Raw genomic sequence first — 228,268 nt, forward strand, 5'->3', positions numbered from 1 at the left:
CTGGCTGCACTTCTACAATCACCACCGACCCCACAGCGCCATCGGAGGCCAGCCACCCATCACCCGACTGACCAACCTCCCTGGACATCACACCTAGCGCGTACGGCGGGGGCGAACGGGCTCCACAGAAACCAGGTCGGCAGCGCGCGAAGCAGCCGGGGTGGCCCGGTCAGTATGACGCTGCCCTCCGCGGTGGCCTGGGCGAGCGTGACGATGCCCGCGAAGACGCGCATCAGCGCCACCGGCTCGGTGGTGATCACGACGTCGGAGCTGAAGCCGGGGTGCTCGGTGCAGACCGAGGCCTCGCGCTGGTCGAGGACCAGCCAGATCCGGGTCGGGTCGTCGCCGCGGTAGTCGAACTCGATGTTCACCCGCTGCCCCGGGAGCTCCTGCTCGTCGATGCGGCGTGACATCCACCAGGTCAGCGTGACCGGGTCGACCTCGCGCGGCTCCGGCTCGGTGAACATCCACCGTACGGCCCACTCGCCTATCGCCATGATCACCGGCTCGAGGTCGCGGCCGGCGGGCGTGAGCTGGTACTCGTGGCCGCGGGCGACGGGGACGCGGTCCAGCACGCCCTTGCGTGCCAGGTGCTCGAGGCGCTGCTTGAGCAGCGTGCGGGAGATGCCCGGCAGGCCGCGGTCGATGTCGTTGAACCGGCGGCTGCCGAGGACGAGCTCGCGCACGATCAGCGGCATCCACCGGTCGGCGAGCACAGCGCTGGCCAGTGCCACCGGGCAGTACTGGGCGTACTCGCGCATGGCTCATTGTGCGCTCGGTCCAGGGTTTGTACCACCGAGGTCCAGAACCTGTACTAGGACGGGTGCGTGGTTGCTGGTGGGCTGAAGCCCTCAACCACCAAGGGGGACATCATGACCGTCGCATCCGACCCGATCGTGTTCAAGCGGACCACGCGGGCGCAGTGGGAGGACGCCGCCGAGGCGTGGCACCGGTGGGGGCCGGCGATCGAGGACTGGCTCGGTTCGGCCACCGCGACCATGCTGGAGGCGGCTCGCATCGGCGAGGACGATCGGGTGCTCGACGTCGCGGCCGGCGCGGGCGGGCAGACCATCGCTGCCGCGCGACTGGCCGGCCCGGGCGGTCGCGTCCTGGCGACCGACATCTCGCCGGCGATTCTCGCGTACGCCGCTGTGGTGGCGGCCGAGGCCGGCGTTTCTGTGGAGACGCTCGAGGCCGACGGTGAGGATCTGTCGGTGCTGGCGGAAGGCAGCTTCGACGCGGCGATCTCGCGGGTCGGGCTGATCTACTTCCCGGACCAGCAGGCCGCACTGCGCGGCATCCACCGGGCGCTGCGGCCAGGGGGAAGGCTGTCCGCGGTGGTCTACTCCACGCCGGACCGGAACGGCTTCTTCTCGATCCCCGTCGGCATCATCCGCCGGAGGGCCGAACTGCCGCCGCCGCTGCCCGGACAACCCGGCCCGTTCAGCCTCGGGGCGCCGGGCGTCGCCGAGCAGGCGTTCACCGACGCGGGGTTCCGGGACGTCACCGTCACGACGGTCGAGTCACCGGTCCGGATGGCCACGGCCGCGGACTGTGTGCGCTTCGAGCGCGAGTCCTTCGGGGCGCTGCACCAGATGCTGTCCCGGCTCGACGACGTCGGGCGGGAGGAGGCGTGGCAGGAGATCACCGAGCAGCTCGCGCAGTTCGAGACCGGGGCCGGGTTCGTCGGCCCGTGCGAGATGCTCGTCGTCACCGGGGCACGCTGACGTCGGCGCCGGCCTTCCACGGAAGGCCGGTCAGCCGGAGGTCAGGTCAGAGCACGTGCAGCTTGTCGAAGGGGGCGAGCACCCGCAGCAGCTTGCCGCCGCCCAGGTCGACCACCACCGCGTGCGTTCCCTCGACGGCGCTGATCCGGCCCATCCCCTCCTTGTCGTGGGAGACCCGGTCGCCCTCCTCGAAGGTCTTGATCGGCTTGGGTTCCCTGGGCTTGAAGGGACTCGTGGACAGGTGACGACGCGTCGTCGCGCGAGAAGGCTCCATCAGACCTCAAGTATGCGCCTAAACCATGCTTCGCGTCTCCGGCGGTCGCGCGGCACCCTGAGTTCGGGGGCGTTTTCCGCAGACCTCGGCGTCGTGCCGCCCAGCCCTACGGCCTCGCCGGAGCGGTGGCCGTTGCTCCCTGTAACGGCCTGTGCATGCGCTGAAAAGGATCGACGACTGCTGATCCGCGGGCGGCGGACCCTCGCCGATGCAGGCGGCGTACGGCAGCGTTGGCGCGAGCCTCACCAGCCCCGGCCAGAACGGAGACGCTTCGGCACCCGCGATGTCCTCCTCGGAGGAACCGGCCAACCTCATGAACAGCCGAAGCGCCTGGTCGCGGTCATCGGCGTCCAAGGCGACGGCGAGGTCGTCGACGTACGCCTGCCAGCCGACTAGCACGTAACGCCGACCGCGACGCCGTCAAGGCATCGCGGCCGGCATCGAGGGTCAGCAGCAGCAACAGGGGACGGCGGCGGACGGGGAGCCCGCGGAGGCCACCGGGGTGTTCTCGACGATGCGGACCACGAGGGACTTCGACGGGATGTTGCGCCAGTCGCGGAGAGTCAGCAGGTACAGGCCCGGCGGGAGGATGCCGCGGTTGGCTTCGATGGTGAGGTGTTTGCGGGTCCAGGTGGTCGTCGCGACGACCGGGACCTCCACCGAGCGCTGGTTCGGGTCTGACGAGTGGGTGACGGAGGTCAGGCGTTGCAGCGAGGCACCGGTGACTGACGCGGGGCCGGCGAAGTCGACCCCGTAGGTGCCGCCGAGCTTCAGGGTCGCGGCGACGTTGGTGATGGTCGGACGGGTCACGCCGGCCTGGAGGTACCACGGCTTGTAGATCTCGAAGCGGGTCTCGACCAGGTCCCCGGGTGGTGCGGTGGTGCCCATGGTGAGGACCGAGCCGTCCGCCAGCAGCATGCAGGAACTGTGGTACATGCGGGGCACGGTGGGACTGGCGAGCTGTTCCCAGGCGGTGGCGCCGGCCGGGAGCCGCGCTGCTTGCAAGCGTGGTTTCGTGTTGTGGTCGGCGCCGCCGGCAACGAACGCGGAGCGGTCGGGCAGGATCGTCGCGCAGCTGTGCATGGCGGCGAAGCCGAGGTACGGGCCGGTGGTGAACTTGTGGCTCGCCGCGTTCAGGTCGACGGTGGCGGTGGTCCCGGTGGTGCCGACTCCGCAGCCGCCGCCGATGAGCATCACCTTCTGTGCCTGAGCGGGGTGGAGGAGCAGCGTCGAGGCCTGGTCCCGGCAGTCCGGGTAGATCAGTCCGGGGATCGGGTAGTACGCGTTGGTGGTCCAGTTCCAGCATCCCGGTACGGCGCCCGCGCGGCCGCCCATGTTCGCGCCGAAGTAGCACAGGGTGCCGTTCTTCCTGAGCACCATTCCGGCGTACAGGGGGAAGATCCGGCTGCCGGGCAGCTTGCTCCAGGCGCCGGTGGTGGCGTTGAAGAGCTCGTTGGTCGCGGTGACCTTGCCGTTCGCGTCCAGCCCGCTGACGACGACGGGGTTGCCGACGGCGTTGACCGGACCGTTCGGGTACCAGCGGGCGACGCTCATCAAGCCGGTGGACGTGAACGTGAGGGTGGCCTCGTCGAACGCGTAGGACTCGCGGATCCCCGTGTAGTACAGGCCGCCGCCGGCGTAGCGGCCGGTGCCGCCGAAGAACAGCACCCGGCCGTCAGGCAGGTGCGAGTGACCTGAACAGAACAGGTCGATCCCGGCCGGCATGGGGATCTCCTGGGGACATGTCCCCGGGGTGGTGGGATCCCACAGCCAGGTCTTGAAGACCTTCTGATCGAAGAACGTCCTGCTGTTGCCCGATCCGGCGGTCATCAGGATCTTGCCGGACTTCAGCATGCTGGCGTGGATCGGATTGACCTTGTAGTCGTTGACGGTGCAGTCGGCGACCACCGACCACGACCCGGCGGTCGCAGCCGCGGCGGCCTGCCGGGTGGCGCGCACCGGTTCCTTCTCGGCGGTGGTGTGGACGTGCTCGGGCGAGTAGGCGCCGTTCGGGTCCGTCAGCATGCGGCTGATGCACGCCCCGAGGTCAGCGGCCGGGGTCGTGTTGCAGGTGACGCCTCGGCTGGTCGGCGCTGGAGCCGCTGGTGGCGGAACGACGGCCTCTTGGACGGCGGAGTTGGCGGTCCCGGCGCTGAGCATCGAGACGAGCACGGCCAGGGCGGCGACGGCGGCCGCGCTCCGTTTGTGGTGGCGCGCCGGCCAGTGACTTCCCCCGGCAGGCTTGTTGTCCGAGGCAACGGCTTTGTACTGCGGGCAGGCAGGAGCCAATCGTTTGTTCATGTGGTGCCCCCATAACGCTGACGCCGAGACCTCGGCTAATCAGCACGATGCGGGCGAACCGCCAGATGTTGCGATGAGGTGGAGGTTGCGCCTGGAGCGGTCTATTCCACAAACGGGCCCCACGGCCCGGCGGCGCAGTATGCCAAAACGGGCATACGCCCGCTCACAGCTGGCGCGCCCGGCAGGATTCGAACCTGCGACCAACGGATTAGAAGTCCGACGCTCTATCCAGCTGAGCTACGGGCGCATGTGCCGGTGGCACGGGGAAGAGTGTCTCAGATCGGGGGTCGATCACGCTCGTGGGTTCCCCGGTGCGGCGTGACGGGGCGTACGGCGTACGGGACAGCGGGTGGAGAAGTACACGCCTGTCGTTCCATCCCGGTAACGCCGAGTGGCCGGTTCTGCCGTGCCGACGGGACTCCAACTAGGCTGCGGGCATGAGTTACCCCTCAGGAGGCCCTGCCGACGCGCCGCAACCGGTGGCGAGCGGCTCGGTCGGCGCGCCGTACCCGCAGCCGAACACGCTGGGACCGCACCCGGTCCCGGGTCAGCGGCGCAACCGCGGCCTGCTGATCGGCATCGTGATCGCGGTCGTGTTCGCGATCGCCGGGCTGCTGATCTTCGGCATCGTGGCCAAGTCGGTCGGCTCGACCGGCTTCGCCTGGGGGATGGGACTCGCGTTCGTCCCGATCCTGGTCATCATCCCGCTGTACCTGTGGCTGGACCGCTACGAACCGGAGCCGCTCAAGTACCTGGTCTTCGCGCTCTGCTGGGGCGCGTTCATCGCGACCCTGGCCGCGATCTTCATCAACACCCGCGCCGCGGACCTGCTGCACGAGACGACCAGCGGCGGCAGCCGGGCCGCGGTCTTCGTGGCGCCGCCGGTCGAGGAGTTCGCCAAGGGCTCGGTGATCCTGCTGCTGGCGCTGGTGCGGAAGAAGGAGTTCGACGGGATCATCGACGGACTCGTGTACGCCGGCATGGTCGGCATCGGGTTCGCCTTCACCGAGAACATCCTGTACTTCGGCCGGATCTTCGACCAGCTCTCCGAGGAGGGCGGCAACGCGGCCGGCGTGAAGGGCGTGCTCGGGCTGTTCATCCTGCGCGGCGGGCTCTCGCCGTTCGCGCATCCACTCTTCACCTCGTTCACGGCGATCGGCATCGGGATCGCGGTCAGGCACCGCAGTACGGCGGTCCGCTTCCTCGCGCCCGTGGTCGGCTACCTGAGCGCCGTGCTGCTGCACGGACTGTGGAACGGCGGCGCGAGCTGGGCCGGCGGGAGCGGCTTCCTGACCGTCTACCTGTTCCTGATGGTGCCGCTGTTCCTCGCGATGCTGGTCTTCGCCCTGGTGATGCGTTCGCGCGAGGGACAGATGATCGCGTCCCGGCTGTACGACTACGTGCGCTTCGGCTGGCTGAACGGCCAGGACGTCCCGCTGATCGCGACGCTGCGCGGCCGCAAGGCGCTGCGCCAGAACGCGAAGCGGTACGGCCCCGAGGCCGAGGTCGCCGCGAAGGCGTTCCAGCACACCGCGACCGAGCTCGCGTACCTGCGCGACAAGATCGTCCGGCAGGTGATCGGCGCGGACGCGCTGTCCACCGAGAAGAAGCTGCTCGACGAGTTGCGGGCCCGCAGGCCTTCTGTTCCGTTCCCGCCGATGCCTGCGTTCGCCACCGCGGTCCCGGCGTTCGCACCCGCCGGGCCGGCGGTGCCGCCGTACGGCGGTGCGCCTGCGCCTGGGCAGCAGCAGGGCGCGCCGGGGTATCCGGGAGGGCCTGGGTACGGCGGGCCGCAGCAGGGTGGGCCGGCGTATCCGGGTGCTCCTCAGCAGCCGGCGTATCCGGGCGGGCCTCAGCAGCAGAATGGGCCTGGGTACCAGGGTGGGACGCAGCCGAACGGGACGCCGTACCAGCCGCAGGACACGCCCCGGGGACCGGAGCAGGGCGGTGGTCCGGGGGTTCCTGGAGGACATCAGCCGGGTGGTTATCCGGACGGTCAGCCGGGGTATCCGACCGGCCAACCCGGCTACCCAGCGGGCCGGCCCGGTTACCCACCGGGACCCACTGGAAACCCGGGACCGCCGGGAGGATACGGTCCCTATCCACCGTCGCAGTGACTTGCCCCCCGTCCACGCCGCCACACGGGATGAAGATGACTTTGCTTCTGCGCTGTCCGACCGGGCACTCTGTGCTCGTGGACGGACACCGTGGCTGACATCAGGTCAGCAGCTGGTGAGGGTTCGGAGCGCTCGGATGAGCCGCAGGTTCCGGACCAGGCGGAGCCTGCCCGGATGACGACCGACACCGGTGCCAAGGGCAAGGGCTTCTGGCGCCGCCGCCGACGCAAGACCGACCCGGTCGAGCCCGAGCCGACGCCTGCCGTCGAGCCGAAGCCCGCCGTTGAGTCGAAGCCTGCCGCTGAGTCGACGCCGGAGCCGGCCGCGGACGAGCCGACGCCGAAGCCTGCTGTCGAGGCGACGCCGGATGCTGAGGCGACGGCGGATGCCGCCGATGCGCCGGCTGCTGCGGAGCCGAAGTCTGACGCCGACGAGTCGACAGAGGCGTCTGCCAAGGCGGCACCGGATGCGGCTGCTGAGTCTGCGTCGGAGGATGCTGCGTCTTCCGCAGACGAGCCGGCGGAAGGTGACGAGCCCGAGTCGAAGGACGAGGACGAGTCCGAGTCGGCCGCTGAAGACGAGGACTCCGAGGACGACCGTCCGGCGGTCGGCGTGACGTACGAGCCGGAAGAGTCGCCGGACGGTTTCCCGTTGGAGTACGGCGAGATCATCATCGGTCTGCCCAAGGGCGGCGAGGTCCCGGAGTCCGCGCGGATGGTCGACCCGCAGACGGTCGCGGCCGACGTACCGGAGGAGAAGCCGAAGAAGTCGGCGAAGAAGGCCGCCGCGAAGAAGTCCGCGGTAGTTGCCGAAGAGCCGGCAACCGAAGAGGTTGCTCCCGGCGACGAGGCCGAGACGCCGGTTGCCGAGGTGCAGGAGTCGGTTGCCGAGGAGACGCCTGCCGTCGACGCATCCGACGAGCCGACGACGCCGGACAGCGAAGAGCCGACGGGCGAGGCCGAGGACGACTCCGAGGAAGCTGTCGCCCCGGCAACCGCTGAGTTTGAAGAAGCCGCAGAGGCGACGGACGAGCCCGAGGACGAGCCTGAGCCGGTAGAGGCTGTTGAAGAGCCAGCCGCCGTCGCGACGGACGAGCCTGCCGCCGTCGCGATGGACGAGCCTGACGCTGTTGACGAGCCGACCGCCGTCGAAGAGCCGACCGCCGTCGAAGAGCCGGCAACCGTCGAGGAGCCGGCGAAGGCGGACAAGCCTGCCGACGAGACTCCGGCTGAAACTTCTGCAGCGGACGAGCCTGCGAGTGAAGAGGTCGCGGGGGATAAGGCTGAAGCTGTTGCATCAGTTGCGGATGAGTCTGTGGAGGAGTCGACCACCGATGCCGGCTCGGAGGCTCAGCCTGCGAGCGAACAGGCTGAGGCTGTAGACGAGTCCGGCGAGAAGCCGCAGGCCGACGACGTCGACTCGCCAGAGGGCGACGCCGACTCGGCCGAGGACGACGCCGACTCGACTGAGGACGACGCCGACTCCGATGAGGGCGAGTCCGGCGACGACGCCGCCGAGGCCGAGCCGGAGGTTGTGCTTTCGGCGGAGGAGTTGGCGGCGAAGGCGGCCGAGCAGCAGGCGGCGATGGCCTTGATCACCGCGCTGATGAAGCTGCGCGGGGCGCTTGCCGACAGCAAGCTTCCGCTCGACGTGGTGGGAGCCGACGAGGCCCGCCAGCAGCGGAAGGCGATGCTCGACCAGCTCGACGACTACGTTCTCCCGCGCCTCGTGCAGCTCGAAGCGCCGGTCCTCGCGGTCGTCGGCGGGTCCACCGGCGCCGGCAAGTCGACGCTGGTCAACAGCCTGATCGGCCAGGTCGTCAGCGAGCCGGGCGTACTGCGCCCGACCACCAGGTCCCCGGTGCTGATCCACAACCCGGCCGACGCCGAGTGGTTCGCGGGCGACCGCGTCCTGCCCGGGATGGCACGCTCGAGCGGCGACAGCCCGGGCGGCACGGAGGACCCGGGCCAGATCCGATTGGTTGCCGCTGACACCATTCCGCGCGGCCTCGCCGTACTGGATGCCCCGGACATCGACTCCGTCGTCGAGGCCAACCGTGACCTCGCGACGCAGTTGCTCGCGGCCGCGGATCTCTGGCTGTTCGTGACGACCGCCGCCCGGTACGCCGACGCGGTGCCGTGGGAGTTCCTGCAGAGCGCCTCGGACCGCAGTACGGCGGTTGCCGTCGTCCTGGACCGTGCCCCGGCCGACACCATCGACGACATCACCGGGCACCTGGCCCAGATGCTGCTCGAGCGTGGACTCGGCGACTCGCCGCTGTTCAGCATCAAGGAGACCGTGGTCGACGACCGCGGCATGCTGCCGACCGAGACGGTTGCCTCGATCAAGGACTGGCTGATCGACCTGGCCGCCGACGCGGAGGCCCGTTCGGCCGTCGTACGGCGGACGCTGCAGGGCGCGGTCACCGCGATGACGAAGAAGACGCCGGCCTTCTCGAAGGCGGTCCGGGACCAGGCCGACACGTTCGTCGAGCTGCGCGCGAACGCCGAGACGGCGTACGAGCGGGCCGTGAAGGACATCGCGAAGGCGACCCAGGACGGCACGATGCTGCGCGGCGAGGTGCTGGCGCGCTGGCAGGAGTTCGTCGGGACCGGCGAGCTGCTGAAGGGCCTGCAGACCAACGTCGGACGGATGCGCGACAAGGTCCGTGCGTCGATCGTCGGCAAGCCGCCGCCGACCCGCGATCTCAACGACGCCGTCGAGTCCGGGCTGGAGTCGCTGCTGCGCGAGCACGCGGAGGCCGCGGCCGAACGGGCCGAGGAGTCGTGGCAGTCGACAGCGGCCGGACGGCAGTTGCTGGCCGCCGGTGAGCGCGACCTGGGCCGGATGTCGAAGGACTTCCCGGCGGCCGCGAGCCGCGCGGTGCGCGAGTGGCAGGGCTACGTGCTCGACCTGGTTCGCAAGGAGGGCGCGGACAAGCGGTCGACGGCGCGCATCCTGGCGTACGGCGTGAACGGGCTGGGCCTGTCGCTGATGGTCGTGATCTTCGCCAGCACCGCGGGCATCACCGGCGCCGAGGTCGGCGTCGGCGCGGGCACCGCGGTGGTCGGCCAGAAGTTGCTGGAGGCGGTGTTCGGCGACCAGGCCGTGCGGTCCCTGGCGGCGAAGGCCCGGCAGGATCTCGAGGATAGGGTTCATGCCCTGATGGATGCCGAATTCGCCCGCTACCTGGCTGTGCTCGACCAGCATCCGGTCGATCCCGAAGCACCCAGGCAACTGACCGAGGCCGCGCGCGCGGTGGAGGACTGCACGTGACGGGAATTGTGGATACGGTCAAGGGCCTGGTACGCGGCTCTTCCGATGTCCTGACCAAAATCGAGGCGCTGGAGGACGCGGCCGAGGCCGGCAAGGGCCGCCTCGACCAGGTGGTGCTCAGTGAGGCCGAGCAGATCGTCGACCGGGCCGGGCAGCGGCTGCGGATGTCCGGCGACCTGACGGTGGTCGCGCTGGCCGGTGCCACCGGTTCCGGCAAGTCGTCGCTGTTCAACGCGCTGACGGGGCTGGACCTGGCCGCGATCGGAACGCGCCGGCCTACCAGCTCGATGCCGCTGGCCTGTGTCTGGGGTGAGGAGCCGGCCGGTGAGGTGCTGAACTGGCTGGGCATCCCGCGTCGGCACCAGGTGCAGCACCGCAGCTCGCTGGAGGAGGCGCAGTCCGAGGACCTGGACGGTCTGGTCCTGCTGGACCTGCCCGACCACGACTCGACCGAGGTCGAGCACCGGTTGATCGTGGACCGGCTGGTCGAGCTGGTGGACCTGCTGATCTGGGTGGTCGACCCGCAGAAGTACGCCGACGCCGCGCTGCACAACCGCTACATCAAGCCGTTCGCGTCGCACTCGTCGGTGATGGTGTTCGCGCTGAACCACATCGACAAGCTCACCGAGGAGCAGCGCAAGAGCTGCCTGACCGACCTCGACCGGCTGCTGAAGTCCGACGGGCTGAAGAACCCGACCGTCGTCGGTACGTCGGCGGTCAGCGGCGACGGCCTGGCCGAGATGCGCGGCCTGCTGGTCAAGCGGGTCAGCAACAAGCGCGCCGCGCGCGAGCGGCTGGCGGCCGACGTCGACCGCGTCGCGGACCGGATGGCCAGCCAGTGCGGTACGGCGAAGACGCCGGAGATCGCCAAGTCGGACGTCACCGAGCTGGTCGACGCGCTGTCGGACGCTTCCGGCGTACCGGTTGTGGTCGATGCCGTCCGGCGGTCGTACCTGCAGCGTGCCCGGGCCGCGACGGGCTGGCCGGTGACGAAGTGGCTCGGCCGGTTCCGGCCCGACCCGCTGCGGCGCCTGCACCTGGACGGCGGCGCCCGCCAGCAGGGCAAGGCGGCTCGCAAGTCAGCGTCGAACGAGGTGTCGATCGCCCGCTCTTCGTTGCCTGCGGCAACGCCGGTGCAGCGGGCCCGGATGGACACCGCCGTACGGACGATCACGAACAAGGCGGCCGAGGGGCTGTCGCGGCCGTGGGCGGACTCGGTGCGTTCGGCGGTTCGCAAGCGCGAGGAGTCGCTGGGCGACGAGCTGGACCAGGCCGTTGCGCGTACGGATCTCGGCGCGACGTCGACGCCGGGCTGGTGGGGTGCCGCGCGGTTCCTGCAGTGGCTGCTGTTCCTGGTGGCGCTGGGTGGTGCGGTGTGGCTGGCCGTCCTGGCGGTCTTCGGGTACCTGCAGCTCGAGGATCCGCCGCTGCCGCGGTGGAACGGGATCCCGTACGCGACGCTGATGCTGATCGGCGGGGTCGTGATCGGCGTACTGGTGTCGCTGGCGTGCCGGCTGTTCGCCACGAACGGCGCGAACCGGCGGGCCCGCCTGGTCGCGCGGGCGCTGCGGGCCGAGCTGGAAAAGGTTGCCGACAGCCACGTTGTCGACCCGGCCCGGACCGAGCTGGACGCGTACACGGTCTGCCGCGACAAGCTGGCGGTCGCGCGGCGCTGAGGTTGGCGGTCGTCGTACTGGCGCGCGGTCGTGCCGGCGGGGCGTCGTGCTGGTGGGACCTTGACCACGAAACCGGGACTGTGAACAGGTCATAGCCTGTTCGCAGTCCCGGTTTGTTGTTCAAGGTCCCCGTTGTGGGCGGGGGCTACTGCTGCGGCGGGTCCTCGGGGACGTACTGGGCCGTCGCGACCGCGATCGCCTCGTCGAGCTCCTGCTCGGTGGTCGTGCCGGAGGCGCGGACGACCTCGATCCACGCCTTGAGGCAGGCCTCGTTGTAGTCGACGACCTCGGGGGAGTTGGCCATCTCGACCGGGTCGGCGTCCTCGGGGAGATCGCCGTCCAGGTAGAGCCCGAGGCCGGCGATCGCGCCGTCCCAGCCCGGGCCGACGTACAGGGCGCCGGCGCCGCCGGGAGCGGGCGGGCCCTCCATCGAGTGCTCGAGCTCGAACTCGGTGGTGTCACCGGTGCCCGGCGTCAGCCGGACCTCGAGCAGGCTCGTCGGTCCGCCGAAGCTGACCTTGTAGCGCTGGGGCGGCTCGCACTCGAGGATCTCGCCGCCGGCGTTGCCCTGGATCTGGAAGCTGCCGCCGATCTTGAGCTCGCCTGTGACGGGGGAGAACCAGCGCGCCATCCGCGCCGGGTCGGTGAGCGCGTCCCAGACCTCGTCGGGCGTTCCCTGGTAGGTACGGCGCATCCGCACCGTCGCCGTCTCGCCGGTCCGGGTGACCTCGCGCTGGACCGCGGTGATGTGTTCCAGGATGTCCATCGGTGTGCTGCCGCCTCTCGTGAAGTACTTGCCGGGGTCCAGAATGCCGGGGTTGGCTTATATAAGTCAAGGCTAAGGCTTGGGGGTTGTCCCCAGGCCGGAAGTTCGTTTTCGCGGCGGGCCCGGTCGCGGGCATCTTCTCTGGTGACAGCACATCCGCGATCGGAGGAATCATGAGCAATGACGCGTACCTGACCCTGACGGGCTGGGTCGGCAGTGACGTCGAGCTGAAGAAGCTGGACGGCGGTGCGACGGTGGCGTCGTTCCGGATCGGATCGACGCCGCGCAGCTTCGACAAGAACCAGAACACATGGGTGGATCGCCCGACCACGTGGTTCACCGTCGACTGCTGGCGTTTGCTGGCCCAGAACGTCGCCGACTCGATCAACCGCGGCGATCCCGTCGTGGTCTACGGCCGCCTCAGGACCAGCGAGTGGACCGAGAACGGCGAACCACGCTCCCGCACGCTGATCGAGGCCTTCTCGGTCGGCCACGACCTGTCCCGCGGTACGACGACCTTCCGCAAGCAGTTGCCGCAGGGGCTCGCAGCGCAGCCTTCACCGTTCGACGACCTCCCGGGCGAGGCGAACCCGTTCAGCGCCGAGGAGGCCGCGTGAGAAGTGGACTGTTCGGGAACGGCCGGGGCAGGGTGAGCGGGTGACTGAATTCGTCAAGGAGAACCTGACCGGTGCGCGGTTCGAGGATGTCTACCTGACCGGAGCGAGCTTCCACGACGTCGACCTGTCCGGGGCGCGATTCCAGCTGGTCGACCTGAGTGGCGTCACGATCCGGGGTGCCGCGCTGGTGAACGTCGAGATCGACGCCCAGATCGAGAATTTGCGGATCAACGGCGTCGACGTCGTACCGCTGGTGGAGGCGGAGCTGGATCGACGGCAGCCCGATCGGGCCAAGATGCGGCCGGTGGATGCCGACGGCTATCGGGAGGCGTGGGCTGCTCTCGAACGGCTGTGGGCGGAGACGGTCGACCGGGCGCGGGCGTTGCCGCCCGAGCGGTTGCACGAGCGGGTTGATGGCGAGTGGTCGTTCACCGAGACGCTGCGGCACCTGGTGTTCGCCACGGACGCCTGGCTGAACCGAGCGGTCCTCGGCGACCCCACGCCGTGGCACCCGCTCGACCTGCCGCACGACGAGATGCCCGACGTGCCATCCGTTCCCCGCGATCGTGACGCCCGGCCGGGGCTCGATGAGGTGCTGGAGGTGCGGGCGGAACGGCAGGCGACGGTCCGACGGTTCTTCGCCGAGCTCACCGACGAACAGCTCGCAACGTCGACAACGCCGGTACCGGATCCGGGGTATCCCGAGTCCGAGAGCTTCCCGATGACCCGCTGCCTGCGCGCCGTCGTACAGGAGGAGTGGCAGCACCGCCTGTACGCCGAACGAGACCTGGACGCGCTGATGGACCGGTGATCGCTGGAGGGCTTGCCGTGTCGGCGGTGGGTTGGGGCTCAGCTTGCGCCAGCGCGAGCTGCGGGCTGTGGGTGCCGATCAGTTGTCACCTGATCAGCAGGCGAAGGCGTACCGGGCCGCCCAGCGTGGGGAGGTGCATCCTGATCCGGTGATTCGTGCGGCCGCCCTTCGGATCGCCAGCCATCGGGTGACGGGAGCGGTGCGGCAGCGCAGGTTTCTCGTGGTGGTGGGTGTTCTGGTCGCGCTCTCGGCGGTGGTCAACTTGCTGGCGGGCAACGTGTCCAGCGCTGTTGCCGGGTTCGTCGGAGCGGGTGCGTTCGGAGTCGTCCTTCGGCAGTGGGCCACCGCTCGCCGGCGAGCGGCGGAGCTGGTGAGAGCTTCTGACGGGACCTGACCGGGCGGTGAGCGTGGGCGCCGGTTGGGATTGGGTGGGGGGCAGCGCATAGGCTCTGGAGCATGGCGGAATTCATCTACACGCTCCGTAACGTCCGGAAGGCGCACGGGGACAAGGTCGTGCTCGACAACGTCACCTTGAACTTCCTGACCGGGGCGAAGATCGGCGTGGTCGGGCCGAACGGCACCGGCAAGTCCTCGCTGTTCAAGATCATGGCGGGACTGGACCAGGCCTCGAACGGTGAGGCGCGGCTGGCCGAGGGCGCCACGGTGGGGATCCTGCTGCAGGAGCCCCCGCTGACCGAGGGCAAGACGGTCCTGGAGAACGTCGAGGAAGGTGTCGGCGACACCAAGAAGAAGCTCGACCGGTTCAACGAGATCAGCGCCGAGCTGGCCGATCCCGACGCCGACTACGACACCCTGCTGGCCGAGATGGGTGACCTGCAGACCGAGCTCGACCACCGCAACGCGTGGGACGTCGACGCCCAGCTCGAGCAGGCGATGGACGCGCTGCGCTGCCCGCCGGCCGACGCGATCGTCGACAACCTGTCCGGTGGTGAGCGCCGCCGCGTCGCGCTGTGCAAGCTCCTGCTGCAGCAGCCCGATCTGCTGCTGCTCGACGAGCCCACCAACCACCTGGACGCCGAGTCGGTGCTCTGGCTGGAGCAGCACCTGCAGAAGTACCCGGGCGCCGTCCTGGCGATCACCCACGACCGGTACTTCCTGGACAACGTCGCCGAGTGGATCCTGGAAATGGACCGCGGCAAGACCTACGGGTACGAGGGCAACTACTCGAAGTACCTGGAGACCAAGCAGGCCCGTCTGGTCGTCGAGGGCCAGAAGGACGCCAAGCGGCAGAAGATCCTGGAGCGCGAGCTCGAGTGGGTCCGGTCGAACGCGAAGGCCCGGCAGACCAAGAGCAAGTCCCGCCTGGCCCGGTACGAGGAACTGGCCGCTGAGGCCGAGCGCTCCAAGAAGCTCGACATCGACGAGATCAACATCCCGGCCGGTCCGCGGCTCGGCAGCACGGTGCTCGAGGTCAGCAAGCTGGAGAAGGGCTTCGGCGACCGCAAGCTGATCGACGGCCTGAGCTTCTCGCTGCCGCGGGCCGGCATCGTCGGCATCGTCGGCCCGAACGGTGTCGGCAAGTCGACGCTGTTCCGGATGATCGTCGGCGAGGAGACCCCCGACGCGGGGTCGCTGAAGCTCGGCGAGACCGTGCGGATCAGTTACGTCGACCAGTCCCGCGGTGGCCTGGACCCGAAGAAGACGGTCTGGCAGCAGGTCTCCGACGAGCTCGACTACATCAAGGTCGCGAACTTCGAGATGCCGAGCCGCGCGTACGTCGCGTCGTTCGGGTTCAAGGGCCCGGACCAGCAGAAGCCGACCGGCGTCCTGTCCGGCGGTGAGCGCAACCGGCTGAACCTCGCGCTGACCCTGAAGATGGGCGGCAACCTGCTGCTGCTCGACGAGCCGACCAACGACCTGGACGTCGAGACCCTGCAGTCGCTCGAGGACGCCCTGCTCGAGTTCCCCGGCTGCGCCGTGGTGATCTCCCACGACCGGTGGTTCCTCGACCGCGTCGCCACCCACATCCTCGCCTGGGAAGGCACCGACGAGGACCCGTCCGCCTGGTTCTGGTTCGAGGGCAACTTCGCGTCGTACGAGGCCAACAAGATCGAGCGCCTCGGCGCCGAAGCGGCTCGCCCGCACCGGGTGACCCACCGCAAGCTGACGCGCGACTGACCCAGGTCGTCCGAGTCTCCGGAGCCCCACCTTCCCGACCGGGAAGGTGGGGCTCACTCGTTGCACTGCTGGAATTCAGGGCTTCGGAACCCCGAGACCGCCGCGGTCGGCCTCGTGGCTGGCGCAATGGTGGCGTGGTCGGGTGCTACGACGCGCTCTGGGCGGCACGGGAACACTGCAGAAGCATCCGGGCGACGACTTCGGGGTGGGTGAGCATCGCGTCGTGTGGAGCGCTGAGAGCGTGGGTGGGGTAACCGGCAGCCGCACCTAGGCGGTCGAAGGGGTACGTCAGGGGCTCGCAGTAGAGAGCTGTTCCGGGAATCTGAGCGACCGCTCCGGTCAGGGTGGTGGGCTCGGTGAACGTGCGCAGCGCCTGAGGGAGTAGGCGCGCGGCGAGCCAGTTCGCGGTGGTGGAGTCGGTGATGCCGAACGCCGCCGGTGGGGGAGCAGGGATGTGCCCGTCTCCGGTCTTCTCTGCCGCGGAGCGGATCGCGGTCACGAAGGCCTCGGGGGCGAGGCTGAACATGCTCGCGCCGTCGGGTCCAGCCCATCCGTCCAGCAGGACGAGGTGGTCGACGGAGGTTGGGCGCGCGTCGGCTGCCTCCCGGACGACGAGGCCGGCGTAGCTGTGTCCGACCAGTACAAGCTCGTCGTCCGGTGGCACCGAGGCGAGGGCATCGATGACGATGCTCGCGTGGTCGTGCAGCCCGCGGTCGCCGACGGCGCTGAGGTCGGGGACGAGGGTACGGGCGCCGGCGCCGCGCAGCAGCGGCACGACCAGGTCCCAGGCCCACGGGCCGTGCCATGCTCCGTGGACCAGAACGAATGTAGTCACTTCGCGATCTCCTTCGTCGCCGTTCCGGCCGGGCAGCTTGTCTGCTGTTGGTCCGGACACGCCTTCGACACCGCGGCCGGGTGGTTTGTGACGCGGGTTCGAGTTGCACGGACGACGCCGCTCACTGGCTCAACAGTTTGCTTTGAGGCTTAACGTCAGATAATACTTAGCCTCGTGGCTCAGTATTTGGCGGAGGTCGACGGGGTGTTCGCGGCGTTGGCGGACGCGACGCGGCGGGACGTGATCCGGCGGTTGGGGCGCGGGCCGACGAGCGTAGGGGATTTGGCGCGTGAGTTTCCGATGACGTTGCCGTCGTTCATGAAACATGTTCGGACGCTGGAGTCGAACGGGCTGATCCGGACGGTCAAGGTCGGGCGGGTCCGGACCTGTGTGCTGAACCGGGAACGGCTCGCGCTGGTGGACGACTGGCTGGCCGAGCAGCGAGCGATGTGGGAAGAGCGCACCGATCGGCTGGAGAACCTGGTCGACGAACTGATGGAGGAGAAGCGATGAATCCGGAGCTCGATCTGCTGGTGGAGCGGGTGATTCGCGCGCCGCGGGCGGTGGTGTGGACCGCCTGGACCGAGCCGTCGCTGTTCGCGCGGTGGTGGGTGCCGGCTCCGGCGGTCTGCCGGGTGGACCGGCTCGAGGTACGGCCGGGTGGGGCTTTGGTGACGCAGCTGAGCGAGGACGGGGAGAAGTTCGTTCCGCATCTCGACGCGAGTTTCGTGGTCGCCGAGAAGCTGGAGCGGATCGTGTTCACGAACACGATCGACAGCGCGTGGCGCCCGACGAACCCGACGCCGATCGCGATGACGGCCGAGGTCACGCTGGCCGATCACGCGGACGGCACGGCGTACCGGATCGTCGTACGGCATGGTGATCCGGCCTCGCGCAAGCTGCACGAGGAGCTGGGGTTCGCCGACGGGTGGGGTTCGGTCACCGCGCAGCTCGCCGGTGTGGCCGAGAGTGAGGCGGCGGGATGAAGCTCGTGCTCACCGAGTTCGTCACGCTCGACGGGGTCAGTCAGGGGCCGGGGTCGCCGACCGAGGATCCGAGCGACGGGTTCACGCGGGGCGGGTGGCTGATCCCGTTCCTGGACGAGACGTTCGTACGGCGTACGTCGGAATGGCTCGACCTGGCCGACGGGCTGCTGTTCGGCCGGCGTACGTACGAGGCGTTCGCGCGGGACTGGCCGCAGATCACCGACCCGGACGATCCGTACACCGGCCGGATGAACACGCTGCCGAAGTACGTCGTCACCAGCACGCTGACCGAGGCGACGTGGGACCCGACGACAACCCTCGCCGGCGACCCGGTCGAGTCCGTAGCGAAGCTCAAGGCCGAGCCGGGTCGCGAGCTGCAGATCCACGGCAGCAGCCGGCTGGGCAACACGCTGCTGGCCGCCGGGCTCGTCGACACGCTCCGCCTGGCCGTTGCTCCGACGGTCGTTGGATCTGGCCGTCGGCTCCTCGACCACCCCGGCGCCCCCGTCGGCCTTCAGCTGAGCAACCACGAGGTGACGAGGACCGGATTGCTGCTGCTCCAGTACGACGCGACGGGCGCGGCCGAGGTGGGTGAGTACGAGGGAGTCGGCGCGTTCGTGTGACGTCGTCAGAGCGCGGCGGCCGGGCCTTGCGACGGCCCGGCGAAGTACGTGTACCTAGCTCGGCAGGGTGAGGATCTCTGCGCCGTTGTCGGTGATGGCGATGGTGTGTTCGCTGTGGGCCGTGCGGCAGCCGGTGGCGCTGCGGAGGGTCCAGCCGTCGTCGTCGGTGATGAGCTCGGCGGTGTCGGCCATGATCCAGGGCTCCAGTGCGAGCAGAAGGCCGGGGCGGAGTTTGTAGCCGCGGCCGGGGCGGCCGGTGTTGGAGATGTGAGGGTCCTGGTGCATCGTCGAGCCGATGCCGTGGCCGCCGAACTCGGTGTTGATCTCGTACCCGGCGTCGCTGAGCACCGTGCCGATGGCGTGCGAGAGGTCGCCGATCCGGGCGCCCGGCCCGGCGGCGGCGATCCCTGCCTGCAAGGCGCGCTCGGTCGCGTCGATCAGCGCGACGCTTTCCGCGGGCTTCGACTCGCCGACGATGAAGCTGATCGCGGAGTCGGCGGCGACGCCGTTCTTCAGGACCGCGAGGTCGAGGCTGAGCAGGTCGCCGTCGGCCAGGGTGTAGTCGTGCGGCAGGCCGTGCAGTACGGCGTCGTTGACGCCGGTGCAGATGTAGTGACCGAACGGCCCGCGCCCGAACGACGGCGCGTAGTCGACGTAGCAGGACTCCGCGCCGGCCTCGAGGATCATCGCCTTGGTCCACTCGTCGATGTCGAGCAGGTTGGTGCCGACGGTGGCGCGGCTCTTCATGGTCTGCAGGATGTCCGCGACCAGGGCGCCGGTCTCCTTCGCGCGGGGTAGTTCGGAGGGGCTGAGGATCTCGATCATGCGGCGCCTTTCACGCGTACCAATAACTATCCCGGCCATATTATCCCGGGACTAGAATCGGTTCATGGTCAGGTTGCCGCTCACCCCCGCGGAGGTCGAACGCGGGCAGCGCCTCGGCGCGCTGCTGCGGCTCGCGCGGGGCGAGCGCTCGATGCTCGAGGTCGCGCTCGACGCCCGGGTCTCGCCGGAGACGCTGCGCAAGATCGAGTCGGGACGCGTGGCGACGCCGGCCTTTCCGACCATCGCGGCGATCGCCGACGTGCTCGGGCTGTCGCTCGACGCGGTCTGGGCCGAGATCAGCCGGCCCGAGGGTGCGCCCGGGCGCAACGCACGGGAGTGGCTGGCTTCCTAGGGCTGAGGGTAGTGGCTAAGCATCGCCGCCGCGCGGTCGTGCATCGTCGTACGGAGCCACTGGGGCTCCAGGACTTCCGCGTTCGTCGCGAGCTGCCACAGCGCCCAGACGGCGTGGCGGGAGTCCTGGAACGTCGCCTCCATCAGCAGCCAGCCGTCCTCGGCGGTCTCCTCGGACAGTACGGCGAGCGCCGTACCGACCAGGTCCTTGCGGCGTACTGGGTTCACTCGCGCCAATACGGCGACCTGGTCGCCGCTGGTGCGGAAGCGCGTACTGCGTTCCTGCCAGGCCTGGCCGAGGTCGATCTGGTCCGGCCGTTCGGCGGGCTCGGTGAGCTCCTCGGCGTCGAGCACGCGGGACAGTCGGTAGGTGCGGTCCTCGCCTGACTTGGTGGCCAGCAGGTAGCCCTGCCCGCGGACGGTGACGAGCCCAACCGGGTCGACCGTGCGCCACTCCGGCGCCTGGTCAGCGGCTGCGTACTGGATCCGCAGCCGGTGCCCGGCCAGCACAGCACGCCGTACGGCGGCCATGACTGCATCGGGGACCTCCTCGGTGTCGCGGCGGCGCGACAGGAGGTCGATCTCAGGCTCGAGCAGCAGGCGCTGGGCCGCACCGGTGGCGGTGTCGCGGTAGCTGTCGGGGAGTGCGTCGACGACCTTCAGCATGGCCGACGCGAGCGCTGAGCCGAGGCCGAACGCCTGAGCACCACGCCGCGATCCGGCGACGAGCAAGGCGAGTGCTTCGTCGTGGCCAAGGCCGGTGAGCTCGGTCTGAAAGCCGGGCAGCAGGGCGAAGCCGCCATGGCGGCCGCGCTCGGCGTACACGGGTACGCCGGCGGCCGACAGCGCCTCGATGTCGCGCAGCACGGTGCGCGTGGACACCTCCAGCTCGCGAGCGAGCGTGGTCGCGGACAGTTGGCCGCGCTGGCGGAGCAGCAGCACCAGCGATACCAACCGGTCGGCGCGCACCCGCGAAACCGTACCGGAATACATGACCAAGGGTGTCGTGAATTGTTGGCAGGCTCGTCGACGGACATCAGACGAGTCGAATGGAGCTGAAGTGGCAGTGGAACGAACGGCGGTCAACCCGGTGACGTGGTCGGTGGGGATGGGCTTCAACCAGGGGGAGGTCGTATCCGGTCACACGCGGACGTTGTACTGCTCAGGGCAGACCGCGATGAACGCGGACGGCAAGCCTGAGCACGACGGTGACATGGCCGGGCAACTGGCGCTGAGCCTCAGCAACCTGGAGGCGGTGCTCGGGGAGGCTGGGATGGCGCTGGGGAATCTGGTGCGGCTCAACGTGTACACGACCGATGTGGACCTGCTGTTCCAGCACTACGGGGTGCTGGCGTCGAAACTGGGTGCTGCTCGGGTGGCGCCGACGACCACGATGCTGGGGGTGAGCCGGCTCGCGATCCCGGGACAGATGGTGGAGCTGGAGGGGACCGCGATCGCGTAGTTGAGCACCTCGCCGCCTCCAGCGAGTCGTTGGAGGCGGCGAGCTTTGCGCCTACATCAGCCAGTGCGCGCTGTGGCGGTGCTGGTGGTTGGCGAAGTCGTAGTCGTCGAGCGGGTCGCCGGCGTTCCAGGTACGAAGCAGCCGGTGCAGTTCGTCGCGCTCGCGTCGGCGCTCGGGTGCGCGGAGCTGGCGGATCTCCTCGGCGTCCGGGCCGAACCGGCCGTGCGGATGGCGGTCGGTGCCGTCGCTGCGCGCCGGTTCGCAAGTGGCGCGCGGGTTGAAGGCGAGGGTCTGCTCGACACATGCCCCGTGGCGGGGGTCGTGCTGGATCGGGTGGTTCTCGACGTGCCGGACCACCCAGTTCGGGCGGTCCTTGTCGGTGCGGCTCATGCATGCTCCCGGCATGCATCCGTTCGCGGCCGTTACCGCGTCTGGTCCCGGATGCTTAAGGTTCCGGGGCTGGGTGCTGGGTCATGCGGCAAACGGTACGACGGTGTGGTGCGGGTGGCGACGGGATTTGGTGACCGGAGGAGTAGCACGTCGATGCGTGGGCGCTGGCCCGGCGCCGAAGCAGGAGACAGCCCGACGACCTCGCCGCGCGGTAGTGCGCACTAAGCCCGCCAGCGCGCTCTCGCGGCCGCTAGGCCGCCCGCCTCAAGCGGGCGATAGCACGCGTATGCCGGGCGCCAGCACGGCCATTGAAGCGCGCGACAGCACGCGCACTCGCGGGCGCCAGCCCGGCGCTGAAGCGCGCGTCAGCACGCGCACTCAACTGGGTGGGCGGGAGCCGGGCGCTGGAGTGAGCGCCAGCGAACGGAAGGGCCCGCGTGGGAAAGGCACTTCTTTCCCACGCGGGTTCAGATCAGCGTTGGCCGATGTGTTCGGAGACGGCGTCGAAGACCCGGCCGACCGCAGCGAAGTCCTCGGGGGTGGCCAGGTCGACCAGGTTTTCGCGGACGCCTTCGACGTGGGAAGGGGCGGCCTGCTCGAGCAGGCTGAAGCCGGCGTCGGTGAGTTCGGCCCAGACGCCGCGCTTGTCGCTCTTGCACGACGTACGGCGGACCAGGTCGGCGGCCTCGAGGCGGCCTACGGTGTGGGTGAGGCGGGAGCGGCTCTGGTGCAGGCGGTCGGCCAGGTCGGCCATCCGCAGGCGCCGGTCGGGGGCCTCGGAGAGGCGGACCAGGATCTCGTAGTCGTTGATGCCCAGGCCGAACTGCCGCAGGTCGTCGTCCAGCTTGGCCATCAGGCGCGCCGTGCCCAGCAGGTACGCGCGCCACGCCACCTGCTGCTCGGAGTCCAGCCACCGGGTGCCAGTCGTCATCGTCACGGGAACAGTGTAGCGGGAATGTAGTTCAGATTTAAACCGTTAGAGCAGACATCTGGGGAACAGATTGAAATTTTAACTAACTTCTTGGGAGAGCCTCGTGAGCATCACCGGTACCACCACCCCGACGACCAGCATCCCCGGCCTGGTGGCCGGCACCTACGCGCTCGACACGGCGCACACCGAGATCGGCTTCACCGTCCGCCACCTGATGACCAAGGTGCGCGGCACCTTCCGGGAGTTCGCCGGCGAGATCGTCGTCAAGGACTCGCTGGAGGAGTCGACCGCGGCCGTCACGGTCGAGCTCGCCTCCGTGCACACCCGCAGCGAGCAGCGCGACGGGCACCTGCGCTCGGGCGACTTCTTCGACGCGGAGAACAGCCCAAAGATGACGTTCACCAGCACCGCGCTGAAGCCGGAGGGTGACGACTTCGTCCTGGCCGGCGAGCTGACCATCAAGGGTGTCACCAAGCCGATCGAGTTCGCGGTCGAGTTCCTCGGCGTCGAGCAGAACGCGTACGGCCAGAAGATCATCGGCTTCGAGGGTTCCACCTCGATCAGCCGCAAGGACTGGGGCATCGACTTCAACGTCCCGCTGGAGGGCGGCAAGCTCCTGATCGGCGACAAGGTGGACATCCACCTCGACGTCCAGGCCGCGCTGCAGGACTAGTCGGTAGGCCGAAAGGCCCCGGACCCTCGCGAGAGGGTGCCGGGGCCTTCGCAGTTTTCAGGCCTGGACCATCCGCAGCGCCAGATCGCCGTACAAGCTGCCGAGCGCCTCGGGCTTCGTCCGGTGCGGCGTGTACCAGCGCGCGACGTCGATCGACAGTGACAGTACGGCGAGCGTCGTACCGGGCAGGTCCTCGACCGTGAACGAGCCGTCCCGTACGCCGTCGGCCAGCACCTGCTCGATCTGGGCCGAGATCGCGCGCCGGATGGTGGCGACCTCGGCGAAGTGCTCGGGAGTCAGTGCGGCCAACTCGTACTGGACCACCCGCGCGATGGTGTGGTGCTCGGCGTGCCAGGCGGTGAACGAGGACACCATCGAGCGCAGCCGCTCGGTCGGAGAAGGCCGATCGCCCGCCTCCTGCAGTACGGCGAGCGCCGCCTGGTGCCCGTACAGGCTGATCTCGAAGAGCAGGCGCTCCTTCGAGGGGTAGTGCACGTAGAGCGCCGCCGGGGACATGCCGGCGCGGGACGCGATGTCGCGGGTGGTGGTCGCCTGGAAGCCGCGCTCGGCGAACGCGTCGATGGCGCCGGTGAGCAGCCGGCGGGCGGCGGCCGGCTGGACGTGTTCCCACACGAGGGGACTGGTGACTGCGGACACGTTGACACTCTGCACTGGATTCGCGAAGCTAAGCAAGCGCTTAGCCATCGGTGAGACTGATGGCAGCGGCGCAGATCACACCCAGACCACCTCGGGGAAGGACCCAGCGATGCAACGGATCATCTTCGGCGAGGACCACCACGCGTTCCGGGCCAGTGCGAAGGAGTTCTGCGACCGCTCGCTGGTCCCGCGGATGGAGCAGTTCCTCGAGGAGAAGACGATCGATCGCGCGGTCTGGCTGGAGGCCGGCAAGCAGGGCTTCCTCGGGCTCGACGTGCCGGAGGAGTACGGCGGTTCGAGCGTCGGCGACTACCGGTTCAACGCGGTGTTCGCCGAGGAGGTCTCGAAGGTCTCGGCGTCGCTGTCGAGCTGTTTCGGGATCCACTACGACTGCGCCGCGCCGTACCTGGTCGACCTCGGCACCGAGGAGCAGAAGCAGCGCTGGCTGCCGAAGTTCAGTTCCGGCGAGCTGGTCGCGGCGATCGGGATGACCGAGCCGTCCGGCGGGTCCGACCTGGCCGGGCTGAAGACCAGCGCGAAGAAGGTCGACGGCGGCTGGGTGCTGAACGGCTCGAAGACGTTCATCACCAACGGCGACATGGCCGACCTGACCATCACCGCGGCCCGGACCGACCCGAGCAAGGGCGCCAAGGGCATCACGCTGTTCGCGGTCGAGGAGGGCATGGACGGGTTCGCCCGCGGCCGCAAGCTCGACAAGGTCGGGCAGACCGAGTCCGGGACGTCGGAGCTGTTCTTCGAGGACGTGTTCGTCCCGGACGAGAACGTGCTCGGCGAGATCGACCGCGGCTTCATCCACATGATGGAGCGGCTGGCCCAGGAGCGCGTCGGGGCCGCGGTCTCGAACATCGCGCACGCCGTACAGATCCTCGACGAGACGATCGAGTACGTGAAGCAGCGCAAGGCGTTCGGTCAGCCGGTCGGCTCGTTCCAGTACAACAAGTTCCTGATCGCCGAGCTGGTCACCAAGGCCGAGGTGACGCAGGCGTACGTCGACAACGCGATCGTGGCGCACGACGAGGACCGGCTGTCCGCGGTCGACGCCGCGAAGGCCAAGTGGTGGAGCGCGCAGGTGCAGAACGAGATCCTGGACGCGTGCGTCCAGCTGCACGGCGGCTACGGCTACATGAACGAGTACCGGGTGGCCCGCGCCTGGCGCGACGCCCGGGTGACCAAGATCTGGGCCGGCAGCAACGAGATCATGAAGGAACTCATCGGCCGCGACCTGGGCCTCTGAAAGGAAACTGGGCATGCCTGAAGCAGTCATCGTCTCCACCGCGCGCTCGCCGATCGGCCGGGCCAACAAGGGGTCCCTCAAGGACATCCGGCCGGACGACCTGGCCGTGCAGATGATCCAGGCCGCGGTCGAGAAGGCCGGCCTGACCGGGGACCAGATCGAGGACCTGATGCTCGGGTGCGCCGAGCCGCACGACGAGCACGGCGGTAACATGGCCCGCCGCGTCGCCGTCCAGCTCGGGTGGGACAACACGCCCGCGACGACGATCAACCGGTTCTGCGCGTCGTCGACGCAGACCGCGCGGATGGCGTACCACGCGATCAAGTCCGGCGAGGGCGACATCTTCGTCAGCGCCGGCGTCGAGTGCGTCTCGCGGTACAAGAACTTCGGCTCGGCCGGGGTCGGCGACCCGAGCTCGTTCAACCCGGTCTTCACCGAGGCCGTCCAGCGGACCGAGAAGTACGCCGAGACCAACGACGTCTGGCACGACCCGCGCGAGGACGGGCAGCTCCCGGACATCTACATCTCGATGGGCCAGACCGCAGAGAACGTCGCGACGCTGCGCGGGATCAGCCGCGCCGACCAGGACGCGTTCGGCGTACGGTCGCAGAACCTGGCCGAGAAGGCGATCAACAACGGCTTCTTCGAGCGCGAGATCACGCCGGTGACGCTGCCGGACGGCACGGTCGTGAGCAAGGACGACGGGCCGCGGGCCGGTACGACGCTGGAGAAGGTCAGCCAGCTGCAGCCGGTCTTCCGCCCGGACGGGACCGTCACGGCGGGCAACTGCTGCCCGCTGAACGACGGCGCCGCGGCGGTCGTGATCATGAGCGACACCAAGGCGCGTGAGCTCGGGCTGACGCCGCTGGCGCGGATCGTTTCGACCGGGGTCAGCGGGCTGTCGCCGGAGATCATGGGCCTCGGTCCGGTCGAGGCGTCGAAGCAGGCACTGGCGCGGGCCGGGATGAGCATCTCCGACATCGACCTGGTCGAGATCAACGAGGCGTTCGCCGTCCAGGTGATCGGGTCGGCGCGCGAGCTCGGCATCGACGAGGACCGCCTGAACGTGCACGGCGGCGCGATCGCGCTCGGGCACCCGTTCGGGTCGACCGGGGCGCGGATCATGACCACGCTGGTGAACGGGCTGCAGTTCGAGGACAAGCAGTTCGGGCTGGAGACGATGTGCGTCGGCGGCGGCCAGGGCATGGCGATCGTGCTCGAGCGGTTGAGCTGACACCTGATCGATGGGACTGAGCTGATGGGTTTGAAGGGCCGTACGGCGATCGTGACCGGGGCGTCCCGCGGGATCGGGCTCGCGGTGGCGCAGCGGCTGGTCGCCGACGGCGCCCGGGTGGTGATCACCGGGCGGACGCAGGAGACGCTCGATCAGGCGGTCGAGTCGCTCGGCGGCGCGGAGAACGCGCTCGCCGTCGCGGGCAAGGCCGCTGACCCGGAGCACCGGGCGCAGGTGATCGAGTCCGCGCTGTCGACGTACGGGTCGGTGGACCTGCTCGTCAACAACACCGGGATCAACCCGATCTACGGTTCGCTGCTCGACGTCGACAGCGCGGTCGCCGCCAAGATGGTCGACACGAACGTGCTCGCCGCGATCGCGTGGGTGAAGGCCTGCCGCGACGCGTGGATGGGCGAGCACGGCGGCTCCGTGGTCAACCTGTCGTCGGTCGCCGGCCTGGCGCCGTCGCCCGGCATCGGCTGGTACGGCGCGACGAAGGCGATGCTCGCCCGCGTCACGATGGAACTGGCCGTCGAGCTGGCGCCGGAGATCCGCGTCAACGCGGTCGCGCCGGCGGTGGTGAAGACTAAGTTCGCCGGCGCCCTGTACGAAGGCCGCGAGGCCGACGTCGCGGCGACGTACCCGCTCAAGCGGCTGGGCCGGCCCGAGGACGTGGGCTCGCTGGTCTGGTTTCTGCTGTCGGACGAGGCATCGTGGATCACCGGCCAGACGCTGACCATCGACGGCGGCCTGACACTGAACGGCGGGATGGTTCAGTAGCGGACTAGAGCTTGGCGGCTGTTGAACTCGTGGATCCCCAGGTGTCGGCTGTGTCGGGGATGAGGAGTCGGTAGTCGTAGCGGGCTGCCAGGTCGAAGGATTCGGTCGCTTCGCCGCGGCTGTCTGCCGTCACGTGCTTGAAGGTGGTCCAGGCGGCGGTGCCGGGTTTGCGCAGTTGGAGTTCGCCGCGGGCGCCGGGCCATGGTTCGGTGGCGTACGTCGCGGGGTTGAAGCGGTGGATGCTGCTGCTGAGTGTGATTCGGCGTCCGTCGCGGCGGCTGATCAGGTAGGCGCTGGAGCCGAGGCGGAGGTCGGTGGTCGGCGCGTTCTGCCGCACGAGAGGGCGGTCGGTCTCCAGGTCGGTCTTGGCCCCAGCAGGACGCCAGGTCCACGTGCTCCGGGTCGACGACCAGGCGACGGTCGCGCCACCTGCGAGTGCGGCCATGGCGATGAAGCAGCCGGCGAGTGCTCGCCGCGAGCGGATGAACACGTGAACCCCCCAGGTACGCGAGGGGTCATTGGATCACGCTGGGCGGTCCATTCTCGTGGCGGCGAAGGTCTGGCGGAGCGTGACTGTGCCGTCTTCCGTCTCGTCCTCGTTGTGCCAGTCGAAGGTGGTCGGGGTGATGTTGGTGAAGCCCCAGCGGGTCTTGTACGCCGTGGGTTCGCGGGCCTCGAGGGTGATCCAGTCGTCGCCGTGGTGGCCGATGAAGGTCATCACGAAGGCGTGCTTGGGACCCATCCAGGTGGAGCGGAAGGCCTTCAGCTCCGAGTCGTAGAGGCGGATCGACAGGCCCCACTCGCCGTCGCCGTCGACCTCACGGCGAGCCCGGCTCGGGGTGATCCAGATGTCGGCGAGCGCGCGGCCGTCGAGCGCCCAGCCGAAGTGCCACTCGCCCTCGGTCCGGCGGGCGACCGCGCCGGACTCGTCGTACCAGCGGACGTCGAGGTCCCAGCTGCCGATCAAGGGAGCGAAGACCTGGAACGCGTCGGCGTACTCGGGTCTCGGGCCGTCGGCGACGAAGAGGTCGGCGAGGATGCTGCGCGGGTCGGTCATGGGCTTGAGGGTATTTCACTCCTGACGGCGGTGCCAGGAGTTTGTGCGGGCGGCCCCGGCCGTCCGGGACCGCCCGCCCAGCGGGTCAGCTGACGGTGAACGACCGCACCGGCGACACGGCGGTCGCGTGGTCGGCGTCGGCCTGGAAGACCGCGCGGTAGGTGTACGTGCCGCGCGTCGCCGGCTTGATGGCGAACGCGTAGTTGCCGGTCGAATTCAGCTTGGTTGACGTGATCGTCGTCCAGGTGGAGCCGACCAGACGCTGCAGGTACAGCGGCGAGCCCGGGTGCTGGGGCCGGACGTAGCCGTAGAAGTTGGTGGTCGCGCCCAACTTGCTCGTGGCCGGCGACACGTTCGACGTGATCGTCGGGCGGACCTCGACCGTGAGGTTGCCGGTCCGGGATCCGAGCAGGTCCGGCGAGCCGTTGTAGCCCCAGACGAACACCGTCGACACGCCGGGGTTGTACGCGACGCTGACCGTCCCGGTCGCGCTCGTGGTCCGCCGGGTGATCTCGCGCCAGGTGGAGCTGTTCTTGTTCCGCCCGTACAGCGAGATCGGTGCGCCGGCCACCGGGGCCTGGCTGTCGATCCGGATCACCTTGCTGCTCAGCGTCACGGTGCCGCCGTAGTTGATCACCGACGCGGTGGACGCCATCGACGTCGCCGTGCCGGTCAGCTGGGTGGTGACAGGAGCGCTGAACCGACCGCTGCGATCCTTGACGAACGCGCTGAACGCGTAGCTGGTCGCGTTCGCCAGACCAGTGGCGGTCGCGGTGCTCGCCTCACCGTTGTAGACGGCGGTCCCGGCGGTGGGTGACGCCGGCGCGGTCGTACCGATGGCACGCCGTACGACGACCTGGTCCAGGTCGGTGATCGCCGGGAAGGACCACTTCAGTGCCGCCGTGGTGTACGCCCCGGTCGCGTCGAAGCCGCTCGCCGGCGCGGGGTTCTCGTCGACGGTGCGGAAGACCGAGCTGAAACCGCCGGTGTAGTTCTCGGTCGTGACGCTGTCCTGGACGGCCCCGACCGAGAGCCGGTACGGCGTGTTGTCCTGCAGCGGCGCGTTCGGCGTGACCTTGGCCGTCCTCGTGGCCTCGTCGTACGCGACGGCGGCCGGTACGGCGTTGCCGGTCTTGCCGTTGAGCAGCCGGACGGTGCTGTTGGTGACGCTGCCGGGAATCAGGTCGCGCACGAAGGTGACCGTCGGGGTGGCGGTCCGGGCCACGCCACCGGCGAAGTCGGCCGGAGCGGCGTCGCGGATCCAGTAGTAGTCGGACGTGTTGGTCACCTGGGTGCCGGCGCCGACCGTCACGGTGTACGGGCGGCTGTCCCGCGAGCCGTTGTAGTTGCGGACGGCGATGTAGTTGTCGCCAGCAACGAAATTGACGTTGACCGAGACGCTCAGCTGCTGCGGGGTCTCCGGCTCGGTGTCGGCCTGGGCCCGGCTGAGGACCTGCAGGATCGAGTTGCTGTGCACGGAGACGACGGGAGCGAAGTTCTGCGCGCGGTTCTCCCCGTCGTACACCGGACCGGTGACGGTCACGCGGCCGACGCGGTCGGACGGTTCGGTGACCTTGTACCAGTCGACGTCGCCCTCCGGACCGATCACGCCACTGGCCGAGGTCGTCATCGGCGTCGCCCGGGACGCGAGGTCGTTGCCGTCGGGGCCGGCGCCCCAGAACTCGGGCGCCCAGGAACCGCCGAGCGCGTTGTACGCGTCGAGCACGCCGGCGCCGTAGAACGGGTCGATGCCGCGCGGTCCGGCGTCCCGCGCGGTCGTCTTCAGCCGGGCCATCACCTGCGCCGGCGTGTACGACGGGTACTTGTTGCGCAGCAGGGCCGCGACGCCGGCCACGATCGGGGCCGAGAACGAGGTGCCGCTGCCGATCCAGTACGGGTCGTAGCCGGGTTCGGTCAGCGAACGCGGCCCGGTCGAGGCGATGTTCCAGCCCGGCGCGGCGAGGTCGACCCAGTCGCCTCGCGTGCTGAAACCGGTCAGTGCCGCGTTGTTGTCGGTGGCGGCGACGGCGAGCACCTCCGGGTAGGCCGCCGGGTAGGACGGCGACTCGATCCCGGTGTTGCCGGCCGCGGCGACCACGACGACGCCCTTGGCGACAGCCTGGCTGATCGCGTCGTGCAGGACCGGGTTGTCGCCGTCACCGCCGAGCGACATGTTGATCACCCGAGCGCCCTGGGCCGCGGCCCAGTTGATCCCGGCGATGATCGCGGAGTCCGGGCCGTTGCCCTCCCAGTCGAGCACCTTGACCGGCAGGATCTTCGTGGACCAGGCGGCACCGGCCACACCGACGCCGTTGTTGGTGTTCGCGCCGACGATGCCGGACGTCATGGTGCCATGCCCGTTGTCGTCGTTCGGCGCGGCCCCGGGGGTGATCTCGTTGCGGCCCGCGAGAACCCGGCCCACCAGGTCCGGGTGCCCGGCGTCGATCCCTGTGTCCAGTACGGCGACCGTCTGCGTGCCGGCGCTCTTGGTGAGGTCCCACGCCTGCGGCAGGCGGACGGTCGACAGGTAGGTCTGGTAGCCGCCGTAGTACGCGTCGTTCGGAGTGGCGGAGATCTTGCGGATGTAGTCCAGGGAGGCGAGCTGGACGGCCGGCTCGGCCTTCAGCTTCTTGACCAGTTCGGTCGCCGGGCGGTCACCGGTGACGCGGACCACGTCACCGCCGATCGAGGCGCCGGCCCGGCCGCCGGCCTTGCCGAGGGCCTGGGCCCGGGCGGCCTTGGAGGCCCCGGACCTGAACTTCACCAGCGCCGCGTTCGATGCGGCGGCGGACTCGGCCGTGCGGCCGGCGACGGACTTCACGACGTACGGCTTGAACTGCTCGGCGCCGACCGACGAGCCGGTAACCGTGACCAGCGTGGCCGCTACCAGTGCAGCGGGCACACCGAGCCGGAGAAAATGAGCAGGGCGGATGGGTAACACGGACCCCCCCAAGGGTCTCAAGTGACAGATGCGGCGAAGTATGTCAGAGCTGTCACCGGTAGGGGTCGGACTTTTCGCGAAGCTTGATGAGGGCCTGCCGGAGTGCTGCGGCCAACTCGGGGCCGAGGTGCTCGGTCCACTCCTGCTCGACGCGGGTGACCACCTCACGCGCCCGTTCCGAGGCGGCCTGGCCCTTGGCGGTGAAGCGGATGAGTCGCGCTCGCCCGTCGGCCGGATCCGGGACGCGTTCGACCAGGCCTTCCTTCTCCAGCGCCGCGACCAGCAGGCTCGCGGTCTGCTTGGTGACCTGCGCCTGCTCGGCGAGGTCAGTGAGGCGCGAGCCGCCCGCGGCGATGCGCTGGGCGATCCGGGACTGGGCGACGGTCACCTGGTAGCCGGACTCGCGCATGGCCCCGATCACCTCGTCGTCCATCGCGCGGTACGCGATGAACATGAGCGTGGCCAGGTCCATGCGGTCTCCACCTCTTGACAGTAGTCAGCAAGGCTGACCAAGATGGTCAGTACTGCTGACGATTATAGGTGTGCGATGACCAGAGTTCCGCCAGTCAAAGTCGTTCGGGCAGCGACTGCCGTCCGGACCGCGCTGCAGAACCTCACACGGCGCATGGTTCCGCCGGAGATCGGCCTGCTGGAGCTCGCCTCGGGCTTCATGGGGACGCACGTCGTCTACGCGGTGGCCAAGCTCGGCATCGCGGACGTTCTGGCGGCCGGCCCGTTGTGCGCGGACGAGATCGCGGCGGAGGTGGGGTCGGATCCCGACGCCACCTATCGGCTGCTGCGGGCCGGTGCGATGTTCGGGCTGTTCACCGAGAGGTCCGATGGGCGGTACGGGCTCACCGGTCTGGGCGGCGGGCTGCGCTCGGGAACGCCGGGCTCGCTGCTGCCGGTCGTGCTGATGCTCGGCGATCCGCTGTACCAGGGCCCGTGGGGCCGGTTGGCCGAGTCCGTCCGGACCGGTGAGCCGGCCGCGGAGGTTGCCCTGGGCAAGCAGATGTGGGAGTACCTGGACGGCAACCCGGAGTTCGCGGCCACGTTCAACGACGCGATGACGCGGCTGACCGACCTGGACTGGCCGACCGTCGCCGCGGCGTACGACTTCACGCCGTACTCGACGATCGTCGACCTCGGTGGCGGGCACGGGCAGCTTCTCGCGCTCATGCTCGGCGCGGCTCCGAACGCCAAGGGGGTTCTGCAGGAGCGTGAGGCGATGGTCGGTGCGGCCGAGGCTCATCTGCGCGAGGCAGGCGTTGTGACCCGGTGCCGGATCGATTCGGGATCGTTCTTCGAGACGGCGCCGTCCGACGGCGATCTGTACGTGATGCGGCGGGTGATCCACGACTTCGACGACGAGCAGGCCGTCGCGATCTTGAGCACCGTACGCCGGCACATGCCGCGGAGGTCGACGCTGCTGCTGCTCGACAGCGTCGTACCGCCGGGCAACACCCCGCACTTCGCGAAGACGCTCGACCTCGACATGCTGATCTTCGTCGGCGGTCGCGAACGCACCGAGCGGCAGTTCGGGACGTTGCTCGACCGCGCAGGGTTTCGGCTCACGCGGATCGTTCCGACGGTCTCCACGCTCTCGCTCGTCGAAGCCGCTCCCGGGCGGTCGTCGTGAACGCGGTCGCCCAACTCAGCGCCGGCCTCGCGGCGCTGATCTTGATCGCGGTCTTCCCCACAGAGGCCTTCCTGATCGACCGCCCGTGGGTCCAGAAGTTCCTCGGGATCGAACCGCACGGGCTCCGGAACGTGCACCTGTGGGCGTTCTGCATCGGCGCGCGCAACGCGCTGGTCGGGGTGGGCGCGCTCGTCGGGCTGTGGATGGTCCGGTACGGCAACGAGTCGACGGGGACGACGGTGGTGGTTGTCAGTTGCCTCTACATGTTGCTGGCGTCGTTGTTCATGGGGATGGCGGATCTGCTCGGGTACTGGCGGCCGCGCGGGGGAAGCGTGCGCGGGACGGTCGCGTCGTCGGTCCTGCCGGCGATCGCGCTGATCGCGATCGCGGTCTAGGTCGTCAGGCTTTCGTGCGCCGTGCGCCGTGCGCCGTGCGCCGTGCGCCGTGCGCCGTGCGCCGTGCGCCCTGCGCTGTCGCCGAAGCCGTCGGCGACAAGGCGGGCGTCCGGTTGCTCCGGCGGGCAGCGAGTCACGCCGGCGCCAGTGTGTCGCTCAGCGCGCCAGCGCGCAGGTGAAGCGCGCAGCGCGCAAGCGAAGCGGGCAAGCGCGCACTCGAGCCCCGGGGCCGCGCACTTGAAGCGCGGTAGCGCGCAAACAAGCTGGCGGAAGCAGGGTGTGCACCCTAGCGCGGCAGCGCGTACTTGAAGCGGGCGACAGCACGCGCACGCACTGCCAAGGGTGGGTGGGAGCTGGCGCTGGAGTGAGCGCCAGCGAACGGAAGGGCCTGCGTGGGGGCTCTTACTCCGCCGTGGAGAGGATCAGCGAGCGGAGTTTGGTGATCGCCAGGGTGAGGGCGGTGATCGTGACCGCCAGCAGGAGGATCGTGGCGATGGGGAGTTTGACGGCGGACTCCACGCGCGGGGCATCCGTCAGGTTGCTGATCAGGGCCAGGGACCACTGCTGGACCGACAGGACCTTGGCGCCGTCGACGTACTGGCCCATGACGCTTTCCCACAGCAGGCAGTAGATCAGGCCGATGGTGACGGCGTTGCCGGAGAAGACGGACAGGGCGACGAAGATCGCGACGTAGGCGATGCCGGCGACCAGGGCGCCGGTGCTGAAGGCGACGGCTGTGGTGAGGTCGTGGGGGTCGAGGACGACACCGGCCAGCAGAAGCGGGAGGGCACCCACGACCAGGACGACACCGACGGCGACGACGGCTTTGGTGAGGATGATCGTGGAGCGCTTGATGGGCTTGCTGAGCAGGTAGACGATCGAGCCGTCGTCGATCTCGGAGGCGATCGCGCCCGTGCCGGCGACCAGCGCGACGAGCGGCAGGATGACGGCCAGGCCGAACTGCTGCAACAAGGCGACCTGCAGGCCGGACTTGTCGTCGACGGTCAGGGCCAGCAGCACGCACAGACCGACGAAGACGGCAGGCAGGATGTACAGCAGCAACCCGCGCCGGCTGCCGAACAGTGTCGCGAGCGTCAGCCGGACGATCGTGCGCACGACCATCAGTGCCTCCCGACCAGGTAGGAGAAGACGCTCTCGAGCGACTCGTCGGTGGGGGAGACCTCCAGCAGCCGGATGCCGAGATCCCGCGCCAGCCCAGGGACCAGCCGGCTGAAGCGTTCGAAGTCGACCACCCGGATCTGCAAGGAGGCGTCGTCCAGATCGGCGCCCGCGGTCGACGGATCGCCGATCAGGGCCGACGCGAGCCGCCGGTTGTCGCTGGAGCGCAGCCGGTACAGCATCGGCCGGTCCACCATCAGCGTCCGGATCGCGCGGTAGTCACCCGAGGCCGCGTGCCGCCCCGACACCACGACCTCGATGTGGGTGGCGACCTGCTGCACCTCCTCCAGGATGTGCGAGCTGAACAGCACCGTGCGCCCGTCGCCGCCCATCTTGCGCAGCAGCTCCATGAGATGCAGCCGCTGCCGCGGGTCCATCCCGTTGAACGGCTCGTCGAGCAGCAGCACCGACGGCTCGTGCACGAGCGCGGCCGCCATCTTGATCCGCTGCTTCATGCCCTTCGAGTACGTCGAGATGCGCCGCCCCGCCGCATCCTCCATCGCCACCACGGCGATCGCGGCCTCCGCGGCAGCCCCCGGCGCCGCCAGCCCGTGCAGCTCGGCATTGGCCCGTACGAAAGCAGCGCCCGTCAGTACGTCGTACACGGCCTCGGTCTCCGGGACCAAACCGATCGCGGAGTACGCCCGCTCGTTCCGCCACACCGGTACGCCGTCCAGCGTCACCGTACCGACCGACGGCGGCAGGAAGCCCGCCATCATCGTGATCAGCGTCGACTTGCCGGCGCCGTTCGGGCCGAGCAGGCCGGTGACGCCGGGGCCGATGGTCATCGTGACGTCGTTGACCGCGACGACGTTGCCGTACCAGCGGGAGACCTTCTCGATCTGGATCACGCTCACCCGCGGGCCACCTTCGCGTACCGCCGGTTGAGGCCCCACACGCACAGCCCGACCACGAGCAGCCAGACCGCCAGGAACACCAGTCCCTGCGCGGTGGTCGGCATCCAGCCGTCGGTGTCGTCGCGGAACACGAACGTGCTCAACGTCCGCGACAGCGTGAACGGCGACCCCAGGTTGGCGAACCGGGCCGCCGTACTGGTCATCTTCTGGTCGGTGTCCAGGATCGCGGTGGTGGTGACCGTCGCGGTGAACGACACGATCAGCACGGTGATGATCGCGGCGACCGCGAACCCGCGGCGCGGCGTCGCGGCGGCGATCAGCCCGCCGATCGACGCGAGCATGATCGACAGCAGCAGCCCACCCGCGAGCCCGGTCGCGAACTCGCGCGTCATGTCGGTGAAGTCGAACTTCGCGAGCACCGCGCCGACGTACAGGACGAACAGCGGGATGCCGATCAGGATCATCAGCGCGATGATCAGCGCGCCGAGCTTGGCCAGCGCATAGTCCGTACGCCGGGGAGGCCGCGCCAGGTACAGCACGATCGAGCCGTACCGCAGGTCGCGCGAGAACAGCTGCGGCGCCTGCGCCGCGAGGTAGAGCGCGATCACCGGCTGCAGGAAGAAGACGTAGTGCGCCGGGATCACCGGAGGGCTGTCGAGCTGCAGCGAGATCTCGATGCCGACGATGATCGCGACCGGGACCACCATCACCGCGAGCAGCAGGATCGGCATCACCTTCGACTTGCCGGACCGACCGATCCCGTACGCGTGGCGGACGCTTGCCGCCAGCAACGCCTGGCTGATCGCGAAGCGTCCGAGCCGCGGGCCGTCGTAGTGCCGGTACCCGATGTCGTGGATCACGCCGGTCCGCGGAGGCGGGGGGACCTGCTCAGACACTGAAGACCTCTTCCAGCCGGTGCCGGTGCGGTTCGACCCGGACGAGTCCCAGCCCCAGCTCGGCCACGGTGTCGCGGACCAGGTCGTACGTCTCCTCGCCGCTGATCTCCACCAGCACCAGCGGGCCTTCGGCACGAGCCCGCGCCCCCGCGTGAGCCAGGGCTTCGCCGAGCCGGTCGCGACCACTCAGGTCGCGCACTTCCACAGCCAGTACGCCGGTTTCGCCGGTCAGCGCGGCCTTCGACTCCGAACGCAGCAGCCGGCCGCCGTCCAGTACGACGATGTGGTCGCAGACCGACTCCAGCTCGCCGAGCAGGTGCGAGGTGATCAGCACCGGGATGCCGAACTCCGTGCCGATCCGGCGGACCAGCGCGAGCATCTCGTCGCGGCCGGCCGGGTCGAGACCGTTGGTCGGTTCGTCCAGCAGCACGAGTTTCGGGTCGTGGGTCAGGGCCTGCGCGAGCTTCACGCGCTGCTTCATGCCGGTCGAGTAGCCGCCCATCGGCCGGTACCGGGCCTCGTCGAGACCGACGTGCCGCAGCACGTCGGCCGCGCGTTCGCGGGCCGCGGTGGCCGGCAGGCCGGACATCTGGCCGAGGTGCACGACGAACTCGGTCGCGGAGACGTCGGGCGGCAGGCAGTCGTGCTCGGGCATGTAGCCGACGAGCGCCCGGACCGCCTCGCCGCCGGTGACCACGTCGTGTCCCAGCACGATGGCACTTCCGGCGGTCGGGGCGATCAGTCCGAGCAGGATCTTCAGCAGGGTCGACTTGCCGGCACCATTGGCTCCGACCAGCCCGGTCACGCCGGACCCCACCTCGACGGTCAGCTCGTCCAGTGCCGTCACGCGGGGGTAGCGCTTGGTCAGCGCGGTGGTCGCGATCACGGGCACCTGCCAACCCTAGTGGTTGAGCGGCTCGTCGCAGAATCGTCAGCCGTTGCGATCCCGTCCCAAAACCAGTGGCCGGTACGACGGCCGCCTGGCTATCGTCGCGCGCATGCAGATCAGGCCGGCCCGACCCGACGACGCCGAGGCGCTGGCCGCCGTACGACGTGACGTCTTCCCGTTCGCCGTGATGTCGCCGGCGACGATCGCGCACATGATCACCACCGAGGGCGCGGGCGAGAAACCGTTGCACCTGGTGGGTCTGGCCGACGGTCAGGTGGTCGCCTGGGGATCCGCGTCGATGAACACCTGGACCAGCGAGGAAGGCCAGGCCGGCCTCAACGTCCACGTGCATCCCGACCACCGCCTGCAGGGAATCGGTGGCGCGTTGGCTGCGCGCCTGCACGAACATCTCGGCGACGTCGGCGCGGTCCGCGTCCGGGTCTTCGCGTCGCCGTCCGGCGTGGAGTTCGCCAAGCGGCGTGGGTACGACGGGTCGCGGCAGATGCACTACTCCGGCGTCGACCTGCGGCAGCCGTTGCCCGAGCAGCCGCCGACGCCGGAAGGGATCGAGCTGGTCGGCCTCGAGCAGGTGACGGCCCGCCAGGCCTACGACGCCGACACCGTCGCGAGCCGGGACGAACCGGGCGACTCGCCGATCGACGCGGTCGACTTCGACGAGTGGGTGCGGGAGATCTGGGAGAGCCCCGCGATCGACAAGGCGTTGTCGGTGGCGGCCCTGGCCGGTGACGAGATCGCGTCGTTCACCGTGGTCGAGACGGCGGGTGACCGGGCCTGGGCGGGAATGACCGGCACGCTTCCGGCGTACCGGGGACGAGGGCTGGCCAAGCTGGTGAAGTCGGTCGCGCTGCGGCGTGCGGCGGCCGCCGGGATCGTCGGCGCGTTCACCTCGAACGACGACGAGAACGGTCCGATGCTTGCCGTGAACAACTGGCTCGGCTACCGCCGGGTGGAGACGCAGATCGGCCTGTTACGCACGCTGTGACGGGGTACCGGGGGCTTCGCTCACACAGCGAAGTTTGCCCGCGTGTTTACACCGGACCAGCCCGGATCGGCCCGGCGCAGGCGATATCTTCCCCAGTACTTCGGTGGAAGGGGTTCCGATGGAGATCAGGCCGGCCCAGATGGGCGACGCCGAGTCGGCGTTGGTGCTGCACGACCTGGTCGCGCCGTTCCTGGCGACCACCGGATCGGGTTTGCGCCGACGGCTGAGCGGCCCCGCCGACGGGCCCGGGTACGGGGTGTTCGCCGCGGTCGACGGCGAGCAGGTGATCGGCTGGACCAGTACCGGGCTGATCTCGGGGTCGGACCCGGTCGACGGGCAGTTGCGGTTGATCGTCCACCCGGAGCACCGCGGGCGCGGCGTCGGTACGGCGTTGCTCGAGACGGCGCACGAGCGGCTGAAGGAAGGCGGGGCGGTCACGGCCCGGGTGTTCGCCGATCCGGCGTCGGTCGGCTGGGCCTCGCAGTGGGGTTACCGCGAGACGCGCCGCGTGCACTACGCGAGCATGGCGCCGAGCGACGCGCCGGAGCTGCCGCCAGTGCCGGAGGGGCTGCGGTTGTCGCCGGTGAACGAGCTGGATCCGCGGCGGTTGTACGAGGCCGACGAGATCGCCCAGCAGACCAAGCCGGGCGACGCGAAGATCACCTCCCGGCCGTACGAGCAGTGGCTGGCCGCGATCTGGGACTCGCCCGCGATGGTGCTCGACCTGAGCACGGCCCTGGTCGACACCGACGGCCGCGTCGTCGGCTTCACGCTGGGCAACGGCGACCACGAGAAGATCTGGTCGCAGATGACCGCAACGCTGCCCGAGTTCCGCGGCCGGGGTTTCGCCAAGCTGGTCAAGTGCGCGACGCTCCACCGCGCCGCCGCGGCGGGCGTCACCGGCATGTACACGGCGAACTACGACGGCAACAGCCCGATGATCGCCGTCAACCAGTGGCTCGGCTACACCCGCACCGCCACCCACACCGTCCTGATCTGCCCCCTCTGATGGGCCAGATCCTGGCGCTGGGCGGCGGCGGTTTCTCGATGGAACCCGACAACCCGCTGCTCGACGACTTCCTGCTGTCGTTGGCCGCGGTCAAGGGACGACTGCCGCGCGTCTGCTTCGTACCGACCGCCAGCGGCGACTCCGACGGTTACAGCGAACGCTTTCTGGACGCCTTCGGGCCGTCCCGCGCGGACGCCTCGGTGCTCTCGCTGTTCAACCGGTCCGTCACCGATCTGGACGGCTTCGTCCGCGGCCAGGACGTGATCTACGTCGGCGGCGGCAGTACGGCGAACCTGCTGGCGGTCTGGCGGGTGCACGGACTCGACCGGGCGCTGCGGAACGCGTACGACGACGGTGTGGTGCTGGCCGGGATCAGCGCCGGGATGAACTGCTGGTTCGAGGGGTCGGTGACCGACTCGTTCGACGTCAGCAGTCTGGCGCCGCTGGAGGACGGGCTCGGGTTGCTGCGGGGGAGTGCCTGCCCGCACTACGACGGCGAGGAGCTCCGCCGGGACACGTACGTGAAGCTGGTGCGCGACGGGTTCCCGGGCGGGTACGCGGCCGAGGACGGCGTCGGGCTGCACTTCCGTGACGGCGAGCTGGTCGAAGCGGTGACCTCGACGCCGGGCAAGGCGGCGTACGTCGTACGGGCTGTTGACGGCGAGGTCGTCGAGGAGCGGCTGGGAGCGCGGTACCTAGGGGACGAGTAGGACGACGGTTTCGGCGACGCAGGCTGGTTTGGTGGAGTTCTCCAGCTCGATGACCCACTGGAGGGAGACCTGTACGCCGGCCGGGGTCTCCTGCGCGCCGGAGATCGACGCACCGGCGCGGACCCGGGAGCCGACCGGGACCGGCGTGGGGAAGCGGACCTTGTTGACGCCGTAGTTGAGCTTCGCCGAGACGCCGTCGACGTCGAAGAGCTCCGCGCCGAAGCGGGCGATCAGGCTGAGCGTCAGGTACCCGTGGGCGATCGTCGTGCCGTACGGGCCGGAGGCCGCGCGCTCGACGTCGACGTGGATCCACTGGTGGTCACCGGTCGCCTCGGCGAACTGGTTGACCTGCTCCTGGGTGATCTCCAGCCACTCGGTCTCGCCGAGCTGGGTGCCGACGGCGCCGACCACTGCGTCGACTCCGGTGAAGGTGCGGGGCATGTCGGTCTCCAGCCTCAGTTGCGGGGTCCGCCGGCGACGTACAGGACCTGCCCGGAGACGAAGCCGGACTCCTCCGAGCAGAAGAACGACGCGGCGGCGGCGATGTCCTCGGGCTTGCCGGTGCGCTGGACCGGGATGGCGGCGGCGGTCGCCTTCTTGAACTCCTCGAAGTCGATCCCGACCCGGGCCGCGGTGGCCGCGGTCATGTCGGTCTCGATGAAGCCCGGCGCGATCGCGTTCGCGGTGACGCCGAACTTGCCCAGCTCGAAGGCCAGCGTCTTGGCCAGGCCCTGCAGACCGGCCTTGGCCGAGGCGTAGTTGGCCTGGCCGCGGTTGCCCAGCGCGGACGTCGACGACAGGAACACCATCCGGCCGTAGCCCGCCTCGACCATGTGCGCCTGGCAGGCCTTCGACATCAGGAAGCTGCCCTTGAGGTGCACCGACATCACGGTGTCCCAGTCGTCCTCGGACATCTTGAACAGCAGGTTGTCACGCAGTACTCCGGCGTTGTTGACCAGGATCGTCGGCGCGCCCAGCTCGGCCACCACCCGCTCGACCGCGGCGGTCACCTGGTCGGACTTGCTCACGTCGCACCCGATCGCGACGGCCTTGCCGCCCGCGGCGGTGATCGCCTCGACGGTGCCGGCGCAGGCCGCCTCGTCCAGGTCCAGCACGGCGACGGCGTTGCCGTCGGCGGCGAGCCGCTGCGCCACCGCGGCGCCGATTCCCCGGGCCGCCCCGGTCACGATCGCCACCCGCTGCTGCTCGCTCATCGCACCTACTCCTGAGTTCGGCCTGAGTTCGGTCGGTATCCGGGATGACATTACCCACGTTGCGTCAGATCGCGCGTGGTCCGGATGGGATGATCCTTGGTGTGGATCATCACAACCGGCACGTCTACCACTGCCCGCTGCGCTGGGGGGACATGGACGCGCTCGGCCACGTGAACAACGGCCGGTACGTCGACTACCTGCAGGACGCGCGCGTCGACTTCCTGTTCCGGACCGCCAAGGAGCTCGGCGCCGACGACCTGGAGACCGGGCTGCTGGTCGCCCGGCACGAGGTGCAGTACCGGGCGCCGCTGCGCTTCCGCCCCGAGCCGGTCCGGATCGAGCTGTGGATCTCCGAGATCCGGGCCGCGTCGTTCACGGTCGACTACGAGATCCTCGACGTGTCGCCCGAGCGCACGACGTACGTCGAGGCGAAGACCCGGCTGGTGCCGTTCGACTTCGCCGCGGGCAGGTTGCGGCGGATCACCCCCGTGGAGCGCGAGGCGCTCACGAAACTGGTGGGCGCATGACCTTCAGTCACCCGGTGCTGGTCCGCTGGTCCGACATCGACTCCTACGACCACGTCAACAACGTGCGGTACTTCGACTACCTGCAGGAGGCGCGGATCGCGTTCCTGGCGAACGTGTTCGGGGTCGGCGCGGACGAGTTCTTCGGGCGGTCGCCGGTGGTGCTGGTCAGCCAGACCGTCGACTACCTGCGCCCGATCCTGCTGCGGCACCCGCCGTACGCCGTGGACGTGTGGGTCTCGGCGGTCGGTACGTCGTCGTACACGCTGCAGTCGCGGATCGTGGACCACGCCGAAGGGCTCGTCTACTGCAAGGCGACGTCCGTGCTGGTCACGGTGACCGCGGACACGCACGCCAAGCGGCCGCTCGACGAGGCCGAGCGGGCAGCCCTCGGCAAGCACGTTTCGGTGGCTTGAGACACTGAAACCGATGAGTGAGCCACAGAGCTTCTACGACGCCGTCGGCGGGGCCGAGACGTTCCACCGGCTGATCGCCGCGTTCTACCGCGGCGTCGCGGCCGACCCGGAACTGCGCCCGATGTACCCGGAGGAGGACCTCGGCCCGGCCGAGGTGCGCTTCCGGATGTTCCTGGAGCAGTACTGGGGCGGACCGCGGACCTACTCCGAGCAGCGCGGGCACCCCCGGCTGCGGATGCGGCACCACCCGTTCGCCGTCACCCCGAGCGCACGGGACCGCTGGCTCGGCCACATGCGGGCCGCCCTGGACGAGATCGCCCTGCCCCCGGACCGGGACGAGGAGATCTGGAAGTACATGGTGATGGCCGCGCACAGCATGGTGAACACCGACGAACCGACCTACCCCGGCGCGATCGACGTGTCCGGACACTGAGCACCTCTTCGAAGGAGACACACGAGCATGGCAACAGTTCGCACCGCCAAGGCCCACTGGGAAGGCTCGCTGATGGAGGGCGCCGGCCAGGTCGCCCTCGAGTCGTCCGGGATCGGCACGTACGACGTGTCGTGGGCTTCGCGCGCCAACGACGCGAACGGCAAGACCAGCCCGGAGGAGCTGATCGCGGCGGCGCACTCGACCTGCTTCTCGATGGCGCTGTCGCACGCGCTGGCCGGCGCCGGCCACGCGCCGGAGTCGATCGACACCACCGCCGACGTCACCTTCCAGCCGGGTGAGGGCATCACCGGCATCAAGCTCTCGGTCAACGGCAAGGTCCCCGGCCTGACCGCCGAGCAGTTCGCCGAGTTCGCCGAGGAGGCCAAGAAGAACTGCCCGGTCTCCCAGGCCCTCGCCGCGGTCACCATCACGCTGGACGTCACCTTCACCGCCTGAGCTCCACTTCAGCCGACGGCGCCGACCCCTGCGGGGTCGGCGCCGTCGGCGTTTGGCTCAGTCGGGCGGGGTGTGTCCGCCGCCGGGGCGGGAGGCCGCGGCGGGCTCCTGCGGAGTACTGGGCTGTTCGGCCGGAGGCTCGGTGAGGTGTTGTTCCTCTTCCTTTTCCGCGGCGGAGCCAACGCCTGACGGGCCGCCGTCGGGGTCGCGGTTGGTGAGGTTGCCGATCCGCAGGACCTCGCCGTTGCGGACGTACCAGATGGTGCCGTCCTCGCCGCGCAGGCGGGTGACGCGCAGGCCGACCGCCTCGACGACGCCGGTGGCCTTCTCCATGTCGATCAGGTCGCCGACGCCGTACTGGTCCTCGAAGATCATGAAGATGCCGGCCAGGAAGTCCTTGACCAGCGTCTGCGCGCCGAAGCCGAGCGCGACACCGATGATGGACGCCGACGCGACCACCGGGAGGATGTTGAAGCCGAGCTCGGCGAGCACCATCACGACGGTGACGGCGGTCAGCACGATCGTCACCGCACTGCACAGCAGCGACGCGATCGTCTCGGCTCGCTGGGCGCGGCGCTCGTTGGCCAGGGTGTTCTCGACGAACTCCTGGCCGCGCTTGGACTTGGCCAGCACGCCGGCCACCGCGCCGTTCCCGGTCCGCCGGGCGAACCGCCGGATCGCCTTGTGCAGCAGCCAGCGCAGCACGAAGAACGCCACGATCAGCCCGGCGATCCGGGCCGGGACCATGACGATCTGGTCGGTCACTTCGAGCTTGCCGTCGTTGCCGCGGCGGAAGAACGTCGGGAACTGTTCAGGCAGGGAAAGCAGGGGGTGACTGAGCAGGGACACGGGGTAGCTGAGCAGAATAGGCATCTCGCCGCCCTACTGTAGTGACCACCGCCTGAACTCACGAACCAACCGCTGGGAGGAAAGACGGTCTATGCCGAGCAGGCTGGATGACGAGCTCAAGCGCCTGGTGAGTGCCGGAGTGCTGCGTCAGTACCAGGCGGATGCCCTTCGTGACGCGGCCGACGCGGACAGTGCGGCACCGGAGCCCGGTACGGCGACCAAACCGGCTGAAACGCCCGCGCCCAAGCAGCCTCGCCCGGCTCCACCCCACAGCTCGGCGCTGATGGAGGTGCTCGGCTACATCGGCGGTGCCCTCCTCCTGGGCGCAGTGGCCCTTCTCACGGTGGCCAACTGGGGTGAGATGGGCCGAGCGGCCCGCATCACCACCGGTACGAGTGCGGCGGTCCTCCTCCTCGCTGCGGCAGTGGTGCTCGCCCTGTTCCGTCGCCGCGAGCAACTGAGCTCCGCACTCGCCTCACTGGGTTGCTGCGTCGCGGGCTTCGCCACGTACGTCGCGATCGAGGGCGAGGCCGGCCGGATCGCCGGTGTCGCAGTGGCCCTGGCACTGGCGGCAGTCGGTGTCTGGTGGCTGCAGGGTTCGTCCCTGCTGGTGGCGATGTTCAGCATCCTCGCCGTCGGGGTGCTGGTGATCACCTCGGACGTGCTGACGCCCGCGGACAGCGTGCACACCAACAGCGCGGGCATCGCCGGCACCGGGTTCATCCTGGTCGCCTTCGTGCTGGCCCTGGTTGGTCTGGTGCGCGACCAGGTGACGTCGTGGTCGCTGGCCGGTGCGGCGATGTTCAGCTCGTCCATCTGCTGGCTGATCCAGGAGCGCGGCGAGGTGATGGCGCTGGCGGTCGGTACGGCGGGTCCGGCCGCGCTGCTGGTCGCGTACGGCCGGGTGCACGCGTCGGCGTACGCGGTGGTCGGCTGCTCGATCCTGCTGGTGATCTGGCCGACCGCGCTCTACCAGCTCACCGACAACGTGGCCGGCGTGGCCATCGGTCTCGTGGTCGCCAGCGCCGGCCTGCTGGTCGCCGTACTCGTGCTGTCGCGTCGTCAGCGGCGGACCACGTGAGAGTCGTCGTACTGGGTGCAGGCGTCAGCGGCCTGTCCACTGCACTCCTGCTGCGTAAGCGCGGCGACGACGTCGTCGTGGTGAGCGCTGACGCCACAGAAGCGACCACCTCCCACCTGGCGGCCGCAGTCTGGTTCCCGACCTCGGCCGGACCGGCCCACAAGGTCGCCGCCTGGGGCAGTACGACGTACGACGTGCTCGCAGCCGAGGCAGAGCGTGGCGTACTCGGTGTGGTGATGCGCGAGTCCCTCGTGGTCTACCGCGAAGAGCCTGGCCCGCAGCCATGGGCGGACGCGGTCGGTGACGTCCGTCCGGCGCGGCCGGACGAGCTCCCACCCGGCTACTCCCACGGCCTGCGGTTCGCCGTACCCCTGGTCGAGATGCCGACGTACCTGCCGCGCCTCCACCAGCGCTACCTCGACACCGGCGGCCGGCACGTCGTACGACGAGTAGCCGCTCTCACCGACCTGCTCGACTTGTCCCCGGACGTCATCGTCAACTGCGCCGGCCTCGCCGCCGGACAGCTGGTCGGCGACCGTACGACGTACCCGATCCGCGGCCAGATCGTCCGGGTGCGCAACCCCGGCCTCACCCTGTCCGTCCGCGACGAGCACCACCCGGCGGGCCGGGCCTACATCCACCCGCGCACGGACGACTGCATCCTCGGCGGCACGCTGGACCAGGGCAGCTGGGACACCACGGTCGACGACGCCACCACTGCCTCGATCGTCGCGCGCTGCACCGATCTGGTCCCTGCACTGGCCGAGGCCGAGGTCATCGAAGCCCTGGTCGGCCTGCGTCCGGGCCGGCCCGAGGTGCGGCTGGAGCGGGACGAGGAGCTCGTCCCCGGGGTGCCGGTCGTGCACAACTACGGCCACGGCGGCAGCGGCATCACCCTGGGCTGGGGATGCGCCCAGGAGGCCGTCAGCCTCGTGTGACCTTCAGGCCGCGCAGCGACAACGTCCCGTCGAGCGAACCGCGGCCCAGGTGCAGGTAACCGCCGCGGAACGTGTTGTCCTCCACAGTGACTCGCGCGGGCCGGTCCAGTCGGCTCCAGGTGAGTCGGGTCGGCGTCACCTCCAGCCGGAACTTCATCCACCGCCCGCGCACCGGCTCCGCCGTCACCTCCGAGCCGAGCAGCGTCCCGGCCGGCTTGCCCACCTCGTGCTGGTAGAGCCCCACCTCGCCGTCGCGCTGCATGATCGCGTGGTAGCCGTTGGACAGGCCCTGCCGGTGTTCGTAGTACCGGTCGTCGGTGTGCCCGAACGCCAGCGTCAGGTTGGCCGTCGGGTCCTTCGGCAGGACGTCGTACGACGCCTCGAACTCGACCGAGTACGCCGGTGCGGTGATCGGGCCCAGGTTGCCCAGCGTGAGGAAGTGCTGCGCCTTGCTCGCGGCCAGGCGAATCGAGCCGCCCGGTCCCCACTGCAGCGCGAAGCGGTCGTCGTACGGGTCCCTGGTCAGCTCACCCGGTACGGCGAGGCCGCGCGCCCACTGGTCGGCCACACCGACCTCGGTCTTGCCCAGCAGGTAGGTGATGTTCGACGTGACCGCTCCGGCCATGCCCAACGCGGTGTAGTGCGTCAGGTCGGACCGCCGGTGCAGCGGGTAGGGCCAGATCGGGATGCCGGTCGCCACGGCGTTGTCCACCAGCTCACCGGCCAGGTAGCCACCGGGCCCGGAGTTCGGTACGACGATCGCGTCGCTGCGGGGCGACAGCAGGCTGGCCACGGTCTGCACGGACTCCAGCGTCATCTCCGCGGGGGTCGTGTAATAGGCGAACACGCCGAGTCCCTGAGCCTTCGCCTCGGTGATCCGCTTGCTCCTGAAGTACGTCTTCAGCATCACCGACGTCTCCAGCCGATGCTTGGCGACCATCGACATCATCGGCCCGTGCGCCCGGTCGTCCTTGGCCTCCACGCAGAGGATCGCCCGGCCGCCGAACCGCTTGAGCACCTCCTCGAACAGCGGCACCCGGACCTTCGTGGTCTGCCAGTACGGGCCCAGCCGGGGCACGTCGATCCACCCCTTCTGCAGGTCGGCGTAGCTGATCCGGCTGAGCAGGCCGGCCAGATTGGTGGTCCGCTCGAGGCTCTGGTCGTGCAGGCAGACCAGGACGTTGTCGGACGTGATGCCGACGCTGATCTCCAGCGCCTGGGCGCCGGCGTCGAAGGCGGCCTGGTACGACTCCATGCTGTGCTCGGGGAACAGGTCCCCGATGCCGCGGTGGGCGATCAGGTACTTGTCGCCGCGGTCTGCCACCCAGTCGGTCAGGTTGACAGCGCCCGGCGGCTCCGACTTCCCGTCGGCCGCGTCGGCTCCACGACAGCCGGTAGCCACCGCACCTACAGTCAGTGCGCCCAGCCAGCCCATCGCCGTACGGCGTGTGATCTCCATAGCCTGTCCCTCCGGCGACGCAGGCCCCCCGCCCGTCGCTCTGCCACCGGCAGGGTAAGGGCATCCGGCGCCTGGTGGCACAGGTCGTTCCACGACCTTGACCAAGTTCTGCGGCGCGCTGCGTTCTGCTCAGGGCCCGGTCATACGGCAGACTCGCACGCGTGACTGCTCCCACTCCAGCCCTTGTCGAGCTAGCGGTAGCCCACGGCGTTGCGACGGAGTACTGGGACTGGCAGGGCCGACATGTGCAGGTCTCCTCCGAGGTGGTGTCGGCTGTGCTCGCCGCACTCGGTGTGGACGCTTCGACACCGGCCAAGGCGGCCGAGGCGCTCGACGAGCACCAGTTGGCCCGCTGGCGCCGGGTACTGCCCGCCACCCTGGTGATGCGCGAGGGCTGGACGCCCTGGTTCCCGCTGCACGTGCCGCACGGTTCGAGCGTCGAGGTGTGGGTCGACCTGGAGGACGGCGGCCAGCGCCGCGACATCCCGCAGCAGGAGAAGTGGGTCGAGCCGCAGTGGGTGGACGGTGTACAGATCGGTGAGGCGACGTTCCAGCTGCCGGGGGACCTGCCGCTCGGCTACCACCGCCTCTGCGCGCGTCTCGGCAGCAGTCCGGAGGTCTTCACCGGCACGGTGATCGTCACGCCCCAGCGGCTCGAGCCGCAGAAGCTGGATCGCACCTGGGGCTGGGTGCTGCAGCTCTACTCGGTCCGCTCGCGCCGGTCGTGGGGGATCGGTGACCTGCACGACCTGGCCGACCTCGCCGCCTGGTCGGCCGGTGACCTGGGCGCAGGCTTCGTCCTGATCAACCCCTTGCACGCCGCCGAGACCGCGGGCCGGATGGAGCCTTCGCCGTACCTGCCGGCCTCACGCAGGTTCGCGAACCCGATCTACCTGCGGATCGAGGACATCGACGAGTACGGCGACCTCGCGCCCGCCGAGCGGGACCGCGTGCGCACGCTGGGGCTCCAAAGCAGGGCCCTGAACGAGGACGCCGACTGGATCGACCGGGACACCGTCTGGGCCGCCAAGCGGGAGGCGCTGCAGCTGCTGTTCGGCGTCCGCCCGTCGATCGGCCGGATCGCCGAGTACGGCGCGTACTGCGACCGTGAGGGCCACGGTCTGATCGACTTCGCCACGTGGGCCGCGATCGCGGACGTGCACGGGCCGGAGTGGAGCAAGTGGCCCGAGGAGCTGCGCGACCCGGCCGCCCCGGCAGTTGTTGCCTTCCGCAACGACAATCCGGACGCGGTGGAGTTCCACTGCTGGCTGCAGTGGCAGCTCGACGAGCAGCTGGCGCGGACCCAGGCCCGGGCGAAGAACGCGGGTATGCAGCTGGGCGTCGTCCACGACCTTGCTGTCGGCGTGCACCCGGACGGCGCCGATGCCTGGGCGCTGCAGAAGGTGCTCGCGGCGGGCATCCACGTCGGTGCTCCGCCGGACGCGTTCAACCAGCAGGGCCAGGACTGGTCGCAGCCGCCCTGGCGGCCGGACGCACTGGCCGAGACCGGGTACGCCGCCTGGCGTGAGCTCGTCCGGGCCCAGCTGCGGCACGCCGGTGGGCTGCGAATCGACCACATCCTCGGCATGTTCCGGCTGTGGTGGGTGACCTCGGAGGAGAGCCCGACGCAGGGCACCTACGTGCGCTACGACCACGAAGCACTGATCGGCATCCTCGTGCTGGAGGCGGCCCGGGCCGGTGTGATCGTGGTGGGGGAGGACCTCGGCACGGTCGAGCCGTGGGTCCGCGACTACCTGACCGAGCGCGGCGTACTCGGTACGTCGGTGCTCTGGTTCGAGCGGGACGCCGACGGCAAGCCGCTGGCGCCGGAGCGGTGGCGGGAGCTCTGCCTGGCCACAGTGACGACGCACGACCTGCCGCCGACGGCCGGGTACCTGGCCGGTGACCACGTCGAGCTACGGGACCGGCTGGGCCTGCTGACTCGGCCGGTGGCCGAGGAGCTCGCTGTCGACGAGGCAGACCGCGACGCCTGGCTCGCCGCGCTTCGCGAGCGGCACCTGCTGTCCGGCCACGAGGGAGAGGTCGAGCGGATCGTCGAGGCGCTGCACAGGTACGTCGCGCACACCCCCGCCAAGCTGATCGGCGTCGCCCTGGCTGACGCCGTCGGCGAGCGCAGGACCCAGAACCAGCCGGGCACCACGGACGAGTACCCGAACTGGCGAGTCCCGCTGGGCGGGCCGGACGGGATGCCGGTGCTGATCGAGGACCTGCCCAACAACACCCGGCTGCGTCGCCTGGTCGGGGTCCTCAGATAACTATCTGTCAGGGGACGCTTACGAGCTGTTGACAATAAAATTGAAAGGTTGCTATCTATTGTCCTTTCCGTACCGCCCCCCTTGACGGAAAGGAAGTCCTCGCATGCGAGCACGCAGAAAGACCCTCGCCGGGATCGCGATCGGTGCGCTGGCACTCACCGGAATCACCGCCGTGCCCACGGCGTACGGCCACGGCTACACCACGTCCCCGACCAGCCGGGCCAAGCACTGCGCGAACGGCACGGTGCAGAACTGCGGCAACATCCAGTGGGAGCCGCAGAGCACCGAAGGCCCCAAGGGCTTCCCGAGCGGCGGTCCCGCCGACGGCAAGCTCTGCTCCGCCGGGATCGGCGCGTTCGACCAGTTGAACGACCAGCGGGGCGGCGCATGGCCGACCACCCAGCTCAACTCCGGCTCGTTCTACACCTTCAACTGGACGCTGACCGCGGCCCACGCGACGACGGACTTCAAGTACTACATCACCAAGCAGGGCTGGAACCAGAACGCCCCGCTGACCCGGTCGGCGCTGGAGCTGACGCCGTTCCTGACCGTCCCGTTCAACGGCGCCCGGCCGGGCTTCCAGGTCTCGCACTCCGGCCAGCTGCCGACCCGGTCCGGCCGGCACATGATCCTCGCCGTCTGGACCATCGCCGACACCGGGAACGCGTTCTACCAGTGCTCGGACGTCCGCTTCTGACGCCCGGCGTTTGGTAACTAACTTTCCTGGGCAAGGCACTCCTTGAAACTGACCGCCCCACTGTTTCAAGGAGTGTCCCCATGAAAACCTCCGTACGCCGTGCGCTGGTGACCGCCGTCGCCCTCGTCGCCGGGCTGACGCCCGGTGTCGTCGCCGTCCAGCAGGCCGCCGCCGTCACCAAGCTCACGCACAGCCAAGCCACCAGCCGGTTCAGCGCGGCCGGCGTCACCTGGTCGTCCAGCGGCGGGTGCTCGACCCGCACCAACCCGACCTGTACCTCCTTCGAACAGATCAACCTGGCGACCGTGCAGGGCACGATCACCCTCAAGCAGGCCAGCGGTTGCGCGGTCCGGGTCACCGGCGGCACCGAGACCGGCCACGCCAGCGGCACCTACAGCCACTGGAACGGGTACAAGGTCGACGTCGCGGTGACCTCCTGCGTCGACGGCTACGTCAAGGGCACCTTCACCCGGATCGCCAACCGTGGCGACGGTGCTCCGCAGTGGCAGTCCGGCGCCGGCAACGTCTACGCCAACGAGGGCAACCACTGGGACATCACCTACTACAACTGCGGCGGCTGCTGACCCCCTGAACCCGGCTCCGGCTGTATTGCGTGCAGCCGGAGCCGGTCACCGCGCGGAGACGGCGATGGCCTAGGCTTCGAACCGTGACTCCTTTGCTCTCCGGCCACACCCTGCTGGTGTTCGTCGGCATCCCGGCGCTGGTGATCGCGGTGATCTCGCTGCTGGTCTTCGCGTCCTCGATCGCGCAGGGCCCGCGGTACCGCCCGGGCCTGTCCTGGTGGGCTCCGCCGGTGTGGATCAACGGTCCGGTGACGACCAAGCCGGACCCGGCCAACCTGCCCGAGCTCCCTGCCGGCAGCACCCCGACCGCGACCGCCGCGAGTGGCGTCGCCCGTTCGACCGGAGGCGCAAGTGCCAGCTGGTGACGCTTTCACCCACGACCAGCTGCTCGACCTCGAGCGCGCGGTCCGGCACGCCGAGGCGGCCTCCGGCCTGCACTTCTCGGTGTACGTCGGCGGCGCCGACTCCGAGACCCGGCCGTTCGCCCTCGAGCTGCTGAACGAGCTGCCCGACCCGGACCGCACCGTCCTGGTGTACGTCGACCCGGCCGGTCGCCGGCTGGAGATCGTCACCGGCGCCACCGCCAAGCGGCAGCTGTCGGACCACTCGGCCGGACTGGCCGCGCTGACCATGCAGACGTCGTTCGCCACCGGCGACCTGACCGGCGGTCTGGTGACCGGCGTACAGCAGCTGGGCGACCACGCGCACCAGGCGCCGCTGCTGCACGCGAACGAGCCGCACCAGCAGTAATTCGCCTGCCCCCGGGGTCGTGCTCCGGTAGAAAGACCTGGTGAGTTCCACGCGTCTCGAGCCGACCGAGATCCAGGCCGGCGACCTCCTGCTGCGACCGTTCGCGGCGTCCGACGAGCCGGGGGTCGCCGTCGCGCTGGCCGACCCGGGCATCCTGCGCTGGACGGCCGGGAACGCGGTCATCGCGCTTCCGGCGGCTCAGCGCGCCAGGGCCTGGCTGGAGCCGCGGGTGCGGTCGTGGGCGGTCGGCAACGCGGTCTTCGCCGTCGCCGACCGCGCGAGCGGTGAGCTGCTCGGCTCGGTGACGCTGCGGGACGTGCACCGGATTCCCGACCAGGCGCTGGCGGCGTACTGGGTGACACCGGCCGCCCGCGGCCGTCGAGTGGGCGCACGGGCCCTGGACGCGGCGAGCCGCTGGGGGTTCTCGGACCGCGTCGGGCTGCACCGGATCTCGCTCGACCACGCCCTGGTCAACGAGGGCTCCTGCCGCGTCGCCACGGCCGCCGGCTTCCAGCTGGAAGGCGTCATGCGGGACTACTACGTCGAGCCCTCCGGCCGACGCCACAACTCACACCTGCACGCCCGGCTCGCCACCGATCCGGGCCTGCAGGGTTAGTCGAGTGCTGCCGCCGGCTCGTACGTCGGGCAGGCGTTGTTCGCGTAGACCTTCTGGACCTTCGGGGAGACGCACACGTTCATCGCGTTGACCGACGAGGACGCCGGACCGACGTACACGATCCAGGTGGCCGTGACCGGCTGGCCGCCGTCCACGATGCCCGGGTACTGACCGTCCGCCAGCATGGCCCGTGCCGGTACGCCGGCGGTGATCAGCTCGGCCGCCTTGCTCTTGGCGAGCTGATCGGCGGCCATGCCCGCATCCGTCGGGTAGGTGTCGAGCACCGCGATCCACTGGCCCTTGTGGAACTTCGGCGACTCCGCCCCGGTGTTCGGCGTCTTGCTGGCCGCCGTCGTCTTCACTGTCGACGGCTTGGGGACGGCGGGCTTGCGGTCGGCCTTCGCCGTACTGGGTGCGGCCGGAGCCGGCGGGTTGGACGGTGGGACGGACGGCGCCGTGACGGCCGAGTCCCGGCCCGTGCCGGTGCCGCCGCCGGCCTCGGGGTCGGCCGAGTTGCCGTTGGTGAGGATGAACGCGAACGTGCCGACCATCGCCGTACCGGCGACGACGGCCGCGCCGATGGCGGCGCGTGAGCGCTTCGGCCGGTCGCCCTTGGGGCCGTTGCCCCGGCGTCCCCGCCCGTTGTCGCCGCGATCGCCGGACGAGCCGGTCGCGGTGGCGGGCGTGTGGTCCCGCGCGGCAGCCGCCGTACGACGGTCTGCGGCCGGTCCGACCCGGGTGTCGCGGTTCGCCCGCCCGTGGGCGCTGTGCGCGCCGTCGGTCGGCGGGTAGTGGGCGTAGTCGTCCGGAAGTTGCTCCACGCCGTACGACGTGGCGTGCGCCGCGGCGACGTGCCGCGACGGCTCGGTGTCGATCAGCTCGTCGAACGGCGCCGGAGCGATCCGGTCGGTCGGGAGCTGAAGTCGGGGCAGAACAACTGGTGCAGAGGCGGGTTCGGCCGGTTCGACGGGCGCGAACGACGCACCCGCGGCAGCGGCCAGATCGGCAGCCGGACCCGACCAGAGGTCGGTGGGCGGATTCCGGTGGTCCAGGGATGTCACGGCAAAGGTCCTCCCCAAGTCCTTTCCGTCGGATTTTCCGGTTCAGCTTAAGCCTGAACCGGCCGGTAAGTGAGTACTCCTCAGGTGCCAGAAATCTCCTTTCCCGACCGCCGATCGCAGGCTGGAATCAGCTCACCACGATCTGACGACAAACAACCGTTTGACCGTCACGAGCCGCACACGAACTACTACTGCCCGGATTCTCCGGTGAACGCGTCAATTTCCTTCGATCAACAGGCTGCAGGAAACCCGTTCACCGAATTCACAGGAAATCCGCAGCCCGGAACGGGTCAGGTGCCGGACGGGATGCCGTCGAGCTTGGGGGCCGGGCGGGTGTCGAGGGCATCGTCGAGCCAGCCCTCGATGTCGACCTCGGCGTTGAGGATGTGGTGGACGTACGACGAGCGCTCGTGGGTGAGCACCTCGAGCTCCCACACCGTCGGGCCGACTCCGCTCGGGGCCGGACGCAGGTCGTCGACGGCGAGGCCGCTGAACAGGCTGAGCCGGGACCGGAAGTCCTTCGACCAGGTCTGCACGACCAGCGAGATGCCTTCGTCGAACAGGTGCAGGACGACGACGCCGAGACCCAGGCCGCTCATCGCGTCGTCGAACTCGAGCTGCCGGGTCGCGGTCGCGCGGGCGGCGGCGACCATCTCGTCGTCCCAGGAGCGGCCGCGGGACGTGACGACGTACGGCTTGACCAGGCGGTGCGGGTAGCGCCAGGGCATCAGCGGGGTGACCGGCCGCGGCCGGTACGCCTCGGCCAGTCCGGTCAGGGCAACTGCAGCTGCACCAGCAAGGGCGGGATCAGGGGAAGCCACCGAGACAGTCTGCTGCATCCAGCGGAAACGATCGACCCCGCCGACCGCACAGGCCGGCGGGGTCGTCGTGATAACCGGGGACTCAGCCCTCGGCGTCGCGGCGCTGCGCGGCCAGGGCGCGGACCAGGTCGGCCCGGGCCTCGCCGACGTAGCGCAGGGTCGGTGCGTCGACCGACTCCGCCTCGGTGTCCAGCCAGCCGGTCAGGGCGTCCAGCGTGGACTCCTCCGCCAGGTGACGCGGCGACAGGTAGACCAGGACGTTCTCGCCCATCGAGGAGCCGAGGCGCGTGTAGACGTCCTTGGCCGCCGTCAGGTACTTGCCGACGTACGGCCGCAGCAGGTCCTCCTGGCCCGGCTGCTGGAAGCCCAGGATGGTCCGGAACTGCGTCTCGTTCGGGGTGTCGTCGGACTCCACCGCGATCTGCCAGGCCGCTTCCTTGGCCTCGGCGGTCGGCCGGGCGGCCCGGGCCTGCGCGGCCCGCTCCTGCCCGGTGATGGTGCTGTCGCGGGTCAGCTCGTCGTCGATCGCGTCGCCGTCGATCCGGCCCAGCCGGGCCAGGGCGACGATCAGCGTCCACCGCAGGTCGGTGTCGACGACCAGTCCGTCCGGCAGGTCGTTGCCGTCGAGCCAGCCGGCGAGCCGGTCCGCACCGGCGTCGGAGAAGACCCCACCGATGTAGGCCCGGGCGAACGCCAGTTGGTGGTCGCTACCGGCAGCGGCGTCGGCCAGCAGCTCGGCCAGCGCCTCCTCGTACTGCGCCCGCAGGGCAGCCCGGTTCTCCGGTGCGGCGTAGTTGTTGATCGCCGTGGTCGCCTGCCCGAGCAGCGACCGTACGCCGGTCAGGTCCGTCTCGGCGCGGATCCCCTTGAGCACGATCCCGACGTACTGCGAAGCCGGCATCTCGGCGTCGCGCGTCATGTCCCAGGTGGCACCCCAGGCCAGGGCCCGCGGCAGCGACTCGGACAGCTGGTCGATCGACTCGACCAGGGTCGCCCGGGAACGCTCGTCCAGCCGGATCTTGGCGTAGGTCAGGTCGTCGTCGTTCAGCAGGACGAGGTCCGGCTGGGTCGCGCCGACCAGTTCGGCCAGCTCGGTGCGCGGGCCGTCGATGTCGACCTCGAACCGCTCGGTGCGGACCAGGCCGGCGTCGGTGCGCCGGTAGAGCCCGACCGCGAGCCGGTGCGGCCGCAGGACCGGGAAGTCCGCGGCGGCGGTCTGCTCGATCGCGAACGACGTGAACGCGCCGTTGGCGTCGACGCTGAAGTCCGCGCGCAGCGTGTTCACCCCGGCGGTCCGCAGCCAGCGCTCGGTCCAGTCGTCCAGGTCGCGCCCGGACGCCTTCTCCAGCGGCTTCAGCAGGTCGGCCAGCTCGGTGTTGCCGAAGGCGTGGTCGGCGAAGTACTCCTTCAGTGCCGCGATGAAGGTGTCCTCACCGACGAACGCGACCAGCTGGCGCAGCGTCGAGGCGCCCTTGGCGTAGGTGATGCCGTCGAAGTTCACCTCGACCGCGTGGAAGTCGACCATGTCCGCGGCGATCGGGTGCGTCGAGGGCAGCTGGTCCTGCCGGTACGCCCAGGTCTTGCGGGCGTTGCAGAACGTCGTCCACGCGTCGGCGTACTTGGTGGTCGCGGTCGCCTGCGCCCAGTGGCTGGCCCACTCGGCGAACGACTCGTTCAGCCACAGGTCGTCCCACCAGGTCATCGTGACCAGGTCGCCGAACCACATGTGCGCGAGCTCGTGCAGCACGGTGTTCGCGCGGCTCTCCAGCTCGGCGTGCGTGGTCCGGCTGCGGTAGATGTACTCGTCGCGGATGGTCACGCAGCCCGCGTTCTCCATCGCGCCCATGTTGTACTCCGGCACGAACGCCTGGTCGTACTTGCCGAACGGGTACGGCGTACCGAAGGCGCGCTCGAACAGCTCGAAGCCCTGCTTGGTCACCTCGAACAGGTCCTCGGTGTCCAGGTGGTCGGCCAGCGACGGCCGGCACAGCAGCGACAACGGGTACGTGCCGTTCGGGCCCTCGTAGGAGTCGGTGACGACGTGGTACGGGCCGGCGACGACCGCGGTGATGTACGTCGACATCGGGACCGTCGGGGCGAACTCCCAGCGGGCCAGCTCCTCACCGTTCTCACCGGTGTACGGCGTGGGCTCGGGGGTGGCCGCGTTGGAGATGACGACCCAGCGGGCCGGGGCGGAGACGGTGAAGGTGAACGGGGCCTTGAGGTCGGGCTGCTCGAAGGTGGTGAAGACCCGGCGCGCGTCCGGGACCTCGAACTGGGTGTAGAGGTAGGTCTCCTTGTCGGCCGGGTCGACCGAGCGGTGCAGCCCTTCACCGGTGCGCGAGTAGATGCAGTCGGCGACCACGCGCAGCTCGTTGCGCTCCTGCAGGTCGTCCAGCTGGATCCGTGAGCCGTCGTACACGCTGTCCGGGTCGAGCGAGCGGCCGTTCAGGGTGATCTCGCGGACGGTCGCGGCGATCAGGTCGGCGAACGTGCTCGCGCCGCTCTCGGCGCCGAAGGTGAGCGTGGTGGTCGACGCGAAGGTCGGGGCGCCGCTCGCGGCCGTGCTCAGGTCGAGCTCGATCGCGTAGCTCACGTCGCGGAGCAGTCCGGCGCGGGTCCGCGCTTCGTCGCGGGTCAGGTTGGTTCCAGGCATATCGGCATCCTATGCACCTGACTGCATGTGGTGGTGCGGGTTTCCCCGCGATCTGGGTAGGTTGAAACCACAGCGGTATCGAATTTCATTCAATTTTGTATCATTAGGCCATGACTGCCCCCGCTGAATTCTGGTTCGACCCGGCCTGCCCGTGGGCCTGGATGACGTCTCGCTGGATGCTCGAGGTCGAGCAGGTCCGCGACGTGAAGACGAGCTGGCACGTGATGAGCCTGTCCGTCCTGAACGAAGATCGCCAGGAGCACGACGCCGGCTGGCACCGCCGGCTCGGCATCGTCCGGGTCCTGATCGCCGCCGAGCAGGCGCACGGCAGCGAGGTGCTGCTGCCGCTCTACACCGCGCTCGGTGAGCGGATCCACGTCCAGGGCCGCGGCACCAACGGCAGCGACGGCGACGTGCTGGCCGAGGCGCTGGCCGAGGTCGGCCTCCCGGCCTCGCTGCTGGAGGCCGCGGACACCGACAAGTACGACGACGCGCTGCGCAAGTCGCACAACGCCGGCATGGAACTGGTCGGCATGGAGGTTGGTACGCCGGTCATCGCCGTCGAGGGCGTCGCCTTCTTCGGCCCGGTCGTCACCCCCGCCCCCAAGGGCGAGGCGGCCGGCAAGCTGTGGGACGGCGTCCGCCTGGTCGCCGGGACCGACGGCTTCTTCGAGCTGAAGCGCACCCGGGACCGGAGCCCGTCCTTCGAGTGACCTTCGGTTTCTCGTACAAGGGTTGAACGTTCGACCGTGTCGTCCGAAGGTTCCCTTGTGAACCCTCAGACCGGCGTCACCGTGTTCGACCGCGTCACCGGACAGCTCACCGAGCAGTACAACCCGGACTCGCGGTTCCGCTCCGCCTCGGTGGTCAAGCTGCTGATCGCGCTCGACTTCCTGTGGGACCGCGGGCCGGCGTACGCGATCTCGGCGCAGGACCGGGCGCGGTTGGACGTGATGCTGCGCAGCAGTGACGACGACGCGGCCAGCTACTACTGGGACGAGCTCGGCGGCGGCGCGATCGTCGACCGGATGGTCGAGCGGCTCGGGCTGACCCGCACGACCCGGCCGCCGGCGACCCACCCGGGTTTCTGGGGGTACGTCGCGATCACGCCGGCCGACACGATCCGCATCTACCTGCATCTGCTGGAGCACGCGCCGGCGCCGGTCCGCGAGCTCGTGATGGGCAACCTGCGCCGGGCGACCCGGAACGGGACCGACGGGTTCGACCAGTACTTCGGGATCGCGTCGGTGTTCGGCGGCGACTTCAGCATCAAGCAGGGCTGGTCGGGATTCTTCGGGTCGAGCGGATTCGGCTCCGGCCGGACGAAGCCGCAGACCGGGATCGACCTGATCAGCGAGGCGCTGCACACCACCGGCACCGTCGGGCCGGGGGACCGGACGATCGTGGCGGTCTACACCCTGCACCCGCCGGGTACGGCGTACGCGAAGGCCTCCGAGGACGTGAACCGCCTGGTTCGGCAGCTCAACATCCCCGGCGGGCCCACCGCGCCGAAGGTCCCCGGCGTCTCGAACGAGTGACCGGGCTGCGAGACTCGTGGCCATGCGAGTGCACATCGGCTCTGACCACGCCGGCTTCGAACTGAAGAACCACCTGGTGCAGCACCTGACGGCTGCCGGGCACGACGTCGTCGACCACGGCCCGGCCGTGTACGACGCGGTGGACGACTACCCGCCGTACTGCCTGCGGACGGCCGAGGCGGTGGTCCAGGACGACGGCAGCCTGGGCATCGTGATCGGTGGCTCCGGTAACGGCGAGCAGATCGCCGCGAACAAGGTGAAGGGGGTCCGGGCCGCGCTGGCCTGGAGCACCGAGACCGCGAAGCTCGGCCGCGAGCACAACAACGCGAACGTGATCAGCGTCGGCGCCCGGATGCACAGCACCGAGGAGTCGACCGGGTTCGTCGACACCTTCCTGGCCACCGACTACTCGGGCGAGGAGCGGCACACCCGCCGGATCGAGATGCTGGCCGGCTACGAGGAGACCGGCGAGCTGCCGCCGCTGCCGGAATCGTCCTGACCCTCGCGCGGTTGTTCTCGGTGAGGCCGGTCCTCGCGCGGCCGGGACACGTCCCGGGCCCGCATCGACCGGCCGATCCCGATCACGGCCGGGGTCGGAGCACTCCGGCCCTTGCCCGCACCACCTGCTGACGTCGTCCCCATACGAGGAATCATGCCCGAAGGTCACACCCTGCACCGGTTGGCGAACGACGTCTGGGACGCGTTCGGCGGCCGGGTCGTCCGCGCGTCCAGCCCGCAGGGCCGGTTCGTCGACGGCGCCGCGCTGCTCGACGGGCGGGTGCTGCGGCACACCGAAGCCCACGGCAAGCACTTCCTGGCCGAGTTCGACGGCGGCGGCTGGCTGCACATCCACCTCGGGCTGATCGGCAAGGTCGACTTCGGTACGGCGCCGATCCCGGAGCCGGTCGGCCAGGTGCGACTGCGGCTGCAGAACGACGCGGCGTACGCCGACCTGCGCGGCGCGACGGTCTGCGAGGTGATGACGGACGGCGAACGCGAGGCGCTGATCGGGCGACTCGGCCCCGATCCGCTGCGCGACGACGCCGACCCCGACCTGGCCTGGAAGCGGATCCAGCGCAGCAAGCTGCCGATCGGCCAGCTGCTGATGGACCAGGAAGTGCTGAGCGGAGTCGGCAACGTCTACCGCGCCGAGGTGCTGTTCCGCGCCAAGCTGCACCCGATGACGCCGGGCCACCTGGTGAAGAAGCGTGAGTGGCAGGGCATGTGGTCCGACCTGCTCGAACTGATGAAGTACGGCGTGGAGACGGGCCGGATCGACACGGTCGCCGACGACCACACCCCGGAGGCGATGGGCCGCGACCCGCGCCAGGACGACCACGGCGGCGAGGTCTACGTGTACCGGCGTCAGGGACAGCACTGCCACGTGTGCGACTCGGTGATCCGGACCGAACTGCTGGCCGGACGCAACCTGTTCTGGTGCCCGAAGTGCCAGCGCACCGGCTTGACCAGGAAACCTCCCGTGACGGCGCCGAAAAAGCCCAAGGTCAAGAAGTAGTGACGATCTGATGCACGGACCGGTCGGTGCCGTTATCTTCGTTTCACCATGAGCGGTGGCGGCGGTTTCGCTGGCTTGCGACGGGCGGGCCTGCGGGCTGCCCGGACGCTGGTTCGGCGTGCCCGCAAGTCGCATCCGCTGACCCTGATCATGCTGCTCGGCGTCACGGTCGCGATCAGTGCGCTGTCGCTGTTCCTGCCGTCCTTGATACCCACCGCGGCGCTGACTATTCCTCTGCTGCTCGGCGGGTTGCTGCTGCGTTTCAAACCCCTGGTGGTGCTGACCTTCGTCGCTCTGGCACTGGGCTCGTACGTGATGTCCGAGCGCGCGGCCGGGCTCCCGAAGATCGGCTTCGTGGTGACGCTCGGCGTGGTCGGCTGGATCGTGCTGACCGGCGCGAAGGTGCGCAGCCGGCTCGGAGTCCAGGGCAGTCGCGGCGAGTCGATGCTGATCGAGCTGCGCGACCTGCTGACCGCCCAGGGCGAGTTCCCGCGACTCCCGTCCGGGTGGCTGGCCGAATCTGCGATCCGCTCGGCCGGCGGCCAGTCGTTCTCCGGTGACTTCGTCGTCGCGGCGACCCGCGGCGACCACCAGCTCGAGGTTGCGCTGGTCGATGTCTCCGGCAAGGGAATCGATGCCGGGACGCGCGCGCTGCTGCTGTCGGGCGCCTTCGGTGGCCTGCTCGGCGTCGTACCGGTCGAGGAGTTCCTCCCGGCCGCGAACCACTACGCCCGCCGGCAGGACTGGGACGACGACTTCGCGACCGTCGTGCACGTGGCGATCAACCTGAGCACCGGCGAGTTCGAGGTCCGTACGGCGGGCCACCCGCCGGCCATCCAGTTCGACGCGTGGTCCGGCCGCTGGACGACGCGGGAGGCCGAGGGGCCGCTGCTCGGGCTGGTCGAGACGCCGGAGTTCGCGGTGAACAAGGGCCAGCTCAAGCTCGGCGACGCGCTCTTCCTCTACAGCGACGGCATGGTTGAGACGCCGCGCCGCGACATCGGCCTCGGCACGGATCGCCTCGCCGGGCACGCGGAAACCCTGGTGGCGAAGGGCTTCGAGGGGGCCGCCGACGAGCTGGTCGACGAGATCGGCGGACCGGGGGACGACTCCTCGATCGTCGTGATCCACCGTCAGACGCACCCGTCCGAGTCCGTGACGACGTGCGGCGCCGGCCGGCCGGCCGAGGCCGGACCGAGCCGCCGCAGCCGTCACACCGTGCTGCGCCAGGCGATGGCGGGTCGCGCGAAACCGGTCTGACCGCCGCCGTAAAGGTTGCTGCGCGCATCTAATTGTTACCGTGCGTCGTTGACTACGGTCCGCAGAAGCGCATACTGCAGGGAAGTGCGCACGCCAAGTAGTTGAACTCGGCAACCATCGCACGGGGGATCACTTCTGCTGGGGACGGGACCACTGACATGGGTACAGCTGGGATTCGGGCCCGGACCGCGAGCGCTGTCGCCGCGGCCGGAGCGCTGACAGTGTTGCTGGGAGCGGCCATGCTGGCCGCCGCGCCGGCCGCATCGGCCGGCCAGGCCGCGGTGCAGGCGCCGGGGAACAACGGCACCATCAAGATCGAGGGCGTCGACGTCCAGAGCGGACCGCCGGACAACAACCCGCACCAGGGCTGCTCGTTCGTGGTCGAGTTCTACAACTACGACAAGGGCGCCGACCTTCAGGCCGAGGTGACGTTCGCCGACCAGGCGCCGACCTCCGACGGCGGGCTGCAGGTCGTCTCCGGCGACCAGAGCCTGTTCATCGGCGGTGATCCGGCCGGTGGTGGGAACGACCTGGACGCCAAGGAGACCTACACCCTGAAGTTCACCGGGTCGCCGCACCCGCAGCAGGGGTACCACGTGAAGATCACCATCCACGCGGACGGATCGATCGGCAACGACACCAAGCACAAGGTCTTCTGGGTCGAGGGGTGTGGGAAGCCGCCGGTGACGCCGACTCCGACCCCGACGCCCACTCCGACGCCGACGCCGACGCCGACGCCGACGCCGACACCGACGCCCACGCCGACGCCGACGCCGACTCCGACTCCGACTCCGACTCCGACGGAGACGCCTTCGGTGACGCCGTCTGAGACGCCCTCTGAGACGCCGTCGGGGACTCCGTCCAGCAGCACTCCGCCGACGGTCGAGCCGAGCACGCCGGGGACAACCACGACCAGCCCCGCAGGCGCCATCACGACGGAGACGCCAGGCCCGGCGGTACCGACGGCGATCGACGCCGGCCTGTCCGGTGGGTCCTCGGGCGGTGACGGGCCCGGGCCGTTCGGGCTGCTCGGCGGCGTACTGATCGCTGCCGGTGCGGTGATGCTGTCCGGTGGAGCCGCGGTCGCACTGCGGCGCCGTGGGAAGCACGCGCTCTGAGGTGAGCCACGGTAAGCGTCGCGGCCGGCCCGCCCCTCTGCGGAGGGGAGGGCTGGTCGCGCTCGCCGGCCTCCTGGTCGTGGGGACCGGTGTCTACCTCCAGTTCGGCCAGAACACAGCTGACGCCGGAGCCGACCGGGTGCCGACCGAGAGCTGCGCTCCGGCCGACCGGTCCGTGGAGCGTGGTGGGGACCAGCCTGCTGCGGCACGAGCTGCAGGGTCGGGTACTGCGTTGCGGGCTGAGGCCGGATCCGACCCCTGCTCGGCGGACGGACCTGCGCAGGGCAACGGCCTGCAGCCGTCCGAGTCCGCGACGGCCAAGGCGCCGGGCGTCGGCGACTCGTCCGCGCACCCGTCGCCTTCCGCGACGCCCGGTTTGCCGAGTGCACGCAAGCCTCCCGCCGTCCCGCCGAGGCCTGGCCGGCCGAGCCGGATCTCGCTGGGGCAGTTGGGGATCACGGCGCCCGTCGTACCGATCAAGGCGGACGGCGGTGAACTGACACCACCGTCCGACCCGACCACAGTGGGCTGGTGGTCGGCTGGGGCCCGACCCGGCGCGGCGCGGGGCTCCGCCGTGATCACCGGGCACACGGTGCACGACGGCGGCGGAGCCTTCGACGACCTCGACCGGCTGACCACCGGGTCGATCGTCACCGTGACCACCTCACGTGGTGTGCTGCGCTACCAGGTCAGCGGCGTCACGACGTACCGGAAACGGACGCTCGCGGCCGCCGCGGGCCGGTTGTTCGACCAGCGGGGCGAGGGCCGGCTGGTCCTGGTGACCTGCGAGGACTGGAACGGCGAGGTCTACCTGAGCAACGTGGTCGTCGTGGCCCGGCGGATCGCGTAATCTCCACCCTCGTGGTGATGGATGGGATGAGCGCGCCGGACGTGTCGTTCGAGGACCTGGTCGCGACGATGCCGGAGTCGGTGCGGGAGGTCTTCCCGCCGGCCCGCTGGAAGATCGGCAAGCTGTGGGCGCTGGAGCTGCGCACCGAGCCGGTCGAGGTCGCCGACCTGGTCTGGATCTTCGACCTGCCGCTGTGGCCGCTGAACGGCGAACGCTTCAAGGTCACCCCGCACCAGGTTGCCGAGACGCCGATGAACTACCGCGACCACTACCAGCGGGTGATGGACGCCGACCTGGACTTCCCGATCCACCTGGTCGCGTTCCGCGGGCGGCTCGTCGTACTGGACGGGATGCACCGCTTGCTGAAGGCCCACTTCCTGCGCCGCCGCTGGATCGAGGGCAAGATCCTCACCGCCGCTCAACTGCAGGAGTGCGTCGGGCCTTAAGGGGGTGTCTGGTGGTTCCCCGCCTACTGCGCGGCACTCGGCACGGCATCTCGCTGCACGGGAGCCAAGCTCACGATGCTTCGCATCGCCACGCTCGTCTCCCGCACACCGAGCTACCGCACCGAGCACCTGCTCGCTACGGCGGGGAACCACCAGACACCCCCTAAGTCGCGGCCTTGATCACCCGGGTCAAGTTGCTGTGCAGCGACTCGAGCTCCTTCAGTGTCATGCCGAGGCGGTCGATGATCGCCGGCGGGATCTTCAGCGCCTCCTCGCGCAGCGCGCGGCCGGCCGGGGTGAGCTCGACGGCCAGTGAGCGCTCGTCGCGCGGGTCGCGGCCGCGGGTCAGGTAGCCGGCCGCTTCCAGCCGCTTGAGCAGCGGCGACAGCGTGCCGGGGTCGAGCTGCAGCAGGTTGCTGAGCTGTTTCACCGACAGCGGCGACTCCTCCCAGAGCGCGAGCATCACCAGGTACTGCGGGTGGGTCAGGCCCATCGGGTCCAGCAGCGGGCGGTACAGGGCGATCACGCTGCGGGACGCGACGGCGAGCGCGAAACAGACCTGACGGTCCAGTTGCAGCAGGTCGACCTCTTCGGTCTGGGCCACGAGCTTCCTCCTCCTTGATGTCTGGTCTACACTAACATTTGGTACACAAACTATTGCCACACCAAGTGTTTGGAGCGTGGGATGAACAACGAGGGGCTCAGCATCTTCTACCGGATCCGGTGGCGGCTGGTCTGGCTGCTGCTGCACGTGGCCGGCCCGGCGACCCTGCCGGACTCGCAGGACCCGCGCCGCCGGATGGAGCGCCAGCGTGCCGCCAAGGTCGCCGCGGCCCGGCGGGCGCGCGAGTCGCTGAGCAAGTAGGCGGACCCTGGCGGAGGTACGGTGGGTGACATGTCATCCCCGAACGAGTACGCCCCCAGCCCGACCGATTGGGTCCGCAGCGCCGTCGAGAAGATCGACGAGACCGGCACCACCGAGGCGGCCGGCTTCAACGGCATGGGCGTCGTGCTCATGACCATGATCGGCAACAAGTCCGGCAAGGTGCGCAAGGTCCCCGTGATGCGGGTCGAGCACAACGGCGTGTACGTCGCCGTCGCCTCCCTCGGCGGCGCGCCCAAGCACCCCGTCTGGTACTACAACCTCAAGGCCGACCCGAACGTGAAGCTCCAGGACGGCACCGAGACCAGGGAGTACGTCGCCCGCGAGATCGACGGCGACGAGTACGACGAGTGGTGGGTCCGCTCGGTCGCGGCGTACCCGGACTACGCGGAGTACCAGAAGAAGACCACCCGCAAGATCCCGCAGTTCCTGCTCGAGCCGAAGAACTGACCCGATCCGTCCCGCGCCGGCCCCGGCGGCGATCCTCCGGACGCCGTCGGGGGGCCGGCAGGTCAGCCCGCAGTACAGGGGACTTGCTCGCCGTCGGCGTAAAGTCCGTGTCCAGATCCACCGCCGAAGGGCATGCGGTGACCGGTCCAGGTCCCCGGTTGTGAGACGCTGAAGCAGATTGTCCGACGCGTGGCGTCGACCGAGTTCTGGGAGTTCTGCTGACCACACACGACGCGGTGCGCGAACCTTTCGTCGGATCGACGCGGCTGCGGCTGGCCGGCCTGGCCCTGCACGCCTACACCGCGAGCGGCACCGTGCTGGCGCTGCTGATCGTGATCGCCGCCATCGACGGCGACGCCGTCCGGGCGCTGTGGCTGATGCTGGCCGCGCTGGTGATCGACGGCACGGACGGGATGCTGGCCCGTCGGCTGCGGGTCAAGGAGACCATCCCGTGGTTCGACGGCGCGATGCTCGACAACATCGTCGACTACCTGACCTACGCCTTCGCCCCGATCGTGCTGCTGTGGACCGGTGGGTACCTGCCGTCCGGCTCGTGGGGCGCGGTGCTCGCGGCGCTGCCGTTGCTTGCGTCCAGCTACCAGTTCTGCCGGGTCGACGCGAAGACCGACGACCACTTCTTCCTGGGCTTCCCGAGCTACTGGAACGTGGTCGCCTTCTACGTGGTGATCCTCGGACTGACCCCGTTCGCGACCGGCGTGATCCTGGTGACCTGCTCGATCCTGGTCTTCGTCCCGGTGAAGTACGTCTACCCGTCGCGGACCAAGGTCTTCCGGTCGATGAACCTGCTGACCACCGCGATCTGGCTCGGTTCGTACGCCGTACTGCTGGCGCAGATGCCCGACCCGAACCCGGCCGTCGTCGCGCTGTCGCTGGCGTACTTGGTCTACTACGGCGGTCTCAGCCTCTACCTGACCTTCTGGGCACCCCGGCGCAAGGCAGCCTGAGTAGTGCTGCTCGGTCTGGGAGCCGCACTCGGCGCAGCCGTGCTGTTCGGTGTCGCCGCGATCCTGCAGGCGGTCGGCTCCCGCAAGGTGCCGACCGAGTCCGAGCTGGATCCGCGGCGGCTGGGTGCCTTCGTGGCCGCTCTGCTGCACCAAGGCCCGTTCCTGGCCGCGCTGGTGCTCAACCTGGCCGGCTTCGGGCTGCACTTCGTGGCACTCCGGCTGCTGCCGCTCTACCTCGCCCAGGCGGGAATCGCCGCCAGTCTGGTCGTCACCGCCCTGCTCGCCACCCGCTGGATGGGTGACCGGCTGTCGGCGGTCGAGTGGGCCGCGGTGATCGCGGTGTGCGTCGGCCTCGGGGTGCTGGCCGTGTCGGCCGGTCATGCGGGGGAGAGCGCCCGGCACCACGGTCTGACGATCGGCGTACTGGTCGGGCTGATCGTGATCATCGTGGTGGGCGCGGTCGCCAGCCGCTCCGAGCACGCCGGCGCGACAGCGCTGCTGGGTCTGCTCGCGGGACTCGGGTACGCCGGGGTGGCGATCTCGGCTCGTCTGCTGGAGGACGGCTCGATCAGCGAACTGCTGCAGGGCTTCACGACGTACACGCTGCCGTTGAGCGGTGCGCTCGCGTTCATCCTGTACTCGCTGGCGTTGCAGCGCGGCTCGGTGACGCTGGCGACGACGCCGATGATCGCGCTGCAGACCATCACGCCCGCCGCGGTCGGGGTCTTCGTGCTGCACGACGCCGTACGGTCCGGTTGGGGTGCGGCTGCCGTTGGCGGGTTCGTCCTGACGGCGATCGGCGCGCTGGTCCTGGTCCGCTTCGAATCCGTGAAGGACGCTAGCGAGTCGGCCACTTCCACGGAGGCTCGTCCAGCGGGCCCTGACCCGCGATAGCGGTCTGGCCGAAATCCTTCACGAGCTCGATCGTGCGCAGGTCCTGGCCGGACTCGTCGGCCCCGGCCTGCAGTGCGGCGAGGAACGGTCGCGAGTGTGTCACCAGGATGACCTGCGTCTCCTTGGCCGCCGTGTTGACGAGATTCGCCAACGCAGGCAGAAGATCCGGGTGCAGGCTCGTCTCGGGCTCGTTGAGGACGAGGAGCTCGGGCGGGCGCGGGGTCAGCAGGGCGGCGACCCAGAGCAGGTACCGGAGAGTGCCGTCGGACAGCTCGGCGGCTGCCAAGGGCCGGAGAAGTCCGTGTTGCCGGAAGACGATCTCGAACCGGCCGGACCCTGACTCGACCTTCACCGAGCTGCGCGGAAACGCCTGCTCGATCGCCTGGTCGAGCGCTGCCCGGTCCCCGATCTGGTTGATCGTCTCCAGCGCCGCCGCCAGGTGGGCACCCTCGGCATCGAGCACCGGCGTCCGCGTCCCGATCCGCGCCTGCCGCGCGGGCGCATCAGCATCGGTCCGGAGATGGTCGTAGAACCGCCACCCGCGGATCCGCTCCCGTACCGCCATCAACTCCGGCGCCCGATGCGGGTCCGCGAACTCACTCAGCATGCTGTCGAACGGCTGCAACTGATGCCCGCCGTCGATCCACCCGCCGTCCTCTGCGCGGATCCGCACGCCGCCGTTCTTCCGGTCCACCAACAAGGAGGCCGGCCGGAAGTACGGCCCCGCCCACAGGGCCTCCCGCTTGATCTCCGGATCCTGCCCGAACGGGTCCGGTGGTGTTCTCGGCGGCGGCAGCCCGAAGTCCACGGCGTACCCGTAGTCCTCCGACGCGAACCCCATCCGCAAACTCACCGGCCCCGACCGCACCGTCCCCTGCACCGGATACTCGCCCCGCCGTACCGCCTTCCCCAACTGATCGGGCCCGGCCCACAGCGTGCTCTGCAACCCACCCTCCCGAGCCAACGCCGCCACCGCGCCGTTCCGCGAAGCATCCGCCAGCAACCTGAGCGCCCGGTACAGCGAAGACTTCCCACTCCCGTTGGCCCCCGTCACCACGTTCACCCGCCCCAACGGCACCACCACCCGCCGCAAGGACCGATAACTCTCCACCGCCAACGTCGTGAGCATGCCGCCACGCTACAAACCCCCACCGACAAGCCACTTCCCGTACGGCGTGAGAAACACCCCGCCATCGAAGCTCTCCGCCGACACCCGCACGCTCCGCACGAGCCTGAGCTGCTCGGCGGGCTCCCCCACGTAGTCGACGTACAGCCACCCGTCGGCCGATACGTAACACCCAATCCGTGAGTCGATGAGCAGACTCGGCCGCCCGTACGCCGCCTCGACTTCCTCGCGGCCCAGTTCCCGCAGGCCCGCCCGAGCGGCTTGGGCGAGCAGCTGCCAGTCCACCAGCTCGACCTCCAGATACCCGAGCCGATGCAGGTACTCGGCATACACCGACGCCACTTCCGCGACGTAACGTCCGTCTCTCCCAAACAGCCGCCGGAACCCACCAAGCACTCCCTGCGACCCGTAGCGCAGACGGTCGTCGTCGAGCATCGGAGCCGGGTCCCGTTCGTCCAGGAAGCACAAGTCCTCAACCAACCGCCGAAACAAGGTCTCGGCCTCCTCGCCCGACCTGACCCACATCCCGGTCCGCTCAAGCACCAAAGGGATCTCGCCAAGCCACTTGCTCTTGAGCTCTGCTGCGGTGCGCATGACAGATGATCCCCTTGCCTGGTCCGTGATAGCCGCCAAACCGCCGACCACCTCGCCTGTCGGCCCCGCCGGGCTAGGCCAGAGGTCCGCCAACCGCCAAGCGAACCGCCGGGGCCGCCTCTGCGGTGGGCAGATGCCCGACGCCCACCAAGCCGCCGGCCGCCTGTGGCCCTGAGGTGGGCGGAGAGCCAACACTCACCGCCCACGAGACCAGTCGCCACCGGCGGACCGTCGTGGGCAGATGCCCGACATCCACCACCTATCGAGCCGTCGACGGCGGTCGTGATCTGGGAGAGCCCACACACCACACCCGCCACACGACCAGGTCCGCCGCCTCGACACGATCAGACGCCCGTCACCCATCAGACCAGCCGCCGCGAGCGGTTGCGACGTGGGCGCAGGCTCACCACACACCAAGCCGGCGCTGCTAGCGCCAACGCAGGCAGAGGCCGGACGCCCGTCACCCACCAGTCCAGCCGCCGCGAGCGGTTGCGAGGTGGGCGCAGGCTCACCACACACCAAGCCGGCACTGCCAGCGCCAACTCGCGCAGAGGCGCCACGCCCATCACCCACCAGCCCCAAACGCTGCGACGGGAGCACCGGCTCACACACCACCCACCAAGCCGGCCACTGCCAGGGCTGACGCGGGCAGAGGCTCGACGCCCACCACCCACCAAGCCGTCGGTAGGCGGCGAATCTGAGCGCGGCGGACTTGCGTTGCACTGCGTTTTCGAAGGTTGGTGGGTGGTGGGCGTCGGCATGTGCAAGCTGACGGCGAAAGGCGTGAATGCGGCGAGACCGGGATCTGGTTGCCATCTGGAGATCGCGGGCGCGCCGGAGCGTGCAGACGACCGCGTGGGCAGGACGTGGGGGCGCCGCGGGGGCAGGCGTACATGACGGCCATGCTGGATTGAGTCGCCGTGCGCAGGACAGCGGAGCCCAGGGCTCGCAAGCTGCGGCGTTGGAACTCGGCAGACGTCCGACCATCGTCGCCTGCCGGGTGAGCTGGGACGGCCGACGCCCACCACTGATCAACCCCGCGGCCGACGGCGGCTCTGAGCGCGACGGGCTCGCGTTGCGGCGGATCTGCGGAGGTTGATCAGTGGTGGGCGTCGACCTGCGCAGCTCGGCTGACCGCCTGGGTGAGGTGGTCGAGGGTGGTCTGCAGGAGAGGCGAGTTTTGGGCGCCTTCCCGGACGGCGGCGAACAGATGGCGTTGCGGATGGGGCGGCCGGGTCGGCCGGATGACCAGGGCGGACGGAAGGTCCTGCTGCGCCAGGCGGGGGATCAGGGCAACGGCGTGGGAGCGGGCCACGAGTTGGGTGACGGCGTGCCAGTCGTCGACTCGGTGGGTGATCCGGGGAGCGAACCCGGCGGCGGCGCAGGCGGTGGAGGTGATGGCGGCGCAGCAACCGTCCGGCGTACCGGTGATCCAGAGGTCGTCGTCGAGGGCTCGGAGGTCGATCGACGCTTCGCTGGCCAGTGGGTGATCGGCGGGCAACGCGACGTCCAAGATGTCCGCGCCAAGGTCGACGCGGTGGTACCGCGGATCACGGGTCGCAGGCGAACCGTCGAAGCTAACGGCCAGCGCAAGGTCCACCCGACCGGCGTCGAGCAGATCGAAGAGCTCCGGCGGATCGAGTTGCCGGAGTGAAACCTGAAGATCGGGATAGTCAGCCCGCAGCGAGGTCAGTACGGCGGGCAGCAGCCCGGCGCAGGCGGTGGAGAACGCGCCGATGGTCAGCTCCCCGCGCAGGATCTCGTCCCAGGTCTCCAAGTCGTGCCGCGCCTGCTCGAGCCGCGCGAACACGGCGTCGGCGTGATTGAGCAACGCGACCCCACGATCGGTCAGCACGATCCGCCGACCATCCCGCCGCGTCACCGCGAAACCAACGTCCTGTGCCAGCCCAGCAAGCTGCTGCGACACCGCGGACGGCGTCAGATGCAGCGCGTCAGCAGTCGCCGTCACGGTCCCGCGCTCGCGGAACTCCCGCAGTACGCGCAACCGCCGCAGATCATCGATGAAGTCCGACCTTAACGGTTTCATTCGCCAAGAATAGATGGACTGAAAGGTTCATCACCTGCAGACTCGACCCGTGACCACTCCGCCAGTACGCCTCGGCATCATCGGCCTCGGCGCGATGGGCGCCCGAGTCCTCCAGATCGCCACCACCCATCCCGAGTACACGGTGGTCGCCGCCGCCGACTTGGATGCCTCTGCCGTCAGCCGGTACGCCGAGCAGCACCCGTCGATCCACTTCACCACCACCCCCGAGGAGGTGATCGCGGCCGACGTCGACGCCGTCTACATCGCCACTCCGCCTGCCTCCCACGCAGACCTCACCGAAGCAGCCTTCACCGCCGGCCACGCGGTCTTCTGCGAAAAGCCCCTCTCCATCAGCCTCGCCGACGGCCAACGCATGCTGGACGCAGCCGCAGCCTCAGGTCGCGCGGCGGCAGTCAACTTCGCCCTGTCAGACCGTCGCGCCACGCTGTACTTGGAGGAACTCCTGCACCCCGACCGACAAGGCCAGGCCGGGGAAGTCAGGCGGTCCAGAGAGGCCGGGACGGCCGGGCCTGCCGGGGGAGCCGGGCCGGCGGGGGAACCGTGGCAGGGTGGAGAGACCGAAGGAGCCGGACGATCCGGAGGGCCCGAGGCAGGCGGGCCTGTCGGAGTGGCCGGGCGGGCCGGGGCGGCGGAGCTGGGGAGTGCGACGGCGGCGGGTTCGGCGGCGACTGGGGCGGGGCGAGCCACGTCCTCGGCCGCCGGTGGGGCCTCGTCCTCGGCGCGCGTCGAGGACGACAGCCGAATCGGCGGGCTTGGGGTTGGGGAGGTTCTGGCGGTTGAGATTCGGTTGGCGTTTCCTCAGTGGCCTCGGGCGTTTCAGGTGGGGGCCGGGTGGTTGGGGGAGCGGGCTCAGGGTGGGTTCATTCGGGAGGTGTTCTCGCACTTCGCGTACCTGACCGATCGGCTGATCGGGCCGTTGACGCCGGTGGAGCTTCATCTCGAGCACCGGGGTCCGGGGAGCGAGGTGGCGGCGTTCGGGTTGTATCGGGCGGGCGACGTACCGGTGCAGGTGAGCGGCGTGGTCGCGGGGCCCACGACGTACGAGTGGATCGTTCGCGGTTCCGAGCGGTCCTACCTGCTGCGTGACTGGCAGCAGCTGTTTGTTGCTGAGGGCAAGGACTGGGTGCCGGTCCCGTTGCCGGGAGAGCGCGGAGGTGAGGAGACGCGCTTGTCGCTCTTCGCCGAGGCGGTGCGCGGGCATCACCCGGCGAATCTCGCCGACTTCGCCACGGCGTACCGCGTGCAGCAGGCGGTCGAAGCCTGGCACACCGCATGAGAGCGGTCGAGGTCAGCCGGTACGGCGGGCCGGAGGTCCTTCAGGTGGTCGACAGGCCCGCGCCGACGTTGCGGGAAGGACAGGTCCGCGTCGCGGTCAAGGCGATCGGAGTCAACTACCTCGACGTCCAGGAGTGCACCGGCGCCTACCCGCGCGCCCTCCCGTACATCCCCGGCGACGAAGGCAGCGGCACGATCATCGAGGTCGGCCCCGGTGTGGATCGGTCGATCGGCGAACGCGTCTGCTGGCAAGGCATCACCGGCTCGTACGCCGAGGAGCTCGCGATCCCCGCGGACCGGCTGATCGCCGTACCGGACGGCATCTCCGACCACCTCGCCGCTGCCCTCCCCACCCAGGGACTCACCGCTCACTACCTCGCCACCGACGCGTACCAGATCTCCGCTGGTGACGTGGTCGTCATCCTCGCGGGCGCCGGCGGTGTGGGCCTCCTCCTCACCCAGATCGCCAAGCTCCAAGGCGCTTACGTCATCACAGCTGTCTCCACCCCGGAGAAGGCCCACCTGTCGCGAAAGGCCGGCGCCGACCAAGTCGTCGCCTACGCCGACCTCGCCGATGCCGTCCATGAGGCAAGCGGCGCGGGACGTGCGCGCGGCGTGCCTGCGAAGGCGATGTCCGCGGGCGCGGAGCCTGCGGAGGCGGTGCATGCGGGCGCGAGTCGTGCGGAGGCGGTGTACGTGGGCGCCGAGCCGGTGGAGGTGACGCATGCGGCTTCCGGGCCTGCGGAGGCGGTCCACGTGGGCGCCGAGCCAGCGATGGCCGTGCATGCGGGCGCGAGTCGTGCGGAGGCGGTGTACGTGGGCGCCGGGCCTGAGGAGGTGACGCATGCGGGTGCGGGGCCTGCGGAGGCGGTGCACTTGGGCGTCGAGCCAGCGATGGCCGTGGATGCGGGCGCGAGTCGTGCGGAGGTGGCGGATGCGGGCGCGCCACATGCGGAGGTGGTGCACGTGGGCGCCGAGCGCGCGAAGGCCGTGCGTGCGGGCGCGACACATGCGCAGGCGGTGCACGTGGGCGCCGAGCCGGCGGAGGTGGCGCTTGCGGGCGTCGGGCCTGCGGAGGCGGTGCACCTTGGTGTCGAGCCCGCGATGGCCGTGCATGCGGACGCGAGTCGTGCGGAGGCGGCGCACGTGGGCGCCGAGCCGGCGGAGGTGGCGCTTGCGGGTGTCGGGCCTGCGGAGGCGGTGCACTTTGGCGTCGGGCCCGCGATGGCCGTGGATGCGGACGCGAGACGCAGGGAGGTGGCGGGTGCAGGCGCTCCACATGCGGAGGCGGTGCTCGTGGGCGCCGAGCCTGCGGAGGTGGCGCATACGGGTGGCGGGCATGCGGGCGCGGTGCGCCAGGGCGCCGGGCCTGCGAAGGCCGTGCGTGCGGGCGCCAGACATGCGGAGGGGGTGCCCCGAGGAGGAGCCGGTGCAGGGCCGGTGCGTGCGGGCGCGAGATCTGCGGGGGTGATGCACGTGGGGGCCGACGTCGTTTACGACAGCGTGGGTGGTGCGACCTTCGAGGAATCGTTGGCGGTGTTGAGGCGGCGCGGGACGCTCGTGCTGTACGGGCAGTCGAGTGGGGCGGTGCCGCCCTTCGATCTGATGAGGTTGCGGCATGGTTCGCTGACGGTCATTCGGCCGACGTTGCGTGACTACGTTCACGGGGACGAGCTGCAGAAGCGGGCGGTTGATCTGTTCGCCTGGGTCGAGCGCGGGTACGTCACGCCACAGGTCGGCGGGATCTATCAGCTTGAGGACGTAGCGCAGGCGCACGCTGACCTGGAGGGACGCCGTACGAGCGGCAAGCTCTTGCTCGTTCCCTGAGAGCAAAGAACAGGGCCCCTCCCGCGAACGGAAGGGGCCCTGCGCAACAAATCGGCCGGTTGAGCCGAAGGACGGCCAGTCTGGCCAAGCCCAGGCCAAGGCGGGCCGGGGTCAGGCCCAGGGCGGGCCGGGGTCAGGCCAGGGAGTCCTCCCAGGCCTGGTGGAGGCCGGCGTAGTGGCCGCCGTGGGTGATCAGCGAGTCCGGCGTACCGTCCTCGATGATCCGGCCGTGCTCGAGCACGATCACCCGGTCCGCGGTCTCGACCGTGGACAGCCGGTGGGCGATCACGATCGCGGTCCGGTCGGCGAGGATCGTGCGCAGCGCGCGCTGGATCAGCCGCTCGCTGGGGATGTCGAGGCTGGAGGTCGCCTCGTCCAGGATCAGCACCGCGGGGTCGGCGAGGAACGCCCGGGCGAAGGCGACCAGCTGACGCTGACCGGCCGACAGCCGGGAACCGCGCTTCTCCACCGCGGTCTCGTACCCGTCCGGCAGCCGCACGATGAAGTCGTGCGCGCCGATCACCTTGGCGGCCTCGACGATCTCGTCCATCGTCGCGTCCGGCTTGCCGAAGCGGATGTTGTCGGCGACCGTCCCGGTGAACAGGAAGTTCTCCTGCGTCACCATCACCACCCGCTCGCGCAGGTCGTCCTCGGTGAGCTTGCGCAGGTCGATCCCGTCCAGCACGACCTGACCACCGGTCGGGTCGTAGAAGCGCGCGACCAGCTTGGCGATCGTCGTCTTGCCCGCTCCCGTCGTACCGACCAGGGCGAGGGTCTGCCCGGCCGGGACGTCGAGGTCGAGCCCGGGCAGCACCGCCACCCCGTCGACGTACCAGAACTTCACGTTCCGCAGCTCCAGGTGTCCCCGCGCCTTCTGGGTCGGCTTGGCCGGCTCCTTCGGCTCGGGCACGTCGGGAGTCTCGTTGAGTACGCCGGACAGCTTCTCCAGCGCCGCGCTCGCGGACAGGAACGTGTTGTAGAACTGCGAGATGTCCTGCAGCGGCTCGAAGAACTGCCGCAGGTAGAGCAGGAACGCGGTCAGCACGCCGACGGTGACGTGCCCGTGGTAGGCCTGCCAGCCGCCGTACGCGAGGATGGCGACGATGGTGATGTTGCCGACGCCCTTGATCGACGGCATGAAGATCGCGTTGATCCGGAACGACTCCAGGTTCGCCTCCCGGTAGCGGTCGTTCACCCCGTGGAAGATCTCCTCGTTGCGCGGCTCGCGGCGGAACGCCTGGACCGCGCGGATCCCGGTCATCGACTCGACGAAGTGCACGATGACCAGGGCGACGGCTTCGCGGCTTCGCCGGTAGACCAGCTGCGACCGGCGCCGGAACCAGGTGGTGAGGAAGAACAGCACCGGGAACGACAGCAGCGCGAGCAGCCCGAGCTTCACGTCCAGCGTGAGCAGCAGGATCGCCGTACCGACCAGGGTCAGCAGTGCCGTCACCAGACCGTCGAACCCGGTCTCGAGCATCTCGTCGATGACGTCCACGTCGGACGTCAGTCGCGAGATCACCCGGCCGGAGGTGTACCGGTCGTGGAACGACGGGCTGAGCCGCTGGAAGTGGTCGAACACCCGTCGGCGCAGCCCGAGCAGGATGGTCTGGCCGAGCCGGCCGGACCGCATCAGGAACACCTGCCGGGCGAACGCCTGGATCAGCGCCGACGCCAGAACCGCGGCGACGACGGTGAGCAGGGTCTGATTGCCCTCGCCCGCCAGGATCGGCGGGATGCCCTTGTCGATGCCGAGGTGGACCAGGTACGGAACGGCGAGGCGCGCGGCGTTCTCCACCACGACGATCGCGACCAGGATCCAGATCAGCTTCTTGTACGGGCGGAGCAGCTCGCCGAGCAGCTTGCGGGACTGCTCCTTGAGCCGCACGGTCGTGGCCCGCGACAGCTCGTCGTCGCCCTGCTCGGCGTACCCGCGCCAGGAGGCCTCCCGGTCGATGATCTGCTCCGGGCTCCGGTCCTCCTCGGGATCGGGCTGAGGCTGAGGTGGTTGCGTTGTCGTGCTCATGCGTGCACCTCCTCCTCTTCGGCCGCGAGCAGTTGCCGGTACGCCGGGACGGTGGCGAGCAGCTCGTGGTGAGTACCGACGTGGGTGATCGTGCCGTCCTCCAGCAACGCCACCTGGTCGGCGAGCATCACCGTCGACGCCCGGTGCGCCACCACGATGCCGGTGGTCGCGGAGAGCACGTTGCGCAGCGCCTCCTCGACCAGGGCCTCGGTGTGGACGTCCAGCGCGGACAGCGTGTCGTCGAGCACCAGTACGGCGGGCTTGGCGAGCACCGCGCGGGCCAGGGCCAGTCGTTGCCGCTGACCACCGGACAGTGACATGCCCTGCTCACCGACCCGGGTGTCCAGCCCCCAAGGCAGGTCGTTGGCGAAGGTCGCCTGGGCGATCTCCAGGGCCTGCTGGATGTCGGCCTCCGTGGCGTCCGGACGGCCGAGCGTGAGGTTCTCCCGGACCGACATCGAGAACAGCGTCGGGTCGTCGAACGCCGACGAGACCGCGCTGCGCAGGGACCTCAGGTCGAGGTCTCTGACGTCGTGGCCGTCGATCGTGATCCGGCCGCCGGTCACGTCGTACAGCCGGGGGACCAGCGCGGTGAGCGTGGTCTTGCCCGACCCGGTGGCGCCGACCAGGGCCAGCGTCGTCCCGGGGGTGAGGTCGAGGTTGATGTCGTGCAGCACGTCCGCGGAGTCCGGCGAGAACCGGAAGCTGACGTTCTCGAACCGCAGGTGGCCCTGTGGGTTCTCGAGCTGCTCCGGCCCGGACTCGATCGTCGACTTGGTGTCGAGGATCTCGCTGATCCGGTCCGCCGACGTCATCGCTTCCTGAGCCATCGCCAGGATGGTTCCGAGCGACTCGACCGGCCAGATCAGCGACAGCATCAGCGTGATGAAGGCGACCAGCGTGCCCAGGGTGATCGCGTCCCGACCGACGGCGAGCGCGCCGAGCAGCAGCACGATCACCAGCGTCAGGTTCGGGATCACCTCCAGGAAGGTCCAGAACCGCGACGCCAGCCGGACCTTCTCCACGGAGGTGCCGTAGAGCTTGACCGCGCCGTCGTCGAACTGGGCCTTCACGTGCTCGCGCCGGCCGAAGGCCTTGATCACCCGGAAGCCGAGCGCGGACTCCTCGATCCGGGTGGCCAGGTCGCCTTGCTGGTCCTGCACCCGGCGGGAGATCGCCAGGTACTTCTTCTCGAACTTCAGCGACACCATGACGATCGGCACGGCGGCGAGGACAACCACTACGCCGAGCGGCCAGTACAGCCGCAGGAGCAGGATGGTGACGACGATCAGCTGCAGGATGTTGATCACCAGGAACAGCAGGCCGAAGCCCATGAACCGGCGGATCGTCGACAGGTCGACGGTCACCCGGGACAGCAGCTGACCACTTTGCCAGCGGTTGTGGAACTCCATCGGCAGCGTTTGCAGCCGGACGTACAGGTCGTGGCGCAGGGTCGCCTCGAGGTCGCTGACGGCCCGGGACTGGGCCCAGCGGCGTGCCCAGACCAGCAGGACCTCGCTGATGCTGAGCCCGAGGGCGAGGAAGGCGAGCGGGAACAGCAGGTCCAGCTCGCGGCGGGTGACCGGGCCGTCGATGATGGCCCGGGTGACGAGGGGAACGCTGAGGCTGACGCCGACACCGAGGACGGCCGTGGAGAACATGATCGCCAGGCGGTGCCGGTGGGGTCGGAGGTAGGGCCGTAGCCGCCACAGGTTTCGGCTGCGGGCGGGGGCTCGGGTGGTGGGGGATGCGATCGACGGCGCTTGGGCAGGGTGCTCTGAGGGCATCTGGAGGGGCGCACTTCCCAACATGCTCGGCCAGTGAGTGGGTTCGCTACCGGAAAACGGCGCGATTTCCAGTATCGCTCAGGGGTAAGCGCTTGTCCCGAGAATTCCATTCCCGGGTGATGTAACTGCTGCTACCTGCAATGACCGGCCCCCGCGTCATGCGGTGACGGGGCTCACAGTCATTACGTTTCGTTATGGACTGGACCGGAGAAATGCGATCCCGTCGACGGCCGCCGGGGCGGTCGAGGTCGAAACGACCCGCACCTCGCCGGTCCGGTACGCCGTGACCGGCAAGTAGGTGACCTTCCGGGACTGGGTGGCCGCGGCGAGCGAGACCGAGGCGACCTTGACCCCCGCGTGGTAGACGTCGACCGAGCCCTGGCCGGGCCCGTTGAGCGTGACCAGGGCGATCCGGACACCCGACTCGCCGGACTTGGTCAGCGCCGCTCCCTTGGCGTTCAGCGTCGACGTGGTCCCCAGGAACGCGAGCGCGCTACTCCCACGGGCGACTGAGCCGACCGAGGTGAGCGCCCGGTCGTCCTGCGGGTAGACCGAGCAGGTCTGCGGCGACCAGCCCGACACGTTTCCGATCACGTCGCGAGCCCGGACCTGGAAGCAGCGCTCGGAGCCGGCGTTCGCACCCCAGGCGACCGAGGTGTCCTGCAGAGTCGTCCAGGCCGCCGGGTACACCCAGGCGCCGAGCGGCTGGCCCGGCGCCGCGCCGCGGTAGGCGACGTCGTACGCGACCGGATCGAGGTTGTCGGTGAACGAGTAGCTGTACCTCTGCGCCGGCGTCAGGATCACGCGATCGCCCGGCCGACTGGTCACGTACGTCGGGGCGGTGCCGTCGGTCTCGCTGCAGTACGACGCGCTCCACGCACTCAGGTTGAGCGCCTTGTCCCGGGAGCGGACCTGCCAGCAGGTGTCGACGCCCGGGTTCGCGGTCAGGCTGACCTCGGTGATCTTGATGCCCTGCCAGCCGGCGATCTCCCGCCAGGCGCCGTACGGCGAGGTCGGTGTCGGACGCTGCTGGATGCGGACGTCGTAGCTCTCGATGCCGGTCGCCGGTTCGTGCGGGTCATCGGCGGGGTCGGTGAAAGCCCAGTTGAACGTCGCCGTGGTGAAGTCGCGGATCCGGTCGCCGGCGCTCGCGGTGGTGAGCACCGGGGGAGTCTGGTCGGTCCGCTGCTGCGGGTCGGGCTTGAGCCAGTCCAGCGTGATGACCCGCGGCCGCGCAGCCGGGTCGGCGTACGCGATCTTGGGCTGGCCGGAGCCGTCGGCCCGGAATGTTGCCTGCTGCAACCGTCCGAGGATCGGGCCGTAGCGCCGCCGGCCGAGGGCCGCGTCGTTCAGGTCGGTGACGAGCAGTTCCTTGGTGGACAGGCCGTTCGTGTCCTCGCCGGTGGTGAGCTGGGCGACAAAGCCGTTGCCGAGCTGGGCGTCCGCGGGAACCGCGAGGTTGCGCGGCGGCTCGGGGCCGGTGACGTCGATGACCTGGTTGCCGCCGGCGCAGCCGGTGAGCAGGGCCCAGCGGCCGTTGACGGCGTTCGGGCCGATCGCGCAACCGCTGGCGACGCTGATGGTCTTGGTCGTCCCGGCGGTGACGTCCTGGCCTTGCAGTACGCCGGGCTCGGTGACCTTCCACGCGGTGTTGCCTGCCAGCGCGAACGGCGGCGCCAGACCGAGACGCTTGGTCTTGGTGGCGACGTCGTAGATCTCACCGTAGTGGGCGACGAGCTTGCCGCCCTTGCCGAGCACGACGTCGTCGGCCGCGGGGAACGTCAGGTCACCGACACGGGCTGTCGTGGCATCGAAGGACAGCAGCGTCGTGCCTTCGAGCTGGAACGGTTTGCCGGTGTTGCTGCCGCCGGTCGCGGTCCAGGCCGTGCCGTTGTTGGCCGTCTCGTACAGGGTGTGAGCGGGCTGCTGGTCGGAGGTGACCAAGCGGGCGCCTGACAGGCCGACGTACTGGACCTGAGCGGCGAAGGCCGGGGTGGCCTTGACGGTCTGCAGTACGCCGTCGGGGCCGACCGATGCGATCTTGCTCTGGGCGCTGACCAGCAGTCGACCCGTGGTGAGGTCAGCCGCGTCGTGCACACCGGTGACGAACGGTCTGGTGACGGTGCTGGTCCCGCTGACCTTGATGAGTTCGCTGCCCAGGCGCACCGCGATGTCGTCGCCGAGCGGAAGGATCGGTTCGCCGTACGGGACCTGGATCGTGCCCGTGGTCGCCGTGGTCCGTTGCTTCCAGGCGAGCGAGCGGGTGGTTTCGGTGGCGGCGGTCTGCCAGATCACACGGTTCGGGGTCAGTGCTGCCCACGCTGGATTTGCCGTGAGCGTGGTGACCGCGGTCGCCGCGCCGGTCGCCAGGTCCACGATCGCGACGCGGCCGGACATGCCGAGCAGGAGTGACGAGTCGTTGCTGTCGAGGATCGTGGGATCGCCGGCGGCGCCGGTGACGGTCTTCTCTGTGCTGTTCAGGGCCCTGAGCGAGATCGTCGATCCACGGCGGAGCAGGATGCCGCCGGCGTAGACGCCCTCGTACACGGCATCGGCCGGGACGCCGAGCTGACTGCTCGCGTCCGTCGAGAGATCGCGGAACGTCACCACGCCGGAGCCCACCTGAACGGCGTACTTGCCGAGCAGCGAGGGCGCTTGGTCCGGTTGCTCCGTCGACCGATCGATCGTCCGCACGGTCGCGCCGTTGGTCGTGCTCTGGATCTCCCACGGCTCCGGAGCGAGGTCGTTGGGTTGCCCGTACGACGTCACGTAGTACTGACTCGTCACCGCGCGGAGCCTGTACGGCGGGTCGCTCACCGCGCGACTGCCGACGGCTTGACCTTCGCCGAGATGTGGCGGTGGCTCCGCGGCTCTCGCCTGGCCGGCACCCAGCGGCAACAGAATCAGCGCGACCCCAGCCGCGACCAGTCGATGCTTTCTCACTCCAGGCCCCCTTACGAAGTTCGGCACGTTAATCGCTTTCTGCTGACAACGGAAGGATGCCGTGAGACTCGGTGACGCTGCGTGCCACTTCCGCGACTGTGGAAAACCCGGTGACAGAGCGGTCCGCGCTGCGGGACCCTCGAGAGTCCGTACCGCGCGAAAGGATCCGATGCAGGCTGCCGTCACCGTGACGCCGAAGCAGTTGCCCGAGGTGTTGCTGCACGTCGCTGTCGTCCGCCCGGTCTTCCTCTGGGGAGCACCCGGGATCGGCAAGTCCAGTCTGGTGCGCGCGTTCGCCGACTCGCTCGGCCTGGAGTGCGTCACCCTGCTCGGGACGCAGCTCGCGCCGGAGGACCTGATCGGCGTACCCCAGATCGTCGACGGCCGCAGCCGCTTCGCGCCACCGACCAGCATCGCGCGGGACACGCCGTACTGCCTGTTCCTGGACGAGCTGAACGCGTCCTCGCCGGAGGTGCAGAAGGCGTTCTACTCGCTGATCCTGGACCGGCGGATCGGGGAGTACGAGCTGCCCGAGGGATCCGTCGTGATCGGCGCGGGCAACCGCGCGACCGACAACGCGCTGGCCCGGCCGATGGCGTCCGCGCTGCTGAACCGGCTGGTCCACGTCCACCTGCGCGCGTCCGCGAGCGACTGGCTGGCCTGGGCCGGCGGCGCCGGAATTCACCCGTGGGTGCTCGACTATCTGCGGAACAGGCCGGACCACCTGTGGACGGCGCCGCCGAAGACGGAGGAGCCGTTCTCGTCGCCGCGCAGCTGGCACATGCTGTCGGACGCGCTGCGGTCGTACGGCGACGACATCGACGACGAGATGCTGCGCGTGCTCGCCTACGGCACCGTGACGGCAGCGCACGCGTCGGGGTTCCGGGCGTTCGTGAAGACGGTGCGGAACGCGTTCGGCCTGGAGGCCGTGCTCAAGGGTGAGGCCGGTTGGCCGAGTGCTCCCGGCGATCGTGACCTGCTCTACTTCCTGGCCGAGACCTTCCGCGCCCGACTCGTGAAGGAGCTGCCCGCCGACAAGACGTCGGGAAGCGCTGCGTCGCGTCAGCTCGCCCATCGCGGCAAGGCGTTGCTGGTCGAGCTGGCGGAGATCTCGCTCGAGATCGCGCAGGTCGTGATCGCGTCGGACGACGACGGACGCGCGGTGCTGCCGACGTGGTTCCTGGTCGAGGTCACCCGCGACCTGCCGCGCCTGGTCGCGGCCCGGAACTGACCTATGCCTCGGCGTCCTGCTCGGAAGGATCCTGCGCTCGAAGCCATCCAGCAGGGGTGGCAGCGGGTGTCCGCGCATCCCCTGTTCGCCGCTCTGGCTGGTGGTCCGCCGCGTCGCAGCGACATCGTCGCGACCGACGGCTGGGCGACGATCGACACCTCGCGCGAGATCCTCGTCCACCGGACCCGCCGGGCGACCGCCGACGAGTGGGCCTGGGTGTTCGCGCATCTGCTCATTCACCTGGGCCTGGACCACGCCTCGCCGAATCGGCCGGTTCCCGACCGCGCTGCCTCTGCGGCGTACGACGTGGCTGTGAACCGCTTCCTGTCCGCGCTGAAGCTCGGCCGACCGGTCGTCGACCTGCCGGCGGTTCTGCCGGCGACGGACGAGGACCCACTGGCCAGGCTGTGGCGTGCCAACGGCGTACCGGACGAGCACACCCGGTGCGGTGTCAACGGCGGGCAGTCCGATGTGACGACCGCGGCCTGGACCGGTTGGGGGAAGCCGCCCGACTGGCCTGCGCGCTTCGCCGTGGGGCTGTCCGCGGCGGCGACGGCCGCGGTGGACGTGGCCGGCGGCGTCCGGTCGACGCTGTCCGACTCGCGGGGGCGGGTGGACGACTGGACGGCCGCACTGGGGTGGTTCGTCTCGTCGTACCCGCTGATGGGCGCGCTGGCGGCGTCGATGACCGTGGTCGCGGAGGTGGAGCTCGCACGCAACTGGGACATTCGGGTGGCCGCGGTGAGCGCTGTCGCGGGGGAGATCTACGTGAACCCCCTGGCAGGGCTGACGCCAGGGGAGTGGCGGTTCGTGATGGCGCACGAGATGCTGCATGCCGCACTGCGCCACGGCGAACGTGTCGGCGGCCGCGATCCGTACCTGTGGAACGTCGCGGCCGACCTGGTCATCAACGGCTGGCTGCTGGAGATGGGCGTCGGCACGATGCCGGAGGGCGCACTGTACGACGCTGAGCTCAAGGGGCTGTCAGCCGAGGAGGTCTACGACCGCATCGCCCGCGACCTGCGCCGCTACCGCAAGCTGGCGACGCTCCGCGGCGTCGGACTGGGCGACGTACTCGGTCAGCCGCTGCCGCATCCCGGCGAGGCCCGCCGCGCGTCCGGGCTGGACGACATCTACCGGCGTGCGCTGAGTACCGGTCTGGCGTACCACGACGAGTCGCGCGGGCTGCTGCCTGCCGGACTGGTCGAGGAGATCCGCGCACTGGAGCACCCGCCGCTGGAGTGGGACGCTCAGCTCGCCCGCTGGTTCGAGGAGCACGTCCCGTCCGCGCAGCCGACCCGCTCGTACGCCCGGGCCTCCCGGCGCCAGGCCAGTACGCCGGACATCCCGCGGCCCGGTTGGGTCCGTCCTGAGCGCCCGGAGCTGCTGCCGACGTACGGCGTGGTGCTGGACACCTCGGCGTCCATGGACCACCGCCTGCTCGGCAAGGCGCTCGGAGCCATCGCCTCGTACTCCAAGGCGCGCGACGTTCCGGCAGCCCGAGTCGTCTACTGCGACGCGGCGCCGTACGACGCCGGCTACGTCCCCGTCGACGAGATCGCCGGTCGGGTCCGCGTACACGGCCGAGGCGGCACCGTCCTCCAGCCCGCGCTCAACCTGCTCGACCACGCCGAGGACTTCCCACGCGAGGCGCCGGTCCTGATCATCACCGACGCAGACTGCGACACACTGCGCGTCCGGCGTACGCACGCCTACCTGATCCCGTCGGGTGCCTCGCTGCCGTTCACTCCGCGCGGGCCGGTCTTCCGGGTGCAGTAGGGGGATACTGACGTTCCTGCGCTGCGAGGCCGCTCGGTCGGTTGCCGACAGGTTCAGGTCACGATTGGCTGCGAGTTGCATCAGGTCTATGCCGGGGAGGCGCTCATGAGTACTAGGCGGCCACACGCACTGGGCGGCCGCACCGAGTTCCGTCTCCGGACCGGCCAGCTGGGGTCGGTCATTGCTCCTGGCAACGAGCTCCTGGACCAGGCGGCGCGGTTGTTCATGGGACGTCCTGCGGAGGAGGCCTACCTGCGCAGTCCTACTTCACTCGCCTTCGTCGCCGTGGTCGGTTCCGAGGTCGTCGGCTGGTGTTGGGGCTACCACCTGCCGCGGCCTGACGGGACGTCCATGCTCTATGTCCATCAGCTGAAGGTCGCAGAGGCCCACCGCGGGCAGGGGATCGGGCGAGAGCTGGTCACCACGTTCATGACCGCGGGCACCGCGGCTGGTGCCGGCACGATGTTCCTCACCACCGGTGCCGACAACACCGCCGCCCGAGCCCTCTACGACTCCCTGGGCGGCGGCCTCGCCGAGCAGGGGCCTACGGTCAACTACTGGTTCCTGCTGAAGGGCCGCCCGTGAAGCGCTTCGTCGTCGACACCGACGGCTCGGACGAGGTCGCTGTCTGCCGGCTGATCCTCCGGACGGTTGCCGCTGACGTGCATCAGTACGAGACGGACATCCCGGTCGCGGATCCGGACTGGCCTGCCGACGTCGCCGCGGCGGCCGAAGCTCTGCGGGCCGTCGGGCGCACCGACCACGGCTACACGATGAGCGGCACGATCCGTACGCCGGACCTCTGGCCCGCGTTCGTCACCTTCGCGCCGTACGCCTACGACGCGACGGTCTGGAACGCGTCGCAGGACATCGTCTCGCTGTCGGACGAGGCGCAGTCGATCGTCGTACGGCTGACTCCCGCGCAGCACGCTCTGCTGGGCTCGCTGCGGCTGATCCCGGAGCGTGAGTGGCGCAGGCGGCGGCGCCCCTAAGGCGACGTACGCTCCGCGCATGCAGCAGTACGTCGGTGTGGTTGTCCGGTACGGCGATCGGATCGCTCTCGTCCGAGAGCAGTACGAGACCTGGGAACGCGAGCACTGGAACCTGCCCAGCGGAGCCGTCGAGCCTGGGGAGGCGCCCGTGCAGGGCGCCGTACGCGAGCTTCGCGAGGAGACGGGACTCCAGCTGCCCGAGAGCGCCCTCACGCAGGTCTGGACGACCACCGTCCACCACGGCGACCAGCTGGTGAACCAGTCCTTCAACTACGCGGCGACGGTTGGTGACTCGGCCTTCGCTCCGGACGACCCGGACAACTCGGTCCTGGAAGTCCGCTGGTTCCCCGTCGCTGAGGCCATCGCCCGGCTGACGGCCCTGCCGTACCCGCCGATCAGCGTCCCCGCCGTGGCCTACTTGACCGACGCGAGGCCTGCCGACTGGACATTCACGCTCACCGAGAACACCTGGACCTACTAGTCGAGCGGCGCGGTACAGCACCTCGACGTACGCGATCCGGCCGTCGACGATCAGCTGCCCTTCCCAGCCCGGCTCCTCGCTGCGTCCGTCAGCTGCCGAGCCAGCCTCGGCCACCGCTCCGCAACCAGTCCGTTCACCCCAGCAGGCTACGGCCCGCGCTCGTGCCACATTGGCGGAATGACTGCCTTCCAGTTGTGGGACGACCGAGTCGCAGCACTCCACAGGCCCGTCAGCTACTGACCCCGGAGTCCTGATGCCCGACAAGCTCCTGTCGTCTGGAACATTGCCCGACCTTGGCTTACCGCACCGCAGCGAGCTGTTCGCGTCGGCCGAGGTGCCGCCGTACGAGCTGATCAGTACGGCGTTCGTGCTGCTCTTCGACAGCTCGTCGCGCCTGCTGCTCCGGTACGCCGACCTGCCGGCTCGCGGCGGCTGGGACCTGCCTGGCGGGCACGTCGAACCCGGCGAGACCCCACGCGAAGCCGCAGTCCGCGAGCTTCACGAGGAGACCGGCTGGCCGCTCGACGAGTCCGCCCTCGCCGTCCTGGGCTGGAACCGCATCCAGCTCCTCGGCGCGAAGCCCGAGGGCTTCCGCTACCCGCACCCCATCGGCTACCTCACCTACTTCACCGCCCGCCTCACCGAACCCGGCCGCCCGACCACACCCGAGGCCGACTCCGAGTGCTCGTCAGCCGCCTGGCTGGCGGTCGCAGCGGTCCGCTCCCACTGCGCCAGCCGCCGATGGCTCCCGCTTGTGGCCGCCGCAGAAGGGCCAGCATGAGCCAGAGCGCCGCTCAAGCTCCTGCGGAGTCCATCGCCCGCAGTCCTTTCGAATGCAACGATGGCCTCATGGATCCGAGGCCGCTGACACCCCGTGAGCGCGAGGTGCTCGCAGTGCTCACGTCAGCCGACTTCCCCGGAGCCGCCAACCTCCGCCGCCAGGCTGCCGAGGTCCTCGTGATCGGCGAGTGCGGATGCGGTTGCCCATCCATCGACTTCAACACCGGTGGTGGCCTGGGCATGACCGTCCGTGTGAACGCCGGGATCCCCGACTCCTCCGACGGCCTCTTCCTCTACACCTTTGAGCACGCCGACCAGGAGCTCCTCGGTGGCATCGAATGGGTCAGTGGCGCCGAGGTCGACCCGGCGGAACTCCCGCACCCGTCCACCCTCGCCGTCGAACCCGCCGGCCGCCATCGTTCGTAGAACGAGTCGGCGACAGTTTCCGCCGCTCAGGGCCATACTGGCGCCCATGAACTGGCCGGAAGGAACCAAGGGGCGCCTCCTCGCCGGCGTCTATCTGATCGCCTTCGTGGCGATGGCGACCGGCGTGATCTGGACTCTCTACAACCAGGCAACCGGCGGTAGCGGTGCTCAGTTCACCGTCGGCATCACCTTGTTCGTCCTGGCTCAACTGGTCATCACAGCCATGGCCTTCGCCCTGCGAAGCGCCGTTCGGGACAAGACCGACACCTACCAACGAGCCTGGCAACGCCTGAGCAGCGGCCTGGAGATCCCGGCCGCAGTACGGCGACTCACAGCTTGATCGTGCCCGGCAACGACGAGGGCCCCTAGCCACTGGCTAAGGGCCCTCGTACTGAGCGGGTGACGAGAATCGAACTCGCGTAGTCAGTTTGGAAGACTGGGGCTCTACCATTGAGCTACACCCGCGTGCACCCGGTCTCCCGGGTACGAATCCCATGATTTCACATCTCGGGGCGAGGCTCAAAACGGGTTCTCCTCAGCGGGTTGATCGGCCCCGATACGCTCGATGAGAGGGGTGGGGGCGCGAGCATGCCTCCGCGTCCACTAGACTCGTTCGGTCACTGCGGGGCGTAGCGTAGTGGCTAGCGCGCCTGCTTTGGGAGCAGGAGACCGCAGGTTCGAGTCCTGTCGCCCCGACAAACCCCTGCAGTACCTGTGGTGCGGCCTGTCCGGGCGTGCCGCGATCGTCATCGACCAAGGAGAACCGCCACCGTGAAGAGCACCGTCGAGTCCTTGAGCCCGACCAAGGTCAAGCTCATCGTCGAGGTGCCGTTCGAGGAGCTCAAGCCGAGCCTCGACGCGGCGTACAGGAGCATTGGCAGCCAGATCGTCGTCCCGGGCTTCCGCAAGGGCAAGATCCCGCCGCAGGTGATCGACCAGCGCGTCGGTCGCGGCCCGGTGCTCGAAGAGGCGATCAACGACGCGCTGCCGAAGCTGTACTCGCAGGCCGTCCAGGACAACCAGGTCAAGGCGATCGGGCGTCCCGAGGTCGACGTGACCGAGTTCAACGACAAGGAGAGCCTGCAGTTCTCCGCCGAGGTCGAGGTCCGTCCGGAGATCGAGCTGCCGGACCTGACCGGTCTCGAGACCTCCGTCGAGGACATCGCGATCTCCGACGAGGAGATCGACGAGCAGATCGAGTCGCTGCGGCAGCGGTTCGGCTCGCTGAACCCGGTCGAGCGCCCGGTCGCCGACAAGGACTACATCACCCTCGACCTGTCGGCCACCAAGGACGGCGAGAAGATCGAGGAGGCGCAGGCCACCGGCCTGTCCTACCAGGTCGGCAGCGGTCAGCTGCTCGACGGCCTGGACGAGGCCGTGCTCGGCCTGAACGCCGGTGAGTCCAAGACCTTCGTCACCCAGCTGGTCGGCGGCGCGCTCAAGGGCGAGGACGTCGACGTCGCCGTGACCGTCACCGCGGTCAAGGAGCAGGAGCTGCCGGAGTTCGACGACGACTTCGCCCAGACCGCCTCGGAGTTCGACACCGCCGAGGAGCTGAAGGCCGACGTCCGCAGCCGGCTCGAGAAGGGCAAGCGCCTCGAGCAGGCCGGCGACGCGCGCGACGCCGTCCTGGAGAAGATCCTGACCCTGGTCGAGGTGCCGGTGCCGGACGGTCTGCTGACCGACGAGGTCGCCGCCCGCCGGGAGAACCTGGACCAGCAGCTCGGCTACTCCGGGATGACCTTCGAGCAGTTCCTCGAGGGCGAGGAGCAGACCTCCGAGGAGTTCGACGAGGACCTGAAGAAGCGCTCCGAGGACGCCATCAAGGCGCAGTTCGTGCTGGACCTGGTTGCCGAGCAGCAGGGCCTGAACGTCAACGACCAGGAGCTCACCGAGCACATCGTCCGGCACGCGCAGCGTTCCGGCGTCAGCCCGGACCAGTTCGCCCAGCACGCCGTCGAGAACAACCTGGTCCCGAGCCTGGTGTCCGAGGTCGTCCGCGGCAAGGCGCTGGCCTACCTGGTCGAGAACGCCAAGGTCACCGACGCCTCCGGCAACGAGGTCGAGCTGAAGACGCTGCTCCCGGACGGCTCGTACGCCGACCCGGAGGCCGTCGAGGCCACCGAGGCCGCCGCCGAGGAGACCCCGGCCGAGGAGCCTGCCAAGGCCTGAGTACGCCGCTGAGAACGCCCCGGATCCCGCTGAGGATCCGGGGCGTTCTTGCGTCTACAGGTCCAGCCGGTACTCGAGCATCAACGGCTGAGGCGCGTACGCCGTGCGCTTGCTGCTCCCGGTAGCGAACCAGCCGTGCTTGGCGTAGAACCGGCGGGATCCTCGATCTCGACCGCCCACCGCTCCCGGATCGTCTCACGGGGAAAGGGGTATTCCGATTGCGGGAAGACAGCCGCCAGACCGAGTACGGCGCCCTCCTCGTGGACCACGAGCAGCTCGTCCAGATCGGATCGCTCCATCGCGCGCAGGAACATCCGCCCATGCTCTCCGACCCCAGGGGCACCATTCGCTCAGAGCAGACACGATGCGCCGTGAGCGAACACCTGCCCACCGGCCTTAGCTCTGTCGCCGTCGCCCAGTAATGTCGGCTTCGTGAACGAGACATTTGCAGCCAGCCCCACCGCCGCGGGCGGCAACGGATCCGGCGGACTCGACGACCACATCTACCAGCGCCTGCTGAGCAACCGGATCATCTTCCTGGGGTCCGAGGTTCGCGACGACAACGCGAACGCGATCTGCGCTCAGATGCTGCTCCTCAACGCCGAGGACCCCAACAAGGACATCTGGCTGTACATCAACTCGCCGGGTGGCTCGGTGGACTCCGGCATGGCGATCTACGACACCATGCAGTGGATCTCCAACGACGTCGCCACCGTCGGGATGGGCCTGGCCGCCTCGATGGGCCAGTTCCTGCTCTGCGCCGGCGCGAAGAACAAGCGCTTCGCCCTGCCGCACGCGCGGATCATGATGCACCAGCCCTCCGGCGGTATGGGTGGTACGGCCTCCGACATCAAGATCCAGGCGCAGCAGTCGCTGCACATCAAGGCCCAGCTGTTCAAGCTGATCGCCGAGCACACCGGCCAGCCGCTGGAGCAGGTCGAGACCGACGCCGACCGCGACCGCTGGTTCACCGCGGACCAGGCGAAGGACTACGGCTTCATCGACCACGTCGTGGCCAGCGCCGCCCAGCTCACCAGCGGCAGCCCGAACTCCTGATCCCCCACTTCGTTCTTAAGGACACAGCATGAACTACTTCATCCCGCAGTGGGAGGAGCGCACGTCGTACGGCATGCGCCGGGTCGACCCCTACACCAAGCTGTTCGAGGAGCGCACGATCTTCCTCGGCACGCCGATCACCGACGAGATCGCGAACGCCGTGATGGCGCAGCTGCTGTGCCTGGAGTCGATGGACGCCGACCGCGACATCAGCATCTACATCAACTCCCCGGGCGGCTCGTTCACGGCGCTGACCGCGATCTACGACACGATCCGCTACATCAAGTCCGACGTCCAGACGGTCTGCCTCGGGCAGGCGGCCTCGGCCGCCGCCGTGCTGCTGGCCGCCGGTACGCCGGGCAAGCGGATGGCCCTGCCGAACAGCCGGATCATCATCCACCAGCCGGCCACCGAGGGCACCTACGGGCAGTCCAGCGACATCGAGATCCAGGCGAACGAGATCCTGCGCCTGCGCTCGCTGCTGGAGAAGATGCTCGCCGACGCCAGCGGCAAGGACATCGAGGAGGTGTCCCGCGACATCGAGCGGGACAAGTTCCTCACCGCCGCGCAGGCAGTGGAGTACGGCCTGATCGACTCCGTCCTGGAGTCGCGCAAGGCCCCGGTGCCGATCGGCGCCTGATCGACCCCAGGGCGTGCCTTCCGACCCGGCCCATCGCGCGAGATCGGAAGACACGCCCGGCCTGCTGGTAGGCCCCGGTGCACCGCGCCGGGGTCGCGGCAGGCCTCCCGGGTTCGCCCGGGCGACGGCCGGGGGGACCCTAGGATCCGCCGGACGTCTCGTCAAGGGCCTCTCGTTCGCCACAGGCGTACTCGCGACGCTGTGGACAGAGCAGCGGTTGGGCCCGGGTCGGGGTACCGTCGGATCAAGGTCCGAGTCGGCCAAGGAGTTCAGGTCGCTCGGCCGGCCTCAGCTAGTGAGAGAAGGGATCTGTCCCGGTGGCACGCATAGGTGACGGCGGCGACCTGCTCAAGTGCTCGTTCTGCGGGAAGAGCCAGAAGCAGGTCAAGAAGCTCATCGCCGGTCCCGGCGTCTACATCTGCGACGAATGCATCGATCTCTGCAACGAGATCATCGAGGAGGAGCTGAACGAGGGCTCCGAGGTCGGTCTGACGGAGCTGCCCAAGCCCCGGGAGATCTACGACTTCCTCAACGCGTACGTCGTCGGACAGGACGTGGCGAAGAAGGCGCTCGCGGTAGCGGTGTACAACCACTACAAGCGGGTCCGTGACGGGCAGGGCTCCTCGAGCGCCGGCCGGCACGCCAAGGACGAGGCGGTGGAGCTGGCCAAGTCCAACATCCTCCTGATCGGCCCGACCGGCTGCGGCAAGACCTACCTCGCGCAGACGCTCGCCCGGATGCTGAACGTCCCGTTCGCGATCGCGGACGCGACGGCGCTGACCGAGGCCGGGTACGTCGGCGAGGACGTCGAGAACATCCTGCTGAAGCTGATCCAGGCGGCCGACTACGACGTCAAGAAGGCCGAGACCGGGATCATCTACATCGACGAGGTCGACAAGATCGCCCGCAAGAGCGAGAACCCGTCGATCACCCGCGACGTCTCCGGTGAGGGCGTCCAGCAGGCGCTGCTGAAGATCCTGGAGGGGACGACGGCCTCCGTGCCGCCGCAGGGCGGGCGCAAGCACCCGCACCAGGAGTTCATCCAGATCGACACCACCAACGTGCTGTTCATCGTCGGTGGCGCGTTCGCCGGCCTGGAGCACATGGTCGAGGCGCGGGTCGGCAAGAAGACCCTCGGCTTCAGCATGAGCAACGAGGTCGAGGCGCCGCGCGAAGCCGGTGGCTACGCCGACGTGATGCCCGAGGACCTGCTGAAGTTCGGCCTGATCCCCGAGTTCATCGGCAGGCTCCCGGTGATCACCACCGTCTCGCCGCTGGACCGCGAGGCGCTGATCAAGATCCTGTCCGAGCCGAAGAACGCGCTGGTCAAGCAGTACCGGCGGCTGTTCGAGATCGACAACGTCGAGCTGGAGTTCAGCGAGGACGCGGTCGAGGCGATCGCCGACCAGGCCCTGCTGCGCGGCACCGGCGCCCGCGGTCTGCGCGCGATCATGGAAGAAGTCCTGCTCAACGTGATGTACGAGGTGCCGAGCCGCGAGGACGTCGCCAAGGTCGTCGTCACCGGCGAGGTCGTCCTGGAGAACGTCAACCCGACGCTGATCCCGCGCGACCAGATCGAGCGCAAGCGCGAACGGCGCGAGAAGACCGCCTGATTTCTGTACTCCGGTGAGGAAGCCGGCCATCCGCTGACAGGCGGAGGGCCGGCTTCCTTCCGTTGGGGGACGTTTCGTTCGTCCGCCCGCTCAGTACCGCGACCGGTGCGGGGGCTCGTCGCCGTTCGCCATCCGCCAGGTGGATGTGGGTCTAAGCCTTTGGGGGGACGCCTGCGGACGGCTGTTTTGCTTAGCGTTCTGGCACGGGTGCCGCTCGCGCCCGTTCACCAGTGAGGGAGAACCGTGCGAAGAACCACGAGGACCACTCTGACCCTGGCCGTCGTCGCCGCTGTCGCCGTACCGGCCGCGTTCGCGCCCGCCGTGGCCGCGCCCGTCGCGCAGCCCGTCGCGCAGCCCGCCTCCAGCGCGCAGGCCTCGTCGGGCTCGGCGGCCGACGAGGCGCTCGTACGGCGTGAGGCGGCGAAGGCCGCGCGCGTCGCCGTACCGAAGATCGCGTGGAAGAGCTGCGGCACCGATCCGGCGCTGGCCAAGTTCCAGTGCGCGTCGGTCGAGGTGCCGACCGACTACGACCGGCCGCGCGGCGCGACGACCACGATCGCGCTGACCCGGCTGCCTGCCTCGGGCCAGCGGATCGGGACGCTGTTCACCAACCCGGGCGGGCCTGGCGGACCCGGCGTCAGCTTCGTGCAGCAGGCCGCCGAGATCGCCTACACGCCGGAGGTGCGGGCGAAGTTCGACATTCTCGGCTTCGACCCGCGCGGGGTCGGCCAGTCCGATCCAGTCACCTGCTTCCCGACCGAAGCGGAGGAGAACGCCGCGTTCGCCGGCATCGAGCCGTTCCCGATCAACGCCGCGCAGACCAAGGACTACACGCGGGCGATGCTGCGTGCGGCTGTCGGCTGCATGACCACGTCACCGGACCGGCTGACGCACTACTCGACGGCGAACGTTGCCCGCGACATGGATCTGCTGCGGCGCGCGGTCGGCGACAGCAAGCTGAGCTACGTGGGGTATTCGTACGGGACGTACCTCGGCGCGACGTACGCCAAGCTCTTCCCGGGCAACGTGCGTGCGCTGGTGCTCGACGGGACGCTGTCGCCTTCCTGGTACACCGGCTCGGACGGCGATCGGCGGCCGCTCGGCGTACGGCTTCGGCAGGGTGAGGGGTCGTGGGACACGTACCAGCAGTTCCTTGCCGAGTGCAAGAAGGCGGGCGCCGAGCGGTGCGCGCTGGCGGCCCTGGGTGATCCGGCGACGGTTGCGGAGAAGCTGCTGCAGCGGTTGAAGACGGACCCCGCCGAGGTTCCGTTGCCGGACGGTACGACGATGACGGTGAGCTATCAGACCGCCGTGTTCCTGATCTTCCAGAGCCTGTACTCGCCGCTGGCCTGGACGGACCTGGCCGCGACACTGGCCGAGCTCGCTGCGCCTGCCTCCGCTGCTCGCTCGGCTGCGGCTGTTTCCGTTGCTGGGAAGGTGCTTGGTGAGTGGAACCGGCGGCAGGAGGAGTACAGCGGTCTCGGCGCCGGGCTCCAGCCGTGCATCGAGGCGCACCAGTCCGGCCGGCCGCTCGCGTACCCGCAGTTCGCCGCGGACGCGAACCGTCGCGCCCAGCACTTCGGCCCGCTGCGCGCCTGGGTCGGCCTGGCCTGCGAGTTCATGCCGGTCCGCGACACCGACGCGTTCCTCGGCCCGTGGAACCTGGCGGTCAAGTCGCCGGTCCTCGTCTTCGGCACGCGCCACGATCCGGCGACGCCGTACCAGGCCACTCGTCCGTACGCCGATCTGTACCCGGACGCGCGGATGGTCACGGTCGAGGGCTACGGTCACGGCACGATCGGGATCAGCGCGTGTGCTGACCAGAAGATCACCGACTACCTGGTGCGTCTGAAGGCGCCGGCCGACGAGTCGACGTGCACGCAGGACTACAAGCCGTTCACTCCGCTCGCGAAGTCGCGTGCGGCGGCTGCGGATGCCGCGCTGAAGCTGGCGGCGTTCGGGTCCTAACCCTTCGGTGGGAAGCCGCCGGTCGCATGGGGACCGGCGGCTTTCTCCTTGTTTTCTTCACTTCATGGCAGTGAAGGCCTCATCGGAAACCGGCCCGACGTCGTCGACACCCACGCCGTCGTTCGCCGCCTGCACGATCACGGTCAACGTGTTCGATCCGCGGTAGCACTGCGTCGGCAACGTGTCCGTCGACGCGACACACGTCGAAGCGCCGACCTGCTTCACCTGATCCGGCTTCGCGCCCGAGTCGCTGATCGTCTTGTCGATGTCCACCTTCCCGCGCAACGCGATCACGACGTACATCCGCTCGCCGTCCAGATCCCCGTACGCCTCGACGGTCGCCTGCTTCCCGTCGTTGATCCGGCTCAAGGCTTCCCGCGTCTGATCCAGCTTCAGCTGATCCCGCACCTCCGGATCGGTGATCCGATCCAGCCCCGCCAGCGAAGTCGGCGGGGTGATCCCGCGCGCGGTGTTCAACCGACTCATCGGCCCCAGCCCGCCGAAGTACCCGAACAAGGCCAGCACCAGCAGAACCACCACGACGCCGCCGACAGTCACCCACGGGTTCCGCCGCCAGGACCGCTTGGGGCCGCCGCCCGGGGGTGTCTTGCCGCCGCCGGGCTTGGTCGCCGGGCCGTCTGTGTTCGCTCCGGAGCCTGCGGCCGAGCCGCCAGCAGCCTTCCCAGCACCAGCTGCTGCAGGCCCAGCAGGCGCCGCTCCGGCGGGTCCCGTGGAAGCCCCACCGGCGGCCTTCGCGCCGGGCGCACTGTCAGTAATCTTCGCGCTGGGCGCGGTGCTCGCGCTGGGCGCGGTGCTCGCGCTGGGCGCGGTGCTCGCGCTGGGCGCGGTGCTCGCGCTGGGCGCGCCACCCGCGCTGCTCGCGCCACCCGCGCCACCCGCGCCACCTGCGGTGCCCGTACGAGCCTCGCCCGCCGCGCTGGCCGCACCAGCCGCGCCCGCCGCGGCACTCGCACCGGTCGCACCTGCCGCGCTGCCTGCGCCGACCGCGCTACCTTTGCCCGCTGCGCTACCTGCGCCCGCTGCGCTGGCTGCGGTGCCTGTACCGGCGGTGCTTGAGGCCGGGTCTGCGCCCGCGCTAGTCGCTGCGCTGCCGGTCCTGGCCGGTCCTGCCGTGCTGCCTGTGCCAGCTGCGCCTGTTGTGCTGCCTGAGCCCATCGCGCTGCTCGCGCCCGTTGTGCTGGCTGGGGTGCCTGTACCGGCGGTGCTTGAGGCCGGGTCTGCGCCCGCGCTAGTCGCTGCGCTGCCAGTCCTAGCCGGACCCGCCGCGGCACTCGTACCGGGCGCACCTGCCGCGCTGCCTGCGCCGACCGCGCTACCTGCGCCCGCTGCGGTGCTTGTACCGGCGGTGCTTGAGCCCGAGGCTGTACCGGGTCCCGCGCTGGTAGCACCGGCCGCGCCTGCGCTGCCTAGGCCAGCTGCGCGGGCTGTGTCGCTCGTCCCAGTGGCCCCGGACGCGCTGCCTGGAGCGGCGGACCCTGCGGCGCTGCTTGTAGCTGCAGGGCTGCCTGCAACAGCGGTGCCTGTGCCGGCGGGCCCTGCGGCGCCACCTGTACCTGCAGTGCTGCCTGCACTGCCGGCGCCTGCCGCGCTGGCCGTTCCCGCCTTGCTGTCGGCGCCAGCCGTGCTCGTAGGACTACCCGGACCAGCCGCGGCCACAGGACTAGCCGTACCAGTCGCGGCCGTTGTGCCTCCGGCTGTACCAGCCGCGGCGCCCGATGCGGAACTGGTTGCGGCCGCGGCACTTGCTGCGGGGTGGGTTCCAGCCGGAGGGCCCGCTGCGGTGTTGGTGCCGGTCGGCGCCGCGGATGCGCTCGTGTTGTTCGCGCCTTCGTCAGTCGGAGGCGTGGCGCCAGGTCCGCCAGGGAGCGTCGTGCCTGTGGACTCCGGCGCTCCTGGGGAGGCCGGCGTCGTACGAGCATCCGGGGTGGAGGCTCTGGGCGCTGGCGTTGCCACAGGCGGTCGGCGTACTGCGTCTGATGAGTTCGCTGGCGGCGTCGCTGCAGGTTCTCCGGCGAGCGTGGTGCCAGTCGACCCAGCAGTTCCCGAGACGGTCGGACGTGTACTCGATGCAGGTGCTGCTACAGGCGGTCGCCGGATGGCTTCAGGCTCGGCGGCACCAGCGGGCGGTGTCGCGCCGGCTCCGCCTGCGAGCGTTGTACCTGCTGCAGCACTTGTAGCAGCAGGGGTGTCGGAGTCTGTGGCGGTACCTGATGCCCCGCCCGCTCCAGCAGTCGCGCTGCCAGCGGGGTCAGCGGTGGGCGTGTTGGAGGCGGCGCCTGTGGAGCTCGCCTCCGCTGGCTTGGAAGTTTCGCCGGAGGTGGACCCGCTGGTCGAGGAGGTGTCCTTGCGGGAGGTCGCCGCCTGGTCGGCAGACTTTGCCGACTGCGGGCGGAGGGGAGTCTGCGGAGGCATGGGCGTCTGGGGAGGCATCGGGGTCTGCGCCGGCAGGGGAGTCTGCCCGGCTCGAGACCCAACAGACGTGCTCGCCGGAGTGGTGGGGGAGTCCGGGGCGTCGGCAGCGGTCGGAACCGACGCAGTCGGGGAAACCGGTGCTTTCGAGGCGGACGTACTCCGACCTGCGGCGGGCTTGCGGGTCGAGGCGGGAGACCGCTTCGCCGTCGTCGATTTCGCCGCGGGCGGCTTCGGCGCCGACGCGCCAGCAGTCGACCCCTCCGACCCCGCTGACCCCGCCGCAGGCCCGTCGAACGGCAGCTCCGGGGACTCCGGCGCGGCTTTCTTCGCCGCCCGGGAGGTCGACTTCGTGGTCCTCCGGCGCGGCGTCTTCTTCGGGGGCTGGTCCGCAGGACCGGAGGCAGCCGGGGTGGGGGGCTGGTTCTCGTCGCTCACGGGTTGCTCCTTCGGACTGGCCTGGGGTCGGGCCGATGGTTCCACATCAGGATGACTGGCTTCGCAGCGTAGTCGTTCGGGACAAGCACGTGACGCCGCCTCCGGGAGTGGAGGCGGGCGTCAGCGGCGTACAAATCGCTCAGAGGGTCGCGACGACCATCACGGCCTCGGCGGTGTACTCGGGGCACCAGACGATCTCGCCGGTCGGCTGGGCCAGCACGCCGTCCAGGACCGGCCGGCGTTCCTAGGTCTGGTTCTCGCCGCCGTCGACGTACAGGTTCGCACCGACGACGTAGCTGCTCTGGTCCGAAGCCAGGAAGGCCACGACCGCGGCGGCTTCCTCGGGCTGGCCCAAGCGGCCCTTGGGGACGGTCGCGACGACCTGTTCCTTGATGGCCCGGGCGGTCTCCTCGTCGCCGAAGGCGGCGGTGGCGCCAGGGGTCTCGATCCAGGCCGGCGAGACCACGTTGACGCGGATGCCGCGGCCCTTGAGCTCGGTGGACCAGGTTCGCGCGAAGGAGCGGACGGCTGCCTTCGACGCCGCGTACGCGCCGAACGCCTCCATGCCGCGGTCGGCTGCCGTGGAGCCGGTCAGGATCACCGAGGCGCCGTCGTTGAGCAGCGGCAGCGCCTTCTGCACGGTGAACAACGTGCCGCGGGTGTTGACCCCGAAGGTCTGGTCGAAGTGCTCCTCGGTGGTCTGCTCCAACGTCACGAACGTTCCGACCGCCGCGTTCGCCACGAGCACATCCAGCCCTTGTCCCCGCGCTCGGACCGCGTCGTAGAGCCGGTCCAGGTCCGCCAGGTCGGAGATGTCACCGGCCACTCCCGTCGCCCGGTCCGTGCCGATCGTCTTGACGGCGGTCTCCAGTTCGGCCTCGCGCCGCCCGGTGACGAACACGTACGCGCCCTCGTCCGCCAACCGTACGGCGGTGGCCAGACCGATACCGGTGCTGCCGCCGGTGACCACTGCCGTCTTGCCTTCCAGCTGTCCCATCTGAGTGTCTCCATCACTGTCTCGACGTCGATCCGTTCACCATCGAGTCTGCGTGGGCAGCGACGTATGATCCATGATGCAAAGTCCGGAGTTCTTTACGTATCGTCCAGAGGGGTCGGCGGTGCTCGGTTTTCGGGATCCCATGGCTGACGCGATCGGCCTGCTCAGGCCGCGCACGGTGATCGGGCCCACGCTGCGGGCCGTGGGTGAGTGGGCGTTGCGTTTCGACCCGTTCCTGCACGTGCGGATCGGCGGCTTGGTCCGCGGTACGTGCTGGCTGGTTCTCGAAGGGCACGAGCCGGTGTTCCTGCGGGAGGGTGACACCTTCATGCTGGGCAACCCGCCGCCGTACGTGCTGGCCAGCACCCTCGACGCGAGCCCGCGCCCCGCGGCGCCGGTTCTGGCGGGCGCCGACCACGGGACGGTGTGGATCGGCCCGGAGTCCGAGGACGACCTCTACCTCTGCGTCGGGCACATCGCGTTCGACGACCGGAACGCGGCCCTGCTGACCGATCTCCTGCCGCCGCTCGTGATCGTCCGCGCGGCCGATCCGCACGGCCACCGGCTCGGGCAGTTGATCGACCACCTGGCCACCGAGGTCGGGATCGCCGCCGCCGGCGGCCCGCTGGTGCAGAACCACCTCGCCCAGATCCTGCTCGTGCACATGCTTCGCGCTCACGCCGGCCAGACCGACCGGCCGACCGGCTGGCTGGGCGCGCTGAACGAGGACGGCATCGGTGCCGCCCTGCGGGCCGTGCACGCGGACGTGGCCCACTCCTGGAACCTCAAGGAGCTCGCCGAGATCAGCCACATGTCGCGTTCCGCGTTCGCCCAGGCCTTCAGAAGCCACGTCGGCGTCCCGCCCCTGGAATACCTCATCCAGTGGCGCATGAGCCTCGCCCGCGACGCTCTCACCCGCGACACGATGTCGATCTCCGAGCTCGCCCGAGCCACCGGCTACCGGTCCGAGAGCGCGTTCAGCACCGCGTTCCGCCGCGTGGTCGGTTCGTCGCCCAGGTCGTTCCGGGACGAGGCGCGGGCGTTGGCAGCCACCCGATCGGACCAGGCGGGCTGAGCACACCAAGACCACCAACCCGAGAGGCGATCGGCAGCAGTCGGCTGCCGATCGCCCGGGCAGAGGTCAGAGCGTTGCGACGACGGAGACGGACTCGGCGGTGTCCTCGGGGCTCCAGAGGATCTCGCCGGTGATCCGGCCGGCGGCGCGGAGGTCGTTCTCGGCGCGTTCGGCCAGGGTCAGGCGGCTAGCCGGGCCGGTGACCTCGGCCTTGCTGACTTCGGTCTTCATCGAGACCTGGGCGGTGGACTTGGCGCCGCGGATGCCGGCCAGCACCTCGGAGACCGCGTCCAGGACGGCCGGGTCCTGCTCGGCGACCGCGATGTCGACGTCGGCGACCGGCCAGCTGCTGGTGTGGATCGAACCCTCCTGCCACCACGACCAGACCTCTTCGGTCGCGAACGGCAGGTACGGCGCGAGCAGTCGCAGCTGGACCGACAGGGCGACGGCCAGCGCGGCCTTCGCCGAGTTGGCCGCGGCCTCGCCCTGACCGCCGTACGCGCGCTCCTTGACCAGCTCGACGTAGTCGTCGCAGAAGGTCCAGAAGAACCGCTCGCTGACCTCCAGCGCACCGGTGTAGTCGTAGCGCTCGAACGCCGCGGTCGCCTCCGCGACGGTCAGGCGCAGCTTCTGCAGCATCGCCAGGTCGACCGGCTCGGTGACGGCCGACGCGTCCGCGGACGTCGCCCCGAAGCCGAGCACGAACTTCGACGCGTTCAGGACCTTGATCGCCAGCCGCCGGCCGACCTTCATCTGCGACTCGTCGAACGGCGAGTCCAGCCCCGGCCGGGCCATCGCGGCGCGCCAGCGGACCGCGTCCGAGCCGTACTTGTCGAGGATCTCCGACGGCACGATCGCGTTGCCCTTGGACTTCGACATCTTCTTGCGGTCGGGGTCGACGACGAAACCGGAGATCATCGACCGCGCCCACGGCAGGGTGCCGTTCTCGAAGTGGGCCCGGACGACGCGGGAGAACAGCCAGGTGCGGATGATCTCGTGCGCGTGCGTGTTCAGGTCCATCGGGAAGGTGCGCTCGAACAGGTCGTTGTCGCGCTCCCAGCCGCAGACGATGTGCGGCGTCAGCGACGAGGTCGCCCAGGTGTCCATCACGTCGGGGTCGGCCTCGAACCCGCCGGGCTTGCCACGCTGGGACTCGTCGTACCCGCGCGGGCACTGCGAGGTCGGGTCGATCGGCAGCTCGGCCTCGCTCGGCATCAGCGGGTGGTCGTAGTCCGGCTCGCCGTCGTGGCCGATCGGGTACCAGACCGGGAACGGGACGCCGAAGAAGCGCTGCCGCGAGATCAGCCAGTCACCGTTCAGCCCGTTGACCCAGTTCAGGTAGCGGTGCTTCATGTGCTCGGGGACCCAGCCGAGCTCGTTGCCGCGCTCGATGAACTCGGCCTTCAGGTCCGCGTCGCGGCCACCGTTGCGGATGTACCACTGGCGGGTGGAGACGATTTCGAGCGGCTTGTCGCCCTTCTCGAAGAAGTTCGCCATCCGCTTCGTCGGCTGGGGCTCGCCGTCCAGGTCGCCGCTGTCGCGCAGCTTGGCGACGATCAGCTCGCGGGCGCTGAAGACGGTCTTGCCGGCCAGCTCGGCGTACAGCTCGGAACCGGCGAGCCACTCCGGGGTGTCCCGCAGCAGCCGGCCGTCGCGGCCGATCACCGTGCGGACCGGGAGCTGCAGCTCGCGCCACCACTGGACGTCGGTGAGGTCACCGAAGGTGCAGCACATCGCGATGCCGGCACCCTTGTCCGGCTCGGCCGCCTCGTGGGCCAGGACGGGGATCTCGACGCCGAACAGCGGCGAGCGGACCGTCGTACCGAACAGGTGCTTGTAGCGCTCGTCGTCGGGATGGGCGATCAGCGCGACACAGGCCGGGATCAGCTCGGGCCGGGTGGTCTCGATGTAGATCGGGCCGTCGGCACCGTGGAAGGCGATCCGGTGGAAGGCGCCCGGGTAGTCGCGGGCCTCGAGCTCGGCCTGGGCGACGGCGGTCTGGAACGTGACGTCCCACATCGTCGGCGCCTCGGCCAGGTAGGCCTCACCGCGGGCGAAGTTGCGCAGGAAAGCGCGCTGCGACGTCCGGCGCGAGTCTTCCGAGATCGTCGTGTACAGGTACGACCAGTCGACGCTCAGGCCGACCTGCCGCCACATCGCCTCGAACGCCTGCTCGTCGATGTGGGTCAGCTCGCCGCACAGGTCGACGAAGTTCTGCCGGCTGATCGAGACCTGCTTCTTCGGGTCCGGCTTGGCCGGCGGCGTGAAGTCGGGGTCGTAGGGCAGCGACGGGTCGCACCGGACGCCGTAGTAGTTCTGGACGCGGCGCTCGGTGGGCAGGCCGTTGTCGTCCCAGCCGATCGGGTAGAAGACCTTCTTGCCGCGCATCCGCTGGAAGCGGGCGACCAGGTCGGTGTGGGTGTAGCTGAAGATGTGACCGACGTGCAGCGATCCGGACACGGTCGGCGGCGGGGTGTCGATCGAGTAGACGTCGGCCCGCTCGGCCGTCCGGTCGAAGGCGTAGGTCTCCTGTTCCTTCCATACCGCAGCCCACTTCTCCTCGAGGCCTTCGAGGGTGGGCTTGTCGGGAACGCGGGAGATCTCGGTCATGCGCACAATCGTAGTGGTTGTCAAGGGATGCTCTAACCGGATATCCACAGCGCCCTAGACTGGGCTCCTGATGAGCGACCTCACGTACGCCGAAGTGTCGGCGAAACTCCAGGCCCGGTGGCCGGAGACGAAGATGGATCCCACGCTGGACCGCGTCCGGCGGCTCACCGAGCTGCTCGGCGACCCGCAGAAGACCTACCCGGTCGTGCACCTGACCGGAACCAACGGCAAGACCTCCACCGCGCGGATGATCGACTCCCTGCTGCGCGAGGCGGGGCTGCGGACCGGCCGGTTCACCAGCCCGCACCTGGAATCGGTCCGCGAGCGGATCACGCTGAACGGCGAGCCGATCGGCGAGCAGCAGTTCGTCGAGGCCTACGCCGAGATCGCGCCGTACCTGGACGTCGTGGACTCCGAGCAGGAGCACCCGCTGTCGTTCTTCGAGGTGATCACCGCGATGGCGTACGCCGTCTTCGCCGACGCGCCCGTCGACGTCGCGATCATCGAGGTCGGCCTGGGCGGCACCTGGGACGCGACCAACGTCGCCGACGGCGTCGTCTCGGTGATCACTCCGATCGCGGTCGACCACGCGCACATCCTCGGCTCGGATCCGGTCACGATCGCCGGCGAGAAGTCCGGGATCATCAAGCAGGGCGGTACGGCGGTGATCGCGCAGCAGAGCCTCGACGTACTGGAGGTCCTGCAGCGCCGGGCCAACCAGGTCGGCGCGCAGGTCGCGCGCGAGGGCCTGGAGTTCGGCGTCACCAGCCGGACGGTCGCGGTCGGCGGGCAGCTGATCTCGATCAAGGGCCTCGCGGCGGAGTACGAGGAGATCTTCCTGCCGCTGCACGGTGAGTACCAGGCGCACAACGCCGCGACCGCGCTGGCCGCCGTCGAGGCGCTGCTGGGCGCGACCGAGCAGACCGAGGGCCGCGTCACCGCGGAGGTGGTCCAGGCCGGTTTCGCCGAGACCACGTCACCGGGCCGGATGGAGGTCGTCCGGACCGGTCCGACCGTGATCGTCGACGCCGCGCACAACCCGCACGGCGCCGAGGCGACCGCGGCCACGATGTCCGAGGCGTTCGCCTTCAACCCGCTGATCGGCGTGATCGGCGTGATGAAGGACAAGGACGTGTACGGCGTGCTCGAGGCGTACGAGCCGATCATGGAGACGGTCGTCGTCACCCGGAACTCGTTCGAACGCTCGATGCCGGCCGAGGAGCTCGGCGAGATCGCCGCCGAGGTGTTCGGCGAGGACCGGGTCGTCGTCAAGCCGCACCTGGTCGACGCGATCGACGAAGCGCTGCGGCTGGCCGAGCAGGACGCGATCGCGTTCGGCAGCGGCGGCGTCCTGATCACCGGTTCGGTGATCACCGCCGGTGAGGCCCGCAAGCTGCTGGTCCGCAAGCCGAAGGAAGCCAACCGATGAGGTCGCTGGCGTCGATCGTGCTCGCCTTCGAGTCGATCGTGCTCGCGCTGGCGACCCCGGTGATGATCTCGGTCGCCGACGTCGACGCCGGTACGGCGCTGCCGTTGTGCCTGGGGCTCGCGGTCCTGGCGCTCGTCGCGGCCGGCCTCCTGCGCAACCGCGTCGGCTACGGGCTCGGCTGGGTGGTCCAGGTCGGCGCGGTCGGCCTCGGTTTCGTCGTACCGGTGATGTTCGTGCTCGGTCTGGCCTTCGCGGGCTTCTGGGTGATGGCGATCGTGCTCGGCCGCCGGATCGAAGAGGCCAAGGCCGCGCAGGCCCGGGCCGCCGGTTAGGCTCGGCGGCCCGAGACTTTCGTAGCAGCCTTCGAGAAAGAGAAGAGTGACATGTCGCAGCGCACCCTCGTCCTGCTGAAGCCCGACACCGTACGCCGCGGCCTGGTCGGGGAGATCCTCGGCCGCTTCGAGGCCAAGGGGCTGTCGATCGTGGCGATGGAGCTGCGCACGATCGACGGCGAGACGGCCGACCAGCACTACGCCGAGCACGTCGAGCGCGACTTCTACCCGCCGCTGCGCACGTTCGTCACCAGCGGCCCGCTGGTCGCGCTGGTGCTCGAGGGCGACGAGGCGATCGAGGTCGTCCGCGCGCTGAACGGCGCCACCGACGGCCGCAAGGCCGCCCCCGGCACGATCCGCGGCGACCACTCGCTGTCCAACCGCGAGAACCTGGTGCACGGCTCGGACTCGCCGGAGTCGGCCGAGCGCGAGATCAAGATCTGGTTCCCCGACCTGCCCTGATCACGCCCGCCGGTACGACGTACAGCCGGCCGTGAGCATTTGGTGGGTGAACCCACCAGTTGGCCGGTTGGACCACGGAAATTCGGTGGGCCAACGGGCCATTTGACGGGTTGACCCATCAAATCGCCCCCGGAGTCCGTCAGCGCAGTGCCGCCGCGACCTTGTCCCGGAACGCCTTGGTCGCGAACACGTGCCCCGGCGTGATCGACCGCTGGACGATCTGGATCACCACCGTGTCGGCGCCCTTGATCGCCGCGATCAGTTCCGCCTCGCTGACGTGCCCGGTCCACAGGAACGTCCCGTCGGCGAACAGCGGCCGCAGGTTGCCCAGTGCGAAGTAGCTGAACGAGTCGCCGATGATCACCGACTTCCCGCCGATCAGGCCGGTCGCCGGAGTGGTCTTCCACCGCTCCACGCCGTACAGGACCTTCGTCGGGTCGTACGCCGCGTAGCCCGGCTGCGGCGTCACCGTCGTACCGGTCGAGACCTGCAGCGACGGCGGCGTCTCGGTAGCGGTCAGCCCGAGCAGCACGTTCAGGTCGGCTGTCTTGGTCACCTGGTCCGGTGTGGTGGTGAGGCGGGCCTGCAGCTTCAGCTTCGCCGCCAGCGCCTTCGCGAAGACCGCGGAGCCCGCTCCTGACCAGTGCGAGTCCGTCCGCCAGTAGGTCTGCGACCGGGTCAGCTCCTGCCGTAACCCGAGCCACGCCGGGTGCTCGTACGCATCGAGGATCCGGTTCTGCTCAGCGATCCCGTCCAGCGCACATTGCCCGTCCGGTACGACGGACGGCGGCTCCACCACCGACGACTTGTTCGGCCCCACAGTGATGACGACCTTCCGCCCGGACCGCTCGATCACGTCGGCCAGCGCCGCGAGCCCGTCGAGTCCCTGCCGGAAGCCCGGAGTCTGCTGGCACGCCTTGGTGAAGTCCTCGCCGAGGAAGAGATAACCGTTAGGTCCCCGAACGACCTTGCCCGACGCCGGCAGCTCGCGGAGCACGTGGAAGTCGAACCACGACTTCCCGCGGACGGCAGTGGACCGCCCCGCCAGCCGGTCCGAGGCCCACGGCCCCACGGCGTCCAGGGCGCCCCACCCGGCCGACGCCGACGGCGCGGGCGCGATCGCGCGGTTGTCCACCGGCGCCTGCCGGAACCCCACGACGTACCCGAAGGCCGGCCCGAACACGAACACCAGCGCGACCATTCCCGCGACCACCTGACCTCGCTTCACCGCATCCCCCTGTCAGAACTGGAAGTACAAGAACGGGCTGAACGTCCCGGCCACCGCCACGATCCCGGCGTACGGCGTGAGCACCAGCGCGACGACCTTGACCGACCGCCGGGCCCAGACCGGCGCCTCCTGGAGCCCGTCGATCACCCGGCCGGTCACCCACGTTGCCGGGAGCAACACCGTCGCGAGCACCAGGACGAGCAGCGCGATCCGGTGCCCGGACAGCAGGACGGCGACATCGGGTGCGAGGGTCCAACTCGTGGGGACAACCATTGCCTGCAGCATCTTTCCGGCGGCGGGCAACGACTCGGCCCGGAACAGCACCCAGCCGAAGACGACCAGCAGGAAGGTGATCGCACGCCGCGGCGCGGCCCAGCGGTCGGAGCGGCCGAGCCCGGTCGCGCGCTCGACGATCAGCAGCAGCCCGTGGAACGCGCCCCAGACCACGAACGTCCATGCGGCGCCGTGCCACAGACCGGTGACCAGGAAGACGATGCTGAGATTCCGGTACGTGCGGAACGTCCCGCCGCGGTTGCCGCCGAGCGGCACGTACAGGTAGTCGCGGAACCACCGTGACAGCGACTGGTGCCAGCGGCGCCAGAAGTCGGTCACCGAGATCGCGGAGTACGGCCGGGCGAAGTTCTCCGGCAGCCGCAGGCCGAACATCATGCCGAGCCCGATCGCCATGTCGGAGTACCCGGAGAAGTCGAAGTAGATCTGACCGGTGTACGCGAGCGCGCCGATCCACGCCGTCGCCGTCGACGGATCGCTGCCGGCGAAGGCCGCATCGGCCAGCGGAGCCAGCGAGTCCGCGATCACCACCTTCTTGAACAGGCCCCAGGCGAACCGCGGGAACCCCTCGGCGAAGTCGGCGAACCGGTCGCGCTGCGACTCCCGGAGCTGGTCGGCGATCTCGTGGTAGCGCACGATCGGCCCGGCCACCAGCTGCGGGAACATCGCGATGTAGGTGACGAAGGTCAGCGGGTTGCGCATCGGCAGCCGGACGCCGCGGTAGACGTCGACGACGTACGAGAGGTGGTGGAAGGTGAAGAAGCTGATCCCGATCGGCAGCGCCAGGCTGATGATCCGGGGGTCGCCGAGCCCCAGCCCCTGCGCGATCGAGTGCGCGGCGGTCGAGGCGAAGCCGGCGTACTTCCAGACCGCCAGTACGGCGAGGTCGGCGGCGACCGTCGCCACGACGACGGCCTTCCGGCGTCGCATCGGCAGGGCCCCGATCGCCAACCCCGCGGTGTAGTTGACCGCGATCAGCGCGAGCAGGAGCAGCACGAACTCCTTCCCGCCGACCGCGTAGAAGCCGAGCGAGAAGACCGCGAGCACGCCGTTGCGGGCCCGGTGCGGCAGGATCCAGCTCGCCAGCAGCACCGCGGGCAGGAAGTACCACAGGAAGAGCGGAGCGGCGAAGGACATGGCTGATCTCCCCCCAGGTCGACAGCGGCGGCACCGATGGATACGGGTGGGAGCTGTCGGAAGACGCCCCTTACCCGCTAGATGCTCCGGGAGGGCGGTTGGTTACGAGCTCAGCCTGGCGTGGAGGTCGTCGGCCGTGGGGTGGTCCAGGTCGGTCAGCAGCGTCAGGGCCGACTGCCAGGAGCTGCGGGCGGCGGACTGGTCGCCGAGCTCCCGGTGGACGTCGCCCAGGTTCTGCAGCATCAGCGCCTGGTAGTAGAGGTCGTTCAGCTCGCGGTAGAGCGACAAAGCCCTGCGGTAGCAGGCGATGGCTTCGCCGTACGCCGTCTGGCAGCGATACGTGTAGCCGAGGTGGTCCCACGTGGCGGCCTCGCCGAGCTTGTGGTCGACCTGCTGGTAGAGCCGCTGGGCCTGTTGGCAGTACTGCAGCGCCAGCTCGTACTCGCCGAAGGTGTTGGCGTGCAGCAGGCCCAGTGAGTTCAGCGCGAGGGCCTGGCCCGTCCGGTGGCCAGCTGCCTTGAACAGGTCGGACGCGACGAGGTCGTGCTCGTAGGACTCCTTCAGCCGGTCCTGCTGAGCCAGTACGAAGGCCAGCATGCGTTCGCACCAGGCCTGGGCGACCGGATCGCCCTTGGCCAGGTCCAGTGCGCGCTCTGCCTCGGACTGCGCCTCGGGGAGTCGCTGCTGGCGGGCCAGAGCGTGAGCACGGTAGCGCCGGGCCATCACCTGGGCGGCCGCGTCGCCGGACCGCTCGCAGGCGTAGACCGCCGTACCCATCACGTCGACCCAGGTGTTCCAGAGTCCGCGGCGCTCCAGGTACCCGGTCATGGTTCGGGCCAGGTGTGTCGCGTGCCCGTCGTAGTCACGGCGTACGGCGTGCTCGACCAGGGCGACCAGGTTCGGGCACTCCTGCTCGAACCAGTCGAACGCCTCCTGGTAGCCGCCGAAGCTCAGCGCGTACGGCGTACCGGCGGGCTCGGGCAGGTCGTCCGGGTCGCGGTGCGGGCGAAGCCATTGGTCGCCGGCGTCCGCCGTACGGAGGTAGTAGTCGAGCAGCCGGTGCAGCGGAGCGCGCTCCTCCGCGGCAAGCTCGGTCGCGTAGGTGCGGAGCAGGTCGTGGGCGCAGTAGCGCCCGGGGGAGTGCTGGGTGAGGAGGTGGGCCCGCTCCAGCTCGTCCAGGCAAGGGGCGACGCGGTCGGGCGTCGTACCCGCCAGTGCGGCTGCGGCGTCGACGGAGAGGTCCGGGCCGGGATGAGCGCCGTACAGCTTGAACACCTGGGCGGAGGACACTTTGACGAGCTGGTACGACCAGGAGAAGACCGCGCGGAGGTCGGTCGCCTCGTCCTCCCCGGCGAAGGCGTCCAACCCCTGCCTGGTACGCCGCAGGTCGGTGGCGACCGCTGCGAGCGACCAGGTCGGGTGAGCGGCAGCATGGGCCGCGACGAGCGACAGGGCGAGTGGGAGCCGGGCTGCCAGGTCGATGAGCTCCTGTACTGCGTCCGGCTCGGCCTGCAGACGGTCGCTGCCGAGTGCGCCTTCCAGGAGCGCCGCGGCCTGGTCCCAGCTCATCAGGTCGAGGTTGATCGGGGCAGCTCCTTCCGTGGCCAGCAGACCGGGCAGGGCGTCGCGACTGGTCACCAGGACTCGGCAGGTGTTGCCGCCTGGCAGCAGTGGGCGGACCTGCGCGGCGCTGCGGGCGTTGTCCAGCACGATCAGCATCCGGCGGTCTTTGAGGAGGGTCCGGTAGAGCGCGGACTGCGCAGCCTCGCCCGCGGGGATGCGGCCGGGCACCGGTTGCAGGGCGTCGAGGAAGCCGCGGATGGCGTCAGCGGGGTCGACCAGCTCGCCGGAGGGGTCGAAGCCGCGCAGGTTCACGTACAGCTGGCCGTCCGGGAAGTCGGCGCGCTCGGCCCACTGGACGGCCAGGGCGGTCTTGCCGACCCCGGCAGTGCCGGAGATGACCGCGATCGAGCCGGTCGGGCTCAGCAGGGCCCGGTCGAGCGCCTCCAGTTCCTGCTGCCGGCCGATGAAGGCGCGTCCGACAGCGGGTAGCTGACGTGGGACCGCTTGGTGCGTCGTACGGGCTGGTCGGACGTCTGCAGCGAGTACTGCCCGGTGGAGGCGGCGGAGCGCTGGACCGGGGTCCAGGCCCAGCTCCTCGGCCAGATGCCTGGAGGCCTCGCTGTAAGTGGCCAGGGCGTCCGCCGGCTGACCCGCCCTGATCTGGCTCTGCATGAGCAGGGCCCACAGGGACTCGCGCAGCGGGTAGCGGCTGATCAGGCTGCGCAGCTCCGAGCTGATCTGGTCCCCTTGCTCGAGCCGGGCAGTGAGGAGGAGCTCGGTCGCGCGCAGGCGCTCCTCGGTGAGGGCGGGGACGGCGTCACGGATCAGAGCGCCCGCTGCCAGGCCTGCGAGCGGCTCACCACGCCACAGGTCGAGCGACTCGGTCAGCAGTCGCATGCGCTCGTCAGGATCGGCAGCACTCGTACTGGCCTCGACCAGGTCGCGGAAGCGAGTCACATCGATCTCGGCCGGGTCGACGGTGATGACGTAGCCCGCTGCCTCGGTCCGGATGAGCGGGCGACCCAGCAGAGTGCGCAGGCGGGACATGTAGGTCTGCAGGGCGGCGCGCGGCCGCGCGGGGAGGTCCTCCTCCCACAGCGTGTCCATCAGCTCCTGACCGGCGACCACCCGGTTGGGCTGCAGGAGCAGGGTGGCCAGCAGCACGCGGAGCCGGTTCGCGGCCAGCTCGATCCGCCGGCCGGAGTCGTCGAGGACCTCCACCGGACCGAGCAGCCGGAATTCCATGGCGCCATTGTGACCCCCGCGCGGGCGTGAAAGCGCGGAGAAAGCGTCATGAATGCGCCAACCGGCATGCTCGCCGGGCGAGGAGTCTTCGCGCGCCGGCCCCCGCGGCCGCCGCCGGAGCGCCTCGCCGCGCCTGTAGGGAGGAGCGCTCGCCCGTCAGGGGAGGGGCGAGATCTGGGGGCGCGTGGTGCCGCCGGTCGTTGCCGGCGGCACCACCCGGGCCGGCGTGCGGCGGGGCTTCGGGCCGCCGTACGGCGGGGGGCGGGTACGGCGTACCGGCGGGGTGTACGCCGTTGTCCACAGGTTCGCCCCGCGTGCTGGCCGGGAGTGAGAGTGCGGATACCATGCGTGCTGGACGGACGGAGTCGTGTCGGTCCCTGGGTGGCGCTTGGTCCGCGCTTAGCCTGAGAACCCGGGACCCGAGCGGCGGGAGGGGGCCTGCATGGCGAACAGCATGCTCGGCCGAGACATGGCGGTCGACCTCGGTACGGCGAACACCCTGGTGTACGTCCGGGGTCGTGGCGTCGTGCTGAACGAACCCTCCGTGGTCGCGATCCGGACCGACGAGCCGCGTGAGGCGGTCGCCTTCGGTCAGGAGGCGAAGAAGATGATCGGCCGGACGCCGGGCAACATCACCGCGATCCGCCCGCTCAAGGACGGCGTGATCGCCGACTTCGACGCCGCCGAGCAGATGCTGCGCTACTTCATCCAGCGCGTGCACCGCCGGCGGTACTTCGCCAAGCCGCGGATCGTGGTCTGCGTGCCGTCCGGGATCACCGCGGTCGAGCAGCGCGCGGTCCGCGACGCCGGGTACATGGCCGGCGCCCGCAAGGTCTACATCATCGAGGAGCCGATGGCCGCCGCGCTCGGCTCGAACCTCGAGGTCCGCGACGCCACCGGCAACATGGTGGTCGACATCGGCGGCGGGACCACCGAGGTCGCGGTCATCTCCTTCGGCGGCATCGTCACCAGCCAGTCGATCCGGGTGGCCGGCGACGCCATCGACAAGGCGGTCGTGAACTACTGCAAGAAGGAGTACTCGCTGATGCTCGGCGAGGCCACCTCCGAGCAGATCAAGATGACCATCGGCTCGGCCTTCCCGACCGCCGACGGCCCGGACTCCGAGATCCGCGGCCGGGACATGGTGTCCGGCCTGCCGCGCACGGTGAAGGTCTCCTCGGCCAGCATCCGGCAGGCGATCGAGGAGCCGATCACCGCGATCGTCGACGCGGTCAAGGCGACCCTGGACAAGACGCCGCCCGAGCTGGCCGGTGACATCGTGGACCGCGGCATCGTGCTGACCGGCGGCGGCGCGCTGCTCAAGGGCATGGACGAGCGGCTGCGGCACGAGACCGGCATCCCGATCCACCTCGCGGAGAACCCGCTGGACGCCGTCGTACTCGGTGCCGGCAAGTGCGTCGACAACATCGAGACCCTGAACCGCATCCTCGTCACCGACAACCGCCGCTGATCCCTGGACCCATGCTCAAAGACCTCGGCACCCCCGCGAGAGGCCTGGTCCGTGCCGCCGGGCTGCCCCGCGAGATCCGCCGTCGCCGGACCGTGCTGGTGCTGGTGATCCTGGCCTCGCTGACGCTGATCGTGCTCGACGCGCGCCGGTCGGCCGGTTCACCGGTCGATCCGCTGCGGCACGCCGCGGCGGCCGTTTTCGGCCCGCTGGAGTCCGGCGCGACGTCGGCCCGGCAGCCTGTGGACAACCTGCGCGACCGGTTCGCCGAAGTGGATACCTTGAAGGCAGAGAACGAGAAACTCCAAGCGGAGAACGAGAAACTCACCGAGGAGCTGCGCACCACCGACTACGCCCGCAACCGCGCCGCCGAGCTGGACCGCCTGCTGAAGGTGGCCCCGCAGTACACGGTGACGCCGGCCAGGGTGATCGGGATCGGCAGCGCGCAGAGCTTCAACCACACAGTGACCATCGATGCCGGAACGGCGGACGGGGTGCGGCCGGACATGACAGTACTGAACGGGGACGGGCTGGTGGGCCGCGTCGTGCGGGCGACCGACGCGACCGCCACGGTACTGCTCATCGGCGACCGGAACTCCACCGTCGGCGGCCGGCTGAACTCGACGCTCGCGCTGGGCTTCCTGTCCGGCCGGGGCGAGACGGGCGGCACGATGGACTACAAGCTGGTCGACCTGCGGGCCCGGCCGAAGGTCGGCGACCGGATCGTCACCTGGGGCTCGAGAGGCAACGCGCCGTACGTGCCGGGTGTCCCGATCGGCACCGTCACCACGGTCACGCCGAACCAGGGCACCCTCGGGTCGACGGCGACGGTGAAGCCGTTCGTCGACCCGACCCGGATCGACACCGTCGGCGTGGTCACCGGCCCGCCGGCCCGGCCGCCGCGCGGCACGGTCATGCCCGAGCAGGGGCGCTGACATGATCCCCCTCCGGATCGCGGTCGCCGCGCTGTTCCTGATGGTCGCCGTCACCGTGCAGACCTCGCTGTTGCCGCACATCGCGGTCGCCGGCGTCACCTGCGACCTGGTGATGATCGTCGTGGTCGGCCTCGCGCTGGCCCGCGGACCGGAGTGGGGCGCGATCACCGGCTTCGCCGGCGGACTGATGCTCGACGTCGTGCCGCCCGCCGACCACACAGCCGGCCGTTGGGCGCTCGCGCTGGCTGTTAGCGGGTACGTCGCCGGCCTGATCCGCCGCGAGACCTCGGCCGGACCGGTCGGTCCGGTCGGCGTCGCCGGGACGGTCGTGCTCGGCGCCGCACTGTCGCTGCTGCTGTACTGCGCGACCGGCTCGCTGCTGCACGACCCCGCTGTCGACTGGAACGAGTTCGGCGTCCGCCTCGGCATCGCCGCCGGGTACGACGTGGTCGGCGCGATCGTGGTGATCCCGATCGTGCTCTGGGTGATGCGCCGCGTGCTGCCCGCGCGCGAACGCCGACGAGTCATGCCATGAGTTTCGACAGCTTCAACCCGGCGCCGCTGAAGGCGCGGATGCGCCTGTTCGTGATCGGCGTGCTGGTGTTCTCCTTGTTCTGCACGCTGTTCGGCCGCCTGTGGTACTTGCAGGTCATGGTCGGCGACGACTACGCGAACGCCGCCGACAACAACCGCACCCGGGACGTGCTGACCCCGGCGCCGCGCGGCACGATCGTCGACGCCGCCGGCCGGACGCTGGTCGGCAACCGGGTCTCCCTGGTGATCTCGGTCGACCGGTCGGTGCTGGCGAAGCTGACCGACACGCAGCAGGCGAGCGTGCTCGGCCGGCTCGCGAAGGTGCTGGGCCAGAAGCCGGCCGACCTGACCGCCCGGACCAAGCTCTGCGGCGAGCCGGGCGCGTCCAAGCCGCCGGCCTGTTGGAACGGTTCGCCGTACCAGCCGATCCCGGTGGCCAAGGACGTCAGCGAGCAGGTCGCGATCGAGGTGATGGAACGCCGCGAGGACTTCCCCGGCGTCGCCGCCGAGACCGCCGCGCTGCGCGCCTACCCCTCGCCGTACGGGGTGAACGCGGCGCACATCCTCGGGTACCTGTCGCCGATCACGACCGAGGAGCTCGACAAGATCGACGCCGCCGGGCAGGACCCGGTGCCGCACCGGTCCGATCTCGTCGGCCGTGCCGGCGTCGAGCGCACGTACGACGCGATGCTGCGCGGGGCGCCCGGGCTGAAGACGGTCAGTGTCGACGCGGTCGGGTTCACGACCGGCACGGTGAAGCAGACCGCGCCCGTGCCCGGCTCGACGCTGGTGACGAGCATCGACGCGCGGGTGCAGGCCTCGGTCGAGAAAGAGCTGCGCGGCGCGATCATGACCGCGCGCAAGCAGTACGACAAGATCACCAAGCGGAACTACGTCGCCGACTCGGGCGCCGCGGTGGTGATGGACACCAAGACCGGTCACATCGTCGGCATGGCCAGCTATCCGTCGTACGACCCGGGCGTCTGGGTCGGCGGGATCTCGCAACGCGAGCTCGACGCGCTGTACTCGCCGCAGTCCGGGACGCCGCTGCTGTCGCGGGCGCTGCAGGGGCAGCTCGCGCCGGGATCGACATTCAAGCCGATCACGACGGCGGCCGCGCTGGGCGCCGGGTACAGCCAGAAGACCCGGCTGGACTGCTCGTCGTTCTTCGAGGTCGGCAACCGCCGGTTCAAGAACTACGAGTCCGCGTCGTACGGGATGATCGGGTTCGACCAGGCGCTCGCGCTGTCCTGCGACACCTTCTTCTACCGGATCGCCTACGCCCTGTGGCTCAAGGAGGGCGGCAACTCCGGCGACATCGACGCGCTCGACCCGCTGGTCGAGATGGCGAAGAAGTTCGGCCTCGGCAAGGCGACCGGGATCGACCTGCCCGGCGAGGCGTCCGGGCGGATCGCGGACCGCAAGTGGAAGAAGTCGTACTACGACGCGCAGAAGGACTACTACTGCAAGCTCGCCGACTCGCCTCCCGCGGGGACTTCGTCGTTCCTCAAGCAGTTCTCCCGCGAGTTCTGCGCCGACGGGTACCGCTACCGCGCCGGTGACGCGGTGAACTTCGCGATCGGGCAGGGCGACACCACGCTGACCCCGATCCAGCTCGCGACCGTCTACTCGGCGCTGTCGAACGGCGGCATCCTCTGGGAGCCGCGGGTCGCGCAGAAGGTGATCGGCCCGAACGGCAAGGCCAAGGCGATCCCGAGCACGATCGCCGCCCGGCTGCCGGTCCCGGCCGCCAACCTGCGCTACATCGACAAGGCGCTGCGGGAGACGGTCCGGTCCGGGACGGCGGCCTGGAAGTTCAACGGCTTCCCGCTCGACCAGATCCCGGTCCGCGCGAAGACCGGGACGGCCGAGGTCTACGGCAAGCAGACGACGTCGTGGCTCGCGTCGTACACCGATCGGTACGCCGTGGTGATGATGATCAGCCAGGCCGGTACGGGTTCGGGCGCCTCCGGTACGGCGGTCCGCCACATCTACGAGACGCTCTACAACATCAAGCCGGCCGCGCCGCCCGCTGCGAAGAAGACGCCATGAGCCTGCTGACGATGCGACCGGTCCGGTCGCGGGACCGGCGATCGGCGCTGTGGCAGGCCGACTGGGTCATGGTGCTCGGCGTTCTCGCGCTCGCGTTCCTCGGTGCGCTGCTCGTGTGGTCGGCGACGTACCAGCGGACGTCGTTGACCGACGGACATCCGCAGGCCTACCTGTTCCGCCACGCCTTGAACTTCGCGATCGGCGCGGTCCTCGCGGTCGGCGCCGCGGTCACCGACCACCGCCGGCTGCGCATCCTCGCGCCACTGCTGTACGTCGCGTCGCTGCTCGGGCTGATCCTCGTGCTCGTGCCCGGTGTCGGCGCGGTGATCAACGGCTCGCGCTCGTGGATCGAGCTGCCGTGGATGTCGGTCCAGCCCAGCGAGTTCGCCAAGCTGGCCGTGATCGTCGGCATGGCGCTGCTGATCGCCGAGAAGGGCGAGACCAACCATCGCGAGAACGCCCGCACCATCGACGTCGCCCAGGCGATCGCCGTCGCGGCGATCCCCGTCCTCCTGGTCATGCTGCAGCCGGACCTCGGCACGGTGATGGTCCTCGGCTCGATCGTCTTCGGCATCATCGCGGTCTCCGGCGTCCCCAAGCGCTGGATGCTGGGCCTGGTCACCGCCGCCGTCCTGATCGCGACCCTGGCCATCCAGTTCAACGTCCTGAAGGACTACCAGCTGGCCCGCTTCACCGCCTTCGCGGATCCGTCGCAGGACCCCCAGGGCATCGGCTACAACGTCAACCAGGCCCGCATCGCGATCGGTAACGGCGGCGTCTTCGGCCAGGGCCTGTTCCACGGTTCCCAGACCCAGAACGCCTTCGTCCCCGAACAGCACACCGACTTCGTCTTCACCGTCGCCGGCGAAGAACTGGGCCTGATCGGCGCCGGCGCCATCATCGCCCTGTTCGCCCTCATCCTCTGGCGAGGCCTCCGCATCGCCGTCAACGCCCGCGACGCCTTCGACCGCTTGGTCGCCACCGGCATCGTCTGCTGGTTCGCCTTCCAGGCCTTCGAAAACATCGGCATGACGCTCGGCATCATGCCGGTCACCGGCCTCCCGCTGCCGTTCGTCTCCTACGGCGGCTCGTCGATGTTCGCCGGCCTGCTGGCCATCGGCCTGCTCCAAAACATCCACCTCCGCACCCACGAGATCTGAGCCCGCGGCCGGAGCCCCGCGTCGAGCAGCAACCTCAGCCACAACTGCACACCACCGAAGCCAAAGGTGATCCCCTCACCCACCGGCCCCAAGGTGACGCGTGCTGACTTCTTGCCCAAACAGACCACCTGCAGGTGATAGTCGACGGAGGCAGGCAAGAAGTTCACAGGTGGCACCTACCCGCACCCAACCGCCGAACCCGCAGCCGGCGCCGCGAGGCCCGACCCGCGCGAGCATGCTCGCCGAGCGCCAACCACAGCGCAGTCAGCCGACCAGCAACCTCAGCCCGAGCGCGTGAGCCAACCAGCAACCTCAGCCCGAGCGCGTCAGCCAACCAGCAACCTCAGCCACAGCCCATCCGCCGAGCATCAACCAGTTGACTGAGCTGCGGTCTCCCTAGGCTGCAGGCGTGGCGCTGGCAGGCGGGGATCTCGAGCGGTATCGGCACGAGTTGCGCGTGCACTGCTACCGGATGCTGGGCTCGTTCGACGAAGCCGAGGACCTGGTGCAGGAGACGTTCCTGAAGGCCTGGCGGGCGCGCGACGCCTTCGAAGGCCGATCGAGTGTCCGGTCCTGGCTCTACAAGATCGCGACCAACGCGTGCCTCGACGCTCGCCGGCCACGTCGGATCCTGCCCTCCGATCTCGAGCCTCCGTCCTCGAGGATTCCGGCGCGAGCACCCCGGCCCGAGCTGCCGTGGCTCCAGCCGTTTCCCGACGCTCTGCTCGAACCGCCGGCGCCGCGCGCCGACGAGCCGGACGTGATGGTGATCAGCCGGGAAACGATCGAGCTCGCGTTCCTCGCCGCGATCCAGCACCTGCCACCGCGACAACGCGCCGTGCTGATCCTTCGCGACATCCTCAACTGGCCGGCCGCCGACACGGCCGACCTCCTCGGCCTCTCGGTGGCCGCGGTCAACGCCGCACTCCAACGCGCCCGCCCCGCGCTGCGATCCGGCCTGCCGTCCCACCGCAGCGAATGGACCAGTACGGCGTCCGACGCGGAGCGTGAACTCGTCGACCGCTACATCGACGCCTTCGAGCGATCCGACGCCGACGCGGTCGTCGCGCTGATGCACGTCGACGTGCGCGTCACGATGCCGCCGTTCCCGTTCTGGCTGTCCGGCCGCGACGACGTGCACGCCGCGTTCCTCGACAGTTTCGACCCCGCCTCGCCGCGCCATCCCGGTCACCAGCGGATGCTCCCATTCGCCGCGAACCGGCAGCCTGCCGTCGCGTCGTACCTGCGGCAGCCCGGGGAGGCGTCGTACCGGCCCTTTGGCATCAGCCTGCTCCGGGTCGAGCACGGCCGGATCGCCGAGCTGACCGCCTTCGGCGAGCCGAAGCTGTTCGCGGCGTTCGGCCTGCCCGAGTCTCTGTGACCCAGATCACGACAGCCCATCGATGACTGCGAGCGGCCCTCGCCGTCTACCTGTCCACGCACCACGGTGGTGCGGGACGGCAGCAGACGGAGAACCGACATGCCCAAGCTCATTTCTTTCCTCGGCATCAGCCTCGACGGATTCCACGCCGACAGCAGCGGCGGCTTGGAGTGGCAGACCTTCGGACCGGAGTTCACCGCCTACTCGGTGGAACAGCTCGACGAGGTTGACGCCCTGCTGTTCGGGCGGACGACGTACGACGGCATGGTCCGGTACTGGCCTGAGCAAGCCGGGTCGGACTTCGATCACGGCGTCGCGAGCCGGATGAACGCCATCCGCAAGTACGTCGTTTCCCGGAGCCTCGCGACGGCCGATTGGAACAACACCAGCCTGCTGCGCGAGATCAGTGAGGTCGAAGCGATCGCTGCGGGGAAGGTCGCGATCTTCGGCAGTTCGTCCGTCACCGTCGACCTGATTCGCCGGGGGCTGCTCGACGAACTCCGGCTGATGGTCAACCCCGTCGTCCTCGGCTCCGGGGCGCGACTGCTCGATGGGCTGGATCTCACCGCCTTCACCCTGGCCCGAACGCGCGCGTTCGAGGCCGGTAACGTCCTGCTGACCTACCGCCCGGTGGTCAGCGGCGGTTGAACCACTTGCGGCGGGCCGGCGGAAACGCGATGTCCAGCGAGCCGGTGAGGAAGGCGTCGGTGCTGACGACAGCGCCGGGGAGGGGGACAGCCGTGCCGGCCGGGAGGCAGACGTCGGCCTCGAAGCCGGCGGTGCGGACTCGGGCGACGACGAAGTCCTGGCCGGTCAGCATCGTGGTGCGGCGTTCGGCGTACCGGACGACGCCGTTGAGCAGCGCGAGCGGCTGGACCTCGGCGCCGGTGCCGAACAGGCCGGTGGGGATGAACGACTCGGTGGCCATGCGCGGCGGCGAGATCCAGTCGGGTTCGTAGTGGTCGGGGCGGGGGCCGGGGTCGCCGGTGGACAGGCGGCTGGCGTCCGAGGCGGCGAAGGCTTCCTCGTTGGCGAAGAACTGGGCGTCCGGGGCCAGCGCGACGATGTTGGCAGCGCCGGCGTGCTTGGCGTCGCCGAGAAGGGGGAGCTCTTCCAGCTCAACCGCCACGCGGGTGACCATCTCGCCGTCCTCCAGGACATCGGCGACGGCGGCCTCGTCGCTCTCGCGGTGGATGTCGCCGAGTTGGACGACGCGCTCACCGGCGTACGACGGAGTCACGCGCGTGATGCCACGCTTGCCGCGCGTCAGGAGCAGACGGGCGCCGGACGGGTCTTCCCAGCGCAGCAGTTCGACCCCGTCGGACCCGGCGCCGACGACAGCGGCCTGCGGGCCGATCCGGTCGACCAGGTCGGCGAACGCTTCCGGGGAGTCCACCCCGAGTCCAAGGCAATCCAAGTTCGAAGCCATGGCGACGAGCTTCTCAGCCGAGGTGCAACCGAGCCAGGACATTTCCGCCCGTCGCCCTCACCTTGCACGAACTGTCACACCAACCGCCCGGTCAGGCGTCGAACGTACGGCGGGAGGATTCGATGTGGGCGAGGTAGCGGTGCGTCCAGTCGCACATGCCGCTGACGATCTCGTGCAGGGCCTGGCCTGCTGCCGTGAGCGTGTACTCGACGCGGGGCGGAACGGTCGGGTAGACGGTCCGCTCGACCAGCCCGTAGCGCTCGAGCATGCGCAGGTTCTGGGTGAGCATCTTGTGGCTGATGCCCTCGATCTCGTTGCGCAGTTCGCTGAAGCGCAGCGTCCGGTCGGCGAGCAGCTCGATGATCAGGAACGCCCACTTGTTCGCGATGTCGGAGAAGATCTCCCGCGCGAGCGAGTCCGCGCGGGTGAGATCCGCGTCCTCGGGCGAGCCGCTGTACTGCTTGGTCACCATCTGGTTCCCCGGTCACTCAAAAGTGCGTTCTTCCCTGGCCGTCCATACTCTCCTACGGTTCCTTGGTAACCACAAGAGAGCACGAGAGGCCCCCGGATGAGCATCACTCTGATCAACCCCGCCGAGCTACCGCAGATCGACCTGTACCGCCAGGTGTCGGTCGCAACCGGATCGAGGCTGGTGTTCGTCGCCGGCCAGGTCGCGGTGGACGCCGCCGGTACGACGGTCGGTGCAGGCGATCTCGCCGCCCAGGTCGAGCAGGTGTACCTGAACCTCGGTACGGCGCTCGCGGCGGCCGGCGCCACCTTCGACGACGTCGCGAAGCTGACCGCGTACCTGGTCGACTGGACGCCGGGCAAGATGCCGGCGTTCCTCGAAGGCGCCGGCCGGGCCTTCGCCCAGCTCGGTGTCCAACCGGTCCCGCCGTTCACCGGCATCGGCGTCGCCGCCCTGGCTGCACCAGACCTGCTGGTCGAGATCGAGGCCGTCGCCGTCCTCGACTGAGCCAGGTGGCAGGCCTGACCGCCGCCGAGTCGCGGAGGGCGCTCGACGTCCTGCGAGTTCGCCGCCTGGGCGGCAGCCACTTGTGGCCGGGGCTGTCACGTCCGCGGCTGGTTGCCTGTCTCAGCAGGTGTACGCCGAAGCCCCTCCCGGCGTACGCCGGTGCGTTGGTCCCTCTGGCGTGCCGGCCGCCGCCGGTGCTCGGCGGGCCGGGCCTTCGCCGGGGCGGCGGCGGTCCTGGCCCGACCGGCGGCGAAAGCGGTGACGCCTCTTCCTCGACGCAGGGGGAGAGGCGTCACCTTCATCGGGGCGGGGGAAGGGGCATCACCGTCGTTCGCCGGTGGTGTTCGAAGACGACCGAGCTGCGGATGTCGCCGATCTCCTGGCGTTTGGCCAGTTGCAGGACCAGGTCGCGCAGCGCCTGGGTGTCTTTCACCGCGACGTGGGCGAGGAAGTCCGAGGCGCCCGAGACCATGAACATCTCCAGGGTCTGCGGCAGGCTCTGCACGTAGTCCTGGAACGCGGTCGCCACGGCCATCGCCTGCGGGCGGAGCTTGATCGAGATGATCGCCTGGGTGGACCGGTCGATCGCGTGCAGGTCGACGGCCGCGTGGTAGCCGCTGATCACGCCGCGCTCGCGCAGGCCGCGGATGCGCTCGAGGCACGTGGACGGCGCGATGCCGAGTTCGGCGGCCATGTCGCGGTTGGTGCGGCGTGCGTCGTTCTGCAGGATCCGCAGCAGGGCCGTATCAAGTTCGTCCATGTCGACCAGTTTCCCTGAGCGGCCGAATTTCGTTCGGTTGGCCAGCGCGTACGGCGTACGGATGGCTAGCTTTCAGGCAGATCTGTTGAGCGCGTGGAAGGAGCTCGCCCGATGCTGGCGAACAAGATGGTCGTGGTGATCGCCGCCGAGGCGCCGGTCGGGGTCGCACTGAACACGGCGGCGTTGCTCGGGGTATCGCTCGGGCACCATCACGAGGACGTCGTCGGCGCGCCGGTCGAGGACGCGTCGGGCGCCGTGCACGAGGGGATGTCCGCTCATCCGATCCCGGTACTGCGCGCCTCGGGTGAACAGTTGCGCGACCTCCGTGACCAGGCGGCCGGGCGGGACGGCGTCACCGTGCACGACATGAACCAGGTGGCGCAGCGGTCGCGGACGTACGAGCAGTACACGGCGACGATCGGCGGGACGAAGAAGGAAGACCTCGAGTACTTCGGCCTTGGCTTGTACGGCCCACGCGCCGCGGTCGACTCGCTGACGGGCGCCCTCGCGCTCTACCGCTGAGACTTTGAGCACGGCTCAGCCGCGAAACCGGCGAACAGACGGCTGAGCCGTGCTCAAAGTCAGATCGAGGGGACGATGTGACCAACCGGTCGGCCGCCTCCGAGGACGGGGACCTGACGAAGGGCTGAAGCGGGACCGACGTCGGCGCCGCACTTCTCCAGCAGCGTGAGCGCCAGCGCGGTCGTGGCCCGCGGATTCCCGTCGATGACCTTGACCGCGACGGCGTGACCGTCGGGCGTGGCCATCGCGATGACGCCTTCCGCGCCGCCCTTGGCCAGTACGCCGGGCAGGAGGCGCATCGTGTCGGAGTTGAGGTGCCCGCGCCCGCCGACGTACTCGGGGTACTCGCGCATGGCCGTGGCGACCTGGTGCTCCGCCGTACCGGCAGCGGCCGTCGCGAGCAGGCCGAAGGAGCGGGCCAGGCCGGACAGCGGCATGCCGAGCAGGGGAGCGCCGCAGCCGTCGACGGTGACGACGCCGGTGGTTGCTCCGGTCAACCGTTCGAGCTCGGCGCCGATGATCTTCTGCACCGGCGACGCCGGGTCCAGGTAGTTGCCCGCAGCATCCAAACCGTCAAGCGTGACGGCGGCCGCGAGCATCGCGGCGTGCTTGCCCGAGCAGTTCATCCGTACGGCGTCCGGTGCGGCGCCGGAGCTGATCAGCCGGAGGCGAGTCTCCTCGTCCTCGGGGCGATCCGCCGGGCACCCGAGAGCTGAACGGTCGAGACCGACCGACGTCAGAATCCGGTCGACGACCTGGACATGTCGGTCCTCGCCCGTGTGGCTCCCGGCGGCGATCGCGGTCGCAGGACCGTCCAGTACGGCGCCCGCCACCAACGTCCCGACCGCCTGCAACGGCTTGGCCGTCGAGCGAGGCAGGATCACCGCGTCGACGTCGCCCGCGGCGAAGACCGGCGTACCGGACGGCGACAGCGCGACCGCCATCCCGAAGTGCCGGCTCTCGACGAACCCGTTGCGGACCACCGTGGCGAGCTCGACCACCCCGTCCAGCCCCGGAACACCCTCAGACATGTCGCGAAACGTAGCACCGTTACTAAGGTGAACAGCATGCGGCTCAACCACCAGACGACCGGCCCCGACGACGCGCCCGTAGTACTGCTGGCCTCGTCGCTGGGCACCAACCACGCGATGTGGGCGCCTCAGCTCGACGCCCTGTCGAAGACCTTCCGGGTGGTCGCGTTCGACCACCGCGGCCATGGCGCGTCCGAGGCGCCGGCCGGCCCGTACACGATCGAGGACCTCGGCAACGACGTTCTCGAACTGCTCGACGAGATCGGCGCCGAGCAGGCGTCGTACGTCGGCATCTCGCTCGGCGGCGCCGTCGGCCTCTGGCTCGCGCAGAACGCGCCCGACCGCTTCCACCGCTTCGCCCTGCTCTGCCCGCCGGTCAACGCGGCAGCAAACGCCCAGACCTGGACCGACCGCGCCGCGCAGGTCCGCAAGGAGGGCACCCAGGCGATCACCGAGGCGACGCTCGGGCGCTGGTTCCTTCCCGAGTACGCCGAGGCGCACCCCGAGGAGGTCGAGGTCATCCGCCAGCAGCTCCTCACCACCCCCGACGAGGGCTACGCCGCGTGCTGCGAGGCCCTCAGCACCCTCGACCTCACCCCAGGCTTGGCCGACATCACCGCGCCGGTCCTCGTCATCACCGCCGAGCAGGACACCTCCATCCCGCCGGAAACCGTCATCCCACTCGCCCAGACCATCCCGGGCGCCCACCTCGAAATCCTCGAGAACGCGGCCCACCTGGTCACGTACACCCATCCCGAGCGGATCAACAGCCTCCTCCTCACCCATCTCAGCTGATCCACCGGAGTCGGCCGGCGGTGCTTCTCGCCGCGGCGATGCGGCCGACGGTGCTGCCTTGGGCTGAGGCTGCGTCGGCCGGAAAGAGAAACTCAGAGCCTGCCCGACGCCCCCGGGGGCGCCTCCCCGCTTGCGCGCCGTCCTCGGGGGCGCCTCCGCCGCTTGCGCGCCGCCCCCGGGACTGCCGCCGTTACCTGCCCGCCGTCCTCGGGGCTGCCTCCGCCGCCTGGAGGGTGGCCGTCCGCGGGCTGGAGCCGGCGGATGCGGCCGGAGCGACGCGGCGGCGTTAGGCTGGTAGGCGCCCTGTCCTCGTACGGAAGTGTCGTTGATGACTGTCGAGTCGTTGTTCCCCCGCCTGGAGCCGGTGTTGCCGGGTGTGCAGAAGCCGATTCAGTACGTCGGTGGTGAGCTGAACTCGGTCAGCAAGGACTGGGACGCCGTGAGTGTCCGCTGGGCCCTGATGTACCCGGACGCCTACGAGGTCGCACTGCCGAACCAAGGCGTGCAGATCCTGTACGAAGTGCTGAACGAGCGCGAGCACGTCCTGGCGGAGCGGACCTACTCGGTCTGGCCGGACATGGAGGCGGTGATGCGGGAGCACGACATCCCGCAGTTCACGCTGGACAGCCACCGGCCGGTGAAGGCGTTCGACGTGTTCGGGCTGTCGTTCTCGACCGAGCTCGGGTACACGAACATGCTGACCGCGCTCGACCTGGCCGGGATCCCGCTGTACGCCGTGGACCGGACCGAGGACGACCCGATCGTGCTGGCCGGTGGTCACGCGGCGTTCAACCCCGAGCCGATCGCGGACTTCATCGACGCGGCGGTGCTCGGGGACGGCGAGGAGATCGTGCTCGCGATCACCGAGGTGATCCGCGAGTGGAAGGACGAGGGCAAGCCGGGCGGCCGCGACGAGGTGCTGCTGCGGCTGGCCAAGTCCGGCGGCGTCTACATCCCCAAGTTCTTCACCGTCGAGTACCTGCCCGACGGTCGGATCCAGCGCGTCGCGCCGAACAAGCCGGGCGTGCCCTGGCGGACGGCGAAGCACACCGTGATGGACCTGGACGCCTGGCCGTACCCGAAGAAGCCGCTGGTCCCGCTCGCCGAGACCGTGCACGAGCGCTACTCGGTCGAGATCTTCCGCGGCTGCACGCGCGGCTGCCGGTTCTGCCAGGCCGGGATGATCACCCGCCCGGTCCGCGAGCGCAGCATCACCACGATCGGCGACATGGTCGAGAACGGCCTCAAGCAGTCCGGCTTCGAGGAGGTCGGCCTGCTCAGCCTCAGCTCGGCCGACCACAGCGAGATCGCCGACGTGGCCAAGGGCCTCGGCGACCGGTACGAGGGCAGCAACGTCTCCCTCTCGTTGCCGTCGACCCGGGTCGACGCGTTCAACATCACGCTGGCCAACGAGTTCTCCCGCAACGGCCGGCGCAGCGGTCTGACCTTCGCCCCCGAGGGCGGCTCGGACCGGATGCGCAAGGTGATCAACAAGATGGTCAGCGAGGAGGACCTGATCCGCACGGTCGCGGCGGCGTACAGCCACGGCTGGCGGCAGGTGAAGCTGTACTTCATGTGCGGCCTGCCGACCGAGACCGACGAGGACGTGCTGGCGATCGCGGACCTGGCCAAGCGGGTGATCGCGACCGGCCGTGAGGTCTCCGGGCGCAACGACATCCGCTGCACGGTCTCGATCGGCGGGTTCGTGCCGAAGCCGCACACGCCGTTCCAGTGGGCCTCGCAGCTCGGCGTCGAGGAGACCGACGCGCGGCTGGCCAAGCTCGGCGCGGCGATCCGGTCCGACCGCAAGTACGCGAAGGCGATCGGCTTCCGGTACCACGACGGCAAGCCCGGCATCATCGAGGGCCTGCTGTCCCGCGGCGACCGCCGGGTCGGGCGGATCATCGAGGCGGTCTGGCGCGACGGCGGCCGCTTCGACGGCTGGAGCGAGCACTTCTCGTACGAGCGGTGGCTGGACTGTGCCGACAAGGCGCTGGCCGACGAGCCGGTCGACCTGGCCTGGTACACCACCCGCGAGCGCGAGTACGCCGAGGTGCTGCCCTGGGACCACCTGGACTCCGGTCTGGACCGCGACTGGCTCTGGGAGGACTGGCAGGACGCCCTCGAGGAGGACGGCGCGATCGAGGTCGAGGACTGCCGCTGGACCCCGTGCTTCGACTGCGGCGTCTGCCCGCAGATGGGCACCGAGATCCAGATCGGCCCCACGGGCAAGAAGCTGCTCCCGCTGTCAGTCGTCTGAGCGCCTGTACGCCGTCAGGCGGCTGAGCCGACGGCGTACAGCGTTTCGCTGAGCGACTGTTCGGCGGCGCTCGCCAGCACGAGGCCGTCCATGGTCGCCGGATCGACGTACGGGTTGGGAATCCCAACGGTCCGCATCCCGGCTGCTGCTGCCGCGACGATCCCGTGCGGGGTGTCCTCGACGGCCAGCGCCGCTCGCCCTGGCACCCCGAGCCGTGACAGCGCGAGGTGGTAGACCGCCGGGTCCGGCTTGTGCCCGTCGACCTCGTCGCCGGTCGTCACGACGTCGAACAGCTCCAGCGCGCCGACCCGCTCCAGGTGGCCCACCACCCACTTCCGGGGCGAGCTGCTCGCGATCCCGACCCGAAGGCCCAGTTCACGGGCCTCCAGCAACCAGTCGCGAATCCCCGGCCGGAAGTCCATCGAGGCGTGCATCCGATCGCGATGAGCCGTCCGCCGCGCATGGCTCGCGTCCCGGTCGAAGCCGGGGACGAGCTCGGCCAGCCGCGCGTACCGGACCGTGCTGGTGTCCCCGCCGTGCCCCGGCCAGAAGTCGTCCTCGAGGTCGAGCTCCAGCCCGTGGTGCGCCCACTCGGCGATCCAGCTCTCGACCATCGTCGTCTCGGTGTCCATCAGCAGCCCGTCGAAGTCGAACACCACCGCCTCGACCTCGACGTCGCTCAGCAGCCGCAGCCCGAGCCGGTGGATCTCGCGCGGCGTCAGTCCGCACCCCGCCAGATAAGCCCGTACGCCGCCGTACCGCCGATCCACGTGCTCGAGCGCCGCCAGGATCGTCGAAGGCAGCGACCGCCACAGCACTTCCGCCGTCGCACGTTCTGCCTCAGGCAAAGCGGCGATCCGCTCCGGAATCCTCAGGTTCGCCTCGCTGACCGCGAAGTCCTCGGCGATGACCTCCCGCGGTACGCCGGCCAGCTCCTGCAGCAGCGCGACCAGCAGCCCGGTCCGGTCCTTGCCCGACTTGCAGTGCACCACGACGGCCGTGTCCAGCGGGACGGCCGCGATCGCGCGGTACGCCTGCAGGATCTGCCCGGTGTTGCGGTCGAGGCTGCCGCGGTAGATGTCGGCCATCAGCGGCTCGTCCTCGGCGACCCGCCGCTGGTCAGCGACCGGATCGATCCAAGGGATCCGCCGGTACGCCGGGTCGCCGTCGAGCGGATGGGGCTCGGTCAGCTCCCAGTCCGACCGGAGGTCGAGCACGAGCCCCGCCTGCACACCCCGAAAAGCGGCCCAGCCGTCGGAGTCCAGCTGGTGCAGGGAGTCGGTCCGGATCAGCCCGGCGCGCGTCGTACCGCCGTACCGGGTGGGCAGGCCGGCCAGGTCGCGGGTGTTCAGGCATCCGTTCCAGGTCAGGTCCGTCACCCAGGTCAGCCTATGACACCTCCGAGGGACTCGTACTCGCGCCAGGAGGTGCCGTCCCACGCCTTGTGATGCATCGCCCGATCGGCCCCGACCACGAACACGTCGAGCAACCCAGGCCCACGCGAGACCACCGATCCAGCCGGCCGGGGCCGGGCGATCACCGTGACCTCGCCGAGCCAGCCGGCGAGCGCCGCCGCGTTCATCCGCAGGATCTCCGCGGCCAGCGGCCAGTTCAGCGTGCTCAACGTGTCGTTGGCCGAGTGGATGTTGCCGTTGGCACTGTCCGCGCCCTCGATGGTCAGCAGCGCCGGCATGCCCGCGTTGATGAACGGCACGTGGTCGCTCGCGAACGGGTTGAACGAGGTCTCCACCTTCAGGCTCGTGTACGTCGCCGCGGCCGCGGTCAGATCGCTCACCTGCGCCGACGACACGGCCGCCCCTTCGAGCAGGACGGTCGGCGTGGAGGTGTTCCTCGACGCGATCATGTCCATGTTGAGCACCGCGCGGACGCGCGCGCGGTCCGCGGCCGGCAGCGCGGCGACGTACTGCTTGCTGCCGTGCAGTCCCTGCTCCTCACCGCCGAACAGGATCAGCCGTACGTCGTGCTGCCAGCGTCGCGTCGCCAGGACCCGCCCCAGCTCCAGTACGCCGGCCGAACCGCTGCCGTTGTCGTCGGCGCCGGGCGCGGAGGAGGCCGGTCCACCGGCGTGGTTGATCGAGTCGAGGTGCGCGGTGATCAGCACGAGCCCCCGGGGCCCGGGACCGGAACCGGCGCGATCGCCGACCAGGTTCTCGGAACGACCGGCGCCGACCGTGATCGGCATCCGGGTCGTCGAGTAGCCGAGGGCAACCATCTTCGCGGCGGCGAAGTCGACCGCCTGGGTGTACGTCGCGCTGAGCGAGTGCCGGGTCGGCAGGTTCGCGAGCCAGGTGACGTCGGCCTGGTACGCCGCGGGGGAGAGCTGGGCGAGCAGATCGGAGACAGTGCGCTCAACCCGTTGCGCCCCGAGGGGAGGGACGTCAACGACGACCCCGGGACGCAACGGTTCGACTCGCCAGTGGTGGTTGGACCGGCGCCGAGGCTTGTCGGCGGCCGAGATCACCAACTGACGGCCGTGGTCGAGCAGGGGGACGATGTCGGGGTAGTCGTCCTGGAACGACCTCCCGACCTGCGTGACGAGGAGCAGACCCGGGACGGTCCGCGACGCGCGGCCGAGGCGTTGCGCGGCCGCGCACCACAAGATGGTCCGGTCGCCGAACCGGGCCGCCCGCTGGGCGTCCGCGGCTTCCGCGGCCGGTACGACGAGGTAACGCACTGGATCGGTCACAACATCCCCCAAGGGCTTACTGCCAGGCGAGTTCGAGGCGGTCGGCCGTCGCGCTGACCACGAGGGCCGAGCCGGTGGCGCCGCGGGCGATCACGCCGGACGGCTCCCACTGGCCGAGGTGCTCCTCGGGGGCGTCGCCGCGGCCGATCAGGCGCTCGACGAAGGTCCCGTCGGCGCGGAACTCCACCCCCCGCCGGCCACGGGCCGGCGGGAAGGCGAAGTCGTCGCGGCGGTAGACGCTGATCCCGTCGTGGTCCTCCTCGAAGGAGTGCGTCCACCGCCCGACCACCAGGTCGGGGCTCAGGTCGGCACCACCTCTCCGATGGTTGCCGCTGGCATCATCATTGGCGTGGCGCCCGGTGCGGGGGCCGGCAGCGTGACCTTGAAGTCGCTGATGATTCCGCCGAGGCCTTCGTAGCCGGTGGCCGACGGTCCCCAGGCGGTCCCGTCCCACCACTTGTGGTAGAGCCCGCCGTCGGTCCCGACCACGAACACGTCCAGCCGGTCGCTGTCCCACGCGGTCACCCGCGGGTCGTCGACGCAGATGCCGCCGAGGTACTCGAACCCCGACCACGCCGTACCGTCGTACCACTGGTGGTAGAGCGCCGAGTCGGTGCCGAGCACGAACACGTCCAGCCGGTCCGGACCCCACGAGACCGCCGTCGGGGCGCTCGCGCAGATGCCGCCGAGCGATGCCCAGCCGGACCACGCCGTGCCGTTCCAGGACTGGTGGTAGAGCGCCGAGTCGGTGCCGAGCACGAACAGGTCGATCCGGTCCGGGCCCCACGAGACCGCGGTCGGCGGGCTGGTGCAGATGCCGCCGAGGGACTCGAAGCCCGACCACGCCGAGCCGTCCCACCACTTGTGCCACACGGCGTTGTCGGTGCCGAGCACGAAGACGTCGAGCCGGTCCGGACCCCACGAGACCACCTGCGGCGGGCTCATGCAGACGCCGCCGAGGTACTCGTAGCCGTTCCACGCCGAGCCGTCCCACCACTTGTGGTAGATCGCGCGGTCGGTGCCGAGCACGAACAGGTCGAGCCGGTCCGGTCCCCAGGTCGCGACCCGCGGCGGGCTCATGCAGATCCCGCCGAGCGCCTCGTAGCCGGTGGCCGACGGTTGCCAGGCCGAGCCGTCCCAGGCCTTGTGGTACACGCCGTGGTCCGTCCCGAGGACGAACGCGTCCAGCCGGTCCGGTCCCCAGGACGCCACTTCCGGAGCACTCATGCAGACACCACCCATGTACTCGTACCCGCCGACCGACGGTCCCCAGGCCGATCCGTCCCACCACTTGTGGTACATCGCGCGGTCCGTGCCGAGCACGAACGCGTCCAGCCGGTCGCTGCTCCACGACACCGCCGGTCCGGCCGGCACCGGCGTACCGGAGTCCTCGTACGTCGCGATGAGGTCGGTCCGGACGGTGTCGAGACAGGCCTCCATCCGGGCGACCTGGTCGTTGGTGAACATCACCATGCCGCGGTCGTCGGTGTAGTCCATGTAGTTCACGAACAGGTCGCCGTTCGGCCCGTTGCTGCAGGACAGCTTCGGGAACGCCGGTACGCCGAAGTTCGGGCCGCCCTGGTTCGGGGTGTCGGCGACCTCGTCGCTGCCGGAGCAGCCCGAGCCGTCGTCGCCCCAGATGTGGAACAGGTTCAGGTAGTGGCCGATCTCGTGCGTCGTGGTCCGGCCCAGGTCGAACGGCGCGGCCGCCGTACCGGTGGTGCCGAACCCGCTGTGCAGGATGACGACGCCGTCGGTCTCGGCCGGTCCGCCCGGGAACTGCGCGTAGCCGAGCAGGCCGCCGCCGAGCTGGGTGACCCAGATGTTCAGGTAGCGGTCGGTCGGCCACGGGTCGACGCCGCCGGTCGCGGACGACTTGACCTGGTCGTCGTGCGTGAACGACGTCTTGCTCGTCTGGGTCCGGGTGACGCCGGTGGTCGGGTTGCCGTTCGGGTCCTCGGTGGCGAGGAAGAACTCGATCCGCGAGTCGGCGACCAGGCCGGTGAACGGGGCCGGGACGAACCCGAGGTCGGTGTTGGCGGCGCGGAAGTCGCGGTTCAGGACGTCGAGCTGACTGTCGATCTGCGCCTGCGAGACGTTCTGCGCGGGCTGGTTCCACACGACGTGGACGACGACCGGGATCTTCGCGACGCCGGCGAACCGGTGCTGGTCGGCGACGTACTGCGTGGTGGCGTTCTCCAGAGCGGAGCGGGCCGCGGCGTACGCCGGATCGCTGGACAGCAGCCGCCGGTGAACGTCCATCACCCCACAACTACGCCGCGAAGGCCGCTCCACATCACCCCCGGACCCGTTGGTGTCGGAGGGTCCACCGAACATCCCGCCCGGCATCCCACCTCCGCCAGGCGCTCCCGCGCTGCCGGGGCCGGAGGCCCCAGGCATCCCGGCGCCGCTCGATCCACCGGGCATCCCGCCTCCGCCGGCGCCGGAGGCGCCAGGCGATCCGGGTGCGCCCATCCCACCCGACCCGCTCACGCCCGGCATGCTCGTCCTCGGGGCCTCGGTGGTCCCGTTCGACTGCGGTTCGCCGGGCATGCCCGGCATCCGGTCGGGATCGGATCCGTGGATCTTGTCCGCTCTCCCGTTGGCCTTTCTCGGCATTGCTCCCCCTCGGTGCACAGGGGCGACGAGCAGGACGGAACCCGCGGTGACGCACCCCGAGTACGCACCGAACGGTCCCGGACCGAGACGCTTCCCAGATCCCCCAGACCCACGCTTCAGCTGAAGACGGACTCTTCCCGTCTTCCCCCACGAACAGGCTGCCCCCAAGCGACTGCTCGCTCTCACCATGCGACGGTACGTCCGTACAGTGCAAGCCCTCAGGCCCAGGCAAACAGATTCACCGCAAACCCAGCAAACGTTGGAGAATTGCTTGAAACCTCAAGGGAGAGGCTCGATGCGCCGAGAACTGTCCGTCCCGTTCGAGACCCGCGGCCAGCGCGGCCTGATCAACGTCCGCGTGCTCGCCAACGACGACCCGTGGGCGTCCGGCCACCAGCTGATCGTGCCGGACCTCGACGCGGAGACGTTCCGCGGCTTCCCGATCTGTACGGCGACCCTGCGGTACCACGGCCAGGGCCTGAACGCGGTGATGGGCTGGATCCAGGTGGTCGCCCGCAGCTTCGACAGCTCCAGCACGGTCGACGCCCTCCCGTACTTCGCCGGCGCCGCCCCCTTCTCGTCGTACGGCCACCTGCCGACGTTCTTCGACGCCCCCGCCAACCCCGACCACCCCGACGGTGTCTGGACGGCGACCACCTTCCTGACCGTCGTCCCCGACGTCCTCCGCACCCGCGAGGTCGTCCCGGTCGCCGCCTTCACCTGGGGCTACCGCCTGGTGGGCGGCCACCCCTCCACCCTCGACCCCGAACGCCGGGACCACACCAACTGGTCCGGCCACCGCGCCGTACTGGAACGCGACTACCCGGAGTGGACCTTCAGCTGAGCTCCAGCTCGAGCGCGACCCGCTGGTCGCTCGCCCGGAAGCCGAGCTTCTGGTTGACCGCGATCATCGGCGCGTTCTCCGGCGCGTTCCAGGTGTGCAGCACCGCCGGGTGCTCCAGCTCCGCCTGCAGCGACCGCAGGTTCGGGATCTTCACCGCGATCCCCAGTCCGTGCCCGCGGTGCTCCGGCCGGACGAACGTGTCGTACTGGTAGAGCCGTTCCGGGCTCTCGCGGTTGCCGCCCATCTGCGTGTACGCCGCCAGCCGGCCGTCGGTGTCCACCGCGACCGTGGTGTGCGTGAAGCGTCCGCGCTCGATCCGCTGGGCCTCGCGGGCGAGCAGCCGCTCGGGCGTCCACTGCTGGATCTCCACCGTGCGCTCGCCGTGCGGCACGTCCCGGCTCATCACCGTGTACGCGTCCGCGAAATCGGCCAGCCACTCCTGCGGCGTGTGGTCCCGCCACTGCAGCAGCTTGTACCCCGGGACCTCCCGCTCGAGCGCGTCGACCACCGCGGCGTCCATCGGAAGCTCGATCACCTGGTGCAGCTCGGTGTGCTTCCGGACGAAGCCGCGCGCCTGCGCGAACGCCGTACCGGAGCCGGCGCCGGTGTCCGGGTCGCCGATCACCGAGGTCGTCAGCAGCGTCCGGCCGTCGGCGCGCACCCGGGCCTTCACCTCGTCGAGCAACCGGGTGGCGACGCCCCGGCGACGGAACCGCGGGTCGACCGCGATCTCGACGTCGACGATGTGGGTGTTCTCGGTCAGCCACCAGTCCAGCCAGGCCATCCCGAGCCAGGTGCCGCCGTCGACGAGGCCGAGGCCGTTCGACCGCTCGTCGGGATCGTCGGCGGTGAACATGGCCCGCGTCTCCTCCTGCCCGAGCCCGACCGGGAACTCCTGCTCGGCCCGCCGGACGTCGTCCCGGACCTTGAAGAACTTCTCGAACACGACCGGGTCGTGCCCGTCCACCTCGACGATCTGCATCCCTCGACCCTAGGTCCCGTACGCCGTCCGTCGCGCGGCAATTTCCCCGGGCGCGAAATGTTCACCGCCGGCGCCGGACATGTACGGCGTGTAGCCCGACGACGAAGGAGCAGCGCGTGCGCAACCGACGATGGACGACCACCCTGCTGGCCACGGCTCTGCTGCTGACGCTGGCGCCGATCAGCCAGGCCTCAGCCGAGCAGCTCGACGAGACCGGCGCCAATCGGACCGTCACCCTGATCACGGGCGACAAGGTCGTCCTCGGAGGTGGCGACCAGTTCTCGGTGATCCGGCCCGCCGGTCGCGAGCAGATCGGTTTCGAGAGCCGCAAGACGCCGGGCTCGTGGACCGTCATCCCGTCCGACGTCCGAGGCGCCGTCGAGTCCGGCCGGCTCGACCGCCGGCTGTTCGACCTCGAACTGCTCCTGCGCGACGGGTACGACGACGCCGCGCGCGCCGACATTCCGCTGATCGTCACGGGCGGCGCGGTGCAGTCCCGGCAGGCGACCAAGGCCCTGAAGTCCGGTACGACGCTGTCGGTGCCGAAGGCAACCGCGGCGAGCTTCCTGAAGGACTTCGGCCGTCAGAGCACCCGGATCGCCGGCACCAAAATCTGGCTCGACGGCAAGCTGCGCCCGTCGCTCGATCACAGCGTCCCGCAGATCGGCGCGCCGGCCGCGTGGCAGGCCGGGTACACCGGCAAGGGCGTCACCGTCGCCGTGCTCGACAGCGGCATCGACGCGACGCATCCGGACCTGAGCGGCCGCGTCGTCGCCGCCAAGAACTTCACCGCCGACCCGGCCGCGGACGCGGTCGGCCACGGGACGCACGTCGCATCGACGATCGCGGGCCGGGGCGCGTACCAGGGCGTGGCCCCCGACGCGAAGTTGCTCGACGGCAAGGTGTGCGACGACTTCGGTGGTTGCGCGGAGTCCGACGTCCTTGCCGGGCTCGAGTGGGCGGTCGCGCAGCAGGCGAAGATCGTCAACCTCAGCCTCGGCGGATCGAGCGCCGAAGGCGGACCGCTGGACCAGGCCGTCGACCGCTGGACCCGCGAGACCGGCACGCTCTTCGTCGTTGCTGCAGGCAACAACGGTCGCGCGGTCGAGTCACCCGGTACGGCGGCCTCGGCGCTCACCGTCGGCGCGGTCGACCGTGACGAGAGCCTGGCGGACTTCTCCGCGCCCGGCCCGGTCAGCGGCGGCGCGATCAAGCCGGACGTGACCGCGCCCGGCGTCGGCATCGTCGCCGCGAGGTCCTCGGCCTCGCACCCGGAGTCGCCGGTCGGCGACAAGTACGCGCGGATGTCCGGTACGTCGATGGCGACGCCGCACGTGGCGGGAGCCGCCGCGCTGCTCGCGCAGCAGCACGCCGGCTGGAAGGCGGCCGAGCTGAAGGCCGCGCTCACCTCGACCGCGCGGGCGAATCCCGCGCTCACGCCGTACAGCAAGGTTCTGGGCGCGTCGATGTCGCGCGGGCGGTCCGGCAGACGGTGGTCGCGACGACGTCGAGCGTCTCGTTCGGTACGGCGCAGTGGCCGCATGCGGACGACCAGCCGGTGAGCAGGACCGTCGGCTTCGAGAACTTCGGCAGCGCGGCCGTGCCCCTGGATCTCGTGGGCTCGCTGAAGAACGGTGCCGCGGCGGGGGTGCTGACGCTGAGCGCCGATCGGCTGACCGTGCCCGCGGGTGGGACGGCGTCGGTACAGGTCACGTCCCACACCATGCACGCCGGACCGGACGGGCTCTACACCGGCAAGCTGACTGCGACGACCGGGAATCAGCAGGTCGCCGTACCGCTGGTCGCGGACAAGGAGGTCGAGAGCTACGACGTCGCTGTCACGGTGCTCGGCACGGATGGCAAGCCGCTCCCGGCCGATCGGGCCTACGTCGGTCTGGTGAACGTCGACACGCTGGAGGCCGGCGATCCCGGTCGGGTTGCCAAGGGCAAGTATGGCCTCGACGTCACGGCGTTCGGAGCGAACGGCGAGCACTACCGGATGGTCCAGCCCGAGCTGACGATCAGCCGCGACAGCAAGCTGTTCGTCGACCTCCGGAAGGCGAAGCCGGTCAAGGTCACCGTGCCCAGGGCAGATGCCGGGACGTTCGTCGTCTTCTTCGGGTACGAGCTGACGAACCGGACCGGCGACAAGGCGCTGACGTTCAACCTCCAGCCCCAGGGAGAGAAGCTCTTCCTGGGCCGGATGGGTCGCCCGGTCTCCGGCGACCGGTTCCAGAGCTTCGTCGCGTCGTACGTCGGGAAGCTCGCCGCGGACGGCACGCTGACGGACACGCCGTACGTCTACGGGCTGGTCGACACCCGGCGCGGCCAGTTCTTCGACGGGCTCCAGCGGCGGATCTTCACCGATCGCCAGCTGGCGCATGTCGTTGCCCGGTACAAGGGCTCGGGGGAGTCCGACTGGGCCTTGGTCGGCCGCCGCCCCGGCGTCGACACGTTGCCGATCGCCGCGTCGGTCAAGCTCCCGGCCACGGTCCACCAGTACCTGGAACCACGCACCGACTGGCAGCAGATGCTCGGCGAGATCCAGAACGAGCCCCGCCAGTACAAGGCCGGTACGACGACGTACGAGACCTTGACGACGCCGTAGCTAGTGGTGAGGTCGCAGGGCCCGGTTGGCGGCGGGTTCGGCGATCTGGGCGCGGAAGGGATGCGCGGGGTAGACGCCGAGCAGGCGGACCTCGACCGAGAAGAAGGCGAGCTCCTCCAGGGCGAGGGCGACGTTCGGGTCCTCGGGGTGGCCCTCGACGTCGGCGTAGAACTGGGTGGCGAAGAACGTGCCGCCGAGCTGGTAGCTCTCCAGCTTGGTCATGTTGACGCCGTTGGTGGCGAAGCCGCCAAGCGCCTTGTACAGCGCGGCCGAGACGTTGCGGACCCGGTAGATGAAGCTGGTGATCACCGGGCCGGAGCCGACCGGCGGGACCTCCGGCTCTCGGGACAGGACCAGGAAGCGGGTCGTGTTGTGGTGCTCGTCCTCGACGTCCGCGGCGAGCACGTCCAGCCCGTACAGGCCGGCCGCGGCCCGCGGCGACAGCGCGGCGACGGTCGGGTCACCGAGCTCTGCGACCTCCCGGGCGGCACCCGCGGTGTCGTCGGCGACGACCGTCGACCAGCCGTGCTCGCGGATGATCTTGCGGCACTGCCCGAGCGCGTGGACGTGGCTGCGCACGGTGGTGATCGAGTCCAGCGTGGCGCCGGGCGCGGCCATCAGCTGGAAGTGGATCGGCAGGAAGTGCTCGCCGATGATGTGCAGCCCGGACTCCGGCAGCAGGTGGTGGATGTCGGCCACCCGCCCGGCGATCGAGTTGTCCACCGGGATCATCGCCAGCCCGGCCCGCCCGGTGCTGACCGCCTCCAGCGCGTCCTCGAACGTCGTGCAGGGCAGCTGCTCGCGCTCGGGGAACATCTCGGTGCACGCCATCGCCGAGTTGGCGCCTGGCTCACCCTGGTAAGCGATCGGTCCGTCCACGACGTCCAGCGTAAACCCCGGCTGTCTCACCCAACGGATCAGGTGTCCGACTTGCGGACCTTCTTCGGGGCGCCGGTGGTGGCCCGGCCCTCGAGCGACTTGGCCTTGGTGGCGTACATGTCGACGTACTCCTGGCCGGACAGCTCCATGATCTTGTACATGATCTCGTCGGTGACCGCGCGCAGGATCAGCCGGTCGCCCTCCATCCCGTCGTACCGGGAGAAGTCGAGCGGCTCGCCGAACTTGACCGTCGGGGAGGCCAGCGAGGCGACCACCTTGCCGGGCGGCGCGACCACGTCGGTGCCGATCACGCCGACCGGGATCACCGGGACCTTGGCCTCCAGCGCCAAACGGGCGACGCCGGTGCGGCCCTTGTAGAGCCGGCCGTCGTGCGAGCGGGTGCCCTCGGGGTAGATGCCGAACAGCTCGCCGCGCTCCAGCACCTTCATCCCGGCCCGGATCGCGCCCTCGGAGGCCGAACCGCCGGAGCGGTCGATCGGGACCTGGCCGGTGCCCTTGAAGAAGCCGCGCTGGAACCGGCCCTTGATGCCGGCGCCGGTGAAGTAGTCGGACTTCGCCACGAACGTGATCCGGCGGCGGACCGCGAGCGGCATGAAGATCCAGTCCGCGTACGACAGGTGGTTGCTGGCGATGATCGCCGCGCCGACGTCCGGGATGTTCTCCGCGCCCTCGACCTTGGGCCGGAAGATCCGCTTGACCGGAGGGCCGAGCACGACGTTCTTCAGGACCCAGTAGATGCCCTTGCCGTCACCGTCGCCAGTGTCCTCGACCTGCTGGTCGCGGTCCGGTTCGGGCCGCGGCGACTGTGCCGGTTGCGTCATCGATGTCCTCTCCTCACGTTCCCCGAGCCCTCATGATGCCGTACGACGCGTGATCGTGCGGTACGACGGCGTCGCCCCGAGTCGTCCCACCCGGTTCCCTCCCGCACGCGCGATGTGCGCGAGCCTCGTTCCTTCTTTCCTCACCCCCCGCAACCCGCGCGAACCTCGTTCCTTCCCTTTCCTAACCTCCGCGGCGCGCGGAAACTGCTGACAGGACGGCCGGCCGGTTCGTAGGCTTCTCACGGCGGGCTCCGGACGAGCCGCACGGGGACGCCCAAGCAGGAGGGGCCGCAGTTGTGAGGACTGGATTCAGCGTGCGCCGGTTGACCGCGGTCGTGGGGGTGGCGGCGGCGGTCTTCGCCGGCCTCCCGCTCGCCGCGTCGGCGTCGGCGTCGGAGAAGACCGATCCGGGGGTGCAGGCGGCCCCCGAGGCGAAGGTGGTGCCGCTGCAGGTGACCGGGCCGGCCGCGTCCCGGTTCAACCTGGTGGTGATGGGCGACGGCTACACCGCCGGCGAGCTGCCGAAGTTCCGGGAGCAGGTCGACAAGCACCTGAACGTCCTGTGGAGCATCGAGCCGTTCAAGTCGTACCGGAACTACCTCAACGTCTACGCGATCGAGATCCCGTCGCCGCAGAGCGGCGTCGACTGCGATCCGAACCTGACCTCGCCGAAGGTCGACACCCCGCTGCAGATGGGCTTCTGGGGCGGCTGCAACGCGGCCAGCGTCCAGCGCCTGCTGACGGTCAGCTCGACCGCCGCCGCGTCGTACGCGGACCTGGTCGCCGGGACCACCTCGGCCAACCGGCAGATCCTTGCCATTGGCAACAGCGACACGTACGGCGGCGCCGGCGGCAGCTACGCGACCGCGTCCGGCGGCAACGCGCTGTCCGCGCTGATCACCCCGCACGAGCTCGGCCACTCGCTCGGCGGGCTGCAGGACGAGTACGACTACTACGCCCGCGGCGAGCGCGGCGCGCCGTACGTCGGCCCGGAGCCCACGTCGATCCACCACACGCTGCTGACCGAGCAGCAGATGCTCGCCGAGCAGAAGAAGTGGTGGCGCTGGCTCGGCGACGACAGCGAGAGCGGCGGCAAGATCGGCCGGTTCGAGGCCGGTCAGTACGCCGGGTCGGGGATCTGGCGGCCGAGCAAGCACTCGATGATGAAGGTGCTCGGCTACTACTTCGACCAGGTCTCCCGGGAGCGGATGACGCAGCGGATCTCGTCCCGCGCGACGCTCTTCCAGGCCAGTACGCCGGCCGGCCCGGTCGCCGGCGACCAGGTCGTGTGGCTGCAGACGCTGCACCCGGCGAGCCACGAGCTCGACGTCACCTGGACCCTCGACGGCACGCCGCTCGAGACCGGCAACGCGCACTCCGTGGACCTCACCGCGCTCGACCTGGCACCCGGTCCGCACACGCTGACCGCGAAGATCGTCGACCCGACCGACTTTGTCCGGGACCCCGCCGTCCGGGCGTCGTCGGCGCTGACCGCGACCCGCACCTGGACAGTTGACACCTCGAAATCTGTAGTTGCTTCCTCAGTTGGTCACACCTTTACGACCTCGACTGCAACGGATCACCCGGTCAACGCCGACGAGGTCGTCTACGTCGAGACCACCCAGTCCGACACCGACCAGCCGGGCGTCAGCTGGACGCTCGACGGCGCCGACGTACCGAATCCGGGCAACGACCGCGACTTCGACCTGTCCCCGCTGAACCTGACCGGCCGGCACACGCTGACCGCGACGGTCGGCACGTCCACGCTCAGCTGGACCGTCGACGGCGTCCAGGCCGAGGTCACCTCGACGCTGTCCAAGCCGCTGCTGACGGTGCGGAAGCCGACCGGCCCGGAGTACGTCTACAACGACGCGTTCACGATGAAACTGGCCGCGACCGACGACAGCCCGGGGTACGTCGTACCGGAGTTCCGCGTCGACGGCGACGGTTGGTACAACTACTACGGCTGGCCGACCGACGCCGACGCGCCGTTCAAGTTCACCGCCGAAGGCACCGAGATCGACCAGCTGGTCTACGGCAAGCTCGGCGTCCCGCGGGTGGTGCCGTGGGACGACGTCCCGTCCGGCTACGGGCGGCACCAGGTCGAGTACCGCGCGATCGATGCCTCCGGCAACATCGGCGACGCCCGCCGGTTCGCTGTGACGTTGTTGCGGCCCGCCCCGGCCTGCACGAGCACGATCACCGGCGTACGGAACGGCCCGCTGACGCTGTCGGGCGGCGTGACCTGCTTGACCGGGGCAACGGTCAACGGCCCGGTCACCATCGGCGCCGGCGCGTCGCTGGTGGCCACCGACAGCAAGATCTCGGGGCCGGTCAGCGCGGCGCGGGCGGCCCAGGTCCACCTGCTCCGGACGACGGTCAACGGACCGGTCTCGCTGGAGACGATGACCGGTGCCGCGGTCGTCGTCGGCAGCACGGTCAGCGGTCCGGTCTCGGTGACCGGCGCGCGGACGGCCGAGCCCGTCGTACTGGCCGGGACCACGGTCAACGGCCCGCTCGCCTGCTCCGGCAACGCGGCGGCGCCGAGCAACCTGCAGGCGCCGAACACGGTCGCCGGCCCGCGATCGGGGCAGTGCGCCACCCTTTGACGACAGGTCCGTGGCAGCCCCGCGCCGGCACGTTGCCGGTGCGGGGCTGATCTTCGGTCCAGTTGTTGTGACTGTCCGTCGCGTTGGTTGCTCTCGGTGACGATGTGAGTCTGGGGCTTCGGGCTGTCAGAATGCCGTCGTGGCACCTGTTCAAGCTCCGCCGTCCCAGCAGCTCCCCGCGGTCCAGAAGTTGCGCGTGCGCTTCGCCAAGCGGGGGCGCCTCCGCTTCACCTCGCACCGCGACTTCCAGCGCGCCTTCGAACGCGCGGTCCGGCGCGCGGAGCTGCCGGTGGCGTTCTCGCACGGGTTCAGCCCGCACCCGAAGATCTCGTACGCCGGCGCCGCACCGACCGGCGCGGCGTCCGAAGCGGAGTACTTGGAGATCTCGCTCACACACGAGCGCGAGCCGGACGCCGTACGGGCGGCCCTCGACGAGGCGCTCCCGGCCGGGCTGGACGTGCTCGAGGTGGTGACCGCCGCGGGCGGGTCGCTGGCCGAGCAGTTGGAGGCCAGCGAGTGGGAGATCGCGTTGCCGGGGGTGGATCCGGACGACGCGGCCGCCGCGGTGGAGGGGTTCCTCGCCCGGGAGGAAATCCTGGTCGAGCGCATGACCAAACGGGGGCTTCGCTCGTTCGACTGTCGGGAGGCCGTTCTCCGACTCACCGTCGGTAGTGGACCGGCTTCGGTTGAGACGTGTGCGATACTGCAAGTGGTGTTACGGCACGGAACCCCGGCCGTGAGACCCGACGACGTTCTCGCCGGCGTGCTCGAAGTAGCGACGCTTCCGGTGACGGGCCCGGCTCTTCTGACCAGGCTCGCCCAGGGCCCGCTCATCGCGGCCTCCGGCACAGTGGACGATCCGCTCGCTCGTGACCGCGACGCCAACCAGGCGACCGCGACCGGCCAGGCGGTAGACCATGAGACGCACCACGCGGAGGGCGACGTCGCCGCTCCGACTGCGCCCTGAAGCGCGGGGGAGCGGGACCCAGCAGGCTTCCGCCGTGCCGGCCACCCGCCGGAAACGGCGAGACCGTGACCGCCCCCTGGGCGCGCCGGACCCGTGACAGGGGTCGCAGGATGCGCCGGAGGGCCTGAGGAGACCCGCACTGCATGCTCGACAACGAGCCGAACACGACTGAGGCCGACGACTCGGCCCCCACCCAGCCGGCCCGTAAGGCCGGCGCGAAGAAGACCGCCGCCAAGAAGACGACGACGGCCAAGACCGCGACCACCCGCAAGCGCACGGTCAAGAAGACCGCCGCGCCCGTCGAGGTGAGCACCCAGTCCGACGCCGAGAGCGCCGACCCGGCCCCCGCGCCGGTGAAGAAGGCCGCCGCCCGCAAGACCGCCGCCAAGGCCCCCGCCAAGAAGGCGGCCGCCAAGCGCACGGTCAAGAAGGCCGCCGCCGCTCCCGTCGAGGACACCCCCGAGGTCCCGGCCGACACCACCGCCGACGGCGGCCCGGTCGTCGAGACCCCGCCCGCGGCGAAGAAGACCACCCGCCGCCGCACCACCAAGAAGACCGCGGCCCCCGAGCCCACCCTGCTCACCCCCGACTCCCCCCTCACCGACGGCCCCGTAGCCGACGCGGAAGAGGACGAGGAGACCCTCGCCGCCGAGGCAGCTGAGGGAACCACCTCGACCGGATCGGGCGACACTGCTCAGGGTCGAACCAGCGCCGCAGCGGCCTCAGCCACAGGCGACGCCTCCGGCGCCGGCCAGGCCTCCGGTACCACCGCCGGGAACACCCAGGCCGGGAACGCCGCCGGGACCGCCCAGGCCGGGAGCACCGCCGCGACCGCCCAGACCAGGACCCGTCGGGGCAGGTCCGCCCGTTCGGGCGAGTCCACCTCTGCCTCTTCGGGCAACGCTGCTTCGGGCACAACCGACGCATCATCGGGCAACGCTGCTTCGGACACAACTGGCGCTGCAGCGGCCTCAGCCACAGGCGACCTGTCCGGCGCCGGCCAGGCCTCCGGTACCACCGCCGAGTCAGCTCCCAAGTCGGTCACCACCACCGGCACCTCGTACGTGACCGTCGGCGGCGGCACCCCGGCACCGGCTGAGGCGCCGGCTGAAGCGCCCGCCGAGGAGCCCACCGAGGAAGCCCCCCAGCGCCGCTCCCGCCGCCGCGCCCCGGTCGCGGCCCCGCTGTTCCAGGCGCCCGTCGAGGTCGCCCCCCAGGCGTCCGCGACCAGCCCGGTCGAGGCCACGCCGGAGACCGAGACGACCCCGCGCAAGCGCACCCGCAGCCGCCGCGGCGCGGCCGAGGTCGACGTACAGACCGACGAGCAGCAGACCGACGTACCGGCCGACAGCGCCGCGGAGACCGAGGAGCAGCCGACCACGCGTCGCCGCCGCTCCCGCCGCGGCAAGGACGCCGAGGAGCTCGCCGCCGAGCGCGCCGAGCCCGTGCTCGAGGCGGCCGAGGAGATCGCCGAGGACAGCGCTGACGACGACGGTGACGAGGAGGGCGAGGGCACCCGCCGTCGCCGCCGCCGTCGCGGAGGCCGTCGCCGCCGCAAGTCGGGCGAGGGCGCGGACGACAACGCCGACGACTCCTCCGACGAGGACGACACCGACGACGAGCAGTCCGCCGAGGCCGACGCCGAGGACGACAGCGAGCAGTCCGAGGACGAGGGCGCCGGCAGCTCGACGCGCCGTCGCCGTCGCCGTCGTCGCCGCAAGGGCGAAGAGGGCAACGGCGCCGCCGACGACCCGGACGAGACCGTCGTACGGGTCCGTGAGCCGCGCAGCAAGAACACCGTGAACGAGATCACCGCGGTCGAGGGCTCGACCCGCCTGGAGGCGAAGAAGCAGCGCCGCCGCGAGGGGCGCGCCGCCGGCCGTCGCCGCGCGCCGATCGTCAGCGAGGCCGAGTTCCTGGCCCGCCGTGAGTCGGTCGAGCGGGCGATGGTGATCCGCGCCCGCGGCGACCTGACCCAGATCGCCGTGTCCGAGGACAACGTCCTGGTCGAGCACTACGTCGCCCAGGAGGAGCAGGTCTCGCTGATCGGCAACGTGTACCTCGGCCGGGTGCAGAACGTGCTGCCCAGCATGGAGGCCGCGTTCATCGACATCGGCAAGGGCCGCAACGCTGTCCTGTACGCCGGTGAGGTCGACTGGGCCACGCTCGGCGGCGGCAACGGCCCGCGCAAGATCGAGTCGGTGCTGAAGTCCGGCCAGGCGGTCCTGGTCCAGGTGACCAAGGACCCGATCGGCCACAAGGGCGCCCGGCTGACCAACCAGATCAGCCTGCCCGGCCGGTACGTCGTGTACGTGCCGCGCGGTGGCAACGGCGGGATCAGCCGCAAGCTGCCCGACACCGAGCGGAACCGGCTCAAGACCATCCTCAAGGACATCGTCCCGGACGAGGCGGGCGTGATCGTGCGCACCGCGGCCGAGGGGGCGACCGAGGAGGAGTTGACCGCCGACGTCAGCCGCCTGCAGGCGTACTGGACCGAGATCGACAAGCTGTCGAAGTCGGGTCAGGCGCCGCAGCTGCTGCACGGCGAGCCGGACCTGCTGATCCGCGTCGTCCGCGACCTGTTCACCGAGGACTTCACCAAGCTGGTGATCTCCGGTGACGACGCCTTCGACCAGGTCAGCGAGTACGTCTCGTCGGTCGCGCCGCACCTGGCCGACCGGGTCGAGAAGTGGACCGGCGACAACGACGTGTTCGCGAACTTCCGGATCGACGAGCAGATCAAGAAGGCGCTGGACCGCAAGGTCTGGCTGCCGTCGGGTGGTTCGCTGATCATCGACCGGACCGAGGCGATGACCGTCGTCGACGTCAACACCGGCAAGTTCACCGGCTCCGGGGGCAACCTCGAGGAGACGGTCACCAAGAACAACCTGGAAGCGGCCGAGGAGATCGTCCGCCAGCTGCGGCTGCGCGACATCGGCGGCATCATCGTGATCGACTTCATCGACATGGTGCTGGAGTCCAACCGCGACCTCGTACTGCGCCGCCTGGTGGAGTGCCTGGGCCGGGACCGGACCAAGCACCAGGTCGCCGAGGTGACCTCACTGGGCCTGGTCCAGATGACCCGCAAGCGGATCGGCACCGGGCTGCTCGAGGCGTTCAGCGAGAACTGCGACCACTGCGGTGGGCGCGGCCTGATCCTGCACGACGAGCCGAAGGAGTCCCGCCGCGGCGGCGGCCGGCAGCCGGAGCAGAAGAACGGCCACGACCACGCCAAGGCCTCCTCCTCCTCCTCCTCCGACGGCGAGGGCCGCAAGAGCTCACGCCGCAACCGGGGCAAGGGCCGGCGCGACGACGAGCAGACCGAGACCGCCGAGGCGCCGCACAACGGCGACGCGGCGCAGCGCCTGGCCCAGATCGCCGCCGCCTCGGCAGCGGCGAACGGGCACGGCGACGAGGCTCCGGCCTCGGGCTCCGACTCCGACTCGAGCGCGGCCGCTGACTCGGGCTCCGAGGAGCGCGTGAGCGCCGTACAGGACGCTGCTGCGGAGGCCCCGGCCGACGCTTCGGAGTCCTCGGAGAACGGTTCCACCCGGAGCCGTCGCCGGCGCAGCAGCCGGAGCCGGTCGAAGACGGCCGATTCCGACGCGGACAGCGCTCCGGAGCTGGTCACGACCGCTCCCTGACCCGTTTTGAAGTTTGCGACGCCCGCGTAGTAAACTTCCCATTCGGCGCGCATCCTGCGTGCCTCCTTTGTGTGGGCCCCGGTGTGTTAGTGAGTCACCACCGGGCCTGGTAAGTCTTCCGAACAAACAGAGAGTGAGATCCACGGTGTACGCGATCGTGCGCAGTGGCGGCACCCAGCAGAAGGTCGCCGTCGGCGATGTCATCGAGATCGACAGCCTGACGGACCAGGTCGGCGACACGGTTTCGCTGCCCGCAGTCCTCGTCGTCGATGGCGACACCGTGACGACCGATGCCGCCGCTTTGTCCAAGGTGGCCGTGTCGGCCGAGGTGCTGGGCCGCAGCAAGGGCCCGAAGATCACCATCCTCAAGTACAAGAACAAGACCGGTTACCGCAAGCGCCAGGGGCACCGTCAGCACTACACCCAGGTCAAGGTCACCGCGATCGACGCGAAGAAGAAGTGAGCTGATCAGCAATGGCACACAAGAAGGGCGCGGCGTCCACCCGTAACGGGCGCGACTCGAACGCGCAGCGGCTCGGCGTCAAGCGGTACGGCGGCCAGCTGGTCAACGCCGGCGAGATCATCGTCCGGCAGCGCGGCACGCACTTCCACCCGGGCTCGCTGGTCGGCCGGGGTGGCGACGACACGCTGTTCGCGCTGGCCGAGGGGCGGGTCGAGTTCGGCACCCGTCGTGGCCGTCGCGTCGTCAACATCGTCCCGGCCCCGGCGGAGTAACACCGCCACCCGGCACGTTTGCAAGCTCTGAGAAGGGCGGGTCGCGGAATACCGCGGCCCGTCCTTTTCGCTGTTCCAGGAGAACCCTCTCCGAACCCTGCAGGAAGTAGAGAACACCGATGGCGATTCCCAGCTTTGTCGACCGGGTCACGGTGCACGTCACCGGTGGCAACGGCGGAAACGGCTGCGCCTCGGTGCACCGGGAGAAGTTCAAGCCGCTCGGCGGCCCGGACGGCGGCAACGGCGGTGACGGCGGCAGCATCATCCTGCGCGTCGACCCCGACCTGACCACGCTGGTCGACTACCACCGCTCCAGCCACCGCTCGGCGACGAACGGTGCTCAGGGCAAGGGCGACCACCAGGCGGGCAGCAAGGGCGGCGACGTCGTCCTGCCGGTCCCGGACGGCACCGTGATCAGTACGCCGGAGGGCGAGGTCCTCGCCGACCTGGTCGGCCCCGGCGCGGAGTTCGTCGCGGCCGCCGGCGGCAAGGGCGGCCTGGGCAACGCGGCGCTGGCCAGCTCGGCCCGCAAGGCGCCCGGTTTCGCGCTGCTCGGCGAGGACGGCGAGGAGCGCACGATCGTCCTCGAGCTCAAGGTCGTCGCCGACGTCGGTCTGGTCGGCTTCCCGAGCGCGGGCAAGTCGTCGCTGGTCGCCTCGATCAGCCGCGCCCGGCCGAAGATCGCCGACTACCCGTTCACCACCCTGATCCCGAACCTCGGGGTCGTCGTCGCAGGCGAGACCACGTTCACCGTGGCCGACGTACCGGGCCTGATCGAAGGCGCCAGCGAGGGCCGCGGACTCGGGCACGACTTCCTGCGCCACGTCGAGCGCTGCGCCGCGCTGATCCATGTGATCGACTGCGCGACGTACGAGCCGGGCCGGGACCCGCTGAGCGACCTCGACACGATCGAGGCCGAGCTGACCGCGCACGGCGGGCTCGAGGACCGGCCGCGGCTGGTCGCGCTGAACAAGGTCGACGTCCCGGACGCCCGCGAGATCGCCGAGATGGTGACCGCGGAGCTGGAGGAGCGCGGGATGAAGGTGTTCTCGATCTCGACCGCCAGCCACGAGGGCCTGGACGCGCTGAAGTTCGCGATGGCCGAGATCGTGAACAAGCGGCGGGCCGAGACCGCCAAGCCCGACACCACCCGGATCATCATCCGGCCGCAGGCGACCGGTGGGGTCGAGTTCAAGGTGAAGAAGATGCCCGACGGCACCTGGCTGGTGCAGGGCGACAAGCCCGAGCGCTGGGTCCGGCAGACCGACTTCACCAACGCCGAAGCAACCGGGTACCTGGCCGACCGGCTGAACCGGCTCGGCGTCGAGAAGGAGCTGCTCGAGCGGGGCGCGATGGCCGGCGACGCCGTGATGATCGGCGACGGCCCGAACGCGGTCGTGTTCGACTTCGCGCCCGACGTACAGGCCGGTGCGGAGCTGCTGTCGCGGCGTGGCGAGGACCACCGCCTCGAGGAGGACCGTCCGGCCGCGCAGCGCAAGAAGGCCAAGGACGAGATGTACCACGCTCGCCGTTCCGGCGAGATCGAGCCGTCGCCGGACCTGTCGGAGTACGGCGCGGGCTGGACCGAGGACGAGGTCGACCTGTCCCCGGCCGAGGCGAAGGCGGCCCAGAAGGCCGCCGAGCGCCTGGCCCGCAAGCAGGCCCGCGAGCTGGAGGCCGAGCAGGAACTGCAGGCCGAGCTCGCGTACGCCGCCGGTCAGGACATCGACATCGAGGCGGAAGACCGCAAGTAGTTGCCCTCGGCCCGCAACGACGCGGGCCGTAGGCAACTTCATCCCTGGTGGGAGAACTGATGAAACGCCGCGCGGAGGTCGTTCAGGCCGCCCGAATCGTCGTGAAGGTCGGGTCGTCGTCACTGACCCAGCGGGGCCGGATCGATCTCGACCGGCTCCGCCTGCTCGTCGACGCCCTCGCCGCCCGGCGCGTCGAGGGCACGGAGGTCGTCCTGGTCTCCTCCGGCGCGATCGCCGCCGGACTCGCACCGATGGGCCTGCGCTCACGCCCGCGCGACCTGGCCACGCAGCAGGCCGCGGCGTCGGTCGGTCAGGGCTTGCTGATGGCCCGCTACAGCGACGCCTTCGCCGCGCATGGGCTGCGCGTCGGCCAGGTCCTGCTCACGGTCGACGACGTGACCCGCCGCTCGCACTACCGCAACGCGTACCGCACCTTCGCCCGCCTGCTGGAGCTCGGCGTTGTCCCGATCGTCAACGAGAACGACACCGTCGCCACCACCGAGATCCGCTTCGGCGACAACGACCGTTTGGCCGCGCTGACCAGCCACCTGGTCCACACGGACCTGTTGGTCCTGCTCTCCGACGTCGACGGCCTGTACGACGGCGACCCCCGCAAGCCCGGCACGGTGATGCTCTCGGACGTCCGCGGCCCCGAGGACCTGAAGTCTCTCCAGATCGGCCGGACCGGTTCGTCCGGAGTAGGCACCGGCGGCATGCAGACCAAGGTCGAAGCCGCCGCAATCGCCACCGCAGCAGGCATCCCCGTAGTACTGACCTCCGCCGGCCGAGTCGGCGAGGCGCTGCGGGGTGATCCGGTAGGCACCCTCTTCCACCCCACAGGCCGCCGCCAGAAGACCCGCCTCCTGTGGCTCCAGCACGCAACCTCCGGCCAGGGCCGCCTCCAGTTGGACGAGGGCGCCGTCCGAGCGGTGACCGAACGCCGTACGTCGCTCCTCCCCGCCGGAATCCTCACGGTAGAAGGCACTTTCTCAGCCGGCGACCCGGTAGACCTGGTCTCCCCATCAGGCATCGTCATCGCCCGAGGCCTGGTCAACTACGACGCCACCGAACTGCCCGACCTCCTGGGCCGCTCCACCCGGGACTTGGCGAAAGAGCTGGGCGCGGCGTACGAGCGAGAAGTAGTCCACCGAGACGACCTCGTCCTGCTCTGACGAACAGTTGTGGACTTTGGCTGACGTCGAGGTGGGTCAGCCGTGCCGTGCCGACGCGGGTGCGGTGGTACGGCCCCCTGGGTGACACTGGGGAACGTGAAGGCCAACGACGAACTGGCTCGGGTGTGCGACGAGGCGTTGCGGGCGAAGGGTGAGCTGATTGCCGCCGCCAAGGCGGACACCGTTGGACGGCTCGACGAGACTCCTTGGCAGACAGCCGAGTTGGTGCAGCGGTTGCAGGCCAGCGATGCCACTCCGCAGACCTTGGAGTCGCTTCGGGCCACGATCGAGGAACTCTGCTGTCAGTACAACCGCAGGGATGCGTTGGAGCTACGGCGGGAGGCTCACGCGTGGCTGCAACATGTCGGCAGCCTTCTGCGGCGGCCGGTCGGGTTGAAGGCCCATCAGGATCTGCTGGTCGCCGGCGGCTGGCTCGCGCTCCTCGCGGGCTGTGTGGAGTACGACCTCGGGATGCGTTCGGCGGCGGAGTCCACCCGTACGGCGGCGATGCAGCTCGGCCTCGAGGCAGGGCATCCGGAGATTGCCGGTTGGGGCCACGAGATGACGGCCTGGTTCGCGCTGACGCAGGGGAGGTACCGGCAGGCGGCTGAGGCTGCCAGGAGCGGGCAGGCTGTCGCGCAGAGCAGCAGTGTGCACGTCCAGCTGATCGCGCAGGAGGCGAAGGCGCGGGCGCGAATGGGCGAGAGCGGCCTGCACCATCTGCTCGAGGTCGGCCGCGAACTGCTCGACCACCTGCCGTACCCGGACCGCCCGGACAACCACTTCAAGATCGACCCGGCCAAGTGGGACTACTACGCGATGGACGTTCACCGGATGGCCGGGGACAACGACTTGGCGAAGGAGTACGCCGACGCCGTCATCCGCGACAACGTCACGCCGGGCGGAACCGAGCTGAGTCCGATGCGGGTTTCCGAGTGCCGGCTGACGCTCGGGTTCCTGGCGGGTCGCGAGGGTGATCTCGAGCAGGCTGTGGAGTGGGGGAAGACCGGCTTGAGGGGTGGCCGGCAGAGTCGGCTTCACCTGCAGATGATTGCGGGGGAGTTGGGGCGCGAGCTGCGTCACGATTATCCCGGTGAAGGGCTGGTCGGCGAGTTCGAGGACCTGCTGCACGGCTTCTAGCCGGTTGTGTGTGGCCGCGGATGCGAGGATCCCGGTATGACGGATGGACGGATGAAGCACGGTCGGCGGTGGGCGGTCGGCGTACTGGTGCTGGGGCTGGGGTTCATCACCTGGCTGCTTGCCTTCGGGTCGACGCACCACTATCGCGACGACAGTTCGGACCGCTACGCCTGCACTGCCGTGCTCGGCCCGGTGCGGAACGGGTCGGACTATCCGGGCTACTACGACTCCATCCACGACCGCATCGACAAGATCGACTTCGAGGACGATCTGCGTCTTCGCGATGACCATGCCGAACTCACGGCAGCCTGTGACCGGCAGCGGCAGCGCCGGATCGGGCTGAGCGTGCTGCTTCTGGTGCCGACGGCGATGGCCGGCAGTTACCTGCTGACGGCAGCGGGTCGTCGTACGCCGGTCAAGGCGTAGCGCCGGCCACACCTCGCGTACCAAGCAGCAGTCGATCGGTTGCGTGCTTAGGATTGCCGGCGTGAAGGGGATTGCCTGGGGGTTGCTGGCGGCGTGGGTGATTGACGACGCCGAGGAGCTTGCGACGATGGCCGGCTGGTCGCGGGAGGCGCCGGGGCAGGTGCGGGCGGTGCTGCCCGGCGTACCGGATCGTGTGGTGGAGCAGTTGCCGATGTCGAGCCGGGAGGCCGCGACGGCGATCGGGCTGACCGGGGTGGTGATGGCGGCCGCGTCGGCGGCCGGGGCTCGGTCCGGTGGGCGGAGTGCGTTCTTCCAGGCGGCGCTGACCGGATTCGGGGCGCACGGCGTGACGCATCTGGCGCAGTCGGCCGCGCTCCGGCGGTACACGCCGGGACTGGTGACGACGCCGCTCGTCGTCCTCCCGTTCAGCCTGTGGGCCTGGCGCCGCCTTCGCGCGTACGGCGTACCGGCGGCCGCGCCGGACCGGCGCCTCACCTTGGCGCTGGCCGCCGTGGTGCCGTTGTCGCACGCGATCGCGCGGCTGCCGCGCTTGCGGCGTACGCGGTGATCTTTCTCGTTCGGCATGGTGAGCCGGGGCTGCCGCAGATCGACGCGGAGGGGTGGTTCGGGCCCGCCCGGGATTGGGCGCCGCTGACGGCTGCGGGTGTTGAGCAGGCCAAGCAGGTCGGGCGCGAGCTCCGGGGTGCGGGGGCGATGCGGATCGTGGCGTCCCCGATGACTCGGGCGTTGCAGACGGCGAGTCTGATCGCCGCGGAGACCGCGCTGCCGTTGACGGCTGTCGAGTTCGACCTGCGGGAGTGGTTGCCGGACTCGACGTTGTCGTGGCGCGGGCTCGAGGACGTTCAGGCGCTCGCCAAGGACTTCGAGGCGTGCGGCGGCGAGTGGCCGCCGGGGGAGACGCGGTTGTGGGAGCCGTTGTCCGCCGTACGGGAGCGGGCGTTGAATGCGCTGCGGCGGCAGGCTGCCGGCTCCGAGTCGTTCGTCGCGGTGTGCCATGCGACCGTGATCCGGGCCTTGACCGGGCACATCCACACGGACTTCTGTGGGATTCGGGTGCTGGACGGGGTGTGAGACGGGTGCGCACCGTCGGGGGCCTGCGGCCTACGATGACGGGATGAGCGAGATCATCCAGCTGTGCCGGCAGGCGCGGGAGGCTTCGTACTCGTTGGCGGCGGCTTCGCGGGCGACGAAGGACGCGGCGTTGCACGCGATGGCGGCGGCACTGCGGGCGAACACCGAGCGGATCGTGACGGCCAACGCGAAGGACGTCGCGGCGGCGCGCGAGGCCGGTACGGCGGAGTCGACGGTTGACCGGCTGGCGCTGGACCCGGGGCGCGTGGACGCGATGGCCGCGGGGCTGGAGCAGTTGGCCGGGCTGGTGGACCCGGTGGGCGAGGTCGTCCGCGGGTACAACCTGCCGAACGGGCTGGAGCTCAAGCAGGTCCGGGTGCCGTTCGGCGTCGTCGGGATCATCTACGAGGCGCGCCCGAACGTGACCGCCGACGCGGCGGGGATCTGCCTCAAGTCGGGCAACGCGGTGCTGCTGCGCGGGTCGTCCTCGGCGGCGTCGTCGAACGAGGAGATCATCGCCGTACTGCGTGATGCCGTCGTCGAGGCCGGCCTGCCGGCCGACGTGATCCAGGGCGTGCCGGGGGACCGCGCCGCGGTCAAGGAACTGATGCAGGCGCGCGGGCTGGTCGACGTACTGATTCCGCGCGGTGGTGCGGGGCTGATCCAGACCGTGGTCACCGAGTCGACCGTGCCGGTGATCGAGACCGGCGTCGGCAACTGCCACGTGTACGTCGACGCGGACGCGGATCTCGACCTCGCACTGACGATCCTGATGAACGCGAAGACGCAGCGCCCGAGCGTGTGCAACGCGGCGGAGTCGCTGCTGGTGCACGCGTCCGTCGCCGACGCGTTCCTGGCGAAGGCCTTGCCGGCGCTCGCCGAGGCCGGGGTCACAGTGCACGGCGATCCGAAGGTGGTTGCTGCGGGCAAGGACATCCAGGCGGCCACGGACGAGGACTACGCGGCGGAGTACCACGGCCTGGAGCTGTCGGCCGCCGTCGTCGACTCGCTGGAGGCCGCGGTCGAGCACATCCGCAAGTACAGCTCGAGCCACACCGACGCGATCATCACCAGGTCGCAGGCGGCGTCGCGGCGCTTCGTGCAGGCGGTCGACTCGGCGGCGGTGGTCGTGAACGCGAGCACCCGGTTCACCGACGGCGGCGAGTACGGCTTCGGCGCGGAGATCGGGATCTCCACCCAGAAGCTGCACGCCCGCGGGCCGATGGGCTTGCCGGAGATGACGTCGACCAAGTACGTCGTCATCGGCGAGGGCCAGATCAGGACCTGAGCTGCTCTGGGTCGCGGGGCCAACTCACCACCACGCGCCTCCGCCCCGACCGCGAGCCGGAGCCGACCGAGGGCAACCCGGCGACGATTTGTCCCCCGGATCGGCCCCGTGCCGGCCTGCGCCAGTAGGCCGACGCCCACCACTGATCAACCGTGCTGCGCCGGGTGCGGCTGAGCGTGGAGCGCGCGCCGAGGACAGGGTTGGTCAGTGCTGGGCGTCGGTCTGCCCGGGTGGTCGCGCGCGGTGGACCCCGGCACCGACGCCCACCACCGTCCAACCTGCTCCGGCGGGCGCGGCTGAGCGCGGAGCTTGCATCGATGACGGGTTGGACGGTGGTGGGCGTCGACACCGCACGACTGGGACCTGCACGCCGGCCCGCCATGGATCCGGAGCCGGTTCGGCGGCGTGGGCGGATCTCCACCACTCACCAACCCCGCTTCGGCAGGGTGGTCCCAGCCTGGGAAGGGTGCTGGAAGGGTGGTTGGTGAGTGCTGGGCGTCCGCGCACTGCGGTGGATCAAAGCAGCTCGGCGGCGTCCCTCAGGCTGACCTCGATCGGCGCGGCGGTGAGCGCGGCCAGGGCGGCTTTGTGGTTGGGGGCTGAGTCGACGTCGACCAGTTGGATCGGGTCCGGGTGGTCCGGCCAGACGGCGACCGCGGCGGGCTGGTCGGGTGGGGTGACGACGAGCTTGGTGAGGTCGGCGCGGATGCCTTCGGCGGTGGCTTTGACGACGGCTTCCTTGCGGGTCCAGTACGTGGTGAACGCGGCTGCGCGGTCAGCGGGCGGGCGGCGTACGAGGTCGTCGGTCTCCGCCGGGGCGAGGCTGACTCGGGCCAGGGCGAGGGCGTCCACGGCGGGGTTGACGAGCTCGACGTCGAGGCCGATCGGGATGCTGGGGTGGAAGGCCACGCCGACCAGGTCGCCGGAGTGGGTGATCGAGAGCTCGGCGCCCTCGGCGCGGACCTTGCCGTGCGGGCGGCCGCAGTCGTCGCAGCGGCGGTCGAGCCGGATGCTTGCTGCGGGCAACTGACTCCGGGAAGCGAGCAGGCGGCGGACGATCGTGCAGCCGAGCAGGAAGCGGTCCTGGTCCTCCTGACGCTTGTACGCCGCCAGCCGCTCGCGCTCCGCCGCATCGAAATCGGCAATCCAGTCCGGAGCAACGCGTTGGGTGCTGAGCCGAGCCCACCAGATCTCGATCACGCCGTGCTCAGCGCCCAGCTGACCGCGTCCGGGATGTCGGTGACCGGGTAGCGCACCGCGCGGATCTCACGATCGGCGCCGACGACGAGGACGAAGCGTTTGAGGCGCTCCAAACCGCCGGAGCGGAACGTCGGCAGCCGCAGCGCCGCGGTCAGGGCGAGATCCGTGTCGGAGAGCAGCGGCTGCGCGATCTGCTCCAGTTCGGCGAACGCGGACTGCTCGTCGGGGCGTTGCGTACTGACGCCGTGGACGGCGACGCCGGCGGCGCGGAAGTCGTCGTACCGCTCGGTGAAGAGCTTGTTCTCCAGCGTGCAGCCGTGCGCACCGGCGATCGTCGGCCATTCGTCGGGCAGTGGCGTCGGGCGACCGGTTGCGGGGAAGCCGAAGAGGACTGTTGACCTGGCTTCTGCGGAGACGACATCCGCCGTACCGCCGCTGGTTGCTGGCAGCAACAACCCGTCAGGAATCCGGCGCCCGACCAGCTCGTGCACACGCTGGGCCGGGGCCTCGCCGGCCGAGTTGGTGCCGGTGAGTTCGCCGTCGCCGAGGACCCAACGGTCGCCCCAGTCCTGCAGGGCGACCAACACCGGCAGCAGGGCTTGGCCGCGCGGGGTCAAGCGATAGCTGTACCGGGTCGGACGTTCCTGATACGCCGTACGCTCAACGACCCCGCTGTCCATCAGCCCGACCAGCCGCTCGGTCAGCACCTTGCGCGAGATGTGCAGCGAGTCGGCGAGCAGGTCGAAGCGGTCCAGCCCACGGGCTAGGTCGCGCACGATCAGCAGCTCCCACGGGTCGCCGACGACCGCGAGCGACTGCGCCACCGCGCAGTCCGGATCAGGTGAGAAGCTGCTCCGTCGCACGTCGTCCTCCCTCGCCTCGGCCGCGCGAATCCTGTTGCGTCCAACTTAGTCGGCCTAGTAGGTTCCCGCCAGGAACTCACACCAACGGGGGAGAGCAGCGATGGCGGCGTACTGGCAACGAATCGCCGGCCTCCCCGGCTGGCTCAAAGCCGTGATGGTCGGCCAGCTGGTCAGTTCCGCCGGCGCCCTGGCCTGGATCTACCTGACCCTCTACCTCGTCGACGACCGCGGGATGAGCGCCCAGCAGGCCGGCTTCGCCGCAGCGGCGTACGGCGTGGGCCTGCTCGGCGGCAATCTCGGCGGCGGCTGGGTCGGCGACCGATTCGGTCTCCGTACGGCGGCGATCGGCAGTCAACTGACCTGGGCGGCTGCCTGCCTGGCGATGCCGGTCGTCCCCAACAGCGCCCTGGCCGTCACAGCCATCATCGCCGGCCTCTGCGGGGGAGCGAGTCGCCCCAACCTCAGTGCCCTCGTCGCAACGGCGATGCCGGCCGACCGGCGCCGAGAGGGGATCGCCCTGTCGCGGACCGCCAGCAACGCCGGTTTTACCATCGGCCCGCCGCTGGGCGGCCTGCTGGCGGCGTACGACTTCTCGCTGGTCTTCGTGGTCGACGCGGTGAGCAGTCTGGTTCTGGCGGGCGTGGTCTGGCGCTGGGTCCCGCCGGCGACTCGAATCCTCGCCAAGCAGGCCCACGGCGTCTGGCGAGCGCTCCGCAACGACAAGCCGACCCTCGTGCTGCTCGCTGCGGTCGTCGTGGTCGACACCGCGTACCGGCAGCTCTTCGCGACCATGCCCCTGCTGCTGCGCGACGCCGGCTCACCAGCGGTCGCGTATGGCGTACTGATCGGGTTGAGCTCGGTAGTGATCGTCCTGCTCGAAGCACCCCTGGCAGTGCGGCTGGCAGGTCACCAGGCTCGCCGGGTGATCGCAGCGGGCTTCCTGCTCGTCGGACTGGGCCTGGCGGTGCTGGGAGTGTGGCCGGCGCTCGTGGGCGCGGCTGTGGCGGTTGCGGTGATCACCGCGGGGGAGATGCTCTACAAGCCGACTGCGACGGCCCATGTGGCCGACGCTGCGCCGGAGGGGATGGTCGGTCGCTACAGCAGCCTGTACGCGGCTGCGTCGATCAGCGGGATGTTCCTGGCGCCGGCACTCGGCGGTACGGCGTACGAGCATGTGCCGGCGCTCCTGTACCCGGCGGCCGCCGTACTGGCTCTGGCGGCGGCCGCAGCCGTCACTGCGGCAGGGGAGCGGGCCGTGCTTCCCAGCGAGTCGACAGGACGACCGTCGTCCGCGTCCTGACCACGCCGTTGACCCGGCGGAGCTGGCCGACGACCGCCTCCAGTTGGGTGACGTCGGCGACGCGCACCTTGACCACCAGCTCCTGGTCGCCGGCGACGAACCAGCAGTCCTCGACCGCCTCGATCTCGCGGACGCCGTCGACGATGTCGTCGGTCTCCACGTCGTCGCGCTGGAACAGCCCGATCAGCGCGCTGGTGCCGAGCCCGACCTGGTCCGGCGCGACCACCGCGCGGTAGCCGAGCAGGACGCCACGCTCCTCGAGCCGCTTCACCCGTTCCTGGACGCTCGGCCCCGACAGGCCGACGACCCGGCCGAGCTCGGCCCAGCTGGACCGCCCGTTGGTCCGCAGCGCCTCGACCAGCTGTCGATCGATAACGTCCATGAATCCTCCCGTTAACCGCAGATTCGTAGGGAGATCGTCTGATCTGCCTTTAATTCGTTTGTGTTCGACCAGCGTACGACGTACAATTTCAACTAGTCGGGGATGCCCCTCCGACCACATCGCAACCCCGTGAAGGAATCATGATCACCCCCGAAGTCGCCCGTGCCCACATCTACGAGCTCCGTCGCGTCGCCGAGCTGCACAACCGTGGCGCCGCGCGTCCGTCGGCTCTGCGCCGGCTGCTGACCCGCAAGCACTGAGCTCCACCGCGCGACCGGCAGGCCCCTGAGGGCCGACCGGTCGCGCTTCTTGGGGGCGGGGCGAGATAGGCTGCGCCCATGGCTCTTCAACTCCTGCCCCAGCTGGCGCCGCTGTCCGAAGCCGCCGGCGAGGCGTCGCACATCTCGCCGTGGTGGTACGGCGGGTTCGCCCTGTTCGTGCTGGTCGCGCTGCTGGCGCTGACCGTGATCATGGGCAAGGGCCGGCCGCACAGCTGAGCGGCGGATCGAGCTGACGTGAACTCCCCGGAGCGGGTCCGGCGCCTCGGCGTCATGGGCGGAACGTTCGACCCGATCCACCACGGCCACCTGGTGGCCGCCAGCGAGGTGCAGGCGTACTTCGACCTGGACGAGGTGATCTTCGTCCCGACCGGCCAGCCCTGGCAGAAGACCGACCGGGACGTCTCGCCGCCCGAGGACCGGTACCTGATGACGGTCATCGCGACCGCCTCGAACCCGCGGTTCTCGGTCAGCCGGGTCGACATCGACCGGCCGGGGCCGACGTACACGATCGACACGCTGCGCGACCTGTCCCGGCTCTACCCCGACGCCGAGCTGTTCTTCATCACCGGCGCCGACGCGCTGGCCCAGATCCTCACCTGGCGCGACGTCGACGAGATGTTCAAGCTGGCCCAGTTCGTGGGCTGCACCCGGCCGGGGACCGAGGCGACCGAGCTCCCGCTCGACCGGCTCCCGATGGACCGGATCACGCTGCTCGAGGTGCCCGCGCTGGCCATCTCGTCGACCGAGTGCCGGGCCCGGGTCGCCAAGGGCAACCCGACCTGGTACCTGGTGCCGGACGGCATCGTCCAGTACATCGCCAAGCGCGACCTCTACACCAACCACTAGTAAGACTGCTCCTCTATCAAAGGACCTGGCATGCCAGCCTCAGAACGTGCCGTAGAGCTGCTCACCGCGGCAGCCGAGGCAGCCCACGACAAGAAGGCCGAGAACGTGCTCGCGTTCGACGTCTCCGAGCAGCTCGCGATCACCGACGCGTTCCTGGTCGCCTCGGCGTCCAACGACCGCCAGGTCCGCGCGATCGTCGACGCGATCGAGGACAAGCTGCGCGAGGACTTCGACGCCAAGCCGGTCCGCCGCGAAGGCGCCCGCGAGGGCCGCTGGGTGCTGCTGGACTACCTGGAGATCGTCATCCACGTCCAGCACGACGAGGAGCGCAGCTTCTACTCCCTCGAGCGGCTGTGGCGCGACTGCCCGGTCATCCCGCTGCCGTCCCCGGTGCCGGGCGTGCCGACGGACTGAGGCTGGTTGTACGTCGTACGGCCTGGATGCGTTGCCGGCTGTACGACGTTGATCTGTCCGTCGGGTGCTTGCTCGACGTACGGAACTGAGCCGTGTGCTCGTCGTGCGGGACCGAGCGCGCTGCCCGCCTCTCGCGGGACGGCAACGCGACTTTCGTCAGGGACCTGACGGCGGGCGGGCGCTCGTCGTACGGACTGTTCATTTGATTCGGGGTCGGCCCGGTCGGCTCCGCTACCTCCGGGAGCACGCGACATGACTGCAGGACGCCTGATCGTCTGGCGCCACGGCCGCACCGAGTGGAACCTCCAGGACAAGGTCCAGGGCCAGGCCGACATCCCCCTGGACGAGGTCGGCATCGGACAGGCCCGCGCGGCCGCCGCCCGCCTCGCGTCCCTCGCACCGACCCGCCTGATCGCCAGCGACCTCCAGCGCGCCGCCTCCACCGCAGCCGAGCTGGCGACGCTGACCGGCCTGACCGTCGAGTACGACAAGGCCCTCCGCGAGATCGACGTCGACGACTGGGCCGGCCTCACCATGGCCGAGCTCGCCGAGCAGAACCCCGAGGCCGCCGCCCGCATCCGAGCCGGCGAACCCCAACGCCGCGGCACCGCCGGCGAAACCGTCGAAGAGGTCGCCGCCCGCTTCGCCCCCGCGCTCCAACGCGCGGTAGAAGACGCAGACCCCTCCGACACCGTCGTAGTAGCCACCCACGGCCTGGCCGCCCGAGTAGGCGTCTGCCTCTTCCTCGGCATCCCCCAAGCCCACTGGCCCGCCTTCGGCGGCATCTCCAATTGCAACTGGATCTCCCTCCTCCCCAGCCGCAACAACAACTGGCGCATCGAAGAATGGAACGCGGGCTCCCTCCCGGAGCCCGTCATGTCCGACGACCCCCAGCAGTAGCCGCCGCACTACCGCAATCATCCCTTCACTCCCTGCCACAACACCCGTGTCCCTCATCACCTCCACCCCCACGGGAACCGATTTTTCTTTGAGGCCCCTCTTCCGCTAAGCTTTCCGAGTCGCAAGAACGCGGGGCTTTGGCGCAGTTGGTAGCGCGCTTCCATGGCATGGAAGAGGTCAGGGGTTCGAATCCCCTAAGCTCCACCACAGGTCAGAGGCTCTTTCCCGGCTAGGGAAAGGGCCTCTTTTTCATGACCTGAGTGACGAAGGGCTCTGACGCAGCAGTTGGTAATTGTGCACGTCTGGTCACAGCGGGAGCGGGGTGGCAAGCTGCTGCCCCGCCCACAGTGAGGACGTCGTCATGAACCGTCACTCCGTCCGCCGGTTGCTCAGCACGTTCGCTGCGCTCTTCGTCGCGCTCGTGTTGCTGCTGATCAGTCCGGCTGTTGCCTCCGCTGCCACGATCTACAACCCGCCGATGTTCCGGGCGACCGAGGTCAGCATCATCCAGAACGACTTGTGCACGGGGAACTTCCAGGCGTACGTCTGCTTCCAGAAGTACGGCGACAACTTCTTCGTCGTGGACCAGAACGAGGACAGTTCCTCCGCGGTGGCGTACTTCGAGACCGGGTACGGGCGCACCGGCGCGTGCTACAACCCGTACGGGCAGGGGCACGCCGGGGTCTGCAACCTGGACCTCAAGGAAGGCTCGCACGTGTGCATGTATGCGGGCATCGTCGATCGCAACGGCGCCAACATCGTGATCATCGCGCTCGACACCAAGAAGTGCTTCTACAACGACCACTGAGAACCGCAGGCGTCATGGCTCGAGGTCGGTGATCGCCCGGCCGGCGGCCATGTCGGACGGGACGGACACCTGGTCGTGGGCGATCAGCCAGGTGCCGTCGACGTTGCGGAAGCAGAAGGTGACGCGGACCCAACTGCCGGCTGTTGTTCCGTTGCTCAGGCGGCCGAAGCCGTGGGCGAAGGCGATCTCGTCGCCGGCGGTGATCTTCAGGTCGCGCAGCTCGTAGTTCACGTCCTGGAAGACCGCGAAAACCCTCTCCCAGTTCTTCAGCTTGGCGGCGCGGCCGACGTGTTGCAGGGGAGGGTCGATGTCGAAGGAGACGACGTCGGGCGTGTAGAGCTGGGCGAGGTGGTCCAGGTCCTTGGTGCGGAGCCCGTGGATGATCTGGTTGATCTGCGCGGTGATCGCGGCTTCGTGCGGGGTGGTCATTGTTCTCAACCTCCGAAGGCGGCGGCGTTGTCACAGGCCCAGTCGGCGAACGTGAGGGCGGGCCGACCCAGCAGTGCCTCCACGGTCGAGGAGGTGGGACCAGGGCGTACGGCGTAGTCGGCCAAGGAGCCAAGGAGACGTGCAGGGACCTCCTCGGGGAGGCCTTGTCGGAGCATGCCCTGCCGGACCTGCTCGGCGGGGATCTCATGGAAGGACAGCGGCCGGTCGACGACGTCGCCGATGATGCGGACCTTCTCCGGCTGGTCGAGCGACTGCGGCCCGGTCAGTGTCAGGGTCAAAGAAGCGTGCGCCCCCGCGAGAGCCTGTACGGCGACCGCCGCGATGTCGGCCTCGTGGATCGGCGAGGTCCGGGCCTCGGCGTACGCACCGCGCACCACGTCGCCAGCCCTGATCTGCGGCGCCCAGGCAAGGGAATTGGCGGCGAAGTCGGCCAGCCGCAGAATCGTCCACTCCAGACCAGAGTCCTTCAGCAGGTCCTCGGCCGCCCTGAACTGGGTCGCGAAGCGAGGCTCGCCCGCGGGGTGTTCCACGGTGGTCGCCGACAGCAGCACCGCGCGGCGGACGCCCTGCTTGCGGGCGAGTTGCAGCAGCGTGCCCAGGCCGGACCCGGAGGCGCGCGGGCTGAGCTGGATCGCTTCCACGCCGTCGAGTGTCGCCTCCAGCCAGTACGGACTGAACAGGTCGCCTTCGGCGACCCGGACGGTGTCAGGGAAACGGGTTTCACCGCGGCTGACAACGGTGACGGCCCTGCCCTCGTGCAGCAGCAGGCGGGTCACAGCGCGGCCGACAACACCGCCGGCGCCGGTCAGGAGGATCATCGTGCACTTCCTTCGCTCGGGCTCAGATTCGCTCGCTCGACAAGATGAGCGAGGCGATTGCGACGCCCGCCGCTCCGCTTGGTCAGGGCTGAGGGGATGGCGGTCCTCGACCGGTAGAACTTGAGCGGGCTGGAGCTGACCGCCTCCTTGTAGGCGATCGCGGCCCCGCCCTTCAGGTACCAACGGCTCGGGGTGTCGTCGGGGTGGGTGAACTGGATGACGGCGTCCTTGCGGCCCAGCGACACCGGCTGGTGGATGTACCCGAAGCGGAACGGGCGCGGATCCTTGCCGCGCAGAATCCGGGTGATCGACTCCGCCGCGTGCGCGCCGGTCGGGATGCCGCTCTGACAGGTCCCGTGGATGGTCCCGTAAGCCTGCCGGATCGCCGCCGCGTCGCCGATCGCGAACACCTCGGGGTGCGAGACCGAGCGCAGAGCGGCGTCGACGGTGACCCGGCCGGCGTCGTCGACGGCGAGGCCGGCGTCCGCGGCGAGGCGGGCCTGTACGACGCCCGTCGTACACAAGGTCACGTCGGTCGGGATGCGTTCGCCACCGTGGAGCTCGACCGCGCCCGGGAGGACCCGGGCGACCGTCACGCCGGTGCGGACCTCGACGCCGAGACGGTCGAGCACGTTCCTCAGGTAGGCGCGCGCCTTCGGGCCCATCATCGATCCGGGCTCGCCGCGACTGAGCAGAAGCACCCGCAGGCCGGGGTACGCCTCGGCGGCTTCGGCGGCCGCTTCGATGCCGGTGAGACCCGCGCCGCAGACGGCGAGGACGCCCTCGGCGTTGCCCCGCAGGGCCTGCCCGAAGGCCGGGTCGTCGATGGTGAAGGCGTGCTCGACGCGCGGTGTGGTGCTGCCGATCGCGTAGACCAGGTAGTCGTAGCCGAGTTCCTGGCCGTCGGCGAGGACGACGCCGCGGTTGACGGCGTCGATCCGGGTCGCGCGGCCCTGAACGAAGGAGACGCCCGTGGGCGCGACGAGATCGGGGATGCGATGGACGACCAGGTCCTGGCCGACCGCGACCTGGTGCTGGCGGAGGCGCTCGTCGAAGAGCTCGGTCGGGTTGACGATGGTGACGTCGGCGTTCCTGGTTCGGCGCGCGATGCCGTGCGCGGCCATCATGCCGGTGTAGCCGGCGCCGAGGACCACGATGCGCTGCTTCATTTCCGTGTCCGTTCGTTGGTATGGCTCAGGGGAGAAGGGGACTGCCTCAGACATGGATCGCCGCGATGCCTTCGCGGAACGTCGGCATCGACGGTGTCCAGCCGAGTTCGGCCTTGGCCTTGGCGTTGGACAGGCGGTAGGAGCCGGTCATGACGGCGTACAGGAGCGGGCTCGGCCGGAGTATCCAGCCGGGCAGTGACTTCGGCGGCGGAGCGCCGAGGTGCGCGGCGGTGGTGCGGAAGAAGTCGCGCCAGGGGGCGGGCTCGTCGTCGACGATGTTGTACGCCTCGCCGTCGCGGCCGTGCTCGAGGGCGGCGACCGTCGCGGCGGCGGCATCCTCGACGTGGATGAAGGAGGTGGGGCCGCCCGGTAGCACCGGCAGCTTCCCCTGCTTGAGCATGTCGATCAGGTGGTCGCCCCGGGCACCGTAGAAGGCGCCGTACCGCAGGGCGATGCCGTCGATGCCGTCGGCGGTGAACGCCTGCTGTTCGGTGGACCGCATGGCGGCGATGTGCTGGTCGAAACGCCCGTACCCGCCCTGCCCGAAGGTGTCCTTCTCGGTGTGGACGTGGTCGCCGAGATTCCCGTAGCCGTAGCCGTAGAGGTTCGACTGGGTGAGGAAACGCCGGGCGCCCAGGGCGCGGGCGGCGGCGAGGAGGTTCGCGGTGCCCTCGATCCGGAGGCGGTTGGTCGCGGCCAGGTCCCGATGCCGCAGCGGCGCCTTCTTCAGCGCGGTGAGCTGATGGATGACCGCGTCGGCCGCCATGCCTCGGACGGCCGCCAGCAGGCCGTCGCGATCGAGCGCGTCGCCGACCAGCTCGACGGTGCCAGGGGGTGCAGCGCCGCGGCGGCGGGTCAGGGCGATGACCTCGTGCCCGGACGCGAGGAGCGCCTGGGTGAGCGGGGTTCCGACGGCGCCGGTAGCACCGGCCAGAAAAATTCTCATCGACGTGACTCCTCAGGGACAGCGGATGGCTGCTCCACTGTGGAGTCCGTGCAGACGCGGCGACAACGGCGATGTGCTCAACGCACGTTCAGCGCGGCTGAAGACCCGCGTGAGCGCCGGTTCGGCGTTCAGCGGGAGTCAAGGATTGTTGCGCAGGTCCGCACTACCCGGTCGGTCGGCGCCGCTCCTCGGCGGCGGGCCAGTCGAGGATCACCGGTCCGTGGGCCTCGGCGAGCCGCGCGAACTCGCGGATGAGCTCGGTCTCGCGGTCGGCCCGCCAGATCAGCGCCGACGCGACCGGCGGCCCGTTCTCGATCGGCGTGTAGGCGATCCCGGGGTGCTGGTTGTACTGCGCGAACTGCGCGAGGATCACCCCGATGCCCTGGCCGGCCATCACCAGCGCGACGCCTGCCTGGAGGCTCTCGACGAGGTGCGTGCGTTCGATCGGCCGTCCTGACGGCGCCTGGCGCGGTACGAAGAAGTCGATCCAGTACGACTCCGGGTCGCCGGCGGCGACGACGACCGGGTTGTCGGCGAGGTCCTCCATCGTCGCGTAACCCCGGAGTGCGATCGGGTGCCCCTCGGGGACGGCCATCAGCAAGGACTCGCGCAGGACCACCGGTCCGACCACCACGCCGTCCTCACGGACAGGCAGCGGTACGGCGAGGATGTCGGCTCGATCTTCCCGCAGCGGCCGCAGGTGGTCGCCGACCTCCGCCTCCAGCACCACACGCACGGTGGATCCGGACCGGCGCGCTTCGAAGAGCCGGGCGAGCTCGACCAGGTGCCGTCCGTTCGCCGTACCGAGGAAGCCCAGCCGCAGTTCGCCGTCGACGCTTTTGGCGGCCTGGATGGTTCGCTGGACGACCTGCTCGACGGCCTCGTGCGCGGGGGCGAGCTCGCGCTGGAACTGCCGCCCGAGGTCGGTCAGCGTCACGCCGCGCGTGTTTCGCTCGAACAGGGCCGCGCCGATCCGGCGCTCGATCTTCTGGACGAGCTGGGTGACGCGGGCCGGCGAGATCCGGAGGCGCTTGGCGGTGCGGCCGAAGTGCAGCTCTTCGCACAGCACGAGGAACGTCTCGATCTCCTGACGCTCCACAGCACCCCTCACCTTTGGTGTTCAACCACGGCGAACAATCGCTCAGCCTGCCTGAACACCGAGTATGAGCGATCGCAGGATCAGGCGTCGAGCCGCTCGGCGGTCAGAGGTGGGTGGTGTCGTTCAGGGACTCGACCGTTCGGTAGTGGTAGCGGTCGTCTTCCTGGAGGGTCGTGATGCCTCCGCTGGTGGAGCGGAAGGACGCGTAGCCGGCGGAATCGAGGGGAAAGCGCAGCCAGGCGCAGATGAGGAAGGTCAGCGCCGTGCCGTGGGTGACGATGATTTGGTGAGTGGTGTCGCGGGCGAGGATCTGGTCGAGGGCCCGGTAGGCGCGGTGGGCGAGGTCGGCCCGGGTTTCGGCGCCGGGGATGCCTTCGTCGTGGTGCAGCCGTTCGCCTTCGGCGGGTGGGTAGACGAAGCGGTCGTTCAGCCATTGCTGGGGTTTGCCGCCGGCTTCGCCGTACGACTTCTCGCGGAGGTCGGTCATGAGGACCGGGCCGAGGCCGAGCTTGGTGGCGATGGCTTGCGCGGTTTGGGCGGTGCGTTTGAGGTCTGAGCTGAAGAGGTCGGCGTGGGGTGGGACCAGCTCGGCCAGGCGGTCGGCGATCGCGTCGGCCTGGCGGTGACCGTGGGCGGTGAGCTCGGAGTCGAACTGGCCGCCGACGACTCGGTCGACGTGGTGGGTGGCCTCGGGGTGGGTGACGACGTACAGGGTTCTCAACGGAGGGCCTCGTGATCGTGGGGAGACAGGGAGCAGGCGTACGACGCTGACCAGCTTGCCCTGCCGGGCCGCAAGCGGCTGAGGGACAGGGAGGAACTTTCGCGTGGCAAGATCAGCGGGTGCAGATCGCGATGCTCGGGCCGTTCGAGGTGCGGATCGGTGACGGTGCCGTCGCCGACGTACCGGGTGCTCGGTTGCGTGGGTTGCTGGTCGCACTCGCGCTCCGGCCGGGACAGGTGGTTCCGAAGGGGACGCTGGTCGACTGGATCTGGGGTGAGAACCCGCCCGCGGAGGCCGCGAACGCCTTGCAGCGCTTGGTTTCGCGGCTGCGCAAGGCGCTTCCGGAAGGTGCGGTCGAGGGACATCCGGAGGGGTACAAGCTGGCGATCGAGCCCGACGCGGTCGACGCCGTCAGGTTCGAGCGGCTGGTCAGCCGGGCCCGCAAGGATCCGGCGCTGCTGGGCGAGGCGCTCGGGCTGTGGCGCGGCGCGGCGCTGCAGGACATCGGGCTGCAGGACAGTACGGCGTACGACGCTGCCGTCACGCGGCTCGAGGACCTCCGCCTGATCGCCCTGGAGGACCGGTACGACGCGCAGAGCGACGCCGAGCTGGTGCCGGAACTGACCGACCTCGTCGCCGCCAACCCGGTCCGCGAACGGCTGGTCGCCGCGCTGATGCGGTCCCTCGCCGCGGCCGGGCGCAATGCCGACGCGCTGCAGGTCTTCGAGCGGACGCGGCAGGCGCTCGCCGACGAGCTGGGCGTCGATCCGTCGCCGGAGTTGTCGGCGGTGCACGTCGCTCTGCTGCGCGGCGAGATGGGTCGGAAGCCGCAGGAGCGGAGGACCAACCTGCGGGCCGAGCTGAGCAGCTACGTCGGCAAGGAGTCGGATCTCCGCAAGGTTCGCGAGCTGGTCACCGGGCATCGGCTGACCACGCTGGTCGGGCCGGGCGGCGCAGGCAAGACCAGGTTGGCGACGGAAACCGCCCGGACTCTGATGGAAGAGCTCCCCGACGGCGTCTGGATGGTCGAACTGGCGCCCATCGGCGTCGACAGCGACGTCGCCCAGGCGGCCCTCGCCGCACTCGGTCTCCGCGACGGCTTGCTCGGCGAACCGACGGACCTCGAGCCGACCGACAGGTTCGTGACCGCGTTCCGCGACCGCGAGGCGCTGCTGGTCCTCGACAACTGCGAGCACGTGATCGAGTCCGCCGCCGCGTTCGCCCACCGCGTGCTCGGCGAATGCCCCCGGCTGCGGATCATCGCGACCAGCCGGGAATCGCTCGGCATCACCGGCGAAGCCCTGTGGCGGGTCCTGCCGCTCACCTTGCCTGCGCAGCATGCCGGCGACGACGAGATCGAAGCCTCCGCCGCCGTCCGGCTGCTCCGCGACCGAGCAGGTGCCGTCGGCAAGGAACCCGGCGACGTACAGACCATGGCTCGCGTCTGCCGAGCGCTCGACGGCATGCCCCTGGCGATCGAGCTCGCCGCGGCCCGGCTGCGCACGATGTCGCTGGCCCAGCTCGCGGACCGCCTCGACGACATCTTCCGGTTGCTCACCGGCGGCAGCCGTACGGCGCTGCCGAGGCAGCGAACGCTCCGCGCGGTGATCGACTGGAGCTGGGAGCTGCTCAGCGACGCCGAACGCGCCGTTCTGCGCAGGCTTTCGGTGTTCGCCGGCGGTGCCACCCTGGAGGCGGCCGAACGCGTCTGCGCCGGCGAGACCGTTGAGTCGTGGCAGGTGCTGGAGTTGCTCACGGCACTCACCGAGAAGTCGCTGGTCGTTGCCGACGGCGACAAGTACCGGTTGCTGGGCACGATCAGGGAGTACGGCGTTCAACGGCTGGCCGAGGCCGATGAGGTAGTCAGCGCGCGGCACGCGCATCTCGCGTACTTCACCGAGCTCGCGGAGACCGCCGAGCCGTACCTCCGCCGTACCGAGCAGCTGGAATGGCTGGCGACGCTCGCGGCCGATCACGACAACCTCAGCGCCGCGATGCGCGGTGCGATCGCCGCCGGTGAGGCGCAGAGCGCGATGCGGCTCGCGGCCGCCGCCGGCCTGTACTGGTGGCTCGGCGGGAACAAGGCCGAGGGCAACGACTTGGTGATGGCCGCCACCAGGACGCCCGGCGAGGTGACCGACGACGTCAAGGCGATGGTGTACGTCATCGTCGTGACGTTCCTCAACACCGGGCCGGGCGACGAGCACCACGCCGAGGAGTGGATCCACGAGGCGTACCGGATCAGTCAGCGCACGCAGCTCGCCAATCCGGTCCTGGCGCTGATCGCGCCGCTGGAGCACATGCTGCGGTCGCCCGGCGACATCCTGTCCGCGTGGGAGCCGATGCTCGGCAGCGAGGACCCGTGGGTGCGCGCGATGGGCCGGCTGCAGCTGGGCAAGATGCGCGGGGTGCTGGGCGACGGCAGCTTCGAGGCCGACGCCCAGCTCGAACTGGCGGTCACGGAGTTCCGGGCCATCGGCGAGCGGTTCGGGATCTCGTTCGCGATCACCGAGCTGGCGGAGCGGATCGCCGTCCGCGGCGAGTTCGCCCGTGCGTGCGCGTACTACGACGAAGCCGTTGCCGTGGTCACCGAACTCGGGTCCGTCGACGACGCGGTCCGGATGCGCGCGCGCCAGGCCCAGCTGTACTGGTTGCTCGGCGACACCGAGGCCGGCGAGGCCGCGATGGCCGAAGCGCAGCGGTACGCCGACCGGGTCAACTGGCCTGGATCGCTGGCCCTGGTGGCGTTGTCGAGGGCGGAGCTGGCCCGCTGGGCCGGTGACGCCGACGAGGCACTGCGGCAGATCGGGCTCCTGACCGCGCTGCTGGGTGACGAGGCGAAGCAGCCACACGTCATCGCGACGACCGCGACGCTGCTCGCCTACCTCGCCGAGGATCTGGGTGACGCGAAAGAGCACCTGGCCGCGGCCTGCGAGGCGGCGTCCGCGACCGGGCACGCGCCCGTGATCGCGGGCGTTCTCGTCGGGCTGGCGAACCTCGCCCTGCGCCGCGACCAGGACGAGCTCGCCGCGAAGCTGCTCGCGGCGAGTACCGCCGTACGGGGGTTGCCGGATCGTTCGTTGCCGGACGAGGCGCGGATCGAGCAGACGCTGCGAAGCCGCCTCGGCGGCGTACGGTACGCCGAGGCGGCTCAGGCCGGCCGGGAGAGCAGCTGGGATCAGCTGTTCGCGGTCACGCTCGCTTCTTGAACGTGGCCGACGCCCACAGGTAGCCGACCAGCGCGATCCCGAGGCACCAGGCCAGCGCGGTCACCGCGTCACTCGTCTGCGGCGTGCCGTTCAGGAAACCGCGCAGGGTCTCGATGATCGGCGTGAACGGCTGGTACTGCGCGAACTGCTTGATCCCCGGTCCCATCTTGTCCGCCGGGACGATCGCGCTGCTGAAGAACGGCAGCATGATCAGCGGTACGGCGGCGAACGCGGCCGTCTCCGGCGACTTCGCGGCCAGGCCCAGGGCGACGGTCAGCCAGGCGGTCGCGAACCCGAGCAGCAGGACCAGGCCGATCACCCCGAGCCAGTCGACGAAACTCGCCGACGGGCTGAAGCCGAGCAGGAAGGCGACGCCGGTCAGCGCCGCGATCGCGATCAGATTGGTCAGCACGCTGGCGACGACCTTGCCGGTCAGGACCGCGTGCCGCGGAACGTCCATCACCTTGAACCGGTTGATGATGCCCTTGGTCATGTCGGCGTTCACCGCGACCGCCGTACCGCCGAGTCCGTAGCAGATCGCCAGCAGCATCATGCCCGGCGTCGCGTAGTCGATGTAGTCGACCCCGACGCTGAACGCGTCGCCGAGCACGTACACGAACATGAACAGCATGATCACCGGCATCAGCACCGCGTTGAAGACCGACGTCGGGTTGCGGGCAACGTGCCGGAAGTCGCGCTGCAGCATGACGAGGGAGTGGGACTTGGCGCTCATGATGCGACTACCTCCGTGGTGTGGCCGGTGAGGGCGAGGAACACGTCGTCGAGATCGGGGGTGTGGACGGAGAACTCCTCGGCGCTCAGCTCGTACTCGTCGAGCCGGTCGAGCACGCCGCGCAGCGACTTCGTACCACCGTCGCTCGGCACCTTGAGGGCCAGCGACTCGTCGTCACGGGTGCCCTCGGGGAACAGCGCCGCGGCGGCGTCGAGCTCGTCGGTGCTGGTGAACCGCAGGCGGACGTGGGTGCCGGGGAGCTGACGCTTCAGCTCGTCGGGGGTGCCTTGGGCAACGAGTCGGCCTTGGTCCAGGACAGCGATCCGGTCGGCGAGCTGGTCGGCTTCCTCGAGGTACTGCGTGGTGAGGAAGACCGTCACGCCGTCCGCCACGAGCTCACGGATGATCGTCCACATCGTCCGGCGGCTGCGCGGGTCGAGGCCGGTCGTCGGCTCGTCCAGGAAGATGATCTGCGGGTTCCCGACCAGCGTCATCGCCAGGTCGAGCTTGCGGCTCATCCCGCCCGAGTACGTCGAGACCGGCTTGTCCGCGGACCCGGTCAGGTCGAACCGCTCGAGCAGCTCGTCGACGACCTTGCCGTCGACCGGGCTGTTGCTGAGGTCGACCATCAGTTGCAGGTTCTCCCGGCCGGTCAGCAGCTCGTCCACGGCCGCGAACTGCCCGGTCACGCCGATCGCTGCCCGGACCGCCTTGGCGTCGCCCTGGACGTCGTACCCGGCGACCCGCGCCGTGCCGCCGTCGGCCTGGATCAACGTCGTCAGCACGTTGACCGTCGTCGTCTTGCCGGCGCCGTTCGGCCCGAGCAGCGAGAAGATCGACCCGGCCGGCACCTCCAGATCGATGCCGTCCAGCACGACCTTGTCCTTGAACGCCTTCCGCAGCCCCGAGACCGCGATCGCTGTGCTTGTCATGCGAGTACCTTCGCCGCGGCCGCTGACACCGCCCCGCCACGGTCCTGACACGGCCTGACACGCTCCGGCCGCGGCCTGATGCGGCCCGGCCGCGGCCTGACGCGGCCCGGGCGCGACCTGACTCGGCCCGGGCCGCGGCTTAGGATCCCGTGTCATGGCGACCCGGCTGGTGCAGATCTCGGTGAAGGCCCAGGACAAGTCCGCGCTCGGGCGGTTCTGGGCGGAGGCGCTCGGCTGGGAGGTCACCGCCGACAACTCCGACGAGACGAACGTCGAGCCGAAGGGCTTCGAGTACCCGAACGCGACGGCCGTCTGCATCGACGTACTCACCGTGCCGGCACCCAAGACGGTGAAGAACCGGGTCCACCTCGATCTCGCGACCACCTCCGCGGAGCACCAGGCGGAACTGACCGCGCGGCTCCGAGCGCTCGGGGCGACGCCCGCGGACATCGGCCAGGGTGACGTCCCGTGGACGGTGCTGGCCGACCCGGAGGGCAACGAGTTCTGCGTCCTGGAGCCCCGCGACCTCTACCGCGACACCGGGCCGATGGCCGCGGTCGTGGTCGACTGCGTGGACCCCCGCGCGATGGCCCGGTTCTGGGGCGAGGCGATGGACTGGGTGGTGCACGAGGTGACGGACGACACGGCGTCCCTGCGCTCGGCCGAGGGCGTCGGGCCGTACCTGGAGTTCCTGCGAGTGGATGACGCGAAGAGCGGCCTGAACCGCATCCACGTGGACCTCCGCCCGTACGCCGGCGACGACCACGCCGCAGAAGCAGACCGCCTCCGGGCCCTCGGCGCCACCGACCTCGACATCGGCCAGGGCGACGTCCCGTGGACGGTCTTCACCGACCCGGAAGGCAACGAGTTCTGCCTGCTCACGCCACTGGGCAGCGCGAAGTAGGCGCGGCGGCCGGCACCTGCACCCGCGGGTCCGCGGGTGTGCTCAGGAGACAGCTTCCTGGCGGCGGACGATCTCGGTGATCCAGGCCGGCGCGTACGGCGAAGTGCAGCCGGGTGGGGTGGGGTAGTCCTTCAGCACTTCGAGGCGTTCGCCGATCTGCAGCGCGCGGGCGCGGAGATCGGGGTGGTCGATGCCGATCTGGGCGAGGCAGTGGTTCATCGCCCACTGCAGGCGGGCGGGCGCGTCCTTCATGTCCGACTCGATGGTGTCGAGCAGGCCCGGGAGGTCGAGGTCGTCGGGGCTCTTGGTGACGCGCTCGGTGGTGAGCGCCCAGCCGGCACTCGCGACGACCGGGTCCGGGTCGGCGAACCACGTACGGCGCAGCTCCTCGGCGTACGGGCTCTTCTTGACGACGTAGTTGACCAGCCAGTCGTGCGCCTTCGGGCTGATCGGCTCGCGGATCATGGCGTCCAGCTCGGCCCGCTCGAAAGCTTTCGGTCGGCAGATCAGCAACGCGAGCAGCCTGGCGGCAGGATCTCCGGTCGTCCAGAGATCCCGCGCCAGGTCATGCTGCGTCTTCAGCCGCTTGGCGACCGCACGCAGCTTGGTGAGGTTCACGCCGTGATCATCACCGTGCTTCTCGTTGACCGCCCGAACCTTCGGATCCTCGAGCGCAGCCAACTCGTCCAGTACGTTGGCCAGAGCGGTGTCAGTCACCCGATCAACGCTACTGTTCTGCGGCTTTCGACTCCAGTACGACGAGTTGCTGCGTCGCCCGGGTCATGGCGACGTACCGGTCGACCGCGCCCTCGATGCCCTCGCCGAACGACTCCGGGTCGACCAGCACGACCAGGTCGAACTCGAGGCCCTTGGCGAGGATCGGCGTCAGTGAGCGGACCTTCGCGGTCCCCTCGAAGGTTGGGTCGCCGATGACGCAGGCGACGGAATCGGGGTGCTCGGCCATCCACTCCTCGAGGATCCGGTCGCGGGCGTCGAGGTTGCCGTAGACAACGGGCCGGCCGCTGTCGCGGATCGAGGTCGGGACGTTCGCGTCGGGAAGGACGGCGCGGATGACCGGCTCGGCCTCGGTCATGATCTCCGACGGCGTGCGGTAGTTGACGGTCAGGCCGGCCAGCTGGACCCGGTCCAGGCCGACGCGGTGCAGCCGCTCCTCCCAGGTCTCGGTGAAGCCGTGGCGGGCCTGGGCGCGATCGCCGACGATGGTGAAGCTGCGGGACGGGTTGCGCAGCAGGAGCATCTGCCACTCGGCGTCGGTCAGCTCCTGCGCCTCGTCGACGACGATGTGCGCGAACGGCCCGGCCAGCTCGTCGGGGTCCGGCGTCGGCAGTGCGCCCTCGTCGATCAGCGCCTCCTGAAGGTCGCCGTGGACGAGGCTCTGCACGAGCCCCTCGCCGTCGTCAGCCTGGCGGAGCCGGTCGATCACCTCGGACATCCGCTCGCGCTCGGCGGCGGCGACGGCGCGCTGGCGACGCTTGCGCCGGGACGACTCCGGGTCACCGAGCCGCTGCCGGGCGGCATCGAGCAGTGGCAGGTCGGCGACGGTCCACGCGTACGGGTCGTCACGCTGCAGCAGCCGGACCTCGTCGGGCTCCAGCCAGGGAGCACAGCGGCGCAGGTACGCCGGTACGGACCACAGGTCCGCGACCAGGTCGGTCGGCTCGAGCAGCGGCCAGGCCCGGTCGAACGTGTCACGCAGTACTTCGTTCCGCTGCAACGAGCGGCGGACCTGGTCGAGCGAGATCTCCTCGTCGTCCTCGTCGAGCTTGTCCAGCAGGATCGTGAGCAGCTCCTCCCACGCCACGTCGCGCCCCTCGTTGTGCGGCGTACCGGCGTCGACCGAGCCGAAGGCCTCGGCCCAGTCGCTGACGCTCAGGTAGAGGTCGGCCCAGTCGGTCTCGACGACCAGAGGCTTGGTCGGCGGCTCCTCGTACAGCGCGGCCGCGGGCTCGATCGCCTCGACCATCCGGGCCGTCGACTTCAGCCGCAGGACTTCGGGATCGATTTCCGGACCTGCGGTCGCACCTTCGGGCAGCAAGTCCCGCAAGGTGCAGGTCTGCACGCCTTCCTCGCCGAGGCTCGGCAGGACGTCGGAGACGTAGGCCAGGTACGGCTGGTGAGGACCGATGAACAGGACGCCGCCCCGCCGCTGCTCCAAGCGCGGATCGGAGTACAACAGGTACGCCGACCGGTGCAGCGCGACGACGGTCTTGCCGGTCCCGGGACCACCGTCGACGACGAGCGCCCCGCGCGAGCTCGCGCGAATGATCGCGTCCTGGTCGGACTGGATCGTGCCCAGCACGTCGCGCATCCGGTCCGAGCGGTTGCTGCCGAGGCTCGCGATGAACGCCGACTGGTCGTCGAGCGCCGCCGCGTGCCCTTCGAACCCGTCGGCGGTGAACACCTCGTCCCAGTAGTCGCTGATCCGGCCGCGGGTCCACCGGTACCGGCGGCGGAAGACCAGGTCCATCGGCTTCGCGTGGGTCGCGCCGAAGAACGGCTCGGCGGCGGGGGAGCGCCAGTCGATCAGCAGCCGGCGCCCGTCGGTGTCGGTCAGGCCGAGCCGCCCGACGTACACGGGCTCGCCGTCGGTGCCGACCATCTGGCCGAGGCACAGGTCGAGGCCGAACCGGCGCAACGTGCGCAGGCGCGAGGTCAGCCGATGGATCTCCAGGTCACGATCCAGAGCCTCCTGCCCCGTGCCGCCCGGGGACTTGCGGATCTCGTCCAGACGCTCGGACAGCTCGGTGATCGACTTGTCGAGGCTGGCGGCGATCGCCGCGAAGTGCTGCTCGTCGCGCCCGATCAGCGCCGGGTCGTTCTTGGCGGGGTGGCCGGCGAGGTCGAAGGCGCTGGTCGTTCCCACAGACATGGGGCTCCGTTTCTGTACCGAAAAGTTGGTTCGGTCGATGATTGTGAGCCACCAACGGGGCCTTGCGGCAAGTCCCCCTGTGCGCTATAAGTTAGTAGTGGCAAGGAGAACATTTCCTTGTCGCTTTTTTTGTGTCCGCTGTGATGACGGCCGCCTGAGCAGCCGCAGCATGTTGCCTGAGGCAAGCTCGAGCTCGCGGCGGCGCCGTTGACCTCGGCGTCGGGACGGCCGGGGATAGAGTCGCGAGCATGACGATCGACGTCCGTGACGACCTGGCTCCCACCGGCGTGCTCCGCGCGTCGATCAACCTCGGCAACCCGGTGCTCGCCCAGGGCACGCCCGAGCAGCCGGGCGGTGTGACCGTCGACCTCGCCCGCGAGCTCGCGCGCCGGCTCGAGCTGCCGGTCGAGTTCGTCTGCTTCCAGGCGGCTCGCGAGTCGTTCGAGGCGCTGACCGACGGGCGCGCCGACCTGGGCTTCCTCGCCATCGAACCGGCCCGCGCCGGCCAGGTCGCCTTCACCACGCCGTACGTGATCATCGAGGGCGTGTACGTCGTGCCCGCGGACTCGCCGATCACCACTCCCGCCGAGGTCGACCGTCCCGGCATCCGGGTCGGCGTGAAGGAGGGCTCGGCGTACGACCTGTTCCTCACCCGCACCCTGAAGCACGCCACGATCGTCCGCGGCGCCGAAGGCGTCGACCTCTTCCACACCGACTCCCTCGACGCCGGCGCCGGCATCCGCAAGCCGGTCGAGGAGTTCGCCGCCCGCACCCCCGGCACCCGCGTCGTCCCGGCCCGCTTCATGGAGATCCGCCAGGCCGTCTGCACCCCCAAACGCCACGCGGACACCACCATCTGGCTCACCGACCAGATCGAGAACCTCAAAGCGACGGGTTTCGTCGCCGCGTCCCTGAAGGCCTCCGGCCGCCTCGACGCCCAGGTCGCCCCGCTCAGCGACTAGCGGTCACGGCAGGGGTCAGCGGGAACACGGAAGCCAGGGGCCCCTCCGAGGGCAGTTCGGAAGGGCCCCTGGAGTTCGGGGTCAGCCGGGGAACTTCAGGCGGACGATGTAGTTGTCGATCGTGGTGGGCGAACCGCCGTTCATGTCGTTGTTCGTCGAGGTCAGCCACAGGGCGCCGTCGGGGGTCTTGGTGATGCTGCGCAGGCGTCCCCAGCGGCCCGCGAACAGGGCTTGGGGAGTGCCCACACCGTTGCCTGCGGCATTGATCTGGGTGACCCACAGCTGCCGCCCGGTGACGCCGGCGACGTAGATCCAGTCGTTGACGATCTCCACGCCGCTCGGTCCGGCCTGGGAGGTGGACCAGGTCCGCTTCGGCGCGATGTACCCGCCGCAGTCGCCGATCGTGCCCTCGCAGGCGGGCCAGCCGTAGTTGCCGCCCTTCTGCACGAGGTTCAGCTCGTCCTGGCTGTTCTCGCCGAACTCCGCCGCCCACAGTTGACCGCGCGAGTCCCACGCGAGCCCTTGCGGGTTGCGGAAGCCGAGGCCCCACACGTAGCGCGCGTTGCCGCCGTCGCTGACGAACGGGTTGTCGCTCGGCGCCGTACCGTCGGGGTTGATCCGCAGGATCTTGCCGTTCAGTGAGCCGCGGTTCTGCGAGTTGCCGGAGTTCTTCGCGTCACCGACCGCGGCGTACAGCTTGCCGTCCGGACCGAACCGGATCCGGCCGCCGTTGTGGTACCGGTTCTTCGCCAGTCCGGTGAGCACCGGCTCCGACGTCGTCGCGAGGACGCCGTTCTCGTACTTCATCCGCACGATCCGGTTGTCGTTCGCGGCCGTGTGGTAGAGGTACACCCAGTGGTCGGTGCTGAAGTTCGGCGACAGCGCGAGGCCGAGCAGCCCACCCTCGCCGGTGGTCGTGACCGCACCAGGCACCTTGCCCAGCGTGGTCTTCTGCCCGGTCGACGACACCAGCAGGAGCTCGAACCGGTCCCGCTCGGTGACCAGCGCCGAGCCCGACCCGTCCGGCAGGAACGCGACGCTCCAGCCGAGGTCGACCCGCGCGATGTCCCGCTCGTACTCCGGGATGCCGCCCGTCCCACCACCGCCGGTCCGGACGGTCACCGCGTTGCTCGGCCCGGACGCGTTGCCGTCGGGGTCACGCGCCTTCACGGTGAACGTGTACGCCGTGTTGGCGGTCAGGTTCGTCACGGTCGCGGTGAGCGAACCAGTGCTGGAGACCAGCGTGCTGCCCTGGTACACGTCGTACCCGGCGACGCTGCCGCTGTTGTCGGTCGAGGCGTTCCAGGCCAGCGAGACGCTGTTCGCCGTGGCGCCGGTCGACCGCAGGTTGCCCGGGACGGTCGGCGGCTGGGTGTCGCCGCTGACCGGTGTGGTGAACGTGACGACGTTGCTCTGCTGCGACGCGTTGCCGGCGGCATCGAACGCACCGACCGACACGTCGTACGCCGTGTTGGAGGTCAACGTGTCGACGGTTGCGGTCAGCGTGTTCGCGTCCACCACCTTGAGCACGTTGCCGCCGCGGTTGATCTCGTACCGGACGACGCCGACGTTGTCGCTCGCCGCCGACCAGCTGAACGTTGCCGCGTTCGACTTGATGTTGCTGACGGCAAGGTTGCTCGGCGCGGACGGCGGCTGCGTGTCGTCGCTGGTCGGGTTGACCGTCAGCTTGTCGGCGTTCGGGCCGCCGTCGGCGGTGGTCGCGCGGGCGCGGATCTTGTTGCTCCCGGCCACCAAGGACAACCGGACCGTCTTGGTCTGCCAGTTCGTCCACGCGCCGGTGCCGGGGAAGGTGATCCCGACCGCGCCGGCGACGCCGTTCACGGTGAAGTCGAGCGGCCGGGCGGCCGTCGTACCGTTCGCGTACCGCAGGGTGACGTCGGCCGGGCCGGCGGTAGGGGACTGGACGGTCCACTCGACGTAGCTGCCGACCAGGTTGTCGAAGTTGACGAAGCCGCTCCCGGTGAAGCCGGCGTGGTTCGACTCGACCACGCCCTGCGAGATCAGCGCGTTCTCGGCCTGGTAGTCGGTGGGCGCCGCGACCGCGGAGGGAGCGGCGAGCGCGAGCGTCACGGCGACGGCGGTCAGACCTGCCACCGCCGTACGCCGGGCAGAACGAAGCCTCATCGGGCGGTCTCCTGACTTCCTGGGGCGGGAGGAGCAGCAGAGGAGCCAACACTGATAGGCAGGAAGGTTTCCTAACTATCCGCGCCGATCACACCACCGTCGGTGAGCCGCTGTCAAGATGCCGGAATGCGCCTGCCACGGCTCAGTCCGAGCGGACCACCGCACCGATCACGTCGTTGAACGCCTCGGTCGAGGACGGATGGGTGAAGATCGAGCTCTGCAACGCGCTCGCCGTCACGCCCTGCCGCATCGCCAGCGCCACCACGTTGATCAGCTCCTGCGCGTCGACGCTGAGCAGCGCCGCGCCGAGGATCTGGTCGGTGTCGAGGTCGATCACGAACTTCATCGCGCCCCGGGTCTCCTCGACGATGTACGCCCGCGGCATCGCGACGATGTCGGCGACCGCCTGGTACCCGACCTTGATCCGGTGCCCGGCCGCCCGGGCCGCCTTCTCGGTCAGCCCGACCGTCGCCAGCGGCGGCGACATGAACAGCGTCTGCGGTACGGCGACCCGGTCGGTCGTGGTCCGCTTGCCGTCGCCGATCAACTGGTCGAGCACGATCCGGCTGTCGTCGAGCGAGATGTAGGTGAACTGCGGCCCACCGTTGACGTCGCCGAGCGCGAAGATGTGCGGCTGCGCCGTCCGCAGGTACTCGTCGACCTCGACTGCGCCGCTCGCCGTCGTCCGGACCCCGGCGTTGTCCAGCCTCAGCGCCGCCGTCGCCGGCCGTCGCCCGGTCGCGGACAGGATCGCGTCGGCGCTCAGCGTGTGCTCGCGACCGTCCTTCTCGTACACCACCGTGTCGTCGCCGCGGATCTCCAGCACCCGCGCACCGGGCACGATCCGGACGCCCTCGTCGGTCAGGATCCGCTCGGCGACGGCCGCGATGTCGTCGTCCTCGCGGCCGAGAATCCGCGGCGACGCCTCGAGCACGGTCACCTGCGCCCCGAACCGGCGGTAGATCGAGGCGAACTCGATCCCCAGGTAGCCGCCGCCGATCACCACCAGCCGGTCCGGCAGGTGGGTGGTGTGGATCAGGTCGACGTTCGTCACCGTCAGCGGGCTGTCCCGCAGCCCCGGGATGTCCGGGATCACCGGCTCCGAGCCGGTGTTGATCAGGATCGTCTCGCCACGCACCTCGACCCGGCCGGCGCCGGTCTCGACCGCGATCGTGTGCGGGTCGACGAACGACGCCTCACCGGTGATCAAGGTGATCGTCTCCGCGCCGTCGAGGGCCTCGAAGTTGCCGGCCCGGAACGCCGAGGTGATCGCCTGGACCTCGCCGACCGCCCGCTCGAACCACTCCTGAGGTGGGTCGTTCGCGCGGCGCTGGCCGGAGCGGTGCACCAGCGCCTTGGTCGGGACGCAGCCCACGTTCGGGCAGGTGCCGCCGTACATCTGGTCGGACCGCTCGATCAGGACGACGCGGCGTCCGAGGCGGCCCAGGGTGCCGGCGGCGATCTTGCCGCCCTTGCCGAAGCCGATCACGACGACATCGGCCTGGAGGAGGTTCTCTGAGGTCATAGCCGTAGTGTCGGTCGCTACGCTTGAGACGGACCAGTCGTTCTCAACTCAGATTTCGGGCGTATCGTCTCATGGACTCGATCACTCACCTGCTCGCGCTGGCCGACCTGCAGGCCACCCTCGACAAGCGCTGCCTGCTCGCCGGCGCGACCGAGATGAAGGTTCCGGCGTACGGCGAGACGGATGCGACGTTCCACCTGCTGCTCGACGGCGAGTGCGCCTTCGAGGCCCCGTCGGGCTCGTTCCCGTTGCGGGCGGGGGAGGCGGTGATCCTGCCGGGGAGTCCGCCGCACTTCGTCCGCACCGAAGGGATCGAGCCGCTGCGCGGAGTGGTCGACGCGCCGGGCCCGGCGTTCGGGACGCTGCGGAGTCAGGCCGGCGGGGAGCCGGTCATCGACCTGTTCTGCGGGTACTACACGCCGGGATCCGCGGCGGGCGTGATGCTGTTCCGCAGCCTGCCGGACCCGTTGATCGTGTCGCTGGCCGACGACGACGCCGCCGTCCGCGCGTTGTGCACGATGATGCGCGGCGAGGCCGGCAGCCCCGGTCCGGGCGCCGGTGCGATCCTGACCAGTCTGTGCGAGGCCTTGCTGGCGATGATCCTGCGCCGGTCCGCGGGGGAGTTGGCCCCGGCGCCGCTGTGGACAGCCGTCGAGGACCCACGGATCGCGGGAGCGATCGACGCCGTACTGCGGGAGCCAGGCGCGGACTGGTCGGTCGAGCGGCTCGCGCAGGTGGCGGCGATGTCGCGCGCCACGTTCGTCCGGCACTTCGGCAAGCACACCGGGACGACGGTGAACGCGCTCGTCACCCGGATCCGGATGATGGTCGCGGCCGATCTGCTCGGTCGCGACGAGCTGACCGTGGCGACGGTCGCGGCCCAGGTCGGCTACCAGTCGGAATCGGCGTTCAGTCGGGCCTTCCAGCAGGCCACCGGCAGCACGCCGGGCCGGTTCCGCCGACTCGGGCCGACGCCGTGAGCGCGGTCCCCACTGGCCGATTGGGCGGTATGCCGTATACCATTGGCACCTAATAGAATAGGAACGTGGAGGGGAGTATTCCCCCGGGCCCCGCTTCGACCGGGACCCGCAACGGCAGTGTCGTCATCACGGAAGGCCTGGGCGGCCGACCCGGTGCTGCCGGTCCGGGCGTGAGCTTACGCCCGGGCGGAAGAGACCTCCGGACCAGTGCTGTCTGTCGTCGTCCGGAGGAACCGTCATGGTCTCAGTCATGTCCCCTGCCGTCTGGGTGCTCACGATCGTCGGGTTGCTGGCGATCGTCGCCTTCGACCTCGTGGTGATCGCCCGCCGCAAGCACACCGTCACGATCAAGGACGCCACCCGCTGGGTGCTGTTCTACATCGGTCTGGCGGCGCTGTTCGCGGTCGGCCTGTTCGTCTTCAGTCCCGGCGCGAGCGGGGGTGAGTTCGTGGCCGGCTACATCACCGAGTACAGCCTGAGCGTCGACAACCTGTTCGTGTTCGTGATCATCATGGCCCGGTTCGCGGTGCCGTCGCTGGCCCAGGACAAGGTGCTCTACATCGGCATCGTGGTCTCGATGCTGCTCCGCGCGGTCTTCATCCTGGCCGGTGCGGCCGCGATCTCGGCGGCCAGCTGGGTGTTCTACATCTTCGGCGCGTTCCTGGTCTACACCGCGGTCAAGCTCGCGCTGGAAGGCGAGAACGACGAGCAGGACTTCCAGGAGAACGTCGTCATCCGCGGGATGCGCAGGATCCTCCCGCTGACCCACGACTACGACGGCAGCAAGCTGGTCACCCGGGTCGACGGCCGCCGGATGCTCACCCCGCTGGTGATCGTGATCTCCGCGATCGGGATGGCGAACGTGATCTTCGCGCTCGACTCGATCCCGGCCATCTTCGGGCTCACCCAGGACGCCTACATCGTGCTGACCGCGAACGCGTTCGCGCTGATGGGCCTGCGTCAGCTGTACTTCCTGATCGGCGGCCTGCTCGAGCGGGTGATCTACCTCAACGTCGGGCTGTCGGTGATCCTCGCGTTCATCGGCGTCAAGCTGATCGTCGAGGCGCTGCACGGCTCGCACATCGACGACATCGGCGCGATCCACCTGCCGCACATCGGCATCGCGACCTCGCTCGGTTTCATCGCCGGCACCCTGTTCGTCACCACCGTCGCCAGCCTGGTCAAGTCCGGCTACGACCGGCGCCGGCTGGAGACCGAGGCGGACTGACCCACCGAGCCGCGAAAACCGTTGTTTTCGCCCGTGATTCACCCGAATGATCCCTGCCCGCAGGGGTACCATCGAAGTGCCTGGCCCGGCCGTTCCCCCGTGATGGTCGGGTCAGGTCTTTCGCGTTCTAGACGGGTTTGCGGTACCGCGGCTGCCGGGTGTCCTCGCGGTAGCCCAGCGACTCGTAGAGCGCGATGCTGCCGGTCGGGTTCTCCGCCAGGGTCCAGATGCCGCTGGTCGTGATGCCGTGGTCGAGGAGCTGGGCGTGGTTGGCGCGCAGCAGCGCCGACGCCAGGCCCTGACACCGGTACGCCGGGCGCACGCCGACCCACGGAGTGTCGGCGACACCGTCCTCCTCCTCGGCGCTGATCACCCACCCGGCCAGCTGGTCGCCGTCGTACGCGAGCGTCCACAGCTCGTGGTCGGGGAAGTCGTCGGCGGCCTCGCGCTCGAACTCCTCGAAGGTGTCCTGGACGTAGCCGAGGCTGCGATCGCTGAACACCTCCGCGTTGGCCTCGAACACGACGCGATGCTGGTCGGAGGAAGCGGCGCGGAGCTCGAGGCCGGGCGGCAGATCGGTGAGCGGCGCGCCGTCGAGGTCGAGCGTCAGGTGAACGCGGGTGAAGGCGACCTGGTAGCCGGCCGCCTGCAGGAGCGCTTCGACGGACGGGTCGTGCTCGCGGGTGTTGCCGCCGTACAGGCGGTGCCGTCGGTGGGATTGGCGGCGAGGTGGTCGCGGGCTTGGGCTTCCTGCCAGGCGAGGATCTCGCGTCCGTAGCCGCGGCCGCGGAAGACCGGTTCGACCCAGCCGAGCAGCAGGTAGAGCCGGGTGCCGTCGGACTCGTCCCACCACCGCATCGCCGTGCAGCCGATCAGCTTGTCGTTGTCCAGGGCAACAAATTCCGGAGTGAAGCCGGCCCGGACGGCGTCGACGCCGTCGGTCACCGCGAGCGCGCGCAGGTCCATGGGCGCCGATTATCCCGGTGCGGCGGCCGGTGCGCAGCTGGATAATGGCCCGATGCCCAGCTCGCCGTACGACGTCGCTGCCCTGCTCGGTCTGGCGGTCGAGAAGCTCGAGGAGATCCAGCGCACCGATCCGGGCGATCCCGGCAACGGCGTCTGGTTCCTGTGGACTGACGCCGGGGAGTGTGTCGTCCTCCGGCGCTACCACGTGCTGCGCACCGAGCTGGACCTGCTGTTCGAGGCGAAGGTGCTCGCGCATCTCACGAACCGGGGGTGGGAAGTGCCGAGCACGGTCGCCGGTCCGGTCCAGTACGACGGGCGGCTGTGGGCCGCGACGCGTTTCGTACCGGGGCAGGCGCGGCGCGACGAGACGCCCGAGCAGCGGGCCGAGCGGGGTGCGGTGCTGGCGCGGCTGCACGCGGAGCTGCGCGATCTCGAGATCGACCTTCCGCAGCGGGAGGGATTCTTCCAGGGGTGCGACCTGGTGGCGATGGGCAACTTCCAGGACTGGGCACCGGGGGTTGCCGCGCTGCGGCCGCGGCGTCCGGATCTCGCCGACCGGGCCGACCGCGCGATGGCCGGCGGCCTCAAACTCGTTGCCGAGCGCAACTTGCTGGATCTGCCGCGGACGATCGTGCACGGCGACTTCGCCGAGTGGAACGTGCACTTCGAGCCGCTGGGCGTGATCGACTTCGACCTGGCGCACCTCGACAGCCGGAGCTGGGAGTTCGTGATGGCGAGGGTGCACCGTTCACCGGAGCTGCTCACGGCGTACCAGCAGCAGGCGACCGAGCTCGGAATCCCGTTGTCCGCCGGGGAGATCGCCGCGATCGAGCCGCTGGAGCGGATCTTCCGGATCAACATGGTGATGGCCGAGCTGTGGACCGGCCGGCACACCGGCGTCTTCAACCTCGAGGAGATCGAGAAGCAGCTGGACCGGACCGGCTGGTGAAGCAGCGCCGCCGCCCGCGATACTTCGGCTGTGCCGAGACTGAGTGAGCCCGCGCTGCCGGCGGGGACCGTGCGGGACCTGCCTCAGCCGGCGATGCCGGGGCTGCGGCCCTGGCGCGACGGCGACGCTGCGGCGGTCCGTGAAGCCTTCAGCGACTCCGACACCCAACGCTGGCACGTCCTGCGGATCGACGACGACGCCGAGGCGCTGGAGTGGATCGCTCAGTGGCCGCGGCGCTGGGCCGCGGAGGAGGCCGCCAGTTGGGCGATCGTGGGAGACGACGACCAGGCGCTGGGGCAGATCGGGCTGCGGGGTCTCGATCTCGCCGAGGCCAAGGCGCACCTCTCGTACTGGGTGGTGCCGTCCGCGCGCGGACGGGGCTTGGCCGGGCAGGCTGTCCACACGCTGACCGACTGGTGCTTCGGGTCGCTGCGGTTGCGCCGGCTGTCGATCGAGCACTCGGTGCACAACGAAGGCTCGTGCCGCGTCGCCACGACAGCGGGATTTCCCCTCGAGGGCACGCTGCGTGGGTCGATGCTGCACGCCGACGGCTGGCACGACGCCCACAGCCACGCCCGGCTCGCGACGGACTGACCAAGTCCTGACATACTGAGCGCTGCCCATTTACCGGAGCCCGCCAGGAGAGTCGTCATGCCGGACGCGCCGTTGCGCATACTTCAGGTCGGGGCGGGCGCGATGGGCCGGACCTGGCTGCACACGATCGCCAACTCCCCGGACGCGGAGCTGGTCGGACTGGTGGATCTCGATCTCGACCTGGCGCAGCAAGTGAGCGAGAACGAGCTGGCCGCGCTGGTGCCGGTGGCCCGCACGCTGACCGACCTGAAGGACGTGACCGGCGCCGACGCCGTGGTCAACGTGACCGTGCCGGGCGCGCACAACGCGGTCAACGAGGAAGCCCTGCGAGCCGGCCTGCCGGTGCTCTGTGAGAAGCCGATCGCGCCGACCGTCGCCGACGCGCAGTACATTGCGGGCGTCGCCGAGGAGACCGGGAAGCTGCTGATGATCAGCCAGTCCCGCCGGTACCTCAACCAGTTCGCGGCGCTGAAGCAGGCGACCGGCGAGCTCGGCCGGATCGCGAGCGTGTCGTGCGAGTTCGCCAAGGCGCCGCACTTCGGCGGCTTTCGCGAGGAGATGCCGTACCCGCTGCTGGTCGACATGGCGATCCACCAGTTCGACTCGGCCCGGGCCCTGCTCGGCGCCGATCCGGTCAGCGTGTACTGCGAGTCGTACAACCCCGGCTGGAGCTGGTTCGCCGGTGACGCGGCCGCGACCGCGATCTTCGAGTTCCCCGGCGGTGCGCGCTTCGTCTTCCACGGCAGCTGGGTCGCGCCAGGGCAGGAGACCTCCTGGAACAGCCGCTGGCGAGTGAGCGGCGAGCGCGGTACGGCGTTGTGGGACGGCGACGACGCGCCCACGACCGGTGATCCGCTGCGGTCGGTCGCGGTCGGCGAAGCCCCCGAGCAGACCGCCGGCTCGCTGGCCGAGTTCGTCGCCTGCGTGCGGACCGGTGCGCCGTCGCAGGCCGATGCGCGCAGCAACGTTCTGTCGCTGGCGATGGTCGAGGCCGCGGTCCGGTCGGCCACCGAGCGCCGCCGGGTCGAGCTCGCCGAGGTGCTCGGGGGCTGAACCGCAAAGTCTTGACATGGTCGGCGGAAAGCAGTTGACTGCGACATAGTTAACGTGAGAAACAAACTGGTCCGGACCGGAGGCAGCCGCTCAGAACGCCTCCGCTCCGGTTGACCGTACTGCCCGGACCCGCTGGTGCCACCGGTGGGTCTGTTCGCCGTTCCCGGAACAGTTCGATGCCTTGGGCAATCGCGTGAACCCCTTGCAAACTTGGGGTTTCGCCGCCTTGGTCAACATCGGGTATCGACCGCCGTAATGGCTCTTCCGCAACGCCGCGTTCTGTGTCATTCTCCCGGAGAAGAGTTCCGAGATCCTATCGGATATCGGTTCCACTGCGAGCGGTGCGCAAGCCGTCACAGCACGTGCAGGACCAGGAAAGGGATTCGGGAGTGAGTTCAACGATCGAGGTGAACCCGGCACCACCGGCGTCGGTGGTGCCCCAGGCGGTGGCCACCGTGCGCCGGCGGCCGACCCGCCGGGCCGCGGCCGGCCGCAGCTTCCGCCGGCACTGGCAGCTGTACCTGCTGATGGTGCTGCCGCTCGCGTACTTCGTGATCTTCAAGTACGTCCCGATCTCCAACGCGGTGATCGCGTTCAAGGACTACAGCCCGATCAAGGGGCCGTGGGGCAGCGACTGGGTCGGTTTCCGGAACTTCGAACTGTTCTTCCAGAACCCGGTGTTCTGGACCCTGGTGAAGAACACGTTCTTCCTGGCCGCCTACACCGTGCTGGCCAGCTTCCCGATCCCGATCATCCTGGCGATCGCGCTGAACGAGATCCGGGTCGGGGTGTTCAAGAAGACGGTGCAGCTGGTCACCTACGCGCCGTACTTCATCTCCACCGTGGTCGTGGTCTCGATGACGATCCTGGTGCTGTCGCCGCAGCTGGGCTTCGTGAACGACGCGATCGGGCTGTTCGGCATCCCGAAGGTCGACTTCCTCGGCAACCCGGACTACTTCCGGCACATCTACGTCTGGTCCGACGTCTGGCAGACCACCGGGTACTCCGCGGTGATCTACCTGGCCGCGCTGGCCGGGATCGACCCGGCGCTGCACGAGTCGGCCCGGATCGACGGCGCCAGCCGGCTGCAGCGGATCCGCAACGTCGACCTGCCCGGCATCATGCCGACCGCGGTGATCATCTTGATCCTCGGCGTCGGCAACATCATGTCGATCGGCTTCGAGAAGGCGTTCCTGCTGCAGAACCCGCTGAACCAGTCGCAGGCCGAGATCATCGCCACCTACGTCTACAAGACCGGTCTGCTGAACGCCGACTTCTCGATGGCGACCGCGATCGGGCTGTTCAACTCCGTCGTCAACCTCGTCCTGCTGGTGGTCGTGAACTTCGCCGCCAAGCGGATCACCGGGAACGGACTGTGGTCATGAGCGTCTCTGTGCAGAACCTCCGGCGGACCGGACGGGGTCCGGCCGACTCGCGGCGGACCGCGATCGAGGAGACCCGGACCGACAAGATCTTCCTGGTCGGCGTGAAGATCATGCTCTGGATCGCGCTGATCGCGGTGGCGCTGCCGCTGATCTACATCGTCGCCAACTCGTTCAGCAGCGCGTCGGCGGTGAGCGCCGGCCGGGTGCTGCTGTGGCCGATCGAGCCGAGCATCAAGGCCTACCAGGAGGCCTTCGGCGATCCCCTGATCATGAAGGGCTACCTGAACTCGTTCATCTACGCGATCGGCGGCACGCTGATCAGCGTCTCGCTGACGATCGCGATCGCCTACCCGTTGTCGCGCAAGACGCTGTTCGGCCGCAACGTGATCATGAGCGCGCTGATCTTCACCATGCTGTTCTCCGGCGGGCTGATCCCGACGTACCTGGTGGTCCAGGACCTCGGCATGCTGAACACCCGCTGGGCGATGGTGATCCCGAGCGCGATCGGCGTCTGGCAGGTCATCATCGCGCGGACCTTCTTCCGCTCGACCATTCCCGACGAGCTCTACGAGGCCGCCACCATCGACGGCGCCAGCGACCTGCGCTTCCTGTGGTCGATCGTGCTCCCGTTGTCCAAGCCCGTGATCGCGGTCATCGCCTTGATGTACGCGATCTTCCAGTGGAACAGCTACTTCGACGCCCTGATCTACCTGAAGGACCCAGGCCTCTACCCGTTGCAGATCGTGCTGCGCAACGTGCTGATCCTGAACACCCTCTCCGGGTCGACCACCACGACCAACCTGGCGCAGCAGCTCGAGCAGCAGCAGCTGGCCAACGTCTTGAAGTACGCGCTGATCGTCATCTCGAGCCTGCCCGTACTGGTCATCTACCCCTTCGTCGCCCGCCACTTCACCAAGGGCGTGATGGTCGGCGCAGTCAAGGGCTGAACAGCCCATCCAGAAAGGAACACCGCAATGCGCTCATCCGTGCGCACGGTCACCGCGCTCGTCGCGGCCGGCCTGCTCGCCACCCTGGCTGCGTGCAGCTCCGACAAGTCCGACGGAGCAGCCAACGAGACGACGGCCGACGGCAAGACGATCATCGATGTCTTCACGCCGGCCGATCAGACCATGAACCTGGACACCAACTCGGTCACCAAGATCATGAGCGACAAGTTCAAGCTGCAGTTCCGCTGGCAGACCACCACGTTCGACGCCGGTCCGGCCAAGGAGAAGCGGCAGATCTCGCTGGCCAGCGGCGACTACCCGGACCTGTTCTTCCTGATCCCGTGGGTCGACGGCTTCAGCAAGGCCGAGGTGCTCAAGCTCGGTCAGCAGGGCGTCGCGATCCCGCTCGAGCAGCTGATCAAGGACAACGCCCCGAACATCCAGAAGTTCCTGGACGAGAACAAGGCCTACAAGGAGGAGTCGACCACTCCGGACGGCCACATCTACGCGCTGCCGCAGTGGGCCGACTGCTACCACTGCAGCTTCCCGAACAAGCTGTGGATGAACTCCACCTGGCTGAAGAAGCTCGGCCTGCAGCAGCCGAAGACGCCGGAGGAGCTGCGCACGGTCCTGAAGGCGTTCAAGACCCAGGACCCGAACGGCAACGGCAAGGCCGACGAGATCCCGCTGACCGCGGACACCCAGGACGGCACCCTGATCTCGTACCTGATGGGCGCGTACGCCTACCCGCCGGTCGGTGCGAACAACGGCGTCCAGGGCCTGATCACGCTGAACGGCGACAAGGTGGTCACCCCGCTGACCACGCCGGAGTGGCGCGAGGGCCTGAAGTTCATCGCCTCCCTCTACAAGGAGGGCCTGATCGACCAGGGCGCGTTCACCCAGAACGCGGCGGCGCTGCAGGCCCAGGGCAACGACCCGAAGGCGGTCCGGATCGGCTCGGCCTCGATGCTGCACCCGTACATCTTCGTGCAGTCCGACTCCAAGGACGGCCGTGACAAGCAGTACGACGCGGTCCCGCCGCTCACCGGCCCGAACGGCAAGAGCTACGCCGGCGAGCAGTACCTGCCGACGCTCAACTACACCTTCATGCTGACCAACAAGGCCAGCAAGGAGGCGCAGGTCGCCGCGATCAAGATGCTCGACTACATCTTCACCGACGAGGGCCAGATCATCACCAACAACGGCCCCGAGGGTGTCGGCTGGAGCAAGCCCGCTCCTGGTGACGTCGGCCTCGACAAGGACACCAAGCCGCTGTACAAGCCGGTCCAGAACGCGCCGAAGAACATCAGCTGGGGCGCGCTCGCGCAGTACCACAACGTGCTCGCGTTCCGGAACGCGCAGGTCACCCCGACCGACATCTACACCGGCGCAGGCTACGAGCGGCGGCTGTTCCAGGCGACCAAGCAGTACGACGGTCACGGCGACCGGGCGCAGGTGTACCCGCAGGCCGTGGTCTGGCCGGACCCGAGCCTGAGCGGTGAGCTGGCCACGCTGCAGACCAACCTGAACAACTACGTGACCCAGAACCAGCTGGCGTTCATCACCGGTTCGAAGAACATCGACTCCGACTGGGACACCTACGTCAAGGGTCTGGACAGCACCGGCATGCCGCGCTTCCTGGAGATTAACCAGCAGGCGTACGACAAGTACAAGTCCGGCGCCAAGTAACAGCAACCGAAGGAAGACCATGTCGCACGAGTTGTGGTTCCGGACGCCCGCACCGGACTGGTTCGAGGCGTTGCCCGTCGGGAACGGACACCTCGGCGGCATGGTCTTCGGCCGGATCGCCGACGAGCGCATCGCGCTCAATCTGGACGACGTCTGGTCCGGGGACGGACCGCGCACGTTGCAGGTGCCGGACGGGCCGGCGGTACTGGCCGACGTACGGCGGTTGCTGCTCGAGGACGGCGACCGGCTCGCGGCGACGGAACGGACGCGGGCGCTGCAGGGACCGCTGGTCGAGTCGTACCAGCCGCTGGGCGACCTGATGATCACCTTGCCGGGCGCGGACGACTTCCGGGACTACCGCCGCAGCCTCGACCTGCGGACCGGGATCGCCGCGATCGACTACCGGCAAGGCGGAGTCGCGTACCGGCGGGAGAGCTACGTGTCGACGCCCGACCAGGTGCTGGTCTGGACGATCAAGGCCGACGTACCGGGATCTGTCGACCTGTCGGCCGCGCTGACCAGCGTGCACCCGGTCGAGTCGACCGTGGTCGACAGCCGCACGGTCGGGATCACCGGGCGGGCGCCCTCCGACCTCACCATCGAGTACCGGGAGAGCCCGGACCCGATCCGGTACGAGGACGGGCGGGGGATCGGGTTCGGCGTCGTCCTGCGGGCCTTCGCCGAAGGCGGCACCCTCGGCACCGGGCCGGACGGGATCACCGTCGAAGGGGCCGACTCGGTCACCTTGGTGCTGTCCGCGGCGAGCAGCTTCCAGGGCTGGAAGGTGCCACCGGGCCGCAAGCTGCCGTTGCCGGACGCCGTCCGGCTGGTCGATGCGGTGGCCGTGGACAAGCTTCGGCAGCGGCACCTGGCCGACCACACCGTGCTGTACGACCGCGCCGGGCTCACGCTCGGGACCGCGGTCGACCTCCCGACCGACGAGCGGGTTCGCGCGGTCGGTGCCGGTGGCAACGATCCCGACCTGGCCGGGCTGCTCTTCGCCTTCGGCCGGTACTTGCTGATGGCATCGTCCCGGCCGGGGACCCAGGCGGCCAACCTGCAAGGGATCTGGAACGCCGAGCGCCGCCCGATGTGGGCCAGCGACTGGACCAACAACATCAACACCCAGATGAACTACTGGCTCGCCGACGTGACCGGTCTGCGCGAGTGCTTCGACCCGCTGACCGATCTGCTCGAGGGCCTGGCCGAGTCCGGACGCGAGACCGCGCGCATCCTGTACGACGCACCCGGCTGGGTCTCCCACCACAACGCCGACCTGTGGCGCGCGACCTGGCCGGTCGGTGACGGCGGCGACGACCCGGTCTGGGCCATGGCCGCGACCTGTGGGGTCTGGCTGTCGGCGCACCTGATGGAGCACCACCGCTTCCACCCCGACGAGGACTGGCTGCGCGACCGGGCGTACCCGATCCTGGCCGGCGCGGCCGAGTTCGTGCTGGCGATGCTCGTCGAGGACCGCGACGGGCGCTTGCAGTTCGTCCCGTCGACGGCGCCGGAGCACCACTTCCTGCTGCCGTCGGGGGAGAAGGCGTCGGTCGACCTCACCTCGACGTACGACCTGTGGCTGATCCGCGAGCTGTCCGCGAACCTCTCCGAGGCCGAGAACGCCCTAGGGCTGTCGTCCGACCTCACGACCCGACTGAGCGCGGCGGTCGACCGGCTGCCCGCGATCGGGCTCACCGACGACGGCCGGATGACGGAGTGGCCGACCGACTGGCCGCCCTCGGAGTTCGACCACCGGCACCAGTCCCACCTGTACGGGCTGTACCCCGGCAACCAGATCGACCCAGTCCGTACGCCGGAGTGGGCCGGCGGAGTCCGCAAGTCCCTAGAGCTCCGTACTTCGGGCCGCCCGGCCGGCGGCTGGACCAGCGCGTGGCTGATCGCGCTGTACGCCCGCCTCTACGACCCGCAGAAGGCCGCCGACGTCGTCCGCGACTACACCAGTCGCCTGGTCGCCGGGAACCTGCTCCACCGCGACGGGGACATCTTCCAGATCGACGCGAACTTCGGGATGACCGGCGCGATCGCCGAGCTGCTGATCCAGAGCCACACGGACGTCGTACGGCTGCTTCCGGCTCTGCCGGCCGAGTGGCCGAACGGCTCGTACCACGGTCTGCGTGCGCGCGGCGGCCTGTCCTTCGACGTCACCTGGCAGGACGGGAAGATCACCGAGGCGCTGGTGCGGGCCGACCAGTCGGGCTGTTTCCGGATCGCCCTGGGGGCAACGGCCGAGCCGGTCGAGGTCGAGCTGTCCGTGGGTGACGCACGTCATTTGGTGTGATCCACAACCGAATGAGGGTTGCCTAACCAAACTCAGGTAATGTCCGCTACGAATGATCCGCCTGAGAAGAGGACACACCATGAGGAGCCGATGGACCGCGGCTGTCGCGGGACTGGCCGTGCTCGGCCTGGCACTGGCCGGTTGCGGCAGCGACGACAAGTCGGCCGACACCGGGGTCGGTGACACCGAGGTGGCAACCGGCGGACGGCTGTTCTCGACCGCCGACGCCGAGACCGCGAAGCTCGGCTCGGATGCCGCCGACGGTGTCTTCCCGCGCACCATCAAGCACGCGCTCGGTGAGACCAAGCTCGAGAAGAAGCCCGAGCGGGTCGTCGTCCTGGACAGCGGCGAGCTGGACGGTGTCCTCGCGCTGGGCATCACGCCGGTCGGCATGGCCACCAACGCCGGCCAGAACGGCGTCCCGAGCTACCTGGCCGACAAGGCGCAGGGCATCCCGACCGTCGGCGGCGTCAGCGAGCTCAACCTCGAGGCGATCGCGAAGCTGAAGCCGGACCTCATCCTCGGCAGCAAGCTGCGGGCCAACGACCTGTACGCCAAGCTCAGCGCGATCGCGCCGACCGTGATGAGCATCCGGCCCGGGTTCCCGTGGAAGGAGGACTTCCTGCTCGTCGCCGACGCGCTCGGCGAGGAGGCCAAGGCCACCGGGCTGCTGAACGACTACCAGAAGCGCGCCGACGAGGTGAAGAGCAAGGTCCAGGGCTCGCCGACGATCTCGCTGGTGCGGTTCCGGCCGGGCGACATCCGGCTGTACGGCAACCTGTCGTTCATCGGCGTGATCCTGAAGGACATCGGTCTGCCGCGGCCGAAGGTGCAGGACATCCAGGAGCTCGCGCTGGAGATCTCCCAGGAGAACATCGGCCAGGCCGACGGTGACTGGATCTTCTACTCCAGCTACGGCAAGCCCGAGACGACCGCGGAGAACACCGTCGTCAACGGGACGCTGTGGAAGTCGCTGTCCGGCGTGAAGTCGGGCCACGTGCAGCGGGTCGACGACGAGGTCTGGTTCCTCGGCCTCGGTCCGATCGGCGCGCAGGCCACGCTGAACGACCTGGAGAAGTACCTCACCGCCAAGAGCTGACAGCTGCGCCGGCCCGCTGAGGTGGTGGGCCGGCGGGTCAGTCCGGGACGCGGCCGCGGTCGTTGACCGCGACGTGCGGGGCGTACCGGCGTACGGCGGATTCGAGCTCGTCGAACGGCAAGGTCCTGGTGAGCAGGCCGCCGGGCCAGTCGCAGGACGGGCCCCAGTTCTTCGACAGCTTCGGGAGCTCGGCATCCGGGACCTTCTGGACGATCAGGTACGACGACCAGGTCTCGTCGTCCTCGCCGTGCACCTCGCGGCGCTCGACCCGGCAGATGCCGTGCACCTGGTCCCACGGCAGCTTCTGCGGCTGCTCGCCGCCGAGGTAGACGCCCTCGCTGTCGATCGCGAGCAGGATCTCCTCGCTGTCGGCCTCGTGCCGGGACTCCGCGGTCGTGACCCAGCCGACGCCGAGCAGCACCGGCAGCCCGACCGCGAAGATCAACGGGGTCCCGCCGAACGACAGCCAGACCGTCTCGAGCGGCTCACGCACCGGCTCGTTGCGGGCCAGCGCGAACACGACGCAGCCGATGGTCAGCAGGATCATCAGGCCGAAGACCACCAGGCCGACGTACAGGAGTCCGGCCGTGCTCTCCCAGCGGCTCTTGCGCACCACGAAGGACGGTGGCGGCTCGGTCTTCGTCATAACCGCATTGTGTGCGCTGCCGGGGTCGCGCACCAGCCCCCGGGCGCGTCGTACGGTCTACGCGGAGCCGGGGCGCGGGCGGACCAGGAGGGTGCTGCTGGCGGTCGCGACCAGGTCTCCGGCCGCGGTCTTGACGTTGCCTTCGGCAAATATCACCGAGCGGCCGCCCTTGACCACCCAGCCGGTGCCGATCAGCTCGCCGGTGTCGGCCAGCACCGGGCGCAGGTAGTTCACCTTGATCTCGACCGAGGTGTAGCCGACGCCGGCCGGCAAGGTGGTGTGCGCCGCGCAGCCGGTCACCGTGTCCAGCAAGGTGCAGACGAGCCCGCCGTGCACCATCCCGATCGGGTTGTACGACGCGTGCGACGGCAAACAGCTGAACGCGACCTTGCCCTTCTCGGCGCTCACCGGACCGAACTGCATCAGCACCGCGATCGGTGGCGGTGGGATGGTCCCCTCGGTCAGTCCCTGCATGTACTCCAGCCCGCTCAGCGCCGCCGTGTCGGCCAGTACCTGCTCGGGATCGGTCCACTGGAACGTCTGTTCACCCATGGTCTGCATAGTAGACTCAGCCCGGTCCTTTCGGTCGGGCGGTCCTCCGATCGGCGGCGCCCGGGTCGCGGTGCGTCCTTCCATCGGATGAATTACCCGGGCCTTACGTGTCACGGACTTTGGTACGGACCGGGAGTCCGTAAGAATCGACGCCATGTCCGACCGCCAGACAGCTCTCGCCAGCCGCCCGCGGCGCGGCGCCGCCCGCAAACGTGCGCCGCGTCGTACCGGTGGGAAGTGGCGTCGTGGCATCGTGATCGCGGTGCTGGCGATCCTGTCGGCGCTGCCGCTGATGTTCCACCGCTACGTGCCGAACTCGTTCGGCAACCTGGGCAGCCTGCTCGACACCTTCCTGCCGTGGGTCGGGATCGCCGTACCGGTGCTGGCGGTTGCCGCGCTGGTCCGCCGGTCGGCGACGGCCGGCGTCGCGCTGCTGGTGCCCGCGGTCGTGTGGGGGTTGATGTTCGGCCACCTGCTGATCCCGAACGGATCCGGCGGGCCGCACGATCTGCGGGTGCTGTCGCACAACGTGGACGCGGACAACCCGGACCCGGAGAAGACGGCGGCCGAGCTGCTGAAGGCCGACGCGGACGTGATGGCGCTGGAGGAGATCACCTCGGCGGACCTGAAGATCTACCAGCGCGAGTTCGCCGCGGCGTACCCGCACGTGGTGTCGCGGGGGACCGTTGCGCTGTGGTCGAAGTTCCCGGTCGAGGAGGGCAAGGCGGTCGACGTCGGCTTCTCCTGGACCCGCGCGCTGCGCGCCGAGGTCAGTACGCCGGAGGGCAAGGTCGCCTTCTACGTCGCGCACCTGGCGTCGGTGCGGGTCGGCACCAGCGGCTTCACGTCCAACCAGCGCAACGAGACGATCAAGCAGCTCGCGCAGCAGATCTCCGCCGAGAAGCGCGCCGGGGTGGTCGTGATGGGCGACTTCAACGGTACGGCGAACGACCGCAGCCTCGCGCCGATCACCGCCGGCCTTCGCTCGGCGCAGGGCGCGGCCGGGCAGGGCTTCGGCTTCACCTGGCCGGCGAAGTTCCCGATGGCGCGGATCGACCACATCATGGTCCGCGGCGTGACGCCGACCAAGGCGTGGGTGATGGAACCCACGGGCAGCGACCACCGGCCGGTCGTCGCGGAGCTTGCGGTCTAGGCCTGCTGCTCCGGTCAGGCTTCGGCGATGCCGTGCCGGTAGGCGTACCGCACCGCCTCCGCCCGGTGCCGCGCACCGATCTTCGCGAACGTGTTGTTGATGTGCGTCTTCACCGTCGCCTCGCCGATGAACAGCAAGGCCGCGATCTCCGGATTGCTCAGCCCCTGCGCGATCAGGCGGAGGACCTCGGTCTCCCGCGCGGTCAAGCCGTCGCTGCTGGTCGGTGCAGGCGAAAGTCCCGCCACCAACCTGCGCGAAACCTCCGCGTCGAACGTCGACTGCCCCGCGGCGGTCGCTTTCAAGGCCGCGCCGATCTCCACGCGCCCCGCGTCCTTCGTCAGGTATCCGCGCGCCCCGGCCTTCAACGCCTGAGCAATCGAGGCGTCGTCGGCGTACGTCGTCAGCACCAGCACGGCGACCTCCGGACACTCAGCCGCCAACCGCGCGGTCGCCTGCACCCCGTCCATCACAGGCATCTTCAAATCCATCAGCACAACGTCGACGTCCCTGTTGCCCACCAACTCCACCACCTCACCCCCGTGCGCCGCCGCCCCCACCACCTCCACCCCGTCGATCAACCCGAGCAGCGCCACCAGCCCTTCCCGCACCACCTGCTGATCATCTGCAACCACCACCCGAACCACGTCACTCATCCGCCACCTCCGCGACCACAACCCACTCCCCACCAACAGTTCCCGCCGAAAGCCTCCCACCCACCAAAGCCAACCGCTCCCGCATGCCAGCCACCCCGTAGCCGGTGGAGGGCCGGGCAGCAACCTCCCAGTCATCTGCTGGCCCACCCCGCTCTCTTTCCGGCCGCAGCGGCCTTGGCCCCCGCGGCCCCTCCGGCCGCATTGCAGCCGTCCCCAGCCGGTTGCGGATCTTCAGTCGGACTGCCGTGGGGGAGTAGGCCAGGTCGAGCTCGACAGGGTGACCCGGGGCGTGGCGGGCCGCGTTGGTCAGGGACTCTCGGGCTGCGCCGAGGAGGGCGACGACGACTCCTGAGTCGAGAGGGCGGGGCTCGCCTGTGACGGTGAACCGAGGCGTGCGTCCGTGGTGCTGGCCGTGTTGCTGAGCCAGCGTCTGGAGGGCTTCGGGCAAGGCGGGCACCTGGTCCTGCCGGAGGGTGGCGACTGCGTTGCGGGCCTCGACCAAACCCTGGACGGCCAGGCGGCGGGAGCGGCGGATTCGGTCGAGGGCCGCCTCGCGGTCGTCCTTTTCGGACAGGAGGGCTTCGGCTAGTTCCAGCTGGACGGACAGCGCGCCGAGTGAATGGGCCAGTACGTCGTGGAGCTCGCGGGCGATGCGGGTGCGTTCGTCCAGCGCGGCGGCTCGGGAGTGTTCGCGTTGGGCGAGGACGGTCTGGTCGAGCAGTTGCCGTGTCTGCTCCGCGCGGAGTTCGTCGTACCGGCGGTTGAGGCCGAAGAGGATCAGGACGGCCGTCCACAGGAGCTGGCTGAGGAACCAGCTGCTGGTGCGGTCGTAGAGCGCGGCCGAGACGGCGTACACGATCACGCATCCGATGCCGACGGCAATGATCGGTTGGTTGCGGCGGAGCCTGGGCGTGCGGGCGAACGTCATCACGGCGACGTCGGTGACGGGGACGAGCACCAGGATGAGCGCGTTGGAGCCGGGCATCCCGGTGACGACGGCGGCGCTCAGGGCGGCGTACGAGAGCAGGCCGAGCGCCCACAGTTCGTGCCGGTGCATCAGGAACGTCCCGGCGAGGAAGCTGAGCAGTGCGGCGACGAGCACCGGCCAGGCCCATGGCTCCGACGGCCGTGCGGTCGCCAGGACGCCGATCGTCACCGCGGTGATCAGCAGCCGGGCGAGCACACCGTTCCAGCCGAGCAGGCCGGCTTGCTTCCTGGTCAACGGTTCTCCTGTTCGACGACGCGGCACGGTCCCATCACGGCGAAGTTATCCCCACCGAGCACGTGCGCGAGACCAGCCGACGGTGGATCTTGGGGTGGAGAAACGCCCGGCGCGGCCCAGCACGACTGTGATTGAAAGCAGGAGTAACGTTCCTCACCGGTAACAGCACCTTGCGTCACCTGACGATGCGGAGGCCGGATGCTCACGCAAGAATCGGTCCTGAGGCTGGACGCCCAGGCGATCGACTACATCATCATCGCGTTGTACTTCGTGTTCGTGCTCGGCATCGGGTACCTGGCCAAACGCGCGGTCTCGAACAGCCTGGACTTCTTCCTGTCCGGCCGCTCGCTGCCGGCCTGGGTGACCGGCCTGGCGTTCATCTCGGCCAACCTCGGCGCGATCGAGATCATGGGCATGTCCGCCAACGGCGCGCAGTACGGCATGCCGACCGTGCACTACTTCTGGATCGGCGCGATCCCCGCGATGCTCTTCCTGGGTGTCGTGATGATGCCGTTCTACTACGGCTCGAAGGTGCGCAGCGTGCCGGAGTTCATGCTGCGCCGGTTCGGCAAACCCGCCCACCTGGTGAACGCGATCAGCTTCGCGGTGGCGCAGGTGCTGATCGCGGGCGTGAACCTGTTCCTGCTCGCCACCATCGTCAACGTGCTGCTCGGCTGGCCGATCTGGGTCTCCACGATCGCTGCCGCGGTCATCGTTCTCAGCTACATCACGCTCGGCGGCCTGTCGGCGGCGATCTACAACGAGGTGCTGCAGTTCTTCGTGATCGTCGCCGCGCTGCTGCCGCTGACGATCGTCGGCCTGCACAAGGTCGGCGGCTGGCAGGGACTGGTCGACAAGGTCTCCGCCGGACCGGGCGGCGCCGAGCAGATGAGCGCCTGGCCGGGCAACGAGCTGAGCGGGTTCACGAACAGCACGCTGTCGGTGATCGGCCTGGTCTTCGGTCTCGGCTTCGTGCTGTCGTTCGGGTACTGGACGACGAACTTCGTCGAGGTCCAGCGCGCGATGGCCAGCAAGAACATGTCGGCGGCCCGGCGAACCCCGATCATCGGCTCGTTCCCGAAGATGTTCATCCCGTTCATCGTGATCATCCCCGGCATCATCGCCGCGGTCGCGGTCCCGGAGCTGCAGGCGGTCAAGGCCGGCACCGGGACCGAGGTCACCTACAACGACGCGCTGCTGCTGCTGATGCGCGACCTGCTGCCGAACGGCATGCTCGGCCTGGCGATCACCGGTCTGCTGGCGTCGTTCATGGCCGGTATGGCGGCCAACCTGAGCTCGTTCAACACCGTCATGACGTACGACTTGATCGAGCGGTACGTGATCAAGGACCGCAGCGACGACTTCTACCTGCGGACCGGGCGCTGGGTGACGGTGATCGGCACGCTGATCGCGGTCGGCACGGCGGCGATCGCCTCCGGCTACAGCAACCTGATGGACTACCTGCAGCAGCTGTTCTCGTTCTTCAACGCGCCGCTGTTCGCCACCTTCATCCTCGGTATGTTCTGGAAGCGGATGACCGCGACGGCCGGCTGGGTCGGTCTGGTCAGCGGTACGGCGACCGCCGTCCTGGTGTTCGTGCTGTCCGAGACCGGCGTGATCAACCTGCCGGGCCAGGGCGCCAGCTTCGTCGGTGCGGGTGCGGCGTTCGTCGTGGACATCCTGCTCAGCGTCGTGATCAGCATGATGACCAGGCCGAAGGCCGACGAGGAGCTGAAGGGGCTGGTCTACTCGCTGACCCCGAAGGCGGACCGGACCGAGACGGCCCAGGTGGGCGACCACGGTTGGTACCGCAAGCCGACCCTGCTGGCGGGGATCTCGCTGGCGATGGTCGTCGTCCTGAACATCGTCTTCGGCTGACCCGGAAAGGAACGAGGAGATGGCACAGAAGCAGAAAGCCGGAGCGTTCGACATCCGGGTCGTGATCGCGGCGCTGATCGGTGCGTACGGCGTGGTGCTGACGATCCTCGGGATCATCGCCGACCCGGCCGAGGTGGACAAGGCCGACGGGCTGAACATCAACCTGTGGGGCGGCATCGCGATGCTCGTCTTCGCGGCCCTGTTCGTGCTCTGGTCGCGGCTGCGCCCGATCGTCGTACCGGCCGACACCGGCGGCGACGCCCCGGCCGACCCGGCGAAAGCCCCGACCGACTAGGCAGTGACCTCCGGCGTGCGTGGTCGTTGTAAGACCACTAGCGCCGGTGGTCCTTTGCGGTGGGACGCCGGCATCGCCCCCGTTCCACCGCGAAGGACCACGTATGCCTGCTGCAGCTCCGTTGTCCCGCCGGGCCTTCCTGGCCCGGATCGGTGTGCTCGGTGCGGCGCTGGGCGGAGGCGGGCTGCTGGCCCGCGGCCTCCTCGCCCCGGCCGACGCCGCCACCGGCAACCCGCTCCTGCCACCCGCGGTCGACCTGATCCGCCCGGTGCTGGCCGAGCTCGCCCGCGACACCCTGAACGGGCTGACCGCCTTCGCGATGCCCGGCCCGGACGCGTACTCCCGCACCCAGGGCACCCCGAGCGGTACGCCGGGCGCGCTGGAGTCCGGCGCGACCGACTTCATGATCGAGGCCCTGGACCACTTCGTCCCGTTCCCCGACGCGATCGCGCAGCCGATCTCGGCCGCGCTCGTCACCGGGCTCGCCGACAGCGGCATCGCGCTGCCCGGGCTCGACCTGCTGCCGCCCGAGCTGCGGCAGCTGGACCGCGCGCTGGCGGCGTACCTGCAGAGCGACGAGGCGATCCCGCTGTCGTTCCCGATCGCCGGGCTCCTGAACCTGATGGCCACCCAGGTCAACCCGCTCGCGGTCAGCGGCGTACACCTGTCGCCGTTCGCGCGGCTGACGTACGCCGAGAAGGCGGCCGCGTTCGCGCTGATCGAGAAGACCGACTCCGACCTGGTCGCGCTGCTCGACGTGCACTTTCCCGAGCCGCTGAAGGAGTCGGTGTCGGGGCTGCTCAAGTTCGTCGGGGGTGCGCTGATCGAGTTCGCCACCTTCGGCGCGTACAGCGAGTACGGCGTACTCGACAAGACCACCAAGACCCTGCGCCGCCGGCCGGTCGGCTGGACCCTCGCGGGCTACCAGCCGAACGGCCCGGTCGAGGGCTGGGACGACTTCATCGGCTACTACCAGGGACGCGAAGAGGTGCACGACTGATGCGCGACGTGATCGTGATCGGAGCCGGCGGTGGCGGCCCGGTGGTCGCCAAGGAGCTCGCTGCCAAAGGGCTCGACGTCCTGCTGCTCGAGGCCGGGCCGCGGCACGCGAAGCCGCGCGAGGAGTGGAGCACGTTCGAGGAGGACGCGAACAACCCGCTGACCGGCTACTTCCGGCTCGGCCCGACCGACCGCAGCAAGCCCGCCTGGTACCGGGAGTGGCCGCAGAACTCGTTCGTCTGGCAGCTGTCCGGCGTCGGCGGCACCACCCAGCACTTCTACGGCAACTACCCGCGCGCGTACCCCGGCGTCTTCCAGGGCTACGACGGTGCCGACCGCAACGAGTACGACGTGAAGCACCGGTTCCCGTTCACGTACTCCGAGCTGGTCCCGTACTTCGAGTGGGTCGAGGCGACGATGCCGGTGATGACCGCGGCGATGGGCACCAAGGAGCAGGTGTTCTTCAAGGGCGCCGAGACGCTCAGGCTGCCGGTGCAGACGACGAAGACCACGCACCGGCCGTCGTACCGGCCGCAGGAGAACGCGATCCTGCAGCCGGGCGGGACGGCCGGCAAGACGTCGGACAAGAACCTGCTGAACTACCCGCAGGCGACCGGTTGCACCTTCTGCGGCTACTGCTTCCAGGGCTGCATGCGGCCTAACGGTGCCCCGCGCAACCAGTTCGCGAAGCGGTCGACCGACAACAGTTACGTGCCGATGGCACTGACCGCCGACGTGTGGGCGCGCGGCGGCAAGCCGGTCGAGCTGATCGCCGACGCGTACGTGACCCGGGTGCACAGCGAGAAGCGCAACGGCGAGCTGACCGCCACCGGCGTGACGTGGCGGGACAACGTGTCCGGCGACGAGCACCGCGAGGACGCGCGGGTCGTGGTGATGGCCGGTGGCTGCACCGAGAACCCGCGGCTGTGGTTCAACAGCGGCCTGCCGAACCCGAACGGCTGGGTCGGTCGCGGGTACACCGACCACTTCTTCGACTGGATGATCGGCTCGTTCGACGACTACACCGGCAACCCGAAGGGCGTCGGGTCCAGCGCGCGCCTGGACTACCCGGGGTACGGCGGGCTGGAGAACGTCGGGCTGCCGCCGGCGCTGAACGCGTTCTCCGGGACGCTGTCGGACAGCGGGATCCGCGGCCAGTACAAGAACGGCCGCGGCGCGACCGGACCGTGGGACGGGCCGGCCGGGCGGGTGATGGGCCCGGAGCTGAAGGAACTGATGGCCGGCGGCATCGACCGCCTGCTGACCGTCCTGGTGATCACCGACGACGACGTCGAGGCGCAGAACCGGGTCACCCTGTCGGCGCTGCCGGCCGACGAGAACGGGCCGATCCCGAAGGTCACCTTCAAGCAGCGCAAGCGGACCCGGCGGACGCTGCGGAACCGGGAGTTCATGGCCCGCAAGGCCGCCGAGCTGCTGCGCGGCGCGGGCGCGAAGAAGGTCTACCGGATCGACTGGGCGCCGCTGATCCTGCACGTCCAGTCGTCGATGCGGATGGGGGAGTCGGAAACCAACTCCGTGCTCGACGCGCGCGGTGAGGCCCGGGCGGTGAAGCGGCTGTTCGTCGCCGACAACTCGGCGCTGGCCAACGGGCTCGGCGGGCCGAACCCGACGCTGACCAGCCAGGCGGTTGCGACGCGGACGGCGGAGAAGATCTTCCAGACGTACTTCGACGGCGACCCGTGGGTGCGGACGTCGGCGCCGGTGGTGTCGACCGACCCGCGGATCAGCGTGCGGCTGGGGCAGCTCGGGCTCTGACTCGTGTCCGTTTGACGAACATCGGCGTCCGGCGCGGTCCTGCCGTCCGGGCGCCGGTGTTCCTAGGCTCGAAGCACCCGACGAGGAGGACTTCGAGATGACTCTGACCACCGATCTTTCGGCGCTGGCTCAGCAGTACGCGACGCAGGGCTTCGTGCTGGTGAAAGGCCTGCTCAGCAAGGAGGAGGCGGCGTCGTACCGGGAACGCAGCCATGCTCTGCTGGCCCAGCTGAACCGCAACGACGACCCGACCTGGCAGTCGGCGATGGGCCTGTCCGACGGCGCCACCCGGTTGCAGCACCTGCACGACGCGCAGTTCTACGACGCGGCGTTCTCGCGGCTGCTGGTGGACCCGCGGTTCACCGACGTGGCCGCTGCGGTGATGGGCGTGGACAACGTGCAGCTGCACCACACCAAGCTGTTCGTGAAGCCTCCGGAGAACGGGTCGCCGTTCCCGCTGCACCAGGACTACCCGTTCTTCCCGCACACCTACCACCGGGTCGGGGCAGCGATCTTCCACTTCGACGACGCGCCGGAGGAGAAGGGCTGCGTCCGGGTGATCCCCGGCAGCCACCTGGACGGGCCGCGCGAGCACGACCCGGAGGGGTCGTTCCACCTGCCCGACGTACCGTTTGACTCCGCGGTGCCGCAGCCGGCCGAGGCCGGCGACGTGCTGTTCTTCACCTACCTGACCGTGCACGGCTCCGGCGTGAACGTGTCGGACGAGGCGCGGACGACGTGGCTGGTGCAGTACCGCGACGCCGGCGACCCGCCGTCGGTGAAGACCCACGACCACTCGCTCGGTCAGGGCATGATGCTGCGGGGGGTCGACCCGACCGGCAGGAGCAACGTTTGAGCTTGTCGTCCGTTGCGGCGGCTGATCGCTTCGTCGACCTCGCAGGCCTGCTGGAGTCCTGCGAGGTCGACGGGTTTCGCGCGGACTTCGTCAGCTGGGGGCACTACCGGGCGGAGTACTGGCGCAACTACTGGCACAGCCACTCGTTCCACGAGGTCTGTCTGGCCTACGCGGGCGAGGGACGCTTCAACTCCGGCTCCGCCGAGTACGCCGTACAGCCGGGCACCGTGTTCTTGGCCCGGCCCGGCGACACGCACGAGATCGAGTCCAGCCGCTCGGACCCGCTGGGGATCGCGTTCTGGGGCTTCACCTTCCGGCCTGTGTCGAACGTCGCCGGCACCGGGTGGTGGTCCGGTCTGACGCGTTTGGACGGACCCGTGGTTTCCGAGGCTGTCGGAGGACTGGCAGCAACTGTCTCTGCCCTTGCCGCAGAGGCTGCTGCTCCCCGGTCCGGCTACCAGGCCGTGCTGTCTGCCCTTGGCTCTGCTCTGGTGCTCGACACCGCTCGGGCGTTCGCTCTCGACGACGACCTGTCGGTGGAGCCGGCTCGGTCCGACTCCCGTGAACGGGTCGTGGTGGACGCGATGCAGCGGTTGCTGCTCGACAACCTGGCCAGGCCGATCACCGTGCGAGAGGTGGCGGCCGCGGTCCACCTGTCCGAGCGCCACGCCGAGCGGCTGTTCCGCTCGGTCACCGGCGCCTCGCTGATGTCCACACTGCGCCGCCTCCGGCTGGAACTCGCTGCGCAACTCCTGCTCGACCCGTCGAACACAGTGACCCAGGTGGCCCACGCTGCCGGCTACTCCGACGTGCGGCCCTTCTCGACCGCCTTTCGCCGGCACTACGGCACCACGCCGACGGTCTACCGCCGTACTGGCGGCACCACGTTCGTCAGCTGACCCGGCGGCCGGCCGGCTCGGCCACCTGGCTGAAGTACGCGGGTGAGCGGATCCATCATCGGTTCACTCGCTGGGACGGGTGCGCCAGAGCGCGAGGACGGCGAACACGCCGGCGACTGCCGGGAGCAGGCCGAGGGCGCCGTGGAAGAGCGGGACGATCGTCGTGTACGCCTCGCCGCCGATGCTCATGTCGATCAGTGCGACCGTCGCGCCGACCGCGAAGAGCGTCGTACCGACCCAGCGGGCCCAGCGCTTGCCGCGGTTGACTCCGGCCAGCGTCGTCAGCCAGCCGGCGAGGCCGAGCACTCCGACGGCGACCAGGTAGACCGCGATCGCGGTCCGGTCCTTGTTGACGTCGGCGGCAGACCACTGGGGGTAGGCGCTGCGGACGTGGTCGCCAATGTTGTCGACCGTTGCCAGGTCGACCAAGGGTGCGGCGGTCGCCAGCGCGGTCAGGACCAGCCCTGCGACCAGGGCCTTCTTCGGGGACATGCTCGAACCTCCTCATTCTTACGGCGTAAGTTTCAGGTTCAGGGTAAACTTACGCCGTAAGAATCATCAAGTCGAGGGGATTTCTCGTGGCGGGACGTCGTACGCAGGGGCAGAGTGCAGGGCTCACCCGGGAGGCCGTGCTGCGGGCGGCCGTCGTACTGGCGGACCGGGAAGGGCTGAAGGCGCTCTCGATGCGGCGGCTCGGTGCTGAGCTCGGTGTCGAGGCGATGACGCTCTACCACCACCTGCCGAGCAAGGACGCGTTGCTGGACGGTCTGGTCGAGCAACTGGTTGCTGGAGTAGCTGCGCCGCAGTTCGAGGCCTCGTGGCAGGAGGGCCTCCGCAGCTACGCGGTGGGCCTGCGGTCAGCTCTGCTCGCTCACCCGAACCTGGTACCGCTGATCGCGTCCCGGCCGGCTGTCACCGCTCAGAACCTGCAGGTGATGGAGGCGGCCCTGCAGGGGCTGGCCGCCGCAGGAGTCGAGCCGGCTGACGCGCTGGACGTCCTGTACGCCGTGAGCGGCTTCGTCGTCGGCCATGTCGTGACGGCGTCGGAGGGTGACCCGGTCGACCACTTTGCCGCGATCGACGCGGGGGAGTTCCCGCTGCTGGCGAAGGCGGCGGCCGCCGTACCGGACCGGGATGCGGACACGCGTTTCACGTTCGCCCTCGACGCCCTGCTGAAAGGACTCGACGCGGGGCGGTAGTATGGGTGATATGCGAGTGAGCCTGCTCCTTAGTTAGCCGTACTGGCAGATCCAGGTCAGTACGGCGTCCCCTCCTGCGTGAGGGGCTTTTTCATGTCTGGGATGCCTTTCTGGCACATTTGGGCTCAACCATCACAGAAGAATGCGGGAGTAGGACCGTGAGCGAGCAGGTGGAAGACACTCCGATCGACCGGGGCGGCTACGACTTCACCGCCATGCAGGACAAGTGGCGGCCGGTCTGGGAGAAGCTCGACCCGTTCAAGGCCAAGGACGACGGCTCGGCCGAGCGGCGGTACGCGCTGACGATGTTCTCCTACCCGTCGGGCGACCTGCACATGGGCCACGGCGAGGTCTTCGCGCTGCACGACGTCCTGGCCCGGTACTGGTTCCAGCAGGGCTACGACGTCATGAACCCGATCGGCTGGGACTCCTTCGGGCTGCCCGCCGAGAACGCGGCGATCAAGCGCAACGAGCACCCGGCGACGTACACCTACGCCAACATCGAGACCCAGGCCGAGTCGATCCGGCGCTACGCGCTGAGCTTCGACTGGTCGCGCCGGCTGCACACGTCCGACCCGGAGTACTACAAGTGGACGCAGTGGCTGTTCCTGCAGTTCTTCGAGCGCGGGCTGGCCTACCGCAAGGCGTCGTTCGTCAACTGGTGCCCGCACGACCAGACCGTGCTGGCCAACGAGCAGGTCGTCCAGGGCCGCTGCGAGCGGTGCGGCCACGAGGTCACCAAGCGTGAGCTGACCCAGTGGTACTTCAAGACCACCGAGTACGCGCAGCGCCTGCTGGACGACATGGACCAGCTGCAGTGGCCCGAAGAGATCCTGCTGATGCAGCGGAACTGGATCGGCCGGTCCGAGGGTGCGTTCGCCTCGTTCCAGGTCGAGGGCCGCGACGAGCCGATCAAGGTGTTCACGACCCGCCCGGACACGCTGTTCGGGGCCACCTTCATGGTGGTCGCGCCGGACGCCAAGCTGGCCGAGGAGCTGGTGACGCCGGAGCAGCGGCCGGCCTTCGACGAGTACCTGAAGGCGGTCAAGGCCTCCACCGAGATCGAGCGGCTGAGCACCGAGCGCGAGAAGACCGGCGTCTTCCTGGGCTCGTACGCGATCAACCCGGTGACCGGCGAGCGGATCCAGATCTGGGCCGCCGACTACGTGCTGGCCGACTACGGCACCGGCGCGATCATGGCGGTGCCCGGTCAGGACAGCCGCGACTGGGAGTTCGCCGAGAAGTTCGGCCTGCCGATCGTCCGGACCGTGCAGCCCGAGGAGGGCTTCGACGGCAAGGCGTACACCGGTGAGGGCCCGGCGATCAACAGCAGCAACGCCGAGATCAGCCTGGACGGGCTGCCGATCGACGAGGCGAAGTCGAAGATCATCGACTGGCTGCAGGACAAGCAGCTGGGCGAGCGCACGATCAACTACCGGCTGCGCGACTGGCTGCTGAGCCGCCAGCGCTACTGGGGTGCGCCGATCCCGATCATCCACTGCCCGGCCTGCGGCGAGGTCGCCGTACCGGAGGACCAGCTGCCGGTCGAGCTGCCGGACCTGCGCGGCGCGGCGCTGCAGCCCAAGGGCATCTCGCCGCTGGCCTCGGTCCGCGAGTGGGTCGAGGTGGCCTGCCCGAAGTGCGGCGGCGCCGCCGAGCGGGACACCGACACGATGGACACGTTCGTCGACTCGTCGTGGTACTTCCTGCGCTACTGCTCGCCCGGGTACACCGAGGGCGCCTTCGATCGCGACGCGGTCAACCGGTGGATGCCGACGTACCAGTACGTCGGTGGCAAGGAGCACGCCGTACTGCACCTGCTGTACGCGCGGTTCTTCACCAAGGCGCTGCACGACATGGGCCTGCTGGACGCCACCGAGCCCTTCACCCGGCTGCTGAACCAGGGCCAGGTGATCAACGAGGGCAAGGCGATGAGCAAGTCGCTGGGCAACGGGGTGAACCTGGGTGACCAGCTGGACGAGTTCGGCGTCGACGCGATCCGGCTGACGATGGTCTTCGCCGGTCCGCCGGACGACGACATCGACTGGGCCGACCTGTCCCCGGGCGGTTCGCTGCGCTTCCTGCAGCGGGCCTGGCGGCTGAGCGGCTCGGTGGAAGCTCCGGTCGGGGCGGATCCGGCCGACGGCGACCTGGCACTGCGGAAGCTGACCCACAAGACCGTGGCCGACGCGAGCGAGCTGATCGACTCGTACCGGTTCAACGTGATGGTCGCCCGGGTGATGGAGCTGGTGAACGCCACCCGCAAGGCGATCGACTCCGGTCCGGGGGCCGCCGACCCGGCGGTCCGCGAGGCGGCCGAGACGGTGGCGATCCTGCTGAGCCTGGTCGCGCCGTACACGGCCGAGGACATGTGGGAGAACCTGGGCCACCAGCCGACCGTCGCCAAGGCGGGCTGGCCGAAGGTCGACCCGGCGCTGCTGGTCGAGGACTCGGTCACCTGCGTCGTCCAGATCGCCGGCAAGGTGAAGGAGCGGCTGGAGGTCGCCCCGGACATCAGCGACGCCGACCTGGAGAAGCTGGCGCTGGACTCGGAAGCGGTGCAGAAGGCGCTGGACGGCCGCGGGGTGCGCAAGGTGATCGTGCGCGCGCCGAAGCTGGTCAACATCGTCCCGGCCTGACACTCTGGCGGGCATGCGTTCCGAGCTGATCGATGTCCGGACCGGTTCCGGTGAGGTCGTCTTCGACCTCACCGGCCGGTGTGAGCAGTTCGTCGCGGCCGAGGCCCACCAGGCCCAGGGCGACGGACTGCTGCACGTGTTCGTCCCGCACGCGACGGCCGGGGTGGCGATCCTCGAGACCGGCGCCGGCAGCGACACCGACCTGCTGGCCGTGCTGGAGGAGCTGCTGCCGCGCGACTTCCGGTGGCAGCACCGGCACGGCACGCCCGGCCACGGGCGCGACCACGTGCTGCCGGCGCTGATCCCGCCGTACGCGTCGATCCCGGTGATCGGCGGCCGGATGATGCTGGGGACCTGGCAGTCGATCTGCCTGGTGGACACCAACGTGGACAATCCTTCACGGCAGGTCCGGCTTTCCTGGCTGCCCTCGTGAATTACTGACCGCCATTGTTTTGTAGCGGGTTTTTGCTGTCGTATCGCGATGTTGCCGGACGTGTTACCTCGGCGAAACACGTCTTCGCTTGAATATCCGCATGGCAGCCCTTGACTCGTTGCTCGACCTCGGCTCCGAGCTCCTCGTGCGCGCGACCAGGAACATCTGTGCCGGCAGCCTGCTCAACGCCGACCACGGCCGCGCCGCCACCGCGGCCCGCCTCTCGGACTGGACCGAGGTCCTTTCCCTGTACGCCGAAAAGAATGCCGAGGACGTCCGGGTCAGCGCCTGATCCCGAAATTGCCTGTTCGGGCAGTAATTCGCCGTTCGCTCTGCCTTCTCGGTCTTGCCGCCCCGGGCGTGCCCGCCGGCACCGCTCCGGTCACGTATCTTGTGCTGTGGCGGTGTGAGGCTCAGAAGGGGTGACGGGCTTTGACGGACGCGGATGGCCGGGCTGCGGGGCGGAGTGGTTTCGCCGATCTCCTGCTCGACTCCAGGGTCCGGGCGGGGTTCTCCCAGGAGGAGCTGGCCGAGGCGGCCGGGCTGAGTGTGCGCACGATCCGCGAGCTGGAGGCGGGCCGGGTGGCGCGCCCGCGCAAGGACTCGGTGCGGCTGCTGGCTTCGGCGCTGGGGCTTCAGGACACCGACAGCTTTCTCGCCGCCGCTGGGCACGGGACCGTCCGGCCGGTGATCGCCGTGGGTGCTCCGGCGCCGACCGGGATGCGCTGGCGGGGGACCAGGCCGATTCCGGACGGACTGGTCGGGCGCGACAAGGAGCTGGCCGAGCTGGCCGACCTGCTGCGGCAGAACCGTCTGGTCACGCTGGTCGGCCCGGGCGGGGTCGGCAAGACCGAGCTGGCGCTGGCCGCGGCCGATCGCTTCTCCGGGGTGGACACGACCGTGGTGGTCGTAGACCTGACGACGGTCCAGCGCGACGCCGCCGTACCGTCGGCGATTCTGGACGCGTTCGGTACGGCGCCCGGCACCTCCGACCTGGACGACGTGCTGTCCGGGCGGCAGCCGGGTGACCTGGTGATCGTGGAGGACAACGCCGAGCACGTGCTCGACGGAGTCGCCACGGTGGCGAACCGGATGGTCCGCAGCTTCCCGAGCATCGGCGTACTGGTCACCTCGCGGATCCCGCTCGGGCTGCCGGACGAGGTCGTGCGCCGGGTCGAGGTTCTGGGCGTACCGCGCAACGACCGCGACTTCGCGGAGATCGCGGCCAGTCCCGCGGTCGAGATGTTCGTACGCCGCGCCGCCCGCGTCCGGCCGGACTTCTCGCTGACGCCGGAGAACGCGGCGACCGTCGCGCGGCTCTGCCAGCGGCTGGACGGCCTGCCGCTCGCGCTGGAGCTGGCCGCGGCTCGGGCCGGGTCGCTGTCGGTGGAGACGATCCTGACCGCGCTGGACGACCGCTTCCGGCTGCTGTCCGGGCCGCGACGCTTCGGTGCGCCGCACCAGCGGACGCTGGCCGACACGATCGCTTGGAGCGTCGACGCGCTGTCCGACGCGGCGCGGCAACTGCTGTACCGGGCGTCGATGCTGGGGTCGCCGTTCACGCTGGACGCGGTGGTCGGCGTCTGCACCGGGCTGCCGATCGATCCGCTCGACGTACCGATGCTGCTGGCCGAGCTGGTGGACAAGTCGCTGCTGCAACCGGTGCTGGAGTTCGAGCAGCTGTACGGCGCGCGGTACAAGATGCTGGAGACGATCCGCGAGCACGCGTACGCCGGGCTGACGTCGCAGGGCACCGACCTGACCGAGTTCCGCGACCGGGCCGTCGCGTGGTGCGCGGAGTACGTGAAGGGGCTGGAGGGCGCCTGGTCGAGTCCGGACCGCGACCGGCGGTACCGGGCGGCCAACGCGAACTCGGCGACGTTCGAGGTGGCGCTGGAGCGCGCAGCCGAGCTGGGCCAGTGGGACACCGCCGCACGGATCGTGCTGGGCTTCCGGATCGCCTGGCAGTACCAGGCGAGCGTGGCGCAGAGCGGGATCCGCTGGGCCGTGGAGTGCGCCGAGAACGTGGTCGACAAGGAGGTCAGCGGGATGCTGCTGGCCATCGGCGGGCGACTGTCGAGCCTCACTGGCGACGTACGGGCTGCTCGGCGGCTGTACGGCGAGGCGCGGACGCTGATCGCACCGGAGTCGGAGATGGGCCTGGTGGCTCGTGGCGGCTGGGTGTCGTCCGGGTCGCTGCTGCTGGACACGGCCAGTTTGGCCGAGATCCCGACGCTGGTGGCCGACGCGCGGGCGCACGGGAACGTCCAGCGCTCCGCGACGGTCCAGGCGATCTGTGGACTGGCGCTGGGCCGGTGGGGTCGGTTGCCGGAGGCCAAGGAGCTGCTGCTGGCCTGGGAGGCCGCGCTGGTGAACCCGGGGGTCTACCCGGACGAGATCGCGTACATGGCGCTCAGCCGGGTCTCGCTCGAGCTGGGCGACCTCGTCGAGGCGCGGCGGTGGGCGGAGCTGGCCCGCGACAGCCAGGCCTCCGACGACCCGGAGCGGACGAAGGTCGCCGGGTGTCTGGCGATGGTCGAGTTCCACGAGGGGCGCTTCGACGAGGCACAGGCGTTGCTGGACGAGGCGGACGCGGACATCCGCGGGCATCGGGGGTACTTCGACTACCTGGTGATGCTGTACCGGAGCCGGCTGGCTCGGCGTACCGGTGATGTCGCCGCGGCCCGTGTCGCGATCCGCGATGCCGTCAGCCGGCTGCAGGTCGAGGGGCGCGTCGTCTACCTGCTGGACGTGTTGCCGGAGGCGGTCGCCGTACTGCACGCGGGTGGGCAGTCTGCCGCGGCCGACCTGCTCTGCGGGCAGCTGCTGGCCTGGCAGCGGACGATGGACCCGCCGATGCTGCCGACCGCCTGGGCCGTGCTGCAGGAGTCGTGCTCGAGTGCCTCGCAGGCGCCGGGCTGGCCTGAGCCGAACCCCGCGGAGTCCGTACGGCGGTTGGCGGACGACGTACTGCGGGCGCTTTCCTAAACGCTGGTCCGGCTCAACGAAGGACTAGCGAGGTGGCGGCCGACCCCTCCGCCGACTGCCACCTCGCCGAGAACTGACTCCCCCTGGTTGTCAGTTCGGTGCCTTACCGCGTCCCCCCGAAATCCCCCGCCGAAGAGCCCCCGGGGAGCTCCAGCGGCCGACCCCACCGATGTCCATCGGCTGTCCCGTGTCGGCCAGGCCCGCACTCGTCCCCTGTGTCGTGTGCATGGCCTCTGCTGGAACCCCACCCCGGGTCCGGTGCCCTGACAGCGCACGGCACCCGGTACTACGTAGGACAGACCCGCACGTCGCAGCACTCCGGAACCTCGCAGCAGCTGAACGGCGCCCCCACCGATCACTGCCTGACCTGCTCCGTGTCGCCTCCACCCGTCCCGTGGTCTCCCTGAGCCGGTCGGTGGTCCGCGGTTGCCTCATCACGGTCCACCTCTTGCTCGGACACCCGGTCCGGCCGTCGATCTCTGTCTGTGTGGAACCTGCCCTACACCGAATATCTTGGTCGGGACGGGCCACCGCGACGAGGCAGAAGAACCGGCAGTTCCCCGGCAGCTTCACTGCGGAAGCGTTTGGGGAAGGCGCTGGTCCTTGGTGAGTTTGGACTTGTCGAAGGCGTAGCCGACCATCCAGTGCGGCTGGAGCCGGCAGTAGACGATGTCGTCGGCCCAGGTGGTGGGGGAGCTGCCGTAGTGGGCGACGAGGTGGTCCTCGATCTCCTGGAAGTCCGGGTGGTCCGCGGTCAGGAACTCGACCTGGCCGTGGCTGAACACCCCGATCCGCTCGCCGTCGACGTACGACAGGCTGGCGGCCGGCCGCTTCCTCAGGTGCCTGGACTTCGCCGCCGAATCCGCCGTCGTGAACACCCACCGCGCGTGCAGGAAGTGCCCGTCGACCGCGCTGATCCGTGGCTCACCCTTGGCCGTGACGGTCGCGAGGTTGAGCGTGCACATGCCGGTCAGCGCCCGGGTCAGCTCCTCGGCGGTCAGGTTGCGCTCGTCGGTGACGATGTTGCGCAGGTGCTCGGTCGAACGCCCGTACGCGGCGTCCAGCAGCTCCTGCAGCTCGGTGATCTCCGCTGTGGTTTCCCTCATTCTGACCACTCTCGCACCACGCACCCACGAAAACCGTCCGGTAACCTCGCTGCATGTCAGCCCGCGTGCACGTCGTCACCGACTCCACGGCGGGCCTGTCTGCGCACGAGGTGCTCCGGCACCCGCTGACCGTCGTACCGCTGCAGGTGGTGATCGGCGGCGTTTCGTACGACGACGGCGGCACCAGCGCCGACGCGGTCGCGGAGGCGCTGAAGGCGTTCACCCCGGTTTCCACGAGTCGCCCGGCGCCCCAGTCGTTCGCCGACACGTACGCCGAGTGCGCGGCCGCCGGCGCCGAGTCCATCGTCTCGATCCACCTGTCCGGCGACATGTCCGGCACCGTCGAGGCCGCGATGATCGGCGCCAAGGAGTCCCCGGTCCCGGTCCGCGTGATCGACTCCCGCTCCCTCGGCATGGGCCTCGGCTTCCCCGTCCTGGCCGCTGCCGCCGCAGCCGCCGCCGGCGCCACCCAGCAGGAGGTCGAAGCCGCCGCCCGAGCACGTATGTCGGCGATCTCGTCGTACTTCTACGTGGACACCCTCGAGTACCTCCGCCGAGGCGGCCGCATCGGCCCCGCCCAAGCCCTGCTCGGCACTGCGCTGGCCGTGAAACCTCTGCTGACGATCAGCGCCGGCCGCATAGTGCCCCTGGAGAAGGTCCGCACCTCGTCCCGAGCCATCGCCCGCCTGGCCGACATAGCCGTCCAACGAGCCGGCACCGGCCCGGTCCAGCTGGCCGTCCACCACCTCGCCAACCTCGACAAAGCCCACACCCTCGCCGACGGCCTCGCTACCCGCCTCCCGCAGGCAGAGGAAATCGTCCTCCGCGAGGTAGGCGCCGTCATAGGAGCCCACGTAGGCCCCGGCATGCTCGCGGTGGTAGTAGCCCCGCTGTAGCGCCCGCGCTGTAGCAGCCTCGGTCGAGCTGACCGTCGAGTACACGAGCCCGGCCTGCCGCGCCGTAGGAGCCCCGCTGGAGCAGCCGCGCCGTACCTGCTGCCTGCCTCGGCCCTCCCTCCTTCTCTTTCCGGCCGCAGCGACCTCAACCCCCGCAACCTCCCCGGCCGCATTGCAGCCGACCCTGCGCCGGGTCGCCACCAACTGGGCGCCCTCTCTTACTTCTCTTCCGGCCGCAGCAACCTCAGCCCCCGCAACCTCCCCGGCCGCATCGCAACCGACCCTGCCGACCGCCGCTTCCGCATGCCCACCCGCGCCCGCTCGCCACCCTGCGCCCGCTCACCTCAGCGTGCCATCCTTCCGACCCACCCACTGAACGCCCTCTCGCGCTTACTTCTCTTCCGGCCGCAGCGACCCCAACCCCCGCAACCTCCCCGGCCGCATCGCAGCCCACCTCAAGTTCTCCACAGCCCAAAATCTCCACCCGCGAGAACGTGCTTTCGCTCGTACCTTCCTTGCGTGAAGCCACCACGCCGCTCTCCCGCGCCGGATCCGGCCGACCGCCAGGCTGCCCTGGACCGGTTGCGCGCCGCCTCCGCCCCGAGACCGGCCGACGAACGGGAGGACCAAGTGCGAGGCGGATGGATCCCTGACACCGTGCTGCCCGAACGCCTGCGCGGCACCCGCTGGACCGTGGCCCCACGCCACCTGATCGTCATCGCCCTGGTCCTCGTCGCAGGCCTGACCTGGGCCGGCTGCTCCGTCCTCCGCTCCCGCCCAGAACCCGTCCCCGAGCGCTCCACGGAAACCCCCGGCACCCCGGTCACCGCCCCAACCCCCACAACGACCAAACCACCAACCCCACAAACCACCCTCGTTGTCCACGTAGCCGGCAAGGTCCGCCGCCCCGGCCTCATCCACACCAAGTCCGGCAACCGAGTAGCCGACGCCCTGGAGGCAGCCGGCGGCGCCCTCCCCGGCACCGACCTGACCACCCTCAACCTCGCCCGCCCCCTCACCGACGGCGAACAAATCGTCGTCGGCACCCCCAACAACGTCCCACCCACCATCAGCTCATCCAGCCGCCCCACAACCCCGAGCACGACCGGCCCGATCGACCTCAACACCGCCACCATCGACCAACTCGACGACCTCCCCGGCGTAGGCCCGGTCCTCGCCCAACGCATCCTCGACTACCGCACCGAGCACGGCCGCTTCACCACCATCGACCAACTTCAGGAGGTCTCCGGCGTAGGCACCAAGAAGTACGAGGACCTGAAACCCCATGTCCGCATCTGACCCCCAAGAGCCCTCCACCCCCGACCCCGACGAAGAGCCCACTCTCGACGCCCGCCTCCTCCTCCCCGCCGCCGCGGGCTGGATCACCGCGATCCTCCTGATGCCTCAAGCCGGCATCGTCGCCGTCATCACCGCCGCCACCGCCACCGCTCTCACCTTGACCCTTCTCACCCTCGCCCTTCGCCGCCGCTCCCGACTCCTCTTCACCCTCGTCGCGATCACCGCCCTCTCCGCCGGCATGGCCGCGGCCTCAGCCCTCCAGATCCACCAACTGACCACCGGCCCACTCCCAGCCCTTGCCGCCGGCAACTCCACCGCCAAACTCCACCTCGAGATCACCAGCGACCCCGCCGTCCGCAGCAGCCCCGGCAACCGCCGACCGCCGTACGTCGTCCTGAAAGCCACCGCCGAACAGCTCACCGCGAAGGGATCCGCCACCCGCATCCGCACCAAGGTCCTCGTCATCGGCTCACCCGCCTGGCAGCACGTCCGGCTAGGCCAGCACGTCGAAACCACCGGCCGCCTGAGCCCGGTGGATCCCGGCTCCGACGTCGCCGCGATGCTCTCCGCCCGCTCAGAACCCACGATCCTCGACGACCCGGCCTGGTGGCTCCGCGCCGCCGAACAGGTCCGCGCCGGCCTCCGAGAATCAGTCGAGGACCAGCCCGACGACGTACGCGGCCTCGTCCCCGCCCTGGTCATGGGCGACGAATCAGCCCTCCCACCCGACCTCGTCACCGACTTCCAACTCACCGGCCTGACTCACCTGTCGGCGGTCTCCGGCACGAACCTCACTCTCCTGCTCGCCTTCGTCCTCCCACTCGCCAGGCTCCTCGGCGTCCGCGCCCGCGGCCTGACCGTCGTCGGCCTGCTGATCGTCGTCGCCTTCGTCATCCTCGCCCGCCCCCAACCAAGCGTCCTGCGCGCCGCCGCCATGGGCCTGGTCGCCCTCGCGGCCATGACCACCGGCGGCAGCAGACGCCGCGCAGTCCGCAGCCTGTCCGTCGCCGTCATTGCCCTGCTCCTGCTCGACACCTCACTCGCACGCTCGGCAGGCTTCGCCCTCTCCGTGCTGGCCACCGCCGGAATCGTGCTCCTCGGCCCCGGCTGGCGCGACGCCCTCGCCAACTGGATGCCACTCCGCCTGGCCGAAGCCATCTCCTGCCCACTAGCAGCCCAACTTGCCTGTACGCCGGTCGTCGCCTGGCTCTCGGGTCAGGTGTCCCTGGTCGCCGTCGCCGCCAACCTGCTCGCGGGTCCCGCGGTCGGCCCAGCCACCATCCTCGGGTTCGGCGCCGCCGGAATCGCCTTGCTGAGTTCGGATCTGGCCCGCCTGGCCGGTTGGCTCGCAAGTTGGCCGGCCCGGTGGATCATCCTGGTCGCCGAGACCGGCGCAGATCTCCCAGGCGCCGTCAGTCCCTGGCCCGCGACGGTCGTGGGTGTCACGATCCTGACCCTGCTCTGCGTTGCACTGACCTTCGGCCTGCACCGAGTCCTCGCGCGTCCGGTGGCTGTCCTGCTCTGCCTGGCGATCCTCGTGTTCGTCGTACTGCGTCCCACTCCGCGTCTGGGTTGGCCGCCGGCCAACTGGGTTCTCGTCGCGTGCGCTGTCGGCCAGGGCGACGGCTTGGTCCTGCGCGCCGGCCCAAACTCCGCCGTGGTGGTCGACACCGGCCCCGACCCGACTCCCATGGACCGCTGCCTCCAAGACCTCGACATCACCCACATCCCCGTCCTGGTGCTCACCCACTTCCACGCCGACCACGCCGGCGGTCTCGCCGGTGCGCTCAACGATCGCCAGGTCGACGAGCTAGAGGTGACGCCGTACTTCTCCCCACCCGCCGAACACCGCCGAGTCCAAGCCCTCGCGGCAACCCACCAGATCCCCGTCCGCCCGGTCACCTACCTCGAACGCCGAACCGTCGGCGCCCTCACCTGGACGACGCTCTGGCCGGCCCAGGTCCCGTCCCTGCCCGGCAACCCGTCGACCACCAGCGACAACGAGAGCTCGCCCGAGAACAACGCCAGCATCGTCATGCTCGTCGAGACCGCCGGCCTGCGCATCTTGCTCACCGGCGACCTCGAACCCGAAGCCCAGCGAGCCGTCCTGGCCGCTCACCCCGACCTCCGCGCCGACATCCTCAAGGTCCCGCACCACGGTTCAGCCCGCCAAGACCCGGCCTTCTTCGCCCAGACCGGCCCCCGCCTGGCCGTCATCTCCGTCGGCCTGGCCAACGACTACGGCCACCCAGCCCCACGAACGCTGGACCTCCTCACCCGAACCGGCACGACCATCCGCCGTACCGACACCGCCGGAGCAGTCGCCGTCACCACCGACAACGGTTCCCTGGCCACCGCCACCCAAGGCAGGCAGCCATGACCAACACCCCGCACCACTCACGAATCCCAGCTCACCGTGTCCGGGAGCTCATCGTGCCCCGCAGCCCAGCGTGTCCGGCCGCGCAGTCAGGACCTCGTCGACCGGCCCTGTCCGTACGTCCTCATCAGATCCCGCGCGGCCAAAACCAGCGACGCCGGTGCCCCTGGCCGGCTGCCGGGCTCGTCGGCCTCGGCGGCACCAAGCGGCGGCACGTGCGCCGGCACCGGTCGGCTTCCGCTGCCGCTCAGCACCCAGACCACCCGTTCGACACCGTCCTGCAGTTCCCCCACGTCCACTAGCGCACGTTCGGCTTCCGCTGCCGCTCAGCACTCAGGCCACCCGTTCGACACCGTGCTGCGGTTCGCGCCACGTCCATCAGCGCACGTTCGGCGTCAAGCGCCTGCACCATCCCGCCATTTCCTTTCTCTCCGGGCCGCAGCGACGCCATCCCCGGCAGCGGCCCTGCCCACACCTGGAAAGGCGCTTGGTCGATCTACTCGACCTGAGCGACCGGGTGGCGGAAGGCCCACCCGGACCAACCGTCGTGATCTCCGGGCTGAAGCGGGGCTTGTCGGTGGGCCGTGGGATGCTGTGCGGGTTATGGCAGCTCGGAAAAGTGGTGCGCCCAAGCTCGGTGACGTGTTGCTCGTCACCGGCTCGGAAACGTTCTTGGCGGATCGCGCGGTGCGGTCGGCCATCGCGGCGGTGTCCAAGGGCAAGACCGACGTCGAGGTCACCGATGTCGGCGCCGGCGAGCTCGATGTCGGGGTGTTCGCCGAGCTGACCGGCCCGTCGTTGTTCGCGACGGAACGCGTCCTCGTACTACGCATGCTGGAGAACCTGCCGGCCGAGATGGTCACCTACTTACTGGACTACGCCGGGGCACCGGCGGACGACGTACTGGTCGTCCTCGTGCACTCAGGCGGCCAGAAGGGCAAGGGCGTCCTCGACAAGCTGCGCAAGGCCTCGGTCAACGAGGTCGTCGCGACGGCGCCGAAGACCTGGGAGCTGCCGCAGTTCGTGGTGGGGGAGATCCGCCTGCACGGTGGTTCGATCGACGACCACGCCGCGGCCGCGCTGGTGGACGCCGTCGGGCACGACCTCCGGGCGTTGTCGGGCGCGTGCTCTCAGCTGGTATCGGACTCAGACGGCCGCTCGATCTCGACCGACCTGATCAGCCAGTACTTCGGCGGCCGCGCCGAGGTCACGAGCTTCGCAGTAGCCGACGCAGCAATCGCCGGCCGCACCGAGCCGGCGCTGGAACAGTTGCGCTGGGCCCTCGACTGCGGCGTCGCAGCAGTCCTGGTCACCAGCGCAATGGCCGGCGGACTCCGAGGCCTGGCGAAGTTCTCGAGCGCACCCCCCGGCCTCCGCGAAGCAGACCTGGCCCGCGAGGTCGGCGTACCCCCGTGGAAGCTGAAGTCCCTCCGCCAACAGTCCCGCGGCTGGACCCCCGGCGGCCTCGCCACCGCGATCAAAGCAGTAGCCCAGGCCGACGCCGACGTCAAAGGCGCCTCCGGCGACGCCGGCTACGCCCTCGAACGCATGGTCATCACCGTAAGCCGAGCCCACGGCCGCCGCTGACCCCACGCTCCAAGCCAGCCAGGCGTTGTGCGTAGAAGGCCCGTCACGCCAGGCACCTGCAGGGACTACAGGCGCTCCTCGAGCGTGCTGAGCTAGGCGCCGTCGAGCTACCCCGGCGCCGACGGCGGCGCCTTCGATGCAACCCGCGCGTCGCCGCTGACCGCGCGCTCTCAGGCCGAGCAGCCGTGGGGGCGTAGCCGCTGCCATCACGCTGCGCGCCTGCGACAGCGCCTTCGGCGGTCACCCGCTCGTCGCCGCTCGCCGCACGCCCTCGGGCCGAGCAGCGTTGGGGCGTACCTGGTGTCACCACGCCGGGCGCCTAGGGGGAGCGGTACGGGTCGGCGTACGCCACGCGGTCGCTCTGCACCCGGCCCGCAGTTGCGCGACGCTGCTCCCCGCCATCGACGACTCTGGCGAGGGCAGCGCCTTCGGCGACTCGCTCGTTGCTCTGACGCCACGCTCTCGTGCCGCGGAGCCGTTGGAGCGTCGTTGACGCCACCACGCTGGGCGGCTGCAGGAGCGGTATAGGTCCGTGCACTTGCGCGATCGCTGTAGCCGGCCAGCAGCCGAGCGATGCTGCTCGCTGCCGTCGGTGATGCCCGCGAGCCCATCGACGAGCAGGCCGCCAAGCACCCACCATCTCGACCGCGCTTGCCTGCCGGAGCAACCCGTTCGCACCCCGCACACCTGCCCACTCGACCTGCCCGCATACCTTCCCACTCGACCGCGCCTGCCCGAGCGACCCACTCATGCGACCGTGTCTGCCCGGGCAAGCCACTCACTCGACCGCGCGCCCGCACAGCCGCCGACTCGACCGCGTGCCCTTGCATTCGCCCGTATGCCTGCTGACTCAACCGCGTGTGGCTGCTCGAGGAACCGACCACTCGGCTGCGCGCTCGTACACCCGCCGCAGACCCACCGACAGGACCGCCTACTTGGGCAGCAGGTGCTGGGTCTGCTCGTGTTGAACCGCTGAGCAGGCCGAGGATCGCCATCAGCAGCACACCCTGGGCGGCGCCGAAGTAGCCGCCGAGCGGCGCCAGCAGGTCATGCCTACCTGACCGTGTGCGTTGAACGCGCCGCCGCGGCGGGCTGGTCCGGCTGCGCCTCGACGGGTCGTCGGCTCTGGTGGAGCGAGCTAGCGGTTGTGGCCGCGCTGTTGGGGATGCCGAGGTCGTTTGGTTTTACGGGGGCTCGCTGGGGTGGACGTTAGGTTGGGCGGGTGGCGACTTATGGGGAACTGCCCGCGGAGTTGGAGACCGAGCGGTTGCGGTTGCGGCGGTGGGTGGCGGCGGATGCTGAGGAGTACCGGGGGTTGTGGCTGGAGCGGGATCCTCGGGCGTTGCGGCGGGTTGATGCTGAGGGGCGGCCGACACTCGAGGAGATGCGGGGGTGGCTGGTCGAGAATCCGTTGGCGGCGGCGCCTGGGTTGGGGTTGCTGGTGATCGAGCGGCGGGACACGGGGGAGTTCATCGGGTACTGCGGGTTGACCGTGGGGCAGGCGTCGTTCGACGAGCCTGAGATCGCGTACGAACTGGCGCGGCGGGCGCACGGGTACGGGTATGCGACGGAGGCGGCGCGGGTGGTCGTCGAGGCTGCTGCTCGGACGGGGCGGCGGCGGTTGTGGGCGACCGTGCGGGAGTGGAACGCTGAGTCGTTCCGGGTGCTGGAGAAGCTGGGGTTCTCCCGGAGCGGTCGGTGACCGCGGATGCCGAGCGTGGGGACTCGATCTGGATGACCCGCGAGCTCGAGCCGGTCTGAGGGCGCAGGCCGGCGGCGGTCGGGAACATGCAGAAGGCGCCGACGATGAACGCAGGGTCGGCCGGACTAGGCGGCGCGGCGGTGATCATGTTGTCGGCGACGCCGAGTGACGGGCGGCCGCCTCGCGATGAAGGGCCGGCTGAGCCGCGGATCGAGCTGCAGGCGTCCTGTTCCGGGGCGCCGTCAGGCCGGTTTCGGGTACGCAAAAACGATCGGCCCGGTCCACTGGGTGGAGGGCCGATCGTCGGGTGCGATCAGAGGGAAGCGGCCTTCTTGAAGATGGACGACTTCCGGTTGGCGGCCTGGTTGGCGTGGATGACGCCCTTGCTGGCGGCCTTGTCGAGCAGGCGGCCAGCAACCTGGGCCTGCTCCTGGGCCTTCGCGGAGTCGCCGGCCTCGGCGGCCTCGCGGAAGCGGCGAACTGCCGTCTTGAGGGTCGACTTCACAGACTTGTTGCGAAGCCGCGCAGCCTCGTTCTGGCGGTTGCGCTTGATCTGGGACTTGATGTTCGCCACGGAGCAGAGCCTCGATCAGGAGTTTGCGGTCAGTACAGGAAAGGTGGCGGGTGCAGGGCGGTAAACCGACGCACACACGCGAAGAGACAGATTAGCAACAACTTGGGAGGTCCTCCAAACTGAGTGGCTCCCTGTGGCGAAGCCCGATGGAGGGCGGAGGAGAAGTCCCCGGGAGCAGCAGAGCAGAAGACTCGTCACAAGAGGGCGGGAAAGCTCGCGGTACGACGGGAAAAGCAGGCACTGAACCTGTGACACGGCGTGGACCGAGCGTGACATCGGGGTGGCCCACCGGCATACTCAGGGCCCTCGTGGCGCCGTTGGGGACGGCGGCCACCTCGGCGTCGCAGCAGCAAGCCGAGAGCAGCGCGCCGGCCAGGGAGCCGACCGCGACCGACCAGCCAGCTCCGTCCAGCTCTGGAGGAACTCCGTGCCAGCTTCCGCCCGCAGGCGTCTGACGGTGCTCACCGTCGCCGCCGTGAGCGCGACCGCCTTGGTCGCCACCGCCGTGAACCACGCGACGGCGTCCACCCCCACCGCGACGCAGGTCGAGCCGCAGGTCAAGGAGTCCGAGACGGGGGCGTACATCGTCCAGCTCGACGACTCGCCGGTCGCCGAGTACGACGGGGACATCGCCGGCCTGGCCGCGACCCGGGTGCTGCCGGGTGGCAAGCTGCTGCGCGAGGCGACCCAGGTGGTCAGCTACGTCCAGCACCTCGCCAACGAGCGGACCCAGGTGCTCGACCAGGTGCCGGGTGTGCGGAAGCTGTACGACTACGACTACACGTACGCCGGGTTCTCGGCGCGGATGTCGCACGACGACGCGGTGAAGCTGGCCAGGACGTCCGGTGTGAAGAGCGTCGAGCCGAGCGAGATGCAGCACGAGGACACCGTCGACACCCCGCGGTACCTCGGCCTGTCCGGCAAGGGCGGCGCCTGGCAGCAGGCCGGCGGTGTCGACAAGGCCGGCGACGGCGTGATCGTCGGCGTGATCGACTCCGGGTTCACCCCGGAGCGGCCGAGCTTCGCGCCGATCAGGACCACCAAGGCGTCCGACGCGCTGGTCAAGAAGAAGTGGAAGGGCACCTGCCAGGTCGGCACGGAGGCTCCGGTGACCTGCAACAACAAGGTGATCGGTGCTCGGTACTTCGACGCCGGCATCGGCGACCGCCCGATCGCGGAGGAGTACCGCTCGCCCCGGGACTACGGCGGCCACGGCACCCACACGGCCAGTACGGCGGTCGGCAACTACGGCGTCGACATGAAGGTGCTCGGCCGGGACTACGGCAAGGGTTCCGGCATCGCCCCGCACGCGCGGCTGGCGATCTACAAGGTGCTCTGGACCGTCGACGCGGCCGGTGGCGGCAGCGGGACCGACGCCGACATCGTGGCCGGGATCGACGCGGCGGTCGCCGACGGGGTCGACGTGATCAACTACTCGATCTCCGGCTCGGGCTCGACGTTCGTCAACGCGACCGGCCTGGCGTTCCTGCGGGCCGCGAAGGCCGGCGTCTTCGTCTCGACCAGCGCGGGCAACACCGGCCCCGGCGTCAGCACGGTCGGCAAGAACTACCCGTGGGTGACGACCGTTGCCAACGGCACCCATGACCGCGAGGTCCAGACCACGGTCACCCTCGGCAACGGCAAGTCCTACACCGGCGCGGGCATCGCCAACGGTACGCCGCAGTCGCCGCTCGTCCTGGCCAAGGACGCGGGCCTGGCCGGTGCGAACCAGACCAACCTCGTGCTCTGCATGCCCGGCACGCTCGACCCGGCGAAGGCGGCCGGCAAGATCGTCGTCTGCGACCGCGGTGTCAACGACCGCGTCGACAAGAGCCGCCAGGTGAAGGCCGCGGGCGGTGTCGGCATGGTCCTGGTCAACCCGACCGCGAACACGCTCGACTCCGACCTGCACTCGGTCCCGACCGTCCACCTCGACAACGTCGCCGGCCCCGAGGTCAAGGCGTACGCCGCGACCGCGAACCCGACCGCCACGATCGCGGCCGCGAAGACCGTCCGCGTGAACGCGCCGAAGGTGGCCAGCTCGTCCAGCCGCGGCCCGTCCCTGGCCGGCAACGGCGACCTCCTCAAGCCGGACGTGATGGCGCCCGGCACCAACGTGCTCGCCGCGACCACGCCGTTCGCGGCCGCCGGTGGCGAGTACGCGTTCATGAGCGGTACCTCGATGGCCGCGCCGCACATCGCCGGCGCCGCCGCCGTCCTGAAGGGCCGGTACCCGACCTGGTCGCCGATGGCGATCAAGTCCGCGCTGCTGACCACCGCCACCTCGGTCAACACCGAGGGCGGCGCGATCCAGAACGACGCGGGCTCGCCGGGCAACCCGTTCGGCTACGGCGCCGGACTGATGCAGCCGAAGAACGCGATGGACCCGGGCCTGGTCTACGACTCGTCGTACGACGACTGGGCGCGGTTCGTCTGCGGGTCCGGGCAGGTCGGCGCTACGCACGAGCTGTGCGCCAAGGGCAAGATCGACCCGAGCGACCTGAACTACCCGACGATCGCGATCGGCGACCTGGCCGGCAAACAGACGGTCAAGCGGACCGTGAAGAACGTCGGCAAGCTGCCCGAGGTCTACTTCCCGAAGGTCGAGGGCCTGACCGGCTTCAAGGTCACCGTGACGCCGAAGCTCCTGGTCCTGCTGCCGGGCGCGAGCGCGTCGTATCGGGTGACCTTCGAGCACAACGGCGCTCCGCTGGAGCAGTACTCGTTCGGCAAGCTCAACCTGCGGTCCGCGCGGCACGTGGTCAGCAGCACGCTGGCGATCCGGCCGCTGACCGTCAAGGCGCCGGTCCAGGTCAACGGCACCGGCACGAGCGGGTCCGTCCCGGTCCCGCTCACTTCCGGGTACGCCGGGACGCTGCAGACCTCCGCGGTCGGCCTGGCCGCGGCGGGAGTCAACGACGCCGCGCTGAAGAACCCGGGCGGAGTCTCGTTCCCGACGACGAACCCGGCGGCCAACGAGCACGTCGCCAAGTTCACCGTGAACGTGCCGGCCGGGACGAAGTACGCCCGGTTCTCCACCTTCGACGCGGACTATCCGGCAGGCACCGACCTGGATGTGTTCGTCTACAAGGCCGGTACGACGGCAGTGCTCGGCAGCAGCACCGGCGGCTCGGCCGAGGAAGAGGTGAACCTGCCTGCGCCGGCCGGCGGTTCGTACGACGTGTACGTCGACCTGTTCGCCGGTGCCGACAAGCAGAGCGTCAAGCTGAACCACTGGGAGCTCCAGACCCCGGCGGGCAACCTCACGGCGACTCCTGCCAGCCAGTCGGTCCAGGTGGCCGGCCAAGCGAGCGTCACCGCCGCCTGGTCCGGCCTGACCGCTGGTACGCGGTACCTGGGTCTGCTGACCTACTCCGACGGAGCCGCCGGCTCCGGCTCGACGGTGGTCCGCGTCGACGCCTAGGGCTGACCGAGCCTGACCCAGGTGTCTGCGGGAGCTGTGTACACGGCCTCGCAGGCACCTCTGGTCACGTCACAGCGGTAGAAGACCTCCTGAACAGAGCCGAGGTGCCCGGCCGGCTTTCCGTCGAGCGTCGCCAACAGATGGGTCGCGTCCTCGAACACAGGCGGACCCACCAGGGCCCCGGCCGGCAGCGCGAGCTTCGTCGTCCGGCCGCCGGTGACGGCGACCCGGTGGTCGAGGTTGACGATCGTGGCGCCGTCCGGGGAGAAGCCGGCGTACCGCCGCTCGGTGGCCGGAGCACAGTACTCGGCGTCGACAGCCAGTTGACCGTCACGCGCCGTCCCGGCCCTCAGACAGGTGGTCGAGCCCTTCTGGGTGACCGCCATGACGCGGTCGCTCGCGGTTCCGACGAAGAGGTTGGCGGCGTAGTCGTCGACCTGGAGTTGCGTGAACTGGTCGGTGCCGGGCTTCCAGAGGACGGGCGGCACCTTGCTGGAGTACTCCTCGATCAGCCAGACGCCGTCGCTGTTCCAGCCCCGCGGAGTGATCGATCCGTACGGCACCACCAGGCTGTTCACCTCGTTGCCGGTCGCGATGTCGAGCGTGACCAACCGCGTCCTTCCTCCTCCGGCCGAAGTCGCTGTGACGACTTGCCGGTGGTCGGGCGACACCTCGAACCCGCGAGCTTCGCCAGGTCCGAACGGCGTCAGGTCTCCCGTCGGCCGGAGGAGCCCGAGCCGGTAGGTGCGCGACTCCTTGTCCTGGTGCAGGATCACCCAGCCGCCGTCGACGCGCGCGCTGTCGCGGAAGCTCGTCATGGTGTCGTCCAGCGGTAGGGTCACGTCGCCGTCGTGCAGGGTCACCGGGTTCGCCATCACGGCGTACGGGACCCTGAGGCCGGGCTTGGCTGCCGGCTCCACCGCTGGTGGTTCGGCGGTCAGCTTCGACACGACCGGTACGGCGACGACCGCGGCGATCGTCGCGGCAGCGGCCAGCACGGGCCAGATGCGGCGGCGGGCGACCGGCTCGTCGAGCCCGGGCGGTTCGGCGTCGTCGGGGACCGTGGCGGCCTTGGTCTGCAGGTAGTCGCGCAGGCGCGTCTCGGTGTCGGTCATCAGGCGTCCTTCAGGTGCTGGGTCAGGAGGGCGAGGCCGCGGGACGCGGTGGCGCGGGCGGTGGACTCGCTGATCCCGAGGGTCTGGGCGATCTCGGCGTGCGGGAGATCGAGGTAGTAGCGCAGGACGAGGACCTCGCGGGCCCTCGCCGGCAGCTTGCGCAGCGCTCGTTGGACCTCTCGGCGTTCCTCGTCGAGCACCACCTCGTGCTCGGCGGAGGCGCCGGGTCTGTCGAGCGGCGGAATGTAGAGCCGGGCGACGCGGCGTCGGCGGAGGGTGGAGCGGCTGCGGTTGAGCACCGTCGTCCGGAGGTAGCCGAGCGCCTTCGCGGCGTCGTCGAGCGGCCAGCGCCGGTACAGCTCGGCGAAAGCCTCCTGGACCAGGTCCTCGGCCGACTGGCGGTCGTCGACCATCAGCACCGCCAGCCGGACCAGCCCGACCCAGTGCTCCCGGCACAGCCGGGTCACAGCGGCCGGTGCGTCGTCTGGCACCGGTACGGCGGCGCCGATGCTCACCATTGGATTCGTCACACCCCTCTAGACGCCCGGCGAGCCAGAACGCTGCATCAGGGGGTCAGGCGTTCGCGCAGCCAGTCGAAGTGCACCTGGGCGGTGGCGTACTGCCAGGCGCGCATGGTCGGGATGCTCGGCTGGGGCGGCTGCGTGCTGCCCCACAGGTAGCCGGCGCAGAGTCCGGCGATCAGGCCGTTCACCCCCGGCTCGTCCGGGAGGTCCGGCAGGTCGACCGACTCGTACATGTCGCCGCACAGGATGACCGTGTCCGTCCAGACCGGTGCGATCGAGGCGTGGGCCCAGTCGACGAAGACGACCCGGTCCTCGGTGAGCAGGAGGTTGTCGGCCCGCAGGTCCCAGTGCGCCAGCGCACTGCCCTTCGACAGCTCGTCCAGCCCGGTCTGGGCCAGCTCGGCGAGCTCCTGCTCGCGCCCGGCCGCCCAGTCCGGTACGGCGACGCCGTCGGCGATCACCTTCTCCCACCGGCTCAGGAAGGCCCGACTGCGCTCGGCCGCGACTGGCGCCTCGGCCCAGGGCGCTGGGTCCAGCGACTCGGACAGCTCGGCCAGTGCGTCGAGCACCCGGGAGGCGTCGTGCTGGTGCCAGGGATGCGGCGGCACGTACCCGGAGATGTCCTCCAGCAGGATCCCGACCCAGTCGCCGTCGTCGTACACGCCGTACAGGCCGGGGGTCTGTGGCAGCGGGCCGATCGCCTGCATGGCGGTGATCTCGTTGCGGATCAAGTCGGGCGTGCCTGGGTTCAGCTCGGGCCCGACCGCCTTGACGAAGGCACGCCTGCCCGATGCCGTCACCAGCCGTGCCGCCACGCCGGGCGAGAACCCGCCCAGCTGCGTGGAGGCCGAGACGACCGAGGCGCCGAGTGAGCGCTCGACCCACGCGCGCACCCGGGCAGGAGCCTGTTCGTAGGCCAAGCGGGTCCCCAGTGCGTGCGCCATGCCTACTGAGGGTAGATGGTCGGTCCGCGTACGGGCGGCCGGTTTTCCACCGGCCGGACAGCGGCCCGGCCGGTGGCTCTGCCGAAGGAAGGGGTCAGGGGCGGCCGAGGTCAGGCCCGACCGGGGCGGTCTGCCGCGGACCGTCCTTGACGCGCTCGCACGCTCCGCTGACGACGTCGCACCTCAACATCACCTCGCGGGTGGACCCCATTCCCATCTGGCCCAGCAGGTGAGTGTCGTCCTCCCAAACGCCGAGGTAGTCCGCGCGGAACACCCGCGGCGACAGCTTCAGGCGCGTCTTGGCCCCGGTGTCCACGACCACTCCTTCGACCGCGTCCCCGTCGGCCACCAGCAGTTTCCCGTCCGGTGAGAGGGCGCCGCCGCTGCTGCCGCACTGCTCCCGCACGGTCTTCAGCCGAGTGCCGTCCAGCTCGGCCACCCGCACGCACGGCGCAGGACCGTCCTCGTCGGCCTGTGCCGGATCGCTGAGCAGGATCCGATCCGTCGTCCGGTACGCCGTCAGCCGGCGTCCCTCGGTGTCCACCGGTTCGGGCTCCGAGCCCGGCCTCCAGACGCGTGTCTGCGAGCGTTCGCCGCGAGGCATGAACCAGATCCCGTCCCCGTTCCAGCCGAGGACCTCGGTCTCCGAGTCGGTCGGCCAGGACGCGGTCTCCTTGCCGTTCGCAACGTTCCGGACGGTGACCCGGGCCTGGTCGTCCCCGGTCGGGGTGACGAAGGCGACCTGCGACCGGTCCGGTGACAGGCCCACCCCTTCGCCGGTGATCCCGCCGAACGAGCTGAACGCGCCGGAGGTGTCGAGCCGCCCGATCGCGAGCTCGCCGCCCGGGCCGTAGCCCAGCCGGCCGACGATCCAACCGCAGTCCACGCGGCCGAAACCGAAGTAGTTGTAGCCGCGCTCGAGTGGGGTCCGGACACCGTTGTCCTGGATGTAGCCGCCGGAACCTTCACGATTCGGCGCCATCTTGAACGGGACCCGCGGTGCTGCTCCGAACGGCAGCTTGTCCAGTTCCGGGGTCGCCGGCTTCGCCCCATTCTGCCGTGGGTAGGCCAACGGCTCGACGGCCGCCGGCGTCGCGCAAACCCCCGTGGCGACCTGGCCGCGGTTGTCGGTGCGCGAGATCGCCACCGGTACGACGACCGCCGCGAGCACGGCGGCCACCGCGAGCGCGATCACGAGCACCGGCCGCGGGCGGCGTACGGAAGTACGCCGTACAGGAGGAGGCGGTACGGCGTCGCTCGGGACGGTCCGGGCCGCGGCGTCGAGGGCGTCGGTCAGACGCTGGTCGAGATTCATCGGTCCTCCTTCAGCTTCGCGCGCAGGGACTTCAGCGCCCGGGAGGCGGTCGAGCGGACCGAGACCTCGGTGATGCCGAGGGTCTCGGCGATCGCGGCGTCGGACAGGTGCAGGTAGAACCGCATCACCAGCACCTCGCGCCGCCGGGCCGGAAGGGTCGCCAGCGCGGCCAGAACCTCGCGCCGGTCCTCGCCGAGCATCGCCTGGCTCTCGGCGGACCAGACCGGCGGATCGACGGGCTGCCGGTGCAGTACGGCGAGCTTGCGGCGGCGCAGGACCGAGCGGCTGGTGTTCAGCACGGCCGAGCGCAGGTACGCCTCGACCCGGGTGCCGTCCTCGATCTTGTCCCAGCGCCGGTAGACGGCCGTGAAGGACTCCTGGACGGCGTCCTCGGCGGAGGCGCGGTCGCCCAGCATCAGCAGCGCCAGCCGCACCATCCCGGCCCACTGTTCCTGGTACAGCCTGGTGATCGCGGCCTCACGCTCCGCGACCGGCGGTGGGTGAGCCTGGGACCGGCGCAGGCTCAGCATCATGTTCGTCACGGTAGAGAGACACCGGTCCAGGCCGTTTGTTGCACCGGCCGCACGCTTCGATGCGGAAAGGGCTGGCGTGTCGTGGGAAGATGGAGCAGTTGTCCTGTCTCCACCCTCAGACGAACTGGATCCCTCCGTGCCCGTTGGACCCACGACCGTTCCGCAGCCGGGTCGCACCGACCCGTCGCTGATCCGGAACTTCTGCATCATCGCCCACATCGACCACGGCAAGTCGACGCTGGCCGACCGGATGCTGCAGATCACCGGGGTGGTCGACGACCGCTCGATGCGGGCCCAGTACCTGGACCGGATGGACATCGAGCGCGAGCGCGGCATCACGATCAAGTCGCAGGCGGTCCGGCTGCCGTTCACACCGAAGCCGGACACCCCGGGCGGCCTGCTCGCGCCGGACGGTACGACGTACATCCTGAACATGATCGACACCCCCGGCCACGTCGACTTCACCTACGAGGTGTCGCGGTCGCTGGAGGCGTGCGAGGGCGCGATCCTGCTGGTCGACGCCGCGCAGGGCATCGAGGCGCAGACGCTGGCCAACCTCTACCTCGCGCTGAACGCGGACCTGCACATCGTCCCGGTGCTGAACAAGATCGACCTGCCCGGCGCGATGCCGGAGAAGTACGCCGCCGAGCTGGCGCACATCATCGGCTGCAAGGAGTCCGACGTCCTGCGGGTCTCGGCCAAGACCGGTGAAGGCGTCGAGGACCTGCTCAGCGAGATCGTCGCGCAGGTCGAGCCGCCCAAGGGCGTCAAGGACGCACCGCCGCGGGCGCTGATCTTCGACTCCGTGTACGACACCTACCGCGGCGTGGTCACCTACGTCCGGGTGGTCGACGGCGAGCTGACGCACCGCGACAAGATCAAGATGATGTCCACCGGCGCGGTGCACGAGATGCTCGAGGTCGGGGTCATCTCGCCCGAGCCGATGAAGTCGCCGAGCATCGGCGTCGGCGAGGTCGGCTACCTGATCACCGGCGTGAAGGACGTCCGCCAGTCCCGCGTCGGTGACACCGTCACCTCGTCGGTCCGCGGCGCGACCGAGGCCCTCGGCGGGTACAAGCACCCCCAGCCGATGGTCTACTCCGGGCTCTTCCCGATCGACGGCGACGACTACCCGACGCTGCGCGACGCGCTCGAGCGCCTGCAGCTGAACGACGCGGCCCTGCAGTACGAGCCGGAGAGCTCGGGCGCGCTCGGCTTCGGCTTCCGCTGCGGCTTCCTCGGCCTGCTGCACATGGAGATCGTCCGCGAGCGGCTCGAGCGCGAGTTCGACCTGGACCTGATCTCGACCGCGCCGAACGTGGTCTACCGGGTCGAGATGGAGGACGGCAAGGAGCACGTCGTCACCAACCCGAGCGAGTTCCCCGAGGGCAAGATCGCCGACATCTACGAGCCGGTGGTCCGGGCCACGATCCTCAGCCCGAAGGACTACATCGGCACGATCATGGACCTGTGCCAGACCAAGCGGGGCAACCTGCTCGGCATGGAGTACCTGTCCGAGGACCGCGTCGAGCTGCGCTACACGCTGCCGCTGGCCGAGATCGTCTTCGACTTCTTCGACCAGCTGAAGTCGAAGACCAAGGGCTACGCCTCGCTCGACTACGAGCCGACCGGCGAGCAGTCCGCGGCGCTGGTCAAGGTCGACATCCTGCTGCAGGGCGAGACCGTCGACGCGTTCTCCGCGATCGTGCACCGCGACAACGCCTACGCGTACGGCGTCTCGCTGGCCGGCAAGCTCAAGGAGCTGATCCCGCGCCAGCAGTTCGAGGTGCCGATCCAGGCCGCGATCGGGTCCCGGATCATCGCCCGGGAGTCGATCCGGGCGATCCGCAAGGACGTGCTCGCCAAGTGCTACGGCGGTGACATCACCCGCAAGCGCAAGCTGCTGGAGAAGCAGAAGGAAGGCAAGAAGCGGATGAAGATGGTCGGACGGGTCGAGGTCCCGCAGGAGGCCTTCATCGCCGCGCTGAAGACCAACGAGCCCGCCGAGAAGGCCAAGAAGTAGGTGCCGGCGTTCGAGATCCCGGCCGGGTTCCTGGTGGTCGGGTCGCGCGGGCCGGACTGGCGCGCGTACCTCGATCGCCTGCCGCGACTGGTCGGCGACCTGCTCGGTGAGTGGGAGCTGACGATCGACGGCCCCTCGTGGCACGGGGAGTGCGCGGTCGTCGTACCGGTGCTGACGCGTGGTGGCGAGGTGGCGGTGCTGAAGGTGCAGTTCCCGCACTGGGAGGCCGAGACCGAGCACCTCGCGCTGCAGGCCTGGGGCGGGCGCGGCGCGGTGCGGTTGCTGCGGGCGGATCCGCGCCGGTTCGCGCTGCTGCTCGAGCGGTTGTCGCCGCGGGACCTGACCTCGGTCGACGACCGGGAGGCCTGCGAGCTCGTCGGTACGGCGTACTCGAAGCTGCACGTCGCGGCCGGGCCGCAGTACCGGACGTTGTCGGGTGAGCTGAAGCGGTGGATCGAGGACTTCCGCGCACTGCCCGCGTCGGCGCCGGTGCCGCACCGGTACGTCGAGCAAGCGATCTCGCTCGCGTCGGACTTCGCCGCGGACCCCGCGACCGACGGGCGGCTGATCCACACCGACCTGCACTACGAGAACGTGCTGGCCGGCGAGCGTGAACCCTGGCTGGTGATCGACCCGAAGCCGCTCTCGGGCGACCCCTGCTACGAGGTCCCGCCGCTGCTGTGGAACCGCTGGGAGGAGGTCGTTGCCTCCGGCGACATCCGCTTCCGGGTCCGCTCGCGCTTCTACGCCGCGATCGACGCCGCCGGCCTGGACGAGGACCGCACCCGCGACTGGGTGATCGTCCGCCAGATGCTCAACGTGCTGTGGACGTTGAAGGACGCCGGCGCGGACCAGTCACTGCCGCAGGACTGGCTGACCCGCAACATCGCCATCGTGAAGGCGATCCAGGACTAGTCCCACCAGGCGGTCCAGACGCGGTTGTCCTTGAGCTTGCCGGCGAGGTTCTGCACGGTGTCGGAGTCGTACTGGTCGTAGGCGCCGTCGTTGTAGAACAGGTAGATGGCGGCCGCGGCGTAGGCGTCTTCGTCGGACGCGGGAGGTCTGCCCAGAACGAGTTCGAGCGCGCGGTGGGGGAGCGTCGCCGGGACTGCCTCGTAGAGCTCGTGCAGGTGGCGCAGGAACGCGACGTGGTCGGCGAGCTCCAAGTTCTCGTTGTCGTCGCCGAGGTGCGCGAACACGTGCCAGGGTTCGGCGCACTCGATCAGGCCGACCAGTACCTCGTACTCGACCAGCCCGAGGCTGCCGTCGGCGCGGGGCTGGCACCCGATGGCGAGCCGGAGGATGTCCCGGCCGAGCGGACCGGCGTAGTCGGTCTCCTGAGCGAGCTCCATGCCGTCGGGTCCTTCGCGGCCGGACTCCGTGGGGAGGGTGCGGAACGACTGCAGCCGGGCGAGGATCTGCGCCCCGTCGAGCTGATCGGCGGTGGCGATGATCTCGTCGGCGGAGCGTGGCTCGCCGTCGTACTGGAAGAAGTCCGGTGGCAGGAGGATCGGGTGGAGGCCGGTCTCCGAGCGGGCGGCGTACAGAAGCGACCACTGGTCGACCGCCGTGTTGCCTGCCGAGGGGAAGCCGACGACCTCGGCGCCCGAACCGGCGGTGCCCAGTCGGGTCAGCGGTGGGAGGCCGGGGAAGCGGGCGGCGAAGGCGGCGGGGGTCATGGCGGACATCCTGGCGGACGGGTCGGACAGAAACTGTCGGGGGAGCCTGGCAGTGTCTGTCGCGGTGAAACTCGGTGGAGCGCCGGGCCGGGGCGGGGGAGGATGCTGGTATGCGGCTGCTGACGGTGAATGTGGTGGAGGAACTGATCCCCGGGCCGAAAGAGACCGGGTGGACGGCGATCGACAAGCGGCCGCAGGTGGGGCGGGTTCGGGTGGGGGAGCTCGGGCTGGCGGGGGACTCGGTCTGTGACGTCGACAACCACGGTGGGCTGGATCAGGCGGTGTACGCGTACGCCGAGGAGGACGCTCGCTGGTGGAGCGAGCAGCTCGGGCGGGAGATTCCGTCGGGGTTGTTCGGGGAGAACCTGCGGACCGAGGGGCTCGATCTGACCAACGCGCTGATCGGCGAGGTGTGGCGGCTCGGGGACGAGGTCGAGGTGCAGGTGCGGGCGCCGCGGATCCCGTGCGTCACGTTCCAGCACCGGATGGGGATCCCGGGGTGGGTGAAGCGTTTCCACCAGGCTCAGAGGCCTGGCGTGTACTTCAAGGTGGTGAAGACCGGCACGATCGCGGCGGGTGACCAGGTCACCGTGGTGAGCCGGCCCGAGCACGAGGTGACCGTCGGCGTC

The 228,268-nt window shown here is 69.8% G+C and carries 211 protein-coding genes and 4 tRNA genes (1 of these 215 cut by a window edge); 133 read left to right on the top strand and 82 right to left on the bottom strand.

Annotated elements, in window-relative coordinates:
* Positions 1–59: 59 nt before the first annotated feature.
* Entirely contained in the window at positions 60–761 is a 702-nt protein-coding gene (locus ABD235_RS00005; protein WP_344167243.1) for a winged helix-turn-helix transcriptional regulator, read from the bottom strand.
* Positions 762–872: 111 nt separating this feature from the next.
* On the opposite strand from ABD235_RS00005, the gene ABD235_RS00010 reads away from it, so the two are divergent.
* Positions 873–1,727: a class I SAM-dependent methyltransferase gene (locus tag ABD235_RS00010; protein WP_344167246.1), complete on the top strand. Its 855-nt coding sequence runs from the start codon at positions 873–875 to the stop codon at positions 1,725–1,727.
* 46 nt (positions 1,728–1,773) lie between these two features.
* On the opposite strand, the gene ABD235_RS00015 is transcribed toward ABD235_RS00010, so the two are convergent.
* The 3 genes from ABD235_RS00015 to ABD235_RS00025 form a co-directional block, all read right to left on the bottom strand.
* Positions 1,774–2,001 carry a hypothetical protein gene (locus tag ABD235_RS00015; protein WP_184793264.1) on the bottom strand — a complete coding sequence of 76 codons (228 nt, stop codon included), beginning with the start codon at positions 1,999–2,001 and terminating at the stop codon, positions 1,774–1,776.
* Between the two features lie 447 nt (positions 2,002–2,448).
* Entirely contained in the window at positions 2,449–4,302 is a 1,854-nt protein-coding gene (locus ABD235_RS00020) for a galactose oxidase early set domain-containing protein (RefSeq protein WP_344167251.1), read from the bottom strand.
* Positions 4,303–4,472: 170 nt separating this feature from the next.
* A tRNA-Arg gene (locus tag ABD235_RS00025) sits at positions 4,473–4,549 on the bottom strand.
* Positions 4,550–4,739: 190 nt separating this feature from the next.
* Here ABD235_RS00025 and ABD235_RS00030 point away from each other — a divergent pair.
* From ABD235_RS00030 to ABD235_RS00040, 3 genes are all read left to right on the top strand, one after another.
* Complete coding sequence (locus tag ABD235_RS00030) at positions 4,740–6,419, top strand: PrsW family intramembrane metalloprotease (protein WP_344167254.1); 1,680 nt, start codon at positions 4,740–4,742, stop codon at positions 6,417–6,419.
* A gap of 174 nt (positions 6,420–6,593) precedes the next feature.
* Positions 6,594–9,695 carry a GTPase family protein gene (locus ABD235_RS00035; RefSeq protein ID WP_344167257.1) on the top strand — a complete coding sequence of 1,034 codons (3,102 nt, stop codon included), beginning with the start codon at positions 6,594–6,596 and terminating at the stop codon, positions 9,693–9,695.
* On the top strand, positions 9,692–11,371 hold the full coding sequence (locus tag ABD235_RS00040; RefSeq protein WP_344167260.1) for a GTPase: 1,680 nt from the start codon (positions 9,692–9,694) through the stop codon (positions 11,369–11,371). Before ABD235_RS00035 ends, ABD235_RS00040 begins: the two co-directional genes overlap by 4 nt.
* A 145-nt stretch (positions 11,372–11,516) precedes the next feature.
* Here the strand turns inward: ABD235_RS00040 and ABD235_RS00045 are convergent, their stop codons facing one another.
* A complete protein-coding gene (locus ABD235_RS00045) occupies positions 11,517–12,137 on the bottom strand; it encodes an SRPBCC family protein (protein ID WP_344167263.1) in 621 nt (206 codons plus the stop codon).
* A 173-nt stretch (positions 12,138–12,310) separates the two neighbouring features.
* Between ABD235_RS00045 and ABD235_RS00050 the strand changes: the two genes are divergently transcribed.
* The 4 genes from ABD235_RS00050 to ettA all read left to right on the top strand — a co-directional run bounded on the left by ABD235_RS00050 (position 12,311) and on the right by ettA (position 15,704).
* Positions 12,311–12,754 (top strand): single-stranded DNA-binding protein, encoded by a 444-nt coding sequence (locus tag ABD235_RS00050; protein ID WP_344167266.1) that lies wholly within the window; start codon positions 12,311–12,313, stop codon positions 12,752–12,754.
* 40 nt (positions 12,755–12,794) lie between these two features.
* Positions 12,795–13,565 (top strand): DinB family protein, encoded by a 771-nt coding sequence (locus tag ABD235_RS00055; protein ID WP_344167269.1) that lies wholly within the window; start codon positions 12,795–12,797, stop codon positions 13,563–13,565.
* Positions 13,566–13,632: 67 nt separating this feature from the next.
* Positions 13,633–13,959 (top strand): hypothetical protein, encoded by a 327-nt coding sequence (locus ABD235_RS00060; protein ID WP_344167272.1) that lies wholly within the window; start codon positions 13,633–13,635, stop codon positions 13,957–13,959.
* Between the two features lie 62 nt (positions 13,960–14,021).
* Entirely contained in the window at positions 14,022–15,704 is a 1,683-nt protein-coding gene (ettA, locus tag ABD235_RS00065; RefSeq protein ID WP_344167275.1) for an energy-dependent translational throttle protein EttA, read from the top strand.
* A gap of 145 nt (positions 15,705–15,849) precedes the next feature.
* On the opposite strand, the gene ABD235_RS00070 is transcribed toward ettA, so the two are convergent.
* Entirely contained in the window at positions 15,850–16,539 is a 690-nt protein-coding gene (locus ABD235_RS00070; RefSeq protein ID WP_344167278.1) for an alpha/beta hydrolase, read from the bottom strand.
* A 174-nt stretch (positions 16,540–16,713) separates the two neighbouring features.
* On the opposite strand from ABD235_RS00070, the gene ABD235_RS00075 reads away from it, so the two are divergent.
* Genes ABD235_RS00075 through ABD235_RS00085 form a run of 3 tightly spaced genes read left to right on the top strand, consistent with a single transcriptional unit; the run spans position 16,714 to position 18,148 of the window.
* Positions 16,714–17,052, top strand: a complete 339-nt coding sequence (locus tag ABD235_RS00075) for an ArsR/SmtB family transcription factor (RefSeq protein ID WP_344167281.1) — start codon at positions 16,714–16,716, stop codon at positions 17,050–17,052.
* Positions 17,049–17,525, top strand: coding sequence for an SRPBCC domain-containing protein (locus ABD235_RS00080; RefSeq protein ID WP_344167284.1), 477 nt, complete (start codon positions 17,049–17,051; stop codon positions 17,523–17,525). Before ABD235_RS00075 ends, ABD235_RS00080 begins: the two co-directional genes overlap by 4 nt.
* A complete protein-coding gene (locus ABD235_RS00085; protein WP_344167287.1) occupies positions 17,522–18,148 on the top strand; it encodes a dihydrofolate reductase family protein in 627 nt (208 codons plus the stop codon). Before ABD235_RS00080 ends, ABD235_RS00085 begins: the two co-directional genes overlap by 4 nt.
* 54 nt (positions 18,149–18,202) lie before the next feature.
* Here the strand turns inward: ABD235_RS00085 and map are convergent, their stop codons facing one another.
* Entirely contained in the window at positions 18,203–18,973 is a 771-nt protein-coding gene (map, locus tag ABD235_RS00090) for a type I methionyl aminopeptidase (protein WP_344167290.1), read from the bottom strand.
* A gap of 64 nt (positions 18,974–19,037) precedes the next feature.
* Here map and ABD235_RS00095 point away from each other — a divergent pair, with 64 nt between their 5' ends.
* On the top strand, positions 19,038–19,325 hold the full coding sequence (locus ABD235_RS00095) for a helix-turn-helix transcriptional regulator (RefSeq protein ID WP_344167293.1): 288 nt from the start codon (positions 19,038–19,040) through the stop codon (positions 19,323–19,325).
* Here the strand turns inward: ABD235_RS00095 and ABD235_RS00100 are convergent.
* On the bottom strand, positions 19,322–20,293 hold the full coding sequence (locus tag ABD235_RS00100) for a helix-turn-helix transcriptional regulator (protein ID WP_344167296.1): 972 nt from the start codon (positions 20,291–20,293) through the stop codon (positions 19,322–19,324). The genes ABD235_RS00095 and ABD235_RS00100 overlap by 4 nt on opposite strands.
* 97 nt (positions 20,294–20,390) lie before the next feature.
* On the opposite strand from ABD235_RS00100, the gene ABD235_RS00105 reads away from it, so the two are divergent.
* The gene (locus ABD235_RS00105) at positions 20,391–20,786 is read left to right on the top strand and encodes a RidA family protein (RefSeq protein WP_344173611.1); all 396 of its coding nucleotides are present in this window, start codon (positions 20,391–20,393) and stop codon (positions 20,784–20,786) included.
* A 51-nt stretch (positions 20,787–20,837) separates the two neighbouring features.
* On the opposite strand, the gene ABD235_RS00110 is transcribed toward ABD235_RS00105, so the two are convergent.
* Together ABD235_RS00110 and ABD235_RS00115 are read right to left on the bottom strand one after the other, a co-directional pair.
* Positions 20,838–21,176 carry a hypothetical protein gene (locus tag ABD235_RS00110; protein WP_344167299.1) on the bottom strand — a complete coding sequence of 113 codons (339 nt, stop codon included), beginning with the start codon at positions 21,174–21,176 and terminating at the stop codon, positions 20,838–20,840.
* A 472-nt stretch (positions 21,177–21,648) separates the two neighbouring features.
* A complete protein-coding gene (locus ABD235_RS00115; protein WP_344173613.1) occupies positions 21,649–22,107 on the bottom strand; it encodes a MarR family winged helix-turn-helix transcriptional regulator in 459 nt (152 codons plus the stop codon).
* 103 nt (positions 22,108–22,210) lie between these two features.
* On the opposite strand from ABD235_RS00115, the gene ABD235_RS00120 reads away from it, so the two are divergent.
* Complete coding sequence (locus tag ABD235_RS00120) at positions 22,211–22,780, top strand: YceI family protein (RefSeq protein WP_344167302.1); 570 nt, start codon at positions 22,211–22,213, stop codon at positions 22,778–22,780.
* Between the two features lie 57 nt (positions 22,781–22,837).
* Here the strand turns inward: ABD235_RS00120 and ABD235_RS00125 are convergent, their stop codons facing one another.
* Positions 22,838–23,437: a TetR/AcrR family transcriptional regulator gene (locus tag ABD235_RS00125; protein ID WP_344167305.1), complete on the bottom strand. Its 600-nt coding sequence runs from the start codon at positions 23,435–23,437 to the stop codon at positions 22,838–22,840.
* A gap of 109 nt (positions 23,438–23,546) precedes the next feature.
* Between ABD235_RS00125 and ABD235_RS00130 the strand changes: the two genes are divergently transcribed.
* The 3 genes from ABD235_RS00130 to ABD235_RS00140 are packed head-to-tail and all read left to right on the top strand — an operon-like array spanning position 23,547 to position 26,706.
* A complete protein-coding gene (locus tag ABD235_RS00130; RefSeq protein WP_344167308.1) occupies positions 23,547–24,692 on the top strand; it encodes an acyl-CoA dehydrogenase family protein in 1,146 nt (381 codons plus the stop codon).
* A 13-nt stretch (positions 24,693–24,705) separates the two neighbouring features.
* The gene (locus ABD235_RS00135) at positions 24,706–25,926 is read left to right on the top strand and encodes an acetyl-CoA C-acetyltransferase (RefSeq protein WP_344167311.1); all 1,221 of its coding nucleotides are present in this window, start codon (positions 24,706–24,708) and stop codon (positions 25,924–25,926) included.
* Positions 25,927–25,950: 24 nt separating this feature from the next.
* On the top strand, positions 25,951–26,706 hold the full coding sequence (locus tag ABD235_RS00140) for an SDR family oxidoreductase (protein WP_344167314.1): 756 nt from the start codon (positions 25,951–25,953) through the stop codon (positions 26,704–26,706).
* A gap of 4 nt (positions 26,707–26,710) precedes the next feature.
* Here ABD235_RS00140 and ABD235_RS00145 read toward each other — a convergent pair whose 3' ends face one another.
* The 4 genes from ABD235_RS00145 to ABD235_RS00160 all read right to left on the bottom strand — a co-directional run bounded on the left by ABD235_RS00145 (position 26,711) and on the right by ABD235_RS00160 (position 31,176).
* On the bottom strand, positions 26,711–27,151 hold the full coding sequence (locus ABD235_RS00145) for a hypothetical protein (RefSeq protein ID WP_344167317.1): 441 nt from the start codon (positions 27,149–27,151) through the stop codon (positions 26,711–26,713).
* Between the two features lie 78 nt (positions 27,152–27,229).
* Positions 27,230–27,763, bottom strand: coding sequence for a hypothetical protein (locus ABD235_RS00150; RefSeq protein ID WP_344167320.1), 534 nt, complete (start codon positions 27,761–27,763; stop codon positions 27,230–27,232).
* A gap of 85 nt (positions 27,764–27,848) precedes the next feature.
* Entirely contained in the window at positions 27,849–30,665 is a 2,817-nt protein-coding gene (locus ABD235_RS00155; protein WP_344167323.1) for a S8 family serine peptidase, read from the bottom strand.
* A 91-nt stretch (positions 30,666–30,756) separates the two neighbouring features.
* A complete protein-coding gene (locus ABD235_RS00160; RefSeq protein WP_344167326.1) occupies positions 30,757–31,176 on the bottom strand; it encodes a MarR family winged helix-turn-helix transcriptional regulator in 420 nt (139 codons plus the stop codon).
* A 75-nt stretch (positions 31,177–31,251) separates the two neighbouring features.
* Between ABD235_RS00160 and ABD235_RS00165 the strand changes: the two genes are divergently transcribed.
* The gene (locus ABD235_RS00165) at positions 31,252–32,343 is read left to right on the top strand and encodes a methyltransferase (protein ID WP_344167329.1); all 1,092 of its coding nucleotides are present in this window, start codon (positions 31,252–31,254) and stop codon (positions 32,341–32,343) included.
* The gene (locus ABD235_RS00170) at positions 32,340–32,738 is read left to right on the top strand and encodes a DUF1304 family protein (protein ID WP_344167332.1); all 399 of its coding nucleotides are present in this window, start codon (positions 32,340–32,342) and stop codon (positions 32,736–32,738) included. Before ABD235_RS00165 ends, ABD235_RS00170 begins: the two co-directional genes overlap by 4 nt.
* A gap of 402 nt (positions 32,739–33,140) precedes the next feature.
* On the opposite strand, the gene ABD235_RS00175 is transcribed toward ABD235_RS00170, so the two are convergent.
* From ABD235_RS00175 to ABD235_RS00190, 4 genes are read right to left on the bottom strand one after another with little or no spacing between them, the layout of a single operon-like run.
* Positions 33,141–33,860: an ABC transporter permease gene (locus tag ABD235_RS00175; protein WP_344167335.1), complete on the bottom strand. Its 720-nt coding sequence runs from the start codon at positions 33,858–33,860 to the stop codon at positions 33,141–33,143.
* On the bottom strand, positions 33,860–34,774 hold the full coding sequence (locus ABD235_RS00180) for an ABC transporter ATP-binding protein (RefSeq protein ID WP_344167338.1): 915 nt from the start codon (positions 34,772–34,774) through the stop codon (positions 33,860–33,862). Before ABD235_RS00180 ends, ABD235_RS00175 begins: the two co-directional genes overlap by 1 nt.
* Positions 34,771–35,670, bottom strand: a complete 900-nt coding sequence (locus ABD235_RS00185) for an ABC transporter permease (RefSeq protein WP_344167341.1) — start codon at positions 35,668–35,670, stop codon at positions 34,771–34,773. Before ABD235_RS00185 ends, ABD235_RS00180 begins: the two co-directional genes overlap by 4 nt.
* Complete coding sequence (locus ABD235_RS00190) at positions 35,663–36,562, bottom strand: ABC transporter ATP-binding protein (protein ID WP_344167344.1); 900 nt, start codon at positions 36,560–36,562, stop codon at positions 35,663–35,665. Before ABD235_RS00190 ends, ABD235_RS00185 begins: the two co-directional genes overlap by 8 nt.
* 106 nt (positions 36,563–36,668) lie before the next feature.
* Here ABD235_RS00190 and ABD235_RS00195 point away from each other — a divergent pair, with 106 nt between their 5' ends.
* From ABD235_RS00195 to ABD235_RS00205, 3 genes are all read left to right on the top strand, one after another.
* On the top strand, positions 36,669–37,562 hold the full coding sequence (locus tag ABD235_RS00195; RefSeq protein ID WP_344167347.1) for a GNAT family N-acetyltransferase: 894 nt from the start codon (positions 36,669–36,671) through the stop codon (positions 37,560–37,562).
* Between the two features lie 118 nt (positions 37,563–37,680).
* Entirely contained in the window at positions 37,681–38,571 is an 891-nt protein-coding gene (locus ABD235_RS00200; RefSeq protein ID WP_344167350.1) for a GNAT family N-acetyltransferase, read from the top strand.
* Positions 38,571–39,281: a Type 1 glutamine amidotransferase-like domain-containing protein gene (locus ABD235_RS00205; protein WP_344167353.1), complete on the top strand. Its 711-nt coding sequence runs from the start codon at positions 38,571–38,573 to the stop codon at positions 39,279–39,281. The genes ABD235_RS00200 and ABD235_RS00205 overlap by 1 nt, the downstream gene beginning before the upstream one ends.
* Here the strand turns inward: ABD235_RS00205 and ABD235_RS00210 are convergent.
* Both ABD235_RS00210 and fabG read right to left on the bottom strand, forming a co-directional pair.
* Complete coding sequence (locus ABD235_RS00210) at positions 39,267–39,722, bottom strand: MaoC family dehydratase (protein ID WP_344167356.1); 456 nt, start codon at positions 39,720–39,722, stop codon at positions 39,267–39,269. The genes ABD235_RS00205 and ABD235_RS00210 overlap by 15 nt on opposite strands.
* 14 nt (positions 39,723–39,736) lie before the next feature.
* Positions 39,737–40,495, bottom strand: coding sequence for a 3-oxoacyl-ACP reductase FabG (gene fabG / locus ABD235_RS00215; RefSeq protein ID WP_344167359.1), 759 nt, complete (start codon positions 40,493–40,495; stop codon positions 39,737–39,739).
* A gap of 101 nt (positions 40,496–40,596) precedes the next feature.
* Here fabG and ABD235_RS00220 point away from each other — a divergent pair, with 101 nt between their 5' ends.
* Genes ABD235_RS00220 through ABD235_RS00235 form a run of 4 tightly spaced genes read left to right on the top strand, consistent with a single transcriptional unit; the run spans position 40,597 to position 42,324 of the window.
* On the top strand, positions 40,597–41,022 hold the full coding sequence (locus ABD235_RS00220) for an acyl-CoA thioesterase (protein WP_344167362.1): 426 nt from the start codon (positions 40,597–40,599) through the stop codon (positions 41,020–41,022).
* Positions 41,019–41,435, top strand: coding sequence for an acyl-CoA thioesterase (locus ABD235_RS00225; RefSeq protein WP_344167365.1), 417 nt, complete (start codon positions 41,019–41,021; stop codon positions 41,433–41,435). The genes ABD235_RS00220 and ABD235_RS00225 overlap by 4 nt, the downstream gene beginning before the upstream one ends.
* Before the next feature lie 13 nt (positions 41,436–41,448).
* Positions 41,449–41,868, top strand: a complete 420-nt coding sequence (locus ABD235_RS00230; RefSeq protein ID WP_344167368.1) for a globin — start codon at positions 41,449–41,451, stop codon at positions 41,866–41,868.
* 27 nt (positions 41,869–41,895) lie between these two features.
* On the top strand, positions 41,896–42,324 hold the full coding sequence (locus ABD235_RS00235) for an OsmC family protein (RefSeq protein ID WP_344167371.1): 429 nt from the start codon (positions 41,896–41,898) through the stop codon (positions 42,322–42,324).
* A 57-nt stretch (positions 42,325–42,381) separates the two neighbouring features.
* On the opposite strand, the gene ABD235_RS00240 is transcribed toward ABD235_RS00235, so the two are convergent.
* Positions 42,382–43,197: a mechanosensitive ion channel family protein gene (locus tag ABD235_RS00240; protein ID WP_344167374.1), complete on the bottom strand. Its 816-nt coding sequence runs from the start codon at positions 43,195–43,197 to the stop codon at positions 42,382–42,384.
* A 67-nt stretch (positions 43,198–43,264) separates the two neighbouring features.
* On the opposite strand from ABD235_RS00240, the gene ABD235_RS00245 reads away from it, so the two are divergent.
* The gene (locus tag ABD235_RS00245) at positions 43,265–44,254 is read left to right on the top strand and encodes a DUF2157 domain-containing protein (protein ID WP_344167377.1); all 990 of its coding nucleotides are present in this window, start codon (positions 43,265–43,267) and stop codon (positions 44,252–44,254) included.
* The gene (locus tag ABD235_RS00250; protein ID WP_344167380.1) at positions 44,251–45,192 is read left to right on the top strand and encodes an FAD-dependent oxidoreductase; all 942 of its coding nucleotides are present in this window, start codon (positions 44,251–44,253) and stop codon (positions 45,190–45,192) included. Before ABD235_RS00245 ends, ABD235_RS00250 begins: the two co-directional genes overlap by 4 nt.
* Here the strand turns inward: ABD235_RS00250 and ABD235_RS00255 are convergent.
* A complete protein-coding gene (locus ABD235_RS00255; RefSeq protein WP_344167383.1) occupies positions 45,179–46,651 on the bottom strand; it encodes a glycerophosphodiester phosphodiesterase in 1,473 nt (490 codons plus the stop codon). The two genes, ABD235_RS00250 and ABD235_RS00255, sit on opposite strands and share 14 nt — an antisense overlap.
* 161 nt (positions 46,652–46,812) lie before the next feature.
* Here ABD235_RS00255 and malQ point away from each other — a divergent pair, with 161 nt between their 5' ends.
* The 6 genes from malQ (at position 46,813) to ABD235_RS00285 (ending at position 51,574) form a co-directional block, all read left to right on the top strand.
* On the top strand, positions 46,813–48,927 hold the full coding sequence (gene malQ / locus ABD235_RS00260; RefSeq protein WP_344167386.1) for a 4-alpha-glucanotransferase: 2,115 nt from the start codon (positions 46,813–46,815) through the stop codon (positions 48,925–48,927).
* Between the two features lie 103 nt (positions 48,928–49,030).
* A complete protein-coding gene (locus tag ABD235_RS00265; RefSeq protein WP_344167389.1) occupies positions 49,031–49,624 on the top strand; it encodes a lytic polysaccharide monooxygenase auxiliary activity family 9 protein in 594 nt (197 codons plus the stop codon).
* 80 nt (positions 49,625–49,704) lie between these two features.
* Complete coding sequence (locus ABD235_RS00270) at positions 49,705–50,208, top strand: hypothetical protein (protein WP_344167392.1); 504 nt, start codon at positions 49,705–49,707, stop codon at positions 50,206–50,208.
* 83 nt (positions 50,209–50,291) lie between these two features.
* Positions 50,292–50,573 (top strand): aa3-type cytochrome oxidase subunit CtaJ, encoded by a 282-nt coding sequence (gene ctaJ / locus ABD235_RS00275; RefSeq protein WP_344167395.1) that lies wholly within the window; start codon positions 50,292–50,294, stop codon positions 50,571–50,573.
* Positions 50,560–50,958 (top strand): DUF5130 family protein, encoded by a 399-nt coding sequence (locus ABD235_RS00280; RefSeq protein WP_344167398.1) that lies wholly within the window; start codon positions 50,560–50,562, stop codon positions 50,956–50,958. The genes ctaJ and ABD235_RS00280 overlap by 14 nt, the downstream gene beginning before the upstream one ends.
* Before the next feature lie 40 nt (positions 50,959–50,998).
* Positions 50,999–51,574, top strand: coding sequence for a GNAT family N-acetyltransferase (locus tag ABD235_RS00285; RefSeq protein WP_344167401.1), 576 nt, complete (start codon positions 50,999–51,001; stop codon positions 51,572–51,574).
* On the opposite strand, the gene ABD235_RS00290 is transcribed toward ABD235_RS00285, so the two are convergent.
* The 3 genes from ABD235_RS00290 to pepN all read right to left on the bottom strand — a co-directional run bounded on the left by ABD235_RS00290 (position 51,571) and on the right by pepN (position 56,112).
* Positions 51,571–52,635, bottom strand: coding sequence for a hypothetical protein (locus ABD235_RS00290; protein WP_344167404.1), 1,065 nt, complete (start codon positions 52,633–52,635; stop codon positions 51,571–51,573). The genes ABD235_RS00285 and ABD235_RS00290 overlap by 4 nt on opposite strands.
* Before the next feature lie 290 nt (positions 52,636–52,925).
* The gene (locus ABD235_RS00295; protein WP_344167407.1) at positions 52,926–53,456 is read right to left on the bottom strand and encodes a hypothetical protein; all 531 of its coding nucleotides are present in this window, start codon (positions 53,454–53,456) and stop codon (positions 52,926–52,928) included.
* Positions 53,457–53,538: 82 nt separating this feature from the next.
* Positions 53,539–56,112: an aminopeptidase N gene (pepN, locus tag ABD235_RS00300; protein WP_344167410.1), complete on the bottom strand. Its 2,574-nt coding sequence runs from the start codon at positions 56,110–56,112 to the stop codon at positions 53,539–53,541.
* Between the two features lie 110 nt (positions 56,113–56,222).
* Here pepN and ABD235_RS00305 point away from each other — a divergent pair, with 110 nt between their 5' ends.
* The 8 genes from ABD235_RS00305 (at position 56,223) to ABD235_RS00340 (ending at position 62,840) form a co-directional block, all read left to right on the top strand.
* Positions 56,223–56,825, top strand: a complete 603-nt coding sequence (locus tag ABD235_RS00305; protein ID WP_344167413.1) for a mycothiol-dependent nitroreductase Rv2466c family protein — start codon at positions 56,223–56,225, stop codon at positions 56,823–56,825.
* Between the two features lie 57 nt (positions 56,826–56,882).
* Positions 56,883–57,650 carry a serine hydrolase gene (locus tag ABD235_RS00310; RefSeq protein WP_344167415.1) on the top strand — a complete coding sequence of 256 codons (768 nt, stop codon included), beginning with the start codon at positions 56,883–56,885 and terminating at the stop codon, positions 57,648–57,650.
* A 22-nt stretch (positions 57,651–57,672) separates the two neighbouring features.
* Positions 57,673–58,149 (top strand): ribose-5-phosphate isomerase, encoded by a 477-nt coding sequence (locus ABD235_RS00315; RefSeq protein WP_344167418.1) that lies wholly within the window; start codon positions 57,673–57,675, stop codon positions 58,147–58,149.
* A 153-nt stretch (positions 58,150–58,302) separates the two neighbouring features.
* Entirely contained in the window at positions 58,303–59,166 is an 864-nt protein-coding gene (locus ABD235_RS00320; protein WP_344167421.1) for an Fpg/Nei family DNA glycosylase, read from the top strand.
* Positions 59,167–59,241: 75 nt separating this feature from the next.
* On the top strand, positions 59,242–60,426 hold the full coding sequence (locus ABD235_RS00325) for a PP2C family protein-serine/threonine phosphatase (RefSeq protein ID WP_344167424.1): 1,185 nt from the start codon (positions 59,242–59,244) through the stop codon (positions 60,424–60,426).
* Positions 60,427–60,584: 158 nt separating this feature from the next.
* A complete protein-coding gene (locus tag ABD235_RS00330; protein WP_344167427.1) occupies positions 60,585–61,544 on the top strand; it encodes a hypothetical protein in 960 nt (319 codons plus the stop codon).
* A 1-nt stretch (position 61,545) separates the two neighbouring features.
* Positions 61,546–62,394: a class F sortase gene (locus ABD235_RS00335; protein WP_344167430.1), complete on the top strand. Its 849-nt coding sequence runs from the start codon at positions 61,546–61,548 to the stop codon at positions 62,392–62,394.
* A gap of 17 nt (positions 62,395–62,411) precedes the next feature.
* Complete coding sequence (locus tag ABD235_RS00340) at positions 62,412–62,840, top strand: hypothetical protein (RefSeq protein ID WP_344167433.1); 429 nt, start codon at positions 62,412–62,414, stop codon at positions 62,838–62,840.
* 163 nt (positions 62,841–63,003) lie between these two features.
* On the opposite strand, the gene ABD235_RS00345 is transcribed toward ABD235_RS00340, so the two are convergent.
* Entirely contained in the window at positions 63,004–63,444 is a 441-nt protein-coding gene (locus tag ABD235_RS00345) for a MarR family winged helix-turn-helix transcriptional regulator (protein WP_344167436.1), read from the bottom strand.
* 81 nt (positions 63,445–63,525) lie between these two features.
* Between ABD235_RS00345 and ABD235_RS00350 the strand changes: the two genes are divergently transcribed.
* From ABD235_RS00350 to ABD235_RS00365, 4 genes are all read left to right on the top strand, one after another.
* Entirely contained in the window at positions 63,526–63,705 is a 180-nt protein-coding gene (locus tag ABD235_RS00350) for a hypothetical protein (RefSeq protein ID WP_344167439.1), read from the top strand.
* A 30-nt stretch (positions 63,706–63,735) separates the two neighbouring features.
* Positions 63,736–64,173, top strand: coding sequence for a nitroreductase family deazaflavin-dependent oxidoreductase (locus ABD235_RS00355; protein WP_344167442.1), 438 nt, complete (start codon positions 63,736–63,738; stop codon positions 64,171–64,173).
* A 236-nt stretch (positions 64,174–64,409) separates the two neighbouring features.
* Positions 64,410–65,138: a CDP-alcohol phosphatidyltransferase family protein gene (locus ABD235_RS00360; RefSeq protein ID WP_344167445.1), complete on the top strand. Its 729-nt coding sequence runs from the start codon at positions 64,410–64,412 to the stop codon at positions 65,136–65,138.
* Between the two features lie 3 nt (positions 65,139–65,141).
* Positions 65,142–66,032 (top strand): hypothetical protein, encoded by an 891-nt coding sequence (locus ABD235_RS00365; RefSeq protein ID WP_344167448.1) that lies wholly within the window; start codon positions 65,142–65,144, stop codon positions 66,030–66,032.
* Here ABD235_RS00365 and ABD235_RS00370 read toward each other — a convergent pair.
* From ABD235_RS00370 to ABD235_RS00380, 3 genes are all read right to left on the bottom strand, one after another.
* A complete protein-coding gene (locus tag ABD235_RS00370) occupies positions 65,977–67,161 on the bottom strand; it encodes an AAA family ATPase (RefSeq protein WP_344167451.1) in 1,185 nt (394 codons plus the stop codon). The genes ABD235_RS00365 and ABD235_RS00370 overlap by 56 nt on opposite strands.
* A 9-nt stretch (positions 67,162–67,170) precedes the next feature.
* Complete coding sequence (locus tag ABD235_RS00375; RefSeq protein ID WP_344167454.1) at positions 67,171–67,752, bottom strand: hypothetical protein; 582 nt, start codon at positions 67,750–67,752, stop codon at positions 67,171–67,173.
* Positions 67,753–68,851: 1,099 nt separating this feature from the next.
* Positions 68,852–69,799: a LysR substrate-binding domain-containing protein gene (locus ABD235_RS00380; RefSeq protein WP_344167457.1), complete on the bottom strand. Its 948-nt coding sequence runs from the start codon at positions 69,797–69,799 to the stop codon at positions 68,852–68,854.
* A gap of 49 nt (positions 69,800–69,848) precedes the next feature.
* Here ABD235_RS00380 and ABD235_RS00385 point away from each other — a divergent pair, with 49 nt between their 5' ends.
* Both ABD235_RS00385 and ABD235_RS00390 read left to right on the top strand, forming a co-directional pair.
* Positions 69,849–71,096 carry a Gfo/Idh/MocA family protein gene (locus tag ABD235_RS00385; protein WP_344167459.1) on the top strand — a complete coding sequence of 416 codons (1,248 nt, stop codon included), beginning with the start codon at positions 69,849–69,851 and terminating at the stop codon, positions 71,094–71,096.
* Complete coding sequence (locus ABD235_RS00390; RefSeq protein ID WP_344167463.1) at positions 71,093–72,922, top strand: zinc-binding dehydrogenase; 1,830 nt, start codon at positions 71,093–71,095, stop codon at positions 72,920–72,922. The genes ABD235_RS00385 and ABD235_RS00390 overlap by 4 nt, the downstream gene beginning before the upstream one ends.
* A gap of 133 nt (positions 72,923–73,055) precedes the next feature.
* Here the strand turns inward: ABD235_RS00390 and ABD235_RS00395 are convergent, their stop codons facing one another.
* The 3 genes from ABD235_RS00395 to ABD235_RS00405 form a co-directional block, all read right to left on the bottom strand.
* Entirely contained in the window at positions 73,056–74,948 is a 1,893-nt protein-coding gene (locus tag ABD235_RS00395) for an ABC transporter ATP-binding protein (RefSeq protein ID WP_344167466.1), read from the bottom strand.
* Positions 74,945–76,609, bottom strand: coding sequence for an ABC transporter ATP-binding protein (locus tag ABD235_RS00400; RefSeq protein ID WP_344167469.1), 1,665 nt, complete (start codon positions 76,607–76,609; stop codon positions 74,945–74,947). The genes ABD235_RS00395 and ABD235_RS00400 overlap by 4 nt, the downstream gene beginning before the upstream one ends.
* A 318-nt stretch (positions 76,610–76,927) precedes the next feature.
* Positions 76,928–79,522, bottom strand: a complete 2,595-nt coding sequence (locus tag ABD235_RS00405; RefSeq protein ID WP_344167472.1) for a hypothetical protein — start codon at positions 79,520–79,522, stop codon at positions 76,928–76,930.
* Positions 79,523–79,847: 325 nt separating this feature from the next.
* Here ABD235_RS00405 and ABD235_RS00410 point away from each other — a divergent pair, with 325 nt between their 5' ends.
* The 8 genes from ABD235_RS00410 (at position 79,848) to ABD235_RS00445 (ending at position 85,707) form a co-directional block, all read left to right on the top strand.
* Entirely contained in the window at positions 79,848–80,909 is a 1,062-nt protein-coding gene (locus ABD235_RS00410; RefSeq protein WP_344167475.1) for an ATP-binding protein, read from the top strand.
* Positions 80,910–80,975: 66 nt separating this feature from the next.
* Entirely contained in the window at positions 80,976–82,688 is a 1,713-nt protein-coding gene (locus ABD235_RS00415; RefSeq protein WP_344167478.1) for a vWA domain-containing protein, read from the top strand.
* A gap of 105 nt (positions 82,689–82,793) precedes the next feature.
* Positions 82,794–83,273 carry a GNAT family N-acetyltransferase gene (locus ABD235_RS00420; protein ID WP_344167481.1) on the top strand — a complete coding sequence of 160 codons (480 nt, stop codon included), beginning with the start codon at positions 82,794–82,796 and terminating at the stop codon, positions 83,271–83,273.
* Positions 83,270–83,680: a hypothetical protein gene (locus tag ABD235_RS00425; protein WP_344167484.1), complete on the top strand. Its 411-nt coding sequence runs from the start codon at positions 83,270–83,272 to the stop codon at positions 83,678–83,680. Before ABD235_RS00420 ends, ABD235_RS00425 begins: the two co-directional genes overlap by 4 nt.
* 19 nt (positions 83,681–83,699) lie before the next feature.
* Positions 83,700–84,161: an NUDIX hydrolase gene (locus tag ABD235_RS00430; protein ID WP_344167487.1), complete on the top strand. Its 462-nt coding sequence runs from the start codon at positions 83,700–83,702 to the stop codon at positions 84,159–84,161.
* A 253-nt stretch (positions 84,162–84,414) separates the two neighbouring features.
* Positions 84,415–84,942 (top strand): NUDIX hydrolase, encoded by a 528-nt coding sequence (locus tag ABD235_RS00435; protein WP_344167490.1) that lies wholly within the window; start codon positions 84,415–84,417, stop codon positions 84,940–84,942.
* A 68-nt stretch (positions 84,943–85,010) separates the two neighbouring features.
* Positions 85,011–85,367, top strand: a complete 357-nt coding sequence (locus ABD235_RS00440) for a hypothetical protein (protein WP_344167493.1) — start codon at positions 85,011–85,013, stop codon at positions 85,365–85,367.
* Between the two features lie 46 nt (positions 85,368–85,413).
* On the top strand, positions 85,414–85,707 hold the full coding sequence (locus ABD235_RS00445) for a hypothetical protein (protein ID WP_344167496.1): 294 nt from the start codon (positions 85,414–85,416) through the stop codon (positions 85,705–85,707).
* Positions 85,708–85,761: 54 nt separating this feature from the next.
* Here the strand turns inward: ABD235_RS00445 and ABD235_RS00450 are convergent.
* A tRNA-Gly gene (locus tag ABD235_RS00450) sits at positions 85,762–85,832 on the bottom strand.
* Between the two features lie 158 nt (positions 85,833–85,990).
* Here ABD235_RS00450 and ABD235_RS00455 point away from each other — a divergent pair.
* Both ABD235_RS00455 and tig read left to right on the top strand, forming a co-directional pair.
* Positions 85,991–86,063: transfer RNA gene (locus ABD235_RS00455), tRNA-Pro, on the top strand.
* Positions 86,064–86,138: 75 nt separating this feature from the next.
* Positions 86,139–87,539 carry a trigger factor gene (tig, locus tag ABD235_RS00460; protein WP_344167499.1) on the top strand — a complete coding sequence of 467 codons (1,401 nt, stop codon included), beginning with the start codon at positions 86,139–86,141 and terminating at the stop codon, positions 87,537–87,539.
* 54 nt (positions 87,540–87,593) lie between these two features.
* Here the strand turns inward: tig and ABD235_RS00465 are convergent, their stop codons facing one another.
* Positions 87,594–87,719 (bottom strand): hypothetical protein, encoded by a 126-nt coding sequence (locus ABD235_RS00465; RefSeq protein ID WP_344167502.1) that lies wholly within the window; start codon positions 87,717–87,719, stop codon positions 87,594–87,596.
* A 252-nt stretch (positions 87,720–87,971) separates the two neighbouring features.
* On the opposite strand from ABD235_RS00465, the gene ABD235_RS00470 reads away from it, so the two are divergent.
* The 4 genes from ABD235_RS00470 (at position 87,972) to ABD235_RS00485 (ending at position 92,816) form a co-directional block, all read left to right on the top strand.
* Complete coding sequence (locus ABD235_RS00470; protein ID WP_344167505.1) at positions 87,972–88,595, top strand: ClpP family protease; 624 nt, start codon at positions 87,972–87,974, stop codon at positions 88,593–88,595.
* Between the two features lie 28 nt (positions 88,596–88,623).
* Positions 88,624–89,235: an ATP-dependent Clp protease proteolytic subunit gene (locus ABD235_RS00475; protein ID WP_344167508.1), complete on the top strand. Its 612-nt coding sequence runs from the start codon at positions 88,624–88,626 to the stop codon at positions 89,233–89,235.
* A gap of 317 nt (positions 89,236–89,552) precedes the next feature.
* Positions 89,553–90,848 carry an ATP-dependent Clp protease ATP-binding subunit ClpX gene (gene clpX, locus ABD235_RS00480; protein ID WP_344167511.1) on the top strand — a complete coding sequence of 432 codons (1,296 nt, stop codon included), beginning with the start codon at positions 89,553–89,555 and terminating at the stop codon, positions 90,846–90,848.
* 243 nt (positions 90,849–91,091) lie between these two features.
* The gene (locus tag ABD235_RS00485) at positions 91,092–92,816 is read left to right on the top strand and encodes an alpha/beta hydrolase (RefSeq protein WP_344167514.1); all 1,725 of its coding nucleotides are present in this window, start codon (positions 91,092–91,094) and stop codon (positions 92,814–92,816) included.
* A 57-nt stretch (positions 92,817–92,873) separates the two neighbouring features.
* On the opposite strand, the gene ABD235_RS00490 is transcribed toward ABD235_RS00485, so the two are convergent.
* Both ABD235_RS00490 and ABD235_RS00495 read right to left on the bottom strand, forming a co-directional pair.
* Positions 92,874–93,374 (bottom strand): hypothetical protein, encoded by a 501-nt coding sequence (locus tag ABD235_RS00490; protein WP_344167517.1) that lies wholly within the window; start codon positions 93,372–93,374, stop codon positions 92,874–92,876.
* 2,554 nt (positions 93,375–95,928) lie between these two features.
* Positions 95,929–96,681, bottom strand: coding sequence for an SDR family NAD(P)-dependent oxidoreductase (locus ABD235_RS00495; protein WP_344167520.1), 753 nt, complete (start codon positions 96,679–96,681; stop codon positions 95,929–95,931).
* A 142-nt stretch (positions 96,682–96,823) separates the two neighbouring features.
* Here ABD235_RS00495 and ABD235_RS00500 point away from each other — a divergent pair, with 142 nt between their 5' ends.
* Positions 96,824–97,756 (top strand): AraC family transcriptional regulator, encoded by a 933-nt coding sequence (locus tag ABD235_RS00500; RefSeq protein WP_344167523.1) that lies wholly within the window; start codon positions 96,824–96,826, stop codon positions 97,754–97,756.
* A 66-nt stretch (positions 97,757–97,822) separates the two neighbouring features.
* Here ABD235_RS00500 and valS read toward each other — a convergent pair whose 3' ends face one another.
* Positions 97,823–100,366, bottom strand: coding sequence for a valine--tRNA ligase (valS, locus tag ABD235_RS00505; RefSeq protein WP_344167526.1), 2,544 nt, complete (start codon positions 100,364–100,366; stop codon positions 97,823–97,825).
* 70 nt (positions 100,367–100,436) lie between these two features.
* On the opposite strand from valS, the gene ABD235_RS00510 reads away from it, so the two are divergent.
* The 3 genes from ABD235_RS00510 to ndk are packed head-to-tail and all read left to right on the top strand — an operon-like array spanning position 100,437 to position 102,589.
* Positions 100,437–101,795: a bifunctional folylpolyglutamate synthase/dihydrofolate synthase gene (locus ABD235_RS00510; RefSeq protein WP_344167529.1), complete on the top strand. Its 1,359-nt coding sequence runs from the start codon at positions 100,437–100,439 to the stop codon at positions 101,793–101,795.
* Complete coding sequence (locus tag ABD235_RS00515; protein WP_344167532.1) at positions 101,792–102,127, top strand: DUF4233 domain-containing protein; 336 nt, start codon at positions 101,792–101,794, stop codon at positions 102,125–102,127. Before ABD235_RS00510 ends, ABD235_RS00515 begins: the two co-directional genes overlap by 4 nt.
* A gap of 51 nt (positions 102,128–102,178) precedes the next feature.
* Positions 102,179–102,589, top strand: a complete 411-nt coding sequence (gene ndk / locus ABD235_RS00520) for a nucleoside-diphosphate kinase (protein WP_344167535.1) — start codon at positions 102,179–102,181, stop codon at positions 102,587–102,589.
* A 139-nt stretch (positions 102,590–102,728) separates the two neighbouring features.
* On the opposite strand, the gene ABD235_RS00525 is transcribed toward ndk, so the two are convergent.
* From ABD235_RS00525 to ABD235_RS00535, 3 genes are all read right to left on the bottom strand, one after another.
* Positions 102,729–103,817 (bottom strand): alginate O-acetyltransferase AlgX-related protein, encoded by a 1,089-nt coding sequence (locus ABD235_RS00525; RefSeq protein WP_344167538.1) that lies wholly within the window; start codon positions 103,815–103,817, stop codon positions 102,729–102,731.
* Between the two features lie 12 nt (positions 103,818–103,829).
* A complete protein-coding gene (locus tag ABD235_RS00530) occupies positions 103,830–105,245 on the bottom strand; it encodes an MBOAT family O-acyltransferase (RefSeq protein ID WP_344167541.1) in 1,416 nt (471 codons plus the stop codon).
* A gap of 102 nt (positions 105,246–105,347) precedes the next feature.
* Positions 105,348–108,053: an AfsR/SARP family transcriptional regulator gene (locus ABD235_RS00535; RefSeq protein WP_344167544.1), complete on the bottom strand. Its 2,706-nt coding sequence runs from the start codon at positions 108,051–108,053 to the stop codon at positions 105,348–105,350.
* A gap of 442 nt (positions 108,054–108,495) precedes the next feature.
* On the opposite strand from ABD235_RS00535, the gene mreB reads away from it, so the two are divergent.
* The 7 genes from mreB (at position 108,496) to ABD235_RS00570 (ending at position 116,231) form a co-directional block, all read left to right on the top strand.
* Entirely contained in the window at positions 108,496–109,524 is a 1,029-nt protein-coding gene (gene mreB / locus ABD235_RS00540; protein WP_344167547.1) for a rod shape-determining protein, read from the top strand.
* A gap of 11 nt (positions 109,525–109,535) precedes the next feature.
* Positions 109,536–110,456: a rod shape-determining protein MreC gene (mreC, locus tag ABD235_RS00545; protein ID WP_344167550.1), complete on the top strand. Its 921-nt coding sequence runs from the start codon at positions 109,536–109,538 to the stop codon at positions 110,454–110,456.
* 1 nt (position 110,457) lies between these two features.
* On the top strand, positions 110,458–110,991 hold the full coding sequence (mreD, locus tag ABD235_RS00550) for a rod shape-determining protein MreD (protein WP_344167553.1): 534 nt from the start codon (positions 110,458–110,460) through the stop codon (positions 110,989–110,991).
* Positions 110,988–113,042, top strand: coding sequence for a penicillin-binding protein 2 (gene mrdA, locus ABD235_RS00555; protein ID WP_344167555.1), 2,055 nt, complete (start codon positions 110,988–110,990; stop codon positions 113,040–113,042). Before mreD ends, mrdA begins: the two co-directional genes overlap by 4 nt.
* Positions 113,039–114,202 (top strand): rod shape-determining protein RodA, encoded by a 1,164-nt coding sequence (rodA, locus tag ABD235_RS00560; RefSeq protein ID WP_344167558.1) that lies wholly within the window; start codon positions 113,039–113,041, stop codon positions 114,200–114,202. The genes mrdA and rodA overlap by 4 nt, the downstream gene beginning before the upstream one ends.
* A 409-nt stretch (positions 114,203–114,611) precedes the next feature.
* On the top strand, positions 114,612–115,583 hold the full coding sequence (locus ABD235_RS00565) for a sigma-70 family RNA polymerase sigma factor (RefSeq protein ID WP_344167561.1): 972 nt from the start codon (positions 114,612–114,614) through the stop codon (positions 115,581–115,583).
* A gap of 99 nt (positions 115,584–115,682) precedes the next feature.
* The gene (locus ABD235_RS00570) at positions 115,683–116,231 is read left to right on the top strand and encodes a dihydrofolate reductase family protein (protein WP_344167564.1); all 549 of its coding nucleotides are present in this window, start codon (positions 115,683–115,685) and stop codon (positions 116,229–116,231) included.
* On the opposite strand, the gene ABD235_RS00575 is transcribed toward ABD235_RS00570, so the two are convergent.
* Together ABD235_RS00575 and ABD235_RS00580 are read right to left on the bottom strand one after the other, a co-directional pair.
* Entirely contained in the window at positions 116,218–116,979 is a 762-nt protein-coding gene (locus ABD235_RS00575; RefSeq protein WP_344167567.1) for a hypothetical protein, read from the bottom strand. The genes ABD235_RS00570 and ABD235_RS00575 overlap by 14 nt on opposite strands.
* A gap of 124 nt (positions 116,980–117,103) precedes the next feature.
* On the bottom strand, positions 117,104–117,484 hold the full coding sequence (locus tag ABD235_RS00580) for a winged helix-turn-helix transcriptional regulator (protein ID WP_344167570.1): 381 nt from the start codon (positions 117,482–117,484) through the stop codon (positions 117,104–117,106).
* Positions 117,485–117,580: 96 nt separating this feature from the next.
* Between ABD235_RS00580 and ABD235_RS00585 the strand changes: the two genes are divergently transcribed.
* On the top strand, positions 117,581–117,988 hold the full coding sequence (locus ABD235_RS00585; protein WP_344167573.1) for a RidA family protein: 408 nt from the start codon (positions 117,581–117,583) through the stop codon (positions 117,986–117,988).
* Positions 117,989–118,286: 298 nt separating this feature from the next.
* Here the strand turns inward: ABD235_RS00585 and ABD235_RS00590 are convergent, their stop codons facing one another.
* The gene (locus ABD235_RS00590; protein ID WP_344167576.1) at positions 118,287–118,748 is read right to left on the bottom strand and encodes an Lrp/AsnC family transcriptional regulator; all 462 of its coding nucleotides are present in this window, start codon (positions 118,746–118,748) and stop codon (positions 118,287–118,289) included.
* A gap of 111 nt (positions 118,749–118,859) precedes the next feature.
* On the opposite strand from ABD235_RS00590, the gene ABD235_RS00595 reads away from it, so the two are divergent.
* On the top strand, positions 118,860–119,270 hold the full coding sequence (locus tag ABD235_RS00595; protein ID WP_344167579.1) for a DUF2000 domain-containing protein: 411 nt from the start codon (positions 118,860–118,862) through the stop codon (positions 119,268–119,270).
* 59 nt (positions 119,271–119,329) lie between these two features.
* Here the strand turns inward: ABD235_RS00595 and ABD235_RS00600 are convergent, their stop codons facing one another.
* Entirely contained in the window at positions 119,330–120,301 is a 972-nt protein-coding gene (locus tag ABD235_RS00600; protein ID WP_344167582.1) for an asparaginase, read from the bottom strand.
* A gap of 36 nt (positions 120,302–120,337) precedes the next feature.
* Between ABD235_RS00600 and pcaD the strand changes: the two genes are divergently transcribed.
* A complete protein-coding gene (pcaD, locus tag ABD235_RS00605) occupies positions 120,338–121,096 on the top strand; it encodes a 3-oxoadipate enol-lactonase (protein WP_344167585.1) in 759 nt (252 codons plus the stop codon).
* 328 nt (positions 121,097–121,424) lie between these two features.
* Positions 121,425–123,356: a TIGR03960 family B12-binding radical SAM protein gene (locus ABD235_RS00610; RefSeq protein ID WP_344167588.1), complete on the top strand. Its 1,932-nt coding sequence runs from the start codon at positions 121,425–121,427 to the stop codon at positions 123,354–123,356.
* Positions 123,357–123,370: 14 nt separating this feature from the next.
* Here ABD235_RS00610 and ABD235_RS00615 read toward each other — a convergent pair whose 3' ends face one another.
* From ABD235_RS00615 to ABD235_RS00630, 4 genes are read right to left on the bottom strand one after another with little or no spacing between them, the layout of a single operon-like run.
* Complete coding sequence (locus ABD235_RS00615) at positions 123,371–124,735, bottom strand: HAD-IA family hydrolase (RefSeq protein ID WP_344167591.1); 1,365 nt, start codon at positions 124,733–124,735, stop codon at positions 123,371–123,373.
* A gap of 5 nt (positions 124,736–124,740) precedes the next feature.
* Positions 124,741–126,063 carry a M28 family metallopeptidase gene (locus ABD235_RS00620; RefSeq protein WP_344167594.1) on the bottom strand — a complete coding sequence of 441 codons (1,323 nt, stop codon included), beginning with the start codon at positions 126,061–126,063 and terminating at the stop codon, positions 124,741–124,743.
* Positions 126,064–126,079: 16 nt separating this feature from the next.
* Entirely contained in the window at positions 126,080–126,352 is a 273-nt protein-coding gene (locus tag ABD235_RS00625) for a hypothetical protein (RefSeq protein WP_344167597.1), read from the bottom strand.
* An 11-nt stretch (positions 126,353–126,363) separates the two neighbouring features.
* Positions 126,364–128,325, bottom strand: a complete 1,962-nt coding sequence (locus tag ABD235_RS00630) for a DUF8189 domain-containing protein (RefSeq protein WP_344167600.1) — start codon at positions 128,323–128,325, stop codon at positions 126,364–126,366.
* Between the two features lie 652 nt (positions 128,326–128,977).
* On the opposite strand from ABD235_RS00630, the gene ABD235_RS00635 reads away from it, so the two are divergent.
* Positions 128,978–129,526: a hypothetical protein gene (locus ABD235_RS00635; protein ID WP_344167603.1), complete on the top strand. Its 549-nt coding sequence runs from the start codon at positions 128,978–128,980 to the stop codon at positions 129,524–129,526.
* Here the strand turns inward: ABD235_RS00635 and ABD235_RS00640 are convergent.
* On the bottom strand, positions 129,519–130,508 hold the full coding sequence (locus ABD235_RS00640; protein ID WP_344167606.1) for a GNAT family N-acetyltransferase: 990 nt from the start codon (positions 130,506–130,508) through the stop codon (positions 129,519–129,521). The two genes, ABD235_RS00635 and ABD235_RS00640, sit on opposite strands and share 8 nt — an antisense overlap.
* 116 nt (positions 130,509–130,624) lie before the next feature.
* On the opposite strand from ABD235_RS00640, the gene ABD235_RS00645 reads away from it, so the two are divergent.
* Together ABD235_RS00645 and ABD235_RS00650 are read left to right on the top strand one after the other, a co-directional pair.
* Positions 130,625–132,070: a S8 family serine peptidase gene (locus ABD235_RS00645; RefSeq protein WP_344167609.1), complete on the top strand. Its 1,446-nt coding sequence runs from the start codon at positions 130,625–130,627 to the stop codon at positions 132,068–132,070.
* The gene (locus tag ABD235_RS00650; RefSeq protein ID WP_344167612.1) at positions 132,067–133,116 is read left to right on the top strand and encodes a hypothetical protein; all 1,050 of its coding nucleotides are present in this window, start codon (positions 132,067–132,069) and stop codon (positions 133,114–133,116) included. The genes ABD235_RS00645 and ABD235_RS00650 overlap by 4 nt, the downstream gene beginning before the upstream one ends.
* Here the strand turns inward: ABD235_RS00650 and ABD235_RS00655 are convergent, their stop codons facing one another.
* Complete coding sequence (locus ABD235_RS00655; protein WP_344167615.1) at positions 133,117–133,995, bottom strand: prephenate dehydratase; 879 nt, start codon at positions 133,993–133,995, stop codon at positions 133,117–133,119.
* 38 nt (positions 133,996–134,033) lie between these two features.
* Entirely contained in the window at positions 134,034–134,837 is an 804-nt protein-coding gene (locus ABD235_RS00660) for a lysophospholipid acyltransferase family protein (RefSeq protein ID WP_344167618.1), read from the bottom strand.
* 314 nt (positions 134,838–135,151) lie between these two features.
* Between ABD235_RS00660 and ABD235_RS00665 the strand changes: the two genes are divergently transcribed.
* The 12 genes from ABD235_RS00665 (at position 135,152) to ABD235_RS00720 (ending at position 149,664) form a co-directional block, all read left to right on the top strand.
* Positions 135,152–137,446: a M64 family metallopeptidase gene (locus ABD235_RS00665; RefSeq protein ID WP_344173616.1), complete on the top strand. Its 2,295-nt coding sequence runs from the start codon at positions 135,152–135,154 to the stop codon at positions 137,444–137,446.
* Positions 137,447–137,585: 139 nt separating this feature from the next.
* Positions 137,586–138,413, top strand: coding sequence for a TIGR03936 family radical SAM-associated protein (locus ABD235_RS00670; RefSeq protein WP_344167621.1), 828 nt, complete (start codon positions 137,586–137,588; stop codon positions 138,411–138,413).
* Between the two features lie 143 nt (positions 138,414–138,556).
* Positions 138,557–142,057 carry an Rne/Rng family ribonuclease gene (locus ABD235_RS00675; protein WP_344167624.1) on the top strand — a complete coding sequence of 1,167 codons (3,501 nt, stop codon included), beginning with the start codon at positions 138,557–138,559 and terminating at the stop codon, positions 142,055–142,057.
* Between the two features lie 145 nt (positions 142,058–142,202).
* Complete coding sequence (rplU, locus tag ABD235_RS00680; protein WP_344173618.1) at positions 142,203–142,520, top strand: 50S ribosomal protein L21; 318 nt, start codon at positions 142,203–142,205, stop codon at positions 142,518–142,520.
* Positions 142,521–142,531: 11 nt separating this feature from the next.
* On the top strand, positions 142,532–142,792 hold the full coding sequence (gene rpmA, locus ABD235_RS00685) for a 50S ribosomal protein L27 (protein WP_344167627.1): 261 nt from the start codon (positions 142,532–142,534) through the stop codon (positions 142,790–142,792).
* A 119-nt stretch (positions 142,793–142,911) separates the two neighbouring features.
* Entirely contained in the window at positions 142,912–144,546 is a 1,635-nt protein-coding gene (gene obgE, locus ABD235_RS00690) for a GTPase ObgE (RefSeq protein ID WP_425553039.1), read from the top strand.
* A 59-nt stretch (positions 144,547–144,605) separates the two neighbouring features.
* Positions 144,606–145,718: a glutamate 5-kinase gene (gene proB, locus ABD235_RS00695; protein WP_344167629.1), complete on the top strand. Its 1,113-nt coding sequence runs from the start codon at positions 144,606–144,608 to the stop codon at positions 145,716–145,718.
* A gap of 96 nt (positions 145,719–145,814) precedes the next feature.
* Positions 145,815–146,858, top strand: coding sequence for an NsdA family TPR-like regulatory protein (locus tag ABD235_RS00700; protein WP_344167631.1), 1,044 nt, complete (start codon positions 145,815–145,817; stop codon positions 146,856–146,858).
* A 36-nt stretch (positions 146,859–146,894) separates the two neighbouring features.
* Positions 146,895–147,284, top strand: coding sequence for a hypothetical protein (locus ABD235_RS00705; RefSeq protein ID WP_344167634.1), 390 nt, complete (start codon positions 146,895–146,897; stop codon positions 147,282–147,284).
* A 61-nt stretch (positions 147,285–147,345) separates the two neighbouring features.
* The gene (locus tag ABD235_RS00710; RefSeq protein ID WP_344167637.1) at positions 147,346–147,852 is read left to right on the top strand and encodes an HXXEE domain-containing protein; all 507 of its coding nucleotides are present in this window, start codon (positions 147,346–147,348) and stop codon (positions 147,850–147,852) included.
* On the top strand, positions 147,849–148,376 hold the full coding sequence (locus tag ABD235_RS00715; RefSeq protein WP_344167640.1) for a histidine phosphatase family protein: 528 nt from the start codon (positions 147,849–147,851) through the stop codon (positions 148,374–148,376). Before ABD235_RS00710 ends, ABD235_RS00715 begins: the two co-directional genes overlap by 4 nt.
* Before the next feature lie 43 nt (positions 148,377–148,419).
* On the top strand, positions 148,420–149,664 hold the full coding sequence (locus ABD235_RS00720; protein WP_344167643.1) for a glutamate-5-semialdehyde dehydrogenase: 1,245 nt from the start codon (positions 148,420–148,422) through the stop codon (positions 149,662–149,664).
* Between the two features lie 516 nt (positions 149,665–150,180).
* Here the strand turns inward: ABD235_RS00720 and ABD235_RS00725 are convergent.
* Together ABD235_RS00725 and ABD235_RS00730 are read right to left on the bottom strand one after the other, a co-directional pair.
* The gene (locus ABD235_RS00725; RefSeq protein ID WP_344167646.1) at positions 150,181–150,864 is read right to left on the bottom strand and encodes a 4'-phosphopantetheinyl transferase family protein; all 684 of its coding nucleotides are present in this window, start codon (positions 150,862–150,864) and stop codon (positions 150,181–150,183) included.
* Positions 150,861–151,727, bottom strand: coding sequence for a winged helix-turn-helix transcriptional regulator (locus tag ABD235_RS00730; RefSeq protein WP_344167649.1), 867 nt, complete (start codon positions 151,725–151,727; stop codon positions 150,861–150,863). Before ABD235_RS00730 ends, ABD235_RS00725 begins: the two co-directional genes overlap by 4 nt.
* 100 nt (positions 151,728–151,827) lie before the next feature.
* On the opposite strand from ABD235_RS00730, the gene ABD235_RS00735 reads away from it, so the two are divergent.
* Positions 151,828–153,027 (top strand): MFS transporter, encoded by a 1,200-nt coding sequence (locus tag ABD235_RS00735; RefSeq protein ID WP_344167652.1) that lies wholly within the window; start codon positions 151,828–151,830, stop codon positions 153,025–153,027.
* On the opposite strand, the gene ABD235_RS00740 is transcribed toward ABD235_RS00735, so the two are convergent.
* Positions 152,960–153,409, bottom strand: coding sequence for an Lrp/AsnC family transcriptional regulator (locus ABD235_RS00740; RefSeq protein ID WP_344167655.1), 450 nt, complete (start codon positions 153,407–153,409; stop codon positions 152,960–152,962). The two genes, ABD235_RS00735 and ABD235_RS00740, sit on opposite strands and share 68 nt — an antisense overlap.
* A gap of 338 nt (positions 153,410–153,747) precedes the next feature.
* Here ABD235_RS00740 and ABD235_RS00745 point away from each other — a divergent pair, with 338 nt between their 5' ends.
* The 6 genes from ABD235_RS00745 (at position 153,748) to ABD235_RS00770 (ending at position 156,658) form a co-directional block, all read left to right on the top strand.
* Positions 153,748–153,906: a hypothetical protein gene (locus ABD235_RS00745; RefSeq protein WP_184793478.1), complete on the top strand. Its 159-nt coding sequence runs from the start codon at positions 153,748–153,750 to the stop codon at positions 153,904–153,906.
* A gap of 18 nt (positions 153,907–153,924) precedes the next feature.
* Complete coding sequence (gene nadD / locus ABD235_RS00750; protein ID WP_344167660.1) at positions 153,925–154,536, top strand: nicotinate-nucleotide adenylyltransferase; 612 nt, start codon at positions 153,925–153,927, stop codon at positions 154,534–154,536.
* 30 nt (positions 154,537–154,566) lie between these two features.
* Entirely contained in the window at positions 154,567–154,950 is a 384-nt protein-coding gene (gene rsfS / locus ABD235_RS00755) for a ribosome silencing factor (RefSeq protein WP_344167663.1), read from the top strand.
* A 252-nt stretch (positions 154,951–155,202) separates the two neighbouring features.
* Positions 155,203–155,850, top strand: a complete 648-nt coding sequence (locus ABD235_RS00760) for a histidine phosphatase family protein (RefSeq protein ID WP_344167666.1) — start codon at positions 155,203–155,205, stop codon at positions 155,848–155,850.
* Between the two features lie 131 nt (positions 155,851–155,981).
* Positions 155,982–156,057 (top strand) — tRNA-Ala (locus ABD235_RS00765).
* Between the two features lie 154 nt (positions 156,058–156,211).
* Positions 156,212–156,658: a hypothetical protein gene (locus ABD235_RS00770; RefSeq protein WP_344167669.1), complete on the top strand. Its 447-nt coding sequence runs from the start codon at positions 156,212–156,214 to the stop codon at positions 156,656–156,658.
* 12 nt (positions 156,659–156,670) lie between these two features.
* On the opposite strand, the gene ABD235_RS00775 is transcribed toward ABD235_RS00770, so the two are convergent.
* The 6 genes from ABD235_RS00775 to ABD235_RS00800 form a co-directional block, all read right to left on the bottom strand.
* A complete protein-coding gene (locus tag ABD235_RS00775) occupies positions 156,671–157,087 on the bottom strand; it encodes a YybH family protein (RefSeq protein ID WP_344167672.1) in 417 nt (138 codons plus the stop codon).
* Positions 157,088–157,092: 5 nt separating this feature from the next.
* Positions 157,093–157,926, bottom strand: coding sequence for an NAD(P)H-binding protein (locus ABD235_RS00780; protein ID WP_344167675.1), 834 nt, complete (start codon positions 157,924–157,926; stop codon positions 157,093–157,095).
* Positions 157,923–159,095, bottom strand: a complete 1,173-nt coding sequence (locus tag ABD235_RS00785; protein WP_344167678.1) for an NAD(P)/FAD-dependent oxidoreductase — start codon at positions 159,093–159,095, stop codon at positions 157,923–157,925. The genes ABD235_RS00780 and ABD235_RS00785 overlap by 4 nt, the downstream gene beginning before the upstream one ends.
* A gap of 46 nt (positions 159,096–159,141) precedes the next feature.
* Positions 159,142–160,041 carry an NAD-dependent epimerase/dehydratase family protein gene (locus ABD235_RS00790; protein WP_344167681.1) on the bottom strand — a complete coding sequence of 300 codons (900 nt, stop codon included), beginning with the start codon at positions 160,039–160,041 and terminating at the stop codon, positions 159,142–159,144.
* Between the two features lie 163 nt (positions 160,042–160,204).
* On the bottom strand, positions 160,205–161,140 hold the full coding sequence (locus tag ABD235_RS00795) for a LysR family transcriptional regulator (RefSeq protein WP_344167684.1): 936 nt from the start codon (positions 161,138–161,140) through the stop codon (positions 160,205–160,207).
* 103 nt (positions 161,141–161,243) lie between these two features.
* Entirely contained in the window at positions 161,244–161,861 is a 618-nt protein-coding gene (locus ABD235_RS00800; protein WP_344167687.1) for a histidine phosphatase family protein, read from the bottom strand.
* Positions 161,862–161,980: 119 nt separating this feature from the next.
* On the opposite strand from ABD235_RS00800, the gene ABD235_RS00805 reads away from it, so the two are divergent.
* On the top strand, positions 161,981–165,070 hold the full coding sequence (locus ABD235_RS00805; protein ID WP_344167690.1) for an AfsR/SARP family transcriptional regulator: 3,090 nt from the start codon (positions 161,981–161,983) through the stop codon (positions 165,068–165,070).
* Here the strand turns inward: ABD235_RS00805 and ABD235_RS00810 are convergent.
* Positions 165,054–165,803, bottom strand: coding sequence for an ABC transporter permease (locus ABD235_RS00810; protein WP_344167693.1), 750 nt, complete (start codon positions 165,801–165,803; stop codon positions 165,054–165,056). The two genes, ABD235_RS00805 and ABD235_RS00810, sit on opposite strands and share 17 nt — an antisense overlap.
* Positions 165,800–166,735: an ATP-binding cassette domain-containing protein gene (locus tag ABD235_RS00815; protein WP_344167696.1), complete on the bottom strand. Its 936-nt coding sequence runs from the start codon at positions 166,733–166,735 to the stop codon at positions 165,800–165,802. Before ABD235_RS00815 ends, ABD235_RS00810 begins: the two co-directional genes overlap by 4 nt.
* A gap of 154 nt (positions 166,736–166,889) precedes the next feature.
* On the opposite strand from ABD235_RS00815, the gene ABD235_RS00820 reads away from it, so the two are divergent.
* Positions 166,890–167,639, top strand: a complete 750-nt coding sequence (locus ABD235_RS00820; protein ID WP_344167699.1) for a VOC family protein — start codon at positions 166,890–166,892, stop codon at positions 167,637–167,639.
* A 42-nt stretch (positions 167,640–167,681) separates the two neighbouring features.
* Here ABD235_RS00820 and ABD235_RS00825 read toward each other — a convergent pair whose 3' ends face one another.
* Positions 167,682–168,356 carry a DNA alkylation repair protein gene (locus ABD235_RS00825; protein WP_344167703.1) on the bottom strand — a complete coding sequence of 225 codons (675 nt, stop codon included), beginning with the start codon at positions 168,354–168,356 and terminating at the stop codon, positions 167,682–167,684.
* 10 nt (positions 168,357–168,366) lie between these two features.
* Positions 168,367–170,529, bottom strand: coding sequence for an RNA polymerase recycling motor ATPase HelR (gene helR, locus ABD235_RS00830; protein WP_344167706.1), 2,163 nt, complete (start codon positions 170,527–170,529; stop codon positions 168,367–168,369).
* Positions 170,530–170,777: 248 nt separating this feature from the next.
* Between helR and ABD235_RS00835 the strand changes: the two genes are divergently transcribed.
* Positions 170,778–171,491 carry a transporter substrate-binding domain-containing protein gene (locus tag ABD235_RS00835; protein WP_344167709.1) on the top strand — a complete coding sequence of 238 codons (714 nt, stop codon included), beginning with the start codon at positions 170,778–170,780 and terminating at the stop codon, positions 171,489–171,491.
* 81 nt (positions 171,492–171,572) lie between these two features.
* Here ABD235_RS00835 and ABD235_RS00840 read toward each other — a convergent pair whose 3' ends face one another.
* Complete coding sequence (locus tag ABD235_RS00840) at positions 171,573–173,636, bottom strand: PQQ-dependent sugar dehydrogenase (protein WP_344167712.1); 2,064 nt, start codon at positions 173,634–173,636, stop codon at positions 171,573–171,575.
* A gap of 142 nt (positions 173,637–173,778) precedes the next feature.
* Positions 173,779–175,161: an FAD-dependent oxidoreductase gene (locus ABD235_RS00845; RefSeq protein ID WP_344167715.1), complete on the bottom strand. Its 1,383-nt coding sequence runs from the start codon at positions 175,159–175,161 to the stop codon at positions 173,779–173,781.
* Between the two features lie 71 nt (positions 175,162–175,232).
* On the opposite strand from ABD235_RS00845, the gene ABD235_RS00850 reads away from it, so the two are divergent.
* Entirely contained in the window at positions 175,233–176,141 is a 909-nt protein-coding gene (locus tag ABD235_RS00850; RefSeq protein ID WP_344167718.1) for a helix-turn-helix transcriptional regulator, read from the top strand.
* Between the two features lie 250 nt (positions 176,142–176,391).
* A complete protein-coding gene (locus ABD235_RS00855; protein ID WP_344167721.1) occupies positions 176,392–177,369 on the top strand; it encodes a TerC/Alx family metal homeostasis membrane protein in 978 nt (325 codons plus the stop codon).
* Positions 177,370–177,496: 127 nt separating this feature from the next.
* On the opposite strand, the gene ABD235_RS00860 is transcribed toward ABD235_RS00855, so the two are convergent.
* Together ABD235_RS00860 and ABD235_RS00865 are read right to left on the bottom strand one after the other, a co-directional pair.
* Positions 177,497–177,892 (bottom strand): GNAT family N-acetyltransferase, encoded by a 396-nt coding sequence (locus ABD235_RS00860; RefSeq protein ID WP_344167724.1) that lies wholly within the window; start codon positions 177,890–177,892, stop codon positions 177,497–177,499.
* Between the two features lie 83 nt (positions 177,893–177,975).
* Complete coding sequence (locus ABD235_RS00865; RefSeq protein WP_344167727.1) at positions 177,976–178,335, bottom strand: GNAT family N-acetyltransferase; 360 nt, start codon at positions 178,333–178,335, stop codon at positions 177,976–177,978.
* Positions 178,336–178,387: 52 nt separating this feature from the next.
* Here ABD235_RS00865 and ABD235_RS00870 point away from each other — a divergent pair, with 52 nt between their 5' ends.
* The 8 genes from ABD235_RS00870 (at position 178,388) to ABD235_RS00905 (ending at position 188,353) form a co-directional block, all read left to right on the top strand.
* Positions 178,388–179,284 (top strand): phosphotransferase enzyme family protein, encoded by an 897-nt coding sequence (locus ABD235_RS00870; protein WP_344167730.1) that lies wholly within the window; start codon positions 178,388–178,390, stop codon positions 179,282–179,284.
* Positions 179,285–179,314: 30 nt separating this feature from the next.
* Positions 179,315–179,878, top strand: a complete 564-nt coding sequence (locus tag ABD235_RS00875; protein ID WP_344167733.1) for a GNAT family N-acetyltransferase — start codon at positions 179,315–179,317, stop codon at positions 179,876–179,878.
* A gap of 57 nt (positions 179,879–179,935) precedes the next feature.
* Positions 179,936–180,931 (top strand): Gfo/Idh/MocA family protein, encoded by a 996-nt coding sequence (locus ABD235_RS00880; RefSeq protein ID WP_344167736.1) that lies wholly within the window; start codon positions 179,936–179,938, stop codon positions 180,929–180,931.
* 389 nt (positions 180,932–181,320) lie between these two features.
* Positions 181,321–182,316, top strand: coding sequence for an ABC transporter permease (locus tag ABD235_RS00885; protein WP_344167739.1), 996 nt, complete (start codon positions 181,321–181,323; stop codon positions 182,314–182,316).
* Positions 182,313–183,263 carry a carbohydrate ABC transporter permease gene (locus tag ABD235_RS00890; RefSeq protein ID WP_344167742.1) on the top strand — a complete coding sequence of 317 codons (951 nt, stop codon included), beginning with the start codon at positions 182,313–182,315 and terminating at the stop codon, positions 183,261–183,263. Before ABD235_RS00885 ends, ABD235_RS00890 begins: the two co-directional genes overlap by 4 nt.
* Positions 183,264–183,290: 27 nt before the next feature.
* Positions 183,291–184,952 (top strand): type 2 periplasmic-binding domain-containing protein, encoded by a 1,662-nt coding sequence (locus ABD235_RS00895; protein ID WP_344167745.1) that lies wholly within the window; start codon positions 183,291–183,293, stop codon positions 184,950–184,952.
* A gap of 19 nt (positions 184,953–184,971) precedes the next feature.
* Positions 184,972–187,254, top strand: a complete 2,283-nt coding sequence (locus ABD235_RS00900) for a glycoside hydrolase family 95 protein (RefSeq protein WP_344167747.1) — start codon at positions 184,972–184,974, stop codon at positions 187,252–187,254.
* A gap of 79 nt (positions 187,255–187,333) precedes the next feature.
* Positions 187,334–188,353: an ABC transporter substrate-binding protein gene (locus ABD235_RS00905; protein ID WP_344167752.1), complete on the top strand. Its 1,020-nt coding sequence runs from the start codon at positions 187,334–187,336 to the stop codon at positions 188,351–188,353.
* A 37-nt stretch (positions 188,354–188,390) separates the two neighbouring features.
* Here ABD235_RS00905 and ABD235_RS00910 read toward each other — a convergent pair whose 3' ends face one another.
* Together ABD235_RS00910 and ABD235_RS00915 are read right to left on the bottom strand one after the other, a co-directional pair.
* The gene (locus ABD235_RS00910; RefSeq protein ID WP_344167755.1) at positions 188,391–188,999 is read right to left on the bottom strand and encodes a hypothetical protein; all 609 of its coding nucleotides are present in this window, start codon (positions 188,997–188,999) and stop codon (positions 188,391–188,393) included.
* Positions 189,000–189,056: 57 nt separating this feature from the next.
* Positions 189,057–189,551 carry a PaaI family thioesterase gene (locus tag ABD235_RS00915; RefSeq protein ID WP_344167757.1) on the bottom strand — a complete coding sequence of 165 codons (495 nt, stop codon included), beginning with the start codon at positions 189,549–189,551 and terminating at the stop codon, positions 189,057–189,059.
* Between the two features lie 154 nt (positions 189,552–189,705).
* On the opposite strand from ABD235_RS00915, the gene ABD235_RS00920 reads away from it, so the two are divergent.
* A complete protein-coding gene (locus tag ABD235_RS00920) occupies positions 189,706–190,704 on the top strand; it encodes an endonuclease/exonuclease/phosphatase family protein (RefSeq protein ID WP_344167759.1) in 999 nt (332 codons plus the stop codon).
* Positions 190,705–190,718: 14 nt separating this feature from the next.
* On the opposite strand, the gene ABD235_RS00925 is transcribed toward ABD235_RS00920, so the two are convergent.
* Together ABD235_RS00925 and ABD235_RS00930 are read right to left on the bottom strand one after the other, a co-directional pair.
* Positions 190,719–191,357: a response regulator gene (locus ABD235_RS00925; RefSeq protein WP_344167761.1), complete on the bottom strand. Its 639-nt coding sequence runs from the start codon at positions 191,355–191,357 to the stop codon at positions 190,719–190,721.
* Positions 191,350–192,579 (bottom strand): sensor histidine kinase, encoded by a 1,230-nt coding sequence (locus ABD235_RS00930; RefSeq protein WP_344167763.1) that lies wholly within the window; start codon positions 192,577–192,579, stop codon positions 191,350–191,352. Before ABD235_RS00930 ends, ABD235_RS00925 begins: the two co-directional genes overlap by 8 nt.
* Before the next feature lie 198 nt (positions 192,580–192,777).
* On the opposite strand from ABD235_RS00930, the gene ABD235_RS00935 reads away from it, so the two are divergent.
* The 6 genes from ABD235_RS00935 (at position 192,778) to ABD235_RS00960 (ending at position 199,282) form a co-directional block, all read left to right on the top strand.
* Complete coding sequence (locus ABD235_RS00935) at positions 192,778–194,457, top strand: sodium:solute symporter family protein (RefSeq protein ID WP_344167766.1); 1,680 nt, start codon at positions 192,778–192,780, stop codon at positions 194,455–194,457.
* A 19-nt stretch (positions 194,458–194,476) separates the two neighbouring features.
* Positions 194,477–194,752 (top strand): hypothetical protein, encoded by a 276-nt coding sequence (locus ABD235_RS00940; RefSeq protein ID WP_344167768.1) that lies wholly within the window; start codon positions 194,477–194,479, stop codon positions 194,750–194,752.
* Between the two features lie 103 nt (positions 194,753–194,855).
* A complete protein-coding gene (locus ABD235_RS00945; protein WP_344167771.1) occupies positions 194,856–195,752 on the top strand; it encodes a hypothetical protein in 897 nt (298 codons plus the stop codon).
* A complete protein-coding gene (locus ABD235_RS00950; RefSeq protein ID WP_344167773.1) occupies positions 195,752–197,527 on the top strand; it encodes a GMC oxidoreductase in 1,776 nt (591 codons plus the stop codon). The genes ABD235_RS00945 and ABD235_RS00950 overlap by 1 nt, the downstream gene beginning before the upstream one ends.
* A 97-nt stretch (positions 197,528–197,624) precedes the next feature.
* Entirely contained in the window at positions 197,625–198,383 is a 759-nt protein-coding gene (locus ABD235_RS00955) for a phytanoyl-CoA dioxygenase family protein (RefSeq protein WP_344167775.1), read from the top strand.
* Complete coding sequence (locus ABD235_RS00960) at positions 198,380–199,282, top strand: helix-turn-helix domain-containing protein (protein ID WP_344167778.1); 903 nt, start codon at positions 198,380–198,382, stop codon at positions 199,280–199,282. Before ABD235_RS00955 ends, ABD235_RS00960 begins: the two co-directional genes overlap by 4 nt.
* Positions 199,283–199,345: 63 nt before the next feature.
* On the opposite strand, the gene ABD235_RS00965 is transcribed toward ABD235_RS00960, so the two are convergent.
* Positions 199,346–199,774, bottom strand: a complete 429-nt coding sequence (locus ABD235_RS00965) for a hypothetical protein (protein WP_344167781.1) — start codon at positions 199,772–199,774, stop codon at positions 199,346–199,348.
* An 86-nt stretch (positions 199,775–199,860) separates the two neighbouring features.
* On the opposite strand from ABD235_RS00965, the gene ABD235_RS00970 reads away from it, so the two are divergent.
* The 5 genes from ABD235_RS00970 (at position 199,861) to ABD235_RS00990 (ending at position 206,541) form a co-directional block, all read left to right on the top strand.
* Positions 199,861–200,481, top strand: a complete 621-nt coding sequence (locus tag ABD235_RS00970; protein WP_344167784.1) for a TetR/AcrR family transcriptional regulator C-terminal domain-containing protein — start codon at positions 199,861–199,863, stop codon at positions 200,479–200,481.
* A gap of 158 nt (positions 200,482–200,639) precedes the next feature.
* Positions 200,640–203,120, top strand: coding sequence for a leucine--tRNA ligase (gene leuS, locus ABD235_RS00975; protein ID WP_344167787.1), 2,481 nt, complete (start codon positions 200,640–200,642; stop codon positions 203,118–203,120).
* A gap of 13 nt (positions 203,121–203,133) precedes the next feature.
* Positions 203,134–203,553 carry a YjbQ family protein gene (locus ABD235_RS00980; protein ID WP_344167790.1) on the top strand — a complete coding sequence of 140 codons (420 nt, stop codon included), beginning with the start codon at positions 203,134–203,136 and terminating at the stop codon, positions 203,551–203,553.
* A 100-nt stretch (positions 203,554–203,653) separates the two neighbouring features.
* Entirely contained in the window at positions 203,654–203,845 is a 192-nt protein-coding gene (locus ABD235_RS00985) for a hypothetical protein (RefSeq protein ID WP_344167793.1), read from the top strand.
* A gap of 140 nt (positions 203,846–203,985) precedes the next feature.
* On the top strand, positions 203,986–206,541 hold the full coding sequence (locus ABD235_RS00990) for an ATP-binding protein (RefSeq protein ID WP_344167796.1): 2,556 nt from the start codon (positions 203,986–203,988) through the stop codon (positions 206,539–206,541).
* A 569-nt stretch (positions 206,542–207,110) separates the two neighbouring features.
* On the opposite strand, the gene ABD235_RS00995 is transcribed toward ABD235_RS00990, so the two are convergent.
* Positions 207,111–207,647 carry a pyridoxamine 5'-phosphate oxidase family protein gene (locus ABD235_RS00995; protein ID WP_344167799.1) on the bottom strand — a complete coding sequence of 179 codons (537 nt, stop codon included), beginning with the start codon at positions 207,645–207,647 and terminating at the stop codon, positions 207,111–207,113.
* Between the two features lie 53 nt (positions 207,648–207,700).
* Between ABD235_RS00995 and ABD235_RS01000 the strand changes: the two genes are divergently transcribed.
* From ABD235_RS01000 to ABD235_RS01020, 5 genes are all read left to right on the top strand, one after another.
* A complete protein-coding gene (locus ABD235_RS01000; protein WP_344167802.1) occupies positions 207,701–208,543 on the top strand; it encodes a DegV family protein in 843 nt (280 codons plus the stop codon).
* A 519-nt stretch (positions 208,544–209,062) separates the two neighbouring features.
* Positions 209,063–209,842 (top strand): ComEA family DNA-binding protein, encoded by a 780-nt coding sequence (locus tag ABD235_RS01005; RefSeq protein WP_344167805.1) that lies wholly within the window; start codon positions 209,063–209,065, stop codon positions 209,840–209,842.
* On the top strand, positions 209,829–212,222 hold the full coding sequence (locus tag ABD235_RS01010; RefSeq protein WP_344167808.1) for a ComEC/Rec2 family competence protein: 2,394 nt from the start codon (positions 209,829–209,831) through the stop codon (positions 212,220–212,222). The genes ABD235_RS01005 and ABD235_RS01010 overlap by 14 nt, the downstream gene beginning before the upstream one ends.
* A 600-nt stretch (positions 212,223–212,822) precedes the next feature.
* Positions 212,823–213,806: a DNA polymerase III subunit delta gene (gene holA / locus ABD235_RS01015; protein WP_344167811.1), complete on the top strand. Its 984-nt coding sequence runs from the start codon at positions 212,823–212,825 to the stop codon at positions 213,804–213,806.
* A gap of 1,222 nt (positions 213,807–215,028) precedes the next feature.
* Positions 215,029–215,508, top strand: a complete 480-nt coding sequence (locus tag ABD235_RS01020) for a GNAT family N-acetyltransferase (RefSeq protein ID WP_344167814.1) — start codon at positions 215,029–215,031, stop codon at positions 215,506–215,508.
* A 313-nt stretch (positions 215,509–215,821) separates the two neighbouring features.
* Here the strand turns inward: ABD235_RS01020 and rpsT are convergent, their stop codons facing one another.
* Complete coding sequence (gene rpsT / locus ABD235_RS01025; RefSeq protein WP_344167817.1) at positions 215,822–216,082, bottom strand: 30S ribosomal protein S20; 261 nt, start codon at positions 216,080–216,082, stop codon at positions 215,822–215,824.
* A gap of 475 nt (positions 216,083–216,557) precedes the next feature.
* On the opposite strand from rpsT, the gene ABD235_RS01030 reads away from it, so the two are divergent.
* On the top strand, positions 216,558–219,506 hold the full coding sequence (locus ABD235_RS01030) for a S8 family serine peptidase (protein ID WP_344167820.1): 2,949 nt from the start codon (positions 216,558–216,560) through the stop codon (positions 219,504–219,506).
* Here the strand turns inward: ABD235_RS01030 and ABD235_RS01035 are convergent.
* The 5 genes from ABD235_RS01035 to ABD235_RS01055 form a co-directional block, all read right to left on the bottom strand.
* Positions 219,503–220,621, bottom strand: a complete 1,119-nt coding sequence (locus tag ABD235_RS01035; RefSeq protein ID WP_344167823.1) for a hypothetical protein — start codon at positions 220,619–220,621, stop codon at positions 219,503–219,505. The genes ABD235_RS01030 and ABD235_RS01035 overlap by 4 nt on opposite strands.
* Positions 220,621–221,139 carry an RNA polymerase sigma factor gene (locus ABD235_RS01040; protein WP_344167826.1) on the bottom strand — a complete coding sequence of 173 codons (519 nt, stop codon included), beginning with the start codon at positions 221,137–221,139 and terminating at the stop codon, positions 220,621–220,623. The genes ABD235_RS01035 and ABD235_RS01040 overlap by 1 nt, the downstream gene beginning before the upstream one ends.
* A 47-nt stretch (positions 221,140–221,186) precedes the next feature.
* Positions 221,187–222,089 carry a phosphotransferase family protein gene (locus ABD235_RS01045; protein ID WP_344167829.1) on the bottom strand — a complete coding sequence of 301 codons (903 nt, stop codon included), beginning with the start codon at positions 222,087–222,089 and terminating at the stop codon, positions 221,187–221,189.
* A gap of 94 nt (positions 222,090–222,183) precedes the next feature.
* Positions 222,184–223,404 carry a hypothetical protein gene (locus ABD235_RS01050; protein WP_344167832.1) on the bottom strand — a complete coding sequence of 407 codons (1,221 nt, stop codon included), beginning with the start codon at positions 223,402–223,404 and terminating at the stop codon, positions 222,184–222,186.
* The gene (locus tag ABD235_RS01055; RefSeq protein ID WP_344167835.1) at positions 223,401–223,937 is read right to left on the bottom strand and encodes an RNA polymerase sigma factor; all 537 of its coding nucleotides are present in this window, start codon (positions 223,935–223,937) and stop codon (positions 223,401–223,403) included. The genes ABD235_RS01050 and ABD235_RS01055 overlap by 4 nt, the downstream gene beginning before the upstream one ends.
* A 136-nt stretch (positions 223,938–224,073) precedes the next feature.
* Between ABD235_RS01055 and lepA the strand changes: the two genes are divergently transcribed.
* The gene (lepA, locus tag ABD235_RS01060) at positions 224,074–225,960 is read left to right on the top strand and encodes a translation elongation factor 4 (RefSeq protein ID WP_344167838.1); all 1,887 of its coding nucleotides are present in this window, start codon (positions 224,074–224,076) and stop codon (positions 225,958–225,960) included.
* The gene (locus tag ABD235_RS01065; RefSeq protein ID WP_344167841.1) at positions 225,961–226,875 is read left to right on the top strand and encodes an aminoglycoside phosphotransferase family protein; all 915 of its coding nucleotides are present in this window, start codon (positions 225,961–225,963) and stop codon (positions 226,873–226,875) included.
* On the opposite strand, the gene ABD235_RS01070 is transcribed toward ABD235_RS01065, so the two are convergent.
* Entirely contained in the window at positions 226,872–227,639 is a 768-nt protein-coding gene (locus ABD235_RS01070; RefSeq protein WP_344167844.1) for a DUF4253 domain-containing protein, read from the bottom strand. The genes ABD235_RS01065 and ABD235_RS01070 overlap by 4 nt on opposite strands.
* Before the next feature lie 110 nt (positions 227,640–227,749).
* On the opposite strand from ABD235_RS01070, the gene ABD235_RS01075 reads away from it, so the two are divergent.
* Positions 227,750–228,268, top strand: partial view of an MOSC domain-containing protein gene (locus ABD235_RS01075; RefSeq protein WP_344167847.1) — the 5' portion only. Its footprint extends 141 nt past the window's final position; 519 of the gene's 660 nt are visible here — the first part of the coding sequence; it begins with the start codon at positions 227,750–227,752; its stop codon lies off the right edge, out of view.

It is taken from the genome of Kribbella lupini, from assembly GCF_039529595.1.
GTDB lineage: Bacteria > Actinomycetota > Actinomycetes > Propionibacteriales > Kribbellaceae > Kribbella > Kribbella lupini.

Bases quoted from the DNA above. Each gene is read 5' to 3' on its own strand.
- ABD235_RS00005 (WP_344167243.1), bottom strand. From the start codon at position 761: ATGCGCGAGTACGCCCAGTACTGCCCGGTGGCACTGGCCAGCGCTGTG.
- ABD235_RS00010 (WP_344167246.1), top strand. From the start codon at position 873: ATGACCGTCGCATCCGACCCGATCGTGTTCAAGCGGACCACGCGGGCG.
- ABD235_RS00015 (WP_184793264.1), bottom strand. From the start codon at position 2,001: ATGGAGCCTTCTCGCGCGACGACGCGTCGTCACCTGTCCACGAGTCCC.
- ABD235_RS00020 (WP_344167251.1), bottom strand. From the start codon at position 4,302: ATGAACAAACGATTGGCTCCTGCCTGCCCGCAGTACAAAGCCGTTGCC.
- ABD235_RS00030 (WP_344167254.1), top strand. From the start codon at position 4,740: ATGAGTTACCCCTCAGGAGGCCCTGCCGACGCGCCGCAACCGGTGGCG.
- ABD235_RS00035 (WP_344167257.1), top strand. From the start codon at position 6,594: ATGACGACCGACACCGGTGCCAAGGGCAAGGGCTTCTGGCGCCGCCGC.
- ABD235_RS00045 (WP_344167263.1), bottom strand. From the start codon at position 12,137: ATGGACATCCTGGAACACATCACCGCGGTCCAGCGCGAGGTCACCCGG.
- ABD235_RS00050 (WP_344167266.1), top strand. From the start codon at position 12,311: ATGAGCAATGACGCGTACCTGACCCTGACGGGCTGGGTCGGCAGTGAC.
- ettA (WP_344167275.1), top strand. From the start codon at position 14,022: ATGGCGGAATTCATCTACACGCTCCGTAACGTCCGGAAGGCGCACGGG.
- ABD235_RS00080 (WP_344167284.1), top strand. From the start codon at position 17,049: ATGAATCCGGAGCTCGATCTGCTGGTGGAGCGGGTGATTCGCGCGCCG.
- ABD235_RS00085 (WP_344167287.1), top strand. From the start codon at position 17,522: ATGAAGCTCGTGCTCACCGAGTTCGTCACGCTCGACGGGGTCAGTCAG.
- map (WP_344167290.1), bottom strand. From the start codon at position 18,973: ATGATCGAGATCCTCAGCCCCTCCGAACTACCCCGCGCGAAGGAGACC.
- ABD235_RS00095 (WP_344167293.1), top strand. From the start codon at position 19,038: ATGGTCAGGTTGCCGCTCACCCCCGCGGAGGTCGAACGCGGGCAGCGC.
- ABD235_RS00110 (WP_344167299.1), bottom strand. From the start codon at position 21,176: ATGAGCCGCACCGACAAGGACCGCCCGAACTGGGTGGTCCGGCACGTC.
- ABD235_RS00115 (WP_344173613.1), bottom strand. From the start codon at position 22,107: ATGACGACTGGCACCCGGTGGCTGGACTCCGAGCAGCAGGTGGCGTGG.
- ABD235_RS00130 (WP_344167308.1), top strand. From the start codon at position 23,547: ATGCAACGGATCATCTTCGGCGAGGACCACCACGCGTTCCGGGCCAGT.
- ABD235_RS00135 (WP_344167311.1), top strand. From the start codon at position 24,706: ATGCCTGAAGCAGTCATCGTCTCCACCGCGCGCTCGCCGATCGGCCGG.
- ABD235_RS00140 (WP_344167314.1), top strand. From the start codon at position 25,951: ATGGGTTTGAAGGGCCGTACGGCGATCGTGACCGGGGCGTCCCGCGGG.
- ABD235_RS00145 (WP_344167317.1), bottom strand. From the start codon at position 27,151: ATGGCCGCACTCGCAGGTGGCGCGACCGTCGCCTGGTCGTCGACCCGG.
- ABD235_RS00150 (WP_344167320.1), bottom strand. From the start codon at position 27,763: ATGACCGACCCGCGCAGCATCCTCGCCGACCTCTTCGTCGCCGACGGC.
- ABD235_RS00160 (WP_344167326.1), bottom strand. From the start codon at position 31,176: ATGGACCTGGCCACGCTCATGTTCATCGCGTACCGCGCGATGGACGAC.
- ABD235_RS00165 (WP_344167329.1), top strand. From the start codon at position 31,252: ATGACCAGAGTTCCGCCAGTCAAAGTCGTTCGGGCAGCGACTGCCGTC.
- ABD235_RS00175 (WP_344167335.1), bottom strand. From the start codon at position 33,860: ATGGTCGTGCGCACGATCGTCCGGCTGACGCTCGCGACACTGTTCGGC.
- ABD235_RS00195 (WP_344167347.1), top strand. From the start codon at position 36,669: ATGCAGATCAGGCCGGCCCGACCCGACGACGCCGAGGCGCTGGCCGCC.
- ABD235_RS00200 (WP_344167350.1), top strand. From the start codon at position 37,681: ATGGAGATCAGGCCGGCCCAGATGGGCGACGCCGAGTCGGCGTTGGTG.
- ABD235_RS00205 (WP_344167353.1), top strand. From the start codon at position 38,571: ATGGGCCAGATCCTGGCGCTGGGCGGCGGCGGTTTCTCGATGGAACCC.
- ABD235_RS00210 (WP_344167356.1), bottom strand. From the start codon at position 39,722: ATGCCCCGCACCTTCACCGGAGTCGACGCAGTGGTCGGCGCCGTCGGC.
- fabG (WP_344167359.1), bottom strand. From the start codon at position 40,495: ATGAGCGAGCAGCAGCGGGTGGCGATCGTGACCGGGGCGGCCCGGGGA.
- ABD235_RS00225 (WP_344167365.1), top strand. From the start codon at position 41,019: ATGACCTTCAGTCACCCGGTGCTGGTCCGCTGGTCCGACATCGACTCC.
- ABD235_RS00230 (WP_344167368.1), top strand. From the start codon at position 41,449: ATGAGTGAGCCACAGAGCTTCTACGACGCCGTCGGCGGGGCCGAGACG.
- ABD235_RS00235 (WP_344167371.1), top strand. From the start codon at position 41,896: ATGGCAACAGTTCGCACCGCCAAGGCCCACTGGGAAGGCTCGCTGATG.
- ABD235_RS00240 (WP_344167374.1), bottom strand. From the start codon at position 43,197: ATGCCTATTCTGCTCAGCTACCCCGTGTCCCTGCTCAGTCACCCCCTG.
- ABD235_RS00245 (WP_344167377.1), top strand. From the start codon at position 43,265: ATGCCGAGCAGGCTGGATGACGAGCTCAAGCGCCTGGTGAGTGCCGGA.
- ABD235_RS00255 (WP_344167383.1), bottom strand. From the start codon at position 46,651: ATGGAGATCACACGCCGTACGGCGATGGGCTGGCTGGGCGCACTGACT.
- ABD235_RS00265 (WP_344167389.1), top strand. From the start codon at position 49,031: ATGCGAGCACGCAGAAAGACCCTCGCCGGGATCGCGATCGGTGCGCTG.
- ABD235_RS00270 (WP_344167392.1), top strand. From the start codon at position 49,705: ATGAAAACCTCCGTACGCCGTGCGCTGGTGACCGCCGTCGCCCTCGTC.
- pepN (WP_344167410.1), bottom strand. From the start codon at position 56,112: ATGCCTGGAACCAACCTGACCCGCGACGAAGCGCGGACCCGCGCCGGA.
- ABD235_RS00305 (WP_344167413.1), top strand. From the start codon at position 56,223: ATGACTGCCCCCGCTGAATTCTGGTTCGACCCGGCCTGCCCGTGGGCC.
- ABD235_RS00315 (WP_344167418.1), top strand. From the start codon at position 57,673: ATGCGAGTGCACATCGGCTCTGACCACGCCGGCTTCGAACTGAAGAAC.
- ABD235_RS00320 (WP_344167421.1), top strand. From the start codon at position 58,303: ATGCCCGAAGGTCACACCCTGCACCGGTTGGCGAACGACGTCTGGGAC.
- ABD235_RS00330 (WP_344167427.1), top strand. From the start codon at position 60,585: ATGGGTACAGCTGGGATTCGGGCCCGGACCGCGAGCGCTGTCGCCGCG.
- ABD235_RS00340 (WP_344167433.1), top strand. From the start codon at position 62,412: ATGGATGGGATGAGCGCGCCGGACGTGTCGTTCGAGGACCTGGTCGCG.
- ABD235_RS00350 (WP_344167439.1), top strand. From the start codon at position 63,526: ATGAACAACGAGGGGCTCAGCATCTTCTACCGGATCCGGTGGCGGCTG.
- ABD235_RS00355 (WP_344167442.1), top strand. From the start codon at position 63,736: ATGTCATCCCCGAACGAGTACGCCCCCAGCCCGACCGATTGGGTCCGC.
- ABD235_RS00370 (WP_344167451.1), bottom strand. From the start codon at position 67,161: ATGCTCACGACGTTGGCGGTGGAGAGTTATCGGTCCTTGCGGCGGGTG.
- ABD235_RS00375 (WP_344167454.1), bottom strand. From the start codon at position 67,752: ATGCGCACCGCAGCAGAGCTCAAGAGCAAGTGGCTTGGCGAGATCCCT.
- ABD235_RS00380 (WP_344167457.1), bottom strand. From the start codon at position 69,799: ATGAAACCGTTAAGGTCGGACTTCATCGATGATCTGCGGCGGTTGCGC.
- ABD235_RS00390 (WP_344167463.1), top strand. From the start codon at position 71,093: ATGAGAGCGGTCGAGGTCAGCCGGTACGGCGGGCCGGAGGTCCTTCAG.
- ABD235_RS00395 (WP_344167466.1), bottom strand. From the start codon at position 74,948: ATGAGCACGACAACGCAACCACCTCAGCCTCAGCCCGATCCCGAGGAG.
- ABD235_RS00400 (WP_344167469.1), bottom strand. From the start codon at position 76,609: ATGTTCTCCACGGCCGTCCTCGGTGTCGGCGTCAGCCTCAGCGTTCCC.
- ABD235_RS00410 (WP_344167475.1), top strand. From the start codon at position 79,848: ATGCAGGCTGCCGTCACCGTGACGCCGAAGCAGTTGCCCGAGGTGTTG.
- ABD235_RS00420 (WP_344167481.1), top strand. From the start codon at position 82,794: ATGAGTACTAGGCGGCCACACGCACTGGGCGGCCGCACCGAGTTCCGT.
- ABD235_RS00430 (WP_344167487.1), top strand. From the start codon at position 83,700: ATGCAGCAGTACGTCGGTGTGGTTGTCCGGTACGGCGATCGGATCGCT.
- ABD235_RS00435 (WP_344167490.1), top strand. From the start codon at position 84,415: ATGCCCGACAAGCTCCTGTCGTCTGGAACATTGCCCGACCTTGGCTTA.
- ABD235_RS00440 (WP_344167493.1), top strand. From the start codon at position 85,011: ATGGATCCGAGGCCGCTGACACCCCGTGAGCGCGAGGTGCTCGCAGTG.
- ABD235_RS00445 (WP_344167496.1), top strand. From the start codon at position 85,414: ATGAACTGGCCGGAAGGAACCAAGGGGCGCCTCCTCGCCGGCGTCTAT.
- ABD235_RS00475 (WP_344167508.1), top strand. From the start codon at position 88,624: ATGAACTACTTCATCCCGCAGTGGGAGGAGCGCACGTCGTACGGCATG.
- ABD235_RS00495 (WP_344167520.1), bottom strand. From the start codon at position 96,681: ATGGGACAGCTGGAAGGCAAGACGGCAGTGGTCACCGGCGGCAGCACC.
- ABD235_RS00500 (WP_344167523.1), top strand. From the start codon at position 96,824: ATGGCTGACGCGATCGGCCTGCTCAGGCCGCGCACGGTGATCGGGCCC.
- valS (WP_344167526.1), bottom strand. From the start codon at position 100,366: ATGACCGAGATCTCCCGCGTTCCCGACAAGCCCACCCTCGAAGGCCTC.
- ABD235_RS00510 (WP_344167529.1), top strand. From the start codon at position 100,437: ATGAGCGACCTCACGTACGCCGAAGTGTCGGCGAAACTCCAGGCCCGG.
- ABD235_RS00515 (WP_344167532.1), top strand. From the start codon at position 101,792: ATGAGGTCGCTGGCGTCGATCGTGCTCGCCTTCGAGTCGATCGTGCTC.
- ndk (WP_344167535.1), top strand. From the start codon at position 102,179: ATGTCGCAGCGCACCCTCGTCCTGCTGAAGCCCGACACCGTACGCCGC.
- ABD235_RS00530 (WP_344167541.1), bottom strand. From the start codon at position 105,245: ATGTCCTTCGCCGCTCCGCTCTTCCTGTGGTACTTCCTGCCCGCGGTG.
- ABD235_RS00535 (WP_344167544.1), bottom strand. From the start codon at position 108,053: ATGGAATTCCGGCTGCTCGGTCCGGTGGAGGTCCTCGACGACTCCGGC.
- mreB (WP_344167547.1), top strand. From the start codon at position 108,496: ATGGCGAACAGCATGCTCGGCCGAGACATGGCGGTCGACCTCGGTACG.
- mreC (WP_344167550.1), top strand. From the start codon at position 109,536: ATGCTCAAAGACCTCGGCACCCCCGCGAGAGGCCTGGTCCGTGCCGCC.
- mreD (WP_344167553.1), top strand. From the start codon at position 110,458: ATGATCCCCCTCCGGATCGCGGTCGCCGCGCTGTTCCTGATGGTCGCC.
- mrdA (WP_344167555.1), top strand. From the start codon at position 110,988: ATGAGTTTCGACAGCTTCAACCCGGCGCCGCTGAAGGCGCGGATGCGC.
- rodA (WP_344167558.1), top strand. From the start codon at position 113,039: ATGAGCCTGCTGACGATGCGACCGGTCCGGTCGCGGGACCGGCGATCG.
- ABD235_RS00570 (WP_344167564.1), top strand. From the start codon at position 115,683: ATGCCCAAGCTCATTTCTTTCCTCGGCATCAGCCTCGACGGATTCCAC.
- ABD235_RS00580 (WP_344167570.1), bottom strand. From the start codon at position 117,484: ATGGTGACCAAGCAGTACAGCGGCTCGCCCGAGGACGCGGATCTCACC.
- ABD235_RS00585 (WP_344167573.1), top strand. From the start codon at position 117,581: ATGAGCATCACTCTGATCAACCCCGCCGAGCTACCGCAGATCGACCTG.
- ABD235_RS00590 (WP_344167576.1), bottom strand. From the start codon at position 118,748: ATGGACGAACTTGATACGGCCCTGCTGCGGATCCTGCAGAACGACGCA.
- ABD235_RS00595 (WP_344167579.1), top strand. From the start codon at position 118,860: ATGCTGGCGAACAAGATGGTCGTGGTGATCGCCGCCGAGGCGCCGGTC.
- ABD235_RS00600 (WP_344167582.1), bottom strand. From the start codon at position 120,301: ATGTCTGAGGGTGTTCCGGGGCTGGACGGGGTGGTCGAGCTCGCCACG.
- pcaD (WP_344167585.1), top strand. From the start codon at position 120,338: ATGCGGCTCAACCACCAGACGACCGGCCCCGACGACGCGCCCGTAGTA.
- ABD235_RS00610 (WP_344167588.1), top strand. From the start codon at position 121,425: ATGACTGTCGAGTCGTTGTTCCCCCGCCTGGAGCCGGTGTTGCCGGGT.
- ABD235_RS00630 (WP_344167600.1), bottom strand. From the start codon at position 128,325: ATGGACGTTCACCGGCGGCTGCTGTCCAGCGATCCGGCGTACGCCGCG.
- ABD235_RS00635 (WP_344167603.1), top strand. From the start codon at position 128,978: ATGCGCCGAGAACTGTCCGTCCCGTTCGAGACCCGCGGCCAGCGCGGC.
- ABD235_RS00640 (WP_344167606.1), bottom strand. From the start codon at position 130,508: ATGCAGATCGTCGAGGTGGACGGGCACGACCCGGTCGTGTTCGAGAAG.
- ABD235_RS00660 (WP_344167618.1), bottom strand. From the start codon at position 134,837: ATGACGCAACCGGCACAGTCGCCGCGGCCCGAACCGGACCGCGACCAG.
- ABD235_RS00675 (WP_344167624.1), top strand. From the start codon at position 138,557: ATGCTCGACAACGAGCCGAACACGACTGAGGCCGACGACTCGGCCCCC.
- rpmA (WP_344167627.1), top strand. From the start codon at position 142,532: ATGGCACACAAGAAGGGCGCGGCGTCCACCCGTAACGGGCGCGACTCG.
- obgE (WP_425553039.1), top strand. From the start codon at position 142,912: ATGGCGATTCCCAGCTTTGTCGACCGGGTCACGGTGCACGTCACCGGT.
- proB (WP_344167629.1), top strand. From the start codon at position 144,606: ATGAAACGCCGCGCGGAGGTCGTTCAGGCCGCCCGAATCGTCGTGAAG.
- ABD235_RS00705 (WP_344167634.1), top strand. From the start codon at position 146,895: ATGACGGATGGACGGATGAAGCACGGTCGGCGGTGGGCGGTCGGCGTA.
- ABD235_RS00720 (WP_344167643.1), top strand. From the start codon at position 148,420: ATGAGCGAGATCATCCAGCTGTGCCGGCAGGCGCGGGAGGCTTCGTAC.
- ABD235_RS00735 (WP_344167652.1), top strand. From the start codon at position 151,828: ATGGCGGCGTACTGGCAACGAATCGCCGGCCTCCCCGGCTGGCTCAAA.
- ABD235_RS00740 (WP_344167655.1), bottom strand. From the start codon at position 153,409: ATGGACGTTATCGATCGACAGCTGGTCGAGGCGCTGCGGACCAACGGG.
- ABD235_RS00745 (WP_184793478.1), top strand. From the start codon at position 153,748: ATGGCTCTTCAACTCCTGCCCCAGCTGGCGCCGCTGTCCGAAGCCGCC.
- rsfS (WP_344167663.1), top strand. From the start codon at position 154,567: ATGCCAGCCTCAGAACGTGCCGTAGAGCTGCTCACCGCGGCAGCCGAG.
- ABD235_RS00760 (WP_344167666.1), top strand. From the start codon at position 155,203: ATGACTGCAGGACGCCTGATCGTCTGGCGCCACGGCCGCACCGAGTGG.
- ABD235_RS00770 (WP_344167669.1), top strand. From the start codon at position 156,212: ATGAACCGTCACTCCGTCCGCCGGTTGCTCAGCACGTTCGCTGCGCTC.
- ABD235_RS00775 (WP_344167672.1), bottom strand. From the start codon at position 157,087: ATGACCACCCCGCACGAAGCCGCGATCACCGCGCAGATCAACCAGATC.
- ABD235_RS00780 (WP_344167675.1), bottom strand. From the start codon at position 157,926: ATGATCCTCCTGACCGGCGCCGGCGGTGTTGTCGGCCGCGCTGTGACC.
- ABD235_RS00785 (WP_344167678.1), bottom strand. From the start codon at position 159,095: ATGAAGCAGCGCATCGTGGTCCTCGGCGCCGGCTACACCGGCATGATG.
- ABD235_RS00790 (WP_344167681.1), bottom strand. From the start codon at position 160,041: ATGAGAATTTTTCTGGCCGGTGCTACCGGCGCCGTCGGAACCCCGCTC.
- ABD235_RS00810 (WP_344167693.1), bottom strand. From the start codon at position 165,803: ATGAGCGCCAAGTCCCACTCCCTCGTCATGCTGCAGCGCGACTTCCGG.
- ABD235_RS00815 (WP_344167696.1), bottom strand. From the start codon at position 166,735: ATGACAAGCACAGCGATCGCGGTCTCGGGGCTGCGGAAGGCGTTCAAG.
- ABD235_RS00820 (WP_344167699.1), top strand. From the start codon at position 166,890: ATGGCGACCCGGCTGGTGCAGATCTCGGTGAAGGCCCAGGACAAGTCC.
- helR (WP_344167706.1), bottom strand. From the start codon at position 170,529: ATGTCTGTGGGAACGACCAGCGCCTTCGACCTCGCCGGCCACCCCGCC.
- ABD235_RS00835 (WP_344167709.1), top strand. From the start codon at position 170,778: ATGACGATCGACGTCCGTGACGACCTGGCTCCCACCGGCGTGCTCCGC.
- ABD235_RS00840 (WP_344167712.1), bottom strand. From the start codon at position 173,636: ATGAGGCTTCGTTCTGCCCGGCGTACGGCGGTGGCAGGTCTGACCGCC.
- ABD235_RS00845 (WP_344167715.1), bottom strand. From the start codon at position 175,161: ATGACCTCAGAGAACCTCCTCCAGGCCGATGTCGTCGTGATCGGCTTC.
- ABD235_RS00850 (WP_344167718.1), top strand. From the start codon at position 175,233: ATGGACTCGATCACTCACCTGCTCGCGCTGGCCGACCTGCAGGCCACC.
- ABD235_RS00855 (WP_344167721.1), top strand. From the start codon at position 176,392: ATGTCCCCTGCCGTCTGGGTGCTCACGATCGTCGGGTTGCTGGCGATC.
- ABD235_RS00865 (WP_344167727.1), bottom strand. From the start codon at position 178,335: ATGGACCTGCGCGCGCTCGCGGTGACCGACGGCGTCGACGCCGTCCGG.
- ABD235_RS00870 (WP_344167730.1), top strand. From the start codon at position 178,388: ATGCCCAGCTCGCCGTACGACGTCGCTGCCCTGCTCGGTCTGGCGGTC.
- ABD235_RS00880 (WP_344167736.1), top strand. From the start codon at position 179,936: ATGCCGGACGCGCCGTTGCGCATACTTCAGGTCGGGGCGGGCGCGATG.
- ABD235_RS00890 (WP_344167742.1), top strand. From the start codon at position 182,313: ATGAGCGTCTCTGTGCAGAACCTCCGGCGGACCGGACGGGGTCCGGCC.
- ABD235_RS00895 (WP_344167745.1), top strand. From the start codon at position 183,291: ATGCGCTCATCCGTGCGCACGGTCACCGCGCTCGTCGCGGCCGGCCTG.
- ABD235_RS00900 (WP_344167747.1), top strand. From the start codon at position 184,972: ATGTCGCACGAGTTGTGGTTCCGGACGCCCGCACCGGACTGGTTCGAG.
- ABD235_RS00905 (WP_344167752.1), top strand. From the start codon at position 187,334: ATGAGGAGCCGATGGACCGCGGCTGTCGCGGGACTGGCCGTGCTCGGC.
- ABD235_RS00910 (WP_344167755.1), bottom strand. From the start codon at position 188,999: ATGACGAAGACCGAGCCGCCACCGTCCTTCGTGGTGCGCAAGAGCCGC.
- ABD235_RS00915 (WP_344167757.1), bottom strand. From the start codon at position 189,551: ATGGGTGAACAGACGTTCCAGTGGACCGATCCCGAGCAGGTACTGGCC.
- ABD235_RS00920 (WP_344167759.1), top strand. From the start codon at position 189,706: ATGTCCGACCGCCAGACAGCTCTCGCCAGCCGCCCGCGGCGCGGCGCC.
- ABD235_RS00925 (WP_344167761.1), bottom strand. From the start codon at position 191,357: ATGAGTGACGTGGTTCGGGTGGTGGTTGCAGATGATCAGCAGGTGGTG.
- ABD235_RS00935 (WP_344167766.1), top strand. From the start codon at position 192,778: ATGCTCACGCAAGAATCGGTCCTGAGGCTGGACGCCCAGGCGATCGAC.
- ABD235_RS00940 (WP_344167768.1), top strand. From the start codon at position 194,477: ATGGCACAGAAGCAGAAAGCCGGAGCGTTCGACATCCGGGTCGTGATC.
- ABD235_RS00945 (WP_344167771.1), top strand. From the start codon at position 194,856: ATGCCTGCTGCAGCTCCGTTGTCCCGCCGGGCCTTCCTGGCCCGGATC.
- ABD235_RS00950 (WP_344167773.1), top strand. From the start codon at position 195,752: ATGCGCGACGTGATCGTGATCGGAGCCGGCGGTGGCGGCCCGGTGGTC.
- ABD235_RS00955 (WP_344167775.1), top strand. From the start codon at position 197,625: ATGACTCTGACCACCGATCTTTCGGCGCTGGCTCAGCAGTACGCGACG.
- ABD235_RS00965 (WP_344167781.1), bottom strand. From the start codon at position 199,774: ATGTCCCCGAAGAAGGCCCTGGTCGCAGGGCTGGTCCTGACCGCGCTG.
- ABD235_RS00980 (WP_344167790.1), top strand. From the start codon at position 203,134: ATGCGTTCCGAGCTGATCGATGTCCGGACCGGTTCCGGTGAGGTCGTC.
- ABD235_RS00985 (WP_344167793.1), top strand. From the start codon at position 203,654: ATGGCAGCCCTTGACTCGTTGCTCGACCTCGGCTCCGAGCTCCTCGTG.
- ABD235_RS00995 (WP_344167799.1), bottom strand. From the start codon at position 207,647: ATGAGGGAAACCACAGCGGAGATCACCGAGCTGCAGGAGCTGCTGGAC.
- ABD235_RS01000 (WP_344167802.1), top strand. From the start codon at position 207,701: ATGTCAGCCCGCGTGCACGTCGTCACCGACTCCACGGCGGGCCTGTCT.
- ABD235_RS01010 (WP_344167808.1), top strand. From the start codon at position 209,829: ATGTCCGCATCTGACCCCCAAGAGCCCTCCACCCCCGACCCCGACGAA.
- holA (WP_344167811.1), top strand. From the start codon at position 212,823: ATGGCAGCTCGGAAAAGTGGTGCGCCCAAGCTCGGTGACGTGTTGCTC.
- ABD235_RS01035 (WP_344167823.1), bottom strand. From the start codon at position 220,621: ATGACCGACACCGAGACGCGCCTGCGCGACTACCTGCAGACCAAGGCC.
- ABD235_RS01040 (WP_344167826.1), bottom strand. From the start codon at position 221,139: ATGGTGAGCATCGGCGCCGCCGTACCGGTGCCAGACGACGCACCGGCC.
- ABD235_RS01045 (WP_344167829.1), bottom strand. From the start codon at position 222,089: ATGGCGCACGCACTGGGGACCCGCTTGGCCTACGAACAGGCTCCTGCC.
- ABD235_RS01050 (WP_344167832.1), bottom strand. From the start codon at position 223,404: ATGAATCTCGACCAGCGTCTGACCGACGCCCTCGACGCCGCGGCCCGG.
- ABD235_RS01055 (WP_344167835.1), bottom strand. From the start codon at position 223,937: ATGATGCTGAGCCTGCGCCGGTCCCAGGCTCACCCACCGCCGGTCGCG.
- ABD235_RS01070 (WP_344167844.1), bottom strand. From the start codon at position 227,639: ATGACCCCCGCCGCCTTCGCCGCCCGCTTCCCCGGCCTCCCACCGCTG.